At 67.5% G+C, this 226,460-nt stretch carries 210 protein-coding genes, 1 tRNA gene and 1 pseudogene (2 of these 212 only partly in view); 108 read left to right on the top strand and 104 right to left on the bottom strand.

The genetic code is table 11. The features are described from left to right. Together IBX22_RS16900 and rpsF are read right to left on the bottom strand one after the other, a co-directional pair. Positions 1–189, bottom strand: the 5' portion of a protein-coding gene (locus tag IBX22_RS16900; protein WP_194816510.1) for a single-stranded DNA-binding protein. 378 nt of this gene lie to the left of the window's left edge; only the first 189 of its 567 coding nucleotides appear in the window; the start codon lies at positions 187–189; its stop codon lies off the left edge, out of view. 86 nt (positions 190–275) lie between these two features. After that, on the bottom strand, positions 276–563 hold the full coding sequence (rpsF, locus tag IBX22_RS16895) for a 30S ribosomal protein S6 (protein ID WP_194816509.1): 288 nt from the start codon (positions 561–563) through the stop codon (positions 276–278). A 255-nt stretch (positions 564–818) separates the two neighbouring features. Here rpsF and IBX22_RS16890 point away from each other — a divergent pair, with 255 nt between their 5' ends. Next, positions 819–2,129 carry a hypothetical protein gene (locus IBX22_RS16890; protein WP_228538845.1) on the top strand — a complete coding sequence of 437 codons (1,311 nt, stop codon included), beginning with the start codon at positions 819–821 and terminating at the stop codon, positions 2,127–2,129. A gap of 36 nt (positions 2,130–2,165) precedes the next feature. Continuing rightward, positions 2,166–3,128 (top strand): DUF389 domain-containing protein, encoded by a 963-nt coding sequence (locus IBX22_RS16885; protein WP_194816507.1) that lies wholly within the window; start codon positions 2,166–2,168, stop codon positions 3,126–3,128. A 63-nt stretch (positions 3,129–3,191) separates the two neighbouring features. Here IBX22_RS16885 and IBX22_RS16880 read toward each other — a convergent pair whose 3' ends face one another. Further along, the gene (locus tag IBX22_RS16880) at positions 3,192–4,307 is read right to left on the bottom strand and encodes a DUF475 domain-containing protein (protein WP_194816506.1); all 1,116 of its coding nucleotides are present in this window, start codon (positions 4,305–4,307) and stop codon (positions 3,192–3,194) included. Positions 4,308–4,528: 221 nt separating this feature from the next. Continuing rightward, complete coding sequence (locus tag IBX22_RS16875) at positions 4,529–5,104, bottom strand: TerD family protein (RefSeq protein WP_194816505.1); 576 nt, start codon at positions 5,102–5,104, stop codon at positions 4,529–4,531. A gap of 143 nt (positions 5,105–5,247) precedes the next feature. Between IBX22_RS16875 and IBX22_RS16870 the strand changes: the two genes are divergently transcribed. Genes IBX22_RS16870 through IBX22_RS16855 form a run of 4 tightly spaced genes read left to right on the top strand, consistent with a single transcriptional unit; the run spans position 5,248 to position 11,162 of the window. Beyond that, positions 5,248–6,483, top strand: a complete 1,236-nt coding sequence (locus IBX22_RS16870) for a hypothetical protein (protein WP_309234644.1) — start codon at positions 5,248–5,250, stop codon at positions 6,481–6,483. A 19-nt stretch (positions 6,484–6,502) separates the two neighbouring features. Then, entirely contained in the window at positions 6,503–7,714 is a 1,212-nt protein-coding gene (locus IBX22_RS16865) for an HpcH/HpaI aldolase/citrate lyase family protein (RefSeq protein WP_194816504.1), read from the top strand. After that, positions 7,711–10,296 (top strand): phosphoribosyltransferase, encoded by a 2,586-nt coding sequence (locus tag IBX22_RS16860; RefSeq protein WP_194816503.1) that lies wholly within the window; start codon positions 7,711–7,713, stop codon positions 10,294–10,296. The genes IBX22_RS16865 and IBX22_RS16860 overlap by 4 nt, the downstream gene beginning before the upstream one ends. Next, a complete protein-coding gene (locus tag IBX22_RS16855; protein ID WP_194816502.1) occupies positions 10,296–11,162 on the top strand; it encodes an HAD family hydrolase in 867 nt (288 codons plus the stop codon). The genes IBX22_RS16860 and IBX22_RS16855 overlap by 1 nt, the downstream gene beginning before the upstream one ends. Here IBX22_RS16855 and IBX22_RS16850 read toward each other — a convergent pair. The 5 genes from IBX22_RS16850 to IBX22_RS16830 form a co-directional block, all read right to left on the bottom strand. Then, complete coding sequence (locus tag IBX22_RS16850) at positions 11,149–12,201, bottom strand: alpha/beta hydrolase family protein (protein ID WP_194816501.1); 1,053 nt, start codon at positions 12,199–12,201, stop codon at positions 11,149–11,151. The two genes, IBX22_RS16855 and IBX22_RS16850, sit on opposite strands and share 14 nt — an antisense overlap. 108 nt (positions 12,202–12,309) lie before the next feature. Further along, positions 12,310–13,806: a hypothetical protein gene (locus IBX22_RS16845; RefSeq protein ID WP_194816500.1), complete on the bottom strand. Its 1,497-nt coding sequence runs from the start codon at positions 13,804–13,806 to the stop codon at positions 12,310–12,312. A 64-nt stretch (positions 13,807–13,870) separates the two neighbouring features. Next, positions 13,871–14,632, bottom strand: a complete 762-nt coding sequence (locus tag IBX22_RS16840; protein WP_194816499.1) for an AIM24 family protein — start codon at positions 14,630–14,632, stop codon at positions 13,871–13,873. Between the two features lie 4 nt (positions 14,633–14,636). Then, entirely contained in the window at positions 14,637–15,335 is a 699-nt protein-coding gene (locus IBX22_RS16835; RefSeq protein ID WP_194816498.1) for an AIM24 family protein, read from the bottom strand. Between the two features lie 11 nt (positions 15,336–15,346). Then, the gene (locus IBX22_RS16830; RefSeq protein WP_194816497.1) at positions 15,347–15,970 is read right to left on the bottom strand and encodes an AIM24 family protein; all 624 of its coding nucleotides are present in this window, start codon (positions 15,968–15,970) and stop codon (positions 15,347–15,349) included. Positions 15,971–16,135: 165 nt separating this feature from the next. Here IBX22_RS16830 and IBX22_RS16825 point away from each other — a divergent pair, with 165 nt between their 5' ends. Both IBX22_RS16825 and IBX22_RS16820 read left to right on the top strand, forming a co-directional pair. Beyond that, positions 16,136–17,392: a TerD family protein gene (locus IBX22_RS16825; RefSeq protein ID WP_194816496.1), complete on the top strand. Its 1,257-nt coding sequence runs from the start codon at positions 16,136–16,138 to the stop codon at positions 17,390–17,392. Between the two features lie 49 nt (positions 17,393–17,441). Further along, complete coding sequence (locus IBX22_RS16820) at positions 17,442–19,013, top strand: TerD family protein (RefSeq protein ID WP_194816495.1); 1,572 nt, start codon at positions 17,442–17,444, stop codon at positions 19,011–19,013. Here the strand turns inward: IBX22_RS16820 and IBX22_RS16815 are convergent. From IBX22_RS16815 to IBX22_RS16805, 3 genes are all read right to left on the bottom strand, one after another. Beyond that, positions 19,010–20,713, bottom strand: coding sequence for a glycosyltransferase 87 family protein (locus IBX22_RS16815; RefSeq protein ID WP_309234752.1), 1,704 nt, complete (start codon positions 20,711–20,713; stop codon positions 19,010–19,012). The two genes, IBX22_RS16820 and IBX22_RS16815, sit on opposite strands and share 4 nt — an antisense overlap. 132 nt (positions 20,714–20,845) lie before the next feature. Continuing rightward, the gene (locus IBX22_RS16810) at positions 20,846–23,023 is read right to left on the bottom strand and encodes a transglycosylase domain-containing protein (protein WP_228539075.1); all 2,178 of its coding nucleotides are present in this window, start codon (positions 23,021–23,023) and stop codon (positions 20,846–20,848) included. A gap of 716 nt (positions 23,024–23,739) precedes the next feature. After that, complete coding sequence (locus IBX22_RS16805) at positions 23,740–24,129, bottom strand: DUF5318 family protein (protein WP_194817745.1); 390 nt, start codon at positions 24,127–24,129, stop codon at positions 23,740–23,742. A gap of 163 nt (positions 24,130–24,292) precedes the next feature. Here IBX22_RS16805 and IBX22_RS16800 point away from each other — a divergent pair, with 163 nt between their 5' ends. Together IBX22_RS16800 and IBX22_RS16795 are read left to right on the top strand one after the other, a co-directional pair. Further along, positions 24,293–24,850 carry a PadR family transcriptional regulator gene (locus IBX22_RS16800; protein ID WP_194816494.1) on the top strand — a complete coding sequence of 186 codons (558 nt, stop codon included), beginning with the start codon at positions 24,293–24,295 and terminating at the stop codon, positions 24,848–24,850. Further along, complete coding sequence (locus tag IBX22_RS16795) at positions 24,843–25,931, top strand: inositol-3-phosphate synthase (RefSeq protein ID WP_194816493.1); 1,089 nt, start codon at positions 24,843–24,845, stop codon at positions 25,929–25,931. Before IBX22_RS16800 ends, IBX22_RS16795 begins: the two co-directional genes overlap by 8 nt. Before the next feature lie 66 nt (positions 25,932–25,997). Here the strand turns inward: IBX22_RS16795 and IBX22_RS16790 are convergent, their stop codons facing one another. The 6 genes from IBX22_RS16790 to IBX22_RS16765 form a co-directional block, all read right to left on the bottom strand. Continuing rightward, positions 25,998–26,423, bottom strand: coding sequence for a GyrI-like domain-containing protein (locus tag IBX22_RS16790; protein ID WP_194816492.1), 426 nt, complete (start codon positions 26,421–26,423; stop codon positions 25,998–26,000). Positions 26,424–26,427: 4 nt separating this feature from the next. After that, complete coding sequence (locus IBX22_RS16785; protein ID WP_194816491.1) at positions 26,428–26,886, bottom strand: effector binding domain-containing protein; 459 nt, start codon at positions 26,884–26,886, stop codon at positions 26,428–26,430. A 232-nt stretch (positions 26,887–27,118) separates the two neighbouring features. Next, positions 27,119–29,368: a transglycosylase domain-containing protein gene (locus IBX22_RS16780; RefSeq protein WP_194816490.1), complete on the bottom strand. Its 2,250-nt coding sequence runs from the start codon at positions 29,366–29,368 to the stop codon at positions 27,119–27,121. 130 nt (positions 29,369–29,498) lie between these two features. Beyond that, positions 29,499–30,374 carry a carbohydrate ABC transporter permease gene (locus IBX22_RS16775; protein ID WP_194816489.1) on the bottom strand — a complete coding sequence of 292 codons (876 nt, stop codon included), beginning with the start codon at positions 30,372–30,374 and terminating at the stop codon, positions 29,499–29,501. Further along, positions 30,374–31,357: a sugar ABC transporter permease gene (locus tag IBX22_RS16770; RefSeq protein WP_309234643.1), complete on the bottom strand. Its 984-nt coding sequence runs from the start codon at positions 31,355–31,357 to the stop codon at positions 30,374–30,376. The genes IBX22_RS16775 and IBX22_RS16770 overlap by 1 nt, the downstream gene beginning before the upstream one ends. Positions 31,358–31,392: 35 nt before the next feature. Next, a complete protein-coding gene (locus IBX22_RS16765; protein WP_194816488.1) occupies positions 31,393–32,694 on the bottom strand; it encodes an ABC transporter substrate-binding protein in 1,302 nt (433 codons plus the stop codon). A 148-nt stretch (positions 32,695–32,842) separates the two neighbouring features. On the opposite strand from IBX22_RS16765, the gene IBX22_RS16760 reads away from it, so the two are divergent. Continuing rightward, entirely contained in the window at positions 32,843–33,679 is an 837-nt protein-coding gene (locus IBX22_RS16760; RefSeq protein WP_228538844.1) for a DUF2786 domain-containing protein, read from the top strand. 18 nt (positions 33,680–33,697) lie between these two features. Next, positions 33,698–34,204, top strand: a complete 507-nt coding sequence (locus IBX22_RS16755; protein ID WP_194816487.1) for a TIGR04338 family metallohydrolase — start codon at positions 33,698–33,700, stop codon at positions 34,202–34,204. Here IBX22_RS16755 and IBX22_RS16750 read toward each other — a convergent pair. Beyond that, a complete protein-coding gene (locus IBX22_RS16750; protein ID WP_194816486.1) occupies positions 34,201–35,163 on the bottom strand; it encodes an o-succinylbenzoate synthase in 963 nt (320 codons plus the stop codon). The genes IBX22_RS16755 and IBX22_RS16750 overlap by 4 nt on opposite strands. Positions 35,164–35,253: 90 nt before the next feature. Here IBX22_RS16750 and IBX22_RS16745 point away from each other — a divergent pair, with 90 nt between their 5' ends. After that, a complete protein-coding gene (locus IBX22_RS16745; RefSeq protein WP_194816485.1) occupies positions 35,254–35,595 on the top strand; it encodes a hypothetical protein in 342 nt (113 codons plus the stop codon). 1 nt (position 35,596) lies between these two features. Continuing rightward, positions 35,597–35,899, top strand: a complete 303-nt coding sequence (locus IBX22_RS16740) for a hypothetical protein (RefSeq protein WP_194816484.1) — start codon at positions 35,597–35,599, stop codon at positions 35,897–35,899. Between the two features lie 41 nt (positions 35,900–35,940). Here the strand turns inward: IBX22_RS16740 and IBX22_RS16735 are convergent, their stop codons facing one another. Then, the gene (locus tag IBX22_RS16735; RefSeq protein ID WP_194816483.1) at positions 35,941–37,110 is read right to left on the bottom strand and encodes a thiolase family protein; all 1,170 of its coding nucleotides are present in this window, start codon (positions 37,108–37,110) and stop codon (positions 35,941–35,943) included. 80 nt (positions 37,111–37,190) lie between these two features. Between IBX22_RS16735 and IBX22_RS16730 the strand changes: the two genes are divergently transcribed. Both IBX22_RS16730 and IBX22_RS16725 read left to right on the top strand, forming a co-directional pair. Further along, on the top strand, positions 37,191–37,712 hold the full coding sequence (locus IBX22_RS16730; protein WP_194817742.1) for a helix-turn-helix domain-containing protein: 522 nt from the start codon (positions 37,191–37,193) through the stop codon (positions 37,710–37,712). Between the two features lie 71 nt (positions 37,713–37,783). Continuing rightward, the gene (locus IBX22_RS16725) at positions 37,784–38,194 is read left to right on the top strand and encodes a hypothetical protein (RefSeq protein ID WP_194816482.1); all 411 of its coding nucleotides are present in this window, start codon (positions 37,784–37,786) and stop codon (positions 38,192–38,194) included. A gap of 40 nt (positions 38,195–38,234) precedes the next feature. Here IBX22_RS16725 and IBX22_RS16720 read toward each other — a convergent pair whose 3' ends face one another. Continuing rightward, positions 38,235–39,326, bottom strand: coding sequence for an ABC transporter ATP-binding protein (locus IBX22_RS16720; protein WP_194816481.1), 1,092 nt, complete (start codon positions 39,324–39,326; stop codon positions 38,235–38,237). 123 nt (positions 39,327–39,449) lie between these two features. On the opposite strand from IBX22_RS16720, the gene IBX22_RS16715 reads away from it, so the two are divergent. From IBX22_RS16715 to IBX22_RS16705, 3 genes are all read left to right on the top strand, one after another. Continuing rightward, positions 39,450–40,244 (top strand): LLM class F420-dependent oxidoreductase, encoded by a 795-nt coding sequence (locus IBX22_RS16715; protein ID WP_194816480.1) that lies wholly within the window; start codon positions 39,450–39,452, stop codon positions 40,242–40,244. A 66-nt stretch (positions 40,245–40,310) separates the two neighbouring features. After that, positions 40,311–42,104, top strand: coding sequence for an ABC transporter substrate-binding protein/permease (locus tag IBX22_RS16710; RefSeq protein ID WP_194816479.1), 1,794 nt, complete (start codon positions 40,311–40,313; stop codon positions 42,102–42,104). Positions 42,105–42,264: 160 nt separating this feature from the next. Beyond that, entirely contained in the window at positions 42,265–42,561 is a 297-nt protein-coding gene (locus tag IBX22_RS16705; RefSeq protein WP_194816478.1) for a hypothetical protein, read from the top strand. Positions 42,562–42,618: 57 nt separating this feature from the next. Here IBX22_RS16705 and IBX22_RS16700 read toward each other — a convergent pair whose 3' ends face one another. The 6 genes from IBX22_RS16700 to IBX22_RS16675 all read right to left on the bottom strand — a co-directional run bounded on the left by IBX22_RS16700 (position 42,619) and on the right by IBX22_RS16675 (position 49,033). Then, the gene (locus tag IBX22_RS16700) at positions 42,619–43,044 is read right to left on the bottom strand and encodes a hypothetical protein (protein WP_194816477.1); all 426 of its coding nucleotides are present in this window, start codon (positions 43,042–43,044) and stop codon (positions 42,619–42,621) included. A gap of 51 nt (positions 43,045–43,095) precedes the next feature. Beyond that, a complete protein-coding gene (locus IBX22_RS16695) occupies positions 43,096–43,452 on the bottom strand; it encodes a nuclear transport factor 2 family protein (protein ID WP_194816476.1) in 357 nt (118 codons plus the stop codon). A gap of 132 nt (positions 43,453–43,584) precedes the next feature. Next, complete coding sequence (locus IBX22_RS16690; RefSeq protein ID WP_194816475.1) at positions 43,585–44,847, bottom strand: CHAT domain-containing protein; 1,263 nt, start codon at positions 44,845–44,847, stop codon at positions 43,585–43,587. Positions 44,848–45,007: 160 nt separating this feature from the next. Beyond that, positions 45,008–46,651, bottom strand: a complete 1,644-nt coding sequence (locus tag IBX22_RS16685; RefSeq protein ID WP_194816474.1) for a lipopolysaccharide assembly protein LapB — start codon at positions 46,649–46,651, stop codon at positions 45,008–45,010. Positions 46,652–46,682: 31 nt separating this feature from the next. Continuing rightward, positions 46,683–47,690 carry a hypothetical protein gene (locus tag IBX22_RS16680; protein ID WP_194816473.1) on the bottom strand — a complete coding sequence of 336 codons (1,008 nt, stop codon included), beginning with the start codon at positions 47,688–47,690 and terminating at the stop codon, positions 46,683–46,685. Next, positions 47,690–49,033: a hypothetical protein gene (locus tag IBX22_RS16675; RefSeq protein ID WP_194817741.1), complete on the bottom strand. Its 1,344-nt coding sequence runs from the start codon at positions 49,031–49,033 to the stop codon at positions 47,690–47,692. The genes IBX22_RS16680 and IBX22_RS16675 overlap by 1 nt, the downstream gene beginning before the upstream one ends. A gap of 150 nt (positions 49,034–49,183) precedes the next feature. On the opposite strand from IBX22_RS16675, the gene IBX22_RS16670 reads away from it, so the two are divergent. From IBX22_RS16670 to IBX22_RS16660, 3 genes are all read left to right on the top strand, one after another. Next, positions 49,184–49,714: a lipoprotein LpqH gene (locus tag IBX22_RS16670; RefSeq protein WP_194816472.1), complete on the top strand. Its 531-nt coding sequence runs from the start codon at positions 49,184–49,186 to the stop codon at positions 49,712–49,714. 73 nt (positions 49,715–49,787) lie between these two features. After that, on the top strand, positions 49,788–50,582 hold the full coding sequence (locus IBX22_RS16665; RefSeq protein ID WP_194816471.1) for a hypothetical protein: 795 nt from the start codon (positions 49,788–49,790) through the stop codon (positions 50,580–50,582). 190 nt (positions 50,583–50,772) lie between these two features. Next, the gene (locus tag IBX22_RS16660; RefSeq protein ID WP_194816470.1) at positions 50,773–52,824 is read left to right on the top strand and encodes a PhoX family phosphatase; all 2,052 of its coding nucleotides are present in this window, start codon (positions 50,773–50,775) and stop codon (positions 52,822–52,824) included. Between the two features lies 1 nt (position 52,825). On the opposite strand, the gene IBX22_RS16655 is transcribed toward IBX22_RS16660, so the two are convergent. Genes IBX22_RS16655 through IBX22_RS16645 form a run of 3 tightly spaced genes read right to left on the bottom strand, consistent with a single transcriptional unit; the run spans position 52,826 to position 55,778 of the window. Continuing rightward, positions 52,826–53,530, bottom strand: a complete 705-nt coding sequence (locus IBX22_RS16655) for a glycoside hydrolase family 25 protein (RefSeq protein ID WP_228538842.1) — start codon at positions 53,528–53,530, stop codon at positions 52,826–52,828. 24 nt (positions 53,531–53,554) lie between these two features. Continuing rightward, entirely contained in the window at positions 53,555–54,394 is an 840-nt protein-coding gene (locus IBX22_RS16650; RefSeq protein WP_194816469.1) for a G1 family glutamic endopeptidase, read from the bottom strand. Between the two features lie 46 nt (positions 54,395–54,440). After that, positions 54,441–55,778, bottom strand: coding sequence for an amylo-alpha-1,6-glucosidase (locus tag IBX22_RS16645; protein WP_194816468.1), 1,338 nt, complete (start codon positions 55,776–55,778; stop codon positions 54,441–54,443). Positions 55,779–55,945: 167 nt separating this feature from the next. Between IBX22_RS16645 and IBX22_RS16640 the strand changes: the two genes are divergently transcribed. The 3 genes from IBX22_RS16640 to IBX22_RS16630 all read left to right on the top strand — a co-directional run bounded on the left by IBX22_RS16640 (position 55,946) and on the right by IBX22_RS16630 (position 58,263). Next, the gene (locus IBX22_RS16640) at positions 55,946–56,644 is read left to right on the top strand and encodes an SDR family oxidoreductase (protein ID WP_194816467.1); all 699 of its coding nucleotides are present in this window, start codon (positions 55,946–55,948) and stop codon (positions 56,642–56,644) included. 117 nt (positions 56,645–56,761) lie between these two features. After that, the gene (locus tag IBX22_RS16635; RefSeq protein WP_194817739.1) at positions 56,762–57,538 is read left to right on the top strand and encodes a polysaccharide deacetylase family protein; all 777 of its coding nucleotides are present in this window, start codon (positions 56,762–56,764) and stop codon (positions 57,536–57,538) included. A gap of 125 nt (positions 57,539–57,663) precedes the next feature. After that, positions 57,664–58,263, top strand: coding sequence for a Uma2 family endonuclease (locus tag IBX22_RS16630; RefSeq protein ID WP_194816466.1), 600 nt, complete (start codon positions 57,664–57,666; stop codon positions 58,261–58,263). A 46-nt stretch (positions 58,264–58,309) separates the two neighbouring features. On the opposite strand, the gene leuS is transcribed toward IBX22_RS16630, so the two are convergent. Continuing rightward, positions 58,310–61,138 (bottom strand): leucine--tRNA ligase, encoded by a 2,829-nt coding sequence (gene leuS, locus IBX22_RS16625; protein WP_194817738.1) that lies wholly within the window; start codon positions 61,136–61,138, stop codon positions 58,310–58,312. 83 nt (positions 61,139–61,221) lie between these two features. On the opposite strand from leuS, the gene IBX22_RS16620 reads away from it, so the two are divergent. The 6 genes from IBX22_RS16620 to IBX22_RS16595 all read left to right on the top strand — a co-directional run bounded on the left by IBX22_RS16620 (position 61,222) and on the right by IBX22_RS16595 (position 65,119). Next, a complete protein-coding gene (locus tag IBX22_RS16620) occupies positions 61,222–61,623 on the top strand; it encodes an SdpI family protein (RefSeq protein WP_194816465.1) in 402 nt (133 codons plus the stop codon). Between the two features lie 88 nt (positions 61,624–61,711). Then, complete coding sequence (locus IBX22_RS16615; protein WP_194816464.1) at positions 61,712–62,245, top strand: hypothetical protein; 534 nt, start codon at positions 61,712–61,714, stop codon at positions 62,243–62,245. A gap of 116 nt (positions 62,246–62,361) precedes the next feature. Beyond that, positions 62,362–62,652 carry a hypothetical protein gene (locus tag IBX22_RS16610; RefSeq protein ID WP_194816463.1) on the top strand — a complete coding sequence of 97 codons (291 nt, stop codon included), beginning with the start codon at positions 62,362–62,364 and terminating at the stop codon, positions 62,650–62,652. A 57-nt stretch (positions 62,653–62,709) separates the two neighbouring features. Continuing rightward, positions 62,710–63,234 (top strand): EXLDI protein, encoded by a 525-nt coding sequence (locus tag IBX22_RS16605; RefSeq protein WP_194816462.1) that lies wholly within the window; start codon positions 62,710–62,712, stop codon positions 63,232–63,234. Between the two features lie 107 nt (positions 63,235–63,341). Then, positions 63,342–64,316, top strand: coding sequence for an ATP-binding cassette domain-containing protein (locus IBX22_RS16600; protein ID WP_194816461.1), 975 nt, complete (start codon positions 63,342–63,344; stop codon positions 64,314–64,316). After that, a complete protein-coding gene (locus tag IBX22_RS16595) occupies positions 64,313–65,119 on the top strand; it encodes an ABC transporter permease (protein ID WP_194816460.1) in 807 nt (268 codons plus the stop codon). The genes IBX22_RS16600 and IBX22_RS16595 overlap by 4 nt, the downstream gene beginning before the upstream one ends. Here the strand turns inward: IBX22_RS16595 and IBX22_RS16590 are convergent. Beyond that, positions 65,116–65,757, bottom strand: a complete 642-nt coding sequence (locus IBX22_RS16590; protein ID WP_194816459.1) for a YqgE/AlgH family protein — start codon at positions 65,755–65,757, stop codon at positions 65,116–65,118. The genes IBX22_RS16595 and IBX22_RS16590 overlap by 4 nt on opposite strands. A 78-nt stretch (positions 65,758–65,835) precedes the next feature. Here IBX22_RS16590 and IBX22_RS16585 point away from each other — a divergent pair, with 78 nt between their 5' ends. Then, the gene (locus IBX22_RS16585; RefSeq protein ID WP_194816458.1) at positions 65,836–66,597 is read left to right on the top strand and encodes a 1-acyl-sn-glycerol-3-phosphate acyltransferase; all 762 of its coding nucleotides are present in this window, start codon (positions 65,836–65,838) and stop codon (positions 66,595–66,597) included. Here the strand turns inward: IBX22_RS16585 and IBX22_RS16580 are convergent. Beyond that, positions 66,591–66,902: a GNAT family N-acetyltransferase gene (locus tag IBX22_RS16580; protein ID WP_194816457.1), complete on the bottom strand. Its 312-nt coding sequence runs from the start codon at positions 66,900–66,902 to the stop codon at positions 66,591–66,593. The genes IBX22_RS16585 and IBX22_RS16580 overlap by 7 nt on opposite strands. A gap of 171 nt (positions 66,903–67,073) precedes the next feature. Between IBX22_RS16580 and IBX22_RS16575 the strand changes: the two genes are divergently transcribed. Further along, positions 67,074–68,669 (top strand): alpha/beta hydrolase, encoded by a 1,596-nt coding sequence (locus IBX22_RS16575; protein WP_228538841.1) that lies wholly within the window; start codon positions 67,074–67,076, stop codon positions 68,667–68,669. Between the two features lie 81 nt (positions 68,670–68,750). Further along, positions 68,751–69,878: a glycerate kinase gene (locus IBX22_RS16570; RefSeq protein ID WP_194816456.1), complete on the top strand. Its 1,128-nt coding sequence runs from the start codon at positions 68,751–68,753 to the stop codon at positions 69,876–69,878. Here IBX22_RS16570 and IBX22_RS16565 read toward each other — a convergent pair. Further along, positions 69,875–70,249: a VOC family protein gene (locus IBX22_RS16565; protein WP_194816455.1), complete on the bottom strand. Its 375-nt coding sequence runs from the start codon at positions 70,247–70,249 to the stop codon at positions 69,875–69,877. The genes IBX22_RS16570 and IBX22_RS16565 overlap by 4 nt on opposite strands. Positions 70,250–70,317: 68 nt before the next feature. Next, positions 70,318–70,674: a helix-turn-helix domain-containing protein gene (locus tag IBX22_RS16560; RefSeq protein WP_194816454.1), complete on the bottom strand. Its 357-nt coding sequence runs from the start codon at positions 70,672–70,674 to the stop codon at positions 70,318–70,320. Between the two features lie 129 nt (positions 70,675–70,803). Here IBX22_RS16560 and IBX22_RS16555 point away from each other — a divergent pair, with 129 nt between their 5' ends. Together IBX22_RS16555 and IBX22_RS16550 are read left to right on the top strand one after the other, a co-directional pair. Further along, positions 70,804–71,685 (top strand): NAD(P)-dependent oxidoreductase, encoded by an 882-nt coding sequence (locus IBX22_RS16555; RefSeq protein WP_194816453.1) that lies wholly within the window; start codon positions 70,804–70,806, stop codon positions 71,683–71,685. Beyond that, positions 71,682–72,554 carry an NAD(P)-dependent oxidoreductase gene (locus IBX22_RS16550; protein WP_194816452.1) on the top strand — a complete coding sequence of 291 codons (873 nt, stop codon included), beginning with the start codon at positions 71,682–71,684 and terminating at the stop codon, positions 72,552–72,554. The genes IBX22_RS16555 and IBX22_RS16550 overlap by 4 nt, the downstream gene beginning before the upstream one ends. On the opposite strand, the gene IBX22_RS16545 is transcribed toward IBX22_RS16550, so the two are convergent. Genes IBX22_RS16545 through IBX22_RS16535 form a run of 3 tightly spaced genes read right to left on the bottom strand, consistent with a single transcriptional unit; the run spans position 72,546 to position 74,555 of the window. After that, a complete protein-coding gene (locus IBX22_RS16545) occupies positions 72,546–72,788 on the bottom strand; it encodes a helix-turn-helix transcriptional regulator (RefSeq protein WP_194816451.1) in 243 nt (80 codons plus the stop codon). The two genes, IBX22_RS16550 and IBX22_RS16545, sit on opposite strands and share 9 nt — an antisense overlap. Beyond that, positions 72,778–73,629: an ABC transporter permease gene (locus IBX22_RS16540; RefSeq protein WP_194816450.1), complete on the bottom strand. Its 852-nt coding sequence runs from the start codon at positions 73,627–73,629 to the stop codon at positions 72,778–72,780. Before IBX22_RS16540 ends, IBX22_RS16545 begins: the two co-directional genes overlap by 11 nt. After that, on the bottom strand, positions 73,626–74,555 hold the full coding sequence (locus IBX22_RS16535) for an ABC transporter ATP-binding protein (RefSeq protein ID WP_194816449.1): 930 nt from the start codon (positions 74,553–74,555) through the stop codon (positions 73,626–73,628). The genes IBX22_RS16540 and IBX22_RS16535 overlap by 4 nt, the downstream gene beginning before the upstream one ends. A 177-nt stretch (positions 74,556–74,732) precedes the next feature. Between IBX22_RS16535 and IBX22_RS16530 the strand changes: the two genes are divergently transcribed. Further along, positions 74,733–75,179 carry a nitroreductase/quinone reductase family protein gene (locus IBX22_RS16530; RefSeq protein ID WP_194816448.1) on the top strand — a complete coding sequence of 149 codons (447 nt, stop codon included), beginning with the start codon at positions 74,733–74,735 and terminating at the stop codon, positions 75,177–75,179. A gap of 21 nt (positions 75,180–75,200) precedes the next feature. Here the strand turns inward: IBX22_RS16530 and aroQ are convergent, their stop codons facing one another. Together aroQ and IBX22_RS16520 are read right to left on the bottom strand one after the other, a co-directional pair. Then, positions 75,201–75,641: a type II 3-dehydroquinate dehydratase gene (gene aroQ / locus IBX22_RS16525; protein ID WP_194816447.1), complete on the bottom strand. Its 441-nt coding sequence runs from the start codon at positions 75,639–75,641 to the stop codon at positions 75,201–75,203. A 15-nt stretch (positions 75,642–75,656) separates the two neighbouring features. Further along, positions 75,657–76,268, bottom strand: a complete 612-nt coding sequence (locus IBX22_RS16520; RefSeq protein WP_194816446.1) for a hypothetical protein — start codon at positions 76,266–76,268, stop codon at positions 75,657–75,659. A 396-nt stretch (positions 76,269–76,664) separates the two neighbouring features. Here IBX22_RS16520 and IBX22_RS16515 point away from each other — a divergent pair, with 396 nt between their 5' ends. Next, positions 76,665–78,344 carry an NTF2-like N-terminal transpeptidase domain-containing protein gene (locus IBX22_RS16515; RefSeq protein ID WP_194816445.1) on the top strand — a complete coding sequence of 560 codons (1,680 nt, stop codon included), beginning with the start codon at positions 76,665–76,667 and terminating at the stop codon, positions 78,342–78,344. Between the two features lies 1 nt (position 78,345). On the opposite strand, the gene IBX22_RS16510 is transcribed toward IBX22_RS16515, so the two are convergent. From IBX22_RS16510 to IBX22_RS16500, 3 genes are read right to left on the bottom strand one after another with little or no spacing between them, the layout of a single operon-like run. Beyond that, positions 78,346–78,714 (bottom strand): DUF3054 domain-containing protein, encoded by a 369-nt coding sequence (locus tag IBX22_RS16510; RefSeq protein WP_194816444.1) that lies wholly within the window; start codon positions 78,712–78,714, stop codon positions 78,346–78,348. A 29-nt stretch (positions 78,715–78,743) separates the two neighbouring features. Beyond that, positions 78,744–79,814 (bottom strand): YbhN family protein, encoded by a 1,071-nt coding sequence (locus IBX22_RS16505; protein WP_309234642.1) that lies wholly within the window; start codon positions 79,812–79,814, stop codon positions 78,744–78,746. A 4-nt stretch (positions 79,815–79,818) separates the two neighbouring features. Further along, positions 79,819–81,393 carry an adenylate/guanylate cyclase domain-containing protein gene (locus tag IBX22_RS16500; protein ID WP_375540268.1) on the bottom strand — a complete coding sequence of 525 codons (1,575 nt, stop codon included), beginning with the start codon at positions 81,391–81,393 and terminating at the stop codon, positions 79,819–79,821. Between the two features lie 127 nt (positions 81,394–81,520). Here IBX22_RS16500 and IBX22_RS16495 point away from each other — a divergent pair, with 127 nt between their 5' ends. From IBX22_RS16495 to IBX22_RS16475, 5 genes are all read left to right on the top strand, one after another. Next, complete coding sequence (locus tag IBX22_RS16495; protein WP_309234641.1) at positions 81,521–82,777, top strand: AI-2E family transporter; 1,257 nt, start codon at positions 81,521–81,523, stop codon at positions 82,775–82,777. Then, a complete protein-coding gene (gene macS, locus IBX22_RS16490) occupies positions 82,755–83,933 on the top strand; it encodes a MacS family sensor histidine kinase (protein ID WP_194816443.1) in 1,179 nt (392 codons plus the stop codon). The genes IBX22_RS16495 and macS overlap by 23 nt, the downstream gene beginning before the upstream one ends. 212 nt (positions 83,934–84,145) lie before the next feature. Next, positions 84,146–84,805 carry a response regulator transcription factor gene (locus IBX22_RS16485; protein WP_194816442.1) on the top strand — a complete coding sequence of 220 codons (660 nt, stop codon included), beginning with the start codon at positions 84,146–84,148 and terminating at the stop codon, positions 84,803–84,805. A gap of 128 nt (positions 84,806–84,933) precedes the next feature. Further along, positions 84,934–85,575, top strand: a complete 642-nt coding sequence (locus tag IBX22_RS16480) for a DUF1707 domain-containing protein (protein WP_194817733.1) — start codon at positions 84,934–84,936, stop codon at positions 85,573–85,575. Positions 85,576–85,628: 53 nt separating this feature from the next. Next, positions 85,629–86,228, top strand: a complete 600-nt coding sequence (locus IBX22_RS16475) for a Uma2 family endonuclease (protein ID WP_194816441.1) — start codon at positions 85,629–85,631, stop codon at positions 86,226–86,228. Positions 86,229–86,278: 50 nt separating this feature from the next. Here the strand turns inward: IBX22_RS16475 and IBX22_RS16470 are convergent, their stop codons facing one another. Continuing rightward, positions 86,279–87,469 carry a helix-turn-helix domain-containing protein gene (locus IBX22_RS16470; RefSeq protein ID WP_194816440.1) on the bottom strand — a complete coding sequence of 397 codons (1,191 nt, stop codon included), beginning with the start codon at positions 87,467–87,469 and terminating at the stop codon, positions 86,279–86,281. A gap of 287 nt (positions 87,470–87,756) precedes the next feature. Here IBX22_RS16470 and IBX22_RS16465 point away from each other — a divergent pair, with 287 nt between their 5' ends. Further along, positions 87,757–88,215 carry a hypothetical protein gene (locus IBX22_RS16465; protein WP_194817732.1) on the top strand — a complete coding sequence of 153 codons (459 nt, stop codon included), beginning with the start codon at positions 87,757–87,759 and terminating at the stop codon, positions 88,213–88,215. A gap of 142 nt (positions 88,216–88,357) precedes the next feature. Then, positions 88,358–90,571, top strand: a complete 2,214-nt coding sequence (locus IBX22_RS16460) for a DUF2339 domain-containing protein (protein WP_228538839.1) — start codon at positions 88,358–88,360, stop codon at positions 90,569–90,571. A gap of 55 nt (positions 90,572–90,626) precedes the next feature. Here the strand turns inward: IBX22_RS16460 and IBX22_RS16455 are convergent, their stop codons facing one another. The 4 genes from IBX22_RS16455 to IBX22_RS16440 all read right to left on the bottom strand — a co-directional run bounded on the left by IBX22_RS16455 (position 90,627) and on the right by IBX22_RS16440 (position 96,534). Further along, positions 90,627–93,362 carry an MMPL family transporter gene (locus IBX22_RS16455; protein ID WP_194816439.1) on the bottom strand — a complete coding sequence of 912 codons (2,736 nt, stop codon included), beginning with the start codon at positions 93,360–93,362 and terminating at the stop codon, positions 90,627–90,629. Continuing rightward, the gene (locus IBX22_RS16450; RefSeq protein WP_194816438.1) at positions 93,362–94,084 is read right to left on the bottom strand and encodes an NYN domain-containing protein; all 723 of its coding nucleotides are present in this window, start codon (positions 94,082–94,084) and stop codon (positions 93,362–93,364) included. Before IBX22_RS16450 ends, IBX22_RS16455 begins: the two co-directional genes overlap by 1 nt. Beyond that, positions 94,084–94,881 (bottom strand): tRNA (guanosine(46)-N7)-methyltransferase TrmB, encoded by a 798-nt coding sequence (gene trmB / locus IBX22_RS16445; protein ID WP_194816437.1) that lies wholly within the window; start codon positions 94,879–94,881, stop codon positions 94,084–94,086. Before trmB ends, IBX22_RS16450 begins: the two co-directional genes overlap by 1 nt. 192 nt (positions 94,882–95,073) lie before the next feature. Further along, on the bottom strand, positions 95,074–96,534 hold the full coding sequence (locus IBX22_RS16440; RefSeq protein ID WP_228538838.1) for a lipase family protein: 1,461 nt from the start codon (positions 96,532–96,534) through the stop codon (positions 95,074–95,076). Positions 96,535–96,747: 213 nt separating this feature from the next. Here IBX22_RS16440 and IBX22_RS16435 point away from each other — a divergent pair, with 213 nt between their 5' ends. The 5 genes from IBX22_RS16435 (at position 96,748) to IBX22_RS16415 (ending at position 102,816) form a co-directional block, all read left to right on the top strand. Continuing rightward, positions 96,748–97,530: an SDR family oxidoreductase gene (locus IBX22_RS16435; RefSeq protein WP_194816436.1), complete on the top strand. Its 783-nt coding sequence runs from the start codon at positions 96,748–96,750 to the stop codon at positions 97,528–97,530. Between the two features lie 120 nt (positions 97,531–97,650). Beyond that, positions 97,651–98,742 (top strand): hypothetical protein, encoded by a 1,092-nt coding sequence (locus tag IBX22_RS16430; protein WP_309234640.1) that lies wholly within the window; start codon positions 97,651–97,653, stop codon positions 98,740–98,742. Continuing rightward, positions 98,729–100,276: a hypothetical protein gene (locus IBX22_RS16425; protein ID WP_194816434.1), complete on the top strand. Its 1,548-nt coding sequence runs from the start codon at positions 98,729–98,731 to the stop codon at positions 100,274–100,276. The genes IBX22_RS16430 and IBX22_RS16425 overlap by 14 nt, the downstream gene beginning before the upstream one ends. Positions 100,277–100,546: 270 nt before the next feature. After that, positions 100,547–102,373 (top strand): phosphoenolpyruvate carboxykinase (GTP), encoded by a 1,827-nt coding sequence (locus IBX22_RS16420; protein WP_194816433.1) that lies wholly within the window; start codon positions 100,547–100,549, stop codon positions 102,371–102,373. A 251-nt stretch (positions 102,374–102,624) separates the two neighbouring features. Next, the gene (locus IBX22_RS16415; RefSeq protein WP_194817884.1) at positions 102,625–102,816 is read left to right on the top strand and encodes a hypothetical protein; all 192 of its coding nucleotides are present in this window, start codon (positions 102,625–102,627) and stop codon (positions 102,814–102,816) included. On the opposite strand, the gene IBX22_RS16410 is transcribed toward IBX22_RS16415, so the two are convergent. The 3 genes from IBX22_RS16410 to IBX22_RS16400 all read right to left on the bottom strand — a co-directional run bounded on the left by IBX22_RS16410 (position 102,813) and on the right by IBX22_RS16400 (position 105,832). Next, positions 102,813–104,258 carry an aldehyde dehydrogenase gene (locus tag IBX22_RS16410; protein ID WP_194816432.1) on the bottom strand — a complete coding sequence of 482 codons (1,446 nt, stop codon included), beginning with the start codon at positions 104,256–104,258 and terminating at the stop codon, positions 102,813–102,815. The genes IBX22_RS16415 and IBX22_RS16410 overlap by 4 nt on opposite strands. A gap of 512 nt (positions 104,259–104,770) precedes the next feature. Continuing rightward, entirely contained in the window at positions 104,771–105,577 is an 807-nt protein-coding gene (locus tag IBX22_RS16405; protein ID WP_375540245.1) for a class I SAM-dependent methyltransferase, read from the bottom strand. A 108-nt stretch (positions 105,578–105,685) separates the two neighbouring features. Next, the gene (locus tag IBX22_RS16400) at positions 105,686–105,832 is read right to left on the bottom strand and encodes a hypothetical protein (protein ID WP_194816431.1); all 147 of its coding nucleotides are present in this window, start codon (positions 105,830–105,832) and stop codon (positions 105,686–105,688) included. A gap of 256 nt (positions 105,833–106,088) precedes the next feature. Between IBX22_RS16400 and IBX22_RS16395 the strand changes: the two genes are divergently transcribed. Both IBX22_RS16395 and IBX22_RS16390 read left to right on the top strand, forming a co-directional pair. Then, positions 106,089–107,264, top strand: a complete 1,176-nt coding sequence (locus IBX22_RS16395) for a glycosyltransferase family 4 protein (protein WP_194816430.1) — start codon at positions 106,089–106,091, stop codon at positions 107,262–107,264. Between the two features lie 114 nt (positions 107,265–107,378). Then, a complete protein-coding gene (locus IBX22_RS16390; protein WP_194816429.1) occupies positions 107,379–107,777 on the top strand; it encodes a hypothetical protein in 399 nt (132 codons plus the stop codon). A 17-nt stretch (positions 107,778–107,794) separates the two neighbouring features. On the opposite strand, the gene IBX22_RS37475 is transcribed toward IBX22_RS16390, so the two are convergent. Continuing rightward, positions 107,795–109,957, bottom strand: a complete 2,163-nt coding sequence (locus tag IBX22_RS37475; protein ID WP_375540244.1) for a hypothetical protein — start codon at positions 109,955–109,957, stop codon at positions 107,795–107,797. Positions 109,958–110,624: 667 nt separating this feature from the next. On the opposite strand from IBX22_RS37475, the gene IBX22_RS16380 reads away from it, so the two are divergent. After that, a complete protein-coding gene (locus IBX22_RS16380) occupies positions 110,625–111,116 on the top strand; it encodes a GNAT family N-acetyltransferase (RefSeq protein ID WP_194816428.1) in 492 nt (163 codons plus the stop codon). 94 nt (positions 111,117–111,210) lie between these two features. On the opposite strand, the gene IBX22_RS16375 is transcribed toward IBX22_RS16380, so the two are convergent. Together IBX22_RS16375 and IBX22_RS16370 are read right to left on the bottom strand one after the other, a co-directional pair. After that, positions 111,211–111,819: an adenylate kinase gene (locus IBX22_RS16375; protein ID WP_194816427.1), complete on the bottom strand. Its 609-nt coding sequence runs from the start codon at positions 111,817–111,819 to the stop codon at positions 111,211–111,213. 28 nt (positions 111,820–111,847) lie between these two features. After that, a complete protein-coding gene (locus IBX22_RS16370; protein ID WP_194816426.1) occupies positions 111,848–112,408 on the bottom strand; it encodes a 1,4-alpha-glucan branching protein in 561 nt (186 codons plus the stop codon). Positions 112,409–112,566: 158 nt separating this feature from the next. On the opposite strand from IBX22_RS16370, the gene IBX22_RS16365 reads away from it, so the two are divergent. Further along, a complete protein-coding gene (locus IBX22_RS16365) occupies positions 112,567–113,703 on the top strand; it encodes a polysaccharide biosynthesis protein (protein WP_228539058.1) in 1,137 nt (378 codons plus the stop codon). 49 nt (positions 113,704–113,752) lie between these two features. Then, positions 113,753–114,106, top strand: coding sequence for a VOC family protein (locus IBX22_RS16360; RefSeq protein ID WP_194816424.1), 354 nt, complete (start codon positions 113,753–113,755; stop codon positions 114,104–114,106). A gap of 13 nt (positions 114,107–114,119) precedes the next feature. On the opposite strand, the gene IBX22_RS16355 is transcribed toward IBX22_RS16360, so the two are convergent. Next, on the bottom strand, positions 114,120–115,055 hold the full coding sequence (locus tag IBX22_RS16355) for an FAD-dependent oxidoreductase (protein WP_194816423.1): 936 nt from the start codon (positions 115,053–115,055) through the stop codon (positions 114,120–114,122). A gap of 104 nt (positions 115,056–115,159) precedes the next feature. Next, the gene (locus IBX22_RS16350) at positions 115,160–116,272 is read right to left on the bottom strand and encodes a DUF3068 domain-containing protein (protein ID WP_194816422.1); all 1,113 of its coding nucleotides are present in this window, start codon (positions 116,270–116,272) and stop codon (positions 115,160–115,162) included. A 203-nt stretch (positions 116,273–116,475) separates the two neighbouring features. On the opposite strand from IBX22_RS16350, the gene IBX22_RS16345 reads away from it, so the two are divergent. Beyond that, the gene (locus IBX22_RS16345) at positions 116,476–117,699 is read left to right on the top strand and encodes an acyltransferase (protein ID WP_194816421.1); all 1,224 of its coding nucleotides are present in this window, start codon (positions 116,476–116,478) and stop codon (positions 117,697–117,699) included. 122 nt (positions 117,700–117,821) lie between these two features. Here IBX22_RS16345 and IBX22_RS16340 read toward each other — a convergent pair whose 3' ends face one another. After that, a complete protein-coding gene (locus tag IBX22_RS16340; protein WP_194816420.1) occupies positions 117,822–122,114 on the bottom strand; it encodes an alpha-(1->3)-arabinofuranosyltransferase in 4,293 nt (1,430 codons plus the stop codon). 119 nt (positions 122,115–122,233) lie between these two features. Beyond that, positions 122,234–122,401, bottom strand: a complete 168-nt coding sequence (locus IBX22_RS16335) for a DUF2613 domain-containing protein (RefSeq protein WP_194816419.1) — start codon at positions 122,399–122,401, stop codon at positions 122,234–122,236. Between the two features lie 184 nt (positions 122,402–122,585). Between IBX22_RS16335 and IBX22_RS16330 the strand changes: the two genes are divergently transcribed. Then, positions 122,586–123,356 carry an SDR family NAD(P)-dependent oxidoreductase gene (locus IBX22_RS16330; RefSeq protein WP_194816418.1) on the top strand — a complete coding sequence of 257 codons (771 nt, stop codon included), beginning with the start codon at positions 122,586–122,588 and terminating at the stop codon, positions 123,354–123,356. Between the two features lie 3 nt (positions 123,357–123,359). Here IBX22_RS16330 and IBX22_RS16325 read toward each other — a convergent pair whose 3' ends face one another. Continuing rightward, complete coding sequence (locus tag IBX22_RS16325) at positions 123,360–124,454, bottom strand: isochorismate synthase MenF (RefSeq protein WP_194816417.1); 1,095 nt, start codon at positions 124,452–124,454, stop codon at positions 123,360–123,362. Positions 124,455–124,622: 168 nt separating this feature from the next. Continuing rightward, positions 124,623–125,102 carry a universal stress protein gene (locus tag IBX22_RS16320; RefSeq protein ID WP_194816416.1) on the bottom strand — a complete coding sequence of 160 codons (480 nt, stop codon included), beginning with the start codon at positions 125,100–125,102 and terminating at the stop codon, positions 124,623–124,625. A 130-nt stretch (positions 125,103–125,232) separates the two neighbouring features. On the opposite strand from IBX22_RS16320, the gene IBX22_RS16315 reads away from it, so the two are divergent. The 3 genes from IBX22_RS16315 to IBX22_RS16305 all read left to right on the top strand — a co-directional run bounded on the left by IBX22_RS16315 (position 125,233) and on the right by IBX22_RS16305 (position 128,426). After that, positions 125,233–126,387, top strand: coding sequence for a glycoside hydrolase family 3 N-terminal domain-containing protein (locus IBX22_RS16315; RefSeq protein WP_194816415.1), 1,155 nt, complete (start codon positions 125,233–125,235; stop codon positions 126,385–126,387). A gap of 143 nt (positions 126,388–126,530) precedes the next feature. Further along, positions 126,531–127,130, top strand: a complete 600-nt coding sequence (locus IBX22_RS16310) for a TetR/AcrR family transcriptional regulator (protein WP_194816414.1) — start codon at positions 126,531–126,533, stop codon at positions 127,128–127,130. Between the two features lie 102 nt (positions 127,131–127,232). Continuing rightward, a complete protein-coding gene (locus IBX22_RS16305; protein WP_194816413.1) occupies positions 127,233–128,426 on the top strand; it encodes a DUF5685 family protein in 1,194 nt (397 codons plus the stop codon). Positions 128,427–128,497: 71 nt separating this feature from the next. Here IBX22_RS16305 and IBX22_RS16300 read toward each other — a convergent pair whose 3' ends face one another. Both IBX22_RS16300 and IBX22_RS16295 read right to left on the bottom strand, forming a co-directional pair. After that, positions 128,498–129,364, bottom strand: a complete 867-nt coding sequence (locus IBX22_RS16300; protein WP_194817728.1) for a MaoC/PaaZ C-terminal domain-containing protein — start codon at positions 129,362–129,364, stop codon at positions 128,498–128,500. Then, positions 129,364–130,716, bottom strand: a complete 1,353-nt coding sequence (locus IBX22_RS16295) for a 3-oxoacyl-ACP reductase (protein ID WP_194817727.1) — start codon at positions 130,714–130,716, stop codon at positions 129,364–129,366. The genes IBX22_RS16300 and IBX22_RS16295 overlap by 1 nt, the downstream gene beginning before the upstream one ends. 174 nt (positions 130,717–130,890) lie before the next feature. Here IBX22_RS16295 and IBX22_RS16290 point away from each other — a divergent pair, with 174 nt between their 5' ends. Continuing rightward, positions 130,891–132,204 (top strand): acetyl-CoA C-acetyltransferase, encoded by a 1,314-nt coding sequence (locus tag IBX22_RS16290; RefSeq protein WP_194817726.1) that lies wholly within the window; start codon positions 130,891–130,893, stop codon positions 132,202–132,204. Between the two features lie 120 nt (positions 132,205–132,324). On the opposite strand, the pseudogene IBX22_RS16285 reads toward IBX22_RS16290, so the two are convergent. Both IBX22_RS16285 and gnd read right to left on the bottom strand, forming a co-directional pair. Then, a pseudogene (locus tag IBX22_RS16285) lies at positions 132,325–134,028 on the bottom strand (SDR family oxidoreductase); the annotation flags it as partial. A gap of 100 nt (positions 134,029–134,128) precedes the next feature. Next, a complete protein-coding gene (gnd, locus tag IBX22_RS16280) occupies positions 134,129–135,157 on the bottom strand; it encodes a phosphogluconate dehydrogenase (NAD(+)-dependent, decarboxylating) (protein ID WP_194816412.1) in 1,029 nt (342 codons plus the stop codon). 321 nt (positions 135,158–135,478) lie between these two features. Here gnd and IBX22_RS16275 point away from each other — a divergent pair, with 321 nt between their 5' ends. From IBX22_RS16275 to IBX22_RS16255, 5 genes are all read left to right on the top strand, one after another. Beyond that, positions 135,479–137,437, top strand: coding sequence for a VanW family protein (locus tag IBX22_RS16275; protein ID WP_194816411.1), 1,959 nt, complete (start codon positions 135,479–135,481; stop codon positions 137,435–137,437). A 135-nt stretch (positions 137,438–137,572) separates the two neighbouring features. Beyond that, complete coding sequence (locus IBX22_RS16270) at positions 137,573–137,878, top strand: hypothetical protein (RefSeq protein ID WP_194816410.1); 306 nt, start codon at positions 137,573–137,575, stop codon at positions 137,876–137,878. Between the two features lie 183 nt (positions 137,879–138,061). Beyond that, positions 138,062–138,448 carry a DUF4234 domain-containing protein gene (locus IBX22_RS16265; protein WP_194816409.1) on the top strand — a complete coding sequence of 129 codons (387 nt, stop codon included), beginning with the start codon at positions 138,062–138,064 and terminating at the stop codon, positions 138,446–138,448. Positions 138,449–139,163: 715 nt separating this feature from the next. Next, on the top strand, positions 139,164–139,424 hold the full coding sequence (locus tag IBX22_RS16260; RefSeq protein WP_194816408.1) for a hypothetical protein: 261 nt from the start codon (positions 139,164–139,166) through the stop codon (positions 139,422–139,424). A 346-nt stretch (positions 139,425–139,770) separates the two neighbouring features. Then, on the top strand, positions 139,771–140,184 hold the full coding sequence (locus tag IBX22_RS16255; protein WP_194816407.1) for a hypothetical protein: 414 nt from the start codon (positions 139,771–139,773) through the stop codon (positions 140,182–140,184). Positions 140,185–140,250: 66 nt separating this feature from the next. On the opposite strand, the gene IBX22_RS16250 is transcribed toward IBX22_RS16255, so the two are convergent. Both IBX22_RS16250 and IBX22_RS16245 read right to left on the bottom strand, forming a co-directional pair. Continuing rightward, a complete protein-coding gene (locus tag IBX22_RS16250; RefSeq protein WP_194816406.1) occupies positions 140,251–141,333 on the bottom strand; it encodes a DUF4185 domain-containing protein in 1,083 nt (360 codons plus the stop codon). 109 nt (positions 141,334–141,442) lie between these two features. Continuing rightward, positions 141,443–143,269: an acyl-CoA dehydrogenase gene (locus IBX22_RS16245; protein ID WP_194816405.1), complete on the bottom strand. Its 1,827-nt coding sequence runs from the start codon at positions 143,267–143,269 to the stop codon at positions 141,443–141,445. A 292-nt stretch (positions 143,270–143,561) separates the two neighbouring features. On the opposite strand from IBX22_RS16245, the gene IBX22_RS16240 reads away from it, so the two are divergent. Continuing rightward, the gene (locus IBX22_RS16240) at positions 143,562–144,158 is read left to right on the top strand and encodes an alpha/beta family hydrolase (RefSeq protein ID WP_194816404.1); all 597 of its coding nucleotides are present in this window, start codon (positions 143,562–143,564) and stop codon (positions 144,156–144,158) included. Positions 144,159–144,229: 71 nt separating this feature from the next. Beyond that, the gene (locus IBX22_RS16235; RefSeq protein WP_194816403.1) at positions 144,230–145,657 is read left to right on the top strand and encodes an alpha/beta hydrolase; all 1,428 of its coding nucleotides are present in this window, start codon (positions 144,230–144,232) and stop codon (positions 145,655–145,657) included. Here IBX22_RS16235 and IBX22_RS16230 read toward each other — a convergent pair whose 3' ends face one another. The 3 genes from IBX22_RS16230 to IBX22_RS16220 form a co-directional block, all read right to left on the bottom strand. Further along, positions 145,658–146,347, bottom strand: coding sequence for a bifunctional 2-polyprenyl-6-hydroxyphenol methylase/3-demethylubiquinol 3-O-methyltransferase UbiG (locus IBX22_RS16230; protein ID WP_194816402.1), 690 nt, complete (start codon positions 146,345–146,347; stop codon positions 145,658–145,660). A gap of 69 nt (positions 146,348–146,416) precedes the next feature. Beyond that, entirely contained in the window at positions 146,417–147,523 is a 1,107-nt protein-coding gene (locus tag IBX22_RS16225; RefSeq protein WP_194816401.1) for a DUF4185 domain-containing protein, read from the bottom strand. A gap of 169 nt (positions 147,524–147,692) precedes the next feature. Further along, positions 147,693–148,445 carry a crotonase/enoyl-CoA hydratase family protein gene (locus IBX22_RS16220; RefSeq protein ID WP_194816400.1) on the bottom strand — a complete coding sequence of 251 codons (753 nt, stop codon included), beginning with the start codon at positions 148,443–148,445 and terminating at the stop codon, positions 147,693–147,695. Between the two features lie 118 nt (positions 148,446–148,563). Here IBX22_RS16220 and IBX22_RS16215 point away from each other — a divergent pair, with 118 nt between their 5' ends. The 3 genes from IBX22_RS16215 to IBX22_RS16205 are packed head-to-tail and all read left to right on the top strand — an operon-like array spanning position 148,564 to position 151,513. Then, on the top strand, positions 148,564–150,066 hold the full coding sequence (locus IBX22_RS16215) for an acetyl-CoA acetyltransferase (protein ID WP_194816399.1): 1,503 nt from the start codon (positions 148,564–148,566) through the stop codon (positions 150,064–150,066). An 11-nt stretch (positions 150,067–150,077) separates the two neighbouring features. After that, on the top strand, positions 150,078–150,842 hold the full coding sequence (locus IBX22_RS16210; RefSeq protein ID WP_194816398.1) for a crotonase/enoyl-CoA hydratase family protein: 765 nt from the start codon (positions 150,078–150,080) through the stop codon (positions 150,840–150,842). A gap of 5 nt (positions 150,843–150,847) precedes the next feature. Further along, positions 150,848–151,513 carry a TetR/AcrR family transcriptional regulator gene (locus IBX22_RS16205; protein WP_228538835.1) on the top strand — a complete coding sequence of 222 codons (666 nt, stop codon included), beginning with the start codon at positions 150,848–150,850 and terminating at the stop codon, positions 151,511–151,513. Here the strand turns inward: IBX22_RS16205 and IBX22_RS16200 are convergent. Further along, positions 151,510–152,283, bottom strand: coding sequence for an alpha/beta fold hydrolase (locus IBX22_RS16200; protein ID WP_194816396.1), 774 nt, complete (start codon positions 152,281–152,283; stop codon positions 151,510–151,512). The two genes, IBX22_RS16205 and IBX22_RS16200, sit on opposite strands and share 4 nt — an antisense overlap. A gap of 111 nt (positions 152,284–152,394) precedes the next feature. Between IBX22_RS16200 and IBX22_RS16195 the strand changes: the two genes are divergently transcribed. After that, on the top strand, positions 152,395–152,619 hold the full coding sequence (locus IBX22_RS16195; protein WP_194816395.1) for a hypothetical protein: 225 nt from the start codon (positions 152,395–152,397) through the stop codon (positions 152,617–152,619). Then, a complete protein-coding gene (locus tag IBX22_RS16190) occupies positions 152,606–152,902 on the top strand; it encodes a hypothetical protein (RefSeq protein ID WP_194816394.1) in 297 nt (98 codons plus the stop codon). Before IBX22_RS16195 ends, IBX22_RS16190 begins: the two co-directional genes overlap by 14 nt. A 4-nt stretch (positions 152,903–152,906) precedes the next feature. On the opposite strand, the gene IBX22_RS16185 is transcribed toward IBX22_RS16190, so the two are convergent. Next, on the bottom strand, positions 152,907–153,206 hold the full coding sequence (locus tag IBX22_RS16185) for a DUF1905 domain-containing protein (protein WP_194816393.1): 300 nt from the start codon (positions 153,204–153,206) through the stop codon (positions 152,907–152,909). Positions 153,207–153,261: 55 nt separating this feature from the next. On the opposite strand from IBX22_RS16185, the gene IBX22_RS16180 reads away from it, so the two are divergent. Beyond that, on the top strand, positions 153,262–153,612 hold the full coding sequence (locus tag IBX22_RS16180) for a hypothetical protein (RefSeq protein ID WP_194816392.1): 351 nt from the start codon (positions 153,262–153,264) through the stop codon (positions 153,610–153,612). Positions 153,613–153,650: 38 nt separating this feature from the next. Here IBX22_RS16180 and IBX22_RS16175 read toward each other — a convergent pair. After that, positions 153,651–153,724: transfer RNA gene (locus IBX22_RS16175), tRNA-Gly, on the bottom strand. Between the two features lie 127 nt (positions 153,725–153,851). Here IBX22_RS16175 and IBX22_RS16170 point away from each other — a divergent pair. Both IBX22_RS16170 and dcd read left to right on the top strand, forming a co-directional pair. After that, positions 153,852–154,013 carry a hypothetical protein gene (locus IBX22_RS16170; RefSeq protein ID WP_194816391.1) on the top strand — a complete coding sequence of 54 codons (162 nt, stop codon included), beginning with the start codon at positions 153,852–153,854 and terminating at the stop codon, positions 154,011–154,013. Positions 154,014–154,102: 89 nt separating this feature from the next. Then, on the top strand, positions 154,103–154,702 hold the full coding sequence (gene dcd / locus IBX22_RS16165; protein ID WP_194816390.1) for a dCTP deaminase: 600 nt from the start codon (positions 154,103–154,105) through the stop codon (positions 154,700–154,702). Between the two features lie 170 nt (positions 154,703–154,872). On the opposite strand, the gene IBX22_RS16160 is transcribed toward dcd, so the two are convergent. Then, positions 154,873–155,322, bottom strand: coding sequence for a hypothetical protein (locus IBX22_RS16160; RefSeq protein WP_194816389.1), 450 nt, complete (start codon positions 155,320–155,322; stop codon positions 154,873–154,875). Positions 155,323–155,577: 255 nt separating this feature from the next. Between IBX22_RS16160 and IBX22_RS16155 the strand changes: the two genes are divergently transcribed. The 3 genes from IBX22_RS16155 to IBX22_RS16145 all read left to right on the top strand — a co-directional run bounded on the left by IBX22_RS16155 (position 155,578) and on the right by IBX22_RS16145 (position 159,811). Continuing rightward, positions 155,578–156,921, top strand: coding sequence for an XRE family transcriptional regulator (locus IBX22_RS16155; protein WP_194816388.1), 1,344 nt, complete (start codon positions 155,578–155,580; stop codon positions 156,919–156,921). A gap of 41 nt (positions 156,922–156,962) precedes the next feature. After that, the gene (locus IBX22_RS16150; protein WP_194817725.1) at positions 156,963–158,219 is read left to right on the top strand and encodes a pyridoxal phosphate-dependent aminotransferase; all 1,257 of its coding nucleotides are present in this window, start codon (positions 156,963–156,965) and stop codon (positions 158,217–158,219) included. Positions 158,220–158,527: 308 nt separating this feature from the next. Then, on the top strand, positions 158,528–159,811 hold the full coding sequence (locus IBX22_RS16145; RefSeq protein WP_194817724.1) for a YibE/F family protein: 1,284 nt from the start codon (positions 158,528–158,530) through the stop codon (positions 159,809–159,811). A 49-nt stretch (positions 159,812–159,860) separates the two neighbouring features. Here IBX22_RS16145 and IBX22_RS16140 read toward each other — a convergent pair whose 3' ends face one another. After that, positions 159,861–161,324, bottom strand: a complete 1,464-nt coding sequence (locus IBX22_RS16140; protein ID WP_194816387.1) for an Hsp70 family protein — start codon at positions 161,322–161,324, stop codon at positions 159,861–159,863. A gap of 171 nt (positions 161,325–161,495) precedes the next feature. After that, positions 161,496–162,818, bottom strand: coding sequence for a UDP-glucose/GDP-mannose dehydrogenase family protein (locus IBX22_RS16135; RefSeq protein WP_194816386.1), 1,323 nt, complete (start codon positions 162,816–162,818; stop codon positions 161,496–161,498). A 127-nt stretch (positions 162,819–162,945) separates the two neighbouring features. On the opposite strand from IBX22_RS16135, the gene IBX22_RS16130 reads away from it, so the two are divergent. The 5 genes from IBX22_RS16130 to IBX22_RS16110 all read left to right on the top strand — a co-directional run bounded on the left by IBX22_RS16130 (position 162,946) and on the right by IBX22_RS16110 (position 166,926). After that, the gene (locus tag IBX22_RS16130) at positions 162,946–163,482 is read left to right on the top strand and encodes a YdcF family protein (protein ID WP_309234637.1); all 537 of its coding nucleotides are present in this window, start codon (positions 162,946–162,948) and stop codon (positions 163,480–163,482) included. Between the two features lie 140 nt (positions 163,483–163,622). Further along, positions 163,623–164,852: an acyl-CoA dehydrogenase family protein gene (locus IBX22_RS16125; protein ID WP_194816384.1), complete on the top strand. Its 1,230-nt coding sequence runs from the start codon at positions 163,623–163,625 to the stop codon at positions 164,850–164,852. After that, entirely contained in the window at positions 164,852–166,000 is a 1,149-nt protein-coding gene (locus IBX22_RS16120) for an acyl-CoA dehydrogenase family protein (RefSeq protein ID WP_194816383.1), read from the top strand. The genes IBX22_RS16125 and IBX22_RS16120 overlap by 1 nt, the downstream gene beginning before the upstream one ends. A gap of 102 nt (positions 166,001–166,102) precedes the next feature. Beyond that, complete coding sequence (locus IBX22_RS16115) at positions 166,103–166,570, top strand: hypothetical protein (RefSeq protein WP_194816382.1); 468 nt, start codon at positions 166,103–166,105, stop codon at positions 166,568–166,570. Then, the gene (locus tag IBX22_RS16110; protein WP_194816381.1) at positions 166,567–166,926 is read left to right on the top strand and encodes a hypothetical protein; all 360 of its coding nucleotides are present in this window, start codon (positions 166,567–166,569) and stop codon (positions 166,924–166,926) included. Before IBX22_RS16115 ends, IBX22_RS16110 begins: the two co-directional genes overlap by 4 nt. A gap of 57 nt (positions 166,927–166,983) precedes the next feature. Here IBX22_RS16110 and IBX22_RS16105 read toward each other — a convergent pair whose 3' ends face one another. Further along, positions 166,984–170,073: a (Fe-S)-binding protein gene (locus IBX22_RS16105; protein WP_194816380.1), complete on the bottom strand. Its 3,090-nt coding sequence runs from the start codon at positions 170,071–170,073 to the stop codon at positions 166,984–166,986. Between the two features lie 492 nt (positions 170,074–170,565). On the opposite strand from IBX22_RS16105, the gene IBX22_RS16100 reads away from it, so the two are divergent. Then, entirely contained in the window at positions 170,566–171,306 is a 741-nt protein-coding gene (locus IBX22_RS16100) for a hypothetical protein (protein ID WP_194816379.1), read from the top strand. A 71-nt stretch (positions 171,307–171,377) separates the two neighbouring features. Here the strand turns inward: IBX22_RS16100 and IBX22_RS16095 are convergent, their stop codons facing one another. The 13 genes from IBX22_RS16095 to IBX22_RS16035 form a co-directional block, all read right to left on the bottom strand. Then, the gene (locus IBX22_RS16095; RefSeq protein ID WP_194816378.1) at positions 171,378–172,220 is read right to left on the bottom strand and encodes an NRDE family protein; all 843 of its coding nucleotides are present in this window, start codon (positions 172,218–172,220) and stop codon (positions 171,378–171,380) included. Between the two features lie 71 nt (positions 172,221–172,291). Next, positions 172,292–173,578 carry a S1 family peptidase gene (locus IBX22_RS16090; RefSeq protein WP_194816377.1) on the bottom strand — a complete coding sequence of 429 codons (1,287 nt, stop codon included), beginning with the start codon at positions 173,576–173,578 and terminating at the stop codon, positions 172,292–172,294. A 76-nt stretch (positions 173,579–173,654) separates the two neighbouring features. Next, positions 173,655–175,019, bottom strand: coding sequence for a S1 family peptidase (locus IBX22_RS16085; protein WP_194816376.1), 1,365 nt, complete (start codon positions 175,017–175,019; stop codon positions 173,655–173,657). Positions 175,020–175,145: 126 nt separating this feature from the next. After that, complete coding sequence (locus IBX22_RS16080; protein WP_194816375.1) at positions 175,146–176,258, bottom strand: hypothetical protein; 1,113 nt, start codon at positions 176,256–176,258, stop codon at positions 175,146–175,148. Between the two features lie 40 nt (positions 176,259–176,298). After that, the gene (locus IBX22_RS16075) at positions 176,299–178,854 is read right to left on the bottom strand and encodes a LuxR C-terminal-related transcriptional regulator (protein ID WP_194816374.1); all 2,556 of its coding nucleotides are present in this window, start codon (positions 178,852–178,854) and stop codon (positions 176,299–176,301) included. Between the two features lie 658 nt (positions 178,855–179,512). Next, positions 179,513–180,682 carry a globin domain-containing protein gene (locus IBX22_RS16070; protein WP_194816373.1) on the bottom strand — a complete coding sequence of 390 codons (1,170 nt, stop codon included), beginning with the start codon at positions 180,680–180,682 and terminating at the stop codon, positions 179,513–179,515. A gap of 532 nt (positions 180,683–181,214) precedes the next feature. Next, positions 181,215–181,628 (bottom strand): heat shock protein transcriptional repressor HspR, encoded by a 414-nt coding sequence (locus tag IBX22_RS16065; protein WP_194816372.1) that lies wholly within the window; start codon positions 181,626–181,628, stop codon positions 181,215–181,217. Beyond that, positions 181,628–182,788 (bottom strand): molecular chaperone DnaJ, encoded by a 1,161-nt coding sequence (gene dnaJ / locus IBX22_RS16060; protein ID WP_194816371.1) that lies wholly within the window; start codon positions 182,786–182,788, stop codon positions 181,628–181,630. The genes IBX22_RS16065 and dnaJ overlap by 1 nt, the downstream gene beginning before the upstream one ends. A gap of 21 nt (positions 182,789–182,809) precedes the next feature. Next, the gene (gene grpE, locus IBX22_RS16055) at positions 182,810–183,445 is read right to left on the bottom strand and encodes a nucleotide exchange factor GrpE (protein ID WP_194816370.1); all 636 of its coding nucleotides are present in this window, start codon (positions 183,443–183,445) and stop codon (positions 182,810–182,812) included. Beyond that, positions 183,442–185,289, bottom strand: a complete 1,848-nt coding sequence (gene dnaK, locus IBX22_RS16050; protein ID WP_194816369.1) for a molecular chaperone DnaK — start codon at positions 185,287–185,289, stop codon at positions 183,442–183,444. Before dnaK ends, grpE begins: the two co-directional genes overlap by 4 nt. A 303-nt stretch (positions 185,290–185,592) precedes the next feature. Then, complete coding sequence (locus IBX22_RS16045) at positions 185,593–186,363, bottom strand: FAD-binding oxidoreductase (protein ID WP_228538833.1); 771 nt, start codon at positions 186,361–186,363, stop codon at positions 185,593–185,595. Between the two features lie 13 nt (positions 186,364–186,376). Next, entirely contained in the window at positions 186,377–187,534 is a 1,158-nt protein-coding gene (locus IBX22_RS16040) for a globin domain-containing protein (RefSeq protein ID WP_194816368.1), read from the bottom strand. 183 nt (positions 187,535–187,717) lie between these two features. Further along, entirely contained in the window at positions 187,718–188,653 is a 936-nt protein-coding gene (locus tag IBX22_RS16035; RefSeq protein WP_194816367.1) for an NADP-dependent oxidoreductase, read from the bottom strand. Between the two features lie 245 nt (positions 188,654–188,898). Between IBX22_RS16035 and clpB the strand changes: the two genes are divergently transcribed. The 7 genes from clpB to IBX22_RS16000 all read left to right on the top strand — a co-directional run bounded on the left by clpB (position 188,899) and on the right by IBX22_RS16000 (position 196,645). After that, positions 188,899–191,454: an ATP-dependent chaperone ClpB gene (gene clpB / locus IBX22_RS16030; RefSeq protein ID WP_194816366.1), complete on the top strand. Its 2,556-nt coding sequence runs from the start codon at positions 188,899–188,901 to the stop codon at positions 191,452–191,454. A 102-nt stretch (positions 191,455–191,556) separates the two neighbouring features. Next, positions 191,557–192,348, top strand: coding sequence for a DUF5666 domain-containing protein (locus IBX22_RS16025; protein WP_194816365.1), 792 nt, complete (start codon positions 191,557–191,559; stop codon positions 192,346–192,348). Positions 192,349–192,457: 109 nt separating this feature from the next. Continuing rightward, positions 192,458–193,438: a hypothetical protein gene (locus IBX22_RS16020; RefSeq protein WP_375540267.1), complete on the top strand. Its 981-nt coding sequence runs from the start codon at positions 192,458–192,460 to the stop codon at positions 193,436–193,438. Positions 193,439–193,462: 24 nt separating this feature from the next. After that, positions 193,463–194,275 carry an SDR family oxidoreductase gene (locus tag IBX22_RS16015; protein ID WP_194816363.1) on the top strand — a complete coding sequence of 271 codons (813 nt, stop codon included), beginning with the start codon at positions 193,463–193,465 and terminating at the stop codon, positions 194,273–194,275. A gap of 21 nt (positions 194,276–194,296) precedes the next feature. Further along, positions 194,297–194,830, top strand: a complete 534-nt coding sequence (gene pyrE, locus IBX22_RS16010; RefSeq protein ID WP_194817722.1) for an orotate phosphoribosyltransferase — start codon at positions 194,297–194,299, stop codon at positions 194,828–194,830. A gap of 50 nt (positions 194,831–194,880) precedes the next feature. Then, positions 194,881–195,939, top strand: coding sequence for a beta-ketoacyl-ACP synthase 3 (locus IBX22_RS16005; protein WP_194816362.1), 1,059 nt, complete (start codon positions 194,881–194,883; stop codon positions 195,937–195,939). 7 nt (positions 195,940–195,946) lie between these two features. After that, entirely contained in the window at positions 195,947–196,645 is a 699-nt protein-coding gene (locus IBX22_RS16000; protein ID WP_194816361.1) for a lysoplasmalogenase, read from the top strand. Here IBX22_RS16000 and IBX22_RS15995 read toward each other — a convergent pair. From IBX22_RS15995 to IBX22_RS15985, 3 genes are all read right to left on the bottom strand, one after another. Then, positions 196,629–197,075, bottom strand: coding sequence for a hypothetical protein (locus IBX22_RS15995; RefSeq protein ID WP_194816360.1), 447 nt, complete (start codon positions 197,073–197,075; stop codon positions 196,629–196,631). The two genes, IBX22_RS16000 and IBX22_RS15995, sit on opposite strands and share 17 nt — an antisense overlap. Before the next feature lie 190 nt (positions 197,076–197,265). Then, positions 197,266–197,919 carry a response regulator transcription factor gene (locus tag IBX22_RS15990; RefSeq protein WP_194816359.1) on the bottom strand — a complete coding sequence of 218 codons (654 nt, stop codon included), beginning with the start codon at positions 197,917–197,919 and terminating at the stop codon, positions 197,266–197,268. Further along, on the bottom strand, positions 197,919–199,274 hold the full coding sequence (locus IBX22_RS15985) for a sensor histidine kinase (protein WP_194816358.1): 1,356 nt from the start codon (positions 199,272–199,274) through the stop codon (positions 197,919–197,921). Before IBX22_RS15985 ends, IBX22_RS15990 begins: the two co-directional genes overlap by 1 nt. A gap of 92 nt (positions 199,275–199,366) precedes the next feature. Between IBX22_RS15985 and IBX22_RS15980 the strand changes: the two genes are divergently transcribed. The 4 genes from IBX22_RS15980 (at position 199,367) to IBX22_RS15965 (ending at position 202,183) form a co-directional block, all read left to right on the top strand. Beyond that, positions 199,367–199,687 (top strand): DUF4190 domain-containing protein, encoded by a 321-nt coding sequence (locus tag IBX22_RS15980; protein WP_309234636.1) that lies wholly within the window; start codon positions 199,367–199,369, stop codon positions 199,685–199,687. A gap of 46 nt (positions 199,688–199,733) precedes the next feature. Then, on the top strand, positions 199,734–200,252 hold the full coding sequence (locus IBX22_RS38150) for a DUF4190 domain-containing protein (RefSeq protein WP_305082258.1): 519 nt from the start codon (positions 199,734–199,736) through the stop codon (positions 200,250–200,252). Between the two features lie 30 nt (positions 200,253–200,282). Then, entirely contained in the window at positions 200,283–200,966 is a 684-nt protein-coding gene (locus tag IBX22_RS15970) for a TrmH family RNA methyltransferase (protein WP_194816356.1), read from the top strand. 128 nt (positions 200,967–201,094) lie between these two features. Then, a complete protein-coding gene (locus IBX22_RS15965; protein WP_194817720.1) occupies positions 201,095–202,183 on the top strand; it encodes a glycoside hydrolase family 76 protein in 1,089 nt (362 codons plus the stop codon). Here the strand turns inward: IBX22_RS15965 and IBX22_RS15960 are convergent. Both IBX22_RS15960 and IBX22_RS15955 read right to left on the bottom strand, forming a co-directional pair. Then, the gene (locus tag IBX22_RS15960; RefSeq protein ID WP_194817719.1) at positions 202,180–202,836 is read right to left on the bottom strand and encodes a DedA family protein; all 657 of its coding nucleotides are present in this window, start codon (positions 202,834–202,836) and stop codon (positions 202,180–202,182) included. The two genes, IBX22_RS15965 and IBX22_RS15960, sit on opposite strands and share 4 nt — an antisense overlap. Before the next feature lie 46 nt (positions 202,837–202,882). Continuing rightward, positions 202,883–203,542, bottom strand: a complete 660-nt coding sequence (locus IBX22_RS15955; protein ID WP_194817718.1) for a DedA family protein — start codon at positions 203,540–203,542, stop codon at positions 202,883–202,885. 227 nt (positions 203,543–203,769) lie between these two features. Between IBX22_RS15955 and fbaA the strand changes: the two genes are divergently transcribed. After that, positions 203,770–204,804, top strand: coding sequence for a class II fructose-bisphosphate aldolase (fbaA, locus tag IBX22_RS15950; protein WP_194816355.1), 1,035 nt, complete (start codon positions 203,770–203,772; stop codon positions 204,802–204,804). A gap of 94 nt (positions 204,805–204,898) precedes the next feature. Continuing rightward, positions 204,899–206,017: a BTAD domain-containing putative transcriptional regulator gene (locus tag IBX22_RS15945; protein ID WP_194816354.1), complete on the top strand. Its 1,119-nt coding sequence runs from the start codon at positions 204,899–204,901 to the stop codon at positions 206,015–206,017. A gap of 10 nt (positions 206,018–206,027) precedes the next feature. Here IBX22_RS15945 and IBX22_RS15940 read toward each other — a convergent pair whose 3' ends face one another. Beyond that, on the bottom strand, positions 206,028–206,333 hold the full coding sequence (locus IBX22_RS15940) for an excalibur calcium-binding domain-containing protein (protein ID WP_309234635.1): 306 nt from the start codon (positions 206,331–206,333) through the stop codon (positions 206,028–206,030). Positions 206,334–206,440: 107 nt separating this feature from the next. Here IBX22_RS15940 and IBX22_RS15935 point away from each other — a divergent pair, with 107 nt between their 5' ends. Further along, positions 206,441–207,904: a DUF4185 domain-containing protein gene (locus IBX22_RS15935; RefSeq protein ID WP_375540243.1), complete on the top strand. Its 1,464-nt coding sequence runs from the start codon at positions 206,441–206,443 to the stop codon at positions 207,902–207,904. Positions 207,905–207,917: 13 nt separating this feature from the next. On the opposite strand, the gene IBX22_RS15930 is transcribed toward IBX22_RS15935, so the two are convergent. Both IBX22_RS15930 and IBX22_RS37465 read right to left on the bottom strand, forming a co-directional pair. Then, a complete protein-coding gene (locus IBX22_RS15930) occupies positions 207,918–208,970 on the bottom strand; it encodes a fused (3R)-hydroxyacyl-ACP dehydratase subunits HadA/HadB (RefSeq protein WP_194816352.1) in 1,053 nt (350 codons plus the stop codon). A gap of 117 nt (positions 208,971–209,087) precedes the next feature. Beyond that, on the bottom strand, positions 209,088–210,707 hold the full coding sequence (locus IBX22_RS37465; RefSeq protein ID WP_228538829.1) for a hypothetical protein: 1,620 nt from the start codon (positions 210,705–210,707) through the stop codon (positions 209,088–209,090). Between the two features lie 84 nt (positions 210,708–210,791). Between IBX22_RS37465 and IBX22_RS15920 the strand changes: the two genes are divergently transcribed. Beyond that, positions 210,792–211,241: a DUF3151 domain-containing protein gene (locus IBX22_RS15920; protein WP_194816351.1), complete on the top strand. Its 450-nt coding sequence runs from the start codon at positions 210,792–210,794 to the stop codon at positions 211,239–211,241. 3 nt (positions 211,242–211,244) lie between these two features. Beyond that, complete coding sequence (locus tag IBX22_RS15915) at positions 211,245–212,393, top strand: aromatic acid exporter family protein (RefSeq protein ID WP_194816350.1); 1,149 nt, start codon at positions 211,245–211,247, stop codon at positions 212,391–212,393. 1 nt (position 212,394) lies between these two features. Here the strand turns inward: IBX22_RS15915 and IBX22_RS15910 are convergent, their stop codons facing one another. Together IBX22_RS15910 and IBX22_RS15905 are read right to left on the bottom strand one after the other, a co-directional pair. Beyond that, complete coding sequence (locus IBX22_RS15910; RefSeq protein WP_194816349.1) at positions 212,395–213,180, bottom strand: site-2 protease family protein; 786 nt, start codon at positions 213,178–213,180, stop codon at positions 212,395–212,397. Continuing rightward, entirely contained in the window at positions 213,177–213,839 is a 663-nt protein-coding gene (locus IBX22_RS15905; RefSeq protein WP_228538828.1) for a hypothetical protein, read from the bottom strand. Before IBX22_RS15905 ends, IBX22_RS15910 begins: the two co-directional genes overlap by 4 nt. 220 nt (positions 213,840–214,059) lie before the next feature. On the opposite strand from IBX22_RS15905, the gene IBX22_RS15900 reads away from it, so the two are divergent. The 5 genes from IBX22_RS15900 (at position 214,060) to IBX22_RS15880 (ending at position 220,370) form a co-directional block, all read left to right on the top strand. Beyond that, a complete protein-coding gene (locus IBX22_RS15900; RefSeq protein ID WP_194816347.1) occupies positions 214,060–215,349 on the top strand; it encodes an adenylosuccinate synthase in 1,290 nt (429 codons plus the stop codon). Between the two features lie 115 nt (positions 215,350–215,464). Further along, positions 215,465–215,848 (top strand): hypothetical protein, encoded by a 384-nt coding sequence (locus tag IBX22_RS15895; RefSeq protein WP_194816346.1) that lies wholly within the window; start codon positions 215,465–215,467, stop codon positions 215,846–215,848. 160 nt (positions 215,849–216,008) lie between these two features. Beyond that, entirely contained in the window at positions 216,009–218,609 is a 2,601-nt protein-coding gene (locus IBX22_RS15890; protein ID WP_194816345.1) for a LuxR family transcriptional regulator, read from the top strand. Between the two features lie 285 nt (positions 218,610–218,894). Continuing rightward, the gene (locus tag IBX22_RS15885; protein WP_309234634.1) at positions 218,895–219,803 is read left to right on the top strand and encodes a hypothetical protein; all 909 of its coding nucleotides are present in this window, start codon (positions 218,895–218,897) and stop codon (positions 219,801–219,803) included. 273 nt (positions 219,804–220,076) lie between these two features. Further along, positions 220,077–220,370, top strand: coding sequence for a hypothetical protein (locus IBX22_RS15880; protein ID WP_194816344.1), 294 nt, complete (start codon positions 220,077–220,079; stop codon positions 220,368–220,370). A 1-nt stretch (position 220,371) separates the two neighbouring features. Here the strand turns inward: IBX22_RS15880 and IBX22_RS15875 are convergent, their stop codons facing one another. Both IBX22_RS15875 and IBX22_RS15870 read right to left on the bottom strand, forming a co-directional pair. Beyond that, positions 220,372–220,938: a methylated-DNA--[protein]-cysteine S-methyltransferase gene (locus IBX22_RS15875; RefSeq protein ID WP_194816343.1), complete on the bottom strand. Its 567-nt coding sequence runs from the start codon at positions 220,936–220,938 to the stop codon at positions 220,372–220,374. Positions 220,939–220,988: 50 nt separating this feature from the next. Continuing rightward, positions 220,989–221,288 (bottom strand): hypothetical protein, encoded by a 300-nt coding sequence (locus IBX22_RS15870; protein ID WP_194816342.1) that lies wholly within the window; start codon positions 221,286–221,288, stop codon positions 220,989–220,991. A gap of 63 nt (positions 221,289–221,351) precedes the next feature. On the opposite strand from IBX22_RS15870, the gene IBX22_RS15865 reads away from it, so the two are divergent. After that, a complete protein-coding gene (locus IBX22_RS15865; protein ID WP_194816341.1) occupies positions 221,352–222,857 on the top strand; it encodes a PLP-dependent aminotransferase family protein in 1,506 nt (501 codons plus the stop codon). Between the two features lies 1 nt (position 222,858). Here IBX22_RS15865 and IBX22_RS15860 read toward each other — a convergent pair whose 3' ends face one another. Then, a complete protein-coding gene (locus IBX22_RS15860) occupies positions 222,859–223,956 on the bottom strand; it encodes a CaiB/BaiF CoA-transferase family protein (protein ID WP_194816340.1) in 1,098 nt (365 codons plus the stop codon). Positions 223,957–224,121: 165 nt separating this feature from the next. Here IBX22_RS15860 and IBX22_RS15855 point away from each other — a divergent pair, with 165 nt between their 5' ends. After that, positions 224,122–224,604 (top strand): DUF456 domain-containing protein, encoded by a 483-nt coding sequence (locus tag IBX22_RS15855; protein ID WP_194816339.1) that lies wholly within the window; start codon positions 224,122–224,124, stop codon positions 224,602–224,604. On the opposite strand, the gene IBX22_RS15850 is transcribed toward IBX22_RS15855, so the two are convergent. Together IBX22_RS15850 and IBX22_RS15845 are read right to left on the bottom strand one after the other, a co-directional pair. After that, on the bottom strand, positions 224,605–225,459 hold the full coding sequence (locus IBX22_RS15850) for an amidohydrolase (protein ID WP_194816338.1): 855 nt from the start codon (positions 225,457–225,459) through the stop codon (positions 224,605–224,607). 53 nt (positions 225,460–225,512) lie between these two features. Next, positions 225,513–226,460, bottom strand: the 3' portion of a protein-coding gene (locus IBX22_RS15845) for an FAD-dependent oxidoreductase (RefSeq protein WP_194816337.1). 441 nt of this gene lie beyond the right edge of the window; 948 of the gene's 1,389 nt are visible here — the last part of the coding sequence; the start codon falls outside the window, past its right edge; its stop codon occupies positions 225,513–225,515.

Raw genomic sequence — 226,460 nt, 5'->3', positions numbered from 1 at the left:
AGCTTCGCGCCAGATGTTGCAGCGCAGAAAAAGCGCTTCGCCGTCTTTCCACTCATTCGAATTACGGTCGAACACACGGGGAGTCGACGCGACGGTGAAATTAGCCACCGCCGCCCCCGCGGGCGTGAATCGAAGCTCGGGGTCAGCCGTCAAGTTTCCGATGACGGTGATGACCGTGTCGCCTGCCATGTGGTTCCTCCTGCTCGGTGTGCAGTCCGCCTTGCACTCGCTGTTGCGCTAGAGCCTAGAGATAGGCACCGACGCGTGCGAGGGCCTCACTTGCCGTGGCGCAGAACCTTGGTGCGCAGCACCGTTTCGTTGAGGCCGAGCTGGCGGTCGAGTTCGCTCACCGTGGCGGGGGTGGCGGTCAGCTCGACCACCGCGTAGATGCCTTCGGCCTGCTTGGAGATTTCGTAGGCGAGCCGGCGACGGCCCCAGATGTCGACCTTGTCGACCTTGCCGCCTTCGGTCTTGACGACGTTCAGCATGTTGTCCAGTGTCGGACTAACAGTGCGCTCGTCCAGGCTCGGGTCGAGGATAACCATCACTTCGTAATGACGCACGGACCAATCACCTCCTGTGGGCTAAGTCGGCCACGGACGTTCCGTGGCAGGAGGGTCGTTGCGTCAGCAACCCGACAAGGCTACATGAAGCCCAGGTCAACCTTGAAATCGATCTAGTGGGTCTGTGAATAGGAGCGTTCCCGGCCGGAGCCACCTAGGGTGGTTCGCATGTCGACCGGCCCTGCTCACAGCGACTTGGTTTCGCTGCGAGCGGCGATGGCCAGGCGTTTTCAAGGGCCGTCGCGCCGTATGGCCATGGTCACAGTGACGATGCTGCTCTGCGCGATGACCTTGGCGCTTGCCTATGCGAACAAGGCGCGATGCGCGGGCGCGCCGTTCTACAGCGACGGTCGCAGCGTGGCCTTCGACGTGGTCAAGGATTCCGACGTCTGCTATTCCGATATCCAGTTCCTCTGGCTGGGCCGCGACATCGATCAGCACGTTTTCCCCTATATTCACGGCGGCATCACCCTCGATGGGTCGCTGACCGGGGGTGCGGTCGAATATCCGGTGCTCAGTGGCCTGCTGATGTGGCTGGGCGGGTTCGGCGCCGACAACGACGCCGAATTCCTGCGGAACTCGGCCTTGCTGCTGGCTCCCTTCGCACTGCTGACCGCGGTGCTGCTGGTGCTGCTGGCCGGGCGCACCGCGCTGCTGTGGGCGGCTGGTCCGCCGCTGGTGCTCTACGGCTTCCACAACTGGGAGCTACCGGTGGTGTGCACGGCCGTCGCCGCGGTGTATGTGATGACGTTGACCAGGTATTCGGTGCGCACCCGCGGGGTGCTGGCCGCGATACTGCTCGGGCTCGGATTCTGTCTGAAGCTCTATCCCGGGATCTTCTTACTGCCGCTGCTGGCCTTCGTGCTGACCAGCGAGCGCAAGGGCCGGGGCCTGGACGTCCGCGGCGCGTCGCTGACTTTGGGTGCGGCGGTAGGGACGGTCGTCGCCGTGAACCTGCCGTTCGTGCTGCTCGGTTACGAGGGCTGGCGCGCGTCGATCACCTTCCAGCAGATGCGCACGGCCGATATCACCACCAACTCCATTTGGTACTGGGGCCTGCGCAGGCTGTTCGGCGCGGACTACGCGAGTGAGGTCTCGTTCCAGCAGCTGGTGTCCTCCGCCTCGCCGGTGCTGATGCTCGCCGCGTTCGCGCTGGCGCTGTGGATCGGCTGGAAGCGTTATAAGGCGACCGGTGTGTACCCCTGGGTCGGCGTCAGCGGAGCCATGCTGTGTGGATTCATGTTGCTGCACAAGGTCCATTCGCCGCAGTACACCCTGTGGCTGATCCCGTTCCTGGTGCTGCTCGAGGTGCCGTGGCCGGTGATCGGCGCCTACCTGATGGCCGACGCGGCGATCGGCATCGGCGTGTTCCGCTACTTCCACGCGCTCGCCACCGGCCGCTGGGTGGAGATCTCGGAGAGCGTCGTGCAGTTCGGCGTGTGGGGGCGCGCGATCCTGCTGGGCGTGCTGTTCTTCCTGTTCCTGCGGGCCGGTCTGCGCGGCGTCCGGCCGGAGCCGCCGGCGGTTCCGCGCTACGAGCCCGGCACGCTGGTGCCCGCTGTCTAGCCGGTGCCGCACGGGAACTCGCGGCACACTGTGTGAATGCTGCACATCCGGGTCAATGCGCCGACCGCGATGACCGACGACGTGATCAAGATTTTCGACGAGGACGACGCCGTGACCGGGCTGTCGGTGCTCCGGGGTGCGTCGGTGAAGCCGCCAGGTGATCTGGTGCTCGCCGACGTCGCCAGGGAAGCCGGCAACGATGTGATCACCCGATTGCGCGAACTCGGCGTGCACCGCCAGGGCACCATCGAGGTCGACGCGGTGCGAACCTGGCTCTCCCGCAGCGGTTTCGACGCCGAGGTGCGCACCCCGGGCAGTAGTGCCGACGCGGTGGTCTGGGCGGATGTGGCGCAGCGCTCGTACGAGGAAACCGAGCTGAACTGGACCTACCTGAGTTTCATGACGCTGGCGACGGTGATCGCCTCGATCGCCATCATCCTGGATTCGCAGGTGCTGTTGATCGGCGCGATGGTGCTCGGTCCGGAATTCGGCGCCATCGCCGCGCTCGGAGTTGCCCTGGTACGCAGGCGATTCACGCTTTTCGGGCTGGCTTTGCGAACCCTGCTGATCGGTTTCGCGGTCTCGATCGCCGTGACGTTCGTGCTGGTGTTGATCGGGCGCGGATTGGGCTGGATCACCATCGATGACGTCATCGGGCCGCGACCGAGCACCGCGTTCATCTACACCCCGGACAAGTGGTCGTTCATCGTCGCGGTGGTCGCCGCCATGGCCGGTGTCCTTGCCCTGACCTCCGCGAAAGCGACCGGCATGGCCGGTGTCTTCATCTCGGTGACCACGGTGCCCGCGTCCGGCAATATCGCGCTGGGCGCGGTTTTCGGTGTGGGCGAGGCGGTCTGGGGCTCCACCCTGCAATTGGCGGTGAACCTGACCGGCATGGCGCTGGCGGGCTGGGCCACGCTGGCGTTCCAGCAGGCCGTCTGGCACCGGATGTCGGTGCGCCGCGCCAAGGCAGCGCACCGGCCCTATCGGATGTTGTGAGGTCAGCGCAACGAAAGCGGCCCCTCCCGGAAGGGAGGGGCCGCTGCGTCTTTCAGGCCGGAATCAGCCGACCGGGGTCGCCGACTTCTCCAGCTCGACCTCGGGGGCGTCGTCCCCGCCATTGCGCTTGTTGCGAATGATGCTGGTAACGAACGCCGCACCGATCAGGGCGATACCGATGAGGCCGGTGACGAGCTCGGGCACGTGCACCTTGATCGAGATGAACAGGATGACCGCCAGGGCGCCGATGGCCCAGTGCGCGCCGTGCTCCAGGTAGACGTACTCGCCCAGCGTGCCCTTGCGCACCAGGTACACCGTGATGGACCGGACGAACATGGCGCCGATCAGGCCCAGGCCCAGCGCGATGATGATCGGGTCGGAGGTGATGGCGAAGGCGCCGATGACACCGTCGAAGGAGAACGAGGCGTCGAGCACTTCCAGGTACAGGAACAGGAAGAACGCGGCCTTACCGGTGGCCTTGACCAGGGTGGACGGCCCGCTGTGCTCGTGCTCCTCGACCAGTTGCTCGGTGTGGAACAGGGATCCGAGTCCGTCGACCGCGATGTAGACGACCATGCCGAGCAGGCCCGCGAGCAGGACGGTGGAGCGGTCCTTGTCGGCGGTGAGGAATTCGGCGGTCAGGATCAGCGCGATGCCGGCCACGACGACCGAGACCATATCCAGCTTGCCGACCTTGGCCAGCGGCTTCTCCAGCCAGCTCAGCCAGGTGATTTCCCGCTCGTCGAAGATGAAGTTCAAGAACAGCATCAGCAGGAACATGCCGCCGAACGCGGCGATCGAGGGGTGCGCCTCGGTGAGCAGGGTCTCGTAGGACTTGACGCCGGCCGCTTGCTCCTCCGCGGAGGGCACGTTCATCGCCAGGTCGAAGGCCTTGACCGGAGTCAGGCCGGCGGTAACCCACACGATCGCGAGCGGGAACACCAGGCGCATACCGAACACGGCGATGACGACGCCGATGGTAAGGAAGATCTTCTGCCAGAACTCGCTCATCCGCTCGAGGATGGTGGCGTTGATCACGGCATTGTCGAAGGACAGCGACACCTCGAGAATGCCGAGGATGGCGCAGAGGAGGAATGCCTCGACACCGCCGTAGAGGAAGGCCGCTATCAGCGATACCACCGTTACGGCGATGGAGAGTCCATAGATGCGCAGGACCACTGGGGGACCTTTCGTGTTATGTCTGATGAGAATCGAGTACTGGGTTCTATTTCAGCGTGGTCGCTGACGCGCTGGATGTCCAACTGCCGCCCCGCTGGATTTACCCGCCCCAGCGGCTGCCGCCGCCTGCCATCCCCCAATTGCGGTGCACTCTCCAAGAGGTCGCCCGCGCATACGAGAAGGGGGCCCGGCGGCGAGCCCCCTCTTCGTTCGCGTCGTCTTTAGACGTTGACGCCGTAATCGCGGGCGATGCCCGCGAGGCCGGCGGCGTAGCCCTGGCCGATCGCGCGGAACTTCCACTCGGCGCCGTTGCGGTACAGCTCGCCGAAGACCATGGCGGTCTCGGTGGAGGCGTCCTCGGAGAGGTCGTAGCGGGCGAGCTCCTCACCGCTGTCGCGGTTCACGACGCGGATGTAGGCGTTGCGGACCTGACCGAAGGACTGCTGGCGGGTCTCCGCGTCGTAGATCGAGACCGGGAAGAAGATGGACTCGATGGTCGGCGGGGTGCCGGCCAGGTCGACGTTGATGACCTCGTCGTCGCCCTCACCTTCACCGGTCTTGTTGTCGCCCGCGTGCTCGATGGCGCCCTCGGGCGACTTCAGGTTGTTGAAGAAGACGAAGTGCTGGTCCGAAAGGACCTTCTTGTCCGCGCCGGTCGCGATGGCGCTCGCGTCGAGGTCGAAGTCGGTGCCGGTGGTGGACCGCAGGTCCCAACCGAGGCCGACGGCCACCTTGGTGAGGCCCGGCGCAGCCTTGCTCAGCGAGACATTGCCGCCCTTGGACAAACTGACACCCATGCGGGAATCCCTTTCAATAGTCCGTCTAGTGGTTCCCAGCATGTCCGAATAGCCGGGTACGCCATCGACAGTAGTAGGTTTCCGCAGACTTGCGTAGGAACTGGATAAGGCGGGCGCTCCCATACACCGCATACCATCGGGGCGTGGCAGGCCGTAGGCGTGGTTGGTTCCGGCCATCCGAGAGCAACGAATGGATCGAGGCCGCCCGGGCGCGGCTGGCGGAAGCGTTCCTCGACATGGATCGGCGGCAGAGCGCGGCCGATGCGGCGGTGCACGCGTCCGAGCAGGTTTACCCGGAGCGGGGGCACGCGGCGGCGTGGGAGCCGGTGCGCGCCCGGTGCTACGAGGCCGCCGGTGCGTATCTGAGCTTGACCGAGGAACTCGACACCGCCGAGCGCGAGAAGACGGCGTTCCCGCAGGGGCAGCAGCGGGCGGACACGGTCACCAGGCAGCTGATCGAGGCGGCCCGCGGGGTGGACGAGTTCTATCGCGGGCATCAATCCCAGCTCGAACACGCGGTCACGGTGCTCGGGTCGGTGCCGCAGCTGGCGCAGCAGGTCAAGCTCACCGCCGCGAAAGTGCGTGGTGAGGTCGCCGGCAGCGAGTTCGCGGGGTATCCGTCGGTGCAGGCCCGGGCGGCCGCCGTCGATGAGGCTCTCATCACATTGGAGGCGGCCGAGCTGGAGTCCGGCGGCACCGGGCGCGGCGCGGCCTCGAAAGTACGTGCGGCCGCCACCCGGCTGGAGACAGTTACCGGCGAATTGGCAGATGCGTTGGCGCAGGCCCCATCTCGGCTCGGCGCCGCGCGCACCGCTATCACCTCGGTGAATACCAGGTTGTCGGCGGTCCAGACGCGCGCGGAACGACTGGATCCCGCGTTCTCGTCGTTGCTGCGCGAGTTCAATGCTGCAAGTTCGGCGGATCTAGCGAACAATGGGCGCGAGAGCCAGCGAGACATGGACGCTGCCGCTGCCGCCTTGGAGAAGGCGCGGGCGGCAATGGCCGAGAACAACCCGGAGTTAGCCCTTGAACTGACCTCTGCCGCGCGGGGCAATCTCGCCGAAGCCGAACGCCAGGTCGATGCCGTCACGAAACGCCTCGCCCTGCTGCGTGCGGTCCGAGCGGATCCGCAAGACAAGGTGAAGGCCGTACGCTTCCGGCTACGGGACGCGCAAATGCTCGCGGTGAGCCGCGGGCTCGTCGCCGAGTGGGGATCTGTGCTCGACGCGCAGGTGGACCGGATCGACCGAATAACCGAATCACTTACGGGGCGGCACCCCGATTACTGGGCCTATGTGACGGAACTCGATGCCGTCACCGCATTCATAGCCGGTGTGGTGGATCGAATGAGAAAACAAGCAGGACGACAACGAGAATGAGGTTGGGGATGGGGCACCGATGACCGTGGGCATCGCCGTCCAGCAGGAAGTAAACCTGCGGAAGCGTTTGCCGCTGCGCCATTTTCGGCAGCTGCACGGACCGGATGTACGACATCTATTTCATCGGCAGCCGGAGCCCTTCGGCGACAGCACGGATCGGGAGTTACTCGCAATCGCTTTGGGCGCAACGCTTTACGCGCCCGCGACGCGGCCGGACCTGGCGGAGACGATTCGTAAACGCGCCAAGCGCGGGGTCTGTTCGATGGTGATCGATCTGGAAGACGCGGTCGCCGACGACGAGGTGGAACTCGCCAAGCAGCAGGCGGTCGCCGCTCTGGATGTGCTGGCCGGGAGCCCGGAGCCGAATCCGCTGGTGTTCGTGCGGGTGCGCGACGCCGACACCGTCAACGAGATCGCCGACCAGCTCGGGGCGGGCGCCGCGGTGCTGACCGGATTCGTGTTCCCCAAGTTCGACAGCTCCACCGGCGCGAAATACCTCGACGCCCTGGAGGGCGCGGCCGAACGGCTGCAGCGGCCGGTGTACGGCATGCCGGTGCTGGAGTCGAAAGCGCTGGTGCACCGGCAGACTCGGGACCAGGAGCTCACCGAGATCGCCGCGCTGCTGGCCGAACACCGGGAGCGGGTGCTCGCGGTGCGGGTCGGCGCCACCGACATGTGCTCGACCTTCGGCATCCGCCGCGACCGCGACCTCACCATCTACGACGTGCGGGTGGTCGCGGACGTGATCGCCGACATCGTCAACTACCTGGGCCGCGCCGACGGCACCGGCTTCGTCATCACCGGGCCGGTGTGGGAGTACTTCGCCGACCACGAGCGCATGTTCCGGCCGCTGCTGCGCAGCGCGCCGTTCGAGGAATCCGACGCGGTGCCGTTCCGGCAGTACCTGGTCAGCCGGGACCTGGACGGCTTACTGCGGGAGATCACGCTGGACCGAGCCAACGGGATGCAGGGCAAGACAGTCATCCATCCATCGCATGTGGCCGCGGTGCACGCCCTGTCGGTGGTGACCCACGAGGAGTACTCCGACGCACTCGACATCTTGCAGGTCGAGGTCGGCGGGGTCGCGGCCTCGGAGTACCGCAACAAGATGAACGAGATGCGCCCGCACCGCAGCTGGGCGCACCAGACGCTGTTGCGCGCCCGGGTGTTCGGAGTGGCGAACAAGGGTGTGTCCTTCGTGGATCTGCTGACGGCGCTGGTGAAGGTATGAGCGGGCTACCTTGGGCCACCAGAGAACTCGGGATCGAACTACAGCACCTGCGTGGGGCCGCCGACGAGTTGTCGATTCCGGCGCTGATCGAGCCCGGGCTGCGGCGTAATCCGCGGCGGGCGCACCTGCTGGTCTCGACGGTGCTCGGCAAGCATCTGCCGACCGACCCGCACGTAGTGCTCGCCGCCGGCGACCGGCTGGGCGACCTCGTCCGCGCCGCGGTAGGGGAGCAGGACGTGGTCGTCCTCGGATTCGCCGAAACCGCAACGGGTCTTGGTCATATCGTCGCCGCGCGCATCGGCGCCGGCTGCTACCTGCACTCCACCCGGCGCGATGTGGCCGAAGCGGAAACACTCACCGGTTTCGAGGAGGGGCACTCGCACGCCACCTCGCACCTACTACAGCCGATGCCCGCCGGAATCTTCATGAACGACCAGCCTCTGGTGCTGGTGGACGACGAGATATCCACCGGGGCAACCGCAATCGATGCGGTGCGGGCACTGCATGCCTTCGCCCCGCGCTCGCACTACGTGCTGGCCTCGCTGGTCGACATGCGCACCGAGGCCGACTACGAGGCATTCGAAAAAGCGGCCGCCGATCTGGGCGCGCGCATCGACACCGTCTGCCTGGCCTCCGGCCGCACCATGCTGCCCGAGGGGCTGATCGACGCGGTCACCGCGCTACCCGAACCCGAGTTGAATCCCGTTGCCGAGCAACGGGGATCGTTCACCCGCCTCGAATTGCCCTGGCCATCTTCGGTTCCCGAGGGCGGTCGGCACGGGATCCTGGATTCCGACACCGCGGCCTTCGATGCCGCTGTCACTGCCGCCACCTCGAGGTTGCGTGCGCAGCTGGCCGCGCAGGCTCCCGGTCGACCGGCAATCCTGCTCGGCCACGAAGAGCTGATGTACTTGCCGCTGCGGCTGGCGGCGTCCCTGGCCGAATCGGGGATTCCCACCCGATTCCAGACGACTACCCGCTCTCCTGCCTATGTGCTGGATGAGCCCGGTTACCCGCTACGGCGCGGATTCCGTTTCACCGCACCAGAACCCGACGCCGAAGCGCCGCGCTTCCTCTACAACGCGCAGTGGAGTGCGGACCTCGACGCCGAACTCCGAGCACTGACCGGGGGCCCTGAAACGGTGTCGGCCACCGCCGATGCCGTGCTGGTCGTGGTCCTCGACAAGCCCGCCGACACCACCGAACTCGTCGCCGAGGGCGGCCTGGTCGACGTGCTCACCGCGTCCGGAGCCGATGTGGTCGTCGCCGTGCTGCCGGGCGCCGACCCGCGCCAGTTGCGCGACGAGCGCACAACCGCAGCACCCACCCGACCGGCCGACAACGGCGACGGCCCGGATCGGATCAACGAACAACCTGGCAGCCACGACGCGGGCCTGGATGATGAAGGACTAGCCGTGACTCAACCGCAGACCCCTTCGAGACCGGGGCTGGAACTCCCTACTCCATTACATGGCCCGGAGTTCGGATCGTATGCGGCCGATGAGGTTTCGTGGCTGCTGAAGGATCTCTCCGAGGCAGACCTCGAGGCCGATGTGGCCGAGCGAGAGCAGCGTATCCAGGCGGGCGAGGCGCATTACGCGGAGTCGCTGCCGATCGAGTTCCAGCCGGACGCCGCCTATCGTGAGCTGTTCGACCAGGTGCTCGAGGAGAGTGCCGAACGCTTGGCCCTCGCGGTGGCGACGGTCTCGGAACTCGTTGTCGCCGAACGCGGCAACGACATCGTGCTGGTCTCGCTGGCGCGCGCGGGCACCCCGGTCGGCATCCTGATGAAGCGCTGGCTGAAGTCCGGTCGCGGCGCGGATCTGCCGAGTCTGGATGTCCCGCATTACGCGGTATCGATCGTGCGCGGTCGAGGCATCGATGCCGTCGCGCTGGATTACCTTGCCCGGCACCATGATCCGTCGACCATCGTCTTCGTGGACGGCTGGACCGGCAAGGGCGCGATCACGCACGAGCTGAACGAAGCACTGGACGCCTATCACGCCGCCGGCGGCGCGCGCTTCAACGGTGAACTGGCCGTGCTCGCCGACCCGGGCCACTGCGTGCGCACCTACGGCACCCGCGACGACTTCCTCATCGCCTCGGCCTGCCTGAATTCGACGGTGTCCGGCCTGGTTTCGCGCACCGTACTGAACGACACCCTGATCGGTCCCGGTGATTTCCACGGCGCCAAGTTCTATCGGGATCTGGCCGCCGACGATGTGTCGGGCCGACTGCTCGACCTCGTCAGCGCGGCCTTCGGAACCGTCCGTGATCGGGTGCCCGCTTCGGTGGCCACGGTCCAGGCGAGCGACCGCACACCCACTTGGTCCGGCTGGGTCTCGGTGGAAAAGGTGCAGGCCGAATACGGCATCACCAGTGTGAATTTCGTGAAACCCGGTGTGGGCGAGACGACCCGGGTGCTGCTGCGGCGGGTGCCGTGGCTGGTACTGGTCCGGGAGGCCGACGCTCCCGAGCACGCGCACCTGCGCCTGCTCGCCGCGGCGCGCGGTGTGCCGGTGGAAGTGGTTCCCGACCTTGCCTATTCGTGCATGGGATTGATCAAGGAAGTGCGCAAGTAATGCTTTTCAGCAGACCCCGAAGACAGACCCTGGTAGCTACCGACCTGGATCGCACCATGATCTACTCGCGCAACGCGATTGCCGCCGGCACCGATGTGCCGACCGTCTGTGTGGAGCATCTGGACGGTGACCCGCTGTCGTTCATGACCACCGCCGCGGCGCTGCGGATGCAGTCGCTGACCGAACCGGCAGCCGTCATTCCGACGACCACCCGCACCATCAAGCAGTTCGAACGCATCAAACTTCCCGGTGCGCCTTGGCGTTACGCCATCACCAGCAACGGCGGCAATATTCTCGTCGACGGGGTACCGGACCTGCGCTGGCGGATCGATATCGACACCAAGGTCCGCACCAACGGTGCCACCCTGTCCGAGGTCACCGCCGAACTGCGTTCTCGCATCGACGATTCCTGGGTTACCAAGTTCCGGGAAGCCGATGACCTGTTCTGCTACTTGGTGGTTCGGCCCAAGCTGGTGCCCGAAGGGTTCCTTGCCGACTGGGATGGCTGGTGCCGCGCCCACGGCTGGTCCGCCTCGCAGCAGGGGCGCAAGATCTATGCGATGCCGCAGGCGGTGTGCAAGAGTCGCGCGGTCGCCGAGGTCCGTCGCCGGCTCACCGAATCCGGCGAACTGGTCGAGGGCGCGACAACTCTCGCGGCGGGCGACGGCGCGCTGGACGCCGAAATGCTGCGCGCCGCCGACTCGGCCATCCGCCCGCGCCACGGCGAACTGGAACAGCTGAACTGGACCAGCCCGAACCTGACGATCACCCAGGCCTCCGGCATCCTCGCCGGGGAGGAGATCATCAACTGGCTGATCCAGGAATCTCCGGCCCCGGCGGGGATTCAGCCAATTACGGGGCGCTGAACAGGCCCTTTTCCAGGGTGGGCCAGGACGACTTCAGGTCGTCCTGCCAGTAACCCCAGGAGTGCGTGCCGCTGTTGCGGTAGACGAAGGTCGCGGGGATGCCGAGCTGGTTGAGGCGGTTGTTCATGTTCTGGTTGGACCAGTTCACGCCCGCTTCGATGATGCCGCCCAGCGCAACGGTTTTCGGAGTTTCCTCGGGCGCTTCCATCCGGAACTTGCCGCCCGGCTGGTCGTACTCGCCCGGGATGCCGTTGCCGGTGGAGAAGAACAGATGGGTGCCGCGCAGCTTTTCGGCGTTGACCATCGGATCGTTGGCGGCCCACAGCGGGTTGTCGAAGGCGCCCCACATGTTCTTGGTGTCGCCGCCGCCCCAGGTTTCCACGGTCAGCTTCACCATCTGCTGGCCGATCGGGTCACTGACCTGCGCGATGCCGCTGTAGGTGGCGACGCTGCGGAACAGGCCCGGCTTCTGGATCGCGAAGTTCAGCACCGAGGTGCCCGTCATGGACAGCGCCGCAACGGCATTGACGCCGTTGGTGCCCAGCGCCGCGTCGATCAGCGCGGGCATTTCCTCGGTGACGAAGGTCTGCCATTTGTTCACACCCAGCACCGGGTCGGCCGCGATCCAGTCGGTGTAGAAACTCCACGCGCCACCGACGACCTGCACCACATTGATGTTCTTCTCCGCCAGGAACTCCAGCGCATCGGTATTGCGCTTCCAGGAGGCGTCGTCCATGCCGCCGCCGGCGCCGTTGAACAGGTACAGCGTCGGGCGCGGCACCGAGGTGTCGGCGGGCCGCAGCACATCCACCGAGACGTTCTTGTTCATGGCTGTGGAGAAAATCTGCATCCGCACATTGCGGCTGTCCTTGGTCGCGATCTTGTCGACATAGGACCCGTCCGCGGACTTGATCGCGGGCTTGATCACTCCGGGGTTGGTCACGACCGGATCCGCCGTGGCCGGCGCGACCCCGACTCCGAGCGCGACCGCGCCTAGTAGTGCCGCCAGCGCGATCCGCTTGGCCCGGTGGTGCGACATCCACGCCCCTCATTCTTCATACAGCCGATAGAAATCTGGTCCGATGATCAGATCGGCTCTCACCTTAGCGTCGTGAGCGCCCGATTCCATCCCCGGAATTGGGGGCAGTCAGCGCCCGTCGCGCAGTGAGACCAGTCCGCCGAGCGTGCCCAGGTAGGCGGTCCCGTCCGGGCCCAGCGCGATGCCCGCGTAGTTGTTGTTGAAGCCGACTCCGCTGCCGGACAGGCGCTTCCACACGAGTTCGCCGGTGCGGAAGTCCAGGGTCGTCCAGTACCAGGGATCGGTGGCCTGCGTGCCCTTGGTGTAGGTGTAGATCAGGCCGGTGGCCAGCGACAGCTTCGGGACGACCGAGGGCGCGGCCTCGGTGGTGTTGGTCCACGCCAGGTGGCAGCCGTTGCCGTCGTCGTCGATGTCGACGCGGGCGAAACCGGGTGTGGTGGTCGCGCCGAGCATGGTCGCGTCGGGTCCGGTGTAGCCGTAGTTGTTTTCCACGATCAGGGAGCGGCCCGCCCCGATGAGTGAATTCTCGGTGCTGCTGGCCCCTTTGGTGAACACCGGGACGCTGCAGACCTGGCGTTGCGCGGCGTTCGCGGCCGTGCGGTAGACGACGACGTTCATCGGATCGGAGTTGTCGGTGATGGCGACGAACCCGCCGGGCAGGACCGTGGGAGTCGTACCGGTGCCGTCGTCGACCTGGCCGGACTTGTGCTGCCCGCCGTTGGCGTAGGTGACGCGCCAGGTGACCGCGGGCGTCTTGCCCGGGCCCGCGTCCATGCGCAACAGTTCACGGTTGGTGGCGATGTAGACATCCCCGGAGGAGCCGACCGCGAAGGAATTCTGGATCTGGCCCTGGGCGCCGTTGCCGAGCCGGATCACCTGTGTCGCACCGGTTTCCAGGTCGAGGGTGCCGACCACGCCGTTGGCCTTGGCGACGAACCAGAGCAGGCCGTTGGAGTCGGGCAGCGCCGAGTTCAGGGTCTCGCCGGGGCGCAGCACGGTATTCAGGTCGTAGTCGCGCACCAGGGTGAAGCCGTCGGCGCCGGGGTTTTCCGCGAGGACCAAGATGTGGCCGGTGGCCGTGCCGACGACGGCACGGTCCTGGTTGTCGACGAAGAAGTAGGCGCCGCCGCCGAAGTTGGTGAAGAAGCCCGGCTTGATGATGTCGGCGGGATTCTTGCCGGGCAGTGCGTATTTGCCCCGCACCTGTAGTGACTGTGGATCGATCAAGTACACGCCCGGCTGCGCGCCGATACAGGTGGCGATGATGCGGCCGGCGCGATCGAAGGCGACCGAGCCGCATTCGCTGGCCAGGAACAGCGAATTCACCTTGGTGCCGACGCCGATCGGGCCCGGGCGGGTGTAGGTGTCGCTCATCCAGCCGTCGTTGTGGATGCCCGCGTTCCCGTTCGGCGCCAGGAACGGATTACGCGGGATCGGCGGAATGCCCGTGATCGGGTCGGCGGTAGCCGGGTCCCCGAGGAATTCCGGCACGTCGAGCGGCGGAACCGAGGGGATCGGTCCCGCGCCCGCGCTCGCCGGAACAACGAAAGCGGTGGCAAGGGCGGCAGCGGCAAAGGCCGCTCGACGCAGGAACTTCGGTGACACGCGCCACACGCTAACAGCCGTAATGGGCAACTGACCAAAAGTCTCGGTGGGTGAGACTCGAGGATTAGTACTGCTGCTGCCCCTGCAACTGCTGCATGATCGTGGCCTGCAACCGCTGCAGCCCGCTCGGACCGATACCGCTCTGCAACTGCCCCTCGATGGTGCGCACGAGCATCGCGTCGTTCATCACCTTCTCGCTGGACTGGATCAGCACCGTGCCCGCGCCGGTGAAGTCGAACTGACGCTCCTCGCCGGAGGTCGCGCCCATCCGGGCCGCACCCGCCGCCAGGAAGCTGGTGATCCAGCGCTGGTCGTAGTGGTGACTCGGCGACGGGCAATCCGCCCAGCCGACCAGCGATTCCGGGTCCACCCGCAGCGGCGGTTCGGCGAACATGACCGGACCGTTGGAGGACGCGAGGAACTTCCCGGTGCCGATCAGGGTCAGAAAGCCCGGCACGATGGACTGATTCAGCGACAGCCCCGGCTCGAAGGCGAGCAGGTTGGCGGCGCGGACGGTGAGGTTGCCGTCCTCGAGGTCATAGGAGTTGATGTTGTAGCCGCGGTCGCCGATGATCAGCTTCCCGTGCCCCTCGGCGACCACGTAGTCACCGGTGAACAGCGGCGCGGAGAACTGCTGCGACACCATGTGCATCAGCCCGCCCTGCAGGCCGTGGGTGAGCATCTGGAACTGGATCTGCCCGTAGTAGGCGATCATCGCGCCCTTGCGCGTGAACCACGGCTTGGTCAGGTCGATGCAGTAGGCGTAGTCGTTTCCCGGGATATTGTCGCTCTCACCGAGATTCATGGGATTGAACACTTGAGCCATGGTTTTACAACTTCTCCTCGGAGGCCTGCACGTACACGACACCTTGTCCGACGCAATGCAATTGCATCGCCTCGCCGGACCCCTTGCCCACCGCGTCGCGCCAGCTCGCCGCCGACTTCAACTCGGTCTGCACATTGCCGTAGGCGGCGATGAACGCCTGCGGGTCGACCACGACCGGATTCGGCCCGCCCACTTGCAGTTCCAGGAATCCACCGTGTGCGAGCAGCACCGCCGCGCCCTGTCCGGACAGCTGGGTGGTGAACATGCCCTGCCCGGTGAGCGCGCCGGTCGCGGCGCCGCGCAGCGCGCCCATCAGGCCGCCGCCACCGCCGCCGCCGCCACCCGAACTCATCACCGAGACAACCGAACTCTGCAGTGCGGCGGTGTTGGCGAGCAGGCGCGAGGCCTCGACCCGCAGCACCGCGCCCGGCTGCATCTGCACCACCTGGACTTCCAGCCCGGCGAATCCGTAGTGCACCTCGCCAGTGCCCTGCGCGAGCATGGTGCGCTGGTGCTCACCGGCCATCATCCGGCCGGCCATGCGCATCAGGCCGCCGCCGCCCATCTGCTGGGCGCCCGGAATCTGGTGCGGCGCGAAGGAGACATCGCCGGTGTAGTACAGCATCGCGCCGTTACGGGCGGCCACGCCGCCCGCCATCCCGACGTTGACCTTGACGACCTTGCTGTTGACCTTCTCGAACATCGTTGCGTCCCTTACCGTTCCGCCGGCTGGATCAAAACCACGCCCTGGCCGTCCCAGCGGATCTGGAACGCCTCGCCCGCATCCTGGCCGACGACGGTGCGCCAGGACATATCGGTGATGAACGAGGACTGCACATTGCCCTGCGCGGCGACGAACGCGTCCGGGTCGACGATCAGCGGATACTGCGGCGACACCTCGAGATGGATCAGCGGACCGCCCGCCGACAGCAGCGCGACCTGCCCCTGCCCGGTGACGGTGGTGGTGAACAGGCCCTGCCCGCTCGACGCGCCGCTCACCCCGGCGAATCGCACATCGGTGCGCAGATTCCCGGCGAAGGCGAGCAGCTGCTGCGATTCCACCTGCAACGTCTCGTTGTTGAGGTTCACCACGGTGACGTCCTGGCCGTTCACCGCGAAGAAGACCCGGCCGTGGCCCTGGCATTCCATCAGCGAGAGCTTCTCGCCGGTGGCGCGGCGCTTCATCCCGGCGAGGACGCCGTCGCCACCGCCGAAACCGGCGGATTTGAACTGCACGTTGCCCTCATAGGCGATCATCGAGCCCGAGATCGCGCGAATGGTGGTGCCGTTGAGTTGGGCCTCGACGACCTTTTTGGATTGCTCTAAGAGTTGCGCCATGTGGAGAGTGCCTGCCTGCCTTCCGACCGCTTCGGCCGTCACCCTAACGGCCGCAGTCCGAGATCGTCTATCCACAGGTCACCCGTTAACGCGTTTGCTCCGGCGGGGACCACCACATTTCTCGTAGAGTGACTATCGAATGCACCGACAAGCGAAGGGTCTACCTTGTCCGCAACACTTGCCAAGGGTCAGAACGGTCCCCTGGCCACCAACGATGTGGTGATCTCCGTCCAGCTCGCAGCGCCCGCGGACCTGTCCGCGCTGCTGGTGACCGAACGCGGCAAGGTTCGCACGGACGCGGACTTCGTATTCTTCAATCAACCCAGTGGTCCCGGGGTGAACCTGCAGCCCGCGCCCAGCGGTCAGCCCGCTTCGCTTGCGGTGTCGCTGAATTCGGTGCCGCAGGATATCGACCAGATCCGCGCCGTGATCACCCTGGACGACGCCTCCAGTAATTTCGGCCGGTTCGCCCCGCCGACGGCGATCGTGTCGGATTCCAGCGGTAACCGGTTGTTCGAGTATCAGATCACCGGGTTGCAGAGCGAGTCCATCGTGATCGCACTGGAGCTGTACCGGCGGCAGGGTTCCTGGAAGGTGCGCGCGGTCGGGCAGGGTTACGCCGGTGGTTTCGCCGCGCTGGTCACCGATCACGGCGTCACCGTCGAGGATTCTGCGTCGGCTGCCCAGGCCAGTCCGCCGCCGCCTCCGGTCAGCCCGCCGAGCTACCCGCCGCAGCAGCCGCCCCAGCAGCAGTACGCGCCGCCGCCCGCCCAGAGCTACCCGCCGCCGGCCCAGCAGGCCGCGCCGCAGCCCGCCGGTGAGGTCAGCCTGAGCAAGGACCGGCCGGTCAGCCTGACGAAGGGTCAGAAGGTCACGCTGCGCAAGGAAGGCGGCGCGGCACTCACTTTCGTCAAGATGGGCCTGGGCTGGGATCCGGTGCAGACCCGCGGCATGTTCGGCAACCGCACCGTCGACATCGACCTGGACGCGTCGGTGATCATGTTCGCCGACGCCAACCCCGCGGATTACGCCTACTACGGCCAGCTTTCGTCCAAGGACGGCTCGGTCCGGCACCAGGGCGACAACCTCACCGGTGAGGGTGAGGGCGACGACGAGATGATCCTGGTCGATTTGACCCGCATCCCCGCGCACATCAGCACGCTCGTCTTCGTCGTGACCTCCTACAAGGGCCACACCTTCGAGCAGGTGCAGAACGCGTTCTGCCGTTTGATCGACGGCACCAACAACGCCGAACTGGCGCGCTACACCCTGGCCGGTGGCATGGCGTTCACCGGGATGGCGATGGCCAAGGTGTATCGGGTCGGCGCCGACTGGAAGATGCAGGCGCTCGGCGAGGGCTTCCAGGCCAAGCATCCGGGTGAGGCGATTCCGCAGCTCGGCCGGTTCTTGTCGGCGAACTAGCCGCCTCGTCGCACTGGGTGTATTTCAAAGAAACAGCAGGGCAGATCACGTGATTCAGCTCAAAGCCGGTCAGAACACCCCGTTGACCAGCGATGTCATCAGGTTCAGCGCCAAAGCCTCGGCGGCACTGGATGTTTCCGCGCTGGTGGTGGCGGACAACTTGCGGGTGTTCGACACCGGCGACTTCGTCTTCTACAACCAGACCGCCACGGCGGGCGTGGAGCTCACCAGCGACGAGGTGACGGTCACGCTGTCGCAGGTGCGCGCCGACGCCAAGGCGGTGCTGCTGGTGGTCAGCGCCGATCCCGCTCCGCTGGGCGGGCTCGGTCCGGTGACGACGGCGCTGGCGGAAAACGGCACGGTGACAGCGGAATTCGCGGTCACGCCGCTGGCGGGGGAGACGGCGCTGATCTGCCTCGAGGTCTACCGGCGGGGTGCGGCGTGGAAGGTGCGCGCCGTCGGTCAGGGCTATTCGGGTGGCCTGGCGGTGCTGCTCACCGCGCACGGCGTCGAGGTGGATCACCCCGGCCCGGACTCACACGTGCAGTCCGCGACAGCCGCCACCCCGCACGGTGACGACCAGGGCGCCATCACCGGCCCGCAGTCGGCGGGCGGCGCACCGCTGGAGATGTCACACGGTGTGGAACGCCTGTGGATGATTTTCGAGGACGCCGCCCGCTCGGCCGCCGCTCTCATCTCCGCGCGGGACTACGCCACCGATCGGCTGGACGAGGAGCTGTCCGCGGCCGTCTCCGATCCGGCCACTCGCAACAGTCCCGCCGGCGAGGCGGCTCGGCAATCGGCCCACCAGCGCTACGACGATCTGATCGCCACCGCGGAGGCGAACTATCGGCGCGACAGCGAACACCTCGTCCGGGAACTCGCCGACGCCGACCAGCAGCTGCCGCCCGCGCTCGCGTCCTGGGATTCGGCCGCCTGGGATCGCCCGGCCGCCAAGTCCGACGGCATCCGCCTCGGCGAGTTGTACGCCGATGAGCGTGGGCCACTGCGGATTCCGTATTGCGTCCCGGTGCCGCTGACCCGGCCGCTGTGGATCGACACCGAGCACTCCGCGGCCGTCGTCCCGGTGGTCGGCGCGCTGCTGGCCCGCTTGCGCGCCGCCGACCCCACCCGGCGCTGCCGCCTCGACGTGATCGACCTGTCCGGCGCGTTCACCGGCTTGATCGCGCCGCTGCTCCCGCTGCTGAACGGGCCGGTGGTCACCGACCACAGCGAGATCTCGGCCCGCATCAAGGCCCTCGCCGACCAGGCCGAACTCGCCGAAATGGCGTACGGCAGCGGCAATTTCACCCCGCCGACCGAGCATCGGGTGCTGCTCGCCGCGGACTTCCCGCACGGCTACCAGCCCATCGACGCCCAGCGCATCGGCGCGCTCATGCTGCGCGGGGACCTGATCGGGTTGTCCATCATGATCGTCGGCACCGACGAATCCGACTCCGAAGACGAGACCATCGCCGTGCTCTCCCAGGCCTGCCGGCACCTGCCGACCCTGACCGACACCCCCATGTTCGATCCGTGGACCGGCAGCGCCTGGCATCTCGAACTCGACCTGCTCCCACCCGACCCGCACCGGCAGGCCCGGCTACTGCGCGTCGACTAGCGGCCGGCCCGCTCCGGCCGCGCCGGATGGTGGTTGCGCACGGAATCCCACGGCCGCAACCACTCCGGCAGCCAGGGGAGCAGGGGATCGCCCGCACGATCGACGATGCCGCCGACCGGGTCGTCCACGAAATCGCGGCGCACCAGGTCGTGCTCGGGCCGGTAGATCTGCCAGACGATCAGCGCGCACAACCCCACCACGGCGATGTCGCGGAGCAGCACGGTGCCGGTGAACCACTCCTCCGGCAAGCCTTTTCGGTCCAGCCCGAGGTAGTAGAACATCCGCGGCACCCACACCAGGGCGTCGATCGTCATCCAGGCCAGCAGGATTCGGCGATGTGGCAGCGCCAGCACGGCCAGCGGCACCAGCCACAGCGAGTACTGCGGGCTCCACACCTTGTTGGTCAGCAGGAACGCCGCGACCACCAGGAAGCACAGCTGCGCCAAGCGTGGCCGCTTCGGCGCGGTCAGCGCGACATAGGCGATGAGCAGGCAGGCGCCGACGAACAGCAGCAGCGACACCGTGTTCAGGACGGAGGGCGCCTGGCCGTGTTCGAGTTCGCCGTCGAGTCCGGTCCACCCCGTGAACGAGGTGATCACGTTGTAGATCGAGTCCGGATCGGCGTGCCGGGTGGTGTTGAGCCGGAAGAACTCTCGCCACCCCTCCGGGAACAGCAGCGCGATCGGCAGGTTCACCAGCAGCCAGGTGCTCAGCGCCGCACCCACCGCCGCAGCTGCCGCGCCGAGCGGGCGCAGACTCAAAAGCTGGACGCGGGAGGGCGTTTCACGAATCCAGGCCAGTGCCGCCGCACCGCTGTCGATATCCCGCAGGCGCAGCCCCAGCTGCGCGCTCGGCATCCGATGCAGCGGATCCACGCGCAGGCACAGCACCACGATCGGGCCGAGCAACAGCAGCGGATACAGCTTCGCCGCACCGCCGAGCCCGAGCAGCACGCCCGCGAGCATCGGTCGCCGGCGCGCCCAGGCCAGCAGGCCGGTCGCCGCGAAAGCCGTTGCGAGCGCGTCGAAATTGGTGAACGCGTGCACGATCACCAGTGGGGAACAGGCGATCAGCGCGACATCCCAGACCCGCCGCCCGGCCAATGTCGCCGACGCCCAGACCGTGACCAGCCAGGCCAGCGCCAGCCCGAAGGCGATCACGTTGAAGTAGATGACGACCTGCAGCGCCCCCGGCAACGGCGACGCGTCCCAGGATTTGGCGATCTGCATCCCGAGGTACTGATACAGCCCCGACAGCACCGGGTACTCCATGTACCGGGTCTCGACGCCGCCGTCGGGCGTCTCCTCGGTCCACCACTTCTTGTACGGGAACGCGCCCTCGTCCAGCCGTTCCGCGCCGTAGAGCGGCACGGTGTCCGAGTAGCACATGGCGGTGTACTGGCGGCCGTTGTTCCAGTCCAGCATCGGCCGGCCATCGGCGGCGGTCGTCTGCTGGATGCACGGCGACTTCGCCGCCCACCCGAACGCCAGGAAGATCACGGTGAACAGGAACAGCACCCGCATGGGCGTCCAGAACCGGGCCCGCCCGATCAGCGCGTGATCACCGACCGGTCCACCCACGACGGTGGACAGCTGCGCCGTCGAAGTGTCGTTGCGGCTCGGCCGATCCCGGGCGTCGGCCGACCGCAGATCCCGCGCCAGCGGTCCGGCCGACACATACCGCGCACCGTTGTTCTCCACCTCGACGAGCCCCTGCCCCCCACTGGACCGCGGCGTCACACTCCCATTCGCCCGCGCGTCCGTCAGTTGCTGATCCACGGCATCCGAGGTTACAGGCGCATCAGAAGACACCCGCCGACAACCTCGGCCCGCCTACCGTTGCCGGGTTGTCGGTTGTGTCCCGTTCCCATTCCCGTTCCCATTTCCGTTGTTATTGGGACGGTTCGAGTTCGTAGTGGTTGGTTGTGACCCGTCGGTCGGCGCGACCGGCTGACCGGGCAGCGGCCCGGCGTCCGGAGTCTCCGGCGTCTGCTGTTGCTGCTGTTGTTGCGGCGGCTGCTGAACACCGGGCACCGGGATGGTGATGCCGGGCAGGATTTCCACCTGACTCGGGACGATCACCGGCGGCACGAACTGCTGCTGGGTGGTGGACGGCGCGGTGTAGGGCGCGGACCACTCCGGGACACCCGCCTGGCCCTTGATCGGGGCCGGCTTCGGGAAGGTCTCGTTGGTGGTGCCCGTGAGGGCGCCGTCCATGGTGGCCTTCCAGATGTCGGAGGGCAGGCCGGAACCGTAGATCATGCCGCCCTGGTAGTTCTTCAGCGGATCACCCTGCTCGGTGCCGACCCAGACCGCCGTCGACAGCGACGGGGTGTAGCCGACCATCCAGGCGTCCTTGTTCTGGCCGGTGTCGCCGAGCTGGGCGGTACCGGTCTTGGACGCCGACTCCCGGCCGTTGGCCAGGTTGTGGTTGCGCGACCAGGCCGCGATCGGCTTCATCGCCGCGGTGGCGTTGTCGGCCACGGCAGCCGAGACCCGCTGCTCGCCGGCGACCTCGCCGCGATCGAGCAGGACGTCACCGTCGGCGCTGACCACCTTGGTCACGAAATGCGGTGCGTGATAGACGCCCGAGGCAGCCAAAGTCGCGTAGACCGAAGCCATATCGAGCGGACGGGCCTGGTACTGGCCGAGCACGATGCCGTTGTTCGGGCCCGAGCCGTCGGGCTCGCTCAGCGTCTTCGAGACGCCGGGAATGGACTCGGGGATGCCGAGCTTGTGGCCCATGTCCGCGATCTTCTTCGGGCCGTTGCCCATGTCGAGCTGCATCCGGTAGAAGCTGGTGTTCAGCGACCGCTTGAGTGCCTCGGCGATGGTGCAGGTGCCGCACCCTTCGCCTTCCACGTTCGTGATCTTGATGCCGTTCACGGTCAGCGGGGAGCTGTCGTACATCTGCGAGAGCGGGATGCCCTGCTCCAGGTTCGCGGCCAGGCCGACCACCTTGAACGACGAACCGGTCTGCAGACCCGCGTTGGCGAAGTCGTAGCCCTGGCCGTCGGTGCCGCCGTAGTAGGCCTTCACCGCACCGCTGCGCGGATCGATGGACACCACCGCGGTCCGCAGGTTCTCGGGTTCGCCCTGCATCTTCTTGGTCGCGGCATCCACCGCGGCCTGCTGCATCTTCGGGTCGATCGTGGTGGTGATCTTCAGGCCCTCGGTGTTGAGCTCGTGCTCACTGATGCCGGCGGCCGCGAGCTCCTTGAGCACCTGCGCCTTGACCAGGCCCTCGGGCCCGGAGTCCTGGGACTTGTCCCGGACCGTGGCCAGCGGCACGACCGTCGGGTACTGCGTGCCCTGCCGGTCAGCGCTCTTCAGGTTGCCCATCTCGACCATGCCGTCGAGAACGTAATTCCAGCGCGACTTCGAACCCTCGGGGTTCTTCTCCGGATCCAGCGCCGACGGCAACTGGATGGTGCCCGCGAGCACCGCGCCCTCGGAGACGCTCAGTTCCTGCACCGGCTTACCGAAGTAGGCCTTGGCCGCCGCATCGATGCCGTAGGCGCCGCGACCGAAGTAGATGGTGTTCAGGTAGGCGGTGAGGATCTCGTCCTTGCTCCACTGCCGCGCCATCTTCGCCGAGATGACGAGTTCGCGCAGCTTACGGGTGTAGGAGCGTTCGTCACCGACCATCGCGTTCTTCACGTACTGCTGGGTGATGGTCGAGCCACCGCCCGCGCTCTCCTTGCCCATGAGGTTGTCGCGGGCGGCACGGGCGAAGCCGGAGATGGAGAAGCCGGGGTTGGTGTAGAAGTCGCGGTCCTCGGCGGCGATCACCGCGTTGCGCACATGCGGCGGGATCTGGTCGATGGTGACGTCGGTGCGGTTGCCCTCCGGCGGCACGACCTTGCTGAGCACGGTCTCGCCGTCGTTGCCGTAGATGTAGGCGACCTGGTTGTTCTTCAGGTCGCCGGGCTTGGGCACCGACACCGCGGAGTAGGCGATCAGGAACGCGGTGCTCGGCACCACGATGGCCAGCGCCATCAGGACATACATGCTGCGGCGCACGATCTTCCATGGCGACCGCTTGCGCTGTTCGGGACGGCGCTTGCCGGGGCCGTCGTCGCCACCGTCACCGCCGCGACCACCGCGGCGCGGCGGCGGACCGGAGGGCGGACCGCCCGCGGTCACCCGGCGCTCGCCGGAAGTGGGGCCGTTCGGGCGGCCGTTGCGAGCCGTGCGTTCGACACCTGGACGATTCTCGCGGCCGGTGCGTTCGACACCGGGACGCTCGGTCGCGGGGCGCGGCGCGGTCACCGGACGTGAAGCGGACGCGGCACGGCCGGCGGCGCCCGCCTCGGGACGCCGATTGCGTTCGGCCACAGCCTCGCTCAGCGAGCCCGGACGGCCCGGCTGCGGAAGCTTCTGCGTGGCTTGCGGATTGGGAGCGCCCTGCGGCGGACGACCCTCCGGCGGGCGGCCTTGGGGCGGGCGACCCTGGGGCGGGCGACCTTGCGGCGGCGGACCCTGCCGGGGCGGCTGCGGGCCACGCGGCCCGCCCTGCAGGGGCTGCGGCTGCCGCTGGCCCGGCGGGGGCAGCGGACGGAAACCGGGTGGGGGGCCCTGGCGTCGCTCGGGTGAGTTCGGGCCCGGATGTGAACCTCGCTGTGGACGGCCGCCGTGCGGTTCATCGCCGTAGGGGGAAGTCTCGTAAGGCGAATTCACTGACAAGATCTCCATAACTCGTATCGGACTGCGTTGCGGGCGTTAGTTCATTCGGCGGCAGTACGCCGGTTCGCGCGGCGCCGCGTGGGAGCCGGAGCCGTTCCGAGCACATAGGACTGCACCAGATGATTCCAGCTACAGGTCCGGCATACCTCGACGACATGAACCGAGAATTCCGAGCGCGTCTCGGCGAGACGCGCCAGCTCCTCGGGGGTACGAGCGGACCCGGCTGCCGGTCCGAGCTCGTCGCCGTAGACCCAGGATACGAGTGTCAGCTGTTCTTTCCTGCAGATAGGGCACGTAACCTCGCTCCCCCGGCCGTGGAACTTGGCCGCACGCAGGAGGTAGGGATTTGCATCACATACCTCGGCGACACCGACCCGGCCCGCATACACGTCAGCCAGCAGTGACCGGCGCCGGAGCGCGTAGTCGACCACCTGCCGCTGAATAAGCACGGACCCCAGAGTACTGGTGAACCCAGAGTGCTGCCCTGGCCAGAGTGAGCCGTAGCCCGGAGGTGCGCGCAACTATATCGGCGCGATATAGTAGGCAATCGCATCTGTTGGTTAGGTCTGTCTACACGTCAGGGGGTGAAGCCCGATGCTCGAGCTGGCAATTCTCGGGCTGCTCCTCGAGGCGCCCATGCACGGCTACGAGCTGCGCAAGCGGCTCACCGGTCTGCTCGGGCCGTTTCGGGCCTTCTCCTATGGGTCGCTCTATCCGGCGCTGCGGCGCATGCAGGCCGACGGGTTGATCGACGAGGAGAACGTCGCGGGCGTCACGATGCGCCGCGCGCGACGGGTCTATCAACTGACACCGCAGGGGCGGGAACGGTTCACCGAACTGCTCGCCGACACCGGCCCGCAGAACTACACCGATGACGGCTTCGGCGTCCACCTCGCCTTCTTCAACCGCACCCCCGCCGAGGCGCGGATGCGCATTCTCGAGGGCCGGCGCAGGCAGGTCGAGGAACGCCGAGAGAGTCTGCGGGAAGCGATCAAGAAGGCCAGCGGCTCGCTGGATCGCTATACCCGGCAGCTCCACCAGCTCGGTCTGGAATCAAGCGAGCGCGAAGTGCGCTGGCTCAACGAGTTGATTGCGGCGGAGCAATCGACGAACGCGGCACCACAGAAAGAGGGAAACACCGGCCATGAGTAGTGAAGGTCAGAAACAGGTTCGCGTGGCCATTGTGGGCGTTGGCAACTGCGCCTCCTCCTTGGTCCAGGGCGTGCAGTACTACAAGGACGCGGATGAGAACGCCACCGTCCCCGGTCTGATGCACGTCAAGTTCGGCCAGTACCACGTCCGCGACGTGAAGTTCGTCGCCGCGTTCGACGTCGACGCCAAGAAGGTCGGCTTCGACCTGGCGGACGCCATCTTCGCGAGCGAGAACAACACCATCAAGATCTCCGACGTGCCGCCGACCGACGTGGTCGTGCAGCGCGGTCCGACGCTGGACGGTATCGGCAAGTACTACGCCGAGACCATCGAGCTGTCCGAGGCCGAGCCGGTCGACGTCGTCAAGGTCCTCAAGGACGCACAGGTCGACGTCCTCGTCTCCTACCTGCCCGTGGGTTCGGAAGAGGCCGACAAGTTCTACGCCCAGTGCTGCATCGACGCGGGCGTCGCCTTCGTCAACGCGCTGCCGGTGTTCATCGCCTCCGACCCGGTGTGGGCGCAGAAGTTCACCGACGCCGGCGTCCCGATCGTCGGCGACGACATCAAGTCGCAGGTCGGCGCGACCATCACGCACCGCGTGATGGCCAAGCTGTTCGAGGACCGCGGCGTGCAGCTGGACCGCACCATGCAGCTCAACGTCGGCGGCAACATGGACTTCAAGAACATGCTCGAGCGTGAGCGCCTGGAGTCCAAGAAGATCTCCAAGACCCAGGCCGTCACCAGCAACCTGAAGAAGGAAATGGGCGCCAACGACGTGCACATCGGCCCGTCCGATCACGTCGGCTGGCTCGATGACCGCAAGTGGGCCTACGTGCGCCTGGAAGGCCGCGCCTTCGGTGACGTGCCGCTGAACCTGGAGTACAAGCTCGAGGTGTGGGATTCGCCGAACTCCGCGGGCATCATCATCGACGCGGTGCGCGCCGCGAAGATCGCCCTGGACCGCGGCATCGGCGGCCCGGTCATCCCGGCCTCGGCCTACCTGATGAAGTCCCCGCCGAAGCAGCTCGCCGACGACGTCGCGCGCGAGCAGCTGGAAGCGTTCATCATCGGCGCCGAGTAAACAGCGCAGTACGAACGAAACCGGCCGGAGGCGAAATGCCTTCGGCCGGTTCTGTTTCAGTGCTGCTCAGTCGAGCGAGACGTACACCTCGACCGACGTCGGCCCGATGTAGCGCTCCAGCTCCGCTCGGTGCGATCGCGTAATCTTGCCCGCCGCTTCGGCTTTCGCGACCTGCGCCCACGCGGTGCGCAGCAGGTCGTAAGGCTTGTCGGAGACAACGAATTTGGCGTAGCGCCCGGTGGGGATGCGGGTGAGTACGTCGCCCGCGTCCACGTCGTCCATGCCGCGCACCTCGTAGCCGAGGACGGCGACGGCGTGATCGTTCTGGCCGATGTAGGCGGCCATGCGCGGCACCGCCTTCTCTCTGGCGAGGTAGCGGTCCCAGGTGAAGTTCACCAGGTCCAGATCGCGGTTGGTCACTTCGCGCCCGGCCAGCGGGATGGTCAGGCCGGCGACCAGGCTCTCGTCCAAGGTGACAATCTCGAAGTCCACGGTTCTACCCCTCGCCCTGGTCGTCTGCCAGCGCCACGAACACCTCGGCCGTGCGCGAATCCGGATAATGCTCCAAGTCGCCGGTGTAGGAGCGCACGAACTTGCCCGCCGCCTCGGCGTCCCACACCGCCCGCCAGATACTGACGACGGTGTCGCCGAGGTTGTCGCCACTGGCGGTGAACCGGGCGAACCGGCCGGCCGGAACCCGGGCGAGCACGTCGCCGGCCTGCAGATCGTCGAGGTTCTTGCAGCGGTAGCCGACGATATGGGTCAGATACGAGTTGATCTCCGGCGCGTGGTCGACGTATGCGGTGGTCGGGGGTCCGGGCAGCGTGCGCGCCATGGTGCGCTTCCACGCTTCTTCGACCTTGACGCGGCGCGGCCCTTCGACCGCGAGCGCCGGGCTGCGAAGTACTGTTCCCGCCACCAGCGTCTCGGGACGGTCAACGACATTGAAATCCACCGGCGTTGCCCCTATGTCTAGTCTGTTTCGGCGGCGCTCCGGAGGCCTCGTTACCTCCGGGCCTTCCTGGCTCATCGTTCGCGCCGCTGTTCGTCGCTCGCGCGCCTATCCTTCCGCATCATGGCTGCGGCGTCACCTTCGCTCTCACTCTGGCAAACGATGCTGCCACGTCATGTGTTCCTGTGGGGCGTGGTAGGTCACAAGATCGACAAGACTGCCTGTGAAGTGGCTGTCACCTGGGCACCGGGATGCTGAAACCGGGGAAAATCTCCACCTCCGCGGGGCCGGGCCCGGGCGGGAACACGATGACCGGCTCCCGCTCCTGCTGCGGCGACTGATTCTGCGGATTGAGAATGTCGTATGGCCCCCCGGACGGCTTGCCCGGAATGAGGCCCTGCGCGGTGGCCGGAGCGGCCGGTTCGGGGAACTGTTCCACCGGGGTGCCGGCCAGTGCGCCGTCCATCACCTGCTTCCAGATGTCGGCGGGCAGACCGGAACCGTAGATGTCGGCGCCGCGGGCCGTCCGGATGGGCTGGGACTGCTCGGTGCCGATCCAGACCGCGGTGGACAGCGACGGTGTGAAGCCGATCATCCACGCGTCCTTGTTCCACTTGCTCTCGCCGAGCTGGGTGGTGCCGGTCTTGGCGCCGGACGGGCGGCCCTCGGCGAGGCTGTGGCCGTTGGAGTAGGCGGCGATCGGCGCCATGGCGGCGATCGTGTTCTCGGCGATGGTGCGCGGGATGCGCTGCTCGCCCTCCGGGAGTTGCTGTCCGACACGGGCTTCGGGGGCGCCGCGGTCGAGCAGCACGCGCCCGTCGCCGGTGACCACGCGCTGCACGAAGTACGGCTGGTGGTAGACGCCGCCGGCCGCGATGGTGGCGTAGGCCGAGGCCATGTCGATCGGGCGAACCAGGTACTGGCCCAGCACGATTCCGTTGAGCGGGCGGCCGCCGTCCTCGGTGAGCGTCTTGCCCGCCACACCGGGGATCTCCTCCGGGATACCGGCCTGGTGCGCCGCGTCGGCGATGGCTCCCGGCCCGTTGAACATGGTCATGGCCAACCGGTAATAGCTGGTGTTCAGCGAGCGCTTCAGCGCCTCGGCGAGACTGCACTTGCCGCAGGTCTCCCCGTCCACATTGGTGATCTTGGTGCCGCGATCGCTGACCGGCGAACTGTCCATCACCCGGTGCAGCGGAATGCTCTGCTGCTGGGCCGCGATCGCCGCGAAAACCTTGAACGCCGAACCGGTTTGGAGCGGGGCCTGGGCGAAGTCGTAGCCGATGCCGTCGGTGCCGCCGTAGTAGGCGCGCACCGCACCCGAGCGCGGATCGATCGACACCACGGCGCCGCGCAGTTCGGGCGGCTGCCCGCCGAGCCGGTCACCGATCGCGCCGAGCGCGGCCTGCTGGGCTCGGGTATCGATGGTGGTGGTGATCTGCAGCGCGCCGGTGTTCAGGTCACGTTCGCTGATGCCCGAGGCGCGCAGTTCGCGCAGCACCTGGGTGCGGATCAGGCCCTCGGGCCCGCGCGCCTCGTTCTCGCTGGTCATCTCGGCGATCGGGAGGATGTCGGGGAAGCGGGTGGCGTCGCGGTCGCCGGGGGCGAGCACGTCCATCTCGATCATTCCGTCGAGCACGTACTGCCAGCGCGCTTTCAGCTGCGGCAGATGGGTTTCCGGGTCCAGCAGCGAGGGGGTGCGCAGCACGGCGGCCAGCATCGCGCCCTCGGCCAGCGACAGGTGCACGGGGTCTTTGCCGAAGTAGGCCTTGGACGCGGCGGCGATCCCGTAGGCGCCGCGGCCGTAGTAGACGGTGTTGAGGTAGGCGGCGAGGATGTCGTCCTTGCTCCACTGCCGGGACATCTTCGCGGCGATGATCAGCTCGCGCATCTTGCGGCTCACGGTGCGTTCGGAACCGAGGAAGGCGTTCTTCACGTACTGCTGGGTGATGGTGGAGCCGCCGCCGGCGTTCTCCCGGCCGAGCAGATTGTCGCGGCTGGCGCGCAGGAAGCCGGAGGTGGAATAGCCGGCGTTGGTATAGAAGCTGCGGTCCTCGGCGGCGAGCACCGCGTCGCGCACGTGCTGCGGCACCTCGGCGAGCGGGACGGGGATCCGATTACCGTCCGGGGGAACGACTTTGGAGATGACCGTGCTGCTGTCCGAGGCCAGGATGGTGGCGATCTGGTTGGTCTGCACCGCGGACGGGTCGGGGATCTCGGCGCTCCAATAGGCCAGGCCCGACAGCAGCGCGGGCACGCCGACGAAGAGGATGAACAGCGCGAGCCCCAGTCTTCGGGCACGTTCGGCGCGGGAGCGTGTGGGCCGCTCGGAATTCGGGGCCGGACGTTTCTTGGCCGGGCGGGGCGCGGACTTCACCGGCGGGGTCGGTGGCAGTGTCGGCTCGTCCCAGCCCGCGAGGGAGGGATAGGACGCGGCCGGTTTCTCCCGGCCTCTTCGTTTGCCGAACAACGAGCGCACGATCATCTCCTCCCGGAGCGTCGGTCGAACTCACCTTTTGTGCCACAGCAACGATCGGTAAAGCACACCTGACGCTTCGAGATTATCGCGCCCAGGATGTGCCGGGATGCTATCACCGCACCCCGGCACTCAGTTCCTAGCTCTTGACGCCACCGGCGGTCAGGCCGGAGATGATGCGACGCTGGAAGATCAGGACCATGATCACCAGCGGAATGGTGACGATGGTGCCCGCGGCCATGATCGCGGCGTAGGGCGGTACCAGCGGGTTGTTGCCGGAGAAGCGCGCGATCGCGACGGTCACCGGTTCGGTCGAACCGCTGGAAAGCAAACGCGCCAGCAGGTATTCGTTGACCGCGGCGATGAACGCCAGGATCGCGGTGGTGAACACCGCGGGCGCGGCCAGCGGCAGCATCACCAGCCGGAACGCCTGCATCTTGTTTGCGCCGTCGATGCGCGCGGCTTCTTCGAGTTCCCACGGGAGCTCGGTGAAGAACGACGCCAGGATGTAGACCGTCAACGGCAGCACGAACGAGATATTCGGGATGATCATCGCCTGGTATTCGCCGATCCAGCCGATATTGGTGAAGAACTGGAACAGCGGCGTCACCAGCACGACCACCGGGAACATCGACGCGGACAGGATCAGCCCGGACACCAGGTACTTACCGCGGAAGGTCAGCCGCGCCAGCGCGTAGGCGGCGAAGATGCCGATGACCAACGCCAGCACGGTGGTGATCGAGCCGATGATCAGGCTGTTGACCAGCGCCTTACCGAAGTCGTTGCCGCGGCTGGTGTCGAAGGCGTTGCGGAAGTTCTCCATGGTCAGATGCGTCGGCCACGGAGTGTTCTCGAAGGTGTATTCCGGATCGCGGAACGCGGTGACCATCATCCAGTAGAACGGGGCCAGCCCCCACACCAGGATGATCAGCACGCCGAAGTAGAGCCGGGCCGATTTGAGCCGTTTGGTCCACGGGACCGACTGCACCGCCGGGGTTTTCGTCGCGACGGACATCAGCGCACCGCCCCTTCTCGCTGGGCTTCCTGAGTGCGAACGGCGTTGGCGCCCAGCACCTTCACGAGCAGGAACGCGACCGCGAAGATGAGCAGGAAGGTGATGGTGGACAGCGCCGCGGCACTGTTGGGACCCTGCCGGAACTGGTCGACCACCAGGATCGACGCGGTCCGGGTGTTCGGGTTGCCCTGGGTCATGATGGCGGGCAGGTCGAACATGCGCAGCGCGTCCATGGTGCGGAACAGGATCGCCACCAGCAGCGCGGGCTTGAGCAGCGGCAGCGTGATCTGAGTGAACCGCTGCCAGGCCGCCGCGCCGTCGACCTTCGCGGCCTCGTACACGTCACCGGGGATGACCTGCAGACCGGCCAGCAGCAGCAGGGCCATGAACGGCGTCGTCTTCCACACGTCGGCGGCGATCACCGCGAACCGTGAGGCCCACGGATCGGTGGTCCACAGAATGTGGGTGCCGAGCACCCGGTTCACCACGCCGTCGTACTGGAACATGAACTCCCACAACCGCGCCGTGACGGCGGTCGGGATGGCCCAGGGGATCAGCACCGCCGCCCGCAGCAGCGAGCGGCCGGCGAAGCTCTTGCCCATCACCATCGCCATGCCGAGGCCGATGGTGGCCTCCAGCGCGACGGTGACCACGGTGAAGAACAGGGTGACGCCGATGGCCAGCCAGAACTGCGAACCGAGGTTGCCGGTCGGGCAGGCCACCGTCTCGCCGGTCGGCAACGTGCACTGCTGCAACAGCCAGTGCGTGTAGTTGGCGAACCCGGCGCTGCCGCCTTCGGTGAACATGCCGGTCGCCGGGTCCAGGCCCGCGTCCTTCTGGAACGACATGTAGATCGCGCGGAACACCGGATATCCGATGACCACGACCAGTGCGATGAGCACCGGTGCGACGAACAGCCACGGCTTGCCGCTCTCGCGGAAGCTGAAACGTTTCTTTGTAGCCGTTCCAGAAGGATCCGACACCGTTATCTCTCTCCTACGGTTTGGGTCGGGTCCGCCTACGAGCCGGCCGACTCGATGCCCTTCTGCATGCCGACGATCGCGTCGTCCACGGACTTCTCACCGCGCAGCGCTGCGGCGGCGTTGTCCTGGATGGCCTTGGAGACCGCCGGGTAGAACGGGGTGACCGGGCGCGGCACCGCGCTGGCGATCGAGTCCTTGAGGGCAGGCAGGTACGGCATCTTCGCGATCAGCGCCGGGTCGTCGTACATCGAGGCGCGCACCGACGGCAGACCGCTCGCGCCCACCAGTTGCTGGGCCTCTTCGCTGATCAGGTAGCGCAGGAAGTCCAGCGCGGTGGCCTTGTTCTTGGAGAACGCACTGATCGCCGCGTTGTAACCGCCGAGGGTGGAGGCGCCGACTCCGTTCTCGCCGGGCAGCGGGGCCACGGAGAACTTGTCCTTCACCGAGGAGCCCTCGGAGCCGAGGTCACCGAAGGTGGACGGCCAGCCGCGCAGGAACATCAGCTTGCCGGACTGGAAGGCGTTGGCCGACTCGGGCTCCTTGAAGGTGATGGCCTCTTTGGGGATGTCACCGTTCTTGTAGGCGTCCACCAGCGTGGTCAGGCCCTTGCGCGCCTGCGGGCTGTTCACCGTCGGGGTCTTGCCGTCCGGGCCGACGAAGGTGCCGCCGAAGCCGTTGATCACCTCGGAGGTGTTCACGGTCAAGCCCTCGTAGGTCGCGAACTGGCCCGCGTAGCAGCCGATGTTCTGCGCCTTGGCGACCGCGCACTGGCCGAGCAGGTCGGTCCAGGTCTTCGGCGGAGTCTGCACCAGGTCGGTGCGGTAGAACAGCAAGCCGCCGTTGGTGTTACGCGGCGCGGCGTAGAGGGTGTTGTTGTAGGTCGCACTGGCCACCGGCGGGGACAGCAGCGCCGAGGTATCGACGGAGAAGGTGTCCTTCAGCGGCTGCAGGTAGCCCTTCGCGGCGAACTCCGCGGTCCACGGCACATCCAGGGCGACCACGTCGTAGTCGGCGGACTTGGAACGCATGTGCTCGACCAGGTCGTCGTACTGCTGCGAGGCATCGTTCGACTGTTCCTTGAACGTCACCTGCTCGGCCGGGTGCGAGGCGTTCCAGCGCTCGATGAGCTGCTTGACCACACCGGTGTCGGTGGTGTCCTTGCCCTCGACATAGGTGATGGGGCCGCGACCGGTGAGGTTCTGGCTGGTCGGGTTCGTGCCACTGTCGCTGGAGCAGGCACTCGTGAACGCCCCTGTGAGCAGCGCGCATGCGGTGACCGCCAGCGCGGCCCGCGGCACGAGCGAGGTACGTAGGGCCGACACCTTCTTCAAAGCCATCGCGTTCACTCCAGAGTTGATCGTGAGCGGCGGCACAGACTGCCGCTGCACAAGGCAAGATACATGGTGCGCGTGGAAGCCGTCCCCATTGTGCCGGTTTCGTACTCACCGGACGGCGTCGCGCGTGTCTCTCCTACGATGGCTGGCGATGACTGCGCCGAATGGGGTTCCCGACCGGATGCTCACGCGGATCGGGGGATTGCTGCGGCAAGCCGAATCCACCGACAACGAGCACGAGGCCGAAGCCTTCCTGGCCGCGGCGCAGCGGCTGGCGACCCGGTCCTCCATCGATCTCGCGGTGGCGCGGGCGCATGTGCACGGGCGGGAGCGCAGGCCGACGCCGATACAGCGGGTCATTCCGATCGGGGAGGCGGGAAAGAAAGGGCTGCGCACCTATGTGCAGTTGTTCGTCGCGATCGCGCATGCCAATGATGTGCGCTGTGATGTTGCGCGGACTTCGACGCAGGTTTACGCCTACGGATTCGATTCCGATATCGACACCTGTGAAGCCCTGTATACAAGTCTGCTGATCCAGATGGTGCGGGCTTCGGATCACTACATCAAATCCGGCGCGTACAAAACCGCGACGGTGGAGAAGGTGGTCGCCGAAAAGCGGTGGGGCAGAACAGTGCAGCGCCGCGTGCAGGCGCCGGTCGCCCCGGTGACCGCGCGGTTGAATTTTCAGATGGCGTTCGCGGCGCGGGTCGGAAAGCGGCTGGCGGCGGTGAAGCAGGAGGTCGAGACCGAGGCGGTGGCGCCGTCGGAATCGGCCGGTGGCACCGCATTGGCCCTGCGCAACAAGGAAATCGAGCTGGTCGACTTCTATCAGCAAACCTCCGAGGCGCGCGGCACCTGGCGCGGGCCGCAGGCTTCGGCCGGGCATTCCGCGGCGGCCCGGCGGGCCGGTGATCGCGCGGGCAAAGCGGCGCGCCTGGGCACCTCGCCCGAATTGGGCGCCGCTCGTGGACAATTGACGGACGGATAGACGCGGGGGATCTGGGCGATGAGCGTGCGTGACAGCCAGCGGGCCAAGGTCTATGACGCCGAACAATTGGTGCGCGGAGTATTCGACCGCGCCGACGAGTACGGCAGTCGCACCGTCGACCTCTACGGTTCCCAGATCACTCTCCCGATCGAACGGCGTTTCGCCTCGGTGTCCTCGGTGCAGGCTTATGCTGACAAGGTGCTCGCGCTCAATTGGGTACGGGCGCAATGGGATAGGGCCTCGGTCCCGGTGCGGGTCCGGTCGCGTGCCGGAGCGACCGCTGCCCACTACGAGGCGGCCGACGCGGTCCTGGCGGTACCTCTGCATACCGGCGGGACCGCGTGGGCTTTACGTGAACTCGTGGTGCTGCACGAGATCGCCCACCATCTGGGCCCGGTCTCCGAAGCGGCGCACGGACCCGAATTCTGTTCGCGGTATCTGGAATTGGTGGACGGGATCATCGGGCCGGAAGCCGCCCTGTTACTCCGCGCCACATTGCTGAACTGCGGCGCCCGCTTGAACTAGATCCGCGCCTGGACGCGCTGGAAACGGTCATGCCACCAGGCGATTCGCGCTGGGTCCGGATGCCGATAGCGGGCGATGAGTTCGGGATCCGGCGTCGGTGGGGTGCGTGGCACCGCGAGGTATCCGTCGACCGGACGCAAGGAATCAGCTACGACGTCGCCCTCGAACAGGGAAGTAGTGCCCAGGCCACAGGCGAAGTCGAGTTCGGGGAGTGCCCCCGCCAGCGCGAGCTGGGCGGACAGGCCGACGCTGGTTTCCAGCGCCGAGGACACCACACACGGCAACCCGGCCGCCTCGGCGACCTGCAAGGCCCGGCGCACACCACCGAGTGGCGTGCACTTGAGGACCGCGATGTCGGCGGCGCCGGCCACCGCGACCCGCATCGGGTCTTCGGCGCGGCGAATGGATTCGTCCGCGGCGATCCGCACGTCGACCTTGCGGCGCACCGCCGCCAACTCCTCGATCGTGCGGCACGGCTGCTCGACATACTCCAAACCGCCTGCTGCCCGGTCGATCTCGGCGATGTTGGAAATCGCGGTATCCACATCCCACACCGCATTGGCATCCACCCGAATTGCCCCGCTGGGCCCCAGCGCGTCCCGGACTGCCTCGACTCGCGCCAGGTCCTCGGCCAGCGAATCAGGGTGATCGGCGACCTTCACCTTCGCGGTCCGGCAGCCCGACGTGGCGACGATTCGATGCGCGCGTTCCGGATCCACTGCGGGCACAGTGCAATTGATCGGAATCCGGTCCCGCACGGGCTCCGGCCAGCCCGTGGTGCTCTGCTCGATCGCCGTCGCCAGCCACCCGGCCGCCTCGCGATCGTCGTACTCCGGGAACGGGCAGAACTCACCCCAGCCGAGCGGGCCCGGGATCAACATCCCTTCCCGCACGGTGATTCCGCGAAACCGGGTGCGCATCGGAATCGCGTAGACAACGGGTGCATTCTCGGCAGTCATCCCCGCCACCCTACGACCGTGCCCGGTACCCGCGCCCGCCGATAAGGTTCTGGTGAGGCGGTTGCAAGGCGCGCGGCACAGTCTTGGGGCATGACAAGGGGAGATCGGTTTCCGCGGGAGGCTGTCGCCGCGACCGTGCAGTACGCGGGAACGCTGGCGCTGGGTGGGATTGCCGCATGGTTGACGATCGGCTTCGCGCTCTTCGGCTACCTCGGCGAGGATGCGAACAGCGCGTTGTTCGTCGGCTTGGGGATGGGTGTGAGCTGGCTGGGTATCGGGGCCGCGCTGGTGTGGTCGCTCGTCGGCATTCTGGACGGGCTCTGGCACCGCAAGCCGGGGCCGCGAGGCGCTCCCGCTCGGACGCACCTGTTCATGGCCGCCGCGTTCGGTGCGGGCGGGACCATCGCCTTCCTTGCCGTTTTCGGGAGCTGACATGTACTTCCGAGTCTGGGATGCGGTGAGCGGCGCGGTGCTGTTCCTGGCCGTTGCCGTGTTCGCGGCGCTCGCACCGGATGTCGTAGCCGACGTGGTTCCGGAGGGCGGCGGGTACGCGATCACCGCCGGGATCGGCATGCTGGGCAGTCTGGTCGCGTTGCTGCTCGGGTTCTGGCAGCTGCTGCTCGCGGCGCTCGACCAGCGCACACTGTGGTGGCGGCCGCTGATCGGTCTGGCCGCACTGGTCGCCTGCTACGTGTTCGGCGAACTCGTCCGCCAACTCGTTCCGGCCTTCGGGTGAGGAAGAAGCGGCACCCGCGCGGTGGGTGCCGCTTCCACAATTCAGAGGCGTTCGTAGATGGTGGCGTTGGCCAAACCGCCTGCCTCGCACATGGTTTGCAGACCGTAGCGAGCGCCGCGTTCTTGCATGGCATGGACGAGGGTGGTGGCGAGACGTGCGCCCGACGCGCCCAGCGGGTGGCCGATGGCGATGGCGCCGCCGTTGACGTTCACGCGGGCGAGATCGGCGCCGGTGTCCTGCGCCCAGGCCAGCACCACTGGGGAGAATGCCTCGTTGATTTCCACCAGGTCGATGTCGGAGAGCTGAAGACCCGCACGCTGCAACACCTTTCGGGTGGCCGGGATGACGGCGGTCAGCATGAGCAGCGGGTCATCCCCGGCGACGGCGAAGCTGTGCAGGCGGGCCAGCGGCTTCAGCCCCAGTTCCCGGGCGCGTTCGCTGGTCATGATCAGCGTCGCGGCGCTGCCGTCGCTGACCTGACTGGCCGACGCCGCGGTGATCTGCCAGCCGATTTCCGGGAAGCGGGCGGCCATGACCTCGTCGAAGTAGGCGGGGCGCAGCTTGCCCAGGGTCTCCAGGGTGCTGCCGACGCGGATGCCCTCGTCGGTTTCGAGGCCGTTGATCGGGGCCAGCTGGGCCGCGAACGAGCCGTTCTTCGTTGCCAGCGCGGCCTTTTCGTGGCTCGCGAGCGCGAACTCGTCGAGTTGGGTGCGGGTCAGCCCCCAGCGGGCGGCGATCAGTTCGGCGCTGATGCCCTGGGGTACAAGGCCTTCCGGGTGCCGTGCGGCGAAACCGACGCCACTGGGATCCGCGGACCCGACCAGATTGGCGCCCATGGGGATTCGGCCCATCGACTCCACGCCCGCGGCGACCACGATGTCGTAGGCCCCGGAGATGACGCCCTGGGCGGCGAAGTGGATGGCCTGCTGGCTGCTGCCGCACTGGCGATCCACCGTGGTGGCGGGCACCGATTCGGGGTAGCCCGCGGCCAGTGCCGCCCGCCGGGCCATGTTCGAGCCCTGTTCGCCGACCTGGGTGACGATGCCGGCGATCACGTCGTCGATCAGCGCGGGATCGATCCCGCTGCGGTCCACTACCGCGCGCAGGCTGTGCGCGAGCAGGTCCACCGCGTGCACGTCGTGGAGTGCGCCGTTCGGCTTGCCTTTGCCGATCGGGGTGCGTACCGCCTCGACGATCACCGCGTCTCTCATGGTGCTGTCCTTCCAGAGCTGACTCTATCTTTCAATAGCCAGCGTACGCCTGGCCATAGTTGACACAAGTCAGCTTCGCTATGATGTGCGTCATGGCAGCAGTAATGGAAGGGCGCTTGGCCGACCTGAGTTCGTGGCAACCCAGCGAATGCTCGATCGCGAAAGCGCTCGACATCGTCGGCACCCGCTCGGCCGTCCTCATCCTGCGCGAGGCCTACTACGGCACCCGCCGCTTCGACGGTTTCGCCGCCCGCATCGGCATCACCGACGCGGCCGCCGCCGCGCAACTCCGCAAACTCACCGCCGCGGGCCTGCTCGAAAAGCAGCCCTACCAGGAAGAAGGCAAGCGCACCCGGAACGAATACGTGCTCACCGCGATGGGGCGCGACCTGCTCCCGGCGGTGCTGGCGCTGATGCAGTGGGGCGACGCGTACCTCCAACCCGGACCCGCCCCTTTGGAACTCGTCGAGGCTGCCACAGGATCTCCGGTGCGGGTGGAGATCCGCAGCGCCGGGGGCCGGGAAATCGAGCTGGAGGAGTTGGGCGTGCGGGTCAACGACGACTGGGTGCGCGCCCGGCGTAAGCGACGAGGGGACAGCTGAACACCGTGACGTTGCGCACCTGAGTAATTTTCCCCGTGCCGGGACCGTTCGGGCATTGCCATGATGAAGGCATGCCCGATCCGTACCGGACCACCCGCCGCTACTCCGTCCCCGATCCCGACCCGGAACCGGTCGAGCGGCGACATGATGGAGGTATGCCGTATCAGTACCAGCCGGAGCGGCGGCCGAGGTCCTGGGACGCGAAGGTGAGCAAGCTGCTGTACACGTTCGCGGCCATTCTCGGCGGCGGCGCCGTCCTGTACGCCACCTTCGCGCTGATCGTCACCTACTTCCAGGGCGGCGTCGCGATCGCGGAAGTTCTTGCGGCACTGGCGGTCTGCTGGGTCGTGATGGGGCTCATCCTGGGTGTGCCCCGGGTCATGGGGCGGATGGCGCGCGAACGCGGCCGATCCAGCCTGGTCTGGGCGGGCGCGTCGGTGCTGCTGGTGCTGGCGTCGATCTCGATGTTCATCGCGGTGTGAAGCACCCCGCCCGGCCGCTCGGGCGGGGTGCTCGAACAGCTCAGTTCAGGCGGCGGCCATCGTTGGCGGAGAAGAAGTAGGTGTGCTCCGCGGCGGTGGCCAGCTTCAGCCGGGTGCCCTTGGCCGGCGGGTTACGCCAATCTGCCCGCGCCACAATGATTTCCCCGGCGCCGTTGGTGGCGCCATTCGCGACGGTGCGGCCGTAGATGTAGGCGTCGGAGCCGAGTTCCTCGACCACGTCGACCTCCATCTCGATGCCCTTGTCGAGCCCGCCGCCGATCTCCAGGTGCTCGGGGCGGATGCCGACGACCACCGAGCCCTCGGCCCCGTCGACCACCGAGCGCGGGACCGCCAGCGCGTGCCCGCCCACCGACACGGTGCCGTTGTCCACCGGCAGCGTGAACATGTTCATGGCGGGCGAGCCCATGAATCCGGCGACGAAGGCGTTGACCGGATCCTGGTACAGGTCACGCGGGGTGGCGCACTGCTGCAGCAGGCCGTCTTTGAGCACCGCGACCCGGTCGCCCATGGTCATGGCCTCGACCTGATCGTGGGTGACGTAGACGGTGGTGGTGCCGAGGCGGCGTTGCAGCTGCGCGATCTGGGTACGGGTCTGCACCCGCAGTTTCGCGTCCAGGTTCGACAGCGGCTCGTCCATCAGGAAGACCTGCGGGGAGCGCACGATCGCGCGGCCCATCGCCACGCGCTGGCGCTGGCCACCGGAGAGAGCCTTGGGCTTGCGGTCCAGGTACGGCTCCAGGTCCAGCAGCTTGGCGGCCTCCAGGACGCGCTGGTCCTTCTCCGCCTTGGCGACCTTGGCGAGTTTGAGCGCGAAGCCCATGTTCTCGGCGACCGTCATATGCGGGTAGAGCGCGTAGTTCTGGAACACCATCGCGATGTCGCGTTCCTTGGGCTCGGCGTGCGTGACATCGTTTGCGCCGATCAGGATGCGCCCGCCGTTGACCTCCTCGAGGCCGGCGAGCATGCGCAGCGAGGTCGATTTTCCGCAGCCGGAAGGGCCGACCAGAACCAGGAATTCACCGTCGGCGATCTCCAGATTCAACTGGTCGACGGCCGGTTTGTTCGAGCCCGGGTAGAGCCGGGTCGCACTGTCGAAGGTCACTGTTGCCATGACGAAACCATCCCATTCACCGGCAGGAACGTGCCGGACGATCCGAGTACAGGGTGGCCAGGACTCTACAAGGTTCACCGGAGATCGGTAGCCTCGTTCGGGGAACTACGTGAGGAGCCTCGAGTGAGCAGACCGGTGCGTATCGGTATCCAGTTGCAACCGCAGCATTCCCCCAAATACGGCCTGATCCGCGACGCGGTGCTGCGCGCGGAAGACCTCGGCGTCGACATCGTCTTCAACTGGGATCATTTCTATCCGCTCTACGGCGACCCGGACGGCGCGCATTTCGAATGCTGGACGATGCTGGGCGCCTGGGCCGAGCAGACCGAGCGGGTGGAGATCGGCGCGCTGGTCACCGGCGGCGGCTACCGCAATCCGGATCTGCTGGCCGACATGGCGCGCACCGTCGATCACGTCAGTGACGGCCGGTTGATCCTCGGCATCGGCGCGGGCTGGTTCAAGAAGGACTACGAGCAGTACGGGTACGAGTTCGGCACGCCCGGAACGCGTTTGGCGCTGTTGAAGGAATCGATGGCGCGGATCGACGCGCGCTTGAAGCAGCTGAACCCGGCGCCGACGCGGGAGATCCCGATCCTGATCGGTGGCGGCGGTGAGAAGAAGACGCTGCGGCTGGTCGCCGAGTACGCCGATATCTGGCACACCTTCGCCGACGTGGAGGTGCTGGCCCGCAAGAACGGCATCCTCGGTGAGCACTGCGCCGTCGTCGGGCGCGAGCAGGCCGAGATCGAGCGCTCGGTGGAGTGGCAGGGCACGGCCGACGCGAGCGGGTTGCATGCCGCCGGGGTCACCCTGTTCACGGTGGCGGTGAACGGTCCCGACTACGACCTGTCCGAAGTGGAGGCCGCCATCCGGTGGCGCGACGAGGTGAACCCCGACGCTGTCACCGGCCTGGCCTGATCGCGTGGCGCAACCCTCACTCAGGTAACTGGGTATTCGCGTTGGCCGCCGATAGGGTTGTCGGTCATGGCCAGCCTGCTTTTCGTGCGGTTTCGTGCGTTGATCGCCGTGATGTTGCTCGCCGTCGGTGTCCTGGCGACGGGGTGCGCATCCGGCGGCGACTCCACCCGGGACCTGTGCTCCCCGCCCGGGCTGAGTGCTGCCTCCGCCGCCCCGCAGAACCTCGCCTCGTCCGAGGCGGCCGGGCCGGACAAGTACACGACCGAGTCGTCCGAGCCGTTGGACGCGATCGACCTCGGCAAGCTGGGCTTGATCACGCCGGGCGTGCTCAGCGTCGGCACCCTCTCGGACGCGCCGCCCAGCATCTGCGTGAATTCCAGCGGCCGGTTCACCGGGTTCGACAATCAACTGCTGGAGGCCGTCGCCGCGAAAATCGGGCTGCGCGTGCAGTTCTCGGGCACCGAGTTCGCCGGTCTGCTGGCGCAGGTGGCGGGTAAGCGGTTCGATGTCGGCTCCTCGAACATCACCACGACCGCGGCGCGGCGTGACCTCGTCGGGTTCACCAACGGCTACGACTTCGGCTATTTCGCGCTGGTGGTGCGCGACAGCAGCGGAGTCAAGACATTCTCGGATCTGAACGCGGGCAGCAGGATCGCCGTCGTCCAAGGCACCGTGCAGGACGATTACGTCGTCAACACTCTGCACCTGGATCCGGTGAAGTTCCCCGACTACAACACCGCCTACGCGAATCTGAAGTCCGGCCAGGTCGATGCCTGGGTCGCCCCGTCCGCGCAGGCCGACGGCGCGATCAAGCCCGGTGACGGCACCGCCGTCGTCCAAAATGCCTACAGCCTGGACAATTTCGCGGCGTGGGCGGTCGGCAAGAGCAATCAGCCGCTGATCAACGCGCTCAACAGCGGCCTGGACGCGGTGATCGCGGACGGCACCTACGCCAAGCTCTACTCCGACTGGGTACCGCGGCAATTCCCGCCGGGCTGGAAGCCGGGATCCAAGGCCGCGCCGATGCCGCAGCTGCCGGACTTCGCGGCCGTCGCCGCCGAACATGCCGGAGACAAGCAGCCCGAGCAGGCCGCACCGAAGTCGACGCTGCAACAGTTGCGCGAGACGTTCTTCGATTGGTCGTTGTACCGCAAGGCCTTTCCCGATCTGATCAAGACCGGCTTGCCGAATACCCTTATCCTGGCGCTGGTTTCGGGCATCCTCGGCACGGTGCTCGGCATGCTGCTCGCCGTCGCGGGCATCTCCCGCACGCGCTGGCTGCGCTGGCCGGCCCGGATCTACACCGACGTGTTCCGCGGCCTGCCCGCCGTCGTGATCATCCTGTTGATCGGCCTGGGCCTCGGCCCGGTGGCGCGCAATGTCACCGGCAACAACCCGTATTGGCTCGGCGCGCTCGCCCTGGCCTTGCTGGCCTCGGCCTATATCGGCGAGATCTTCCGCTCCGGCATCCAGGCGGTGGACACCGGGCAGCGCGAGGCGGCGGCCGCGCTGGGCCTCAGCTACCGGCAGTCGATGCGGTTGATCGTCATCCCGCAGGGTGTTCGGAAAGTGCTGCCCGCCTTGATGAATCAGTTCATCGCACTCATCAAGGACTCCTCACTGATCTACTTCCTCGGCCTGCTCGCCACGCAACGCGAACTGTTCGCCGTCGGCCGAGATCTCAACGCGCAGACCGGAAATCTCTCGCCCCTGGTCGCCGCGGGCCTGGTCTACCTGATGCTCACCATCCCGCTGACGCACCTGGTGAACTACCTCGACCGCCGCATGCGCGAGGCCCGGCCGAAGGTGGGCCGGCCGATCGACCCGCTGGAGCAGGCCACCGTCACGGAAGGCCGATAGGCAGGCAAAACCGATAATTCGGTCGAAAAGGCACGGCCTATCGGAATCGCTGATCGCGATTGGTTAGCACATCCTGAGCTACTTGCAATGATGCGCACTCACTAATATGTTTCGGGTAACCAGAGCCACCGATTCACTTAACGAGAAGAGGGAAATTCTGATGACCACAGCACACCTCGAGCACACCGCCCACGACCACGTCCACGGCCCCGATTGCGGCCACACCCCGGTCCCGCACGGCGACCACATCGACTACGCCCACGACGGCCACCTGCACCGCGCCCACGACGGCCACTACGACGAGTGCGAACCCGCCGGCCACCAGCCCTGCGACAACCACACCCACGTCCACGGCCCCGATTGCGGCCACGACTCCGTCGACCACGGCGACCACGTCGACTACCTGCACGACGGCCACCGCCACGCCGCCCACGGCGACCACTACGACGACCACTGAAACGCGCTAACGCGGCACCGGGGGCCGGTGCCGCGTTGGGCGAGGGGTTCTTTCGGGTCAGGAGGCCTTGCGGATTCCCATGTATTGCAGGGCGGCGAAGGCGCCGACGGTGCCGGCTTGCATGACGGTCCAGATGGAGCCGACGAGGTTGAGGTCTAGGGCTCCGATGAACAGGGCGATCAGGCTCAGGGCGACCCAGGCGGCGTTGAGGGTGGCGACGCCGCGGGCGGCGGAGGTGTTGGGGTTGGCGGGGGTTCCGATGAGGGCGACGGTGATGCCGTAGAGGGTGAGGAAGATGCCGATCGGGATGCCGATGCTGCGGTCCAGGCCGAGCAGGGACTCCAAGGGGGCGGCGAGGGCGAGGTAGGCGACGCCGTTGACGCCGGTGACGACCGCGTCCAGGCGGAGCGAGAGGCGCAGGAGTTTGGGGCCGGGGGCCATCAGGGTGGACAGCATGGTGGGGGTGGCGGCGGTGGTGCTCATGGTGGGGCTCTTTCTCGTAAAAGCAATGGGGGGAGGGTTTTTCGCCGGTGGTCAGGCGGCGGCGGGGACCTTGTCCAGGAAGCCGTAGACCTTGGCGATCTTGCCGTCGGTGATGATCGCGACGTCGAAGCCGATGACGATGGCGGGGCCGTCGGCGGGGCCGAGATCCCAGGTGAAGCGGACCTGGTCGTGGTGCGCGTCGACGGGGCCGCCGAGGCGGAAGGTCCAGCCCGGGAACTGGGCTTGCACACCGGCGATGACGGCTTCCAGACCGGCGTGGCCGGCGACATCGACCATCGGGTCGACGTAGGTGGCGTCCGCGGTGAAGACCCGGGCGACGGCGGCGGTGCGGGCCGCGGCGTCGGTGGTGTTCCAGGCTTCCAGGTAGGCGGCGACGATGTCGTTCATGATGTCCTCCAAGGGCTTTGAGCTGGTGTTTCTCGGTTTGTGTTGCTTACGAGAACTACGTTATGGCTCGAGGAGGGGGTACCGAATCAGTCGTCTATAAGTACTTTTCGGCAGGCATTACCTATGTCCGCGCTAGGTACTGATCGTGGCGAGTGCGCTCCACAGGATCGGGGAGTGTGCGATCGCGCCACCGTTGCGCCAGGATTTGAGTCGGTCGCGTTGCCAATCAATCAGGGCGACAACAGGATCGGGCTGTTCGTGCGCGGCATCGACGGCGCAGATCGTGTCCAGCAGGGGGCGAACGTCGGTTCCGGCGAAGCGCTGGAACGCGAGATCGGTGGGCAGTGGCCAGCGGGTGGCGGTGACGAGCTCGGCGCCACCGGCGATCATCGCGGCGGTCAGGCCGAGGGCCTCGGTGAACCGCAGGTCACCGCCGCTTTCGCAGGCGATCAGAGCGACCCGGCTGGGAATCGGCCAAAGCTCGCTGCCCGCAGTGGGTTCGGAACTGATGGTGTGTGTACCGAGCAGAAAGTCCTTGGCGGACAACGGCCGATGGGTGCGGTTGGCCGCCGCGAAGCCGGTGGTTTCCGCACCGCAGGCGAGGTGGAGTTCGGCGTTCTCGCTCTGTCCGGATTCCGGCGCGGCGGCGGTGACATGGCCGACGTACAGCAGCCGGCTCGCGCCTTTGCGCAGTGCGGTGCTGAGCCAGTCGCGGTCGACGTGGGTGCGGCGAAACGCGTCGAAGGGGCTCGGGACTTCGGGTGTGAATCGTTGCTGTGCAACGTAGTCGGCGATGCGCTCAGTTAGTGGTGACGGTGTGTCCATGCGGCCGAGCACCGACCCGAGAGCCGAATCGGCGCGGAAGCCGGGAATACGCGGGTCGAGGATCGCGACCACGGGTAGTTGCTGCTGCTCGGCCCAGCGGCGCACCGTTCGGCCGGGCGCGCCGACGATGCTGGCGGGAGCCAGCAGGCTCAGGTCAGCCAGGTCGAGGAGGCGCAAATCGGGGGCGGGGGCGAGAATTTCCCAGGGGACCTGCGCCAGCCGAGGCGAGGGTTGGAGACGGATCAGCGGACGGATGCCCTGCCCGTGCATTTGCGCCAACTGGCTCGCCAACCCGGAGGGGACCAACGCTCGCGAAAGATCCCGCGCCAGTAGATATTCCGCATCCGGCGTCGCGAATGCACCAGTGGTGAGCGCACGTTCGAGACCATCCGGAGCGCCCGGAATGGGCAGCTCTCCGACGAGCCTGTCCACCACTTCATCGATAGCCGGACCGGGCAGCATGCTCACACCACCCGGCGCGACGTTGCCGACCCACCGCCATGACATATAGAGATCCCCGGCGTCGGCCATCCGGATCAGCACGGTCGGTTGCTCGGACGAGCGCGTCATGCGGAGGCCACCTGTCGGCCAGATCCGCACAGCCTGGCTGAAGCACCAGCCGCTCGTGACCGAGCTGTCTGATCAGCGCTGACTGCCACGCTTCGGACCTGTTGGCGTTCGTCCCGACTGACCGGAGTGAATCGCCACGACGTGAATACCAGTAGGTGGATCATGCCGATACCCTCCGGCGGTCGCGAACCGGTCGGCCGTAACGCTGTTCAGCGGCCGTGATGTAGGCGGCGAGCGCGACGTGTCCGTCCGGCTCGATGACGAGGCGCGGCGGTAGGGAAACCGGAAGTCCCTCGCCCGCAGCGACATCGGCCAGAGCCGAGGCCAGACGCAAGGTCGCCGCCGGAGGACCCGGGGCACCTGCTGGTAAAGCACCGGCTTGGACGGAGGGGGTGCCGGACGTGGTTGCCGTCCGGGATCCGGCCGAGAGCGTGCCCGGATGGCCGGGATCGGTATCGATCGGTGTGGTGCTTTCCGGTGTGGGGTCGCCAGGGTCGAGGAATTCGATCGGAAACTGCCTGGTAGTGGCGGAATCAGTCCTTTTGGTTTGCAAAGTGGCCCCGGCGCATTGGGTCTCGATGAGGTCGGCGAGAAGCTGTCCGTCACCACTGAGATAGGCGAACCGGAAGGCCAATCGCAGTGCGGGGTCGGCGATTTGGGTGTTCCACTGCTGGCGCTGGGTACCGTTCGGGAAGGTGTGCCGGACGGCGTCGATGGCGAGAGCCGAGGTGATGGCGAGGTCGGTGGCGACCGCCAGTGCCGGGGCAGGGTCCGCGACGTCGTCGATGATCGACTCCAGCAGCAGTGCGTGCCAGTAATCGATTTGGGCGCAGTGCAATCCGAGACCGCGCTCGGCGTAGGCGGCGTAAGCGGCGGCCAGGAGTGCTTCGCCCTCGTCGATCCGGGCGTTGGCGTAGGCGACAGTGGCCAGGCGGACCTGGACGTCGGCCGCGTCCAGGACGGCGCCGGAGTCGCGGAAATACTCGAAGGCGCGGCCGTAGAGGTCATCCGCTTGCGCCAGATCGTCACGGCTTTCGGCGAGGAAGCCGAGGGTTTTGAGGCCGATCCCGGCACGGTGGCCCAGCCCGGCCTGCTCGAAATAATCCTGGCTGGCCCGCAACAACGGTTCGGCCTCGTCATGCTGATTCAAGCGAATATGCATGGTGGCGAGGTTCTGCCGGGTCTCAGCGACGGCGTTGATGTCGCCCGCGGATTCGAAGGCGGCTAGGGCCTGCTGGGTGAAGTCGAGGGCCAGATCGCGGCGGCCGGTTTCGAAGTAGGCGCCCGCCAGGCTCATCAGTGGATGACCGGCCAAATGCGGGGCGTAACGGACGGCGGCGTCCAGGGATTCGGTAGCGATCTCGATGGTGCGGGTCCATTGGCCGCGGTGGAAGGCGACGGCACCGAGGGACAGCAGGCACGCGACGCGCAGCATGCCGAGTTCCTCGCCGCTGTCGGCGAGCAATCCCCGGGCCTGCTCCAGCGCGGCCTGCGCCTCGTCCAGCTCGCCGAGGTGTTGCAGCGCCTGCGAGACATTTACCAGTGCGCTGCAACGCTTTTCGATCGCGCCATCGGGGACCTCGGCCAGCGCTTCGCGAAACCATGTCAGCGCGGTGGCATGGTCGCCGAGTTCGTCGGCCATGCTTGCGGCGTTGATCAGCGCGCTGACCCGCAGCGCGCCGGTGGTGGTCTGCACCGCTTCGGAGAAGATCCGCAGCGCCTCAGCAACTTCCCCGCGCTGGTAGGCCTCGGCCCCGGCGAGCAACACTTCGCGTCCGTCGTCTGGAGGGGTTCCCTGATCCATCACAGCTCCGGTAAGGCTCTCGTGCGGTCCATCAGAAGTCCGAATCTTCAGCCGCGGCGGCGATCTCGGCTCGCAGGGGCGCGTCGAACGCGTCGGTGACCGGTCCGGCAGCGCGGCGCAAACGGGTCGTCGCGAATTCCCGTATCCGCCTGCGGGTTTCCGGCCCGCCACGGTCTTCGTACTCCGGCACCCCGATCCCGGGCACATAGACCTCCACCGTCACCGCGTCCTCACCGGCGACGGCCGTCTGCCCGACCCAGCTGTCCCCGGCCAGTTCGAGTTCGATCTCGGCGGCCTCGGCGATCCGCGCCCGGGGCCGCAGATGCCCCGGGACCGGCCCGGTGAGCTGGGGTGCGGCCACCACGCTGACCCGGGCGATGGTGAGCCCGGCGTCGCGAGCCAGCTCCCAGGACACCGCCTGTTCGGAGGCGTCGAGCAGCCCTGGCGGGCAGCCCCGCCAGTCCCAGCCGCCGACACCGCGATCCAGGGTCAGCACGTTCGACCGCGCGTCACCGCCCGCTGCGAGAGCGTAATCCGACTGGCGCACAGCGATATTCGACGACATCGGCGGAATGAACGGCACTCCCGCGTCGGCTCCGTCGACGATCATCTCGCACTGCTCGGTCAGCTCGGCGATCTCCTCCTCGAGCACCCCCGGATCGAGGGCGGCGATGCCATCGAGAGTGGAGGCGGGCCACCAACGGGCCGCCCAGTGCGCGAAGCCGAGCCGCCAGGCATGCGTGATCAGGCGTGGAAGTTCCGGACGGGCCGGGAAAGTGGGCCGCCCGCCCGGGTAGTCGGCGACGGCCAGCGCGACAGGTTCGCCGTAGACGGCCCAGATCCACTCTTGAGCGGCATCGAGATCATCGATCACCGCGGCGGGGATCGCCTGTCCGGACAGCACACTCCAGGTCAGGTGACCGCCGAGGACTTCGAGCACCATCACGTCGTTGTCCGGCGCACCGTCGAGCACGGTGGGCGCTCCCGGCGGCACGATGCCCAGCAGGTCACCGGAACGGAACAGCGAGACCTCGGTCATCAGCTCACCCTCGATTCGAGCGAATCGACCTCGGCGGCAAAGGAACTGGCGCTGAGCGCCTTCTTCACCCGGGCGCGGTGGTCCAGGATGACCGAGCGCGCCACTCCGTCGAGCAGATCCCACAGCTCATCCGGATCGAACACCGGGAACTCGCGGACATCCCGGCCGTGCAGTCGCACCCATAGTCGGCGCAGGTATGGCTGCCACGGTGTGCGCAGCTCGGCGGCGATGGCGTCCAGCGGATTCGACGACGACAATTCCGCCGCGGGATCGACAACGAGCCGGCGGGCTTGCAGTACATAGGATTCGCGCCGCCAGCGCCCGTTGATCAAACGCAGTGGTGTCGATTCCTCCACATCGGTCCCCAGCTGCCGCAGCCGATTCCCGGCGGGCGCATTGATCGGCGAAAACCCCACCGCCAGCGTGGCTCCCGCCGCCGCGGCGACTCGCAGCGACTCGTCCAGCAAGGCCCATGGTGCACAACTGCGCGTGACTTCGGAGGTGACCAGCTCCGGGATCTCGGGCAGCTCGGCCCGTTCGGTAGAGGCCTGTAAAACGGTGAAGACCCGCTCGTAGATGGTCCGGTCCAACGGCAGCCCGAGGGCGGATGTCGAAGCCGAGGAACCGATCTCGGGCGCCTGGGGCAGCGATTGCGTCGTGAGTCCGAACCGGTGAGCACGAGTTGCGGTGTGCCACAGTGTGATTCCGGAATGCGCCCCCGCATGCGCCGCGATCAGGCTGTCGAACAGATACTGCCCCTTGCCATTGCCGGTCCCGACCCGCGCACCCGCGGCTTCTTCCAGCAGCGCGTCGAGAGAACGCGCATGGTCCACAGCCGGGGCCGCACCGGACGGTCTGCGCCGCCAAGCGACATCGACGAGCTGAGCGAGATCGGCGGCCCGCCCGGCATCGCCGAGGTGCGCCTTCAAGGCCTGCGTGGTCCGCCCGGCGGTGAACTCATGGATCTCCCGCAACGCCGCCTCGGCAATACCCCGGTCCCGCAACGGATTCGGGAGCCCGGAGGTGGTCGCCAGCTCGAAACACCGCTGGAAGTACAGATCTTGGGGATGCCCCTCGGTGATCCGCAGCGCCCGTCGCACCTGCTTGAGCACCGTGAACCAGGCCGCGGTCGCCCGCAGCACGTCCGCGCTCGCGTGCACCCGGGTCGCGAGCAGTGTCGCGCCGTCCGCGGTGACCAGCGGCCCCGCGCAACTCGGATTCTGCACCGGCCGGATCACCAGCGGGTCCAGCAGCAGCTTCACCGTGCGCCGCAACGGCCCACCCTGGGGCCCGCTGAGCGCTTCGACACCGTCGAGCTCGCGCCACACCTCATCCAGCACCATGGCGCGCGGTCGTCGCATTCGACCAGGTTAACGGAGTTTTCCGGATTCCGGACGGCGCAAACCTGGGATCGGTAGGGCGCGAATCGTTTCTACCTTTCTTTCAACGGCACCGACAAGGGCCGGACCACACGAAACACAAAGGAAGAAACCATGAACATCAAGACCGCCGCCGCTGTCATCGCCGCCACCTCCGCCCTCGCCCTGGGCCTCACCGCCTGTGGCGACGACGCGAAGAGCAGCAACCCCGCCCCCGCCGACAAGCCCGCCACCTCCGCGGCCCCGGCCCCCGCTCCGGCGGGCAAGTCCGCCGCCTCGGTCGACGGCAAGGCGCTCACGGCCAGCTTCGACACCACCTGCGCCAAGCAGGGCGGCATCCTCGCCCTCGCGCTGACCGATAACAACAACGCCGCCCACGGCCAGCTCACCGTCAGCGCCACCATCAGCGGTGACACCGTGCAGGCCGTCGGTATCGCGGGCAGCAAGGGCGGCTCGAACGGCCTGCCCTACGCGGTCGGCTACGGCAACGGCCAGCCCGGCGGCTCGGCCAAGCTCGTCAAGGACGGCAACACCTACAAGGTGACCGGCGAGGGCGTCGGGGTCCCGGATATGACCAACCCGATGGCCGGTGCGCCCGCCGCGAAGTTCGACATCACCTTCGCGTGCTCGACCATCGTCGGCTGATCACCCAACCATCCGAATCCCGCGCTCCCGCAACCGATGCGGGAGCGCGGGGCAACACCTCCAGGAGACCACCATGCGCACCAAAGCCCGCACCGCCGCCCTCGTCTTCGGCGCCTTCGCCATCGGCTACTACCTGTTCCACGGCCTGATGGCCGACACCTCCGACCCGTTCGCCATGCCCTGGGTCGGGCCGCAGATGGCACTGCCGATCATCGCGCTGACCATCGTCCCCATCGTGTTCGCCTTCACCGGCGAGGGCATCTTGCAGGCCTTCACCGGCAACAACAGCTCCGAATTCCGCCACGGCCTGCTCGGCATCGGCACCGTGAAGTCGTTCCACCACACCGGCGTCACCGTCAACGATCAGCCACAGGTGCGGGTCGACTTCAGCGTGGAAGGCGTGGACGGCAAGGTCTTCGACGCCACCGCACGCATGATCGTGCCGCTCACCGAGCTGGCCCTGCTCCGCCCGGGCGTGGTGCTGCCGGTGCGGTATCTGCCGGAGCGCCCCGGCAAGGTCGAGGTCGACATGTCCGGTGACGCCACCGAGGCACAGCGGGCGATGAACCAGTCCATGATCCGCAAGGGCTTCACCACCCCGGCCAAGCTGGATATCGCCGCCCGCGGTGTGCAGGCGCAGGCGGTCGTGCAGTCGCTGTCGGTGCCGGGGGAGATTCGCGACGGGCACTCGCGCATCGAGCTCGGGCTGGTCGTGACCCGCCCCGACGGCAGCACCTTCGGCACGCAGGCGGAGAAGTTCCTGCCGCCCGCCATGGTCGGCGGCGTGCAGGTCGGCCGGATCGTGCAGGTGCACTACCTGCCCGGGAACGAGAAGGAGGTCGTCCTGTCGCTGCCGGTCAACGCGTGAAGCCCCCGCGAAATCCGCTCCGAAGTCCCATAATCCCGGTGTTCGCCAGTACAGCTGGCCCGCACCGGGATTCGTCATTTCCGCAGCAAACTGAGGGTTACCTAATTGGTCGGCCGTTCACCTTCGCGTTTCCTTGGGCTGGTTTCCGCGGTTTAGCGTGCGCCTCGACAGCCCGAGTTCAGGAGTTACCGTGAAACCGCTAGCCCTCTTCGTCAAGCACGACGGCCAGTCGTCGCGTGCCGCCGTGACCTGTGAATACAAGTGTGGCAATGCCTGCTTCCACGAGGTGCCCAACACCTCCGGGGGCGAGTACTTCGGTGACCTCGTCGCCTCGCTGAACCGCCGCGGCCTGATCAAGGGTGGCGCGGCCGCCGTGCTCGCGGTCGGCGCCGGCAGCGCCCTGGCCGCCTGTGGCGCCGACACGCCCACCGACGCGCCGACCCCGGTGGCCAAGGCCGCGGGTACGCCCGGCACCGGCACCGCCTTCACCGCCGTCGCCCCGAACAAGGAAGACGCGGTCGTCATCCCCGAGGGCTACGAGCAGGGTGTCGTAATCCGCTGGGGCGACCCGATTTTCGCCGACGCGCCCGCGTTCGACTTCGACAAGCAGTCCGCCGCGGCGCAGGCCAAGCAGTTCGGCTACAACAGCGACTTCGCGGCCCTGATGCCCATCGAGGGCCAGGCCAACTCCTATCTGTTGGTCGTCAATCACGAGTACACCACCGGCCCGCACATGTTCCGCGGCTACAACAAGGACGCCCCGACCCCCGAGCAGATCGCCATCACCATGGCGGCGCACGGTCTGTCGGTCGTCGAGGTCAAGGGCGAATCCGGCACCGGCAAGCTGACTCCGGTGTTCGGCAAGTACAACCGCCGCATCACCGCGACCAGCGAGTTCAAGCTGACCGGCCCGGCCGCGGGCAGCGCGTTCGTCACCACCTCCGCCGATCCGACCGGTACCAAGATCCTGGGCACCTTCGCCAACTGCGCGGGCGGCGTGACCCCTTGGGGCACCGTGCTTTCCGGTGAAGAGAACTTCAACGGCTACTTCGCCAACGGCGACAAGATCGGCAATACCCGCACCAAGCGCTACGGTTTCGCCGCGGGCAAGACCGCCAACGGCTGGGAGACCGCCGACAAGCGCTTCGACCTGGAGAAGGAACCGTTCGAGGCGAACCGGTTCGGCTACGTCGTCGAGGTCGACCCGTGGGACCCGAACTCGGTGCCGCTCAAGCATTCCGCGATGGGCCGCCTCAAGCACGAGGGCGCCAACATCTACGTCACCGCGAACGGTGACGTCGTCGCCTACACCGGCGACGACGAAAAGTTCGACTACATGTACAAATTCGTCTCCAAGCGCAAGATGCAGTCCGGCACCAGCGCGTCCAGCCGGCGCGAGAACATGAAGATCCTGTCCGAGGGCACGCTCTACGTCGCGAAGCTGACCGGCGACCACGCCGACAAAATCGACGGCACCGGCGCCAAGCCGTCGGACCAGGGTTTCACCGGTAAGGGCCAGTGGATTCCGCTGCTGGAGTCGACCGGCGACGGCACGGGCAAGTCGCTGGTCGAGGGCATGTCGGCGGCCGAGGTCGCGGTGTTCACCCGCCTGGCCGCGGACAAGGTCGGCGCCACCAAGATGGATCGCCCCGAGGATTTCGAGGCCAATCCCTACACCGGCAAGGTGTATGTCGCGCTGACCAACAACGACAACCGCGGCGCCGAGGGCAAAGCCGGTGTGGACGAGGCGAATCCGCGCAAGCTGAACAAGAACGGCCAGATCCTCGAGATCGACGACAAGCACACCGGCACCGAGTTCACCTGGTCGCTGCTGCTGGTCTGCGGTGACCCGGCCGCCGCCGACACCTACTACGCCGGTTTCGACAAGACCAAGGTCAGCCCGATCTCCTGCCCGGACAACCTGGCCTTCGACCCGTACGGCAACCTGTGGATCTCCACCGACGGCAACGCCCTCAAGTCCAACGACGGCCTGTTCTCGGTGGTGCTCGACGGCCCGAATCGTGGTGAGACCAAACAGTTCCTGACAGTGCCGCGCGGCGGCGAGACCTGCGGCCCGATCGTCACCGAGCAGCGGGTCATGGTGTGCGTGCAGCATCCGGGCGAGGCCGACGACGCCACCCCGGAGAACCCGCTGTCGCACTGGCCCGATGGTGGCGCCGCCCAGCCGCGTTCGTCCGTGGTCGCGGTGTGGAAGAAGGGCGGCGCCCGCATCGGCGTCTGATTCACATATTGGCGAAGCGCGCGAAATCGCCTTGGGCCCCGCTGTATACGTTGAGATCGACCTGGGCGGGAATGCCCGGGATGGTGCCGCTGTCGGTGGTCTGCCAGAACGTCCAGGCAGGCCACCCGCCGGGCACCTCGGGTTCGGAGTTGCCGCGGTAGTCGGCGATCCACAGCGGGTACCGGGTGAACTGATTCGTGTTGGCCATGGCCGTTTTCCAGAAGTTCGGATAGGTGTAGATGATCGGCACCCGTCCGGTCATGGCCTGCACCGTGTTCAGATAGCGCTGCGTCCAATCGATCAGCTGGTCCGGGGCCAGGCCGCCGCTGTCCTCGAGGTCGAGCACGGGCGGCAGGTCCAGCGGCCCGTTCTGGCCCAGCACCACGGTCGAATACAGCACGGCCTGCGCTTCCGGCGGCAGCTGGGGGCGCGCGTAATGGTAAGTGCCCCGGGCGACTCCGGCCATCCGCATGATCACGCTGTCGGGGACGAAATGCGGATTCATGTAGTGCAGGCCCTCGGTCGCCTTGACCATGGCGAACTCATAGCCCGCGTGCCGGACCGCGAACCAGTCGATCAACATCTTGTTGGGATGCTGCCAAGACGACACATCCGGTCCCTGCGGCGCAGCGGCGGCCGGAGCCGCGGTGAGGATGCCCGCCAACGCGATCAGTAACACCATCCACCTGGAGCGCCTGGTATCCATGACGCTCCACGATAGCTATCTGCTCTAACTACCGTTCGGGCGGGTGTCGCTCACCACACCTTCCGGCTGCGTGATCGTGAACGATTCGCCTTCCAACGGGCCCGGCGCGATCGGGGTGCAGGGGCTGATGCTCCAGGAGCGAACCTCGTAGTCGCCGAACGGCTTTCCATCGGCGGTGACCTCGGTGAACTCGACGGGCGTGAAATCCGGCGAGTTGCAGGGGATCGTCTCGCCGACCGCGAGCGCGAGTTGCGGGGTGATGCCCGCCAGCTCCATGGTGTCCTCTTTGGACCAGCCGGCGGTGGTGTTCTCCAGAACCAGGCGGTAGCTGTCGGCGCCGTCCCAGGTGACGGTGGCCCGCATGACATCACCCGGTGCGACCCCCGGATCGGTCCAGGCCTCGGGCGACTTCTGATTCCGCAGCGAGGGCGCCTCGAAGAAGCCCCCGTATTCGACGACGCCCAGCACACAGGCGGCGGAGGTGCCGGTCTGGATCAACGTCATGTCACGACCTTCGCCGCCCACCAGGCCGACCCAGTAACTCATGTGCGGGACGAACTGGGTGACAACCAGGCCCAGCGGGTTGGCCAGCATGCCCGGTGTCTGGATCAGGGCGGAACCAGTGCCGATCATGTTTTCCAGCCCGCCGGTGAGGCTGGCGAACGCGTTGCACGAGATGGCCGGCTGGGTCCAGCGGGCGGTGACGGATTTGATCGGCGCCTCGTCGGCCGGTTGGGCCGAATAGCCGCTGTAAACCTGGGCGGCCTGGGGTTTCGCGGTCGCGGAGGGTATTTGCAGCAGCCCGAAGCCGAGCACTGCCGCCAGGGGCACGGACAGGATGAATCTTTTCGACCGCTTGTCCATAGCGGGAGTGTATGACCGGAATATCCGACCGCCGTGGAACTCCGGGTTACCCCAGCCAGTCCAGCACCGACGCCGCGGTCCACGACTGCTGCATGCTGCCCAGCGGTTCGCCGGTGAACGGCTCGTAGTACTCGGCGAAGCTGCCGTCGCTGGCCTGGCGCAAGCCCTCGGCGCGCAGCATGAACGCCCGTTCCGCCCAGCCGCGGCGGGCGAACGCCCAGGAGAACAGCCAGCTCATCACCGGCCACACCGGTCCGCGCCAGTATTCGCGTGGCCGGAAATCCTTCGACACCGGCGAGGTCGACGGGGGCAGCGCGTAGCGGAGGTCCGGGTGGCCGCAGTAGCTCGGGCCCTCGAACAGGCGCAGCAGGCTGCGTTCGGCGTCGCGGGGGAGACCGCCGCTGATCAGCGGCGCGAACACGGCCAGGGTCTCGGTGACGATCGGGCGCTGCAACCGCACATCGAAGTCACGGGCCATGCCGGTGCGAGCATCGGTGGTCTCGACGACGCCCGCGCGGAACCGTTCGGCCCAGGTATGCAGGTCGCGCACGTCGGCGAGAGGCTGCTTGTACTCCTCGCCGATATGGGCCAGCACCTCACAGGCCAGCGCGAAGATCGCTGTGACGAACACGTCCTCCACCGCGAAGCTCATGGTCGAGGTGAGCTGGTAGTCGTCGTAGCCGGCCCGGCGCATCTGCTCGACCAGCCACAGGTAGCGGTCGTATTCGCGGTCACTGGGGCGCTGAGTGGGGTCCGGGACGATCGCGGTGTCGGCGCGCTGATATGGCGGCAGCACACCCGGAATCACGTTCTCGTAGGCCCGATCCCAGCGCGGGGAGTTGTCCATCCCGGACTCCCAGCCGTGATACAGCGTGATCCGGCCGGTCTCCTTCGGGTCCCGGGCATGGGCGAGCCAGCGATGCCAGCGCACCAGATCCGGCCAGCGCCGGTTCAGGAATTCCTCGGCGACCGCGCGGGTGCTGCGGCCGTGCCGGCGCGAATGATCGAGGATGCGCTGCACCGCGATGGCGTGCACCGGCGGCTGCGTGATGCCGGAGGTGTCCGGGCCGTCGGGCGCGTTCGCCGCGAGTTTGCGGCACTCCCAGCGGGCCGGGCCGGGAAAGTAGCCGTCGACGCCGTTGGCGAAGACGATGTGCGGGATCATCCCGTTCTTCCACTGCGCCGAGAGCAGGGTGTCGAGCTCGATGACGGCGCGTTCCACACTGAGCGGCGCGAGACCGACCGCGACGAAGGCGGCGTCCCAGCTCCACATGTGCGGGTAGAGGCGGGGCGCGGCGCTGGTCATGGTGCCCAGGTCGTTGCCCCGCAGCAGGTAGGCGGCGCGGGCCGCGAGCTGGGTGGGAGTGAAACCCGGATGAGCCATCCCCCTATTCTGCGGTGCCACGCGCAGATATGCCCGGCCGGAGTTGTCCTGCGGCCCCCGGCTGACCGGCAAATGTGCGGCTGATCTCACATGCGTGCATCGACGGTCCGGTCCCGGGCGCTACGGGTTACCACCCGGTTTGTGCAGAGCTACTACGGTGGGGCCCCATGACCACCGCCGTGACCAGCCTCCCGAAGCCGACCGCACTGATCACCGGCGCCAGCCGCGGGCTCGGCGCCGCCATCGCCAGAGAACTCGCACCGGCCTATGAGCTGCTGCTCGGCGCCCGGACCGCCGATTCCTTGCAGCCGATCCTGGCCGAATTGCCGGACGCCACCGGCTGGCCCGTGTCGCTGACCGACTATCCCGCTGTGGCCGAAGCGGTTTCGCGGATCGAGCGTCTTGATGTGCTTGTTCACAACGCCGGTGTCGCCGATATCGGCACGATCGCCGAGTCATCGGTGGAGCAGTGGCGGAATACGTTGGAAGCCAATGTGATTGCGGTCGCCGAGCTGACCCGGCTGCTGCTGCCCGCGCTGCGCCGGGCGAACGGCCATGTGGTGCTGATCAATTCGGGTGCCGGTTTGCGCGCCAACGCGGGCTGGGCGTCGTACGCGGCGAGCAAGTTCGGGCTCAAGGCCTTCGGCGACGCGCTGCGTCTAGAGGAGCCGCAGCTGCGAGTGACCTCGATCCACCCGGGCCGCATCGACACCGATATGCAGCGCGCGATCATCGCGGGCGAGGGCCGCGAGTACCAGCCCGAGGAATTCCTCACCCCGCAGACGGTGGCGTGGACGGTGCGCAACGCCCTCGACACCCCGCGCGACGCGCACCCCACCGAGATCGTGCTGCGCCCCTATAGCTGACCGGATTTCGGCGTGGATACAGCCGCGCGACACCTTTGCTGGTTAAAGTGCCGTCGGTCGAAGTAAGCCGACTACAGCCGAGGTTGTGGAACCGTGGACAGACGACAGTTGCTGACAATGCTCGCCGCCGGCACGGCGGTGGCGCTGACCGCCTGCACCAAGGCCGAGGGTGAGCCTTTGGAGGCCAGGTCGGTCGCCGACGTGCCGAAGCTGCCGAACCCGCTGCCGCCCACGCCCCGGCTCCCGCCGCCACCCGGCGGCCCGAAGACCCCGATCCCGGCGCAGACCATCACCGCCCTGCCCGGACCGGGTTCCAGCCTGGCCCTCACCGTGGACGACGGCGCCAGTCCCGAGGTGGTCGGCGCCTACATCCAGTTCGCCAAGGACACCGGCGCCCGCTTCACCTTCTTCGTTACCGCGCACTACGACTCGTGGTCGATCCACCGAGCTGCCTTGCGCCCCTTGGTGGATTCCGGCCAGATCCAGCTGGCCAACCACACCTGGAGCCACGCCGACCTCACGGCCATCTCCGGCTCGACCGTCGCTTACCAGCTGGAGACCGCGAAAACCTACCTGCACAACAACTTCGGCACCGACGGCACGCCGTACTACCGCCCCCCGTTCGGCCGCCACAACGGCACCGTCGACCGCATCGCCGCCGACCTCGGCTACACCGTCCCCACCATGTGGTACGGCTCCCTGTCCGACTCGGGCGTCATCACCGAGGACTACCTGATCGAATGCGCCCATAAATACTTCAACCCGCAAACCATCATCATCGGCCACGCCAACGCCCCCGCCGTCACCCACTGCTACGGCCAGCTCGTCGACATCATCAAGGAACGCAACCTGTCGATGGTCACCCTGAACGACGTGCTGCTCCCGCCGAATTAGCGCCACCTACAGCACTGAGGCCGTCGTGCGGCAGCTTCAGTCCGAGCTCGCCGCAGCGGATGCGCAGCGGCGGCGGCATGAACTCCTGGATAGCCTGGTCTGGGTGCGCCTGCAATGATGGCGGCATGAGCGCTCCTGACGAGCAACCCGAACTGCGTTTGACAGCCGAGGAGTTCGCCGAAGGGCGTGCGGACGGCCTCGGTGACATCGAGATCGTCGATGGGCGCGTCGTGCGGATGATGGCTCAGAGTCCCCTGCACAGCCGAGTGGTGCGACGGATGGCGGGATTGCTGGAGGCGGCCCGACGCCCCGGCGGGCCGTGCTTGGTGGTGGACTCCGATGTAGCCGCTCGGTTCGCTGACGCGGATTCGGCCGCCGCGGACCGAAAGTTGAACATCCGCTATCCCGACATCTGGATCCGCGACTGCGAGCCATACGACCTGAACTCGGTGCGCGACCACATCCTCCTGGTCGTCGAAGTGACCTCCGAATCGACCATTGATGTCGACATCACCGATAAGCGAATCCAATATGCGACGGCTGGCATTCCGTGCTATCTCATCGTCCGGCTGGACCAAAAGGAACAGCGGATCGAGGAGATCGAGGAGTACCGACTCGATTGGTCCGGCCGTCGCTACCGGGCACACGACGTCCACCGCCGCGTTCTGCTACTGGATGAGCCCCTCGAAGCGACGATCCCCTTCGAGGTACTGGAACAAGCGTAGCGGGGCGGTACCGGCGCTTCCGAGCAGGAAGCGCCGGTGATAACCGCTACGCCACGATATTGATCAGGCGCCCGGGGACGACGATCAGCTTGCGCGGGGCGGCGCCGTTGAGCAGGGCCGCGATTTTCTCGTCGGCCAGGGCGGCCGCCTCGATGGTCGCGTTGTCGGCGTCGGCGGGGACCTGGATGCGGCTGCGGACCTTGCCGTTGACCTGGATCGGGTACTCCACCGTCTCGTCGACCAGCATGGCCGGGTCGGCGACCGGGAAGGGGCCGTGCGCCAGCGACTCCGGGTGGCCCAGGCGCTCCCACAGTTCCTCGGCGATGTGCGGGGACAGCGGGGCCAGCATCAGGATCAGGGATTCCACCACGTGGCGGGGTGCGCCCTGGGGATAATTCTTGGTGAGGTGGTTGGTCAGCTCGATCAGCTTGGCGCCCGCGGTGTTGTCGCGCAGCGCCGCGTAATCCTCGTCCACACCGGCGATCGTCTTGTGCAGCAGGCGCGCGGTCTCGTTCGACGGATCGTCCTCGGTGACGCGGATCGCGCCGGTCTCCTCGTCCACCACCAGTCGCCAGACGCGCTGCAGGAAGCGGTGCGCGCCGACGACGTCCTTGGTGGCCCAGGGGCGTGAGGTGTCCAGCGGGCCCATCGACATCTCGTAGAAGCGGAAGGTGTCGGCGCCGTACAGATCGCACATCTCGTCGGGGGAGATGGCGTTCTTCAGCGACTTGCCGATCTTGCCGTACTCCTGGAACACCTCGTTGTCGTTCCAGAAGAACTTGCCGTCGCGCTCGGTCACTTCGGCGGCGGGCACGTAGGCGCCGCGGGCGTCGGTGTAGGCGAAGGCCTGGATGTAGCCCTGGTTGAACAGGCGCCGGTACGGCTCGCGGCCGCTGACGTCACCCAGGTCGAACAGCACTTTCTGCCAGAACCGCGCGTACAGCAGGTGCAGCACCGCGTGCTCGACGCCGCCGACGTACAGGTCGACACCACCCGGGTCGTTCGGGCCGTGCTCGGCCGGGCGCGGGCCCACCCAGTACGACTCGTTCTCCTTGGCGCAGAACGCTTCCGAGTTGGTCGGGTCGGTGTAGCGCAGCTGGTACCAGGAGCTGCCCGCCCAGTTCGGCATGACATTGGTGTCGCGCCGGTACATCTTCGGGCCGTCGCCCAGATCCAGTTCGACGTTGACCCAGTCGGTGGCCTTGGCCAGCGGCGGGGACGGCTCGGAGTTCGCGTCGTCGGCGTCGAAGGTGACCGGTGCGAAATCCTCCATCTCCGGAAGTTCCACCGGCAGCATGGATTCCGGCAGCGCGTGCGCGGCGCCGGTCTCGTCGTAGACGATCGGGAACGGCTCGCCCCAGTAGCGCTGCCGGGCGAACAGCCAGTCGCGCAGCTTGTACTGCACGGTGCCCTGGCCGTGGCCGTCGGCTTCCAGCCGGGCGATGATCGTCGCCTTGGCTTCCTCGACCGAAAGTCCGTCCAGGTAGCTGGAATTCACCAGCTTGCCGTCGCCGGAGTACGCCGCCTCGTGCACGTCGCCGCCGGCGATGACCTCCACGATCGGCAGGCCGAAGGCGGTCGCGAAATCCCAGTCGCGGTGGTCGTGCCCGGGCACCGCCATGATGGCGCCGGTGCCGTAGCCGCTGAGCACGTAGTCGGCGATGAACACCGGCACTTGCGCGCCGTTGGCGGGATTCACCGCGTACGCGCCCAGGAAGACGCCGGTCTTATCCTTGTTCTCCTGGCGCTCCAGATCCGACTTGGCCGCGATCGACTTGCGGTAGGCCGCAACGGCTTCCGCGGGGGTTGTGCTCGCGTTGGTCCAGCGCGGGTCGGTGCCCTCGGGGTAGGCGGCGGTGACCAGCCGGTCGACCAGTTCGTGCTCGGGCGCCAGCACCATGTAGGTGGCGCCGAACAGGGTGTCGGGGCGAGTCGTGAACACCTCGATCGGACCGGCCGCCGAATCGAACTTCACCTGCGCGCCGCGCGAACGCCCGATCCAGTTGCGCTGCATGGACTTCACGTTGTCCGGCCAGTCCAGCAGGTCCAGGTCGTCGACCAGGCGGTCGGAGTAGGCGGTGATCCGCATCATCCACTGCCACAGGCGCTTACGGAACACCGGGAAGTTGCCGCGCTCGCTGCGGCCGTCGGCGGTGACCTCTTCATTGGACAGCACCGTGCCCAGGCCCGGGCACCAGTTCACGACCGAATCGGTTTGGTAGACCAGGCGATAGGAGTCGATCAGCGCGGAACGCTCGGCCGGGGACATGCTCGCCCAGGCCTGGCCTTCCGGGGCGGGCCGTGCGCCACTGACGAATTGGGCTTCCAGCTCCGCGATCGGGCGGGCCCGGTCGGCTTCCTGGTCGTACCAGGCGTTGTAGATGCGCAGGAAGATCCACTGCGTCCACTTGTAGTACTCGGGGTCGGTGGTCGCGAACGAGCGCCGGCGGTCGTGGCCCAGGCCCAGCCGGTCCAGCTGCCGCTGCATGGTGGAGATGTTGGACATGGTGGTGTCGCGCGGATGCGCGCCGGTCTGCACCGCGTACTGCTCGGCGGGCAGGCCGAACGCGTCGTAACCCAGCGCGTGCAGCACGTTGCGGCCCTGCATGCGGTGGTAGCGCGCGAACACGTCGGTGGCGATGTAGCCGAGCGGATGCCCGACGTGCAGGCCCGCGCCCGACGGGTACGGGAACATGTCCTGGACGAACAGCTTGTCGGCGGGCGTTTCGCCGGACAGCGGCCCGGTCGGGTTGGGCGCGTGGAAGGTGCCGCGCTCCACCCAGTTCTGCTGCCACCGGCGTTCGATGCGGCCCGCGAGATCGGCGCTGTACCGCTGCTCGGGTACATCGCTGTCGTTGACACGGTTGTCCTGCATGTCCTGCATGCCCATCAGGGTAGAGCCTGCGGCGCGCAGGACCGAAAAACAGGTCCGGCGACGACGTGCGATACCCTGGCCGGGTGTTCGTCGTAGCTCTCGCCCTGTTCGTGCTGGCCCTCGTCGCCATCGCAACCGGCGTGCTCGGACTGACCGGCCGGCTGCCCCGCAACCGCTTCGTCGGCGTGCACACCGAGTCCGCCCTCAGCACCGATGAGACCTTCCGCATCGCGAACCGCGTTGCCGCGCCCACCTCGGTGGCGGCCGGTGCGCTGTTGTTCGCCGGTGGTCTGATCGCGTCCCAGGCCGGTGTCGTGGTCGGTCTGATCGTCGCCCTGGTCAGCGCGGCCGTCGCCCTGTTCACCCTCGGTGGCGGCGCCATCGCCGCCGACAAGGCGATCGCGAGCCTGGTTCCGGTGCAGTCCGGCTGTGGTTCGTCGTGCGGTTCGTGCTCGCTGCGCGATACCTGCGCACCGTCGAACTGACAAGATTTTCTTCAGCGGCCGATAGGCCTGCCTGCCTACCTTCACCTCACAGCCTCCGTTCGGAGGCCGGGTAGCAAGGAGGTGGCCAATGCGCGCAGTCAGAGGTTTGGCCGGTGTAGCGCTGACGCTCATTGCGGTGCTCGCAGCGTTCGTGGCGATTATCTCGTTCCTGATTGTCTTCGTGGCTCTCATTACCTGGGAGCCTGGAACCGCACTGACCTATCTGGTATTCGGTCTGATGTGCGCAGCTGTCGTGGTGCTGATGCGGGTCCTCGCCGAGGCCATCGGCCGCACCGGGCCACCGTCGTATCACCGCCCGCCGTATCACCGCCCGCCGCCTCGCCGTGGTCGCAGCCGACGGTCGCGCGGACGGTCCGGTGGCTACGGATATCACCGTGGCTACGGATATCACGGGGGCGGCGGATATTCGGACCCGTGGAGCGCAGGCGGTTACGGCGGTGAGTCCTACTACTACGGCGGCGACAGCGGGTGCGGCGGCGGCTCGAGCTACGGCGGCGGCAGCTCGAGTAGTAGCTACAGCGATAGTTCCAGCAGCAGTTCTAGTTCCAGCTCCAGCTCCAGCAGCTGTGGTGGCGGCAGCTCCAGTTCGAGCAGTGACTGAGCGCCGGATGAAGTTTTAGCAACAATGACCAAAAGGTAGTGCATGCGCGGGGGGCCGTCCCGTAGCGTGGCGGCAACGGCCTTCTGGGGGAGGCCCTTTCTCTCGGGGAGGAAATAATGACGTTCTCGATCTTCGGAGTTCTCTTCGGCTTCGCCTCGTTCTTCGCCTTCGTCGGCGGGCACCCGATCAGCGGACTGATCTGCCTGATCGTGGCCATCCTGCTGTTCTCCGCCGCCGCGCGCGCCGGTAGCCGCCGCCAGCGCTCGGGTTCCTGGGGCGCGGCAAGCGGTAGCAGCGGCGGCTTCTTCTTCTCCGATTCCGGCGGTGGCGGAAGCAGCTGCGGCGGCGGTGGAAGCAGCTGTGGTGGTGGCGGCGGAGGCTGTGGCGGTGGTGGTGGAGGCTGCTGATGGCCTCGTCTCGGCTAGCGCTTGCATGTACGTATACATCTACGTATAGTAGTTCTCATGCCCAACAAGACTATCTACGTTTCCGACGATGACCTGCCGCTGTTCGCACGGGCGCAGGAATTGGTCGGTGGCAATCTGTCGGGCGCAGTGACCACGGCGCTGCGCCGGTTCATCGAACTCGAAGAGGGCCGGCAAGAGGGCTACGAGGAAGTAGTGCTCGAGGTCGGCCACGGCGGGGTCCGGCAGGTCCGGTTCTCCGGCGCGCTGCTCGGGGAAACGCGGGACTGGGTCGAGAACCTGCAGAGTCATTATCGGGTGTATCGCAGCCGCAAGGGCAAATTCGTGATGCACGCGCACATCGCTGACTGGTCCGAGTATCCGGCGGGCGGCGAATCCGGCAACTGGATCAAGGACCTCACCAACTGGCGCCGCACGCTCGGCGTCGGCGATCCGGACTGGGGCGACTTCAAACTGGTGATCGTCGATTCGATCGAAGAGTTGAAGGAGTACCTCCCGGACAAGCTGTACAGCCGGGTGGTCGACATCGCGGAACGCCCGCCGATCGAGGAACTCGACATCTAAGGCTCCGGCCACCGAAAACGAAAACACCGCACCGCTGGACGGGAGCGGTGCGGCTAAAGCATGCGCGCATTCGCATGTACTAATGAATAATTCGGAAAGGAACACCCATGACGAACGGTCATCGCTTGCCTGCGATTTCCGCGCAGGGCCTGCGAAAGTCCTACGGCGACAAGGTGGTTCTCGACGGGATCGACATCGTCGTCCCCGAGGGCACCATCTACTCGCTGCTCGGCCCGAACGGCGCCGGCAAGACCACCACCGTGCAGATCCTGAGCACTCTGATCGCCCGCGACGCCGGCGAGGTCCGGGTCGCCGGGCACGACCTGGACCACGAAGACCACGCGATCCGCGAGGCGATCGGCGTCACCGGCCAGTTCGCGGCCGTCGACGAATTGCTCACCGGACGGCAGAACCTGATGCTGATGGGAGATCTGCACCATCTGCCGCGCAAGGAAACTCGCAAACTGGCCGCCGAGTTGCTGGAACGGTTCGACCTGGTCGAAGCGGCCGACAAGCCCGCGTCCACCTACTCGGGCGGTATGACCCGGCGCCTCGATCTGGCCATGACCCTGGTCGGCGACCCGCGCATCATCTTCCTCGACGAACCGACCACCGGCCTGGACCCGCGGAGTCGCCGGTCCATGTGGGAGATCATCCGCGGTCTCGTCGACGACTACAGCGTGACGGTCTTCCTCACCACCCAGTACCTGGAGGAGGCCGATCAGCTGGCCGACCGCATCGCGGTCCTAGACCACGGGCACATCGTCGCGGAAGGCACTGCGGCAGAACTGAAGCGGCTCGTGCCCGGCGGCCATGTCCGCCTCGAGTTCGCCGACCGGAACGCACTGGCCGCGGCCGCCGCGGCTCTCGGTACCAGCGCCCCGGATCTCGACGACGACACCGAGGACTTCATCCTGGCCGTGCCCAGCGACGGTGGCGTGAAATCGCTGCGCGCCGTACTGGATCGCCTCGACTATGAGCAGATCGAGGTCGAGGGCCTGGCCGTGCAGACGCCCACCCTCGACGACGTATTCCTCACTCTCACCGGACATTCCACTGTTGAAAAGGAGACTGTGCGATGACCACGATCACCGCGCCGGTCGCGCGCCGGAGCACCGCACGGTCCACGGCGTTCGCCGATTCGATGACCATGCTGCGCCGGAATCTGATGCACGCCAAGGCCTATCCGTCGATGACGTTCGCCGTCATCTTCATGCCGATCGTGCTGCTGCTGGTGTTCAACTTCGTCATGGGCGGGGCGCTGGAGGTCGGTACCGGCGGCGGCAACTACATCGACTACCTGACGCCCGGCATGCTGCTCCTGCTGCCGGCCTACCTGACCGCCTCGGTCGCGGTATCGGTGAACACCGATACCACCAAGGGCATCGTGAATCGGTTCCGCACCATGGCGATTTCACCGTCGTCGGTGCTGACCGGGCATGTGATGGGCACGATCATCCAGTCGATCCTCGGCCTCGGGGCCATGCTCGGCGTGGCCTTCATCGCCGGATTCCGCCCCGACGCGAACCCGGTGGAGTGGGTGGCCGCGGTGGGCCTGATCGGCCTGATCGTGTTCGCGCTCAGCTGGCTGTCGGTCGCGCTCGGCCTGCTCGCGCCGAATCCCGAAGGCGCCAGCAATATGCCGTTCCCGATCATCATGCTGCCTTTCATCGGTAGCGGCCTGGTGCCCACCGACACGATGCCGGTCGGCCTGCGGCAGTTCGCCGAGTACCAGCCGTTCACCCCGTTCACCGAGACGGTCCGCGGTCTACTGATGGGCAGCGAGATCGGCAGCAGCGGCATCATCTCGATCGTCTGGTGCGTGGTGATCGCCGCCGTCGGCTACTTCTGGTCGAAGTCGGTGTTCCGCAAGCAGGGTCGCTAATTACGTTCCAGCTCGATCGGATGCGTCGCCAGCAGCGCCAAGGGCAGCGGCTGGCGACGCAGCACGTGTGCCCACAGGTCGGGGCGGCCGGTGCTGATCGGATCAGAAGGCAAGGCGGATAACACGATCCAATCGTTGTTCTGTAGCTCGCCCTCCAGCTGCCCGAAAGTCCAGCCCGCGTAGCCCGCGAAAATCCGTACGCCTTCCAGCAGGGGCGCGACGAGACGCGGATCGGAATCGAGATCGACGAGCACCACCCGCCCGTCGACGCGGCGTAAGCCCGCCACCCCCGCGATGGACGCCCCGACTCTGAGCGTGCCGAGACATAGTGCGGCATCGCGTTTCACCGGCCCGCCGATGAACAGGTTGTGCGGTGCGGCGGTGGTGGCGGCCCAATGTGGCAGGACATCACGCACCGCGGTCTCGCTCGGCCGATTCAGCACCACACCCAGACTGCCGCCGTCGTTGTGCTCGATGATGTACACGACGGTGCGCCGGAAGGTGGGCTCGACCAGGTCGGTCGCGGACACCAACAGGGTGCCCGCCCGTACCAATTGCTCGCTGTGCCGGAAATCGCGCCGGCGGCGGTCACCGCCGCCGTGCGTTCTCCGCTCGTCCGGATCGTCTCCGCGTGCCACCCGCACATTCTCGCAGCTGTCACCCCGATCCGCACTGGTCTGGAGCCCCGGCGTTTCGGTCGCCAGTAGAGTCGCCCTATGGAACCGCCTGAGGTCATTCTGGAAAATAGCGATGCTGTTTATGACTTCTATCTGCACCATCGGCAGAATCGGCTGAAAGCCATGGCGGCGTACGCCCTACTCGGCCGGCGCTATCACCCGCGGATCAGTTATGCGCCGCACGCCCGTGACCAGGTGCGGGCGCTGGTGAAATCGGGCCGCCCGATGCTGATCGCGATCAACCATCTCTCGCAGAACGATCCGTATACCGTGGCGGCCGCGGCGTGGCGTAGCGCGTTGCGTCCGATCATCGGCAGGGTGCGCGTGCTCGCCAAGGACGAACTCTTCCTCGAAGCCGAGCAGCGGCGCAAAGTCGACATGATGGGCGGAATTCCGGTATTCCGCGGCAAGGACCACGGTTTGCGCGCGGTCAACGCCGCCGGGCAGCAGATGATGGATATCTGCGCGCAACGGCTGGCGCGCGGCGAGCATCTGGCGATTTTCCCCGAGGGCACCTGCAACGAGGTCGACCCGGCGCAGGTGCAGGCGGTCGGAAGCGGGGTGGGGCACATCGCGTTCCGGTCGCACAAGCTCGGCGCGGCACCGGTGTTGATCAGTCTCGGGCTCAGTTATGGGCCGCGCGTGGATCCGACGGTCGAGCCGACCAAGGAGGAGGCGAAGTCGGCCAGCTTCTATTTCGGCAACCCGATCTTCGACCTGCCCGCCAAACCTGCCGAAATCGCGCGGCGGGTCCGCACCGACCTGCAGCAAGCGCTCGACGGTGCGGTAGCGAATTACTGAGGCAGGCCCATGCGCGGCCGGGCCCACGCGGGCACGGAAGCGACATACTCGGGATGGGTTTCCACGTAGTTGCGCACCATCGGGCACATCGGCAGAATGCCGAAACCCTCTGCTCTGCTGGTGCGCAGCGCGACATCGACCAGTGACTTCGCGTAGCCGTGGCCCTCGTACTGCGGCTGGATTTCGGTGTTCACGAACGCGCGCTCGGAAGCGGTGTCCTGGTATTCGGCCCAGCCGGCGAGGGTGCCGTCGACGGAGATCTCGAAGCGTTCCAGGTGGGTGTTGTTGCGCACCTCTGTCGACATAGTTCGACGTTACTCTGGAGCGGCCCATTCGCGATGCTTCGCAACGCGTATTGGTGGCGTAGGTGTGAAATGATCCGCCCTGACTTGTCTACCGGCGCACCGGTGAGCAGAATGCTCTTGGTCGCGCCATTCGCTCAATCGGCAGCGGCCGTCCGGCGGAGGTACGAGATCATGCGGAATTCAGCGGTGCGGTTCACCCCGCGGGTAGTGGGCCTGATGGCCGCTGCCGGTCTGCTCGGTGCAGCGCTCGTCACCGTCCCCGCGCAAGCTGCCCCCGGCCTCGAATTCGGTGCCTGCCCAGCGGATTCGGTGACCGCCGATCGTGGCGTGCAGTGTGCCGTGATCAGCGTGCCGATGGATTACTCGAAGCCCGGCAGCCCGCGGATCGACCTGACCGTCAGCCGGATCGCGGCCACCGGCGCCCGCCGCGGCGTCATTTTCGCCAACCCGGGCGGTCCCGGCGCGGACGCCCTGGACTACTGGGGCAAACGTGTCACCACCCTGCCCGCCGCGCTGGCCACCGACTACGACCGGATCGCCGTGCAGCCGCGCGGATTGCGCTGGGCCACACCGCTGACCTGCCAGAGCGCGGGCGAAATCGCAGAGAGCGAACAGGTTTCGCTCAACAGTGGATCTCGGGACGAGGTCAAGAAGGCCTGCGATGCCGCGCAGCCCGGTTACCTCGACACCATCACCACCGAGAACACCGCCCGCGACCTCGAATCCGTGCGCGCCGCACTGGGAATCGAGAAGATCAACTATCTCGGCGTCTCCTACGGCACCTACCTCGGAGCGGTCTACGCCTCGCTGTTCCCGCAACGCGTGGATCGAATGATCCTGGACTCCAACGTGCATCCGGACTGGGTGTGGACCGAGGAATTCGCCCAGCAGCAGGTCGCGGGCAAGCAGCGCCTCGACGACCTGTTCACCTGGATCGCCGAGCACAACAGCGAATACCACCTGGGTGACACGCCTTTCCAGGTCTACGAGAACTGGGTGCGGCTGGTTTCCGCGCAGGGCGGCGGCTGGTACGCCAACCTCACCCCGCCGCCCGCCGGCGTCTCCGACCTCCCGCGTGAGCTGCCCGCGCCGCTCGCCGAAATCGCCCGCGACGGCGTCAATCTGACGATGGAGCAGGCGGGCAAGGTCCAAAACCTGGTCCGCACACTGCTTTCCGGCGGTGCGTCCGCGCAGACCCCGATGGTCGGCGCCACCGCCGTCGCCACCTACACCCGGACGTTCTGGCCCACCTTCGCCCGCGCCATGTCCGAGGCCAGCACCGACCCGGCCAACGTCGCCCGCCTGCTGGCGCTGGAAGGGATCACCGCCACCAATCCCACCGGACGCTTCGTTTTCGCGGCGATCACCTGCAACGAGAACGCGGTCCCCGGTAAACCCGAACTCCTCGCCGCCGCGGTCGGCACCATCGCCACCGGCGGCAACGCCATGGACGCGCGCGCCGATATGGTCCGTTCCGGCGCGGCCTGCGGGGCCTGGGAGCCGGTCGCGAAACCGGTGGCGCTGACCGGCGCCGACCTGCGCACCAAACCACTGCTGCTGCAGAGCCGCCACGATGCCCTGACCAAATACGAAGGCGGTCCCGCTCTGGCGCGGGCGCTGAACGGTGCGCTGGTCACCGTCGAAGGCGGCGACCACGGCACCTTCGGCCGGGGCAACACCGTCCTCGACGACGCGGTCATGACCTACCTGCGCACCGGTCAGGCCACCATCACCGCCGCTGACCAGGCCCCGCTGCCCAAACCCTGAGCTAGGGCCGCGCCGAAAGAAGTAGGTGTTTCTGGTCTCGGGGGTGGTCGGAATCCGGGGATCGGCCTACAGAATGTGGTTATGGCACGTGAGACCTCCCCTCGAGTTGTGGTGGCCCCGGACAAGTTCAAGGGCTCGCTGACTGCCCGCGAGGCAGCGGCGGCTCTCGCCGCGGGCATCGCACACGCCCGCCCGGACGCGGAGATCACCCAGTTGCTGGTCGCCGACGGCGGCGACGGCACCGTGGACGCGTTCGTCGCCGCCGGCTGGGAGCGGGTGGAGCTGACCGCGCCGGGCCCCACCGGCGACCCCGAACCCACGGCGTACGCGATGCGGGACGCGATCGCCGTGGTCGAACTGGCCGCCGTGGTCGGCTTGGTGAAACTCCCCGGGGATGATCCGGACCCGCTCGGCGCGAGCACCTACGGCCTGGGCGTCGTCATCGCGCACGCCCTCGCTCGCGGCGCGACCGAAGTGATCATCGGCCTCGGCGGCAGCGCCTCCACCGACGGCGGCGCGGGCATGCTGCAAGCCCTCGGCGCCCGCATCCTCGACGCCGAAGGGCGCGAATTAGCGCTCGGCGGCGCAGCTCTGGCCTACGCCACCGAATTCGATCGCTCCGGTCTCGATTCCCATATCGCCGCGGCGCGTTTCACGCTCGCCTGCGACGTCGACAACCCGCTGCTCGGCCCGACCGGCGCGACGGCCGTCTACGGCCCGCAGAAGGGCGCCACCGCCGGCGACCTGCCGATCCTCGAAGCGGCCCTGGCGAATTGGTCCCGCCTGGTCGGCCCCGACTTCGCCGATCTCCCCGGCGCCGGCGCTGCCGGCGGCACCGGATTCGGCGCTCTGGCAGTGCTCGGCGCGCAGGTGCACAGCGGCATCGAGGTCATCCTCGACCTCCTCGATTTCCGCACCCTGGTCGGCGACGCCACCCTCGTCATCACCGGTGAAGGCTCACTCGACTCCCAGAGCTTGCACGGCAAAGCTCCGATCGGTGTCTGCTCGGTAGCCCAGGCCGCCGGCGTCCCGGCTGTCGCCGCCGTCGGCCGTACCACTCTCGCCGCCGACGAAATCCGCTCCGCCGGCTTCGCAGCCTGCTACGCCCTCGCCGACCTCGAACCGGACCCGGCCCAGTCCATGTCCAACGCGGGCCCGCTGCTCCAGAAAGTCGGCGAGCAGATAGCCACCGAGCACCTCCCGGCTTAAGCCGGGATCGGCGACCGCAGCAAACAGAACTCGTTGCCTTCGGGGTCGGCCAGCACATGCCAGGACACATCACCCTGGCCGATATCGACCTGCCGAGCCCCGAGTCCGAGCAGCCGCTTCAGCTCCGTCTCCTGATCGACCCCGGTGGGGCTCACATCCCAGTGCAGCCGCGACTTCTCCCGCCTCGGCTCCATACCTGGACTGAGAATGATGGTCGGCTGCAACCCGCCGAACCCGGCGGCCGGCCCGATCTCGATGCCCCCCTCGTCATCCCGATCGAGCACGGTGTATCCGAGAACCTCGCACCAAAACCGCGCCAGCTCTTCAGCATCGGTGCAGTCCAGAACAAGTTCGCTCATACGACATCCCATCAACCGGTGGTACCACATTTCAGCCCTGTGGACACCTGGGTATCAATTCCCTGAGGGGACTTCGGATGTCAGCTCGCGGAGGCGAGCATGTTGCCGAGGAGTTCGCGGCGGTTCTTGTCGCCCCACATCTCGAGGGGGAGCAGGGCTACTCGCAGTGATTCGCCGAGTTCGGTGAGGGAATACTCCACGCGGGGTGGGACTTCGGCGAAGACTTCGCGGTGGAGGACGCCGCTGGCTTCGAGCTGGCGGAGGTTTTCGGCGAGGACCTTTTCGCTGACGCCTTCGAGGAGGCGGCGGATCTCACCGAAGCGCTGGGGACCCATGCCCAGGACCCACATCAGGTGCAGTTTCCATTTGCCGCCGACCACATCGATGGCGACTGTCATGCCGCACACGTCGTGATCCGCGTCACCGTTCGTCGTCATCGCGTCCTCCTGACCTGATTGCCTACCTCGAGGTTAGTAGCCCTACCTCGACGTGCGGTCTTGTCGACTCTACCTGCGCGGATAACCATCGGTTCAAGCAATCCAGCGAACAACCGAAGGGGACACACAATGTCCGAGCAGACCACCACACGCTCCGTTTCCGTAGTCGGGCTCGGCCCGATGGGCCAGGCCATGGTCCAGGCCTTCTTGAAGGCCGGGGTCGAGGTGACGGTGTGGAATCGCAGCACCGGCAAGGTCGACGCCATGGTCGCCTTGGGTGCCAAGCGGGCGGCGACCGTCGCCGAAGCGCTGGACGCCAACGAGGTCACGGTCCTGAGCCTCACCCACTACGCCGCCATGTACGACGTATTCGGCCAGGCACTGGATCACTTGCCCGGCAAGGTGATCGCCAACCTCTCCTCGGATTCCCCGGAAAAGGCGCGAGAAGGTGGGGCCTGGGTTCGGTCGCACGGCGCGGAATTCATTTCCGGCGGGGTGATGTCCGCCGGTGATGTGATCGATCATCCCGCGGCGTACATCTTCTACAGTGGCCCGAAGGACGTTTTCGACGCACACGCCGCGCTGCTGCGTCCGCTGAGCCCGCAGGAGTACCTCGGCCTCGACGACGGCCTGGCCCAGGTCTTCTACCAGGCGCTGCTGATCACCTTCCACCCCTGGCTGATCGCCTTCGACCAGGCGCTGGCGACCATCGCCAACGCCGGCCACGACATCGAGCAGTTCCTGCCCTTCGCGCAGCGTTCCAGCGCGGCCTACCCGCACTTCATGGAGGTCTCGGTGGACGCGGTGAAGACGGGCGGCTGGGGCGACTTGGCCTCGTTCAAGATGATGGACGCGGGCGCTCAGCACATCATCGATGCCAGCACGGAGGTCGGCGTCGACCCGGTGTTCTCCAACGCCGCACAGGCGTTGTGGCGCAAGGCGGTTACCGCTACCGAGGAAACCGGCAAGCCGGTGTCGATCTACCAACTGCTGGGCGGTCGTACGGCATGACTCGCGCGATCTCTCTGATCGGCCTGGGCCCGATGGGCCAGGCGATGGTCAAGGAGTTGCGCACCGCCGGTGTCGAGGTGACCGTCTGGAACCGCACCGCCGAAAAGGCCGAAGCCATGGTCGAATTCGGTGCGCGCCGGGTCGAGACGGTCGCCGAGGCGCTGGCCGCGTCCGAGGTGACCGTTCTCAGCCTGACCCATTACGCGGCCATGTACGACGTGCTCGCCCCGGCCGCGGCGCATTTGGCGGGCAAGGTGATCGTCAATCTGTCCTCCGATTCCCCGGCCGCCACCCGCGCGGGCGCGGCCTGGGTCCGCTCGCACGGCGCCGAGTTCCTCTGCGGCGGCGTCATGGCGCAGAGCGACGGCTTGGCCCTGCCCTCGTCCTATCTCTTCTACAGCGGCCCCCGGGAGGTATTCGACAAGCATCGAGATCTGCTGCGCCCCATCGGTTCCCAGGAATACCTGGGCACCGAAGACGGTCTCGCCCAGCTCTACTACCAGGCGGTGCTGACCGTCTTCCTGCCCTGGCTCCTCGGTTTCGAACAGGCTCTGGCCACCATCGACGGCTCCGGAGAAGACATCGCCCGCTTCCTGCCCTACGCCCAGCGGGCATTGAACGGAGCGGACGACTTCTACGCGGGCATGGCCGCAGCTGCCCAGGCCGGCGGCTGGGGTGACCTGGCCGCCCTGCGCATGATGGCCGCGGGTGCCGAGCACGTCATCGCGACCGGCACCGCGGCGGGCATCGACACCTCCCTCACAGAAGTCGTGAAGACCTTCTGGCACAGGGCAATCGCCGCCAGCGAAGCCTCCGGCCAAGCGGTCCCCACCTACGACCTGATCCGAAATCCGCGCGCCTCAAGCTGATTCGGTGGCCGACCCGAGGCGCGGGAATGGGTTGGTGGAGAAGATGACCTCCACCGTCACCTCGAAGTAGGACGCGATGCGCAGCGCCAGGTGCAGGCTGGGGCTGTACTCACCCCGCTCCAGATAGCCGACCGTCTGATAGTGCACGCCGAGCGCGTCGGCCAGTTCGCGCCGGGAGATCCCGCGCTCGGCGCGCAGCATCGCGATCCGGTTGTAGATGACTTCAGTAGGCACGCTGCATCGCTTTCTGCCGGCGCTCGGCCACCACGGAACCCGATTCGCGGCGGGCCATGCGGCGCAACACGATCGGGGCGATCAGCAGCCCGAGGGCTGCCCAAACTCCCAGCACGGCAGCGGTTTCCAGATGCCGCCAGGACTGATTGATCTCGATGGCGGCGGCGTCGGCGGGCAGCAGCGCCGAGCGCATACCGAGGCCGAGCCAGTAGATCGGGAACACCTGGGCCACGCCCTGCAACCAGCCGGGCAGGGCGGTGATCGGGTAGAAGATCCCCGAGATCCCGACCAGCCCCATCAGCGGCATGGACAGGAAGAACATGCCGGTCGCGCTTTCGAAGAAGGAACCGATGATCGCCCCGGCCGGCAACACCGCGAGCAGGCCGAGGGCGATCACCCAGATCAGGGTGAGCCAGCGGCCCAGGCTGTCCAGCGAGATACCGCCGACGACCACCAGGCCGATGCCGAGCACCCCGGCCACCTGTGCGAGCACCATGGCCGCGGTGGCGGCGAGCTTGCCGATCAGATAGCCGACCATGCCGTTCGGAATCGCCTTGGCGCGCAGCAAGGTTCCGTCCTCGCGGTCCAGCAGCAGGTAGTTGGCGATGCCGTAGAACCCGTTGAACGCGATGAGGGAACCGGCCACGCTCGGCAGTGCCAGAGCGCCGAGTTTCAGCCCGGTGGCCTCGAACGACCCGTTCCGCATGAAGTACAGCGCGATCAGAGTGAGGGCCGGGAAGAAGATCAGGCCGATCAGGTCTTCGACGTTGGTGAACAGGTTCCGTGTCTCGACCGCGGCGCGACGACCGCCCGCGCGGACCGCGACCATGGTGGCGTTCATCGTTTTACCTCCTCCAGGGTGTGTACCTCGGTCTCGAATTCGCCGGATTCGAACCGCCGCACCAGTGTCATATAGGTGTCCTCGAGCGAGGCGCGCCGCACCTCCAACTCGCCGATCTCGTCGCCGTGCTGTTTGAACAACTCGTAGACATACTCGGTGGACTCGGTGGTGGTGTGCACGAAACGCTGACCGCCGCGGGTCCAGCGGATTTCGGCTTCGCCCGCGATGCGGCGGGATAGCTCGTCGGCCGTGCCGTCGGCGATGATGCGGCCGCCCGCCAGGATCAGGATCTTGTCGGCCAGCTTCTCGGCCTCGTCCAGATCGTGGGTGGTGAGCAGCACGGTGGTCTGCTGGTCGTCGGCGAGACGGTGGATCAGGTCGTGGAATTCGCGGCGGGCCTCCGGGTCGAAGCCGGCGGTGGGCTCGTCCAGGAACAGCACTTCGGGGCGGCCGACGATGCCGATGGCGACGTCGAGGCGGCGGCGCTGGCCGCCGGAGAGCGTCTTGATCTTGGCTCCGGCCTGATCGGTGAGCCCGACCAGTTTCAGGAGTTCGTCTGTGTCCCAGGGCCTTCGGACTTCTTCGGTGCTGTAGGGCAGGTAGAACGACCCGAGATTGTCGAGCAGTTCGCGTACCCGCCATTTGCCGTGGTCCCGCCAGGATTGCAGGACGACGCCGACGCGCGCCCGCCACCGCTCGTCACCGTCGGCGGGGTCGACGCCGAGCACCGAAACCCGCCCCGCCGACCGCATCCGGAACCCTTCCAGGATCTCGATCGTGGTGGTCTTGCCCGCCCCGTTCGGGCCGAGCAGGATCACCACCTCCCCCCGGCGCGCTTGGAAGGTCACCTCATGCAAGACATCGGTGCTGCCGTATCGCATGCGCAGCCGTTCGACATCCAGCACTACGCCCTCACCCACGGTCATAGCGTCCCTCCCTGTTGTGGGTTGATGATTATTCGTAGCATAGCTACTACATTTCGCCGCCACAATGCACTGTGACCAGCGCCTTCGAAGAAAGCGAGAGCACTGCTCTTGACTGCAATGGCGACTCCGTGGAACACTGTTCACAACAGAGAGCAGTGCTCACAAATAGGAGTCGAGATGAACGCCAGCACCCGCTACATCGCCCCCACCGGCCTCGAGCCGATGATGAACCGGTTCTTCAACCTGCTGCCGAAACTCGGTATCAGCATCATGAATTCGCGTGAGCTCGCCGTCCGCGGCCGCAAGAGCGGGGAATGGCGGACCACCATGGTGAACCTGATGGTCGACACCGACGGCGCGCGCTACCTGGTCGCGCCGCGGGGGCAGACGCAGTGGGTGAAGAACCTGCGCGTCGCCGGCGACGGCGAGCTGCGCCTGGGCCGCAAGACCGAGGCGTTCACCGCCACCGAGGTCCCCGACACCGACAAGGTGCCGCTGTTGCGCATGTACCTGAAGAAGTGGGGCTGGGAGGTCGGCCGGTTCTTCGAGGGCATCACCAAGGACGCGACGGATGCCGAATTGGCCGCCATCGCACCGGGATTCCCGGTCTTCCGGATCAGCTGAGCAGGGCGAGGGCCGCTCGGGTCAAGCCCGGGTGGCGAGGAATTCGATGGCCGCCGCGTACCCCTGGATGCCCATGCCCGCGATGACCGCGGTCGCGATCGGCGAGACGAAGGAGTGGTGCCGGAACTCCTCGCGCGCGTGCACATTGCTGATGTGCACCTCCACGATCGGCACCTCCGGAATCACCAGCGCGTCGCGCAATGCGACCGAGGTGTGGGTGAGCCCGCCCGGATTGATCACGATCGCGGATTCCGCGCCCCGGGCCTGGTGGATCCGATCGATCAGCGCGCCTTCGGAATTGGATTGGAACGCGACGACCTGCCGCCCGAACCGCGCCGCCGTCTGCTCGCACAGTGCGACCACGTCGTCGAGCGTGGCCGCACCGTACACCTCGGGCTGGCGGGTGCCGAGCATGTTCAGGTTCGGACCGTTGAGCACCAGGATCGGACCGTCGGAAGGCATACGCCTCACCCTAGTTCAGAGGCCCTGCGGACCCTCCGCGCGCAGGTCGTCGACCTTGCGCATGGCCGAGCGCAATTCCTCGAGCCATTCCTCGGCGTGCTTGCCCGCGAGTTTCACCGTCCAGGCCAGCGCGTCGGAGCGGGACCGGGCCACTCCGGAGTCGACGAGGGTGTCCAGCACCTTGCGTTCGGGCTGACGCAGCCGCGTCATCACGGGCACCGACATGTTGGTGAAGGTGAACCGCTCGCCGTCGACCGAAACGCCCCACGCCACATTGCGCCCGTAGCGGTGCTGCGCCTCGCCGGCGATCTGCATCCGCGCCGGCCGGGTCGATTCCCGGAACCGCGAGATGGCCCCTTCCTTGGTGGCCTGCGGAACCTCGTCGGCAGGCGCCTCCGCGTCCACCTCCGAATCCTTCGTGAGCGTGGTCTTCTCGACCTTCGGCATCGGCAGCTCGCCGATCACCACAATTTCGTCCCGATCGATCTCGATGACGGGCGGCCCGGTGAACCAGTCACTGGGCAAACGACCGGCGAACCAGTCCGGAACGTCCGCTGGGTCGGGGAGATCGGCCTGCTGCCAACCGCCGGGCTTACCGAAACCACGTCCCCGGTGTTCGTGCCGCATGGGGAGTCACCTTCTTCTGACCGGGCGCTGTCGGAAGGCCTTCAGCGCTGAAGTGTTTCATTGATTACAACATTACGTCGCAATCCAGGCATCGGGTTCTGCTTCCGGTGAACAGGTTTCGAGGGGGGTACACATAGGGGCAGTCGCCCCGGCCAGACCGAAACGCCGAGGTTCTCTCGAACCGCTAGACTTCGCGTTCCGGCCGGTACCGTGGCGGCGCCAGTTATCGCCTTGTGACTGGACACCGTTCATGATCGGCCCATCCGAACCGAGAATTCGGGCACAATTGGATGCTGAGCGTGGGTAACGTCCGGCAGTCGCCAGGCGGGCGCCGGCAAGTTTCTGTCAGGTACGGTGATCTTGTTACTGGAGTGACAAGAGTGAAGAGTGGGCGACATGGATGTGTGGGGATCCCGCCGCTTTCGCGTCCGGGGCGCATTGGCACTCGCGGGGGTGGCGGCTGTAGTACTGGGCACGGTCTCGTGCGCTGAAGAGCAGACGCCGAACGAACCCGAGGCCGTTGTCGACCGCTTCACCGACCTGCTCGACGACCAGAACTACAGCAAGGCAGCGCAACTCACCTCCTACCCCACGGCCGCTTCGGCAACGCTGAAGCAAATGTTCGAGGGGCTGCAGCCGGGCAAGGCCGACTACGCGAAGTCCCAGTTCATCAACCTGGGTTCCAGCGAGGGCATTTTCAGCCTGGACGCCAATTGGAACTTCGGGGACAAGAAGGACTGGAAGTACAGCCTGCAGGGCACCGTGCGCAAGCTCGCCATCGGCTGGCGGATCTCCTGGGAACCCAGCCTGGTCATGCCGCAGCTGCAGAACAACCGCACCGTGAAACTGACGCGCACCCACCCGGCGCCCGCGCCCAAGGTCCTCGACCTGGTCGGCGCGCCGCTCATGCACGAGCAGCCGATCAACGTCATCAAGCTCGACCCGGCCAAGATGACCGACCCGCCCGCCTCGGCGCATGCGCTGGCCAAGGCCATCGAACCGGTCGCGCCGCTGATCACCGGTGACTCTCTGCTGCAGCAGCTCTCGTCCTCGCAGGGCAAGCCCGTCGTCGCGGTGAACTTGCGCGAGCCCGACTTCGAGATCCTGGAACCGCGGATGGCGCCGATCCCCGGGGTGGTGATGGAGAAGCAGCAGCGGCTCATCTCCTCCGACCGCCGAGTCTGGTCGCCCATGCTGGACGCGCTGCGCAAGGTGCAGCAGGACAGCCAGGAACAGCACTCCGGCTGGGGCGTGCAGATCTTCGAGCAGGACGGCAAGTTCGTGACCCAGGTGGCCGGGGTGCAGGGCCCGCCCGGCCCGGACATCGCCTCGACCATGGATCAGCGGTTACAGCGCGCGGCCGAGGACGCGGTGGTCAGCGTGGGCGCGCCCGCGTCGATCGTGGCGATCCAGCCGTCCAGCGGCGCGGTGGTCGCGGTCGCGCAGAACAGCCAGGCCAGCGCGCACGGGCCGGTCGCGTTCACCGGGCTGTACCCGGTCGGCGGCAACATCGAACTGTTCCGGGCCATCGCCGCGGTGAGCAAGAACAAGGCGCCGCAGGACATCACGGTGCCGGAAGCGGCCGAGGCGGCGAGCCGGTTGGGTATCGGTATCGACTATCAGGTGCCCGGTCTGGACGAGGTCACCGGGCGTTTGGCTATCGCGGGCCGCAGCGCCGAACAGGTCAAGCAGGGCGGCGGCTCGGACGCGGTGCTGGCCAGCCCGTTCGGCATGGCGATCGCCGCGGCCGCGATCGCGCGCGGGGAGGTGCCCGCGCCGATGATCGAGTCCGGTAAGCCCAGCGCCACCGACGCGAAACTCGAACCGCTGCACGGGCCCATCGCCGATCGGCTGCGCACCATGTTGCGCGACGGCGCCGGGGCGCCCGAGATGGCGAGTCTGCGGGCGTATCACGATGTCACGGGCTACGCGGTGCGGGCGGGCTCGGACGGCTGGCTCATCGCGACCATGGGTGACCTGGCCTTCGCCGTCCACATCAACAACGTGGACAGCGGGGATATGACGGCGAAGATGGCCGCCCGCATGTTGCAGTCGCTGGCCTCGCCCGAAGCCTGAGTCAGTTCAACGCGCGGACGGCCGCGCGCCAGCCGAGCAGGAACAGCGCGAGCACGGTGGCCGCGACGATGACGAAACTGAGCGCCGTGCCCTGCCCGCCGATCACCCGCAGCAGCATGCCGCCGCCGAGCGTCCCCAGCCACACCAGGATTCCGGTGGGCCACAGCGCGGTTCCGTCGAATCGGGCGCCGTCCAGGATCCGGCCGGCCACGACGTAAGCCACCGCCCACCCGATCGCCAGTCCGATCGCGAACGGCCACAACGTCTTCAGCAGGCCGGTCAGGACCGCCTCGTCGTGGCTGCGCCGCCCGATGACACAGAACAGGATCACCAGCAGTAGATCAACCACCAATGGCACCAGTTTCTTCACCCGCGCCAGGGTAGTGGGCCCCTTCACGGTCATTGAAGGCGGCGCTGCTCGAATTCCTTCTCGAACTCGGCGTCGTCGGCCTGCGGGGTGCGGAACAGGAACGCGAACACGATCCAGCCGGCGATCGCGACCAAGATGAAGCTGACGAGGCGGTAGACGAAGGCGGCGGCGACAGCTTGCGCGGCGGGCAGGCCCGCGGCGACGGTGAGGCTGTAGATCAGGGTCGCGTCGACGTAGACGATGCCGCCGGGCGCGAAGGGAATGGAGCCCACGGCTTTTCCGGCGGTGAACGCGAGCAGCAGTCCGGCCCAGCGGGGGTCGGCGCCGACCGCGTAGCAGGCCGCGCCGAGACAGGCCACGTCCGCGAGCCGGTGCGTCAGCGCCCAGACCCCGACCCACATACCGTCGCGTTTACGCAGGTCCACCGATTCCAGCTGACCCAGAACCTCACTGACCTTGTCCATGCCCTGATCTGCCGGACGCTTGCGTAACCGGTTTGCGATGCCGAGTAGCCGACGTAGTACTGCTTCCAGTCCGCCCGGGTGTTTCGCGACGTAGTTGCCCGCCCAGATCAGCGCGACCACACCGGCGAGTGAGAGGATCAGCTTGAACGGGCCGATGGTGTTGCCGACCAGGAGCGCGCCGCCCACGCCGAGCAGCGCCAGACCAGCGGTTGCGACGACTCCGGAGATCACCAATTGCCACGAGGCAACGATCGGGCTGGCGCCCCAGCGGCGCATCTGCCGATACGTGAAGGCTGTGGAAAAGACCTGGCCAGCGGGCAATGTCACCGACATGGCGGTGGCGCCGTAGACAACGGCGACCGAGCGGCGCTGCGAGACCTGCACTCCGCCGGCGCGAAGTAATTGTTTCTGCAGCCGGCCGAATCCGCTCATGGAAACTGTTTGCAATGCGATACAGAGGACGAACCAGCCCCAATGGATTTCGCTGAGACTTTGCCAGGATTCGTGTAGCCGCGGCCATAGATACACGGCTTCGGCGACCAGCACGGCGACCAGAGCGAGCCCGAGCGCCCATTTAAGCCATCTGAATCTGCCACTGAATCTGCCACGTCTCGGGGGAGCAGCGGGCTGATTCACGAAGTCAGCCTAACGAACCGGCCTTTTCGCTGTCTGCATCGGCGTTCGGCAGGTCGGACTCTTTCGGCCAGGCAAGACGCGTTTTCCGGCGTCGCCCGCGCAGCTGCACTTCGTCGCCGGAGACCCAAAAGTCCTGCTCACTTTCATCGGCGAAATACAGCGCGCTGCCCGAAGTGAGCACTCGGCCGGGTTGGTCTTTGGCCAGTTCGGTCAGTCGTGAAGCCTCATTGACCGGATCGCCGATCACGGTGTATTCGAAACGATTCGCCGCGCCGATATTTCCCGCGACCGCGAGCCCGGCGGAAACGCCGATACCGATATCGAGTCCGGGGACCTCGCGGAGTGCTTCGCGCAGTTCGCGGGCGGCGGCCAAGGCCGCGGTCGGCGCGTCGGGACGATCCAGCGGCGCGCCGAAAATGGCCAGCGCGGCATCGCCGACGAACTTGTTGACGAACCCGTGATGCCGGTCGATCACGTCGACGACGATCCGGAAGAATTCGTTGAGCAGGCTCACCACCTCGGTCGGCGGGCGCTCGGCGGCCGTCGCGGTGGACCCGACCATATCGACGAAGAGCACCGCGACGAACCTGGTCTCACCGCCGAGCTCGGTGCCGTAATCCAGGGCGCGCTGCGCCACTTCCTCGCCGACGTGCTGGCCGAACAGCTCCTGCAACTGCCGGCGTTTGGCGGCCTCCTCCATCATCCGGTTGAAACCGACCTGCAGCAGGCCGATCTCGGAGCCGTCGAAGACCTCCACCTGCACGTCGCGCGCGCCCTCCTGCACCCTGTTGATGGCTTGGGACAGCTGGCGCACCGGGTCGGTGATGCTGGAACCGGTCAGCATGGACAACGCCAGCGCCTGCATGATCACCACGCCCGAGAGCAGCAGGATCGAGATGGCCAGCGACTGCGCCGAGAACTTCACGTCCGAGGTGATCTGGGTGACGCACAGCAGCACGATCGCGATGGTCGGCGCGAAAGTGCCCATGCCCCAGGTCATCGCCATCCGGGTGCCGACACCCGGGGTCAGCGTGTGGTCGAAGGTGCCCTCGGTGAGCGCCTGTGCCGCGACCGGGCGCAGGATCCGTTCGCCGAGCATGTAGGTGAAGCCGAACACGATGGTGGCGGCCATACACAGGGTGACGATCACCGCGCCCGCCAGCTCGGGCGACTTCGAAATGATCAAGGTGGCCAGTACCGCGCCGCAGATCAGCCACAGCGCCAGATGCACGATCGCCTGCCGCAGCGGCGCGTGCAGCGCGGCCATCTGCTCCTGGCGGCTCGGCGGGCCGCCACGCACCTGCCAGCGCATCACCGGGCGCAGCATCAGCGCGGACGCCAGGAGGCTGAGCATGCCACCGGTGATGAACACCAGGCCGGGCACGAGCAGGCCGGTGCGCCGGACGCCGGTCGGCTCGCCTTCGGGAACCGGCAGACCGTACTGGATGAACGCCCAGACCAGCACCGCGCCGAAGGCGTTGGCCAGCAGCATCGAGGCCAGGTACAGCGGCCAGCGTGTTCGCATGGTCTGCTTGACCGCTTGCAGTGCGGGATTCGCGCCGTTCGCGACGCTGTCCATGGTCACGCTGCGCTACCTCCTCCCGGCGCCGAGCTCGCGGCGCAGGGGCGCCGACACGTCCACCAATCTATCGTTTCGATCATGTGGACACCCGCTCGAGTCGGCTGCTCCCATTAGGCTCGGTGCGGTGACGGACCAGAAGCAGACCCCAGCCTCGTCGTCGCGCGCGACCGCCGCCGACGCGGTGCATCCGCTGGTCCGGCAGTCGGCGGAGTGGGCCTGGCGGTTGCTGGTGATCACCGCGGCGCTCTGGGTGCTCGCGGCGATCGTGCAGCGGCTCGCGACCGTGATAATTCCGCTGGCCATCGCGCTGCTCGCGGCGGGTTTGCTGGCGCCGCTGGTCGATTGGCTGCAGCGGCTCGGCGTGCCACGCGCGCTGGGCGTGTTCGTCGCGCTGATCGGGTCGCTCGGTGTGGTCGCGGGAATCATGACCTTCGTGGTGGAGCAGTTCGTCGCGGGCCTGCCGAAGCTGACCGACGAATTCACCCAGAGCATCAAGAAGGTGCAGGACTGGCTGACCAACGGGCCGCCGCACCTGAGCAACGAGCAGATCCGCAACGCGGGCGACACCATCGTCAAGACGATCCAGTCCAATCAGGACAGCCTCACCAGCGGGGCGCTGACCACCGCGACGGTGATCGGGCACATCCTGACCGGCACCTTCCTGACGCTGTTCATCCTGATCTTCTTCTTGTACGGCGGCGACCAGATCTGGAATTTCGTCACCCGGATCGTGCCGCGGACGCACCGGGAACGGGTCCGGGTGGCGGGGCAACTCGGCTTCGGGACGCTGGTCGGGTTCGTGCGCGCCACCGTGGTGGTGGCCGCGGTCGACGCCATCGGTATCGGCGCGGGCCTGGCGATCCTCGGCGTGCCGCTGGCGCTGCCGCTGGCATCGCTGGTGTTCATCAGCGCGTTCGTGCCGATCATCGGTGCGTTCCTGGCCGGGTTCGTCGCGGTGTTCATCGCCCTGATGACCAAGGGCCTGGTGACGGCGCTGATCGTGCTCGGCATCATCATCGCGGTGATGCAGCTGGAAGGGCATGTGCTGCAACCACTCCTGCTCGGCCGCGCGGTGAGCATCCATCCGCTGGCGGTGGTGCTGGCGATCACCGCCGGCGTGGTGATCGGCGGTATCGCGGGTGGTCTGCTGGCCGTGCCGTTCGTGGCGGTGATGAATACCGCGATCCGGTCACTGCTGGCCGGGAGTCCGGAGGAAGCGTTCCAAGACATAAGGCCGGACTCCGGGCGGCTGTATTCGGCCGCCCCGGACCGGCCCGACCCGGACCGATTCGATGTGACCGCCACACTCATCAACGAGGAAGAGCGGGCCGACAGCCCGCTACGAACCGGGGATTCGGATGACGTGGAACGCGACCGCTGAACAGAGCGCCGCTGAACTGAACCCGACCGAGGCGGCGACCGCGCCGCTGTGGCGGGCCGTGCAGGCGTTCCGGTTGGTGACGTTGCTGTACGCGATCGGGCAGCAGGTCGCGTCCGTGCAGTACTACGACAATCAGCGGTTGAGCTGGGTGTTCATCGCGCTGATGGTGGTGTGGTCCGGCGCCTCGGCGTTCCTGCTCTCGCACTGGTGGGTGGCGACCGTCGCCCGCGTGCGGCTGTGGGTGGTGCTCGGCGACCACATCGTGGTGATCCTGTTGATCGCCGCCACCCGGCTGGTCGCCGATTACGACTGGTACCACGGGCATCAGACGCTGCCGACCACGCTGTGGGCCGCGAACGCGGTGATCTCGGCGGCGCTGCTGCGCGGGCCGGTGCTCGGAATCGCCTCCGGCGTCCTGATTTCCATCGTGATCATCACCGTGCGGGAGCAGTGGGGCCAGGACGTGTGGACCGATGCGACCCTGCCGGTGCTGGTCTCGGTCGGGCTCGCCCTGGGGTTGGCGGCCAATACCGCGCGGCGGGCGCAGGAGCAGTTACAGAAGGCGGTGCGGTTGACCGCCGCCGCCGAAGAACGCGAGCGACTGTCTCGCGAAGTGCACGACGGTGTGCTGCAGGTGCTCAGCTACATCAAGCGGCGTGGCACCCAAATCGGCGGTCCCACCGAGGAATTGGCGGAGCGGGCCGGGGAGCAGGAGGTGGCGCTGCGGGTGCTGATCTCCGAGCAAGGGGCGCGCGGCGACGCCGGCGGGGCCGAGGTGGATCTGCGGTCGCTGTTGACCGTGCACGCGAAACCGACGGTGTTCGTGTCCACCCCGGGTGATCCGGTCCTGGTCGGCCGGTGGGCGGCGAACGAGATCGCCGCGGTGGTGGCCAACGCCCTGTCCAATGTGGAGCTGCACGCCGGGCCCGGTGCGAAAGCCTATGTGCTGCTGGAAGATACCGGCGACGAGTTGATCGTCAGCGTGCGCGACGACGGGGTCGGGATCGCGCCCGGACGACTGGCCGAGGCGGCGGCCGAAGGACGGATGGGGGTCTCGCGCTCCATCATCGGGCGCATCGCCACCCTCGGCGGAACCGCCGAACTGCTGGCCGCCGACGACGGCACCGAATGGGAATTCCGGATTTCTCGAGGGTAGTCGGGACGAAGCCTCGCTGACGCTCGGCTTTCGTCCCGCCTACTGAGTCCGGATGGGCACCGGGGGCGCTTCGCTTCCCCGGTGCCGCACTGCTTCGGGCTTGCCTCGCTTCGCTCGGCGTTCGCCCTGAGGTACTGCAAAGCTTGGAGGGTGCAGGTGGGGGGTCTGGCAGGATCAGGGTGAGGCCCAGCTGGAGGGGATAGGAGTAGGCGATGACCGACAGTGCGGCGATCTCGGTGATGGTGGTGGATGACCATCCCATGTGGCGAGATGGTGTTTCCCGCGATCTGGCCGAGGCCGGGTTCCATGTGGCGGCCACGGCGGATGGGGTGGGCGCCGCGACGCGGCGGGCGGCGGCGGTGCAGCCTGCGGTGGTGTTGATGGATATGCAGTTGACCGACGGGAACGGGGCGCAGGCCACGGCCGAGGTGTTGCGGGTGTCGCCGCAGAGCCGGGTGCTGGTGCTGTCGGCGTCCGCGGAGCGTGATGATGTGCTCGAGGCGATCAAGGCGGGGGCCTCGGGGTATCTGGTGAAGAGCGCGTCGTCGACCGAGTTGATCGATGCGGTGCGGGCGACGGCGGCCGGGCAACCGGTGTTCACGCCGGGGCTGGCGGGGTTGGTGCTCGGCGAGTACCGGCGGATGGCGAGCGCGCCCGCCGAACCGGATGAGCCGCACCGGCCGGCGCTCACCGAACGTGAGACCGAGGTGCTGCGGATGGTGGCAAAGGGCTTGTCCGCCAAGCAGATCGCGTCCCGGCTCGGGCTGAGTCATCGGACGGTGGAGAACCACGTCCAGGCCACGCTGCGGAAACTCCAGCTGGCCAACCGGGTCGAACTCACCAGGTACGCCATCGAACAGGGTCTGGAGTAGCAGCCCGGCTGATTTGTCATCCTGAGCGGAGCGAATGATCCGGGTTTTCCCCGATGTCGATTCGTCCGCGGCTCGCTACCCTCGATGTCATGGGTGGCCCGGAAACAGTCAATGGTGCGGACGGCACGATCGGCGACCGCGAGCTGCGCGTCTCCGACGCCGAACGCGAACATGTCGGCGAACTGCTACAGCGAGCCGTCGGCCTGGGCATGCTCTCCCTCGGCGAGTTCACCGAACGGATGGACACCGCCCTCGCCGCCAAAACCCGCGGCGAACTCAACGCCGTCCTCATCGATCTTCCCGGCGTCCGCCTGATCGGCCGGCCCGCCGCCCCGCCGACCCGTTTCGTCAACGCCGCACCAGCTTTCCCCAAACCGGCCCGGCGGCCGCTGCCCGTGAACCCCGGCAACGCCATCCGCAGCCGCATGTCCGGCGTCACCCGCAAGGGCCCCTGGCAGGTCCCACCCACCCTGCACCTGAACAACTGGTTCTCGGGCATCACCCTCGATTTCACCGAGGCCATCATGTCCACCCAGATAGTCGAACTCCACGTCGACGACTACTTCGGTTCCCTCAACCTGATAGTCCCCGCCGAAGCCACCGTCGACCTCAACGCCCTCGACCTCGTCGGCTCCAGCATCAACAACAAGGTCCGCACCGGCCCACCCCTCGGCCCCCTGCACCTCGTCGTCCGCGGCCAACTCCGCTTCGGTTCGGTCACCGCAAAACACCCCTTCATCGCCCACTGGCGCAAACTCTTGGGCCACTGAGTTGACCTCCGAGGTCATGGCGGCGACGGGCTCGATGACGGTAGCCTTCGGGTATGACTGCTGCGGAACACCTAGACGGGCCGATTAAGGGCCGAATGGTGTTGCTGCCGACGCCTCCATCGGGCGGATTCACTGCGCGTGATCTGCCCCGCCTGATGGAGGTTGTCGATGGCCGGTTCGAACTGCTGGACGGTGAAGTCGTGATGATGGCGCCGTCCAACCAGTGGCACAATTTTGTCATCAAGAAGCTGTGGTTCGCGCTAGACCAGGCAGTTTCAGACCCATTCATGGCAGTGACCGAACTCGGCATAAACCTCGGGCACACGGTCCCCGAACCGGATCTTCTCGTAGTGTCCCGGTCGGCCGTTTCGGATGACTCGCTCACTTTCCACCCAGGAGATGTCCACCTGGCGGTCGAAGTCGTATCGCCGGGTACGAAGACAAAAGATCGGAAACATCGTCCCGCGCAGTACGCCGAGGCGGGCATCAAGTGCTTCTGGCGGGTGGAAAACGAGGCACGTGCGATCGTGATCTACACCTTCGAGCTGCTGCCAGAGGGCGGCGGCTACGCTCCGACCGGAGTCTTTCGGCACCGTCTCAAAGTTGATCGTCCGTGCCCGATCGATATCGAATTGCCTGACGTCACCTACTGATCGACGGCGGCCGTCCAGACAGCGAATCGTCTAGACCCCGCGGCGATCACCTACGTGTGTACTCCGAGGCGGTGGGCGAAGGCGCGCAGTGGGGTGCGGCGGTCGCTCTCGAGGAGTTCGGAGACGATGTGGCGGGGGAGGGATTGGTATTTGATCCAGTCGGGGCCGCCTACACGTTCGGCGCGGAGTAGGGCGTCGAGGGCGCGCTGCTGGTGGTTGGTGCGGGTCCAGGCGACGGCGGTGTCGGCGAGGTGGCGGGCGCGGGAGGCTTGGGGGAGGCCGATGGTGGCGGGCATTTTGTCGGCGGCGGCGAGGGCTTCGGCGTAGCGCTCGGAGGAGACGTTGACGTCGACGGTTTGCATGACGACTTGGGAAGGGCCGAAATAGGTTTCGTAGTCGCGGCGGTCGCTGCCGATGCGCAGGGCTACCTCGCCCGCGGCTTCGATCAGGGACAGCGCTTCGGGGACGTTCTGGGCGCGGCCGGCCGCGGTCGCGCCTTGCAGAACCAGGGAGCCGTAGGACGACAGGTGGGCCGGGGTGGTTTCGCCGGAGGGTTCGAGTTCGGCGGCGGCGCGCAGGGCGACGCGGCGGGACTCGTCGTAGCGGCCCTGCACCAGCAGCTGCCAGGCGACGGAACCGCGGATCGTGGCCAGCAGCAAGGGGTCCGAGCCGCGTTCTGCAGCGGTGAGGGCCTGGCGGATGGCAAGGAACGCCGGGTCGGTCTGGCCGAGATGGACCAGGGTGCAGCCGGTTACCCAATACATCCGGGCCAGTTGCTCGTTCGCCGGTGCGACGGCGCCGTTGCGGGCGGCGTGCGCGGTGGCGCGCAGTTGACTGAGCCCGGAGGGCAGGATGGTGGTGAGCAGTTCGTAGCGGCCCACCCAGTACGCGCCCCACGCGTAATCGACTGTGCGGGAAGCTTCTTCGAGGGTGATGGCGTTCTCTTCGGGCACCTCGCCGAGCAGGTCGTCGACCGGCGTGAGAGCCCGGCGGATCGCGACGATGCCGGCGTCGGGATTGCTGGAGGGCACACCGTGGCGTTTTCCGATCAGATCGGCGATGTCGACATCCAGTGCGCGCGCCAGCTTCTGGAGGCTGGCGATGGAGGCGGTCTGCCGTCCGCCCTGCTCGAGCTTGCGTACCAGGTCGACGCTGACCCCGGCCTGGTCGGCGAGCTGACGTTGCGTGAGCGCCTTGCCGCGGAAGCGCCGGATCCGCACGCCGATCGACGAATCGTCCATCTACCCAATTCCTTTGTTACATCTGTGTTTCAGGGTACGACGCTAGGTGATAGCGCTGGGTAAAAGTGGGACATTGCGTACGACTTGTTCGGCCGTGCTTCGGAATACCGTTGTGTTTCTGCAACTTTGAGAAAGCAAAGGGCGGCGGCAATGACAACCATGCCGAACACCATTTCTCGCGCCGACCGCGCGATCGGTGCACCTCTCACACGCGACACCCAGCGTCTCCCCGAACGGTTAGCTTTACCGGAGGAGGCCGCCACCGGATTCGGGGACGGGTGAGCACCATGTTCGAAAGCTGTCACTCACCACACGAAGTCGCGCACCTGCTGCGCCGCCGCTTCGGCCTCCCGGTGCAACTCCTCGCGGGCCGTCCCATGATCACCACCGGCTCCATCCTCGGCGCCCTGGTCATGCCACCGCACCTGGGCCGCCAGGTCCTCGGCGCCCTCGACCCGACCCTGCAGACCCCGGTGGTCGCCGACCCCGGCGGCCGCAGCTGGACCTTCCTGGTCACCCCACCCAGCCCAGCCAAACCCGTGGACATCGCCGTCCGCAGTCACTTGGCCGCCCACCAGGTCACCGTCGTCCCGAGCGGCCGCTACGTCCTCCTACCCACCACCGACTCCACCCTCGGCTGGCACTGGGCCGCCGAACCCGCCCCGGGCGTCCTGCACATGCCACCCCGCTCGGCCGTCATCGAAGCCGTCCACCGAGTGATCGCGTTACCTGCCCCGACCGCGTAACGCCTACCGCTGACCGACTCCCCTGAGGCCTCGGGGGAGTCGGTCAGACAGGACCGGGAGCTCGGGAAATCGGGTAGATATCGAGTGCCCGGCGGGGGTTTCTACTCATGTTTCGGCCGGTGCCGAAGTCGAGCATTGAAGCATGACTACAGCTATCGATCCGGTGCTGCTCGCGCGGCTGTCGGGAGAGTTCACCGCGATGGGCGCGCAGATGGGCGATCTCGGCCGGGATCTCGAAGTATTGCGCGCCCAGGTCGCGGCCGGAGTGGCTGAGGCACAACCATTTTCGGGACAGCGTGCCAGCACGGCCCGGCCACTGCCCGGGTCCGCACCGATCCAGGCAGAGTCCCCCCAGACAGAATCGGAGTCCTCCAAGGCGGAATCCGCGACCCCCACCTCCGATCCGATGCGTCCGGAAACGCAGGGGGCAGCCACGGAGACGCAGGCAGCAGAGGTCGGGGCGCAGGCAGCGACACCGGGTGCACAGCCGCGGATCCCGCAGCCGCCGCAGAAATTTGCGACCGAGCAGATTCGGCAGCAGCCGCAGCAGCCACAGCAGCAGCGGCAGCAGGCGCGCGCATCGACCGCGGCACCGCGGCACGGCGCAGTCGGAATGCAGGCGTATGGCCCACGACCTGCACAACCGCCGTTCGGCTGGTCCGGTGCGCAACAAGGGGCTTGGGCTCCGGTTCCCCCAATGGGCGCACCGCACATGCCGCCTGGCATGCGCCCGCCTCGTCCGGTGCGTAAACCGGCGGGTACTCCGTGGTGGCAGCGCGAGGGCGTGATCAGCCGGCTGCTCGCGGTCGCCGGTGTCGGCGTCACGCTGGTGGGCGTTGTGATGCTGTTGGTGCTTGCCGCGCAGGCCGGGATCTTCGGCCCGGTGCCGAGAGTGCTTGCGGGGGTGGTGTTCTCCGCGGCGCTGGTGGCGGTCGGTATGCGGGTGTTCGGCCGGGCCGGTGGACACGTCGGCGGAATTGCATTGGCGGCTACCGGTTTTGCCGGTGCGTACCTCGATGTCGTTGCGGTCACTTCGATCTACGAATGGCTGCCCCGGGTGGGTGGTCTCGCGCTGGCTCTGGCGATCGCCGCGGGCGGTGTGGCGCTGGCGCTGCGCTGGAACGCGCAGGCTTTGGCGGTGCTGGTCGTGTCCGGCGCTGCGTTGCTCGCCCCCATAGTGACTTCGGAATTGGTGCTGCTCGGGTTCCTCATCGTGCTGCAGTTGACGTGCGTACCAGTGCAATTGGTGAAGGACTGGCCTGCGCTGCATGTGGTGCGGACCCTGCCCGCCGTGCTGGCTACCTTGCTGTACGTAGCGATCGCAGGCTTCGATTCCGCGCAGCGGGACCGTGTGCACTGGGTGCTCGTCGCCGCGATCGTGGTGGCACTGATCGGCCTGGTGGGAACCCTCCTGGTGGTGCGCAAGCGCCCCGGCGACCTCATTGCCACAGTCGCTTTCGCCATCTCGACGATTCCCCTGCTGGCGGTGGCGGGCCTGTTCGACCGCGGACCGAGCATGATCATCGCCGGTGCCACGGCGGTCGTGCTGACGGCGGTCGCCACCTTGGCGATGATCCCGAAACTCCGTGCGGCAAGCAAGATTCCGGCGCACACCGGGATCGCCGCCGCGGTAGCCGGCGCCTTCGCCCTGCTCGAAGTCTGCGTCCAGGCGACGCGGGTGCAGACCGCCCCGATCGCCTTGTTCCTGGTCGCCATCGGCTACCTCGGGGTGGCCGGACAGCAGCGCAACCGGGTCGCCGCGGGTATCGGCGGGGCCTTCGCACTGCTCGGCGCACTCACCTTCGTGTCCCGGGTGGATCCGGAAACGCTTGCGACACAACGTCTCGCGGAGCAGTACCTGGATCTCCCGACGGCCCTGGCCGCGGTACTCGGTGTGGCCGTACTCGCCGTCGCGGTGTGGGGCCTGCGCCGGACACCCACCTTGACCAACGACGACACCGGCCGGTCGATGCTGCTGATCTTCGCGGGGGCGTCCGGCCTCTACGCGGTCACCGCCGCGACGGTCTCCCTCGGCATCGCGACCGGCGCGACCGACGGCTTCCTCATCGGCCACAGCGCCGCCACCATCCTGTGGATGGGCGCGGCCACCGCAGCCCTGCTGTACGGCCTGCGCAACCTCTCGGGCTCGGCCGCCGTCGCGAAAGTCGCGCTGGGATCAGGTCTTCTGCTCACCGCGGCCGCCCTGGCCAAACTGTTCCTGTTCGACCTCGCCACCCTCGACGGACTGGTCCGGGTCGCCGCCTTCCTGGTGGTCGGCGTACTGCTCCTGCTGGCAGGAACCCGCTACGCCCGCGCCTTCGCCGAAGCAGGCACTCGCGACGCGCAATCGCGCTGACCCGCAACAGCAGAGGGCCCGTCCAATCAAGGACGGGCCCTCTGCTGTTTGTCGCTTACTCCTGCTCGCGGCGGCGCAGCAGTTCGTTCACGCTCACCGTGCGCCCATCCCCGCCGCTGTGCCGGCCCGGCTCGGAACCGGCGATACGGCGACGCGAGGACCGCAGCTCCGCCATCCAGTTCTCGATGCTGCTGCGGCTGCTGTCGTCCGGCGGCTCGTCGGCAGCGGGCTCGGGAGCCGCATGATGGGTCGGCCGATGCTCTTCCGGCTCCGGCGTGAAGGGCTCGGTATTCACCGGTTCCGGTGCGGGCGGCACGGTCCGCGACACCTCGGGCGCGGGCACCGGCGGCAGCACCCGAGGCCGCGTCGGGTCCGGTGCGGACGGCATCGGCTGCGGCGGTTCGGCTTGCTTGGCCTTGGGCGGCAACACCCGGGGCGGCCGTGGCTGCACCGGCGGCACCTTGTCCAGGCGCTGTGTCGGCGCCTCCGCCTCGATTTCGGCGACGGTGCGCGGACGGCGCGGGGATTTCGGCGGGCGCTGGCCGTCGGCCAGGACCGGCATCACCATGGTGACCGGATCGGTGACGGGGGTGGTCTTCACCAGGTCGACGAGCTCGCCACCACCGGGCCGTTCGTCGTCGAGGATGGGCTCGCCCAACCCGATCTTCTGCTGGATCTTCTTCATCCACTTCGGCGCCCACCAGCAGTCGTCGCCGAGCAGCTTCATGGTCGCCGGCACCAGCAGCATGCGCAGGATGGTGGCGTCGATCAACAGCGCCGCGACCATGCCGTAGGCCAGGTACTTCATCATCACCAGGTCGGAGAACGCGAACGCGCCGACCACCACGAGCAGGATCAGCGCGGCGGCGGTGATGATGCGGCCGGTCTGCGCGGTGCCGATGCGCACCGCCTCGGTGGTGGAGGCGCCCTGGGCGCGCGCTTCCACCATGCGCGACAGCAGGAAGACCTCGTAGTCGACCGAAAGGCCGTACACCACAGCGATGATCAGCACCAGGATCGGCGACATGATCGGCTGCGGGGTGAAGTTCAACAGACCGGCCCCGTGACCGTCGATGAAGATCCAGGTCAGGATGCCGAGCGTGGAGCCCAGACCGAGCGCGCTCATCAGCGCGGCCTTGATCGGCAGCACCAGCGAACCGAAGGTCAGGAACATCAGCAGCATGGTGACCAGCAACACCAGGCCGATCATCATCGGCATGCGGTCGACCAGGGCCTCGATGCTGTCCTTGGTGATCGCGGGCGTGCCGCCGACATACATCTGCACGTCATCGGGCAGCGAGAGCCCGCGCAGGTAATCGATGGTCGGGTCGGGGTTCTCCGAATCCGCCAGTGTCGCGGTGGTCCGGTACACGTCCGGGTTCGACTGGGAGCGCGAAGGCACATCGAACTGACCGGCGAGCCCCGGTGCGGCGTTGGCTTCCTTCCACACCTTGCCGACGCTGCTGCTGTTCGGGGAGTCGAACACCAGCATGATCGGGTCGGTCTTGCGCAGCGGGAAGATCTCGTCGAAGTGCTGCTGCGCGAGGCGGGTCGAATTGTCCGGCGGCAGATAGCGTTCGTTGATACCGCCGAACGCCAGGTTCTTCACCGGGATGATGAGCAGCAGCAGAATGATGGTGATCGGCACCGCGATCTTGAGCGGATGCTGCATCACCCAGCGGGTCTGCCGGCCCCAGAAACCGCTCTCCACTTCTTCGGCGGTCTTGGACTTGCGCATGAATTTGAGCCCGAGCCAGTCCACGCGCTTGCCGAGCATGGCCAGCATCGCGGGCAGGATGGTGATCGAGGTCAGCGCGGCCAGCGTCACCGTGGCGATGGAGCCGTAGGCGATCGATTTCAGGAAGCCCTGGGGGAACAGCAGCAGGCCCGCGAGACTGGCCACGATCATGGTCGCGGAGAAGACGACGGTGCGACCGGCGGTCATCACTGTCCGGCGGACCGCGGCTTTGGTGTCGTAGCCCTCGGCGAGTTCCTCGCGGAATCGGCTGACTATGAACAGGCCGTAGTCGATGGCGAGACCCAGGCCGATCATGGAGACGATGTTCCCGACGAAGTTGTTCACCAGGGTGAACTTCGTCAGGAACATGATGATGCCGTTGGCGCCGATGATCGTCAGGCCGCCGATGATCAGCGGCAGCGCCGCCGCGACGACACCGCCGAAGATGAAGAACAGCAGCAACGCGACCGCCGGGAAGGCGATCACCTCCATGCGCTTGGAGTCGTGCGCGATGGTGTCGTTCAGCGTGCCCGCGACCGCCTGCAGACCGGCGACCTCGGTATTGATGCCGGGAACGCCGAACTTGTCCTTGACGACCCGGAAGTTACGCACCATGTCGGTGTCGTTGTCGCCGACGATGGCGATCGACGCGAAGGTGTACTTCTTGTCCTTGGACCCGAACAGCGAGGGCTGAGCCGGACCGGTCTCGGTCTGCCAGTAGGCGCCGTTGACCTTGGCGATCTGCCCCGGGTATTCCTTCGGCAGCCGGTTGAGGCTCTCCACGATCTGCTGCTTGAACGCCGGATCGTCGATGGTCTTGCCGTCCGGCGCGGTGTAGAGCACCAGCACGTCGCCGGAGTGATCGCGCCCATAGGAGGCATCAGCGATCAGCGCCGCCTGCGTGGACTGCGACGTCGGATCGTCGAACCCGCTGGAGCTGAGGTGGTCGGCCACGCCGAGGCCGTAATAGCCCAACGCAAGCAGGGCGGCCGCGACCAGCCCGATGACGGAATAGCGCAGCCGGTAGACCAGATCGCCCCAGCGTGTGAACACTAAGCGACTCCTTGGGCGGGGCGAGAGGTGAGCAGTGCCGACAGCGGCCGGAACGGCTGCAGCCAAGCACCCTCGTCGGGCAGCGACTCGAGGCTGACCCGTGGCAATGGTTCACGGAACACACCCGGGATGTCCTCGAGATCGATGAACTCGAGGGTATCCGATGTGACGGCCCAACTCGCGTGCTCGCGAAACCCCAATACTTGTACGGGGATGCCGTGCGCGGCAAGTTTTTCCAGTGGTTCGCGGAAGGCCTGGCCGTCCGCGGAGGCGACCATGATCCCGGCCAGTCCGGCGCCGCGACTGCGTAGCTCGATGTGGCCCAGCATGTCGGCGTCGACATCGGAGTCCTCGTCGACCTTCGGCTTGGCGAAGACCGCGTAACCGACATTGCGCAGCGCCTCCACCCACGGCCGCACCACATCGGCGGTGCCGGGCGCGATATTGGTGAAGACGGTGGCTTCCGGTTCCACCCGGCCCTGGCCGCCGACCGAGAGTTCGGCGGTGCGCGCGAGCAGCCAGCGGCCGAGCGCGTCGAAGCGGGGGCGATAGGCGGCGGTCGGTCTTCCGCCGAGGATGGCGCCGAGGCCCATATCGAGATTCGGCGCGTCCCAGACGAGCAGGACCCGGCGTACGTCCGGCGTCGAGACGCTCAGAACCTCGGGGCCCTGCACCTCCCCGGCAACATCGGTGACCTCGGCGGCCAACTCACTGGCGATCATCATTCGATCTTGCCCCATATGAACTCGGTGATGGCGCTTCCGGCGCGATGTGCCTTGCCTTCGAATTTCGTGACAGGGCGGTCGAACCCGATCGGAGCGGTCTCGCGATGCTCCGCGCTGACGCCGCCGGTGGCCTCGTTCAGGCCGATGAACTGGGATTCTCCGGCGCCTACCGCGGCGATCCACTCGGCGTAGTCGGCATGGTCGGTGGCGACATGCAACACACCGCCGGGCCGCAGGCGGCTGGCGATGAGGGAAAGCGTGGCGGGCTGCAACAGCCGGCGCTTGTGGTGGCGGGCCTTCGGCCACGGGTCCGGGAAGAAGACCCGGACGCCGGTAAGCGAATTCTCCGCAACCATATTTTCGAGGACGTCGACGGCGTCGCCGCGCAGCACCCGGATGTTGTCGATGTCCGCGCGCTCGATGCGCTGCACGAGCTGGGCCAGCCCCGGTTTGTACACCTCGATGCCGATGAGGTTCAGGTGCGGCTCGGCCTGGGCCATCTCGGCGGTGGCGGTTCCGGTGCCACAGCCGATCTCGATGACCAGCGGTGCGGAGCGGCCGAACCAGGCGTCGGCGTCCAGCAGCTCGTCGCCGATCTCGCGGCCGATCTTGGGCCACATCCGGTCCCAGGACTCCTGCTGGTTCGGGGTCAGCGCCCCGCGGCGGGAGCGGAAGCTGGTGACCCGGGGGTACAGGCGGGAGCCGGTGGTGGATCGTCGTCCGGCGTCGAGGGGGACCGCGGCAGTGGACGGCCCCGGAACCGACTCGTCAGTATGGTTGGCGGCGTCGTTCACGCGTCCATTGTGCCCTGCTCCTCCGCCGCAGTTCCGCCTCCCCGGGTCTTCAGGCCAGACCCAGGCGCGGGGCAAGTCACCGTTGGCGGCCGACGGTTTCCTGATCGGTTGCCTCAGCCCGTCCCCGGTGAGTTACCCATGTTCTTGCGAAATCGGTCATCGCCCAACATTTCCGGCTGCCTGTGCCCGATTTCAGGCTGCCCGTTCACGCGTGATGGAGATCGGATGCCCAGTTTGGTCGCGGAGCGGCTGACCCAGCACGACGCGAGCTGTTGTCGATGCCATCTCCAGCAGTCCGCGTATTCCGGCCGAGGAGGCGAGGACCGACCAGACTGTGATGTCGGTATCAGCGGTAGCGGGCTCCCCGGCGAGACGGTCAGCGAGCCAGGCCAGGCTGATCGGGGTGTGCAGCACCAGCATGGAGAAGTGCTCGCTGAGGCGGTCGCGGACGTAGGTCACGTTCGCGCCGCCCGCGCGGTAACGCGTCACCTGTCCGTCTACGCCATCCATGTGGATGACCTGATCGTGCACCGGTTGCACCACCAGCAGCGGACAACTGGGGGTGGAGTTGCCCAGACGCAGATCATCGAACATGGCTTTGAACTCGGGGGCGTCGAGCATCTGCTCCAGCGGCTCGCCGGTGAGGAAGTCGCCGAGCTTCTTGTTGGCGAGCCCGACGATCGAGCCGACGGGGGTGGAGCTTTCCGCGTGCGCGACGAACTTGTGCCCGTCGGCGGTGAGGCCCTCGCGGACCACGGCGCCGAGCGCGGGATAGAGCTTGTGCAGGGCCGCGATGACGACGGCGGGCAGCCCGGCGAAGGGAGTTCCGTTGAGCCGCAGGAAGACCTGGCCCGGGTCGCCGACCGGCGCGCCGAGCACCGCGCCGACGATATTGAGCTCCGGCGCGTAGGTCGGCGCCATCTCGGCCAGCCAGGAACTGGCCATGCCGCCACCGGAGTAACCCCAGGCCGCGACCTGGGTGCCGGCATGCAGCCCGAGCGGCGCGAAATTCAGGGCGGCGCGGACACCGTCGAGTGCGCGGTAGCCGGGTTCGCGGGGCGCGCCGAAATTCCCGTGCGGCCCTTCGTGATCGGCGATCGACACCGCCCAGCCGCGGCGCAGCGCGTTGGCGACGAGCAGCCATTCGAACTGGGTGACCGCGCCGATGGCGCGCGCGCCGCGGCGCAAAGCGTAGGAGGGTGCGCACTTCTCGGTGACCGCGTCCATCGCGGTCTGGAAGGCGAGCAGCGGCCGATTTTCCGCCGGGTCCGCGCCCGCGGGCAGCAGCACCGTGGTGACGGCGGCCTCGGGCTCGCCGTGCATATCGGTGCTGCGGTAGAGCAGCTGCCAGGCCGAAACCTGCTGCGGTACAACACCGAACAGGGCGAGTTCGATCTTTCGGCTGCGCAGGACGGTACCGGCGGGACGGTTCGCGAATCCCTTGGGCGGCCGGTGGAACGGGTCCGCGCTGGGCAGCGGCGGGGTCTTGCTCGACAGCAGCTGCGCCGAATTCAGCAGGATCTGGGCGGAATTCACCAGGATCTGCGCGGAGTTCAGCAGGACCTGGGCGGCGTTGCCGCGGGCGGGCGTCGCGCTGATCCGGTGCTCGCGCATGCGCTGTGGCGCGGTGTCGGTAATGGCGTCGATGCTCATCACAAGCCTCCCCGCCCGCCCTGATGGACGGACTTTCCTGATTATCGGTTCAGCTTCGATGTCTGTTCCGCCCAGCGGCACAAAAAGTGCATATTGTTCGAAAACGACTGGTACGCACCATTACTCATACTGATCTTCGCTTCGAGCGTATGGGAGTGCGAGGTGTCTGTGAACCCTGGTTATAGGACTGGTAGGCGGCACTAGACTGCGCCCATGAACTCACCGACGGTGTTCATCACCGGTGCGGCCGCGGGTATCGGGCGGGCCACGGCACTGCTTTTCGCTGCGCAGGGCTATCAGGTCGGCGCGTACGACATCGACGAAGTGGGCCTCTCCCGCCTGGCCGCGGAGCTCACCGAGGCCGGTGGCACGGTGCACACCGGCGTCCTTGATGTGACGAACGCCACGCAGTGGTCCGAGCGCCTCGCCGAATTCCATGACGCGACAGGCCGGCTCGACATCCTGATCAACAACGCGGGCATCCTGCGCGCGGGCGCGTTCGAAGACATCGAACCGGCCGTGCACCGCGCCATCATCGAAGTCAACGTCGTCGGCGTCATCAACGGCACGCACGCCGCCTTCCCTTATCTCCGGGACACCCCGGGCGCACAGGTGGTGAACCTGTGCTCGGCCTCGGCGATCTACGGCCAGCCCGAACTCAGCAGCTACGGCGCCTCCAAGTCCGCGGTAAAAAGCCTCACCGAGGCACTGGATCTGGAATGGGAACGCCACGACATCCGGGTGCTGGCGATCTGGCCGCTGTTCGTCGCCACCGCCATGGTGGACGGCGTGGAGACCGGGACCACGCAATCCCTCGGCGTCCACCTGACCGCGGCGGACGTGGCGAGCGGTATCTGGGCCGCCGTCAGCAAGCGCGGCCGGCTGCCGAAGGTGCACTACGAGATCGGCGTCCAGGCCAAGCTGCTGGCCGCGGCGGGCAAGTACTCGCCCAACTGGGCCACCCGCACGGTCAACAAATACCTGGCCAAACGCTGAACCAAAGGGCGTGGTCGGCGCGTGCGCCGACGCCGCGTCTGACAGAATCGCGCAGGGAGAAGGGGGTATGGAGCCTTGCCGACAGCGACCGAATTCAATGGGCAACCGCGGGAGCGCGGAGTGCCGACCCGGGAACACGATCAGCTGGATCAGCTGCTCGTCCAGTTACAGGCGTCCGGGGCGGATCCCCAGATCGGATATCAGGCCGGTGTCGCGGTGAACTCCTGGCGCCGTCCGCCGCGCATCCAGGTCACCGGGCGCGCGCATGCGGGCCGCACCACGGTGCTGCACGCGCTGGCGCTGATGTCGGCCGCGGAGACCGGCCCGGTGGACGAACCCGGCCAATCTGATCCGGTGATCGACGCCGACCTCGTCGTCTACGTGCTGTCCGGTTCGCCGCTGCCCGCCGACCGCCGGATCCTGGACGCGCTGCCGCCGGAACGCACCGTCGTGGTGCTGAACAAGGCCGACGCCATCGGGACCCGCTGGGCCGATGCCGTATTCGCCGCCGATCAGTACAGCCGGGAACTGGGGATCGTGGTGCTGCCGGTGGTCGCCTCGCTGGCCGTGCGCACCCGCTCCGGTGCGGTGTCCGAACCCGAGCTGGTCACGCTGCGCCGGCTCGCCGAGTCGGGGGACCCGTCGCTGACGCTGTCCTCGGACCTGTTCACCTCACCGACCCTCGGCCCCGATGTGGCCGAACGCGAACAACTGCTGGAGCGCTGGGATTTCTACGGCATCACCTGTGCGTTGAGCGCGCTGCGCCGGGACCCCGGCCTGTCCGGACATCAGGTCATCCAGATCCTGCACGCGGTCAGCGGTGTCGATCCACTGCATCGCCTGCTGCATCGCCGCTACGAGCAGGTCACCGCGCTGCGCGGCGGCGAGATGCTCGACGAACTCGCACGGCTCGCGGCCCGCGCGGTCCCCGGTGTGCACGGCCGGGCCCGCGACCTGATCGAGGGCTACCTCGACAGCGACGACGCCATGTGGACCGCCCTGTGCGCGGGTGTGGCCAATCCGTCCGTCGCGCATCTGGCCGCCGGCTATCCCTCGCCCGCGGCCGCCGACGCCGACGACGCGCTGCACCGGGCCGCCCGCTGGCGCGCGGTCGTCTCCAGTGACATGTCCCCGGCAGCCCGCCGTGCCGCGCTGCGCGTGCACAACGGGTACGTCCGGCTATGGGAGCGAATGAGCAGTGCCGGACTCTGAGCGGCCGGATTCGGCCGCGCCCGGTCCGGAAACGCCTGCGGCAGCGCCCGACCCGATGATTTCGCCCGAGGTCGAGAAGATCGTGGCGCGCTGGAATCCGCAAGGCGCGGCGCTGTTGAAGGCAATGCGTGCGGGGGGCGGGGCGGCGACCGTCACCCTGATCGGACCCGATGACGCCAACACCACGCTGCTGCGCACCGAACTGGCGCGCTTCGAACCCCGCATCGACCTCACCGACCCCATGCCCGATCCGGGCGTCGCGGTGGAGCACACCTCCCCATCGGGCGCGGCGCCGAACACGGTCGTGCTGGTCCTGCTCGACGCGGGCAACACCCTCGGCACCGGCACCCTCGATCTGCTGCGCCGCCTGCGCGCCGACGACATCCGAATCCTGCTCGCCATGAACGCCATCCACGCTTACAGCGACTGGCGTTCGGTGCGCCAGCACAACCAGGAGCTGCTCAACGCCCACGGCTACGACGCCCTCGACATCCTCCCGGTGTCGGCAAAACTCGCCGCCGCCGCCCGCGCCACCGACGACGCCAGCCTGCTGGACCGCTCCGGCCTCACCGCGCTGCACACCGCGCTGACCTCCGCCGCCACCGGGACCCCGGGCGACGGCCGATTCGCGGCCGTCACCACCCGCGTCCTGACCGACACCCGCCGGCGCATCGTCGGCCAGGTCGAGAAACTGCGGGCCGCAACCGAAGTGGACCGCTGGCGCGAGGAGCGCGCGACGCTGCTCGCCGGCCGCGACGGCGGCCGCGCCAGTGTGATGGCGGCGCTGCGTGGACAGCTGCACCTGGCCCGGGTCGATCTGATGACCGAGGTCGGCTCCCAGGTCCGTTCGCTACACGTGGGCGCACGCGCCGAACTCGACCGGCTGCGCCCGAAAGAACTGACCGCTTACCCGGATCGCCTGCAGCAGGCGGTAACCGAGCTGACCGGGGCCCTGGACCAGCAGATCGACCGCAGGCTGGCCGTCCTCGCCGACCGCCTCGACGGTGCTACCGACCTCCGGCACCGGCGCCGCGATCCGGCCCCGCGGGTCGGCCCCGACCCGGAACCCCGGCACCGAGGTGTCGAAGATCACTTGATGGTCGCCCTCGGCGCGTCGGCCGGCGTCGGTCTCGGCCGCCTGCTGGTGGCTCCGCTGGCCCTGGTGCCGGCCCTGGATTTCGCGAGTATTCCGGTAACGCTGCTGCTCGGCGCGCTGGTCGCGTGGTGGGTGGTGCGGGCCCGCCGCCAGGTTGCCGACCGCGCGCACGTCCGGCAATGGGTCGCCGACGCGCTGGTCAACGTCAAAGCGCAACTGGAACAGCGGGTTGCTACGGCCCTGGTGGAGTCGGAGACCGAACTGGCCGACCAGGTGGTGCGCGCCAGCGCCGCGCGTATCCTCGAAACCGACCGTCGAGTGGCCGAATTGGAGGCCAGAATCCGCCGTGCGGGCGCCGAGCAGCCAGGGCAACTCGCCGCCTGTAAACGCGATGTCGACACGCTGGATCAACAACTCAGCCCTGTTGATCCGGCCTAAGAGTGGGTAATAAGACAGCACCCGATTCCGTACTGGTCGTCATACCGCGTTAACCTCTAGGCAGGAACCTGGGCGTCCGCTTCGTCCTTGTACGCCGTCCAGCCGGGGCGCGCTTTACGACTGGTCGTAGCGGGAGCCTTCACCGCCAATGGTGGCGCTTGGTGCGTTCGGGCTGGTCAATGGCCTATCGTAGCGACTGCTTGCAGGTCGCTCGAATGGTCGGCCAGGCGGGCGTAAGCGCCTCGAGCCGCCCATCTCAGGAGAGTTTTCATGACCTCAGCGACCATTCCTGGTCTGTCCGACGGCAACGCGCCTACCGCGCACCGCGAACTGCTCGCCTGGGTACAGGAAGTCGCAGAGCTCACCCAGCCGGAGCGGGTGGTCTGGGCGGACGGTTCCGACGAAGAGTGGGATCGACTAACCGCTCAACTCGTCGCAGCGGGCACTTTCAAGAAGCTCGACGAGAAGAAGAAGCCGAACTCGTTCCTGGCCCTCTCCGATCCCTCCGATGTGGCGCGTGTCGAATCCCGCACCTACATCTGTTCCAAGTCCGAAGCCGACGCCGGCCCGACCAACAACTGGGTCGACCCCGCCGAGATGCGCGCCACCATGACCGAGCTGTACCGCGGCTCGATGAAGGGCCGCACTTTATATGTGGTGCCGTTCTGCATGGGCCCGCTCGGCGCCGAGGATCCCAAACTGGGCGTCGAGCTCACCGATTCCGAGTACGTCGTGGTGTCGATGCGCGTGATGACCCGCATGGGCGCGGCCGCGCTGGAGAAGCTGGGCACGGACAAGCCGTTCGTGAAGTGCCTGCACTCCGTCGGCGCGCCGCTGGCCGAGGGCCAGGCCGACGTGCCGTGGCCGTGCAACGACACCAAGTACATCACCCACTTCCCCGAGGACCGCGAGATCTGGTCCTACGGTTCCGGTTACGGCGGCAACGCCCTGCTCGGCAAGAAGTGCTACTCGCTGCGTATCGCCTCGGCGATGGCGCACGACGAGGGCTGGCTGGCCGAGCACATGCTGATCCTCAAGCTGATCTCCCCGGAGAACAAGGCCTACTACATCGCCGCGGCCTTCCCATCGGCCTGCGGTAAGACCAACCTCGCGATGCTGCAGCCGACGGTTCCCGGCTGGCGCGCGGAGACCTTGGGCGACGACATCGCCTGGATGCGGTTCGGCAAGGACGGCCGCCTGTACGCGGTCAACCCGGAGTTCGGTTTCTTCGGCGTCGCGCCCGGCACCAACCACTCCTCCAACCCGAACGCGATGGCCACCATCGACGCGGGCAACACCGTCTACACCAACGTCGCGATGACCGACAACGGCGACATCTGGTGGGAGGGCCTGGAAGGCGAGCCCGATCACCTGATCGACTGGAAGGGCAACGACTGGTACCTGCGGGAGACCGAAACCCTTGCCGCGCACCCGAACTCGCGCTACTGCACGCCGATGTCGCAGTGCCCGACGCTGGCCCCGGAATGGGACGACCCGCAGGGCGTGCCGATCTCGGCGATCCTGTTCGGCGGCCGCCGCAAGACCACCATCCCGCTGGTGACCGAGTCCTTCGACTGGGAGCACGGCGTGTTCATGGGCGCCACCATGTCCTCGGAGCAGACCGCCGCCGCCGAGGGCAAGGTCGGCACCGTGCGCCGCGACCCGATGGCGATGCTGCCCTTCCTGGGCTACCACGTCGGTGACTACATGAACCACTGGATCTCGCTCGGCAAGAACGCGGACGCGGACAAGCTGCCGAAGATCTTCTACGTCAACTGGTTCCGCCGCGGCGCCGACGGCCGCTTCCTGTGGCCCGGATTCGGCGAGAACTCCCGCGTGCTGGAGTGGATCGTCGGCCGCATCGAGGGCTCGGCCGAGGCCGAGGCCACCCCGATCGGCAATGTGCCGCATGCCGCCAACCTCGACCTCGAGGGCCTGGACGTCGACACCGCCGATGTGGACGAGGCGCTCGCGGTGAACGCCGAGGAGTGGCGCAAGGAGATCCCGATGATCGAGGAGTGGTTCGAGTTCGTCGGCGACAAGCTGCCCTCCGGCGTGCGCGACCAGTTCGAGGCGCTCAAGGAGCGCCTGGGCTGATCCCGGCCTGCTGCGCTATGTGAACGAAATGCCAACCGCCCGCACCGTTTTCGAACGGTGCGGGCGGTTTTTGTTGGCGGGCAACGGCTTTGCGAGCAGCCGGGGATACCGGTTCCGGTCGTCTGCCTATTGTGCGAGGTTTGCTCGACGGTGACCTATGCTTGCGCCGACCAGTCAACGACGACTGTCCAGCCCGGACGCTGAGCGTTAGCTATCGGCTGAACTGCTTCCGATCGAGAGGTGGTTTGAGCATGACCGATCTGGAGTTCGGCGGCCCGCAGACCCCGATGGTGACAGGTCTGGACCTCGCCGACGCGAGCACGCCGCTACGCCGCGCCGCGGGACGGCTGGAGGCGGTACTGCCGCCCGGCTGGCGGGTCGAGGTCGTCGACGCGCAAACTCCGGACGGACAGCCCGCTCTACGTGTGGTTATGCCGGACTAGCCGGTCCAGCCGAGGGGCATCAGCAGCGACTTCTGCTCACAGAACGCGTCGATGCCCTCCGGGCCGTTCTCCCGGCCGATGCCGGAATTCTTGTAGCCGCCGAAGGGCGCACCCGGATCGAAGGCGTACCAGTTGATCGCGTAGGTGCCGGTGCGGACCTTGGCGGCGATCTCGGCGCCGTGCTCGATATCGGTGGTCCACACCGAGCCGGCCAGGCCGTACTGCGAGTCGTTGGCGATCGCGATGGCCTCCTCCTCGGTGTCGTACGGAATCACCGCCAGCACCGGTCCGAAGATCTCCTCCTGCGCGATGGTGGACTTGTTGTCCACATCGGCGAAGATCGTCGGCTCCACGAACCAGCCCCGCTCGACGCCCTCGGGGCGGCCGCCGCCGAGCACCAGGCGCGCGCCCTCTTCCTTGCCCTTGGCGATGTAGCCCTCGACGCGATCGCGCTGCGCCTCCGAAATCAACGGGCCCAGTTGCACGCTCGGGTCGGTGGGGTCGCCGGCCTTCATGGTCTTCACGTGCTCGACGAGCGCGTTCACGATCTCGTCGTAGCGGCTGCGCGGCGCCAGGATCCGGGTCTGGGCGACGCAGCCCTGACCGGAGTTCATCAGGCCGGAGAAGGCGAGCTGCGGAATGGCGGCGGCGAGATCCGCGTCCTCCAGGATGATCGCTGCGGACTTGCCGCCGAGCTCGAGTGAGACCGTCTTGAGTTGGCCGGTGGCGATCGCTCCGATTTTGCGGCCGACCGCGGTGCTGCCGGTGAAGGTCACCTTGTCCACGTCCGGATGCGAGACCAGGTACTCGGCCACCTCGGCCTCGGCGGGCAGGACCGAGAGCACGCCCTCGGGCAGGCCGGCGTCGGTGAAGATGTCGGCGATCATGTTGGCGGTCAACGGAGTCAGCGGTGCGGGCTTGAGCACCACGGTGCAGCCGGCGAGCAGCGCCGGGGCGAGCTTGTTGACGGCGAGGAACAGCGGCACATTCCAGGCGGTGACCGCCGCGACGACGCCGCGCGGCTCCCGCGAGACCCGGGTGGTGCCGAACATGCCGGTGCGAGTCTCGGTCCAGGGGAACGACTTCGCCAGGCCGGCGTAGGTGTCGAGGGCGGCGGTCGCCGGAATCTGGTTGAGCATCATAGCGAACATCTGCGGGGCGCCCATTTCCGCGGTGAGCGCGGCGACCAGGTCCGCCGATCGCTCCTCGATCAGGCGGGCGGCGCGGGTGAGAACCTGTGCGCGCTCCTCCGGTGGGGTCTGTGGCCAGGGCCCGGAATCGAAGGCCTGCCGGGCGGCGGCAACCGCGGCGTCGACGTCGGCGCGTTCGACCACTGGGACGCTGCCCACCGGCTCGACCGTGGCCGGCGAGATGACCTGGAGGCGCTCGGAACTGGCTGGCGCGGTCCAACGGCCGCCGATGAACAAGCTGTCGTAATGCATGGGAACACGTTACAGTTTTGTCGCCCGCTTGTCTGTAACATGTTCCAGTTTTCTTCCATCTCATCGCTCTGAAGTGCACGAATTCCAACCTGTCGGTTCGCTTCTCGGAGAACGCACTATTGCGTTCTGTTGCTGGAGAGAGGATGCTGATAGCTACTGATCAGCTCGCTCGATTCTCGGAACCGAATGCAGGGGAGACGAGTTATGGCGGTGCAAGTAGTCGGACGCTCGGTAATGACCAGCGACCAGACTCAACATCAAGCTAGAAGCGTGGGCAGCGGTGGTTGGGTGGTGTCCTTCTTACCGGGCCGCACGCTGACAATCGAGCAGGCCACAGCCGCAATGCAAGCCGCGGAGGCGATCGCGTTCGTCCGATCGCTGGCTGATCAGGTCGGGCTCACGACCTTGGAGGCCGTCGGGCTCGCGATGCAGGAATCCCCTTGGAGCGAAGCGATTTCCGGTGGAACCTGCGCTAGACGCAGCTGGCGCCGCGGCTGGCTGGAGAGATAGAGCTATTTCGTCGCCACCACGACAAGATTGCTCACCAATAACTCTCTGATCAGCGGCACACGCACCAGCCACCACGCCCAGCTCGGGTGGTAGCGCGGGAACAGTGCGCGCACGTCGGCGGAAGTGTTTGACGCCCAGCGCATTCCGTCCTCCGCGCGGACGGCGAACAACGACTCCCCGAAACGGTTCTTCGGCTCCCGGCCATGCTTCCGGCGATACCGCTTGGCCGCGTACTCGCCGCCGAGGTAGTGCCAGGGTCCGGTCTCGTGGCCGCCGAACGGGCCGTGCCACACCGTGTAGGACAACACCATCAAGCCGCCGGGCTTGGTGACGCGCACCATCTCGTCGGCCATCAGCCACGGATCCGGTACGTGCTCAGCGACATTCGACGAAAAGCAGATGTCCACCGCGTCGTCGCGGAACGGCAGCGCCATCCCGGAACCGCGCACGGCGCCCGCCACCTGAAGTCCGGCCGCGTGCATCTCCGACGGATCCGGTTCCACAGGGATATACCTGGCGCCGGTCCGCGCGAACTCGTCGGCGAAATACCCTGGCCCGCCGCCGACATCCAGCACGGTCGCGCCTTCGAGGTCGCGCCCCGTGACGTCCTTATAGAAATCCGCGATCATCGCCGCACTGTCGGAGGCGATCCCGCCATAGAACAGCGCCGGATCGCTCTGCTCGAACCGGAAGCTGCTGAGCAACCCCCACGACCGCCGCAGCGTCGCCCGCCGTGCGAACCGGGACGTCGGACGCCACCCGGGCAGCGGTCCCGTCACTGCGGCGGGCGTGATGTCAGCTTTCGGCACGACGGCGAGTCTCGCATAACCGGCGCGACCCACCAGCGCCCCGGGTTCGACCAGGATGACAAATCGGGGGCGGGCCCGGTCGCCGCGCGCGGCCGGGCCCGCGGGTGATCAGCCGACGCCGCTGGAGGCGCCGCTGCCGGTGGAGGTCGACGAGGTGATCAGCGCGAGGATCAGGCCGAGGAGGCCGTCCATGTCGCCGCCGGCACCGCTGCCGGTTCCGGTGTTGCCGCCGGTTCTCGTTCGAATCGCTTTCATGTGTCCTCCTCATCAATGCCGAGTGCGGTACCCGACCACGCCCGCCGGGTTCGGCGGGTGGCGGGAGGTTATCGAAGACTCACTGTGAAATATCAGTGTTTCAATAAATTGGACGTGACGCATTAGCGCCAATGTGTGCGGGGAGTGAGCAGGTGGGAGGGTTGCCATGGGGATGCGGCAAGTTATGGTGTAGCGCGATATCTTGTTCCCCGGCCGTTTGTGCGGCCTGCACCTGACGACCGAGAGAAGCTCCACCGTGCGCGAAGTCCTCCTGCTCTGCTGGCGTGACACAGGGCACCCGCAGGGCGGCGGCAGTGAGCGGTACCTCGAGCAGGTCGGTGCGCAGCTCGCGGCGCGGGGCGTCAAGGTCACCCTGCGGACCGCCCGCTATCCGGGCGCGGCCAAGCGGGAACGGATCAACGGCATCGAGATCAGTCGCGCGGGCGGGCGGTTCACCGTCTATCCGCGAGCGCTCGCCGCGATCGTGCTCGGCCGGCTCGGGGTCGGACCGCTGCGCGGTCTGAAGCCGGACGCGGTGATCGACACCCAGAACGGCATTCCCTTCTTCGCGGCCGTCGCCGCCGACGCGCCCGCCGTCGTCCTCGTGCACCACGGGCATCGCGAGCAGTGGCCGGTCGCCGGACGGCTGGTCGGGCGGATCGGGTGGTGGATCGAATCGCGGCTGTCCCCGCGCGTGCACCGCGACAACCAGTACCTGACGGTCTCGCTGCCGTCGGCGGAAGAGCTCGCGACCCTGGGCGTGGAACGGGAGCGCATCGCGGTGGTCCGCAACGGCGCCGAACCGGTCCCCGCCGGCGCGCCCACCGGCGCCGCGCAGACCCGCACCCCGGAACCGCGGATCGTGGTGCTGTCCCGGCTGGTGCCGCACAAGCAGATCGAAGACGCGCTGCAGGCCGTCGCTCGCCTGCGCCATAGCATCCCCGGCCTGCACCTCGACGTCATCGGCGGCGGCTGGTGGGCCGAGAACCTGCAGGCCGACGCCGACGCCCTCGGCATCGCCGACGCCGTCACCTTCCACGGGCACGTCGACGAGCGCCGTAAACACGAACTCCTCGCCCACGCCTGGGTGCACGTGCTGCCCTCCCGCAAGGAAGGCTGGGGCCTGGCCGTCATCGAAGCCGCCCAGCACGGCGTCCCCACCGTCGGCTACCGCAGCTCCCGCGGCCTCACCGACTCCATCGTCGACGGCGTCACCGGCCTGCTCGTCGACGACGTCACCGATCTCACCGAAGCCGTCGGCGACCTGCTCTCCGACGCCGAAGGCCGCACCGTGATGGGCGAGAAGGCGCGCGCCCGCGCCCGCGAATTCTCTTGGGAGCAAACCGGAAACGGTGTGTACGAGGTGCTGGCCGCCGCCGCCCGCGGTGAACAGGTCTCCGGCTTGGTCGCCGCCCCCGAGCACCACCTCTGAAAGCGCCTCCACGCAAAGGCGAGTGCTGTGCCGCTCGCCGGAAGGTGATGCGGCTGTTAGCGTGACCGCTGATTGGTTCGGTGCCGTGAGGCCGTTGATGTTCTTGGGGGTTCGGTGTTCGGCACCTATGTCGTAGTACTCGTGGTCGCCGGAGTGGTGCTGATCGGGCTCGCGCTATCGCTGCGCGAATTGGGTTACGTCCGGCGGACAATCGAGGTGCTCTCCGGGGCCGGGTATCTCGGATATGCCGGATTCCTGATCTACCTCTCGGTTTTCACCGATACCGAAAACTTCTCGGTGTACTGGGCAATCCTGGTTTGGCCCGTCCTCCTGCTGATCGACGGCATCCGCGCGATCGATGTCTCCGACGTCGAAGGGCCCCGATTCGACTACGACGACGAGCCTTCCGAGTCGGCGTCCCGCCGCAGCACCGTCTCTCAGGAGCGTCGAGCGGCGCGGCGCGAGGCGGCCCTGGCCGCGATTCGCGAGAAGCACACCGAAACCGAGGGCTGACTCCCGTCGGGTCAGTGTCAATCGCGCCGCCACAGACCTGCTACGAGTAGGCCACCGAGAAGCAGCGCTGCCCACAGAATGTGCGCGGCCCCCGCGATGAAACGGTGTGCCGCTTGTGATTCGGTGACCTGAACCCCCGCCACTCGGTAGAGCGCGAGCTGGCTGTCGGAGTAAACCGGTTCCAATTCTGCGAGGGTGTTCTTCGATTCGCCGAGCGACCCAGGTGTAGCCCGTTCCACCAGCACCCAGCCGACACCCAAATCGCCCAGCCGCTGCGCCGAACCGCCTTGCAGCAGCAAGCTTTCCACCTGATGCGCCCGCATACCCTCACCCGAGACAACCGCCCCACGCACCGGCAATTCACCCGTCTGCAGTACGTCATTGGGCAGCATCCGCGGAGCGGGATCCAGCACCGGCGCCTTCCCGCTATACGAGAACTTTCGGAACATCCCCCCGGGCAACACCGCGACATCCCCCCGCCCATCGATCTTTTCAGCCACCTGCTGCCACCCGGCCGGATAGTGCACCGGCCGCAACGCACCGCCGACACCCCAGGCCAGATCAATCAGCGGCAGAATCAGCAATGCGATGAATACCGTTGCGATCAAGCCTGTTCCAGCGGGAGAAGCCTGGGCGCGGCCAGTCCCGCCCGCCATACCGGAAGCCTTGGGGATGCCTGTGGACAATTCGCCGAGGTGCGATTTGCTCCCCGCAAATCGAACAGCGAACGCCCGGCACCCGGCAGCAGCACAAAGCGAATAAGCGGGCACAGCCAACGCGACGTACTTCTGAGTGTCACGCAGCAGCCCGGCCCCCGGCACCTGAACCACCAACCATTCCATAACCTCCCGGCCCCACCCGGTGGCTGCCAACGCAGGCAACACCACCGCCACGCCAGCGAGCAACAGCAGCGCCCTGCTCACCCGAACCCGGCTCGAATCCTCTTCGTTGCCAAGCCGATCAGCGCTGGACTGCCCGCCCTTATCTTTAGCGCCGTAGGCATTGCCAATCGCTTCATCGCTGGTATTCGGATCTGTGCGAGGGTGTTCGCCACCAGCGGTGGCCGGGCCTTCGGCCCGATCCTGATCGTCCACGTCGGTGATCGCGGTAGATGCCGACCCGAGCTCCGCGCGGGGCGTCCCGGCGTTGCCCGCCCTGGTAGATATCGGCGAAGCGACCGCGCGGATGCCGGTCGCGACGATGGCAAGCAGGATGAGGGTGCCGAAAAGAGCCAAAAGCGTTGTGCGGGAGTTGGGGACGGCGTCGGCATTCCAGATGCCGCCGAGCCCGGCCAGACTGCCGAGGGTGGCGAGACCAGGCTCCGCGCGCGCGGCGAACGCGGCAATTCCCGCCGGGTCGGAGGGTTCGGCACCCGCCCCGGACAGCACAGTCGCGGCCAGCCACGGCGCACTGGCCAGTGCGAGCAGCAGCAGCGCACCCGGGATCTGCCTCCGGCCGAGCACCACGAGTGCGGTCGCCCCAGCCAGCAGCCCGCCGGTGGGCGTGAGCCCCGCGGCCGCGAAACACGCGGTCAACGCACCCCATGCACCAACGGAACCCGTTGCGCGCCAGCGCAACCAAACCCCCTTGGTGCCAGATGTTTCCTCGGTGTGCCGGTCAGACCTGGCTCCATTTGCGGGCCAGCTGGACCCAGTTCCCTTCGTGCGCCACCGAGACCGTTCACCCTTGGCACCAGGCGGATGACCAGCATCGGGGGCAGGCGGGGTGCGATGGAGGTGCTCGCTGGCGGCAATACGCAGGCGGTAGGCGGCGAGGACGGTCCAGGGTAGGGCAGCGTAGCCGGCGAGCAGGCTCCAGTGTCCTTGCAGCAGGCGTTCGGCAATGTACGGGTTCCACAGAGCGACAGTGCTGGCAACCAGCTGCGGCCCGAGACCAACCCGCAGCAGTTCTCGCGCAAGCACCGCCGCCCCGTAACCGGCCGCCCACAACGCGATCAACAGAATCGCCTTCACCAGCACGCCGCCATCGATAACCGGCGACAAGACCGCGAGCAACGCATCCTGCGGCACCGCCCGGGGCGCGGCGTCCCCGAGCCCAAGCGCCGAGCCGGTCAGATACGACCGCGGCGTACTAACCGCATCCCGCAAAAGCAAATACCCCGACCCCAGCAGCGGCCCGGCAATAAGCAGCGCCAACCCCGCGCTGTACCCAGCCGGCACCAACCTCCGCCACCTGCTCCAGTCACCCACGGCTCGCCACCCTACGTGCCACACCCCACCACCCAACTCCTCGAGCACACAATTGGGCCCACCCCAACCACCGCCCCCGAATTCTGCGCCCCCACACAACCCGACCGGGCGAAACCGCTCCACTTGCCAAACCGCTTACCAGGCGTGAGCACTCGAGCGTTTACACACACGTCAATTCTGCTACCCGGGCGAACTGGCGGGCATTGCGCGCCGCACCAGCCTGAACAACTCGAGCGCTTGCCGCACACGTCAGTTCTGCTACGCGCGCGCGAACCGGCGGGGCAAACCGCGCATTACCCAGCCGAGGCACTATTGGTGCTGCCGCGCCAATTCGTGCGTCGCACCAGGTCTAGCATTCGGGCGTCGGCCGTGCGCAGCAGCTCTGCCGCGCGCGAACTGGCGGGATAAAGCGGGCGCTACCCCAGCCGAGCCACTTTCGGTGCCGCGCGGCAAGTCGAGCGTCGTCGTGCGCAGCCCACGCTGTGACCAGCCGCCGGTGGTTTCACCATGGGGCACCGCCACGCCGGACGGTGCTTCGCCAGAATTGATCATGCTGCGCCTCGGCCGCAAACAGGGCTCTGGCCATGTGATCCAATCGTGTGTGCTGCGCGAGTTCACGCCGAGTTAGGCTCGCGCAGTGGGGTATTGGACGATCGCGCCCGAGCCGTTCGACTCCGCTGTCGTGGCCGCGCTGTGGCGGGACTATTACACCGAGGTCAGTGATCGGTGGCATTGGCTGCACGACGGGTGTTCGACGGCTCCTGATGAGCTCGAACGTGGGATCGCGGGCTCGAGTGGTGCTGAGTTCGGTTCGCCTGGAGGGGTTTTGCTGGTTCTGTGTTATGCGGGCGAGCCGGTTGGGACCGTTGGTGTGCATCTGCTCGACGCTGCGACCGCGGAGTTGAATCGTGTGTTTCTGCGCGTGGATATGCGGGGGCGGGGCGGGGGTGCGGTGTTGCTCGCGGCCGCTGAGGATGCGGCACGGACGCTCGGCGCTGGGCGGATCGTGCTGGATACTCGCCATGATCTTGTGGAGGCGCGGGCGCTGTACGCCCGGCACGGTTACGCGGAGTCCGAGCCGCATAACAATGGGCCCTACGCGGACCATTGGTTCAGCAAGGTGCTGTGATGGCCGCTCCGAAGTCACTATGCCGCAGACGCGCGGTGAGACTCGGCACCGGTGCTCGAGGTGTCATCCGATCTGTGCTGCCTGTGGACGCGGATCAGCTCTGCGGCGTATCAGTTCGTGGCTCGGCAGGTGCGTTGTCCACAGGCTGGGTGAGGCTGGTCAGGAAATGCTCGGCGTCGCGGTGTGAGCGGATGTGGATGAAATCGAGGTGCTGGTAGGCCGGGTTGGCGTGGGCCGCGGTGTAGCGGGTGCGGTTTCGGGCGTGGGTGGTCCAGGCCCACATGATCACCGAGCGTTCCGGGTTGAGCGAGAACATGTTTCGGGGGTTTTCGCGGTTGCCGTTCCATAGTTCGCGGGCGGTCAGGATGCGGCCGGCGGTTCGTTTGATGATCTGCAGCATGACCTGGGGGCGGGGCAGGTCGAACCAGAGCACGGTGTCGGCGTGCCGCCAGACGAGGTCGCCGAGTTTTCCGTGGTAGTTGCCGTCGGCCACCCAGGCGGGCCGGGTGACCTGCTCGGTGACCGCGGCCTGGAACTCGTCGGTGGGCAGTGGGGTCCAGTCGGCCTGGTGGTGGATCGCGTCGAGTTCGATGTGGGGGATGCCGAGTTGTTCGGAGATCCGGCGCGCCAGTGAGCTCTTGCCGGATCCCGAGGTTCCTACGACGGAGATGCGGCGGTGTGGAGGCACCACCGCATTATTCACTCGGGAAGCCTGTGGGTGCGAGCGCGTTTCAGGCCAGCGCCTCCAGGAGCACGCCGTGCTGGGTGCCGCCCGGGACCTTCCACGGGGCTGTGACGTGGCCTACCGCGTCGGATGCGGGCTGGTCCTGCGGGGTTCGGACGACGCGCACCGTCAGCGCGGGGGCAGGTGCGGCCGACACCTCGACCGTCGGGTCGAGGGCATCGCTCGCATTCTGGTCCTGGGCTTGCGCCTTTCCGGTGAGCAGTGCCAGGGCCTGCGCTACCAGCACTTCGTCGAACGCCCCGTCGTAGATCCAGCGGGTGCCGAGGACGCCGTGTTCGGAGGTGCCGATCAGCGCCGGCTCGGCGCCGGGCAGCGGGGCTCCGCGATAGGTCATCGGCACGTGGTAGGCCACGCCGGGGTACTCCGATGTGTCCAGGACGATCATGAATTCGATGCCGACCTCGCCGGCCGGGTCGTCGAGGCGAAATCCGCCGGCCTTGCGCAGCGCCGGTGCGCGCGTGCCGCGGAACCACTCCTGCTGGGGCAGCCACAGGGTCAGAAGCTCCAGTTTGGTCGGTTCCATCGTGGTGTTGTGTACGACAGCCATGCCCCGACCCTAGGCACTCGCGCCCTGGACCGCGCCCCGAAGCGACCGCACGGTGGGCTGGGGTTCGAGGGTGCGGCGGTGAGGTGCGACGATGGGGTGTGCCTGCCGTTCGTCGCCTACCCGTTGTCGCGGATCTGACGTTGGTGACGGCGGGGGCGATGACGGCGAACGTGGCGGGCTACCTGTTGCAGGTGCTGGCCAGCCGGTGGCTGGGGGTGGCCGGGTTCAGCGAGTTCGCGAGTCTGCTGGCGGTGCAGCTGCTGTGCGCGGTGCCGGCGCTGGCCTTGCAGAACGTGGTCGCGCGGGAGCTGGTGCGCGGGGCGAGTGTGGCGGCGCTGCGCAGGTTGCAGTGGCGGTGCGCGGTGATCGTGGCGGTGCTCGCCGCGGCGCTGGTGCCGCTGGTGACGCTCGCGTTGGACGTGAATGTGCTCGCCTGCGCCGCCGCTCTCGGTGCGGCGCCCGCGCTCGTGCTGCTGGCTGGTGAGCAGGGAATTCTGCAGGGCAGCAATCGTTTCCGGCAGCTGGCGGTGGTGCTCGGTTTCGCGGGGATAGCCCGGGTCGCGCCCGCGCTGGTGGTGCTGGTGCTGGGTGGCGGCACCTCGGCCGCGTTGGGCGCCGCGGCGCTCGGTCTCGCCGCCGCCGCGGTGTTCGCGCGCTTTGTCGCGGGGGCGCCGCAGATCCGGGCGGTGCTGGCCGAGCACACCGTGGGTGTACTGCCGGTGATCCGGGCCGCGCAGGTGCAGGCGGCGCTGATGGCCCTGTCGTCGGCCGACCTGATCGTGGTCCGGATGGTCCTCGGCGACACCGACGACGCCAGCCGCTACGCCCTCGGCACCGTCGCCACGAAGATCGCCTTCTGGTTGCCGCAAGCCGTCGGTGTGGTCCTTTATCCCCGGATGGCGCAGCCCACCCATTCCGCCCGGGCCATTCGCGACGCGCTGGCGGTGCTCTCCGGAATCGGCATCGTCGCGGTGCTCGGCGCGGCCCTCGCGGCACCGTTGGCGCCGCTGTTCGCGGGTTCCGATTACGCGCCGATCCAGGGTCTGCTGTGGTTGTTCGCGCTACACGGCGCGATCCTCGCGGTGCTGCAGGGTGCGGTGCTGTCCGCTATCGCACTGGACCGCACTTCGCTGGCCGCCCTGGCCTGGGTCGGCCTCGCTGTCGAAGTCACGCTGACGCTGCTGTTCGCCGACTCGATCCCCGCCCTCATCACGATCTGCGTCTGCGTCGCCGCCACCACCACAGCCGTGGTGGCCGCAACGGTCCTGCGTACGGCCGACACCCCGGCGGATTGAGCGCGCGCGGCACCACTGTGTTTGCGCCGCAGCCGTTTACGATCCTCGGATGATCACCGCTGTGCACACCCTCGTCTACGCGGACGATCCCGATGCCGCCCGCGCCTTCTTTCGTGACGTCTTGCGCTGGCCGCACGTCGACGCCCATGACGGCTGGCTGATTTTCGGTACCGGGCCGAGTGAGCTCGGGGTGCATCCGGCCGAGATGGATGCGACCCACCATGAGATCTCGCTGCTGTGCGACGACATCGAGGAGACGGTGGCCGAACTCGCCGGGCGCGGAGCGAGATTCGTCGGCGAGGTGGTCGATCGGGGTTTCGGATTGTGCATCACCATGCGTATCCCCGGCTCCGGATCCATGCTGCTGTATCAGCCGCGGCACCCGGTCGCCTACTCGAAATAACCTGTCCCGCAGCTCAGATCAGCGCGGCCGCGGCTTCCGCACACCCCCAGGCCACCGTGACGCCCGCGCCACCGTGGCCGTAGTTGTGCACCACCAGCGCACCGTCTAGCTGCTCGCGTTCGACACGCACGGTCGGCCGTGAAGGCCGCAGTCCCACGCGGTGTTCCAGGATGCGCGCGTCGGCGAGCGCCGGCTGGATGCGGGCGCAGCGGGCGACGATCTCACGGGCGGTCGCCGGGTCCGGGATCAGGTTCCACGAGCCGGGTTGCGCTGTGCCGCCGAGGATTACGTAACCCGGGCGCGGCAGCAGGTAGGTCAGTTCGGCCCCGGCCACCGCGAACCACTCGGTGAGACCGGGGTTTTCGACGACCACGATCTGCCCGCGCACTGGTCGCACCGAGAGGTCCGGCACCAGGGTGCGCGCCCCGAGGCCGGTGCAGTTCACGACCACCGGCGCCACCCGGGCCGCCGCCCCGAACCTGGCGACGGCGCGTTCCTCGAGCACCCCGCCCGCCGCCGCCAGCCGCCGCGTCAAATAGTCGAGGTGCACCCGCATATCCAGCAGCGGCACGGTCGCGCGCAGCCCCTGGGTGAATCCGGCGGGTAGTTCGGCCGCGGTCGCTTCGCGCGCCCCGTCGAGGGCCGCGGTCCAGACCGGCATGAAATCGAGCGGTGTGTCGGCCTGCACGCCGGTCACCAGCCGCACTCCGGTCGACGAATTACCGGCCAGCCCTTCGTACTCCCGCAGCGACCGGACCGCCCACGCACCCACCAGCTCGGCGGGCTCGATGTGATACGGCCAGATGAGCGCACCCGCCACCGCCGAAGTCGTCCATGCGGCAAGCTCTTTCGCCCACACCCGTACCCGCGCGCCCCGTTCGGCGAGCACTATCGCGGTGGTCAGCCCGGCGACCCCACCACCCAGCACCACCACATCCGCGTCAGTCATACCGGCACATTAATCCGGCACCCGACCGCTGAGAAGCGTTGTGCGGAAAAAGAATTCGGCCCCCCGGCAGAAGCCGGGGGGCCGAATTCGAGAATCTGACGAGGTCAGAGGTTACGTGTGTCGATCACCTGGGTCGGCGAATCGTCACCGCGGACCGGGCCGCCCGGCGCGAGCCGGTTGCCACGTCCGGCCGGAGCCGAACCACCGCGGATGCCGATGAGCACACCGACGATCAGCAGGATGGCGCCGAGCACGCCGAGCACGATCGGCATGATCCGGCCGAACAGCGACAGCTTGTCGATGTTCTCCTTGGCGACCGTGATCTGCGACTCGATGGTCGGCTCGTCGAAGACGATGTTGCCTTTGAGCGCGGTGACCTCGGGCTTGTCGCCGGTGCGGGCGTAGTACAGGTGGATCTGCTCGCCGCCCTTGATCACGGTGCCGGTCTCCGGCTCCACCCACAGGTCGCGGGTGTTGGTGTAGAAGCGGGTCATGGTGACCGGGCCGTCACCCGCGACGCCCCACTTCGCGGCCGGCAGCTCCAGCTTGTTGGTCGGCGCCTTGACGACGTCCCACATGTTGGTGGCCGGGATCGACTGCTGGAAGTGGTAGACCTTCATGCTGTTGATCTCGGTCTCTTCGACGAAGTTGATGTCGAAGGTCTTACGCGCGTTGAGATCGAAGTACGGGTAGCTCTTCTTCTCGGTGCCGAGCGGGAAGCGGTACTGCAGACCGACGTGCTGAACGGGCTCGGCGACGCTCTTCATTTCCTTGTCGACCGTGACCGCGATGGAGCCGTTGGGCTCCTTGGCGACCGGCTCGCCGGTCTTGCGGTCGATGGTGACGCGGTCGACGGTCGCGGTGAGCAGGCCGGTGTCGCCCTGCTTGTCGATGCGACGCAGCGTCTGACCAGCCTGGATCGTCATCTCCGTGGCGTTGGACGGCTCTTCGACGGTGACGAAGCGCTGCGAGACCAGCGGCACGTTGCTGTCGACCTTGGCCGAACCCTCCGGCGAGGTGAGCGACTTGGAGTCGAGCACCTGGCTTTCGGAGCCGGGGGCATTCTTGGCGATGGTCGTGATCTCGAGATCGAGCGGAGTTTTCGCCAGTTTGCCGACGGTGTAAGCCGGGATCATCAGCGCTAACACGATCATGAACGCGCCGAGACCCACGAGCAGGCAGGCCACCGTCCTTCTGGTTCCGGCACTCAGTGCCATGCAAACACTCCTCGTCTTAGAACACACAGGTCGTTCCGCGTACTGCGGGCAGCCCGCGGCACTCGTGAGCCCCGACACTAACAGGACCGAGTAGTACCATGCCCTGCCGAGTCAGGTTTCCGACCAAAATCGCGCTGAGTGTAGCGCGAAAAGTGAAACGACGGGTTCTCACCTGGGGAATCGATACGGCAGACTGGAGTGCGATGACCGCCACCACGCCTGTGTCCGCCGCCACGGCACCCACTCCCGTCCGATCGCGCGGCTTCGTGCCCGCACTCGAAGGCATGCGCGGTTTGGCGGCCCTCGGCGTGTTGGTCACGCACGTGGCATTCCAGACCGGAGCGTCCTCGATGCCGGTCCTCGGCCGGGTGTGGGAGCGGTTCGATATGGCCGTCGCGGTGTTCTTCGCGCTGTCCGGATTCCTGCTGTGGCGTCCGCATGCGGCGGCCGCCCGCGGACTCGGCACCGCTCCCTCGGTCGGCTACTACTTCCGGCACCGCGCCGCCCGCATCCTGCCCGCCTACTGGGCCGTGGTCGTCGCGGTGTTGTTGCTGCTGCCGAGCGCGGCCGACACCGCCGGCTGGCGGGTCTGGTTCTCCAACCTCGCGCTGCTGCAGGTATTCATCCCGCTGACCCTGACCGACGGGCTGACCCAGATGTGGAGCCTGTCGGTGGAGGTGGCGTTCTATCTGGTGCTGCCACTGCTCGCGGTAGCCGTGATGTGGCTGCGCGGCGCCACGGCCCGATGGCGGGTGCCGGTACTGATCGGCGTCGCGCTGATCTGCCTGACCTGGAACTTCATCCCGGTGCCGACCCCGGACGCGATCAACGCCGACAACTGGCTGCCCGCCTACCTGCCGTGGTTCGCCGCCGGCATGGTGCTGGCCGAGCTGGTCGACATCCGGCTGAGCTCACCCACGGCACGCTGGGCCCGCATCCTCGGCAAGCAGCCGCTGATGTGGGCGATCGCGCTGGCGGCCTTCCTCTTCTCCGCCACCGACCTCGGCGGCCCCGCCGGCCTGACGCGCGCCGAACCGTGGCAATACGTGGCGAAGATGGTTCTCGGCACGATCATCGGCTTCACCCTGCTCGCCCCGCTGGTCCTCGGTGAACGCCGGCACCGCTGGCTGGAATCGCGCGTCGCCGCGACCATCGGCCGCTGGTCCTACGGCATCTTCCTCTGGCACCTCGCGGTGCTGTCCATCGTCTTCCCGGTCTTCGGCATCCTCCCGTTCCGCGGCAACTTCGGCTGGGTCCTCTTCCTCACCATCGCCATCACCCTCCCGGTCGCCGCGGCCAGCTACGCGTTGATCGAAGACCCCGCCCGCCGCTTCGCCCGCAGGCGGGACCGCGCGAAAGCTGCCGATCCAAACTCGTCGAGTCCGATCGAGGCGGACGCCCGGCCGCTGGGGGATCCCGCGCCGTAAGCGGATGTATGCCAATCGTGCAAACGCCTACGGAATTTGGCGATTCCGGCCAGATCCGTCTCTAATTCGCACGATTCGCATACACCCATTCAGGCGAGACGCTGGAGCCGGTTCCGAGGTGGCTACCGATCCCGGGGTACCAGAGCGGCGATGCCGACGGCGATCACGGCGATCAGGGCCGGCAGTTGCACCCAGAGGGATCCGCCCATGTAACCGCCCTGGGCGCGCCAGGGGCCGGTGGACAGGGCGGCGGCGGAAACCGTCGTGCCGATACCCGCGACTGCCGCAAGGTATTTCGAGGTGACGCGCGGTGCGAAGCGGGCTGCGGCGACACCGGCCGTGGTGAGGGCCGCGCCGACCGGTCCGGCGATCACGGTGGCTACCGCGCCTACTCCGAGTGCGCCGAGGACTCGATTTCCCCAGGTCCTAGGGATTTCGGGTAGGTCGGAATCGCCCTGGGCGGCAGCTGGACTCGCGCCCGGCTCCGGTCGCGTTCGAAGACCGAGCATGGCGGAGAAGCGGCGTCGCCGCGGAATTGCCAGCAGGGCAAGGGGAATCAGTAGGAGGAGGCCGCCGAAGATGCCGAGGCGGTACCAGCGGTCGTCCGGGAAGGAGACGGTGATCGCGCCCGCGTTCGGGGGCAGGATCCAGGCTTGTTGCCAGCCGTTGACCACGATCGGGGTGAGCTGCTGGCCGGTGGCGGTGGTGGCTTGCCAGCCGACGTTGGTGCTCAGCGGGAGGACGAGCAAGCGGTCCTGGGTGATGGACGGCGTCGGCTGGAAGTCGGTGCGGTTCAAGCGAAGCCGGTCGACCGAGAACAACTCGGTCGGCCCGACGCTGACATCGGCGCGGCCGGTCGACAGGGTAAGTTCCCCGGACGCACCGACCGCGGCCGCATCGTCGCAGACCTGCGCGTGCACCGGCGCGCCGGACAGCAATTCCGCCGCCGTCGCAGTGACCGTGGTGCGCACCAGGTGCCCGTCGATGTTGATCGTCGGGCCGAGCGCGCACGGAATGGTGATCGGCCGGTCGGCGGGGGCGGGCGCCGGATAGTCCGGGCCGAGGACCTCGACCTCGGCCAGGCCCGGCGGCTGGGTGATGGCGAAACCGAGTGCGGTCTTGTCCAGCACCGGCTTCCAGGACTGGATGGTGATCTCGATCCGGTCCGTCACCTGGGGGTGCAGCGAGATCCTGGAAGCCGCACCGGGTTCGGCGTCGGGGTTCAACTCCCGCACCTGCGGGCCGTTGCCGAGGTTCACCGCGACCGCGAGGGGCGCGGCGGGCAGGCCGCCCAGCGAGGGAGTGAGGTCCAGCCCGGTGACCAGCGCCGGCTCCGGGAGTTCGATGGTGAGTGTCGGCCGGGGGCCGGTGAAGTCGCGGATCGAGTCCTCCGGCGCGGTCCAGCCGGTGCGCACATCGCCGTCGGTCGCGGCGAACGCCGAACCACGCAGATCGCCGACATCGGCCTGGCCGCGCGCGATCGGACGGGCCTGGTCGGTGAGCAGAGCTTCCAGCGCGGGTCCCTGCCGGGTCCGGACGGTGAGGTTGGGGGAGACGCTCATCGGTGCCGGAACCTGCAATGTGCGCTCGAAAGTGCCCGGTTCCTCGGCGGCCAGTGCCAGCGCCTTGCTGCAACGGACCCGGTCGGGGGAGTCGAAACACGCGCCGCGCCCGGGGAATTCCTGTCCCAGGTCCCAGGCCTGCACCTGGGTTCCGGTGGCCAGCGGGGGCAGCACGGTGCGGCGCCGGATATCGACCGGCACCGGCGTATCCCGCACGCTGTAGTCCTCGAGACCGAGTTCGCTGATGCCGAATTGCCCACCACCGGTGCCGTTCTCGGTGCGAATCGCGGTGACGGTGACCCAGGTGGTGCGACCGGCGGGCAGCGAGATCGAGAGCGGCGCACCGGGTTCGGTGATACGTGCGGACACGCTGCCGTTGTCGGTACGCACCTCCACCCATTTCACCGGGGCGCCGATGGCGGCCGGGCTGGTGGTCAGGGTGAGCAGTCCAGCGGACTTGATCGGCTTGTCCAGGTCGAGCCGAAGCCATTGCCCCACAGCGCTGTCGATGCCGCTGCTGATCCAGGAGGTGGCGGGATCGCCGTCCACCACCGCTGCGGTGGAGCTGCCGGGGGCCGCGCCGCCGAGCTGAGTGGCGTCGGCAGCGGCGCTGGAGGCCGTGATCGTGGCGCCGGACCATTCGCCGCGCACCAGTTCCGCGCCGGGCACCGGGTAGTCGGGCACCAGGTTGTGGGTGCGCCGCGGGTCGGTCGGCGCGCGCAACGCCGAGTTGTGGTTGTCGACCTTGCCGAAGTCGGTTTCCCGATCCATCGGGCTGTCGGTGATGGTCACCGGCCCCGGGGGCAGTCCGGCGCGGGTCGCGTCGGCGGCGAGCAGGCTCGGGACACCGGTATTTCCGGAGCGGCGCAGGCGTTCGAGCACTTCCGGGCCGCCCTGCACCGTTGGAACATCGCCCAGCCCAACGGTATAGGCGCCGGGGAACGAACTCGGTGCGCCGGTGCCGCTGCGCACCTGGGCAGGCGTCCCCGGCGGGCGCACTCGAACCTGGTAGATCTCGATCGCCGGATACGCGGGCCGGAGATCCCCGTCCGCCACCAACCCGTCCGCGATCACGGAAGCCTTGATGGGCGCACCGAATTCGGCGACCTTGGTCAGCCCGGGCGAACCCTCGATCGCCCGATGCGCCAGCAACGGCCGCGTCGACCGCGAGGACTCCGGATCGAGATCGTTGCGCAGCACCAGAACTCCGATGCCCTGATCGGCCAGCGTCGTCGCCAGCCCGGCCGAGGGCCGCCCGTCGGCGATCAGCCGCTGCACCGAATCCATCGCGCGGATGGTGCCCGGCGGGTTCAGCGGCACCGAATCCCGGATCGCCCACGGCGTACTCGCCAGCGCCTGCAACGGTTCGTCGCGGGTCAGGCCCCACACCTGGCTGCCGAACGGCGCACCCGGCACCACCAGCGCGCGGGTATCGGAAGCATTGCGGGACAGCCAATCCGCGGTCTGCTGCCAGTAGGCGGGCACCTGGTCGTAGGCGCCGCGCGGCGCCAGCTTCCCGGTCCAGGCCAGCGACGTCGACAAGGCCAACGCGGTCAGGATCAGGGCTGCGACGGCGACCCGCCTGTCCCGCTCCGGGTGGGCGAAAGCATTGCGCCACACCGGCATCGGCACCGACGCGGGCAGCGGAATCCGGGCCAGTAGATGCGCCAGGCCCAGCACCAGCGGCAACCGGATCAACGGCTCCAGCTTGTGCACGTTCCGCAGCGGCGCACCACCGGAATCCAGGAAGACGCGCACCGATTCCGCGAAGGGCCCGCTCAACTCCCCGACATATCCGGCGCAGATACCGGCCAACCCGACCAGCAGGATCAGCGTGAGCCGTCCCCGATACGGCATCGTCCGCAGCGCCAAACCCGCCATGCCCGCGGCCGCGATCAGCCCGGTGGCCAGCACCGCGGCGGGCTGGGTGACGAGCACCGCGCCCGCGATGCGCTCCGGCGAGACGAACGGTGTCCAGCTGTCGGTGCCGCGCAGCACCTCACCCAGCGATGCCCACTGCGTCGTCACACCGGAGGACTCGATGTAATCCAGGAACGGCGGCGACACCTTGCCGAGCAGCAGCAACGGCACCGCCCACCAGAACACTGCCAGCAGCAGCAGCGGCACCCAGGCCAGCGTGAACCGCCACCAGCGCCGGTCCGGCCGATACGAACCCCACCACAGCAACGCGGGCAGGAACGCGGCGACCGTGGCGACGGCGTTGACCGAGCCCATCAGCGCGAGTGCCAAAGCACTGCCCGCGGGACTGCGGGCACCACCGAGCTTCCGGTTCCGGTACGCGGTGCCGAGCGCGGCGGGTGCGAGCAGCACCCATGGCGCGAGCACCATCGGCAGCGTCTCGGAGGAAATCGAACCGAGCGTCGTCAGTACACGGGGGGACAGCGCGAACGCGGCCGCCGCGATCACCCGCGACCCGCGACTGCCGATGCCGAGTGTCTCGCAGAGCCGGACGATGCCCCAGAACCCGGCGAGCAACAGCAGCGCCCACCAGATCCGCTGCGTCACCCAGGCGGGCAGGCCGAGCGCGTGCCCGGCGGAAAAGAAGGCGCCATGCGGGAAGAAGTAACCGTAGGCCTGGTTCTGCACCTGGCCCATCGGGGCTTGACTGCTCCACAGATGGGCGGCGCGCTCCAGGAACCCGAACGGATTCTGCGCCAGGTCGTATTTGGTGTCGGCGACTGTGCTGCCGGGCGCCTGCAGGAAAGTCAGCAGGAAGGCCGCGACCACGGTTCCGGCGAGCCAGCGTTTGCCCAGCGGCGCGGCGTCGGGCGCACCCGTCGCCGCGCTCTCGGATCCGATCGGATCGACTGGCGGCGCGGAAGTCACTGGCATACGAGGTCAGGCCCGGGGCGGCGGTGCTGTGTGCGCACGCGTGCCCCCGGGCCTGCCGGGTCAGCTACAGGCATGCGCGGGCAGGGCGATGCGCGAGCATGCCGAAACGGAAAACGAGGTCAGCGCGCGCCGTACTCGACGTTGTTGAGCAGCGAGGAGTCCGGGTCGCCCTTGTCGAGCTCGGGCCGGGTGTTCTGCTGCACTGCGGCGGTGATCGCGAACACCGCGAGCAGGCCCAAAACGGCGCCGCCGACCGCACTCGCAACCCCGGGAACAGCAAACTTCATCGCGGCACTCCAATACATTGATGCAGGCACATTCCGGAGCAACTTAGCAGTAGTCCAGATCACTTCGTACCCTCAGCCCGTCAATCCGCGGTTCGACCAGGGCGAAAGCCCGGAATGCGGCGAAACTTCCGCCCTGCGGGACACCGGCGTGCGCGCCGGCGCCGGACTCGGCATGATCCCGGTCATGAGCGACAGACTGGTGGTCGTCACCGGCGCGGCCAGCGGCATCGGCCAGGCCACCGCCCGCGCCTTCGCCGCCGACGGCGCCCGCGTGATCGGCGTCGACCTCGCGGAAGTGGACGGCTACCGCGTGGACGTCTCCGACGCGGCCCAGATGGCGGACCTCGCCCAGACCGTCCTGCGTGACCACGGCGTGCCCGACGTGCTGGTCAGCAACGCGGGCATCGGCATGACCGGCCCCTTCCTCGCCACCACAGCGGACGACTGGGAACGCGTCGTCGGCGTCAACCTGCTCGGCGTCGTCCACGGCGCCCGCGTCTTCGCCCCCGCCATGGCCGAGCGCGGCTCCGGCCACATCGTCAACGTCGCCTCCGCGGCCGCCTTCGCGCCTTCCCGCTCGCTCTCGGCCTACGGAGCGACGAAAGCCGCCGTGGTGATGTTCTCCGAATCCCTCCGCGGCGAACTGGCCGCGCACGGCGTGGGCGTCACGGTCATCTGCCCCGGCCAGGTCCGGACTCCGATCACCAGCACGACCCGTTTTACCGATCTCTCGGCCGAGCAGGAATCCGCGGCCAGGACCCGCATGGGCGAGCAATACCGCAAGGCGCTCGCACCGGAGAAGGTGGCCGCGGCGATCGTCCGTGCGGTCGACACCAACCCGGCTCTGCGTTCGGTGGGCATCGACGCCAAGCTCGCCCACGCGCTCTGGCAAACCGCCCCCTGGCTGATGCGCCGCATGGCGCGCAACGGACCAGCCGATCGAGTGGGCCGCTAGAACTCAGTGTTCGGGCAGTGCGCAGTGCAGACCGCCGAGCAGGGTGCGGAGTTTGGCGGTGGTTTCGTCGAGTTCGGCGCGGGGATCCGAGGCGGCGACGATGCCGCCGCCGGCGAAAGCCCGGATCAATCGGCCGTCGGCGGACAGTTCCGCGCTGCGGATGGCGACGACCCATTCGCCGTCACCGTGGGTGTCGCACCAGCCGACCGCGCCGCCGTAGAAACCGCGGTCCTCTTCGGCTTCGGTAATCGCTTCGAGGGCAAGGTTTGTCGGGGTGCCGCAGACGGCAGGGGTCGGGTGCAGCATGACCGCCAAGTCGAGTGCGGTGATTGCGGGATCGCGCAGGGTTCCGGTGATCGGGGTGGCCAGGTGCCAAACCTCGTGCGTGTGCACCAGTTCCGGGCCGTCGGGGATGTTCAGCTCGCTGCAGACGGGGGCGAGGATGTCGCGGATCCAGTCGATGACGAAGGCGTGCTCGTCGCGATTCTTGCTGCTGGACAACAACTCCTGTGCCCGCGCGGCGTCCACCACCGGATCGGCCGAGCGCGGCATGGTGCCCGCCAGTGGCCGCAGCGTCACGGTGCTGCCGTGCCGGGCGACAAGCACTTCCGGGGTCGCGCCGATCAGCGTCGCACCGGTCCGCCCGGCGGGTGTCAGGTCGACCGCGAACACATTCGCGTGCGGATGCCTGGTCAGCAGGTGCGCCGCGACCGTCTCGGGATCCAGCGCGCTATCGGCTTCCGCTAGAACGGATCTCGCCGCGACCACCTTGCGTAGGGGTTGTCCGGGATCGTTCAACTGCTCGACAAGTTTCGCGACCCGCGCGATATGTTCTGCCGGGCTGGGCATTTCGGTGACCACCCGCACCGGTGGCAGATCGGGCACGGCGGCGGGCCGCCACGGCCCCGCGGTGTGTTCCGCTTGCTCGGGCACTGTCAGCGCCGCGGGCCGACCTGGATCGAACGGCAGCGCACCGACGATCAGCTCGGCTGCCTGACTCCGCAGCGCCGCTACCGCCGCCCCCACCTCGTCGAAGGTGCTGCGACTGCCCGACGTGCGCATAACGCCATCGGGCTGGGCAAGCAGGAATCCGTCCATGGTCCTTCGACCCTAACTCTGGACGCACGATCGATCCCGTTCCAGCGACGCACGTCTCAACGTGAGCCCCGACTCGGTGCGCCCAAACCGGCGCCTACCAAATCGTGCCCTCGCGCCCTGCAACCTGTCGATGCGGCAAACACCGTCGCGGGGTCCGGGCCCGGTCGACTATTTGGCGGGTTCCTTGCCGGGCGGGACCATCAGTACTGGTCGATGGCAGTGCTTGAGCACTGCGTCCGCGACACTGCTGTGCAGCAGCGCACGGACCCCGGTCGCCCCGCGCGTACCGGCCACGATGATGTCGACATCCAGCTCGTCCGCGCATTCCACGATCGTGTTCCAGATCGTCGTACTGCACTCGGCCGTCCGCGCCTCCGCGTTCAACCCCGCGAGTTTCGCTAATCGCACACCCTCGGTGTTGATGTTGCGGGCGTCGACGTAGGCGATGTCCTCGATCTCGTCGTCGGGCATCCATTCGGGCTGCATCACCCCGGACAACCCGGACAGCTTGGCAGCCTGGCGAACCATCGGTTCCCAGGCGGTAAGGACCACGGCGCGGTTCGCCGAGAGGAAGCGTCCGGCGTATTCGATGGCGCGCTTGGCATTTTCGGATCCGTCGTACGCGATGAGCATCAGATCGCAGGGCACGGCGACCTCCCGGTGCGGGGTTCGGCTACCTCCCAAGGTTACTCCCGGGACACCCGCCGCAGGCATCGGCGCGCGGCCGCTGTGCACCCGGGGATGCCGGGCGCGACTTCGCGCACTAGCGTGAATCCTCATGCGGAAGACGCCTCTCGTCCTGCTCGCGGTTCTCACCTCGGTCGTCACCGGCTGCTCCGGTGGGGGCTCCTCCAGTTCCGGTTCGCCGTCGTCCGACCCGGCTGCCCCCGGCTCGCCCGCGCCCGCGACCACCGTGCAACGCGACTGCAATGCCGTCTATCTCGGCCAGTTCACCCCGCGGGAGAAGCTGGCGCAGTTGCTCACCGTCGGTGTCAGCAGCGCCGCCGATGCGGAGAACGTGGTGCGCACCGAGCAGGTCGGCGGCATCTTCGTCGGCAGTTTCACCGACAAGGCGTTCCTCGCCAACGGCCAGGTCCCGCAGGTGCAGGCGGCCGCGAAGGTCCCGCTGATGGTGACCATCGATGAGGAGGGTGGCCGCGTGTCCCGGGTCAAGGACCTGATCGGTCCCGCCCCGTCGGCCCGTGTCACCGCGGCGACCATGACGCCGGAGGAGTTCTATCAGGCCACGCTGATCCGGGCCCGCAAGCTCAAGGATCTCGGCATCACCGTCGACTTCGCCCCCGATGTCGATGTGAGCAGCGAGCCGGACGACGCCGTCATCGGCGATCGCTCCTTCTCCGACGACCCGCAGGTCGTCACCGACTACGCCCGCGCCTACATCCGCGCCATGAACGAGGTCGGTCTCGGGTCGGTCATGAAGCATTTCCCGGGTCACGGCAACGGTTCCGGTGATTCGCATCAGGGTGCGGTCCGCACTCCGCCGCTGGCCGACCTGATCGCCGCCGACCTGGCGCCCTACCGCGATCTCGCCGACTCCGGCGCCGCCGTCATGGTCGGCCACCTCGACGTTCCCGGCCTGACCACCCCGAATGTCCCCGCCAGCATCAGCCCCGAGGTGATGGCGTTGTTGCGCAACGGTGTCGGCTACGGCGCGGCGCCCTTCAACGGCGTGATCTTCACCGACGACCTGAGCGGTATGAAAGCCATCACTGCCCGGATGGACATCGCGGACGCGGTGCAAGCGGCCCTGACCGCCGGCGCCGACAACGCACTGTGGATCACCACGGCCGCCGTGTCCGAGGTGCTCGATCAGCTGGAGCAGGCTGTGACGAGCGGGAAGCTGCCGATCGCACAGGTCGACGCGTCGGTGCTGCGGCTGGCGAAGTACAAGGGCATCTCAACGCAGTGTTAAGCCGCCTCGGCCCGGTGCGCCGAGCCGTAGGATCGCTGTCTACCCCGGCTCTCAGATAAGACAGGCGATCGGTGAGCAAATCGTGCCCACCGAACTTACCTTGGAGTAATATAGGGGCTTCACCTTGCGGTAGGAGACAGTGGATGGCGGGCGGAACGAAGCGACTTCCCCGGGCGGTTCGTGAGCAACAGATGCTCGACGCCGCCGTCGAGGTGTTCTCGCGCAAAGGTTTCCACGACACCTCGATGGACGCGATCGCGGCCGAGGCGAAGATCTCCAAACCGATGCTGTACCTGTACTACGGCTCCAAGGACGAACTGTTCCGCGCCTGCATCCAGCGCGAGGGCCTGCGTTTCATCGAATCGGTCGCACCCGCGGGCAACCCGCTGCTGTCCCCGCACGAGCAGGTTCGCACGGCGTTGGAAGGCTTCCTCGGTTTCGTCGACGCCAACCGCCGCTCCTGGCAGGTCCTCTACCGGCAGGCGATCGGCCAGCAAGCCTTCGCCTCGGAGATCGAGAACGCCCGCGAGCGCATCATCGAACTCACCGCGAAACTCCTGGAATCCAGCGCCAAGCACGCCGACCCCGGCACCAACTTCGATGCTGTCGCGGTAGCGGTCATCGGCGCCGGCGAGGCCATCGCCGATCGCGTCGCCGGCGGCCGCATCGAGGTCGCGGAAGCCGTGAACCTGCTCGACGAACTGGCGTGGAGCGGCCTCAAGGGCCGCAAGAAGGCCGAATAACCGAAATTCCGGGTTCCGATTGCGGAGTCGTTAACGTCCTGCAAAGGTGCGTGAGATCAACTTGCGTGGACCGGTCAGGTGGACCGGGGATATTGGGGCGGAATGTTCGGGATGTTGAAGCCGTGTTCGCACGGCGCCGAGAAGTACGGGATCGATCCGGCGCAGTGGCGGGCGCACATGTGTGGCCTGTGTCTGGGCTTGCGCGATGGGCAGGGTCAATTGGCCCGCACCGCAACCAATACCGACGCGATCGTGCTGAGCGTGCTGACCGAAGCGCAGTTGGCTGAGCCGATGCGGCGCACCACGGCGGGGCGGTGCGCATTGCGCGGTATGCAGCGGGCCGAAGTGGCAGCCGCGGATTCGCCGGGGGTGCTGCTCGCCTCGACCGCGTCATTGCTGTTGGGCTCGGCCAAGATTCGCGATCACGTCGAAGACCGTGACGGCTCGCTGCTCACCCGGCGACCGATGGCGAAGGTGTCTACCCGCTGGGCCAACGGCGCCAGAAGCCAAGCCGAACGTATCGGCCTCGATGTCGAACCGCTTGTCGCCGCGATCAGTTCGCAGTCGGAGCTGGAGCGGCACGCATCCAAGGGGTCGATGTCGCTCGACGCGTTGACCGTGCCCACTCAGATCTGCGCCGCCGAATTCTTCGCCCACACCGCGGTGCTCGCCGGTCAACCGGACAATGTTGATCCAATGCGTGCGGCGGGCAAGCACTTCGGCCGTATCGCCCACCTCGCCGACGCCGTCGAGGACTTCGACGACGACCTGGCACACGGTCGCTTCAACCCGCTTGCCGCCACGGGCACCACCCTCCCAGAGGCCTACGACCTACTGCGCCAATCGGATTCCGAACTGCGCCGCGCCGTCGCGACAGCCCAGCTGGCCGACGTCCCCACCGTCCGCTGGATCCTTCTCGACCCGCTGGCCTCGCTGCTGCGCCGCCTCGGCACCGGCGTCGGACTGCCGATCGTCCACGCCTGCAACACAACCCGCTCGGACGGGGCGGTGCATGCCGAGCGTCGCAGTACGCGACGCCGCGATCATCCGCACGGCCCCTTCCGTCCGCCGCACCGCAGACCGGGCCTCGGCGAATCCCTCGCCCTCATCCTCGGCAACTACTGCACCGGCTACGCCCTCTGCGCCGACCACCGCAATCCCTGCACCGGGGAACAGAAACCGGCCTGGTGGAAGGAGAACTGCGCCAACTGCTGCGACGGTTGCTCCTCCTGCGGGGAATGCTGCAGTTGCTGCGGTGACGGCTGCTGCTGTGACGGGTGCTGCTGCGACTGTTAGGTCGCGATGGGGTACCGACAACGAAACCGCGCCCCGAGTCATCGACTCGGGGCGCGGTTTTTGTAAACAGCTCAGCGCAGGCTGGCCGTCAGGTGCGGGTAGCCCTTCTTGGGATGGCGCATGGCCAGATCCCAGCCGCCCGCGACCTGGTCGGCGTACACGTTCACCGTGGACGGCAGGAAGATCGGCTTACCGAACTTGACCGCGTAGGACGTCTTGTCCGGCACCCGGCCCTCGATGTTGGCGAGGATGTTGGCGGCCGACCACATGCCGTGCGCGATCGGCTTCGGGAACCCGAAAGCCTTGGCACCCAACCCGGAAGTGTGGATCGGGTTGTGGTCGCCCGAGGCGGCCGCGTACCGGTTGATCAGTTTCTGATCGACCCGGAACTGCCGCATCGGCGGCGGCGGCACCTCGTCCGGCTTGGGCTCGGGCCTGGGTCCACCGGACAGCGAGGTCCGCTGCTGGTGCAGGAACGTGGTGACCTGCCGCCACACCAGTTCGCGGCCGACCTTCACCTCGGTGATGGCGTCGACCAGCAGCCCCTTCGGGTGCTCGCGCAGGTTCTCGATGTGGGTTTCGAAGTCCAGCGGCTCGGCCACCGAGATCGCGCGGGTGCGCTCGATCAGGTTCTCCGCGTGCACCGCACCGACCGCGACGAACGGGAAGTCGCGGGCCACCACCAGCTGCATGGCCAGCGGGAAGCTGAGCACGAACGGGTAGGTGAGCGGCAGCTCGTCACCGAAACGCAGGCCGGTGGCCCGGCAGTAGGCGGCCAGGTGATCGGGATCGACCTTGAAGCCTTCCAGCCGCACCACGCGATCGGGCAGCTTATCCCCGCGCGCCGAAAGCAGCGGCACCGGAACGGCTCCCAGCGCGGCCTTCACGAAAAGGCGGCTGTTCTTGGGTGGTTCGGTGAGCGTGATCATCTGCGTCATCATGCTCCGATCAGCGACTGACCGCAGACGCGAACCACGTTGCCGCTCACCGCGTTCGAGGCCGGGCTGGCGAAGTAGGCGATGGTCTCGGCCACGTCGACGGTCTGGCCGCCCTGCAGCAGCGAGCTCATCAGGCGGCCGGCCTCGCGGGTGCCGAGCGGGATGGCGGCGGTCATCGCGGTCTCGATGAAGCCGGGCGCGACGGCGTTGATGGTGATGCCCTTCTCGGCCAGCTTCGGCGCTTCGGCGTTGACCATGCCGATGACACCGGCCTTGGAGGCGCCGTAGTTGGTCTGGCCGCGGTTGCCCGCGATGCCGGCGATGGAGGACACGTCGATGACGCGGCCGCCTTCCTTCAGCGCACCCCGGGCCACCAGGCCCTCGGTGATCCGGTGCGGCGCAGCCAGATTCACGTTGATGACGGAGTTCCAGCGGCCCTCGTCCATGTTGGCGAGCAGCTTGTCGCGGGTGATGCCGGCGTTGTGCACGACGATGTCGATGCCGCCGAATCGCTCGGTGCAGAACTCGGCCAGCTTCTCCGCGGCGTCGGCGGAGGTGACGTCGAGGGCGAGCGCGGTACCGCCGACCTTGTTGGCGGTGTCGGACAGGGCTTCACCGGCGGCCGGGATGTCGGCGACGACAACGGTGGCGCCATCGCGGGCGAAGACCTCGGCGATGGTCGCGCCGATGCCGCGGGCGGCGCCGGTGACCACGGCGACCTTGCCCGCGAGCGGCTTGTCCCAGCTGGCGGGGGCCACGGAGTCGGCGGAACCGACCCGGATGACCTGGCCGTCGACGAAGGCCGACTTGGCCGAAAGCAGGAAGCGCAGCGTCGATTCCAGGCCGGTGGCCGCCGCCGACGCCTCGGGCGAGAGGTACACCAGCTGTGCGGTCGAACCACGCAGCAGTTCCTTGGCGACCGAACGGGTGAAGCCTTCGAGCGCGCGCTGGGCGATCTGCTCGTCCACGCTCGAGGTCAGCTCCGGCGTGGTGCCGATGACCACGATGCGGCCGGACGCGGCGAGGCTGCGCATGGCCGGCTGGAAGAACTCGTAGAGCTGCGACAGGTCTTCGATGGACCCGATGCCCGTCGCGTCGAAGACCAGCGCGCCGTACTTGGTGCCCTGGCTCAGGGAATCGGCGAAGGTGTAGTCGGACAACAGGTTCCGCACCGGCTCCGCGACGCGGCCCTTGCCGCCGATCAGCACCGGCCCGCTCAGCGGCGCTTCGCCCGCCTTGTAGCGGCGCAGGTTCTCCGGCTGCGGCAGGCCGAACTTGCTGGCCAGGAACTGCCCGGGCGCGGAGTGTACGAACGATCCGTAGAGGTTGGGGGCACCCTTACTCTTGGCCACTGTTCCTACCTTTTCTGTCGTGTTTTTGTCTCGTTCACTGCCGTGCCCCCCAGCGGAATTGCGCACGTCACGGGGTACGGTGTCGACAATGAACTTACTCCAGAGTAAGTTTAATGTAAACCAACACCGGCGGGGCGCCTTACCCCGACATCCGACGAGACCGTGGAGACTCGAGTGACTAGCAAAGCCCGTTCGGCGAAAAAGCCCGCGAAGCAGCCGAAGCCCGTCGCCATCGTGGGCGGCAATCGGATTCCGTTCGCGCGCAGCGACAAGGCCTACGCGCACGCGTCCAACCAGGACATGTTCACCGCCGCGCTGGATGGTCTGGTCGGCCGGTTCAACCTGCAGGGCGAGCGCCTGGGCATGGTTGTCGGCGGCGCCGTGCTCAAGCGTGTCGGCGAGCACGGCATGATCCGGGAGAGCGTGCTCGGTTCCAAGCTGAGCCCCTACACCCCGGCCCATGACCTGCAGCTGGCCTGTGGCACCGGCCTGCAGTCCATTGTCACCGTCGGCGACGCGATCTCCGCGGGCCGCATCGACGCGGGCATCGGCGGCGGCACCGACACCACCTCGGATGCCCCGATCGGCGTCAGCGACACCATGCGCGAGTGGATGCTCGACGCCAACCGCGCCAAGTCCAACAAGGACCGCCTCAAGCTGGTCGGCCAGCTGCGTCCGTCCATGGTCGGCATCGAGATCCCGCGCAATGCCGAACCGCGCACCGGTCTTTCGATGGGTGAGCACGCCGCCATCACCGCCAAGGAATTCGGCGTCGCCCGCGAGGCCCAGGACGAACTGGCCTACCTGTCGCACAAGAACATGGCGGCCGCCTACGACCGCGGTTTCTTCGACGACCTGATCACCCCGTTCCTCGGTCTGACCCGCGACGACAACCTGCGTCCCGGCTCCACCATCGAGAAGCTGTCCACTTTGAAGCCGGTCTTCGGCGTCAAGGCGGGCGAGGCCACCATGACGGCCGGCAACTCCACCCCGCTCACCGACGGCGCCTCCGCGGTGCTGCTGTCCAGCGACGAGTGGGCCGCCGAGCGCAACCTCCCGACCCTGGCCTACCTGGTCGACTCCGAGGTCGCCGCCGTCGACTACATCCACGGCCCCGACGGCCTGCTGATGGCTCCCACCTACGCGGTCCCGCGCATGCTCGCCCGCAACGGCCTGACCCTGCAGGACTTCGACTACTACGAGATCCACGAGGCCTTCGCCTCCGTCGTGCTCGCCACCCTGCAGGCCTGGGAATCCGACCAGTACTGCAAGGAGCGCCTCGGCCTCGACGGCGCCCTCGGCTCCATCGACCGTTCCAAGCTCAACGTCAACGGCTCCTCCCTCGCCGCCGGCCACCCCTTCGCGGCGACCGGCGGCCGCATCGTCGCCTCCACCGCGAAGATGCTGGCGGAGAAGGGCTCCGGCCGCGCCCTGATCTCCATCTGCGCCGCCGGCGGCCAGGGCGTCGTCGCGATCCTGGAACGCTAAAGCTCTTGCCCTGAGCGAAAATACGCGCCCCGGAACCTTTGTTCCGGGGCGCGTTCTCGTTTCAGCGGATGAGGGTGGTGCGTTCGGTGGTGAAGCGGACCAGGGCGGGGGCGAAAGGTAGTACTGGGCGCGGGATTCGGGGGTTACGGGGACGATCTTCTTGTTCTTCTGGACGGCGCGGACGATCTGTTTGGCAACCCGGTCGGGGGTGTAGCCGCGCAGGCGGTAGAGGCGGTCGTAGCGCTCCTGCATGCGGGCTTCGGTTTCCGGGGAGACGCCGGACATGCGGGTGGTGCGCACGATATTGGTGTGGACGATGCCGGGGCAGATGGTGCTGACGCCGATGCCGCTGCTGGTCAGTTCGGTGCGCAGGCAGTCGGAGAACATGAAAACCGCTGCCTTGCTTGTCGAGTAGGCGGTGAAGCCGCGTTGCGGTGTGTAGGCGGCCATGCTCGACAGGTTGACGATGTGGCCGCCGAGTCCGCGCTCGGCCATGGCGCCGGCGAAGGCGCGGCAGCCGTTCACGACGCCATTGAGGTTCACGTCGAGGACGCGCTGGAAGTCCTCGGAAGAGGTCTCGAGGAAGCGGCCCGCTTGACCGATGCCCGCGTTGTTGACCAGGACATCGGGGACCCCGTGCTCGAACAGGACCTCTTCGGCGTGCTTGCCGACGGCCTTCTCGTCGGAGACGTCGAGTTGGTAGGCGTACCCCACCCCGCCCTCCGCGGCGAGCAGCGCGACGGTTTCCTCGGCGGCCACGATGTCGATATCGGAGACAACGATTTCCGCGCCGTCGCGCGCGAAGGCCAGTGCGGTTTCGCGACCGATTCCGCTACCGGCACCGGTGATTACGACCAGTTGATCCTCGAAAGGCCTGCGGTGCGCCCCCATTCGCGCGCGGCGCAGGCTGCGAGCCGGTGGTGCACCGGCGGTCGCGTCGATCAGTTCCATGGTGGCCGAGGCGAGCAGTTCCGGATGCGAGAACGGCAGCCAGTGCCCACCTTTCACCACCCGCAGCCAGACTTCCTCGGCCCACTGGTCTTCGTCGGAGTACGCGGATTGGCGCACCGCCGGGTCCCGGGTACCGATGATGATCTGCACCGGCACCTCGGTGCGTGCGTCGCGGGCCCGCAGCGGATTCGCGAACCACGTTGCGCGATAGATGCGCAATCCGTTCGCCATATCCTGCTTGAAGGTCGGCGCGAGATGGATCTTGTCGGGCTGCGCGCCCTCGCTGTTGGAAAGCATGTTCCGCCAGCGCTCTTCGCTCATGCCGAGCCGAATCGCGGCGTGCGGCAAGGCAGGCAGCGCGAGGAACGTCGAATAGGCGAACGAACCGAGCTGGGCGAGCGGCAGCGCGATATTGCGCGGGGTCGGGCGCGACAACCGGCTGCGGGCCCACTGCGCGGTGTGCGCCAGGCTCGGCCCCGACACCGAGGTGAACGAGGCGACCAGCCGCCGGGCATCCGGGCGGCACACGACTTCCCACATCGCCACGCTGCCCCAGTCGTGCGCGAGGACGTGCACCGGTTCGTCCGGACTCAGCTCCTCGATCACCGCGACATAGTCCTGTGCCAGCTTGTCCACGGAGATATCCAGGGAGCCAGGGGGATTGGTGGATTCGCCGTGTCCGCGATTGTCCACGCTCAGCACCCGGAATCGGTCCAGGAACTCGGGCGCGACGTTGTCCCACAGATGGTGGGTGTCGGGCCAGCCGTGCAACAGCAGCAGGGTCGGCCCGTCCGGCGTCCCCTGCTCGTACACGGCGATGTCGACCGCACCGTTGCGCACCAGGTGTTTGACCACCATGGACTCACCCCACATCCGGACCGTCGTTGGCCCTCGGACTACTTCTCCCGCACCATTCTGTCCCAGACGCGCCCGGGCCGGAACCCCACAGAACCGGCGTCCTCGCGCCACACTGTTATTTGCCTGGCAGTTCGTGGTGGCCGCCGAAAGCTTTGCGCATCGCCGAAAGTGCCTTGTCGGCGTAGAGCGCTTCACCGCGCGAAGAGAACCGCTGGAACAGGGCGGCCGCCAGCACCGGCGCGGGCACTCCGGTGTCGACCGCGGCGTCCAGGGTCCAGCGCCCCTCACCGGAATCCGACACCCGCCCGCTGAAGGTTTCCAGTGTCGGATCGGCGTACAGGGCACTCGCGGTGAGATCCAGCAACCAGGAGGCGACCACCGACCCGCGCCGCCACACCTCGGTCACCTCGGGAATGTCGAGGTCGTACATGTAGTGCTCGGGGTGGTCGAGCGGTGTCTCCTCCGCGGAGAACTCGCCGCTCTGTTCGGCGCCGATGTTGGCTTTGTGCAAGATGTTCAAGCCCTCGGCGTAGGCCGCCATGGCGCCGTACTCGATGCCGTTGTGCACCATCTTGACGAAATGCCCCGCCCCGGCGGGCCCGCAGTGCAGGTAGCCCTGTTCCGAGGTCGACGGCTCGCCCTGGCGTCCCGGTGTCCGCTCCGCCGCGTCGACCCCGGGTGCGATCGACTTCAACAGCGGGTCAAGGTATTTCACCTGCTCGGACTCTCCGCCGATCATCAGGCAGAAGCCGCGCTCCAAACCGAAGACGCCGCCGGAGGTTCCGATGTCGACGTAGTGAATCCCCTTGGGCTGCAATTCTTTCGCCCGCGCGATGTCTTCGTGGTACCGGCTGTTACCGCCATCGATAACGATGTCACCGGGTTCCAGCAGGGCGGCCAACTGGTCGACCATCGCCCCGGTCGCCCCCGCCGGGATCATCACCCACACCACCCGCGGCGTCTCCAGCTGCGCCACGAACTCCGTCAGTTCGGTGGTTCCGTCGAAGCTCTTACCTAGCTCACCCCGCAACATCTCGATGTTCTCGGTGTGCCGATCGAGGCCGACGGCGGTGTGCCCGTCCCTGGCGATTCGGCGCACGATGTTCGCGCCCATCCGGCCCAGTCCGATCATTCCCAGCTGCATGCCATCCCTCTCCTCGTGTGCGGCGGCGGTGATGCGATCCAGTCTGTTTCCGATTGTCCCGCGAGGTGTGCCGGAAACCCGGTGAGGCGGGATGTAACACGCGTAGCGGGTCGCCGATAAACAGATCGGCTCCGCGTAGTTGCCAGACCCCCGACCCGGCAACTGCGCGGAGCCTTTCCGTATGTTTTGCAGGCGGATAGCTGCTCGTCCGTGCTGTGCGGACGGTGTCGGTGCGGCCCACTATCGTGGGCGGAGACTCGCACCGGGCGAGTGCCTTTCACCTGACCGTTATTTGTTTCAGAGACACGGGGAGGACGGTTCGTGACGAACGAGTCGAGTACCGGACGCCACGACCGCGGTCGAGGGCAGGGCGAGGTCACACTGCGCGAGCTCCTCGAGGCGAAGCGCACAGCCGCCGCCGCACAGTCGGGTGGGTCACAGAACGAATCAATGAAGACGGTACCGCTGCGGACCGTCTCGCGGGACGATCAGCGCGCATTCTCCGATCAGCACCGCATCGAGGACCCGCCCACCGAGGTCCTGCGCCCCGTGCAGGCCGAGCGCCGCCGGCCGGAGCCCAGCTCGGGTGGCTGGTGGAAAACTCCGGCCGCGCGCCGGGTCGGCATCGCCGCGGGCGCCCTGCTCGCGGTCGGCATCATCGGTTACGCCACCGACTGGGTCCGTTCCTCGGGTGAAGTCCCGCGTGGCACCGTCGTCGCGGGCGTCGACATCGGCGGCATGGACAAGTCCGCGGCCGATGCCAAGCTGCGCGCCGCGCTGGCGGGCCGGTCCGGCCAGGAACTCCCGATCCGCATCGGCGACGTGCAGACCACGCTGCAGCCCAGCGCCGCCGGCTTGGACGTCGACTGGGACGCCACCTGGGACAACATCGGTGGCCAGCCGCTCAACCCCTTCACCCGCTTCGCGTCGATGTTCACCATGCGCACCGTCCCGGTCGCCAGCAGCATCGACGAAAATGCCCTCGACCAGCAGCTCACTGCCCTGCGCGTGCACGACCGCCCAACCGTCGAAGGCACCATCGAGTTCCAGGACGCCAAGCCGGTCGCCGTGCCCCCGGTCCCCGGCCGCGAGCTCGACACCCCCGCCGCCCGCACCATCCTGATCGACAACTGGGTCCTCGGCGCCGCGCTGGATCTCCCGGTCCACCCCGCCCCGGTCACCGTTCAGCCGGAGGCGCTCACCAAAGCCTTGAACGAGGTCGCCACCCCCGCCGTCTCCGCCGACGTGGTCTTCACCGGAAAAGACGCCACCGGCAAGGAGGCGACCGCCAAGCTCGACCCGGCCCAGATCGCCACCATCCTGTCCTTCGCCCCCGACGGTCAGGGCGGCCTCGCGCCGAAGTACGACCAGAACATCGCCACCGGCCTGCTCGCCCCGCAGCTCGCGCCGTCGGAGGTCGAACCGAAGGACGCCACCTTCGCCTTCACCGGCACCACCGCACGCGTCGTACCCGCCGTCGTCGGCAACAAGGTCAACTGGCAGAAAACTCTGGATCAGCTTCCGGCCCTGCTGCTTTCACCCGCGCAACGCACCGGTCAGGCGATCTACGAGAAGGTCGAGCCCAAGCTCACCACCGACGCTGCCAACGCCCTCAAGGTCGTCGAGCCGATGGGCTCGTTCACCACCGGCGGCTTCAGCGGCCCCTCCGGCGTGAACATCCGCACCGTCGCCGCCAAGGTCAACGGCGCGGTCATCAAACCGGGAGAAGTCTTCTCCCTCAACGACTTCACCGGCCCCCGCGGCACCGCCGAGGGTTACGTCGAATCCGGCATCATCGACCACGGCCGCCCCAGCACTGCTGTCGGCGGCGGCATCAGCCAATTCGCCACCACCCTCTACAACGCCGCCTACTTCGCCGGCATGGAAGACGCCGGCCACACCGAACACAGCTACTACATCTCGCGCTACCCCGCCGCCCGCGAAGCCACCGTCTTCGACGGCGCCATCGACCTCAAATTCCGCAACAGCACCCCCACCGGCGTCTACATCGAAGCCGTCGCCACCGGCTCCGACATCACCGTCCGCCTCTGGGGCACCAAAACCGTCGAAGTCGAATCCATCACCGGCGAGAAAACCAAGCCCACCGAACCCAACACCGTCAAACTCCCCAAGGGCAAAGACTGCATCGCCTCCGAAGGCGCCCCCGGCTTCACCATCTCCGACACCCGCGTCATCAAGGACCGCAAAACCGGCAAGGAAGTCTCCCGCCACACCCGCACCGTCAAATACGACCCCATCCCAGTCGTGAAGTGCGAATAGCAAGACTCGTTTCGACACCGAAGCGAATGAGCATTTCACCTGGTAGACAAGGGAATTCGAGTGCCTGCGCAGTCGGTGCCAGCCGGTAATGTCTGCCGTGCCCAGCCACCAGGCCGGGCACGAAAGGATCACCTGATGAAACGCGTCCTCGCCCTCGGAATGCTCGCCGCCGCCGTCACCGGTATCGGAATGGGTACCGCATCGGCAAAGACAATCGACGCCGGCAGCTACAGCAGCCGAGCCGCGTGCGAGCAAGCGGGCAAGGCTCAGCTGCACGGCGAGGTGAAGAGCTACCGCTGCAGCGCCACGTCCCCCATACCGGGCACCAACGACTACAACTACAACCTCTACCTGGAAACCAAGGACCCGGGCCGGCCCTGCTCCTCCGGCGGCACCGGATCCGCCTCGGCATCCTCCGAGCTCTTCTGCCTGTTCCTTTGAGATGACGACGCACGGCCCGGATATGAGGATTTCGTCTTGCGGGTGACAAATTCGAGTGTTCGCCCGGGTCGAGAACTGTTATTACACAGAGCATTTCGGCCACCATTGCTGGTACGTTGCCCCCGGGGAGGTTCCGTTCAAGGGTGCTGACCCGTGTTTTGTTTGAACGATGACAGGATCTGAATGACCATTACGCAAACCATGTCGCCGATTCAGCGTCGCAATCCGCTGCTGACGTGGCTGGTGTTCCCGCTGATCACGCTGGGGATCTACTTCTTTGTCTGGTACTACAAGATTCATCGTGAGATGGCCGATCTGAAGCGGGACCAGAACGCTCCGGCGACCGGCCCGCTGCTGGTGATGATCTTTCTCGGCTGGACCGGCATCGGGGCGCTGATCAGCTTCTGGCGCACCGGGACCCGGATCAGCGAGGCACAGGAATCCGCAGGTCTGGAGGGTACCTGCAAGCCGGTGTTCGGGTTCTTGCTGAACCTGGTCTTCGGCCTCGGCATCCTGTACTACCAGCTGGAGCTGAACAAGATCGCCGACCGTATCGACCCGCAGCAGTAGTCTGCCGATACGACACGAATGAGCCCGGATCCATATGGATCCGGGCTCTTCATGTGTCGGCGACGCGGCATTGCAGACCCCGGGCGGGTGCGCCCCTTTGTTTGTTCCACGCGGAACGTATCGCCTGAGATGACTGCCTCTGGCTGCAAAGGAATGCGCGAATAGTGTTGCCGTGCTCGAGGTTATCGCGAAGGCGAATCGAATGATTGCTGGCGTATCGAGCAGCTACTACGTTGCGAGGATCGCCGATCGTGAACTGCCACTGAATGTTACAGGTTCACCGATGTGAAAGATATCTCACTGTAACTTGCCGATTGCTGATGACGGTGTTGCTAGCACCATAGTCGGGGGCTGGCGGAATGTGCTGGTAGCTGGGCGAAGTGCCGCAATATTGTCGGTTTCTTAGGGGATCTCACCGCAACCTGGGTGTGGGCTGTGCGCGAGGATTGCTGGACTGCCGGGGTTTAGCGGCCGCTGCTAAGGGGTACATCCGTGTTTCACATTCCCCTGCCCGATAGTGGGGCGAGTTGCCGTTCGTGGTCGAAACAACGACCTCGAGGTTTCGGAATGAAATCCTCGTTAACAGTTGGCTATTGGCAGGCATTCCATTCCGTGTAGTTGTATTCCATTGCGCTACAGGAGTCGTGATAAGACTGACGTGGTCGTCAGTCAGCTCACTGCCGATATGTGAATCTCTCTGAGGGGAAACGTTTTTATGAAGAAGTTCAGCGCGTTCGTCATCGCCGGTGCCGCTACGGCCGGAATCCTGTTCGGCGGCGCTGGTGTGGCTGCTGCCAAGGACAAGCCGGTGGACACCGGTTCGGCCAAGTTGCTGACCGAGCTGGTCACCGGCTCCTCGGGCAAGAAGGAAGCGGCCAAGGACAAGCCGGTGGACACCGGTTCGGCGTCCAAGGAGCTCATCGAGGCCATCACCAAGGCGATCACCGGTTCCTCGGGCACCAAGACCGACAAGTAACAACTGCTTCGCGAATTGCCCTCCCGCACTGCGGGCGGGCATCGTGCGCTCATGCCCCACTCCAATCCAGGAGTGGGGCATTTTGTTCTCTCGGATTCATATTTTTCATGTTGCTCGAACGCTGCGCGCGATACCTCGGCGCCGCGCGGCTTTCCCCCTGGTAGACGGATCGTTCCAGGTACCCGCTCCGCGCTCGCCTCACACCCGCGATGAACAACTTGCCACTGATCGTTTGCACGATGTTCACCGACGCGTGGGGAACTGACTAATTCGGGTGATAGAAAGAGCCGGTATCCGCCGCAGGCCGCGGTTGGATTTGTGTTCGATGAGGGAAGAAGAGTTATCCATGAGCAAGATCCGTGCACTGGGTGTCGCCGTCGCGACCGCCGGTTTCCTTTTCGCCGGTGCCGGTATGGCCTCGGCTGACACCACCGCCCCCACCGGTTCGGCTTCCGGCTCCGCGAACTTCAGCACCCTGCTGAACAAGCTGCTGAGCACCGGCTCCGGCAACCCGATCCCGCCGAAGAGCACCGCCGGCGAGGTCGTTGACCCGGTCGACACCACCTCCGGTTCGGCCACGGGCTCGGCGAACTTCTCCACCCTGCTGAACAAGCTGCTCTCCACCGGTTCCGGCGACCCGATCAAGCCCAAGGGCGTCGCCGAGGACACCGGCTCGGCGTCCGGTTCGGCCACCTTCGCCGACCTGCTGGGCAAGCTGCTCTCCACCGGCTCGGGCGACCCGATCCCGCCGAAGAAGTAACACCCTCGCGCGTAAAGAAAAGCGGCCCGGAGCAATCCGGGCCGCTTTTCGCGTTGCCGAGCGCTATTACAACGGGGTTCGCATGAGGATCACGTTGTACTGGCTGTGCACGGTCAGCAGGAAGTACAGATCGCTACCGGTTTGGTAGGGGAAGATCATCGGAGCGTAGGCGGAGGGCAGATCACCCGCCGCTATCAGCACCCGCGGCTCGCTCCAGGGCCCCTCCGGCGCGGGCGCGGTGCGCAGCACCACCGAATTGAACGGGTCGGTGGTCGTCATGACGAATTGACCCAGGTGCTCGTTCCACATCACCGACTGTTCGGCGACGCCGCCCACGATGGGTGCGGCGACCTTGATGTCGGGCTGCCATTCCTTGCCGTCCCAATACTCATAGGCATCGAGATTGGCGATATCGGGTTCGTGTGCGCGCGAGACGAATCCGGGATTGTTCCGGCCCGCGGGTGTGCCGTACCGGTAGACGAATCCGTCGCGCTTCACGAAGGCGTTCTGCTGGAAGTTCTCGAAACCGTCGACATTCGCGCGGCGGGTGTTCGGCAATTGCGCCCAGGTCTGCCCGCCGTCACCGGAGACGGCGAGGGTGGAGAAGTTGGTGTGCCACTTGCCGTGGTCGGCCCATTCCCGCACCGACATCATGCTCATGTACTGCACACCGCCCACCGAAATGCCCGCGGTCGGAATGAGACTGATCTCGATGCCCGGAATCTTGGGGCTCGGCAACGGATTCGGCACGACGCTGTCGAAGTAGATGCCCTGGGACGGATCGTGGGTGGAGCTGCGGAACAACATATTCGAGCTCCACGCCCACCAGCTGCCCGCGAGCAGGTTGGGCATGCCCAGCCCGGCGCTGTCGCCGAACGCGGTGATCATCCGGCCGCCGCCGTCGTCCCACATGATGCCGAGGTCGGTCCCGATCATGTTGACCTGCTCGGTCTTGTTCGGGCTGTCCATCCCGGTCATCTGGAAGACGGCCTGCGTCGGTCCGGGGAGCTTGGGCAGCCCCTCCCAGCCGTTCAGCACCGGGATCGGGTTGATGTTGTTGGGATCGGCCGCCGCGGGTCCGGCGACGACGAGAGTTAGGGCGGCAACACATACACCGGCTTTAGCCAGTGCGGACAGCGATCGGTTCATCCGGACGTTCACCCTTCTGTGGCGCGCGCGGTTTGCCCGATCATAAACAGTGCGGCCCGGGATCAACCCGGGCCGCGCTGTCGGTATTCGATTGTGGTTCAGATCGGACTCAGAAAGCGGCTTCGTCCAGCTCCATGATGTCGTTGTCCAGGTTCGACAGGATGGCGCGGGTCGAGGTGAGCTCCGGCAGGACGTTGCGCGCGAAGAACTGCGCGGTGGCGACCTTGCCGTGGTAGAACGCCTCGTCGGAGCCGTTGTCGAGGGCCTTGATGGCGACCTCGGCGCCGCGCAGCAGCTGCCAGCCGATGAGCAGGTCACCGACCGACATCAGGAAGCGCACCGAACCCAGGCCGACCTTGTAGAGCTCCTTCGGATCCTGCTGGGCGCCCATCAGGTGCCCGGTCAGGGTGGCGGCCATGGCCTGCACGTCCTCGAGGGCGGTGGCCAGCAGCTTGCGCTCGGCCTTCAGGCGGCCGTTGCCGGCTTCGGACTCGATGAACTTCTGCACCTGGCCGGCCACGTGGGCCAGCGCGACGCCGCGGTCACGGGCGATCTTGCGGAAGAAGAAGTCCTGCGCCTGGATCGCGGTGGTGCCCTCGTACAGCGAGTCGATCTTCGCGTCGCGGATGTACTGCTCGATCGGGTAGTCCTGCAGGAAGCCGGAGCCACCGAAGGTCTGCAGCGATTCGGTCAGGTACTGGTAGGCGCGCTCGGAACCGACACCCTTGACGATCGGCAGCAGCAGATCGTTGACGCGGAAGGCGGTGTCCTTGTCGGCGCCGGAGACCAGCTCCGCGATCTTGTCGTCCTGGTGCGCGGCGGTGTAGAGGTAGATCGCGCGCAGGCCCTCGGCGTAAGCCTTCTGCATGGCCAGCGAACGACGCACGTCCGGGTGGTGGGTGATGCTGACGCGCGGGGCGGCCTTGTCGGTCATCTGGGTCAGGTCCGCACCCTGGACGCGCTGCTTGGCGTAGTCCAGTGCGTTCAGGTAACCGGTGGACAGGGTCGCGATGGCCTTGGTGCCGACCATCATGCGGGCGTTCTCGATGACGTCGAACATCTGCGCGATGCCGTTGTGCACCTCACCGACCAGCCAGCCCTTGGCGGGCACGCCGTGGCCACCGAAGGTGACCTCACAGGTGGCCGAGACCTTGATGCCCATCTTGTGCTCGACATTGGTGACGAAGACGCCGTTGCGGTCGCCCTTGGTCTCGGTGTCGAAATCGAAGTGCCACTTCGGCACGTAGAACAGCGACAGGCCCTTGGTGCCCGGGCCGGCACCCTCGGGGCGAGCCAGCACCAGGTGCATGATGTTCTCGAACAGGTCGTCGGAGTCACCCGAGGTGATGAAGCGCTTGACGCCCTCGATGTGCCAGGAGCCGTCTTCCTGCTTGACCGCCTTGGTGCGGCCGGCGCCGACGTCGGAGCCGGCATCCGGCTCGGTCAGCACCATGGTGGCGCCCCAGTTGCGCTCCGCGATGATCGAAGCCCACTTCTTCTGCTCTTCGGTGCCGTTGTTGTAGAAGACCTCGGCGAAGCCGGCGCCCGCGGCGTACATCTGCGCAGGCGGGTTGGCGCCCAGGATCATCTCGCCCAGGGCCCAGCCGATGACGGAAGGCGCGCCCAGGCCGCCGAGCTCCTCGCGGACCGGAACCTTGGACCAGCCGGCATCCTCGAGGGCCTTGTAGGACTTCTTGAAGGACTCGGGGAGGGTGACGGTGTGGGTGGCGGGGTCGAAGACCGGCGGGTTGCGGTCACCGTCGACGAAGGAATCGGCGAGCGGGCCCTCGGCCAGGCGACGCACCTCGTTGAGCATCTCCTTGACGGTGTCGCTGTCCAGGTCGCCGAAGGCGCCGTTGTCCAGCAGGGAGCCCAGGCCCAGGACCTCGAAGAGGTTGAATTCCAGGTCGCGGACGTTGCTCTTGTAGTGACCCATGTTGTCTCTCACTCTCCATTGAGTCGGGTGCGGTCGGTGGTGTGCCGTTCCCGCCCGTTTGGTGCGCCTCCGGGTAGCCATGCCGTATGCAGCTTGCTACTCGCGGGTAACTTACGTGCCATATTACCGGCGGGTAATCAATGCGGCAAAGGCTCGGGCGCGCAATGTGACGCGAAAGACACTGCGGCGCATTGCCCCTGGTTGGGGTTGCGAGTAATGGGCCGTTTTGCCTGGTGGAAGGTGTCGGCCGTTGCTTTCGAGCTCACCGATTGCTGACCGGTTACGGTGAGGTGTGCATATCGAGACGAGCGCCGGACCGGCCGAGATCGAGCTCGACAAGCCGCGTTCCCCGGCCTTCCTGTTGCTGCTGACTCACGGCTCCGGGGGCGGGGTCGATGCGAAAGACATTCTGGCAGTGCGTGATACGGCGCTGGCGCTGGGTGGGGCCGTCGCACTGGTAACGCAGCCGTACCGCGTGGCCGGGCGGCGCGCCCCCGGGTCGGCGGTCAAGCAGGACGAGGCCTGGCTGGAGATCGTCGCGGCATTGCGCAAGAAGGTGAAGAACGTGCCGCTGATCCAGGGTGGACGCAGTAATGGGGCCCGGGTGGCGTGCCGGACGGCGGTCGAGCTCGGGGCGCACGGGGTGATCGCGCTCTCGTTTCCCCTGCATCCGCCCGGTAAGCCGGAGAAGTCCCGGCGCGAGGAGCTGCTGGCGGCCGGGGACATCCCGGTGGTGGTGATCAACGGCGGTAGCGACCCGTTCGGGATCCCGGACCCGGCCGACGCCGCCGAGGTGCGGGTCATCGCCGGTCAGCCGCACTCGTTCCGCACCGGGTTCGATGTCATCCAGGCCACCGTCGAGCCGTGGTTGCGCCGCTGGTCGACGTAGTACCGAGGGGTGACCCGCTCTCCCTCGCCGGCGTGATGTGGCGCGTCAGCCGGTAGCTCGAAGATCGGTGCATGAGGTTATCTCGCAACATCGTCGGTGTGCTGCTGGCGGCAGCGGTGGGGTCCGCCGCGCTCGCCGCCTGCACGGCCGACTCAGCACCGAAACCCGCACTGACCTGGCTGCCCTGTGCGGAGAACGGCGCCTATGAGTGTGCCTCGCTGGCGGTTCCGATCGACTGGGCGGACCAGGGCGGCGACACCATCGATGTCGCGGTGGTGCGGGACAAGGCGGACGGAGCGGACAAGGTCGGGACGCTCATTTCCCTGCCCGGCGGGCCCGGTAGCTCCGGAGTCGACCAAATCCTCAGCGGTACAACGTTTTCCGCCGAGCTGCGGGCACGGTTCGACATCGTCAGCATCGATCCACGCGGGGTGAAGCGCAGCCATCCGGTGCGCTGCGACGCGGGCTTGGTGGCCGGGCGGCCGAATCTGGTTCCGGATGGTGGCGGTCGCCTCGAGGAATCCCGTTCCTACGCAAAGGGTCTCGAAGCCAGCTGCCGCGAGCACACCGGTCCGCTGATGGATCACCTGGACGCCGAGAGTGTCGCACGTGATGTCGAGGCACTGCGGAAAGCGCTGGGGGAGAAGCAGATCAGTCTCTACAGCCGGTCCTACGGCACTATGCCGGCCCAGCGGTACGCCGAACTCTTCCCAGGCCAACTGCGCGCGTCGTTGCTCGACAGCGTCGACGACCACAGCCTCGGCGGCGCGGAGTTCCTGGCGACCCAGGCCCGCGCGGGCCAGGGCACTCTCACCGAATTCGTGGCGTGGTGTGTCCGCGAAACGCAGTGCAGCCTGCATGGAAAGGATGTGCCGGGGTTGTACGGCGAGCTGTTCGCCGCTGCCACCCGGGGCGAGTTGCGTGATAGCGCGGGCAAACCGCTGACGCCGCTCGATCTGAGTACCAAAGTGACGCAACGGCTTTACCGTCCCGAGTGGCCCGAACTGGCGAAGGATCTGCAGGCGCTGGCCGCCCAGCCGCGCGGCGTCGCGGAACTTCCGGCCGCGCCGCGGCGCACCGGGGAGATCGCGCCCATGCCGCAGATCATCTTCTGCTCCGACTGGCAGTTCGACATCGCCGACCAGGAGCAGTGGCAGCGGCTGTGGCGCGCACAGCAGGACAACGCACCCACCCTGCGGGCCCATTTCGCCTGGGGCGCAGGCAGTATCTGCTCCGGCTGGCCGGTGGCCCCGAAGAATCCGCCGCACCGTCCGCAGATCCAGGACGGCCCGCCGATCCTGATCATCAACTCCCGGCACGACCCGGCCACACCGCATGAGTGGGCGACTCAGGTCGCGATCCAGACGCCGCGCGCCACGCTGCTCACCTACGACGGCTGGGGTCACGGCATCTACGACCGCACCGCCTGCGTCACCACGGCCGCCGATCGCTACCTCATAGATCTCCGGCTCCCGGAGACCGACAACTGCTCGGCCTGATTACCCCTGTTCGTCGCCGGATTCCGGAACCGGCCGGGTGGCGACGACCAGGGCGTCGATGGCATCACGGCCCTCGGTGGGGCGCATGACGCGGTCGGCGAGGCGGACCCGGATTCGGCTCGCTTCGGGCCCGAGGTCGGCGGCGATGTCGTCCGGGGTGAAGAGGATCGACGGGTCCTGCGGCCCGCCGTAACCCTCGGTGAGATTCAAGCTGTCGTGACCCAGCACGAGCAGAGTTCCCTCGGGCGCAAGCAGATTCGCGGCTTCACGCACCACCGCGCGGCGCTGCTCGGCGGGCAGGTGCAGGAAGACCATCAGCACCAGTTCGTAGGGCCCGGCGATCCCGGCGCCCGCCAGGTCGGTGACGTCGGCGCAATGCCAGCTGATCCGGCTACGCACCGACCGCGACAGCCGGGTCGCGACCGTGCGGCCCTTGTCGATCCCCACCTGCGAGTAGTCGACCGCGTCCACCTGCCAGCCGTGGGTCGCCAGCCACAAGGTGTTGCGGCCCTCGCCGCAGGCCAGGTCCAGTGCGCGCGGATGCTCGGGCACCTCGCCGTCCGGGGTATCGGGCCGCAGGGTGATGCTGCGTTCCAGCCCGTACACGTGCTCGACGACGGTGCTGTTCGGCGGCGCACCCCAGACCAGCTCACTCTGCGCGTATCGCGCGTCCCAATCGGCCGCTTCCATGGGTGCGAGTCTATTGACGCGGAACCGGCGGCCGTCCCAGGGACGACCGCCGGTTCGAGTGCCGCTGGTTCAGAGCGTGGTGCGCATCAGCAAGACGTTGTACTGGCTGTGCACCGTCGTCATGTAATACAGGTCGCGCCCGGTCTGATACGGGAAGATCGACGGCGCGTAGGCGGTGGGCAGTTCACGGGTGTCGATGAGCACCTCCGGCGGGCTCCACGGGCCCTCCGGGCTCGGCGAGCGGCGCATGACCACCGAGTTGAACGGGTCGGTGGTCAGCGAAATGAACTGTCCAAGATAGTCGTTCCACATCACCGACAGTTCGCCGACGCCGCCCATGATCGGGGCGGCCGCGTTCACGTCGCCGCGCTTCCACTGTTCGCCGTCCCAGTATTCGCGGGCGCCGAGGTCGCCCATCGCCTCCTCGGGGACCCGGGCGACGAAGGCGGGGTTGTTGCGCCCGTCCGGGGTGCCGTATTCGTAGATGAAGCCGCCGTTCTTCAGGAAGGCGTTCATCTGGAAGTTGGCGTGGCCGCCCGCGTTCGGCCGCCGGGTTCCGGGCAGCTCGAGCCAGGTTTCCCCGTTGTCCCCGGAGACCGCGAGGCCGGAGAAGTTGGTGGTCCACTGGCCGACGTCGTCCCAGCTCGCCACCGACATCAGGCTCATATATTGGGCGCCGTGGGCCGCGATGCCCGCGGTGGGGATGCGGCTGATCTCCAGCAGCGGGATCTTCGGGCTGGCGATCAGGTCACGCGCCTGCCCGAAGACATCGCGCACCACGCTGTCGAAGTAGATCCCGTTGGCCGGGTTCTGGGTGTGGCTGCGCACCAGAATATTGCTGCGCCAAGCCCAGGTGCTGCCGGACAGCAGATTCGGGAAACCGATGCCCGCGGTGTCGCCGAAGGCGGTCAGCATTTCGCCGTGGCCGTTATCCCACATGATGCCCAGGTCGGTGCCCAGCACGTTGTAGGTGTGGGTGCTGTTGGGGCTGGCCATGCCCGTCACCTGGAACACCGCCTTGCTGCGCCCCGGCAGCTGCGGCAGGCCATGGGTGCCGTTCAGCACCGGAATCGGGTTGATGGCGTTCGGGTTCGCCGCGGCTGGGGATGTGACTGTCAGGACGAAGGCCGTGGCACCCGCGACTGTGGACAGCAGGATGGAAGCGGTCTTGTGCAAGTCGGTGAAGCCCTCCGGATAACGCCGAAGCGGGCACCGACACAGACCTCGTTATGTGTCTCGCGCCACATCTCGACTGGCTGGCAGATCGACCGAAAGGCTAACAGCCGGGCTGGATCGGATTGTGGCGGGCGTCACCGTCATGCGAAATTGATATCACTCTGTTCGCTTATTGTTTGCCTCCGCCGCGGGCCAGGCGCAGGATGAGCGGAAGTTGGGTGGCACGTTCCAGGGCGAAGGTCCGGCGCGCCGAAGCCTGCCAAGAGCGATCGAACATGCGCTTGGCGCCGGCCACCGCGTGCGGGGATCGGGTCGCGATCCGGTCGGCGAGATGCTCGGCGGCCGCCATGGGGTCGGCGGTGACCTCGGTGATAAGGCCGATGCGTTCGGCGTACGCGGCGTCCACGACATCGGCGGTCATCGTCAGCATCAGCGCCTTGTCGATGCCGATGAGCTGGGACAGCGAGGCCGCACCGGTCATGTCGGGCACCAGGCCGTGCTTGGCCTCCATGACCGAGAATTCCGCGTCCGGGGTGGCGAAGCGGACGTCGGCGGCCAGTGCGATCTGCAGCCCGCCGCCGAAGCAGCGGCCGTGCACGGCCGCGATCACCGGCACCGGCAGGCGGCGCCAGGCCCAGCAGGCCTCCTGAAAAGTATTGGTGCCGCGCCACGGAAGCGGGACGAAGGCGCGCACGATCGCCAGCGGATCGCTGGTGGCCTTCGCGACGTCCAGGCCGCTGCTGAAACTGGGCCCATTTCCGGTCAGGATGACAGCGCGCACGCCCTTGCGGGCGGCGATGTCATGTGCGGCGTCGATCAATCCGCCGAGCATCTCGAGGGTCAGTCCGTTGTGCTTATCCGGTCGATCGAGGGCGACATAGGCGCGATCGCCTTCGAATCTCAGCGTGACGTTGGAGCTCATTCCCGGATCTTACCCAGCAGTCAGTTCTTCGGGCGGAACCATTGCCAGGCCGGGAGCGGCTCTGTTCTAATCGAGTTCAGTTCCCGTCAGTGCTGACGGGAAGTGGAGTGGAGGAACAATGCTGCCAGCCGGAATGGACCCGCGGACACCGGTGCTCGTCGGCGCCGGACAGGTCGTGCACCGGGCCGGCGAACCGGGTCTCCCGGGGCCCGTCGAGCTCGCCGCCGAATCCTTGCGCCGGGCGGGGGCCGACAGCGGAAGCGGTGATCGCCTGCTGCGGTCCGCCGACCTGATCGCCGCGGTCGCTCCGGTGAGCAAGCCTTACGCCGACTTGGGCGCGCTGGTCGCCGCGGAACTCGGGGCGACACCGAAGCGGACCGTGCAATCCGCGCGCTTCGGCGGGGACGCGCCGCAACGGCTGCTCAACACCGTCGCCCAGGCCATCGCCGACGGGCAGTCCGAGGTCGCGCTGATCACCGGAGCGGAGGCGGTCTCCTCGTGGAATGCCGCTAAACGGGCTGGCGCGCAGCTGGATTGGCCCGAGCAAGCCGAAACAACCGGCGAGATCATCGGATCCGAGCGCGGACCCAATTCGGATATGGAGACGGCTGCCGGGTTGTGGGGGCCGGTGTACTTCTACGCGTTGATGGAGACCGCGCTGCGGGCTCGGCTCGGGCTCAGCGAAGCCGAGCATCGGGCGCGCATCGGCGGGCTGTGGTCACGGCTGTCCGAGGTGGCCGCGCGCAATCCGTACGCGTGGATGCCCACCGCGCAGTCCGCGGCGGAACTGACGACCCCGTCGGCGGCGAATCGGATGGTGTCGACGCCGTACCCGAAGTTGCTCATCGCGAACCTGACGGTGGATCTCGGTGCGGGACTTGTCGTTTGCAGCGCGGCCGCCGCCGATGCGGCCGGCGTGCCGCGGGACCGCTGGGTCTTCCCGCACGGCGGCGCCACCGCGACCGACGAATGGTTCGTCACCGAGCGTGCGGACATGAGCGTTTCGCCCGCCATCGCCGCGGCCGGACAGGCCGCACTCGGGCACGCGGGCATCGGCATCGACGACGTGTCGCAGATCGACCTGTACTCCTGCTTCCCGGTCGCGGTGCAGGTCGCGGCCGAGGCCCTGGGTCTGCCGATCGACGATCCGGCGCGGCCGCTGTCGGTCACCGGCGGACTCACCTTCGCGGGCGGCGCGGGCAACAACTACACGACGCACTCCCTCGCGACCATGGTCGGACGGCTGCGCGAGCGCCCGGACGACTACGGGCTCGCCACCGCACTCGGCTGGTACATCACCAAGCATGGCGTGGGCGTGTACTCCGCGAAACCGCCTGCGCGACTGTTCCGTTCGATCGAGGCCGAGGTGCCCGCCGCCCGCCGCGAAGTCGCACCCGGTTACACCGGGCCCGCGACCGTCGAGACCTACACCGTCGCCTACCGCAAGAGTCGCGACGGCGGCGATGAACCGGAGGCCGTCGTGATCAGCGCCCTGAACCCCGCGGGCGCACGCATACTGGTGCGGGCCTCGGATGCCGGCACCGTCGCGGCGTGCACCGACGGCGATCCGATCGGGGCGCCCGCCGAGATCACCGCCGCCGACAAGCTCACCCTGCTCTGAGAGGAAAACCCATGTCCGACTTGGTATTGGTCGAACGGCGCGACGCGATCACCGTGCTGACCGTCAACCGCCCCGAGGTCCGCAACTCCATCAATCTGGCCGCTGCCCAGGCCATCGAAACGGCGATCGACGAGTTCGAAGCCGATGACTCCGCGCGTGTGCTGGTGCTCACCGGTGCGGGCGGAACCTTCAGTGCCGGAATGGATCTCGTTGCGGCGTCCAAGGGCGAGATGCCGATGACGCAGCGGCGCGGGCCGCTCGGAATCGCCGCGAAACCACCTGTCAAGCCGATGATTTCGGCTGTGGAAGGCTTCGCGCTGGCGGGCGGATTCGAGCTCGCCCTGTCCGGTGACCTGATCGTCGCGGCCGACAACGCGCAGTTCGGTATTCCCGAGGTGAAGCGTGGGCTGGTCGCGGCCGGCGGTGGCGTGCTGCGCCTGACCCAGCGGCTGCCGCGCAGCATGGCGGCCGAACTGGCCCTGACCGGTGGACGGGTCGGCGCCGAGCGGCTGTATCAGCTGGGTCTGGTCAACCGGCTCACCGAACCCGGCGGTGCGCTCGCGGGTGCGCTGGCCCTGGCCGCCGAGATCGCCGCCGCCGCACCGCTGGCCGTCGCCGCGAGCAAGCGGATCATCGACGAGTCGCCGGACTGGAAGACCGATGAGGCGTTCGCCAAACAGGGCGAAATCGCACTGCCCGCACTGTTTTCCAAGGATGCCGCCGAAGGTGCGCTGGCGTTCGCGCAGAAGCGCGAACCGCAGTGGCAGGGGCGCTGACCCCGATGGCCGAGCGCGTCCGGGAGACGCAGGCGCAGCGCACCGCGCGCATGCGCGCCCGGCTCCTGGACGCGGCCGTGCAGAGCCTCGTCGACGACGGGTACTCGGGCACAACCACTTTGGCGGTACAGAAGCTGGCCGGTGTGCCCCGGGGCACCCTGCAACATCACTTCCCGACCAAGGCCGACCTGCTCGCGGGCGCCGTTGAGCATCTGGCGGCGCGTCGATGGGACCAGCTGACAAGGGAATTCGAAGCAATCCCACCGGGCGCCGATCGGCTGGAGATCGCTGTCGAACTGACCATGCGCATGCTGAGCGGCCCGTCTTTCCTTGCCGCACTGGAGATCTGGGTGGGCGCGCGGACCGACCCGGAGCTGCTGGCGGCGTTCCTGCCGCTGGAGCACCGGCTGTTCGATCTGATGCACACCAGCATCCGGGACGTCTTCCGTGCCGAATTCCCCGACGATCCCAGGGTTCCGACGATCACCGAGTTCACCATCGAGATCATGACCGGTCTCGCGATGCGCGCCCTGCTCACCGGCGATGTGGATCGCAATCGAATCCTGCAGTGGCGCTGGCGGAACGCGGTGCGGATCCTGCTCGGGACCGCGGCGCCGGAAACCCTCACGGCCTCCCGTGACGTGGGGATACCTGTGGACAACTTCGACTAGGTGGCGGTGTCGAGCAGGACCCGCGCGCAGGCGGCGGGGTCGTCGTAGAACGGGGTGTGCCCGCTGCCGCGCAGGGTGACGTGAGTCGCGCTGGGCAGCAAGGCTTTAGCGCGCCGGCTCTGCGTGGCGTAGGTGAGCAGGATGTCCCGGTTGCCCCACGCGATGGTGACCGGTAGTTCCGCGAGCGCGGCGAGGTCGGGCAGGCGCGCGTCGGCGAACGAGTCGAGGGCGGGCTGGAAGCCCAGTACATTCGCGCCGTTGGCGGTGTCGATGGCGGTCTGCGCGTCCACCGCCCAGGCCTTGCCGAAGACCAGGGTGAGGAATACGGTCCGGCCCGCGGCGGTGCCGAGAATCTTGGGTATGACCGGTCCCAGCGGGCCGAGTAGCCCGCGCGACCGGCCCAGCGACTGCTGGCACCAGATGCGACCGGCCTTGTCCCAGAACCCGATCGGGGAGTAGGCGGTGACCGAACGGGCCAGCCCGCGCGCGGCGAGGTTCAGGGTGATCAGGCCGCCCATCGAGTTGCCTGCCAGGTGCGGCCGCTCGATCCCCTGGGCGGCCAGGAACTCCGCGAGTGCGTCGGTGAGCGTGTCGACCGTCGTGCGCGGCAGCGGCGCGGATTCGCCGAAGCCGGGCAGGTCCACCGCGATCACCTCGAACGATTCGGCGAGCGTGGCGATGATCGGCTCCCACACCTGCCAGCGACTGCCGACCCCGTGCACCAGAACCAGCGGTTCTCCCTTGCCGGCCCGATGGTGATTCAACGTCATGCGCGCGACCCTCTGATCCTGTTACTGGCAATAGGCCAATAGTACTGTAACGGGCCGGTCGCAACCGGGAAAGCGCTGGCAGTATGCCCGTTCATCGGTACGATAAATGGTATGGCAACACGTAAGGTCACGCTGTCGCTGGACGAGGCTGCCTGGTCCTTCGCCGAACAGGCGGCGGCCCGCGCCGGAATGTCACCGTCGGCCTGGATATCGAAGGCGGCCCGCCGCGAAGCGGTGCGCACCGGCGTCGGCCCGGCCATGGACATGAGCGCCGAAGCCGCGGCCGACGAGGCGGAACTGGCTGCCGCCGAGAGGGAGATGCGTGCGCAGGGGTGAACTCTGGACCTACCACCCGCACGGCTCCACCCGCCGCCGCACCATCGTCCTGATCAGCAGCGACGGCATCCACGAATCCACCAGGCGCTGGCTGATCGCCGCGGAAGTCCTCGACGCGGACCCGAAGGACATCCTCGCTGTCACCGTCCCCGGCCACGGTTGGGTACACGCCGGCAATATCGGCCGCATCTACCGCGACTGGCTGGCCGAGCGCGTCGACGAGATGTCCGCCGAGGACATCGAACGCCTCGACACCGCACTGCGCGCGGCCATGGATCTGTGAACCGCTAGGCCGCGACCACGATGTCGACCCGCGCCTGAACCCCGGCCTCCAACCCCTCGGCGACCCGGACCGGCTTCTTCACCGGCAGCACATACGTCCGCCGCGCTTTGTCCGGAAAGACGGACGTCGTCCACCGGCTCGCTCCGATGGTCACATTCACCTTCACCGCACCGAAACCGTTGGCCCGGTGCGCATACAACTCCTCGATCTCATCGGAGACCTCCTCGGGCAACGACACGAAATGCCAGGACGCCATCCCGTCGTGCTCCCACAACTCCGCCGTAAACGAATACTCCGATGCCACCCCCGGACTGTAACCAGGGGCACCGACACAAAATTGGCATCGATAGGCTGGACGGGTGCCCCTAGTCGAGGTGACCTACGCGCCCCACGTCCCCGAATCCACCCTCCTCGAGCTCGCGGACCAGCTGCCACACCTGGTCTCGCTCGCCGTCGAATGCCCGGAGGAGCCCTACGACGGCAACCTCCAGCCCGGTGACGTGGAGATCCGTTTCCGCCCGCTCGGCCCGTTCGATCGCAGCGGGCTCGACGCCGTAATCGAGATCCGCTCCAAATGGTTCGAGAGCCGGGCAGCGAACCGGCAAGACCGAGTCGACGATCTGCACGAGGCCCTGGAGTCGGCCACCGGACTGGAGAACTTCGGCATCTACCTCAGCATGCCCGTCGCCGCTTGGGCGCAGAGCGAATAGGAAAGCACAAAAGCCGCTGCTGGGCAGCGGCTTTCGGGTGGAGCCGATGACGGGAATCGAACCCGCGCCATCTGCTTGGGAAGCAGAAGTTCTACCATTGAACTACATCGGCAGTGCCTGTGTGCGTCCGTGAGCTTAGCAGACGGGTCGCTGCGGGAGGCAAGTCCATTAACCCGTTCGTTTGGATCGGTTGGGCCCGTCGATTGGCTATTCGATCACTATCGGAGGAGGCTCGACGGATGAGTACGGAAGACGGGCATGTGCCCGGGCTATTCAGCCATGAAATCGCGCCGCTGACCGCGTTCCCCGCGGGCGACGACAGCGGCCCCCACCATCGTCCGGTGTTCAGCGCCGACGAGTCGGCCGCGGCCAAGGACCCGGCGGCCAGAAACAACGACTAGCGCACACACGGGGGCGGGGGATCGCGGCAAATCGGGCAGAGCACCGGCCGCGCGGCACGGCACAGCGGAAGACCACTACGCTGCTGGGCGTGCTGCTTTCCGATCGTGACATCCGTGCGGAGATCGCCGCTGGGCGTCTCGGGATCGAACCGTTGCTGGCGAACCTGATCCAGCCGTCGAGTATCGACGTGCGGCTGGACAGGCTGTTCCGGGTCTTCGACAACTCCCGCTACACCCACATCGATCCGGCGCAGCGCCAGGACGAGTTGACCAGCCTGGTGGAGCCCGCCGAGGGGGAGCCGTTCGTGCTGCACCCGGGTGAGTTCGTGCTCGGGTCCACCCTCGAGATATGCACGCTGCCCGATGATTTGGCCGGGCGGCTGGAGGGCAAGTCGAGTCTGGGGCGGCTCGGTCTGCTGACGCATTCGACTGCGGGATTCATCGATCCGGGCTTCAGCGGCCACATCACGCTGGAACTGTCGAACGTGGCGAACCTGCCGATCACGCTGTGGCCGGGGATGAAAATCGGGCAGCTGTGCCTGATCCGGTTGAGCAGCCCGGCCGAGCATCCGTACGGCAGCGCGTCGGTCGGGTCCAAGTATCAGGGCCAGCGCGGTCCGACGCCGTCGAAGTCCTATCTCAATTTCCCGCTGTCCGCGGACGTGGTCAACAAGGTCGAGGCCCGCTGAAAGTGGTTGTGCAGTAGGTCATTTCGAATGCCGATCGACCTGAGAGTTCGCCCGGTGCGGCCGAGTCCGCCTCGTCGACTGTGGAGAATGAGGCGGACCCGGCCGGTGTAGCAACGCCCCGGGTGCAAGCGGGTAACCCGGGGCGGCGGCGGGGACCGACGACGCAATTTTCAGTCCCCGCCACCCGCTCCCACCGCCAGCGCCGTCGTGATGACGACGGATAACGGGGGGAGCGTGTCGCCGCGTCTCGGTGGGCTGACCCAGAAGCACCCTTCCCGGGTCCAGCGGCCGAGACCGGTCGGCAACATCACGGCACTGCCGATCGCGGGTATTCCGATATCGAGCCGGTTCAGTACCTCCAATACCTGTGCCCCCGGCCGACTGTCGAGCGCGGCCAGGAAACTCCAACGGATCTGCCGGGCCAGCATCGGACCCCTCGTCCCTTGCTGTTCCAGTGCCGCCCTTACCTTTTCGGCGCGGGCCGTGGGCAAGTGCACGACGCAGACACGGTTACTGATGGGCAGCATCGCGAATCCGCCACGCTCGATCACCGGTAGGTCGTACTCGTGCCGGTAGAAGGCCACCCAATCGTCGACTGTCCTGAGTTTGTCCACATTCACGGCCAACTCCTTGCCTCCTGCATCAAGGGTCGCCTGAGGAACGCGGATGCCGTAACGCCCTCCCGCCCGCATTCCGCTGCCCTTCCACTGCCCCTGCTCGCCGGCAGGCCGCAAACTGGTCATAGCGACACCGAATTGTTTGTGGCCGTAGACACAAAGCCCTCGTACCCTGGGGAAGAGTTCGTTCGAAGGGATGACATCGTGGTCAGGCAGTGGTCAGGAAGAGAGACCCGTGCCCTTCGCGATGCCAAGCGGATGAGTATCCGGGAGTTCGCGGCGCATCTCGGTGTGCACGAACGTCTGGTGTCGAAGTGGGAGGCGGGCGGCGCCCGGGTACACCCACGTCCTATCAATCAAGCCGCACTCGATACATCCCTGGCGAGGTCCGACGATGTGGTGCGGGCCCGGTTCACAGATTTGCTCGAGCACCTGGGTACTCCCGGCCCCAGGTCCGCTCGGGCTGGTGAGCCTGGTGTGGAGGCGTCGGCCGCCGCGGCCGGTGCGACTTATTCGAGCGACGCGGACCTTTTGGCTCTCATAGATGCTGGTGCGATGAGAGGTGATGCGTTAGCAGCGATTTCGGAGAGGGATCTGATCATGGCGGCTGCCCACGAGGCCAGCGAGCACGCCGGCCAGGCCGAGAGCACCAATGTGGGTGCGACCACCTTGGAACAGCTCGACGCCGACGTCACGCGCATCGCGAACGATTATGTGCACATTCCACCGGTGCCGATGATGGTCGAGATGTTGCGGGTGCGGCGCCGGGTGTACCGGTTGCTGGAGGGGCATCAGCGCCCCGCCGACACGTCGCATCTGTATCTGCTGGCGGGGACCCTGTCGGGGTTGCTCGCCAATGCCAGTACGGATTTGGGTTACTACGACGCCGCGGGCGAGCAGATCCGGGCGTCCTGGGCGTACGCGGAGCTGTGCGGGCACAACGGTTTACGGGCCTGGACTCGCGGTATGCACGCGCTCATCGAATACTGGTCGGAGCGTCCGCGCCGCGGTGTGCTGCTCGCGCAGAGCGGGCACGAGTACGCGGAGTCGGCGACGGCGAAGGTGCGGTTGCTCAATATCGAGGCCAGGATCTGGTCGAAGATCGGCAGCCCCACCGACACCGACCGCTGTATCCGGGCCGCCGACGACGCGCGCGAGATGGCCGCCACCGACGACCTGCACGACGAGGTCGGCGGCGTCTTCGGCTTCCCGGACGCGAAATCGCAGTATTACGCGGGCGCCACCTACATCCACCTCGGCGAGGCCGAACCCGCGCTGGCCGCCACCCGGCGCGCGATCGAGATCTACGCCAACGGACCCTCGGAGAAGCGCTCCTACGGCGCCGAATCGCTGGCCCGGGTGGACAACGCGGCAGCACACCTGATCAACGGCAGCCTGGACGGCGCCGCCGAAGCGCTGCATCCGGTGCTCGGGCTATCGGAGGACAGACGCATCGTGCAGCTGGAGGCCCGGCTCACGGGTGTCCGCCGCCGGATGGCCGCACCCAGCTTCCGCAACGCGACGGAGGCGCGTTTCCTGGACGAACGAATCGAGGAATTCTGCGGCGCGACGGCGGCGAAGGGCATACCGCCAGGTAACTAGCCGTATGGCCCAACGATTAATCCCTTGCCGGGGATGGCACCATTGATCGGGTGAGCCCCAGTCATCTACCGCATCAGCCGCCGCGTGCTTTGGAGCAGTCCACGAAGCTGCAGAACGTCCTCTACGAGATTCGTGGGCCGGTACACGCGCATGCGGCACGGCTGGAGGCCGAGGGGCACCGCATCCTCAAGCTCAATATCGGTAACCCGGCGCCGTTCGGTTTCGAGGCGCCCGATGTGATCATGCGCGACATCATCGCCGCGCTGCCCTACGCGCAGGGCTACTCGGAGTCCAAGGGCATCCTGTCCGCCCGCCGCGCCATCGTGACCCGCTACGAGCTGGTCCCGGGGTTCCCGGAATTCGACGTCGACGATGTCTTCCTGGGCAACGGCGTCTCCGAGCTGATCACCATGACCATGCAGGCGCTGCTGAACAATGGGGACGAGGTGCTGATCCCGGCGCCCGACTATCCGCTGTGGACAGCCATGACCAGCCTGGCCGGCGGCACCCCGGTGCACTACCGGTGTGACGAGTCCAACGGCTGGCAGCCCGATATCGCCGATATCGAATCGAAGATCACCGACAAGACCAAAGCGCTGCTGGTGATCAACCCGAACAACCCGACCGGCGCGGTGTACTCCACGGAGGTGCTGCAGCAGCTGGTCGATATCGCGCGCAAGCATCAGCTGTTGCTGCTGGCCGACGAGATCTACGACAAGATCCTCTACGACGACGCCAAGCACATCTCGCTCGCCACGCTGGCGCCCGATCTGCTGTGCCTGACCTTCAATGGTCTGTCCAAGGCGTACCGGGTGGCGGGCTACCGGTCCGGCTGGGTCGTCATCACCGGTCCCAAGGATCACGCCGCCGGTTTCCTGGAGGGCCTCTCGCTGCTCGCCTCGACCCGCCTGTGCCCGAATGTGCCCGCGCAGCACGCCATTCAGGTGGCGCTCGGCGGGCATCAGAGCATCGAGGATCTGATCCTGCCCGGCGGGCGACTATTGGAACAGCGCGATGTGGCCTGGGAGAAGCTCAACATGATCCCCGGTGTCTCGTGTGTGAAGCCGAAGGGCGCGCTCTACGCCTTCCCCCGGCTGGATCCGAATGTGCATGAGATCCGCGATGATTCGAAGCTGATCCTGGATCTGCTGCTGCAGGAGAAGATCCTGATGGTGCAGGGCACGGGCTTCAACTGGCCTGAGCACGACCATCTGCGGATCGTCACGTTGCCGTGGGCGCGGGACCTCGCGGTGGCCATCGAGCGGTTCGGCAACTTCCTCGCCAGCTACCGGCAGTAGCCCCTGTTCTCGGGGGTGAAACAGACCACCCGTCTGGATAAACGCCACTTTTAAATACTCACTAGCGTAAAACTCGCAGTTTTGTGTACAGTGGCTCTCGGCACTTCAAGTGCCTGGTCGGGTTGTCTACCCCCCCTGGACAACCTGGCCCTCGGGTTCGGCCGCCTACCCCCCTGGGCGCCGGCCTGCGGGCGGCGGAGACATCCCCCTGCTCTCCGCCGCCCCCTCCCGAAAGCCTTTCGCGCAGTTCAGCGCACCTTCGCCGCGGCGTCCATCGCGAGTTTGAAAATCAAATCCTTTAAGCTCGCCTGGTGACGGAGCACCATCATCACCACCATGACCATTCCGAGCCGATCGCGATCGGCGCCACCGCGGCGCGGGTGGTCATCGGATTACTCACCGTCATCGGCATCGCTGTCGTCGTCGGCGCCTTCTTCCTCTGGCCGAGCAAGCAGCACATCGAAATTCCGCTGCCCATGCAGAACGCGGGCGGCGGCGCGGTGCAGACCGAAGCGGGCACCGTGGTGGCCCAGGACAAAGGCGCCTGCGGCAGCACGTCGATCGGCAAGGTGTTCGCCGACAAGCCCGAGGCGCCCCGCAACACCAGCTACCAATGCGACCGCAGCCTCATCACCATCGAATCCGGGCCGCACAAGGGCAGCAAGACGCTGCTCGAAATCGCGCCCGGGCCAGGACAACCCGAACTGAAGGCCGGAGACGAGATCCGGCTGGTGCGGCAGGCCGACCCGAACGGGACGCCGCTGTACTCGTTCGAGGACTACTCCCGCGGGCTGCCGCTGCTGCTGATCTTCCTGGTATTCGTGGTGGTGATCGTCGTAGTGGCGCGGTGGCGCGGGTTCCGGGCGCTGCTCGGGCTGGTGATCGCGTTCGCGGTACTGGTGGGGTTCATGCTGCCGGCGATTCTCGATGGGAAGCCCGCGATTCCGGTCGCGCTGGTCGCGGGAGCGGCGATCCTGTACGCGGTGCTCTATCTGGCGCACGGGATTTCGTTGCGGACCAGTTCGGCGCTGCTCGGGACGTTGGCCTCGATGCTGCTCGCGGCGGTGCTGTCCTGGGTGGCGATCGAGATCACACATCTGACGGGTCTATCCGAAGAGCAGAACACCAACGTGGCGACATACATCGGGCACGTCAGCATTACCGGACTGCTGCTGGCCGGGTTCATCATCGGCTCGCTCGGTGTGCTCAACGACGTCACCATCACCCAGGCCTCGGCGGCGTTCGAGCTGGCATCGCTGGATGAAGGAGCGTCGCGCCGTGAGGTTTTCGCCGCCGCGATGCGGGTCGGGCGGGATCACATCGCCAGTACCGTCTACACCCTGGTGCTCGCCTACGCCGGTGGGGCGTTGCCGCTGCTGCTGCTGTTCAGTGTGGCGGGGCGGTCGATCCGGGACGTGCTCACCGGCGACGCGGTCGCCATCGAGATCGCGCGGTCGTCGGTCGGCGGTATCGCCCTTGCGCTTTCGGTGCCCCTGACCACGGGTATCGCGGTGATGCTGGCCCGGCCGTTCGGGCACAAGCGGCCGCAGGCGCCGGTCGCTCCACGCCGCGCGCGGCACGCCCGGACCTGAGCCGCTACGAAAGCGCCCCTGCTGTCGGCTGACAGGAGGGGCGCTTTTGCTATCCCTGCGGCGGCGGGGCCGGGAAGAGTTCCGGCGGGATGGTCGGCACCACGATCGGCGGCAGGAACGGCACCGTAAAGGTATTCGGGCCCGGCGTCGGCGGCGGCGGCGTGGTGGTGGTGCGGCGTTGCGGCGGCGCGACCTTCGACTCGGTTTCGGTGGTGGTGGTCGCGGGGGCCACCGCGATCTGCGGCTCCAGTGTCGTGGTGCGCGGCACACTGGAGGTGGACGACGGAGTCGAGCCCTCGCTGCTGTTCGAATCCCGGGTCAGCACCTGCTGGCCGTAGCCGAGGCCGATGCCGATCGCGGCGACCACCACCAGCGCGCTGACCGTCAGCACGGCGCCGTTGAGCTCGCGTTTACGGCGCGGACGGCTCGCCAGCGCGTCGGGCAGGTCGTCGTAATTCTGCTTGCGGGCCTTGGGCGTTGGGGCCGCGCCCCAGTCCTGGCCCTGATCGTCGCTGCCCAGCCAGTCGTCGTCCGCGAGATCGTTCTTGCGCTTGCGCCTGCCCTTCTTCGGCTGGGCCGAGAGCCAGGCGGGCGACAGCTCGTCGTCGTCGAACGGCGCCGCGGCGGGCGCCGGCGCGGGCGCGACGGCGGGACGGGCGGCCGGACGGGCCAGCAGGGCGGCGCCGCGGGCGGTGACCGTCTCGGGGTTCTCCGGGACGACGACCGGCACGCCGATCCAATGCTCGAGCACCTTGGCGATCAACGGGATCCGGGCGCAGCCGCCGATGGCGAGGACCCCGTGCACCGGGCGCTCGGCGCGGGCGATCACATCGCGCGCCATCCTGGCCGACGACTCCACGGCCGTCACGATCAGCGCTTCGAAGTTCTCCTGGGCGAGCAGGACCAGGCCCTGTTCGCTGGGCAACGCGACCGCGGTGTTGGACGAAAGCTGTTCCTTGGCTTCGCGGCACAGCGCGTCCAGCGCCGCCAAGCCGGCCGGGTTCTGCGGATGCGCGATGCGGCCGGAAGCGATCTGCTGTTCGCGGATCAGCGAATCCAAGTAGTCGCCGCTGATTTCGCTGGTGCGCTCGGTGTAGCGGACCTCGCGGGTGTGGGTGTCGACGACGCTGACCGTCAGGCCGGAACTGCCGAGGTCGTAGACCACGAGAGAGTTGATGCCGCGGATTTCGCCTGCCGCCATGGCGTATTCGAGGGTGGCGAAGATCTCGGGGACCAACTCGTAGTCGGTGAGCTGCTGGCGCGCCATGGCCGCGCGGACCGACCGGGCTTGCTGCTCACCGCGATAGGCGATGGCGGTGGCGCGGATATCGGGCGCGGTTTCCAAGGTGACGCCGACCGCCTCGGCGGCCAGTTCTTCCCCGTGCTGATCGCGCACCGGAATCATGTGCAGGTCGAAGCCCTGGGGCTGGACGGGCGAATGGGGGTTCACGGCGTGCGGGCGCGCCAGACGAACTGCGCCGGCCCCCACCGAAACTCCCAGTACCGAACTCATCAGCTGCCCATCTTGTTTCACGCTTCCCGACCTGCGAGCCCGCGCCGCCGACGACGGAGACTGCACGGGACCTTACCGGCGATGATCGATCCCGCTCAAGCGCCCCGTGCCCGCGCTACGCTGCGCTACCTCCTCCGGGCGCTGAGCTCGCGGCGTGGGGTCGGTGCAACTCTACGGTGTGCCGAGACCCGCGTACACCCATCCGGCCGCTCTCCAAGTGGCACGATTGAGACAGTTCCGGCCGTCGATGATGGACCGCGCCCGCACCACCCGGTCCAGTTCCGCGGGGCGCAGCGCGGTGAATTCGTCCCACTCGGTAAGCACCAGAACCACATCGGCGCGATCGCAGGCCTCGGCTACCGAGGTGGCGTAATTCAGGGTGGGGAAGATGCGGCGCGAATTCTCCACGGCCTTCGGGTCGTACACCGTGACAACCGCGCCGTGCAGCTGGATCATGCCGGCCACGTTCAGGGCGGGGGAGTCGCGCACGTCATCGGATTCGGGTTTGAAGGCTGCGCCGAGCACCGCCACGTTCGCGCCGAGCAGCGAACCGCCGCAGGCGCGGGCGGCCATGTCGACCACCTTGGTGCGGCGGCGCATATTGATATTGTCGACCTCGCGCAGGAAGGCCACCGCGTGGTCGGCGCCGAGTTCGCCGGAGCGGGCCATGAACGCGCGGATGTCCTTGGGCAGGCAGCCGCCGCCGAAACCCAGGCCCGCGTTGAGGAATCGGCGGCCGATGCGGGCGTCGTAGCCCAGCGCGTCGGCCAGCATGGTGACGTCGGCGCCGGTGGCCTCGCAGACCTCCGAGACCGCGTTGATGAACGAGATCTTGGTCGCCAGAAAGGCATTGGCGGAGGCTTTGACCAATTCGGCGGTGGCCAGGTCGGTCAGCAGGAACGGGACCTCGTTCTCGATCAGCTCCGCGTAGGCCTCGCGCACGAGTTCTTCGACCCAGGCCGCGTTTTCGCGGTCCCGATCTACCCCGAGCACCAGTCGATCCGGGCGCAGCGTGTCCTGGACCGCGAATCCCTCCCGCAGGAACTCCGGGTTCCACGCCACCTCGACCGCGGTGGAGGTCAGCGCACGCGCCCGATTGCCCAGTGCGGCAGCGGTTCCCACCGGCACTGTCGATTTTCCGACGATCACCGAGGGGCGCTCCAGCAGCGGAGCGAGCGTATCCACCACGGCGTGCACGTATTTCAGGTCCGCGGCGTACTCGCCCTTCTTCTGTGGCGTACCGACGCCGAGGAAATGCACCGCCGCGTGCTCGGCCGCCTCCTCATAGGAGGTGGTGAACCGCAGCCGCCCCGCATCGAGGTTGCGCCGCAACACATCCTCTAGTCCGGGCTCGTAGAACGGCACCACCCCGTCGGACAGCTTCGCCACCTTGCCCGGGTCGACATCCACCCCGATCACGTCATGCCCGAGTTCGGCCATGCACGCCGCGTGCGTAGCCCCGAGGTACCCGGTTCCGAAGACTGTGCAACGCATGATCGATTGGTAATCCCCCACGATGGCCACGCCCCGACCTCGAAGCAAGGCTCGCGGCAACATCAGGTGTACAGGTGGTGCGTGGTGTTATGACCTGCGCTTATGTCGTCGATCTAGCATCGAGGGGGTGCGCCGGAAACGAACGACCTTGCTCTTGCTCGGCCTCGTCGTGACCCTCGCGACCGCGGTCACCGCGCTCTGGCCGGTCTACGTCAGCCCCCGCACCGGCCCGCCCGACCGCGCCGACGCCATCCTCGTCCTCGGCGGCGCGCACGACGGCCGCGAACAACTGGGCCTGCGCCTGGCCCGCGACGGCTACGCCCCCTGGGTCGTCTTCTCCGATCCCTACACCAACAGCCCCATGATCAACCGAATCTGCCACGGCGGCTACAGCTTCCGCGTCACCTGCTTCGATCCCGAACCGCGCACCACCCGCGGCGAGGGCCGCGAACTCGCCCGCCTGGCCCGCGCCCACAATTGGCACCGCGTCATCGTCGTCACCTTCACCCCGCACATCTCCCGCGCCCGCTACATCCTGGAGAAATGCTGGCCTGGTGAGCTCCTGTTCGCGGACCCGCAACCCGACCTGTCCGTAGCCCGCTGGGCCTACGACTACGTCTACCAATCCGCGGGCTACCTCAAAGCCTACTTCGAGGACTGCTGACCGTGCGCGCGCAGAACGCCTGGTCAACTGCGGGCGGGTGGCATCAGTTTGATTTCCGAGGTGAGCGGGCTTACATTGGCGGCTGGTGGGCCGGTACTGGCCTGCGATGATGCAGTGTGGCAAACCCTCTGGGAGGGCAGATGGAATACGACTGGTCAGCTGAAGATCTGGCCTTCCGGGATGAGGTTCGCAGCTTCCTCGAGGCGAAGCTGACGCCGGAGTTGCGGCGGGCCGGGCGGCTGGCGACGAGTGTGTACCCGGACCATGAAGCGAGCATGGAGTGGCAGCACATCCTGCACGCGAAAGGGTGGGCGGCGCCGGCGTGGCCGGTCGAGTTCGGTGGGCAGCCGTGGAGCTTGACGCAGCACTACATTTTCGGGCGCGAGCTGACGCTGGCCGGGGCGCCGCTGTTGTCGCCGATGGGCATCCGGATGGTGGCGCACGCGATCATCGCGTTCGGCACGGCGGAGCAGAAGGCGTACTTCCTGCCGCGCATCCTCACCGGGGAAGTGTTCTTCTGCCAGGGGTATTCCGAGCCGGAGTCGGGATCGGATCTCGCGTCGCTGAGCATGGCGGCCGTCGAAGACGGCGACGACCTGATCTGCACCGGCAGCAAGATCTGGACGACGCACGCGACCGAGGCGAACTGGATCTTTTGCCTGGTCCGCACTTCCCGCGGAGGTAAGAAGCAGCAGGGCATCACCTTCCTGCTCATCGATATGACCACGCCGGGAATCGAAATCCGGCCGCTGGTGATGACTTCCGGCGAGGAAGTGCAGAACCAGGTCTTCTTCGACAACGTGCGGGTGCCGAAAGCCAATGTGCTGGGGCGGATCGACGAGGGCTGGACGGTCGCGAAGTACCTGCTCATCCACGAGCGAGGCGGGGCCCTCTCGCCGTTCCTGCAGGTCATGGCCGAGGATGTCGCCGCCGCGGCCGCGGAACAGACCGGGCCCGACGGCAATCCGCTGATCGACGATCCGGCGTTCGCGCGGAAGCTGGCCGAGGCCAGGATTCGCACCGAGGTGCTCGAAATCCTGGAGTACCGCACGCTTTCGGCGATGGCGCAGGGCAAGAATCCCGGTCCGGCGTCCTCGATGCTCAAGGTGCTCGGCACCGAACTGAGCCAGCAGCTGACCGAGCTGAAGCTGGAGGCGGCGGGACCGCGCGGCCGGGTCTACCAGCCGCACGCCACCATGCCCGGCGGCCCGGTCACCGAATACGCCGCGCCCGCAGACGGTTACGTCAGCGGCGCGGAGTGGCAGGCGGTCGCGCCGCTGCACTACTTCAACGACCGCGCGGGCTCGATCTACGCGGGCAGCAACGAAATTCAGCGAAACATCCTCGCCAAAGCAGCATTGGGGCTCTGATGGACTTCTCACTCACCAAGGAGCAGGAACTTCTGCGCGACGCGCTCGCCGGATTCCTCAGCGCCCGTTACGACTTGGAACGCAGCCGCAGCGCCGTGAAGACCGGTGCGGGCTGGCAACCGGCCGTGTGGCGCGGATTCGCCGATGAGCTCGGCATTCTCGGCGCGACCCTGCCCGAGGACGTGGACGGCATGGGCGGCGGCCCGGTCGAATTGATGGTCATCGCCGAGGAACTCGGTCGCGCGCTGGTCGTCGAACCGTTCGTCGACACCGTGGTCATCGGGGCGGGACTGCTCCGCCGCTCCGGCGGCAAGCAGGCTGATTCCATACTGCGCCAGATAGTTTCGGGTGCGGCGCGCATCGCCTTCGCGGCCCTGGAGCCGACCTCGGGCCAGACCCTGCACGACGTCTCGGCCACGGCCCGCCGCGAGGGCGACGACTGGATTGTCGACGGCAGCAAGATCGTCGTGACCAGCGCGCCGTTGTCGACGCACCTGATCATCGCGGCCCGCACCTCCGGCGCCCGCCGCGACCAGGCCGGAATCTCGCTGTTCCACACTGAGTTCGACGCGGTCAATCCACCTGCGGGCGTCGAGGTGCATACCTACCGCACCATCGACGACCGCCTCGCCGCCGACCTCACGTTCACCGAGTTCCGGCTCCCGGCCGACGCGCTGCTCGGCGCCGAGGGCGCGGCCTGGGAAGTCATCGAACCCACGATGGACGAGGCGATCGCGGCGATCTGCGCCGAAGCGGTCGGCTGCATGAGCAAAGTCCTCACCGACACCGTCGAGTACACCAAGCAACGCCAGCAGTTCGGCGTCACCATCAGCACCTTTCAGGCCCTGCAGCACCGCATGGTCGACATGTACATGGAACTCGAACAAGCCATCGCCGCCACCTACCTGGCGGTCTACTCCCTCGACGGCAGCGCCCCATCCCGCGCCCGGTCCGTCTCGGCAGCCAAGGTCACCATCGCCCGCGCCGCCCGCTTCATCGGCCAGAACGCCGTCCAACTACACGGCGCCATGGGCATGACCGAAGAACTGGCCATCGGCCACTACTTCAAACGCCTCACCGCCATCGAATCCGAATTCGGCACCAGCGACACCCATTTGGCCCGCTACGCGGCCCTCACTCGTCCGTAGCTGGATCGGCCGCCATAGTGCTGGAACCATGGCGGCCACGATGAACTCCGCCTGCCCTAAAACTCCTGGCGACATCAGATGTACATCTGATACGTTTTATGCATGACTGTTACGGCGACGTGGACCGAGTTCCTACGCGATCCAAATGGCGTGATGGAGAAGATGGAGGAGGAGGGTGAGGTCATTCTCCTCCGCCGGTCGGCGCCATCGGTTCGGCTATCTGATGCCGCGGCGGACGAATCCTATGACGCGATTCTCGCCGTCCTGGCTCAGCTGATCACGCTTGCCTTGGACGATGGACTTATGGAGCGGTTGGTGGGCCGACTCTCGATTTCGTTCCCATGGGTCACGCTCCTTCCGGTGGAGGACCGCGAGACGTTCGTCCACGAGTTTCTCGCGGAAGCACGGGCGGGTATCGCGGTGGGGCGGATGGGAGCGGCATCCCGAATGCTGGAGGCGTGGAAGGAGACTGCCGCAGCGTATGCGGATCCGCGGATCTGTGTTGATGGCTCAGACTTGGAATATTTCGAGGACGACCCGACCGATCCAGACTCGGAGGATGTGGAGTGAGCAAGAACAGGGCTGTACCGCGGCCGCTCAAACGCTCGGAATTCGAGATCACCTTCGGTACCCGGACTGCCGAGAAGGGTTGGGTGGATTGCCTCGCCGCTGCCCGCAACGCGATTATCGATGCCTGGGATCAGCTGGCACGTGAGCCCGAGGCTGAATCCGGCAGGCTCTATCCGCTCAAAGGTAGCCTTCGGTACGGCACCCTGGGCGGTCGGACCTATCAGCGGTACCAGTACAAGTTCACCGATGGCGGCAGGCTTTGGTACTTCGTGAATCCAGCTCCCCGAGGGGGACGTAACGCCGGGCAGGTGCTGCTCGAGCGGTGTACGCCAGGGCATCCGAAAGACACTGAGTAGCACTGAAAATGACTCGGCCCGGATCCGTGGTGGATCCGGGCCGAGTTATTTGTCTGTTCAGTTCTTCCGGCCCGGGGCTTTCGCGCCCGACTTGAAGCCGAGGCCGCCGGGCTTGGCGGTCGGCGGGGCCACCGGGGTGGTGCCGTTGCCGTTGGCGGGCTGGTCCGCCTCGGCTGTCGGCTCCTCGGGGGCGGGGGCCGGTGCTTCCTCGCCGGGGGCCGGTTCAGCGGGGGTGGCCGCCGGGGTTGCTGCGCCCGGAGCCTTCGGGCCGGGGCGCTTGAAGCCGGACTTCATGGCCAGGCCCTTGGGGGCGACGGTCGGCTTGACCTCTTCGGACGGGGCCGAAACCGGTTCGGCGGCCGGGGTTTCCGCGGCGGCCGGTTCCGGAGCGGCGGCGGGTGCTTTTGCGCCCGGCGCCTTGGCCGCGCCCTTCATGGCGAGACCGCCGCCCGGGGCCTTCGCGCCGCCCTTCATGCCGAGACCCTTGACCGGCGGAGCCGCAGGGGGCTCAGTGGCCGGGGTTTCGGCGGCGGGGGCCGAATCATCCTTGGCGCCCGGGGCTTTCGCCGCGCCCTTCATGGCCAGGCCCTTGCCGGGGGCCTTGGCCGGCCCCTTCATGGCGAGACCCTTGACCGGGGCCGCGGGCTTCTCGTCGGCTGCCGGTTCGGTGGCCTTGGCGCCCGGGGCCTTGGCGGCGCCCTTCATGCCGAGACCGCCGCCGGGAGCTTTCGCGGGGCCCTTCATGGCCAGACCGCCGCCACCGGGAGCCTTGGCGGGGCCCTTCATGGCGAGTCCGCCACCGGCCGGAGCCTTGGTCGCGGCAGCCGGGGCTTCCGCTTTCTCGGCGACGGGTTCGGCTGCGGCAGGCTCGGGTTCGGCCTTGGCCTGCTTGGGCTCCTGGATGACGACCAGGTTCTCGCCGAGCTGCTTGGCGTCGACGCGGGTGATCGCGTCCAGCATCAGCTGGGAGACGTCCACGACCTCCACGCGGTCGGCGGCGTCCATGTCGTCCTGGCGGGCGGTAACGCCGTCGGAGAGCATGACGCGGCAGAACGGGCAGCCGGTCGCGATCTTGGTGCCGGCGCCGGGGGAGGAGTCGATGGTGGACAGCGCCTCGTCTACCCGGTCGATGTTGATGCGCTTGCCGAGCTGCTCTTCCATCCACATGCGCGCGCCACCGGCGCCACAGCACATGGAACGTTCGCCGTGCCGCGGCATTTCGATCAGCGTCGAACCCGAGGCTTCCATCAGCTCACGCGGTGCGTTGTAGACCTTGTTGTGCCGGCCCAGGTAGCAGGGGTCGTGGTAGGTGACGTTCTGGGTCACCGAGGCCACCGGCACCAGCTTCTTCTGCCGCACCAGGCGATTGAGCAGCTGGGTGTGGTGCACGACCTCGTAGGTGCCACCGATCTGCGGGTACTCGTTGTTGAGCGCGTTGAAGCAGTGCGCACAGGTGACGACGATCTTCTTCTTGCTCTGCTCGACGCCGTCGAAGACCTCGTTGATGGTCTCGATGTTCTGCTGCGCCAGCTGCTGGAACAGGAACTCGTTGCCCGCGCGGCGCGCCGAGTCGCCGGTGCAGGTCTCGCCCTGGCCGAGCACCATGAACTTGGTGCCCGCGGTGGCGAGCAGTTCGGCGACGGCCTTGGTGGTCTTCTTGGCGCGGTCCTCGTAGGCGCCGGCGCAACCGACCCAGAACAGGTACTCATAGCCGTCGAACGAGTCGGCGTCCTTCCCGTAAACCGGGATCTGGAAGTCCATCTCGTTGATCCAGTTGAGCCGGTCCTTGGCGTTCTGGCCCCACGGGTTGCCCTTGTTCTCCAGGTTCTTGAACAGACCCGCGAGCTCGGACGGGAACTCCGACTCGATCAGCACCTGGTAGCGGCGCATGTCGATGATGTGGTCGACGTGCTCGATATCGACCGGGCACTGCTCCACGCAAGCGCCACAGGTGGTGCACGACCACAGCACCTCGGGATCGATGATGCCGCTGACATCCTCGCCGCCGACGAGCGGACGCTCCGCCTCGGCCTTGGCGGCATCGGAAATGCGGGCCAGCGCAGCCTCGTTCGGCTTGCCCTCGGCGTCGACCAGGCCGATCTCGTCGCCGCCCGCATCCTTGCGGCCACCGGCCAGCAGGTACGGGGCCTTGGCGTAGCCGTGGTCACGCAGCGACATGATCAGCAGTTTCGGCGACAGCGGCTTACCGGTGTTCCAGGCGGGGCACTGCGACTGGCAGCGGCCACATTCGGTACACGTGGTGAAGTCGAGGATGCCCTTCCAGGAGAAGTCCTCGATCTTGCCGGCGCCCATGATGTCGTTGTCGGCGTCGACGTTCTCCATGTCCAGGAGCTTGCCGTTGGACATCATCGGCTTGACCGCGCCCAGGGCGACGCCGCCGTCGTCCTCGCGCTTGAAGTAGATGTTCGGGAAGGCCGAGAAGCGGTGCCAGGCCACGCCCCAGGTGATGTTGCGGCCGACCAGGAACAGGAACAGCGCGCCGGAGAGCAGCTTGATCAGCGCGAAGATCGACACCATGACCGGGCTGGCGGGCAGCAGCTTGGCGACCTGCTGGGTGAAGAAGTCCGACCAGGTGTGGGATCCGCCGTAGGTCGCGATCTTGCCGGCCTTCACGAAGACCATGCCCAGGCCCTCGACGAGGACGATGGATTCGATCACGTACGCGGGGCCGAACTTGGAACCGCTGAAGCGGGACAGCCGTTCCGGCACCCGAGGATGGTTCAGCTGGCGAATGACGATCAGCGTGATGATGCCGACTACCGTTCCGATGCCGAGGATCTCGTCCATCAGGTGGTAGATGCCCCAGTTGCCGATGATCGGCCAGTGGAAGTGCGGGTCGATCGCCTGCCCGTACGCCTCGAACCAGAGGATGAAGCCGGCGAGGAAGCCGATCATGACCAGCCAGTGCGCCCAGCCGACGGTGCGGAACTTGTTCATGCGCGTGTGCGCCAGGAACTCCACCATCATCTGCTTGAAGCGAGGCAGGAACGGCCGCCACCGATCCGGTGCGCTCTGGCCCAGCATGACCGTGCGAGCGATCTTCCGGACGCCGTCGATGAACGACGCCCAGCACAGGAGGGTGAGCGCCGCCCCAATCACGCCCAGCGTCACTGTCAGGGCATTCATGTCGCGACCTTTCTTTCGTGGCAACACGAGCTGTCGTGGTACTGCCGACCACAGTTGGCTCGTATCGTAACCGCCAGTAAGTTACCCACCGGTAACTTATGGGACTCATTGTACGATCGGCAGTTGCGAAGTGCCCCCTCTTGCTGGGGCTTGACCTGCAAATTGCCTGTGAGCAATTTCACCGGATCGGTACCCATCCCTCGTGAGTCCGGGCGAATCACCACCGTAACGGCGGCCTTCGCGCTACCTGCGGTAAGGCCAGGCTTAGTACTCAGCGTTGTACTGACTCGTAGCCGGAATGTGCTGATTACGTAATGGATCTCGCATCTTTGCTGCGATTCGATTACGCTCGGCTCGTTCTGTTTGCATCAGCCTGTCTTCACACTGCTCGGGGAGAATCCGCAAGGGCCCAACCGCCTTTCGGGTTGAAGAGCGATCTCGCGTGACGAAGGCCTGGCTCGCGGACGACTCTGATGAAGGATTGGAAACTGAATGAACTTCCGCAGAACCACGGCGGCTGCAGCGTTGGTCATCGGTGCGATGACCGTGGGTATGGGGACCACGCACGCTGACCCGGCCGCTCCGGCTCCCGCTGAGCTCAAGTACTCGGTGAAGCTGGTGGACAAGACCGTCGTCGCGAAGCTCCTAGGGGGAACGTTCGAGCTTTCGACGACGGAAGAGCCGGCCGCTGATCCGGCCGACAAGCCGAAGATCACCGAGATCGCCAACATCAAGGACGAAACCGGCGCGCTCGTGATGAGCCTGCCGATGAAGTTCGACGTCGCGGGCATCGAGATTCCGGTCAAGCCGGTCGTGAAGGAAGACGGCACGGTGCTCGAGCTGCTGACCGAGCGCCCGGCCAACCTGCCCGCCAACCAGGTGGCCAACACCGTCAACATTAAGTCGGTGGCCTCGCCGATCGAAGATCAGCGGGCCATGAACAACTTCTCCACCCAGTTCGGTTTGGCTACGGCAGTCGGTGGATTCGTCGGTACCGCCGTCGGTGTCGTTGTCGGCGGCATCATCGGGTGCATCCTCGGTCTGCCCCTCTTGGGAATCGGCTGCATTCCGGCCGCTGTCGCCGGTGCCGGTATCGGCGGCATCCTCGGCACGGTTGCCATCGGTGGCCCCGCACTGGCGATCGCTGGTATGGATCTGCTGGAGACCCTGCAGGCCGCGCCGGGCAACAGCAAGTGGAGCGACCAGAACATGAACGCGAACCAGCCGAAGTAGTAATTCGGACAAGCGTGATCCGAGTGGCCCGTTCCCCTTTGGGAGCGGGCCACTCGGCTTTTGCACGGAGGTCAGTCCGGTAGGTCGACGGTTCCGCTGAACGCCACCTTCCCCTTCGGCCGGCCCAACCGGCCGAAGGTCCGCTCGGCCATCTCGAACGTCCCGTCCTCCCGCATCAGGAGCACGGTGCTCGCGCGGGTCCCGTGCGCCAGGTGCGAGACGAACCGAGCCGAGGCCGCCCGCTCCAGGTCGCGGGGAATCCCGGTGTCGGGCAACTGATCATCGGGCGCCGCGGTCCGGTCGGCCAGCACCTCGAAATACCGGTCCACGGCGGCCGGCTCGGACTCCACCACTTTGCGCAGCCCGTCGACACCGTCGCGCACTTTCGGCCAGATCGGATCGGGTGCGATCAGCTCCGCGGCCGGGCCCGGTGCGGCGGAGGCGAGCGACGGGCCGTTGGAAAGTCCGTGGAAGCCGGGCGCCAATTCCCGCGGCTCCCCGGGCCTGCCGTTGGAATGCCACCAGAGCGTCGCGAGATCCGAGGCCACCACGTGGTACCCGTTGTAGTCGTCCGGTCCGGCAGCGACGTCGTGAAGGTACTTTCCGGGGCCGCGGAGATCTTGGTCGCCGCGTAGATAGTCCATGAGCAGTGACCCGCGGGAACGAGCGTCAGCGCGTTCACCTTTCGGGTTGCGCACATTCGTCACCCCCGCGAACCGCCCGGCGGCGGTGGCGAGCCCGAGCCAGGTGCCGATCCCGCCGCGCGCGCCCAGATCCCGGCCGGCCAGGACGCCGGGGACCTCCGGCCACCAGCGCATCGGTTCGGCGGGCCGGGTATAGAACTCGTCTCGATTGGCCGCGACGATCAACCGGTATTCCGGATGTACGCGCCAGCCGAGCAACACCAAACACATACCTTCAGCGTGCCTCGAGAAAGCGAAAAGGCCGACAGCTCACGGCTGTCGGCCTTTTCACAGGGCAGGTGTCAGTTGGTGTTGACGCGCAGGCCTGGGTTGTCGGAGAGCACCACGTTCAGCGGCTGCGCGAACAGCTGCGGCGCGTTCCCGGTGAGCAGGCCGAGGAACTCGGGGATCGCGCAGACCGGGTAGTCGGCGACCGAGGACGCGCTGGAGATGCCGAGCGCGCGGCGGCCGCTGACGATCGGGCCGCCGCTGTCGCCGGGGAGGGCGCAGATATTGGCCGAGAAGCTCTGGGTGAGCTCGCGATCGCCGACCTGCACGGTCTGGTCGACCGCATTGATCACGCCGCAGCTGAACCCGGTGCGCGAACCGGACTTGCAGACCGGGGCGCCGACCACCGGGTCAGCCACGCCGTCGACCACGATCGGGGCGCCGCCGGACTTGACGCCGCTGTTGTCGAAGCGTCCCTTCTGCTCGTCCTCGACCCGCAGGATGGAGTAGTCCTGGCTGCCGAGCACCGACTTCTGGAAGGCGCCGAGCTTGGTACCCAGCCGGTCACCGACCAGTTCGTGTACGGCGGTGGGCTGATCGAGGGCGGGGTTGCAGTGCCCGGCGGTGATGTTGACGGGCTTGCCGCCGAGGGTGCCGTTGAAGCCGAACGAGCAGCGCAGCGAGGTGCGCCCGGCGACCGAGGCGTAACCGTCGCCACCGGTGAGCGAGCCACGCTCGATCGCGCCCGCGATCGGGGCGGCCTCGGGCAGCTGCTCGGCGGCCACCGGCGGCGCCATCACCAGGACGCGGGACGGGTCGACGAAGCTCGGCATCGGCAGGCCGGGCTGGTCCACCCGCACCGCGATGCTGTTGTTGACGGTGTCGATCGCGACGCCACGGATCAGGGCGGCGACCGGCTCGGGCTGCTCGTCCAGCCAGCGCTGGAACGCGGACTTCTCACCGCGCAGCGCGGACTCGCTCTTGGCCACGGTGCGGACCTCGAAGCCGGCGTCCTGGGCGGCCTTGCGGGCCTCGTCCGCGCCGGGACCCTGGGTCAGCGCCACGACGGCCTGCCCGGTCTCGTTGAGCCACGAGCCGCCGTAGACCTCCGGGAACTGCCGCTGCGCGGTGGCCGCGAAGGACGCGAGCTCCTGGGACACATCGGACCGGCGCAGGTATTCCTCCGGCGAGATCTTCAGGTCACGGGCGATGGCGGTGATCAGCTCCACGGGCAGTGCGGGCGCCGGGGCCGGTTCCGGTTCGGCGTTCGCCACTGCCGCGGTAGGTGCGAACAGCAGAATCGCCGCCGAAGCGGCGATCGCGGATTTCGAACGGAACTTTCCCAGACGTGGCAGACGCATGCCGAAACTATATGGGGTCCCGTCCGGTATCACTACTCCAAAGATGCTGTTTCGCCGAACTATCGATCTGGGCGGGTTATCCGGCGTTCGGCCGGGTGCGCACCGTGATGCCGCTGCCGAGACCGCCACCTGCGGAGGCTTCGATATCGAACAGAATCGGCCGGATCGGAATGCCCAGCGTGGCGGTGCCGCCGTAGGGCGCGAGCGCGGTGTTCGCCTCGTTGCAGTTCGGTGCGTCGGCGGCGTTGGAGCCGCTGGTGATGCCGAGCGCCAGCGTGCCGGAGACGATCGCGCCGCCGCTGTCACCGCCCAGGGTGCAGGCCGAGCTGGCGAAGCCGCGCACGATCCGGCTCACGCCGTCGGCGGTGTAGAGCTGGGTCTCGACCCGGTCGGCGACCACGAAGCCACAGGTGAACGTGGAGGACTGGCCGGACTTGCAGATCGGGGCGCCGGTGATCGGCTCGGCGGTACCGGTGATGGTCAGGGTGGTGCCGTTGGCGCCGCGCACCGCGGGCTGATCCATGCCGGCGCGCACCGCGCGATCGGTCAGCTGGATCACCGCGTAGTCCAGGCCGCTGTCGCCGCCCACCTTGGCCGAGACGAAGGTGCCGAGCTCGGGGCTGTTCGGGATGTCCTTGACGTTCGGGTAGTAGACCGTGGCCCTCTCGTCGGCCTTGCCGAGGTTCGGATTGCAGTGGCCCGCACTGATATTGAGCGCGTTGCCGGCGGCGTCGGTGCTGTTGAAGCCGAACGAGCAGACGTCGACGCCCTCGAGCGAGGCATCGTCGAGCGCCTTCGGCGCGCTGATGTAGGTGTCGCCGCCCATCGGACGGCGCTCCACCGGACCACCGCCGCCGGGCGAGAGGATGACCTTCACGTTGGCGAGCAGGGTGGGCAGGTTCAGCGCGTGCCCCACGGTGGTGTTGGCGACGCTGAGCACCAGCTGGCTGTTCAAGAAGTCGATGGCCACCGAGTTGATCGCGTCGGACAGGCTCACCGGCAGCGTGGCGATCCACTGGTTCACCTGCGTCAGCGAGGTCTCCAGTTTGGCCGCGGAGACCGGCGCCAGACGGGTCTGGTAGCCGGCGGCCGCCGCGATCTTCGCGGCGTCCGGGGAGGTCACGGCCACAACGGGTTTGCCGTCCGGGCCGATCCAGGCGCCGGCGTAGGTCTCGGGCTGGGCGGCTCGGAAGTCGCGAGCGTAGGTGCTGAGCAGCTGGGCCTTCGCGGCACGCTCCAAATACTCCGCCGGGGAGATCTTCAGATCGCGCTCGATGGCCTGGGCGAGTTCTGCGGGCAAGCTTTCGACGGTCAACTGCGCGGGTGCCGACGGTTCCGCCGAGGCGGGCGTGGTGGCGAGGACGGGGGCGAGGAGAACGGTCGCGGCGATGCCGATCGAGGCTGCCTTGACCGCGGCGCGACGCGCCACCAACTTGCGCATGAAGTCCCTTCGTAGGCACAGGTGTGCCAGCTACATCCGTGCACCAGATCCGTTGGCGCGCAGTCTTCCCATCAGCGGATCACTTTAGGGCACAAACCGGGGTTGGTCGCTACTGAATCGACTGATTCAGTTCGGGACCGGTATCACGATCGTCGGTGGGGTCCAATCGTTTTCGGGTGGCTCCCAGGCCGGCGGGCTGCCGAAGCCGGGACGCGTGGTGGTCGTCCGGCGCGTGCTGGTCGGCGGTTCGGTGGTGGTGGGCTCGGCCGTGGTGGTCGGCGGTGGCGGCGTGGTCGTCGGTTCCGGCTCTTCGGTCGTGGTGATGGTGACCGGCGGTTCGGTGGTCGGCGGCGCGATGGGCTCCGGCGGCGGCGCGGTCGTCGGGGTGACGGTGGCCTGATCGGATTTGGCGTCGCGGACCGTCGGGACCTCGGTGGTGTCCGTGCCGCGGAACAGCACGGCGACGCCGATGCCGCCCAGCACCAGCCCGAGCAGCACCGCGGCGGCGATCAGCAGGGGAATGCGGTTGCGGCGCGCGGCGGGGGCGGGTGTTTCGGCCGGCTCGCCGGTGAGCACCTCGGTCGGCGTGGGGGTGACCACGGGCAGCGGACTCGCGGCGGGCAGGGCCGCGGAGTAGGCCTGCGCGGCCGACGCGGCCGCGGGCACCGTGGGGATGATGTCGGTGACCACGGTCGAGTTCTCGGCGTTGGTCGGGTCCGGCGGTGTGGCGCCGGCCGGGGTCGCGAGCACCGCGGCGAGCGCGGCGCGGGCGGCGTCGTAGGCGAAGGCCTTGTTCGGCTCGGCGGTGTCGACGGCGGGCAGATCCGCCTCGCTGACCAGCACCACCGACCGTAGGCCCAGGTAATCCAGGGCTTCGCGCAGTGCCTGGACGTCCTGCGTCAGCCAGTGCGCCGGATGGGTCGCGTAGAACTCGGCGGGGCCGCTGAGGTGTTCGGCGGTCAGGTTGATCAGGCAGAACAGCGCGGTCGCGACCAGGTCCTCGGCTCGGTAGGCCTCGCCGTCGTCGACCGGCAGGCCGTTCGGATCACCGACCGAGGCGATGAATCCGCTGATGGAATGCGAGTTCCCGGCCGGCGGCGGGCCACCGAGCACGGTGTCACCGTCCTCGGCCATGTGCAGGACCGACTCGCGGACGACATACTGCAGCTCGCCCGCGTCGGTGACGATCGCCGCCGTGCACTCGTCCTCGGCGATCCGCAGGCCCACCCCAGTGGCCATCCAATTTCCTCGCTTCGATCTAGATCGACCGCGCCGGAACTCACACGGGTAGCGAGCCCTGTTGGTGAGCTGCACACCCCATGGCGCGAAGCATCGACAATAACTCCGAGCGTGAGGTCGCACCGATCCGGCGTCGGATCCGGGCGACATGATGCTCCACCGTTTTCGCGGAAATGTATAGCCGTGCTCCGATCTCCCGGTAGGTGAGGCCGAGCAGCACCAGCTCGGCGACCTCGCGTTCGCGTTCGCTCAGCACCGCGTCGGCCTCGGCGGCCGGCGCGAGCTGGTCGCCCGCGGCGGGCGCGGGTGCGGGCGAATGCTGCTGCGGGCGCAGTTCGGCCCGGGCGGCGCGGGCGAGCTCACCGAGGGCGGCGGAGGTGACGGCATCGGCCGCGGCGGCCGTGGCGGACGCGGCGGCGAGCTGGGCGGCCTCGCGGGCCAGGCCGAAGCCGCGCAAGCCGGTGACCGCGGCTTCCACCCGGGTGGCCACGATCTGTTTGCGCAGCACCGAGATCCAGCTGCGGGCGGCCAGCGCGAGCGCGGCCGCGTGCCGGTCGCCCGCGGTGGCGGCGGTGTCGAGCGGGCGGGCCGCGGCGAGCAGCCGCTCCGGGTTGTGCGCCGCGATCGCCGCCTGCACGGCATACCAGTGGAAGATGTTGGCCCAGCCGGGCGGCTGCTGAACGCGGCGCAGCAGCGCCTGCGCGGCCTCGACGAGCGGGGCGACGCGGCGTTCCTCGTGCAGCAGCACGCCCGCGGTCCACAGTTCACCGATCGGCAGCATGGTGAGCAGGTCGGCGTCGACCGCGTCGAACAGCGGGCAGGCCGCCTGCCAGGCCCGGGTCAGGGCGGCGTGATCGCCGGCCCGGCGGGCCAAGCCGACCACGACGCCGTGGGCCAGCAGCCGGTCGCGGATGTCGAGTTGGTCCCAGTTCAAGGTGGCGGCGATCGCGGCTGCACCCTGTTCGTCGCCGTCGAGCAGGGCCGTCCAGGCCGAGAGCACCTGGAGTTGATGGCAGCGCAGGCCGCCCGCGGTGGCGCGCTGCAAGGCGTCGGCGGCGCGCTGTGGTGCGCCGGTGCTCAGGCAGAGCAGGGCCGCGATGGACACCGCGGTGCACGGCAGGAAGACGTCCGCGCCCGGGCCGCTGTCGGCGGCCTGCACGAGCGCGGAAACCGCTGCGGCGGTTCGGGTTTCGGTGTCGGATTCGGCGAGGGTGTCGGCCAGGGCGACGGCGATGAGCCGGGCCTGGGCGCTGGCCTCGGTCGGCGGCCACTGCGGCGCCGACTCCGCCAGTTTCGCCGCGGTCGCGGTGTTGCCCGCGAGGTAGTGCACGGTCGCGCCGACCGCCCAGTCCGCGCCGGTGCGGTCCGGGCCGAGCCAGGTGTAGAGCTGGGCGGCGCGGCCCACCAGGCCGCGGCGGGTCAGCACGGCCGCGCAGATCCGCACGGCATCGGCGAGATCGGTCCCGGTGATGCCGGATCGGGCGAGCATCGGCTCGGCCAGGCGCATCGCGGTCTCGCCGTCGCCGGTCTGCGCGGCGGCTTCGGCCCAGCGCAGCGCCATCTGATCAGGGTCGGCGCCGGCCGCCGCCGCGGCCGCGTAGTAGCGCACCGCCTCGCGGCCCGCGTGTTCGGCTGCGGTACAGAGGAATTCAGCCAGTTGCTGGTCGCGGACACCGGATTCGGCCAGCAGCAACGCGGTGTGGTCGCGTAGTAGTCCGGCTTCCAGCCGGGCGGTGAACAAGCGGCGCTGTACGGCGAGGTAGCGGTGATCGCCGAGCAGGGTGCGTAGCGGGGCGATGGCCGGGGCCAGCAGCAGATCGGCGTCGGTGACCAAGGCGGTGGCCCGGGCTCTATCGATGAGCGCCTGGGCGGCTGCGGGTTCCACGCCGAGTACCTCGGTGAGTTCGCTGGAGTCCAAGCCGGTGCCCGTGGTCGCGACGGCCAGTGTTTCCAGCAGATCCGGCGCCAGATCGTCGAGCAGGGTCCGCGCCCAATGGGTGACGGCCACCTCGACCGCGGGGATGCCGGCGTCGAGACGGGCCGAGCAGGCCGCGGCCAGCGCGGTGACCACGCCGCCCCGGATACCGCCGGTGTGCTGGTGAATGTGCTGGGCCACGTGCCGCGGCACCGTCATGCCGAGCTCCCGGGCGAACGGGCCGATGTCGGCGACGCCGAGCGGGCGCAGGTCGAGCACGCGGCCGCGGCGGGAGACCGCGTCGGTCAGCGCCCGCAGGTGTGGATCGTGTGGCCGCGGCTGCACCGCGATGACGATCGTGCAGCGACCGGATTCGATGATGTCGGACAGGGCTTGGAGATCATCCGGGGCCAGGGTGTGCGCGTTGTCGATCAGCAGCGCCGGGCGCGGACCGTCCGGATCGGACTCCGGGCATGGATGGCACACGGTGTCGCACAGCGGAATTCCCTGCTCGTGCAGCCGCGTGCGGATCGCCGCGAGCAAGGTGGATTTGCCGGTGCCGGAGCGGCCGCGGATGAGATGGACGACCGGAGCGTGGGTGTTGCGCCGGCCCGCGGTGGAATCCAGCTCCCGGAAGATGTCTCGCGCACACGGCATCGTGTCGAAGGCGATGTCAGGCACGAGGATCTCCGATCATGTTTGCCAGCACATAGCTTACCGGCGCTTGAACGACTCTGTCACCGGTTCCGCAGTGGCGCAACATATCCGGGCCGCGTAATGGCCTCGCTGTCGAGCAGTACCGGGCCCCGGTATCGCCGATGATCCCCCACATTGCGGCTGCGACCGAATTCGACGGTGCGCCAGTGCTGCCAAGCGTCACATGCTTTGTCATTGGTGAACCTCGTTCGAAACCGGATGCCCCGGCAATGCTGGTCTTGACAATCCGCTGCCGCGGAATTCAGGTCCGGAAAGACCCACCCGTTGTGTCGGTTGCTGGCAAACCGCCGTTACCGCGAAACGCCGATTCAATTGTCCCCGATGATTCGCCGCAGCGCCTCGCCAAAATGCGTAGGGGTGGGTGCGTATTCCGGATCGACCAGCTGTTCAGCCCGGACGCGGGTCAGAAGTGCCGGATAAACATTCCGACCGCCCGCCCTGTTTGCTCCGGGTTCATGTATTGGCCATGTTGGCGAAGATTGCCGACCAGACCGCATCGCCTGACTCGTCGACCCGGCGAAGGCCGGGATCCAGTCGCCAAGACTGCGGATAGTCGTCACCCGCTTGGATCCCGACCTTCGCGGGGACGGCGAGACACCGTCCGGGCAAAGGGAACTCAGGGTCAGAACAGGGGGTCGTGCCGGATGTTCTTGGTTTGGGTACCGGCCGCCATCAGGCGGAACTTGGTGGTCTGCACCATCGACGGTGAGCCGACGATCTGGACATCGCGGTCCGCCCACGGACCGAAGCTGGCGACCACCCGGCCGATCTGCCCGGTCATGCGCGGTTCGAGGCCGGGTAGGGGTGGCTCAAGCTCCCCGGAATCCAGGTGCCACCAGGGGTTTTCATCGTATTCGGCGACCGGGGTGACGGTGAGCCACTTGTTCGCGGTGGCGAGCTTGCTCAGCGTCTCCAGGTCGTAGAGATCGCAGGGATGGTGCCCGCCGACGAACAGGTGCACCTTCGGGTTGGTGCGGCGCTGGGCCATCTGCAAGAGCTGGGCGCGCAGCGGTGCGATGCCGGTACCGCAGCCGATCATCAACATCTTGCGTTTGGTGTTGCGCGGGATGCCGAGCCCGCCGAGGGGTGAGCCGAGCAGCCATTGGTCCCCGACGTTCGTCTGGTTGACCATGGCCGGGCTCACCCACCCGCCGAGCACGCCGCGGATGTGGAATTCGATCTCGCCGTTGGCATTCGCGGGGACCGACGGTGAGAGGTAGCGCCACATCCGCGGCCGCGCCGGGACCTGCACACTGATGTACTGCCCGGCGGCGTAGCGGATCGGCTGATCCAGCCGCAGCCGCACCACCGCCAGATTGCGCAGCACCATCCGCCGTTCCAGGACAGTGCCGGTCCATACCGCCGGGGTGGATTCCTTCGCGGCGGCGCCGATCATGGTGTCCGCGATCAGGGTCAGGCCCTCGTCCCAGGCCCGGTCCACCTCGTCGGTCCACATCTCGTTGCCGGCGAAGCGGCTCATCGCGGTCTTCAGCGAATGCGCCACCGCTTGGTAATGCTCGTTCTGCACGCCGTATTTGCGGTGGTCGCGGCCGAGCTGGGCCAGGAAGGGCAGGAGTTTGTTCGGTTCTTCGAGCCGATCCAGGGCGTAGGAGATAGCCCGGACCAGGCGGTCGCGCTGGGAATCCATTGCGGCGGGAAAGAAATCGCGAGTCTGGGGATACTCGGTGAACAAGATCGAATAAAAGGACCGGGCGAGTTTCTCGGGCCCGGCTTCCTCCGCAGCAACCGCCTTGAACGTGGTTCTGATCAAAGCGACAGTCCGCGAATCCATATGCGTCACAACCCCATTCCGTGCTCGAACACAGCCCGTGCCAGCGAGTGAAAGTAGTGCGGGTCACTCGTCAGCAGCCGATGATTGGAGTGTAGGGGAGGTTTGCCAGCTACGGAATCGTTCGTTTAAACATCACGCGTGTAATTCCACTAAAACGAGGGTACGCAATGTCAAAAGCCTTGGAAACCAACTGGTATTCAGTGTTTAGCGGCGAAATCGGCCAGTATTTCATCGAATTCGCAAGGCCCGTTTTGCATGATTCGCCCGAATCGGCCCACGGGAGCGATCATGTGGCAACAGCGCGTATATCGCCAGTTACCTTGTCCGGCAACCGATCCGCATCCGGCGACCTGGGCGGGCGAGGAATCCGTCGGATGATCCGGCAACCCTGGCTCGCCAGCTAACTTTCGTGGTCGCCAGCAAACCTGGCGTCCGGTCCGCTACCGTTCGCGGCAACAAAAACGGACCCCGGGATCCAGCCCGCCTTTCGGCGAACCGGGCCCCGAGGCCCCGCAATGTTGCTGGCCAGCTGCTAGCGCTGGTGTCGCGGCTTCCAGACCACCAGTGCCGTACTGCGTTGCGGCGGCGTGAAATCGGGCCGATAGCCCGCCCGCAGCCGCTCCAGCTCGGCGGCCAGCTCGCCCACCCGCTGCTGCAGTTCCTCGACCTGGTTGGTCAATTCGATGATCCGCTTGATTCCGGCCAGGTTGACGCCCTCGTCCTGGGACAGCCGCTGCACCTCGCGCAGCAGCTCGACATCCCGGGACGAGTAGCGCCGACCGCCGCCCGAAGTGCGTTGCGGCGTCACCAGACCCAGGCGGTCATACGTGCGCAGCGTCTGCGCGTGCATGCCCGCCAACTGGGCCGCCACCGAGATCACGAAGAACTCGGTACGCGACGTCGCCCCGGAACCCGAGCCCGGCGCTTTCTTCGGATCGTGGGACATTACGAACCTGCCCATCCTGCACGTGGATCGAAACCGCTGGTCTTCTCCGCCTCCTGATAGCGCTCGAGCGCCTCTTTGGCTTCGTCGTCCAGCTTCTGTGGCACCGCGACCTTGACGGTGACCAGCAGGTCACCGGCGCCGCCGGCGCGCTTGGGGACACCACGGCCCCGTACCCGCAGGATGCGCCCATCGGCGGTACCCGGCGGTACCTTCACGCCGACTCGACCCTCCAGCGTAGGCACGGAAACCGTTGTGCCCAGCACCAATTCACTGTAACTGACCGGCAGGACCAGGGTCAGGTCGTCGCCGTTGCGGCCGAAGACCTTGTCCTGGCTGACATGCACCGTCACGAACAGATCGCCCGAGGGCGCGCCGCGCAGGCCAGCCTCGCCCTGCCCGGCCAACCGGATCCGCTGCCCGTCACTGACGCCCGGCGGAATCCGGACGGTGATGGTGCGGGTGCGGTTCTGGATGCCGCTGCCGTGGCAGTCGACGCACGGGTCGTCGATGATCGAACCGGAACCCCGGCAGTCGTCACACGGCTCGCTGAAACCGAACGCGCCCTGGTTGCGGCTGATGACGCCGGTTCCGTTGCAGTTCGGGCAGACCCGGGGACTGGTCCCCGGTTTCGCGCCGCTGCCGTGACACGTGGTGCACGGCGACGGACTGGTCATGCGCAGCGGAACGGTGACGCCCTGGGCGGCCTCGCGGAAACCGAGGGTCGTCTCGGTCTCTACATCGGACCCACGCCGCGGGCGGCTGGTGGTGCGCTGGCTGCCCCGGTTGAACAGGCCACCGAACAGGTCACCGAGGCCACCGTCGGCGGTCGCACCGGCGCCGCCGAAGATGTCACCGATATTGAAGTCCTGCGAAAAGCCGCCTGTCGCACCGGGATTGAACCCGCCACGACCGTAGCCGCCACCCGCGAACAGCCTGCGGGTGTCGTCGTACTCCTTGCGCTTGGCCGGATCCGACAGCACGGCGTGCGCCTCGCTGACGGTCTTGAACTTCTCTTCGGCCTTGGTGTCCCCGGGGTTGGCGTCCGGGTGCAGGTCACGAGCCAGCTTGCGATAGGCCTTCTTGATCTCGTCCTGCGTGGCGTTGGAGGAGACGCCCAGCTCCTTGTAGAAGTCCTTTTCGATCCACTCCCGTTGGCTCACTGTGCATCTCCTCCTTTCGCACTAGTCGTTGTTCGCTTCGGCATCAGCATCCGATGCCTCTGTCTCTGCTACCGGCTCTGCGGCCTGGTCCACCGGATCGGTTACCCCGACGAGCGCGTGCCGAAGCACCCGGTCGCCGAAGCGGTAGCCCTTGCGCATGACGAGCCCGATCACCGGATCGTGGCCGGAACCCTCGTGCTGCACGGCCTCGTGCAAGGTCGGGTCGAAGGGCTCGCCCTCCGCGCCGAACTCCTCTAGGCCCTGCTTGTGCAGTGCGCCGGCGAGCTTGTCGGCGACCGCCTTGAGCGGGCCTTCCAAGTCGCCGTGCGCGCGGGCCCGGTCCAGATCGTCGAGCACGCCGAGCAGTTCGGTGACCACCGATGCCTTCGCGCCGTCGATCGCGGTCTTGCGGTCACGGTCGACGCGGCGCCGGTAGTTGGCGTACTCCGCGGTCAGCCGCTGCAGGTCGGCGGTGCGCTCGGCGAGTTCCACGCTGATGGGGTCGGCGAGTTCCTCGGAGGCTTCGGGCGCTTCGGCGCCGTTACCGGCCACGGCTTCCTCAGCCGCGACCGGTTCCCGCACCTCACCCGTTTCGGGGTCGATCTTCCGCTTGTCCACGAAGGTGACCGGCTCCTGCTCCGAGTTATCCGGTGTCACTTCTTCTCCGTGTCGATCGGGTCGTCCACGACCTCGGCGTCGACGACCTGGTCGTCATCGGCCTGGGACGAGGAACCGTTGCCCGAGGCGGCGGCGTCGGCGGCCTGCGATTCGTAGATCGCCTGGCCCAGCGCCTGCGACTCGGTCGCCAGCTTCTCCACCGCGGACTTCACAGCGGCGATGTCGGTGCCCTTCAGCGCCTCGTTCGCCTCGGCGATGGCCGCCTCGACCTTGGTCTTGACCTCGGCCGGGACCTTGTCCTCGTTGTCCTTGATGAACTTCTCGGTCTGGTGCACCAGACCCTCGGCCTGGTTGCGGGTCTCGGCCTCCTCGCGGCGGGCCTTGTCCTCGGCGGCGTGCGCCTCGGCGTCCTTGACCATCCGGTCGATCTCTTCCTTGGACAAGCCGGAGCCGTCCTGGATCTTGATCTTGTTTTCCTTGCCGGTGCCCTTGTCCTTCGCGGTCACGTGCACGATGCCGTTGGCGTCGATGTCGAAGGTGACCTCGATCTGCGGCACGCCACGCGGGGCGGGCGGCAGGCCGGTCAGCTCGAAGGAGCCGAGCAGCTTGTTGTGCGAGGCGATCTCACGCTCACCCTGGAACACCTGGATCTGCACCGACGGCTGATTGTCATCAGCGGTGGTGAAGGTCTCCGAGCGCTTGGTCGGGATGGTGGTGTTGCGCTCGATGAGCTTGGTCATCACGCCGCCCTTGGTCTCGATACCCAGCGACAGCGGGGTGACATCGAGCAGCAGGACGTCCTTGACCTCACCCTTGAGCACACCGGCCTGCAGCGCGGCGCCGACGGCGACGACCTCGTCCGGGTTCACGCCCTTGTTCGGCTCCCGGCCACCGGTCAGTTCCTTGACCAGCTCGGAGACGGCGGGCATACGGGTGGAGCCACCGACCAGGACCACGTGGTCGATATCGGCGACATTGATGCCGGCGTCCTTGATGACCTGCTGGAACGGCGCACGGGTGCGGTCGAGCAGATCGGAGGTGATCTTCTGGAACTCGGCCCGGGTCAGCTGCTCGTCGAGGAACAGCGGGTTCTTGTCCGCGTCCACGGTGATGTAGGGCAGGTTGATCGACGTGCTCTGCGAGGAGCTGAGCTCGATCTTCGCCTTCTCGGCAGCCTCACGCAGGCGCTGCAGCGCCATCTTGTCCTTGGTCAGGTCGATGCCGGCCGAGGCCTTGAACTTGTCGACCAGCCAGGTGACGACGCGCTCGTCCCAGTCGTCACCACCGAGGTGGTTGTCGCCGGAGGTGGCGCGAACCTCGACGACGCCCTCGCCGATTTCCAGCAGCGAGACGTCGAAGGTGCCGCCACCGAGGTCGAAGACCAGGATGGTCTGTTCCTTGTCGCCCTTGTCCAGGCCGTAGGCCAGCGCGGCCGCGGTCGGCTCGTTGACGATGCGGAGCACGTTCAGGCCCGCGATCTGGCCGGCTTCCTTGGTGGCCTGGCGCTGCGCGTCCTCGAAGTAGGCGGGGACGGTGATGACCGCGTCGGTGATCTCCTCACCGAGGTAGGCCTCGGCGTCGCGCTTCAGCTTCATCAGCGTGCGCGCGGAGATTTCCTGCGGCGTGTACTTCTTGCCGTCGATCTCGGTGGTCCAGTCGGTGCCGATGTGGCGCTTGACCGAGCGGATGGTGCGGTCGACGTTGGTGACCGCCTGGTTCTTGGCGGGCTGGCCGACCAGAACCTCACCGTTCTTCGCGAATGCGACGACGGACGGGGTGGTGCGCGATCCTTCAGAGTTCGCGACGACAACCGGTTCGCCGCCTTCGAGAACGGCGACGACCGAGTTCGTGGTCCCGAGGTCGATTCCGACCGCACGAGCCATGGTGGTTCCTCCTAGTTGACGTATTACTTGTGGGTGCCGGGCGCACATGTTGCGGCTCCAAGCACCTATTCGCGGAGCACGGTCCCAGCAACGCTGAGCGTGGTCCGCTCAATCCTGCCCTCGGCTGCGCCGGGAGTCAACTTAAACTTGAGTCGGACGCGCTCAACATCTAGTTCTGCTCAACCGGCTACCTGCGCGATCTATTCCGCAGACCCCGTCGGTCGCCATCAGCCATTCTCGTCAGCCGACCCACTCCCGGCCACGATGTAGCCGCTTCGTAATAAATGAGACCGAATGGTCCGGTTACTGCAGCCCCTCGAACTGGATGCGCTCCGGAGGGGTGCCGGTCTCCAGCAGGCGGCTGACGGTCGCGTGCACCATCGCGGGTGAACCGCAGACCAGCACCTGGTGCGAGTCGAAGGCGCCGTGCGTGCCGATGACCTCGGCCAGCGTGCCCTGCAACAGCTCCTCCGGCGCGAAGCCGATATCGACGCGGGAATGCTCGTACCAGTCGTCGGCCCAGCCCGGATCCTCCAGGCTGTCCACCACGGGAACGACTGTCAGCCAAGGCAATTCCTCGGCGAGCAGGGTCAGCATGTCCCCCGCGTACAGGTCGCGCGGGCTGTGACCGCCGAAGAACAGATAAGTCCGCGGCGGTTCCGGATGCCGGGCCAGCTCCAGGATCTGCGAGCGCATCGGCGCCAAACCGGTGCCACCCGCGATCATGACGATCTCGTCACCGGCCGGATCCACCTGAAACATGCCCGCGGGCGCGGCGATCCGCCATTCGTCACCGGGCTGGGTCTCGGTGACCAGGATGCTGCTGAGCCAGCCGCCCGGCACGGTGCGCACATGGAATTCCAGCTTGCCGTCCAGCGACGGCGGCAGCGCGGGCGACAACCGCCGCCGTACCTCCGGCTGCTGCGGCACCCGGACCTCCACCGACTGCCCCGCGGTAAACGGCACGAACTCGCCGATCAGGCGGATCACCGCCAGGTCATGACGCAACCGGTGATGCCCCACAACGGTCGCCCGCCACTCCGGGGGCGCGATGAGGCTGGGATCGATCTCCAAGGGGTGTCTCGCTTTACACGGGGTCTGAACTGATGATGTGTTCCGGGGTGCCGACCGAGATCAGGGCGCGACGGGTGTCGGCGATCATGCGCGCCGACCCGGCGATCTGGATCTGCCGGTCCTCCCACGCGCCGAAGCTCGCGATCACCGCACCGAGGTTGCCGGTCAGCCGGCGGTGCATGCCGTAGGGCTCCTCGGCGGGCGGATGGGGGAACCACCACGGGTTGGTCTTCTGCTCGCAGACCGGGACGATGGTGAGCCACGGGTTGCTCTGCGAGAGCTGCCACATGTTCTCCACGTCGTACAGGTCGCAGGGGTAGCGGCCGCCGATGAAGAAGTGCACGCGCGGATTCACCCCGCGCTGGCCCATCTCGATCAGCTGCGCGCGCAGCGGGGCGATGCCGGTGCCCGCGCCGATCAGCAGCACGTCGCGACCGCTCTCCCGGTCCACGTGCAGGCCGCCGAGCGGGGCCGCGATCTGCCAGCGGTCCCCGACCTTCGTCTCGTTGACGATGGCCGGGCTGACCCACCCGCCGCGGATCTTGCGGACGTGGAATTCGATCTCCCCGTACGGATTCGCCGGAATCGCGGGGGAGAGGTAGCGCCACATCTTCGGCCGCTGCGGCACCGTGACCGGCACGTACTGGCCGGCTTGATAGGGGATCGGGGTGTCGGACTGCAGCCGCACGATCGCCAGATCCTCCAGCACCCGCCGGTGCCCGACCACCGTCGCTTCCCAAAACGGTTGCGACTTATCGGAATTGGTACCGATGGCCATAGACGCCGAGATCAGGATGGTGACATCGCGCCAGCCTTCGTGCAGCTCGCGATTCCAGCCGGCGCCGTTGTAGGACCGGAACGCCTGCAGCAACGCGTGTCCCGCCGCGTCGTAGTGCGATGCCTCGACGCCGTATTTGCGGTGGTCGCGGGCGAGCTGCTCGAGAAACGTCTGTGCCCGCTCCCAGTCTTCGAGATGATCGAGCACGAACTGGATCGCGGTGCACACCCGCTTGGCCTGCATATCCATCGCGGGTGGGAACAGCTCTCGGAGCTGGGGGTTCTCGGCGAACAAAAAGCCGTAGAACGTGCTGATCAACCGCTCGGGTCCGTTCGGTGCGTCGGTCACCGATCGGAAGTTGGCGCGGACCAGCGCTGCTGAACGCGCATCCACGACGTGGAGCTTCCTTTCCCTCGTCTTGCCCAGGGACATACCCGTCGGCCGTGTTTCCACCAGTATCCAGGAAAAACCGGAGGTCGTCAGGGTATGGCCGCGTAGGACCGGGCCCAACCGTAATCTGTCGGCAAACCGGGCTGTCAGCGGGCCTGGAAGGGAAGTGAACGCTTGGGTCGATGGTCAGATGCTCAGGACTGTTTTTCCGCGTGCGCCGGGCTTGGCGATGACCGTGGCGGCCTGGGCCAGCGGCGCCGTGGACTCGATCGGGATCACTACGTCACCGTCGCTCACCCGCCGGAGTAGTCGCGCCAATTCCGGCGCCGCGCCGTTGGATTCGAAGTTGCCGCCCTTGATGCCGCGGTCCAGCAGCGCGGGCTGGTCCGCCGCCCCGATGGTGCTGAAGACGGTGCCGCCGTCGCGCACGAGGGCGGTCAGCTCGGCTAGCTCCCCGGGCGGGCTGACCAGATCGAACAGCACGTCGATGCCGTCGGGATACCGCTCCGTCATCTGCTCGGCCACCGAACCCTCGGTGTAGTCGATGGTCTCCGCTGCCCCGAGCCGGTTCATCTGATCGGCCGCCGCACCGCGCGCGGTCGCGATGACCTGCGCGCCCGCGAGATTGGACAGCTGCACCAGGAAGACGCCCACGCCCCCGGTAGCGCCCACGATCAGCACGGTCTCGTCCGGCTCGATCTTGGCGGCGTCCACCAGATCCTGGGCGGTGACGCCCGCGGTCGGGATGGCCGCGGCGGCCATGGTGGCGATGCCGTCGGGAATCCGGACCAGGGTGGCGTCCTCGGATAGGACCGAGTATTCGGCGAAGGAACCGTGTCCGGCTCGGTCGGCCAGGAACTTGCCGACCACTCGATCGCCGACCGCGAAGCGGGTCACCTCGGCGCCGGTCTCGACCACGGTGCCCGCCCCGTCTACGCCGAGGATCAGGGGAAAGTCCTGCGGTAGCTTTCCGTCGAGGATGCCCTCGGCGATTTTTCTGTCGAAGGGGTTGACGCCGGCGGCCTCGAGTTGCACGCGGACTGCTCGCGCACCCGGCTCGGGGACCGGCATATCGGTCAATTCAGGGGTTGCTCCGAACTCATTGATTACGACTGCGCGCATCGTTCCGCTCCTCGATTCGAGCTGAATATGACCCATCAACCAATAATCAGAACCGTCCTATGAATCCCTACACCACCGGCGCCGGGATTCATCGCATTCGACCCGGGTGCGGCGTAGCGTGGACGATTGGTGCTGGTCAGCAGCCCCTCCGGCAGGTAGCTGAAAATTTGCAAACTTGAGCGGAACAGACTCAACCTTTCCGGCGTTGGATGTGTGGAACCAACTCGACCAGTAGGAAGGTGACCGTGGACTCGTTCAATCCCACCACCAAGACCCAGGCGGCTCTGACCGCCGCTCTGCAAGCGGCCTCCGCCGCGGGCAACCCGGAGATTCGTCCGGCGCACTTGCTGGTGGCGTTGCTGGATCAAACCGACGGCATCGCCGCGCCCTTGCTCAAGGCCGTCGGAGTGGATCCGGCCGCGGTCCGGCGCGAGGCCCAGGACATCGTGGATCGGCTGCCGCGCGCGAGCGGCGCCACCACCACCCCGCAGCTCGGGCGCGAATGCCTGGCCGCCATCACCGCCGCCCAGCATTTGTCCAAGGAGATGGGCGACGAGTACGTCTCCACCGAGCACGTCATGGTCGGCCTGGCCAGCGGTGACTCCGATGTGACCATGCTGTTGAAAAAGTACGGAGCCACCGCCGATGCGCTGCGCGAGGCCTTCACCACCGTGCGCGGCAGCGCGAAGGTCACCACTCCCGATCCGGAAGGCAGCTACCAGGCGCTGGAGAAGTACTCCACCGATCTGACGGCACTGGCCCGTGAGGGCAAACTCGACCCGGTCATCGGGCGGGACTCCGAAATCCGCCGTGTCATCCAGGTTTTGAGCCGACGTACCAAGAACAACCCGGTGCTGATCGGTGAGCCCGGCGTCGGCAAGACCGCCATCGTCGAGGGCCTGGCCCAGCGCATCGTGGCCGGTGACGTCCCGGAGTCGTTGCGCGGCAAGAACGTCGTCTCGCTCGACCTGGGCGCCATGGTGGCCGGCGCCAAGTACCGCGGTGAATTCGAGGAGCGGCTCAAGGCCGTGCTCGAGGACATCAAGAACAGTGCGGGCCAGGTCATCACGTTCATCGACGAGCTACACACCATTGTCGGCGCGGGTGCCACCGGCGAATCCGCGATGGACGCGGGCAACATGATCAAGCCGATGCTGGCGCGTGGCGAGCTGCGCCTGGTCGGCGCCACCACGCTGGAGGAATACCGCAAGCACATCGAGAAGGACGCCGCCCTGGAGCGCCGCTTCCAGCAGGTGCTGGTCGGGGAGCCCTCGGTGGAGGACACCGTCGGCATCCTGCGCGGCATCAAGGAGCGCTACGAGGTGCACCACGGCGTGCGCATCACCGACTCCGCGCTGGTCGCCGCGGCCACCCTGTCGGATCGCTACATCACCGCGCGTTTCCTGCCGGACAAGGCGATCGACCTGGTCGACGAGGCCGCCTCCCGGCTGCGCATGGAAATCGATTCGCGCCCGGTCGAAATCGACGAGATCGAGCGCTCGGTGCGCCGCTTGGAGATCGAGGAGATGGCGCTGAGCAAGGAGACCGACGAGGCCTCCAAGATCCGGTTGGAGAAACTGCGCTCCGAACTCGCCGACGGCAAGGAAAAACTGAACCAGCTGATGACCCGCTGGCAGAACGAGAAGGGCGCGCTGGACCAGGTCCGGATCCTCAAGGAAGAGCTGGAGTCGCTGCGCGGCGAATCCGAGCGCGCCGAGCGCGACGGCGATCTGGGCAAGGCCGCCGAACTGCGCTACGGCCGGATCCCGGAGCTGGAGAAGAAGCTCGCCGCGGCCGAAAAGGCGTCCGCCGCGGCCGGCGACGGCGAGATCATGCTGAAGGAGGAAGTCGGGCCGGACGATATCGCCGACGTGGTGTCGGCCTGGACCGGCGTCCCGACCGGTCGACTGCTCGAGGGCGAGACCCAGAAGCTGCTGCGGATGGAGGACGAGCTCGGCCGCCGCGTGGTCGGCCAGGCCGTAGCCGTGCAGGCCGTGTCGGACGCGGTGCGTCGCGCCCGGGCCGGTGTCGCCGACCCGAATCGCCCCACCGGCTCGTTCCTGTTCGTCGGACCGACCGGTGTCGGTAAGACCGAGCTGGCAAAGGCGTTGGCGGACTTCCTGTTCGACGACGAACGCGCCATGGTCCGGATCGACATGAGCGAGTACAGCGAGAAGCACGCGGTGGCCCGCCTGGTCGGCGCCCCGCCCGGATACGTCGGCTACGACCAGGGCGGCCAGCTCACCGAAGCCGTTCGGCGCCGGCCGTACTCGGTCATCCTGTTCGACGAGATCGAGAAGGCGCACCCGGACGTCTTCGACATCCTGCTGCAGGTGCTCGACGAGGGCCGCCTCACCGACGGCCAGGGCCGCACCGTCGATTTCCGCAACACCATCCTGATCCTGACCTCGAACCTCGGGGCGGGCGGCGATCCGGAGTTCGTGATGAACGCGGTGCGCTCGGCGTTCAAGCCGGAGTTCATCAACCGCCTCGACGACGTGGTGATGTTCCATCATCTGGACGAGGACCAGTTGCGCTCCATCGTCGACATCCAGCTGCAGCAGCTGCAGAAGCGGCTCTCGCAGCGCCGGTTGACGCTCGCGGTGAGCGAGGCGGCCCAGCTCTGGCTGGCCATGCGCGGCTACGACCCGGTCTACGGCGCGCGGCCGCTGCGCCGGCTGATCCAGCAGGCGATCGGCGACACCCTCGCCAAAGAACTGCTGGCCGGTGAGGTGCTGGACGGCGACACGGTCAAGGTCGATCTGGACCAGAACCGCGACACCTTGGTCGTCGGCAAGTGACGGCGGCCTGACGCCGTCATCCCGGCGAACGCCGGGATCCAGCAGCGACAGCGCGGTCCGACCTCACGGCCGGACCGTCCTCGCGCGCCTACCCTGGAGGTCATGACGAACCCGAAGGATCCTTGGGGGCAACGTCCGGAGGACGCACCGACCGAGCACCTCGGTCCGCCGGCGGCGCCACCCGAGTACGGCCAGGGACCGTCGGTCTACCCGTCGACCGAGCAGTACGGCGCGTGGACGCCGCCACCGCCGAACGCGACCCAGGAACTCCCGCGGGCCGAAAGCCAGTGGGGCGCCTACGAAAGCGGCGGCTACGGCAACCAATACCCGCATCCGACCGTGCAGGCGCAGCGCCCGGTCCCGCCCGGTGCGGTGCCGCCCGGCGCAATGCCGCCGAATGCGCCGCCGCCCGGTCCGCCGCAGCCGCCGAAACGCAACACCGGGCTCTGGATCGCCTTGGCGCTGGGTGTGATCGCGCTGATCGCGGTGGCCGGCGTGGTGGCGGGTGCGCTGCTGGGCGGGCGCGATTCCGGGTCGGGGACCAACGCGGCGAACACCACGGTCCCGCAGGTCTACACGGTGCCCACGCTGCCCCCGCAGTCCGGACAGAGCACGACCACCGGGATCCCCGGCGTGCCCGGGTTCGACAACCTCGGCGCGACCATGGGCACCATCAACGCGAACGCCGGCGGCACGCTCACCCTGGATTCCGCCTCGGGCGGCAGCGTCACCGTGCACACCAATGACATGACACAGGTGATTTCGCTGTCCGGCGCGAAGGTGTCGGACCTGCCCGTCGGTGACATAGTGATGGTGCAGGGTGACAAGAATCCGGACGGGTCCATCTTGGCCAAGTTCATCATCAGCACCGCGCTGCCCGGCGGCCCTCGGTGATACCGCCAGTGACTGCTCGCAGGTCGCTGGAAAGGGTCCTCGGCTCGGCGCGCCCGCAATGACGAACTCTGCCGGGCTGCGCCCATTAAGGTAGACGGCGATGACGGCATTGTGGTTCGGGTTGGCGGCGATCGCACTGATAGGTGCGATCGTGCTGCTGTATTTCGATCGGGTCCAGCGGCAGCGGACCGGTCACGCACGCCAGGTCTGGGCGAAAGCCCAGGGCTACACGTATGTGTCGGTAGAACCGGCGCTGCCTTCCACCTGGCGGCGCGGTGCGCTGGCCAAGCTCGGCTACCTGTCCGCCGTGGACGTGGTATCCGGAATTCGCAAGGGCGAGAAGTTCGTTCTGTTCGATCTGGAGGACGCGGCGACCTTGGTCGCGGTGCGCCGGCAGATCGGTTCCGATATCGATGTGGACATGCGCCTGAAGTCGGCGTCGCCGCCGAAGGATGCCGATCTGGAGCTGCTCGGCGCGATCGGTGATCGAGTGGTGTTCGCCACCAACCCCGAAATCGCCAGGCACGCCGTGGATCAGCGGATGGTCGCCTTCATCGAGACGCTGCCCGACACGGTGCAAATGCTGTGGTCCGAAGGCAATTGGACGCTGGGCATGCTGTCCATCGGCACCTCCGCCAAGGATTGGGAGACCGCGATCGACGCGGTGCTGCGGCTGTCCGGTCTGCTGCATGTGCTGCCGCCGGTCGCCGATCCGCGCACCAACCCCACCGGCCACGATCCGGGCCGCCCGCGGCCGCGCAAGAGCGAGGACGAGGATCCGGAGTTCGAGGCCCCGGCCGGTGCGACGCGCGTCCGTCCGCCGAGTGCGCCGGAACGCGAGGACGATCGGGATTTCGACGACCAGGATTTCGAAGAGCGGGCCTACGCCGACGACTTCGACGACGAACCGGAGCCCCGCACCCAGGAGCCTCCGCGCCGGCCCTCGCTGGCCGTGGTCCCCGATGCTCGTTCCCGGGCGCGCGAAGAGCGCGCCGACGAAGACGATGAACCCCGGCGCGACGAGGCGCCTCAGCCCGGCGGACCGTTTCACCCTGGCTTCCGTCCGTACCAGGGTCCGGTTCCGAAATAATTCCCTGATTGGAATGTGGTCGTGATGACCGAAAGTGCTGCTTCCGCGCGCCTGCCCGGCGCCACCCGTCCGGTCGCCCTGATCACCGGGCCCACCTCCGGCATCGGCCAGGGCTACGCCACCCGCCTGGCCTCGCTCGGCTGCGACCTGGTGCTGGTGGCCCGCGACATCGACCGGCTGACCGCGCTATCCGGGGAGCTGGAGCGCAAATTCGGCACTCGCTCGGAGGTGCTCGGCGCCGATCTGTCCGACGCGAAGGATCGCGCGCGGGTCGCGGCCCGGGCCGCCGAGGGCATCGAATTCCTGGTCAACAACGCCGGATTCGCGCACAAGGGCGAATTCTGGACCCTGCCCTACGAGCAATTACAGTCCCAGCTCGACGTCAACGTCACCGCGGTGCTGCAACTGACCCACGCCGCCCTGCCCGCCATGATCGCCGCGGCCAAGGGTTCCATCGTGAACGTGGCCAGCGTCGCGGGCCTGGTACCCGGACGGGGCTCGACCTATTCGGCCTCCAAGGCCTACGTCGTATCCTTCACCGAAGGCTTGGCGGGCGGCCTCGCCGGAACCGGTGTACGGATCCAGGCGCTCTGCCCCGGATTCGTGCGTACCGAGTTCCACGAGCGCGCCGGCATCGAGATGTCCTCGACGCCGAAAGCGATGTGGCTATCCGTCGAGCAAGTGGTCAACGGTTCTCTGGACGATCTGGAGAAAGACCGGGTGGTGTCGGTGCCCGGAGTGCAGTACAAGGTGCTCACCACGGCGGCTGGCATGATTCCGCGAGCCCTGCAGGTGCGCATGAGTCGCGGCCTGTTCAATTCACGCGGAAGGACATAACAAAAAATGAGCGAGGCAACCCTGCTTGATCGCGACAAGCTGGCCGCGCTGGTGCGCGAGCTGGCGGTCGTGCACGGCAAGGTCACGTTGTCCTCCGGCAAGGAGGCCGACTACTACGTCGACCTGCGCCGCGCCACCCTGCACCACGAAGCCGGCCCGCTGATCGGCCGGTTGCTGCGGGAACTGGTCGCGGACTGGGACTTCGACGCGGTGGGCGGCCTGACCATGGGCGCGGACCCGGTGGCGATGGCCGTCATGCACTCTGCGGGCCGTCCGATCGACGCCTTCGTGGTGCGCAAGGCCGCCAAGACCCACGGCATGCAGCGCCAGATCGAGGGCCCGGACATCGTGGGCAAACGCGTGCTGGTGGTCGAGGACACGACCACCACCGGCAACTCGCCCCTGACCGCAGTGCGCGCGCTGCGAGACGCGGGCGCTACCGTCGTCGGTGTGGCCACCGTTGTCGACCGGGAAACCGGCGCCGATCAGGTGATCGCGGCCGAGGGCCTGGAGTATCGATCTATCCTCGGTTTGAAAGACCTTGCCCTGGGTTAGCCTGGGCACGGTTTAAAGGGTTGTCCGGTGAAGGGTCGTGTGAGTCACCCATGGTGAGCATTGCTGTCAACAAAAATCGCGAGAACGTTGCGATGCTCGGAATCGGGGCCTACCGTCCGCAGCGCATCGTCAGTAATGACGAGGTGTGCGCGGTGCTCGATTCCACTCCAGAGTGGATCTTCGAGCGCACGGGTATCCGCAATCGCCGCTGGATCAGCGGCGACGAGACGCTGCGTTCGATGGCGGCCGCGGCCGGTGAGCGCGCGCTGAACAACACCGGTCTCGACCGGTCCAAGATCAGCGCGGTGATCCTGTGCACCTCGAGCTGGCTCAAGCTCACCCCGCACGGCGCTCCCGCCATCGCCCACGACCTGGGTATCAACGGTGTCCCCGCATTCGACCTGACCTCGGGTTGCGGCGGTTTCGGGTACGGCCTCGGCGTTGCGGCCGACCTGATCCGCGCGGGCTCCGCCGAATACGTGCTGGTGATCGGCGCGGAAACGATGACCGTCGGGCTCGATCCGACCGACCGCGGTACCGCCATGATCTTCGGTGACGGCGCGGGCGCGGTCGTCGTGGGCCCGAGCGAGGAGAACGGCATCTCCCCGACGGTGTGGGGCAGCGACGGCGAGCACGCCGAAGCGATCTCCCAGGACGTCGACTTCCTGGAGTACATGAACAAGGCGCAGGCCCTGCAGGGCACCGACCCCGAGCTCGAGGCGATCGGCCGGATGTCGCTGCGCATGCAGGGGCCGAGCGTATTCCGCTGGGCCGCGGTCACTTTGCCGCGCGCGCTGGCCTCGGCGCTGGAGATGTCCGGCGTCGCCAAGGAAGACATCGAGGTGTTCGTGCCGCACCAGGCCAATGCCCGCATCAACGAGTTGATGCGCAAGAACCTGGGCCTGGCCGACGACATCCCGATGGCCAACGACATCGAGAACACCGGCAACACCTCCGCCGCGTCCATTCCGCTGGCGATCGAGGAAATGCTGGTCAGCGGCAAGGCCAAGGGCGGGCAGACGGCCCTGCTGCTCGGATTCGGCGCGGGCCTGAGCTACGCGGGCCAGGTCGTCATCCTGCCGCCCGCCCCGGCCGAGCCGAGCTTCTGAGGTTTCCATGCGTGCATTTCGGGCCGGATTTCTCGCGGCCGCGGCGGTCACCGTCTATGGCGCGGTGACCGGCAGGGAAAAATTGCAGTGGGTCGCCAAGCCGCTGATGATGCCGTTGCTCGCCGCGGATGTGGCGACCTCCGGCGTGGATATCGAGGCCACCGATCGGAAGGTGCTGCTCGGGTCGCTGGCGGCGGCCACGGTCGGTGACATCCTGCTGATCGATCCCGACAACGATCGCCGCCTGATCGCGGGTGCGTCGTCGTTCGCGGTGATGCAGACCGGGTATTCGACGCTGTGGTTGCGCAAGGGTGCGCGGCCGTTGCCCGCTATCGCGCTGCCCCGGGTCGCGGCCTGGCTCGGTGCGAGTGTGCTGCTGCGGACCAAAGCGCCCAGTGTCGCAACGCCTTTGACCGCCTACGGTGCGACGCTCGGTACCGCTGCCGTGCTGGCCTCGGACCCTGGTTTGGCTCCCGACGCGAAAAACATTGCGGGCCTGAATATCCCCGGCGCGGACCCGCGCAGCCGCCTGGGGCTCGGCGCTTTACTGTTCACCGTGTCCGACGGCCTGATCGTGCTGCGCCGCCTGTTCGCGCGCAGTGCGCGATCCCGGCATGTCACCGAGGGCGTCATCCTGACGACCTACGCGGCCGCGCAGTATCTGCTGGCCGATCCGCGGGCCCACCAGGTCACAGTACGAGGATGATGCGGTCCCGGTTGGTGGGGTCGACCCGGATCGAGATGGTCTCGCCGACCGCCAGTTTCGGGCTGTCGGCGGGCATGAGGTCGAAAGTGATCGAGCCGGTGTAGGTTTCGGCCCCCGGGATGGTGAGTTCCAGTTCCAGCTGCGTCATTTCGCTGTGGTGGTCGGTGCGTTCGAGGGCGCGGCGGCCTTTGACCGTGGCCCAGCCTTCCAGGCCGTGCTGCCAGAGTTCGCGATCGGCGCGGGAGGGGCGGGTGGCCAGCAGCATGCCCAAGCCCAGGCAGGAGCCGAACAGGCCGACCATGGCCACGATCTGATAGGGCACGGTGCCGGGCGGGGCACGGTGGATGAGCCAGCCCAGCCACAGGCCGAGCAGGATCAGGTACCCGGCCGTGATGCCGAGTACCGTGCGAAGAATGCGCCCGTGATCCATGCTCTATCCTTTTCCAGCGCCTGCGGCACTGGGGGGTTCGCGGCCCCTATTGTCTCGCATCCGAGCAGCCGAGACTCGCACCTTCGGCGCATGCGCTTCGGCTACTCGGATGCGAGACGGGCCGCGAACGGTCGCTCGTAAGACTCGCTCCGTGCGGAGCAAGTCGGTGCGACCCTGACGCCGAGCGCTGTCAGCCCTTCAGGCGCAGCACGGCGAGCACTCGCCGGTGATGGGTATCCGACACGGGCAGATCGAGTTTCACGAAGATGTTGCCGATGTGCTTCTCCACCGCCCGTTCGGTGACGGTGAGCGACTCGGCGATGGCGTTGTTGGACAGGCCCTGGGCCATGAGTTCGAGGACTTCGCGTTCCCGCGGGGTGAGCCGGGCCAGCGAATCCTGTTGCCGGGAGGCGCCCATCAGCTGACTCACCACTTCCGGATCCAGGGCGGTGCCGCCGGTGGCGACCCGCTGCAGGGCATCGACGAACTCGCGCACGTCGGCCACCCGGTCCTTGAGCAGGTAGCCGACACCGCTCGCGCCGCCCGCGAGAAGTTCGGTGGCATAGCGGGTTTCGATCCACTGCGAGAACACCAGTACCCCGGTCATCGGGTACTTGCGGCGCAGTTCGATGGCGGCGAGCAGGCCCTCGTCGGTGAAGGACGGCGGCATCCGCACGTCGACCACGGCAACGTCCGGATTGTGCTGTCCGACAACATCGCTCAGCGTGGACGCGTCGCCCACCATGGCGACCACTTCGTGCCCGCGTTCGGCGAGCAGACCGGCCAGGCCGTCGCGCAGGATCGCGCTGTCCTCGGCGATGACAATGCGTAAGGGGGTAGTCATTACGGGCCTACCTTCGGTAGCAGCAGCGTCACCACGGTCGGGCCGCCGGTCGGGCTGTCCACGGTCAGCGTTCCGTCGACCGCGCGCGACCGCGCCGCCAAGCCGGAAAGTCCGCTGCCACCAGCTGTTTCCGTGTCACCCGGGGGCAGCACACCGCCGATTCCGTTGTCGCGCACCGTGATCGCGATGGTGCGCGCGTCATGCGGGACCACCGATACCCAGGCCCGATCCGCGTGCGCGTGCTTCACCACATTGGTGAGCAGTTCGGCGACCGAGAAGTAGGCGATGGCCTCGATGGCCGGGCTGGGGCGCTGTGGCAGCGTCACCCGCAGGTCCACCGGCACGGCGCAGCGTGAGGTCAGTGTTTCCAGAGCCGGTTCCAGGCCCAATTCCAGTGCGGGCGGGTGGATTCCGCGCACCAGCTCGCGCAGTTCAGTGAGTGCTTCCTTGGAGCTGGCGTGCGCGTTGGCAATGAGATCGCGCGGATCCGCGCCGGCGTCCAGGCGTTCCTCGGCGCGGCCCAGCGCCATGGCGATAGTGACCAGCCGGGCCTGGGCGCCGTCGTGCAGGTCACGCTCCACTCGGCGCAGCGTCGCGGCCGCGTCGTCCACCGCGGCCCGGCGGCTCGCCCGTAACCCCACCAGCTGCTTGTCGCGGACGGTGGCCGAGAGCAAGGCGATCGTCAGCGCCCGATGCACCAGGCAGATGCCGCGCAGCAGCCACGGCAGCGCGAAACACAGCAGCACGCCGATCGCACCGACACCCAGCACCCGGGGCCAGGTATCGATGTAGAACGAACCGAACTGCATCATCGAATTGCGCGGGACGCCGTTCTCGTCGGCGTTGACCGGCCGGAACACGCCCCAGATGATCGGGGAGATCGCGACGAACACGACCATCGCCGCGACCACCAGCGCGAGGTAGCCGATCACGATGCCCAGCGGAACCTGGATCACCAGGAACACCAGCGCCCGCCAGCTCGGCCGATCGGTGAACGCGCTCTTCAGGAAGCCGAAGACGCCGGGTTGCGGCGCGAACGGCGGCGGCGATTCGACGGGGGTGTCGAGCAGGGTCTCGGCCAGCCCCCGGTAGATCCAAGCCCAGGGGCGGCCGCCCAGGAGCACAAGCGCCAGGAGCGGAATACCGATGATCGTCAGCGAGACGAACAGACCGCCGCCGAGGCCCACGAACAGATAGGTGACGACCACCAGCCCGAGCACGAAAACCGCCAGCAGATAGGCGAATTCCTTCCAGGTCCGCGCCTGGATCGGTGCGCTCAGCACGGTGCGCCACAGCGGCGGCGCGGACGGCTGCGGGTCCAGCACGACGGTGGGTTCGGCCTGTGTCTCGGTCATGTATTCCATGCTTGTCGGTGTGGCAACGGCTTTCGAGGGAGCTGTCCGCCGAAACCATGGTGGTGCCAGCTACACCTCGTACGATCGATGGGGTGAACGCGTATCCGGAGCCGTACTACGGTTACCCACCTTATGTCCGGCCGCCGGATCATCCGCAGGCCACCACAGCCATGGCGCTCGGCATCGTCGCCCTGCTCAGCTACGTCGCGTGCCCGCTGCTGGTGGTGCTCGGCCCGGTCGCGTGGGTGATGGGTAAGCGGGCGATGGACGAAATCGATGCGTCCGGGGGCGCGCTCGGAGGCCGGGGTAATGCCCAGGCCGGCTATGTCTGCGGCATCATCGCCACTGTCCTGCTCAGCCTCGCCGTGGCGTTCTTCCTCACCATGTTCATCGCAGTCGGCATATCCCTGTGATGTCGCAGACCCACCGAAGCGGAACGCTGACGGCTAACATCTCCTCATGAGTTTTCCGCCGTCGATGGACAAGTCCGACCAGCCGGACCAGCCCTATGGGCAACAGCCGTACGGCCAGCAGCCGTACGGCCAATCCGATCCGCACGCGCAGCAACCACAGCAGCCGTACGGACAACAGTCCGACCCCTACGCCCAGCAGCAGCCTTACGGTCAGCAGCCCTATGGCCAGCAGCCTTACGGGCAGCAGCCATACGGTCAGCAGCCCTACGGCGCCGCGCCGTACGGCAGCCCCTACGGTCAGCAGGAGCATCCGCAGGCGACCCTGGTGCTGATCCTGGGCATCCTCGGCGTCACCCTGTGCGGGCTCTGCGCGCCGTTCGCCTGGATCATGGGCAAGAAAGCCGTGGACGAGATCGACGCCTCCGGCGGCGCCATAGGTGGCCGCGGCAAGGCGCAGGCCGGTTTCATCCTGGGCATCGTCGGCTCCGCGCTGATCGCCCTGGGCATCCTGTTCTTCATCTTCGCGATCGTCCTGGGCGTCTTCAGCGCCAGCTCCGGCTACTGACGTCGCAGCGCTGGAATTAGCATCGTCGGAGTGACTCACCCGCAGCCCGACACCGCCGAGCAGATCCCCGGACCCACCGAATGGGGCGAGCATCCGCACGGTGTCGGGCCGTGGTCCGACGAATTCGGCACTCCGCCGCCGGACGACTCGCGTCTGGACCCGGAACTGCTCGCGCACGGCGACCGCCGCAACGTCGTCGACGCCTACCGCTACTGGACTCGCGAGGCCATCGTCGCCGACATCGACCGGCGCCGGCACCCGTTCCACGTCGCCATCGAGAATTTCGGGCACGACGCCAATATCGGCACCGTGGTCCGCACCGCCAACGCGTTCGCCGCGGCCGCGGTGCACATCGTCGGCCGCCGCCGCTGGAATCGCCGCGGCGCGATGGTGACCGACCGCTATCAGCATCTCGAACATCACACCGACTTGGCCGAACTGCTCGACTACGCCACACGGCACGGGCTGACCGTCGTAGCTGTGGACAATGTGCCGGGCGCGGTGCCGCTGGAAACCGCCGACCTGCCGCGCGACTGCCTGCTGCTGTTCGGGCAGGAGGGCCCCGGCGTCACCGAGCACGCCAAGGACGCGGCCGCGATGACCGTCTCGATCGCCCAGTTCGGATCCACCCGCAGTATCAACGCCGGTGTCGCGGCGGGTATCGCCATGCACGCCTGGGTCCGGCAGCACGCCGATTTGTCCACCTCCTGGTAGCGGCTCCGATAACAAATAGGCCACGTAATGTGCTTGCGAGCTGGCACCATTGAGAGATGACATCGCGAAGCCCGAATACCGGGCAGGACGCTGCATCGACGCCCGAACTGTGGTCGGAGCGTGCCGATATGGCGGAATCCGCGATCATCTCCCGCCATCTGCGGGCCCTCTGGGCTTTCCCGGGCACCGAACTCGGCGTCGTCGGCTGGCCCGCGACCAAGCGGGAACGCACCTTCGGTTACTGGCATTACTGGTGGCAGGCGCATCTGATCGACTGCGCGGTCGACGCCGCCAACCGGGTGCCGACGCCGGCCCGCCGCAAACGCATCAGCGAGCTGGTGCGCTCGCATCGGGTTCGCAACATCACCGGCTGGACCAACAAGTACTACGACGACATGGCTTGGCTGGCCATCGCCCTGGAACGCGCCGAACGCACCCAGGGCATGACCGAGGTGCGCGGCGCACTGATCGCGCTGGAGAACAAGCTCTACGACTCGTGGAATCCGGCGGTGGGCGGCGGTATTCCGTGGCGGATCGGGTCGGATTTCTACAACGCCCCCGCGAACGGGCCCGCGGGGATCGCGCTGTGCCGGCTCGGCCGGTACGGGCGCGCCCAGGAGATCTCGGACTGGCTGGAGGAGAACCTGCGGGACGCGGACTCCGGTCTGATCCTGGATGGCATCCATCTCCCGTCGGGGGTGATCGAACGCCCGACCTTCAGCTACTGCCAGGGCGTGGTGCTGGGTCTGGAGGCCGAGCTCGCGGTGCACACCGGCGAGGCACGGCACGTCGAGCGCGCGCATCGGCTGCTGCACGCTGTCGACGCGCGGATGACCACCGGCGGCGTGATCCACGGCGGCGGTGGCGGCGACGGTGGCTTGTTCAACGGGATCCTGGCCCGGTATCTGGCGGTGGTCGCGCTGATGCTGCCCGGTGACGCCCGCGAACAGGTCGAGGACCGGCAGCTCGCGGCCACCATCGTCCGGAAATCCGCCGCGGCGGCGTGGGCGAATCGCCTCGAGGTCGAGGGCGAGCCGCTGTTCGGGGCCGATTGGTGCAAACCCGCCCGGGTCCCGGGCGGGAGTTCCGGTGCGGGTCTGTTCACCACCGGTGGTTCGGTGACCGCCTCGGAGATTCCCGAACGCGACCTATCGGTGCAGCTGTCGGGCTGGCTGCTGATGGAAGCGGCCTACCAGGTCACCGCGGCCGGACTTTAGCGTTCCGCGGGGGCGGTTTCGACGTCGAAATCCTCGGCGGGCTTGGCCATTTCCTGCCGGTAGTGCCGGATCCCGAGTGCGGTGCCGATGATCAGCCCGATCACCAGGGTGCCGATCACCACGGGCATCAGCCACGGCACCCGCTGCAGCCAGCCGCCCGCGTAGTAGCCGATCAGCAGCAGGACCGGCGCCCAGATGATCGCGCCGATGGTGCTGGCCACGGTGTATTTCCGGTGATCCATTCCGGCCGCACCCGCGACCATCGGGCACAGCGTGCGCACCCACGGGATCCAGCGCGAGACCAGCACCGCGAGAAAACCGTGGCGCTGCAACAAGTCCGAGACCCGCGCCAGGTTCCGGGTGTTGATGTAGCGGCCGTTCTTCCGGGCCACCAGATGGTGGCCCGTGCGCTGGCCGATGACGTACCCGACCTGGTTACCGGCGATCGCGGCGATCATCGCGCCCACCGAGAGCGCCCACACCTGGGGTTCGCCGGTGGCGTGCGCGGACATGACGATGCCCGCCGTGATGAGCATCGAGTCGCCGGGCAGGAACAGCCCGACGATCAGTGCGCATTCCAGGAAGACGAAGGTGAGGACCACCGTCCAGACGAGCGTGGGGCCCGCCGACAGGAGCGGATCGAAGGAGCCCACCGCGAGGGGCTCGACCGCAAGAAGTGAAGGCGCCGTAGCCACCGGCTCAGCGGGTCGATTCGTTTGTCGTGCCGGTGAGCTCGGCGTCGAGGATGTCCTTGGCCGGGGTGTTGCCCCGGTTACGCAGCTTGTTCACGACGGCCATGATGCCGGGCAGGATCGAGACGAACACGATCAGCAGGAAGATCGCCTCGATGTGATCGCGGACGAACGCCACGTTGCCGAGGAAGTAGCCGATGATGGTGACGCCGCCGCCCCACAGGATCGCGCCCACGATGTCGAAGGCGACGAACTTGCGGTAGGTCATCTGCGAGACGCCCGCGAGCACCGGCATGAAGGTGCGCACGATCGGGACGAACCGGGCCAGGATGATCGTCTTCGGGCCGTGCTTCTCGAAGAAGTCGTGGGTATCGGTGATGTAGTGCTTCTTGAAGAAGCGGGTGTCTTCCTTGTGGAAGATCTTCGGGCCGATACCGCGGCCGATCCAGTATCCGCACTGGTCACCGAGGAAGGCGACCAGGATGGTCGCGGGCAGCAGCACCCAGATCGACACCGGGGGATTGGGCTGTGCGGAGAGCATGCCGCCGGTGAACAGCAGGGAGTCGCCGGGCAGGATCGGGAACAGCAGACCGGTCTCGATGAAGACGATGATCAGGATCGCGGGCAGTACCGCGTTCGCCAGCCAGGTCTCGGTGAGCAGAGTCATCGGGTCGAGGATGTTGCTCCACACCGACTTATCGGTCGCTGCCAGTAGATCGGTCGCTGCCAGCAGATTCACGCGGCCTCCTGTTCGGGGTCGGCCGGCGCGCGTCACGTTTCACCGTTCGAGTGCCGCCAGCCCGATTACCCGGCCCACAGTACCGGGTATCGCCCCCTGGCTTAGGGTGTGCCTGACAGAATTGTCTTTTGCCGCACAATACGGAGGTTGTCACTGTGCCCATCGCGACTCCGGAGGTCTACGCCGAGATGCTCGGTCGGGCCAAAGCGAACTCCTTTGCCTTCCCGGCCATCAACTGCACCTCGTCGGAGACGATCAACGCGGCCATCAAGGGCTTCGCGGATGCCGGCAGCGACGGCATCATCCAGTTCTCCACCGGTGGCGCGGAATTCGGCTCCGGCCTGGGTGTGAAGGACATGGTCACCGGTTCGGTGGCGCTGGCCGAGTTCGCGCACGTCATCGCCGCCAAGTACGACGTGACGATCGCGCTGCACACCGACCACTGCCCCAAGGACAAGCTGGACGGCTTTGTGCGCCCGCTGATCGCGATCTCCCAGGAGCGCGTCAACGCCGGCCTGAACCCGCTGTTCCAGTCGCATATGTGGGACGGCTCCGCGATCCCGATCGACGAGAACCTGGAGATCGCCAAGGAGCTGCTGAAGGCCACGCACGCGGCCAACATCATCCTCGAGGTCGAGATCGGCGTCGTCGGCGGCGAAGAGGACGGCGTCGAGGCCGAGATCAACGACAAGCTCTACACCTCGCCCGAGGATTTCCAGAAGACGATCGACGCGCTGGGCCACGGCGAGAACGGCAAGTACCTGCTGGCCGCCACCTTCGGCAACGTGCACGGCGTCTACAAGCCGGGCAACGTGAAGCTGCGCCCCGAGGTGCTGGCCGAGGGTCAGCGCGTGGCCGCCGCCAAGCTCGGCCTGGGTAGCGACGCACAGCCGTTCGATTTCGTCTTCCACGGCGGCTCGGGCTCGCTGAAGTCCGAGATCGAGGATGCGCTGCGGTTCGGTGTGGTGAAGATGAACGTCGACACCGATACCCAATACGCCTTCACCCGTCCGGTGGTCGGCCACATGTTCGGCAACTACGACGGTGTGCTGAAGATCGACGGCGAGGTCGGCAACAAGAAGGTCTACGATCCGCGCTCCTACCTGAAGAAGGCGGAAGCGGCCATGGCGGCGCGTGTCGTCGAGGCGTGCAATGATCTGAAGTCTGCGGGACGGTCGATCAGCGCCTGATCCTTTGCCTCACGGGGGCAAGGGATTCAGCTGGCTCTTTCGAGCGACCTGCAAGCAGTCGCAAGCGGTCCGGTGAGGGAGCAATAGGAAGTTCATGAGTTTGGATGTGCGCGTGCTCGGGCCCGTCCGGTTGTTCGTCGGTGGTGAACCGGTGGCGGTCGGCGGGCCCAAGCCGCGCGCGTTGCTGGCGGCCTTGACCGTCAATCGGCGGCGCGCGGTGTCCTCGGCCGTGCTGGCCGAGATGGTGTGGAACGAGGATCCGCCCGACTCCTACGCCGCGAGCCTGCAGGTGTTCGTCTCGAATATCCGTAAGGCGCTGCGTAATTCGGGTGTGGATCCGGCGGCGGTGCTGCGCACGGAGTCCTCGGGCTATCGGCTGGAGATCGCCGAGGAAGCCTGCGATATCGGCCGGTTCGAAGCCGCCCGGGAGGCTGCGGCCAAGACCGCCGGTGTCGGTGATTTCGAGGGCGCCGCACGGCTTTACACGACCGCGTTGCAGGAGTGGAGCGGTCGCGCGCTGGCCGATCTGGCGGGGCTGAGTTTCGCCGACGGTTTCGCTACCGCCATGGAGGAGGAGCGCCTGGTCGCCGCCTCGGCGCGCATCGACGCCGAAATCGCCTGCGGGCGGCACTCTTCGGTGATCGGTGAGCTGCGATCCATGACCGCCGAGCATCCGCTGCGCGAACCGCTGTGGGGTCAGCTGGTCACCGCGCTGTACCTGTCCGGCCGGCAAGCCGACGCGCTCGCCGCCGCCCGCAGGGTCAAAGAGGTGCTCGCCGAGGAACTGGGTATCGATCCGGGACCGGCGCTGGTGGAGCTGGAGCAGCGGGTGCTGCGCCAGGAACCGTTGAACACCACCGAGTTCCGGCGCACCGAAGATCTGCACAAGTACATGACCGAGACGGTCACCGAGATGCCGCGCACGGTCCGCAACGGGCAGCTGCGCCTGCCCGACGGCCGGGCGCAGGTGATCCCGCCGGCCGGGCTGCGCATCGGCCGGATGACCGACAACGATCTGATCCTCGACGACCCCAAGGCCAGCCGGTATCACGCGCACATCATGCCGAGCCGGGCCGGACTGCTGATCAAGGATCTGGGTTCGGCCAACGGCGTCTACGTCAACGAGGAAGCCATCGATAACGGCGCGCTGCTCGCTGACGGCGATGTCATCCGGATCGGCGCGACCGTGCTGGTGTTCCAGGCGATTACGTAGTCAGAGCGCCTCAGCGTTCCGAGGATTCGCAGGCGATGCCGTCGCCGTCGCGGTCCAGGTAGGGCCAGTAGCCGGGCTCGCCGCGCCGCAGCTGCCAGTTGCCGTCGGCCCTGGCTTCGGCGCAGCTGCTGTAGAACTGTTTTTTCGGTTTGTCTTTGTCGGTCGGTCTCAAATCTTGGTCGCGCAGCTCGCCGGCCTGCGCGGTGGCGGGCACGGGGCCGAGGATGGCGGCCGCGGGGGCGAGCCCGAATCCGGCGACCAGGCACACGGCGCCGAGGGCCGAGGCCGCGCGGCGAGGATTCACGGTGATACTCACGGTTTCCATCGTGCGCCGACTTCCGAATTGATGCTATTTGCGCTGATGGCGGCTTGATCGGAAAGTCTGACCGGGATCGGACGAGCTGCCGGGTAGGGTCGGTCGCTGTGTCCAAAGCCAGGCAACTGCTGGCCGCGGCAGGGGCCGCGGTGCTGTGCAGCTCAGTCGATCCGGTGGCCGTCGCGACCCCGAAAACCGAACCGGCGCAGGTGATCCCGGGCGTCGGCCCATGCCTGAGCGATCCGGAGCCGGTGCACGAGGGGCTGGTCCCCAAGACCCTCGAGGTGCCGATCCCGTATCCGGTGGTCACGGTGCTGCCGCCGCCGGGGCCCGAGCCCACGCCGGTGCGCACCCGGATGCAGCTGCCCGCCGATCCGTGCGTGAATCCGTGCCCGGACCTCACCGATACCGCGGCGCCGCCGCCGAGTCTGGCGAATCGGCTCGGTATCCCGGAAATCCTGTTGCGCCCCAATCCTTTCTACTTCGCCGTTCCCGGGCCCGGCCCGGATCCGGGCCAGGTGCCGCCCGCTCCGCCGCGCGTGGAACCGCCCACCGAGCCTGCCCCGCAGGCGCCGGGCCGGGCCGCGCCGCGCGTCGGCGAGGTTCGCGAGATCGCGAAGCTGACCGGTGCGAATTCGGTCAACCGCACCGACAAGCGCTGGCAGGTCGACGGCACCGACCTGGGCATCATGTGGGAGAGCGCGCCCGGGGAGATCGCCACCGCCTTCGGCGACACCGTCGGCCGCGGCTTCCATCCGCCGGGCGGCATGGGCGGGGACTGGCGCAGCAATGTGCTGGCCTTCAGCACCGACCGGGACCTGTCCGACGGCGTGACCTACGACTCGATGGTGACCGACGACCGCTGCCACGCCGCGGAGGTGCTGTCCAGCCGCAAACTCGACAATGTCGAGATAACCACCATTCCCACCTCGGGTTTCGCGCTCGGCGACCGGCAGTACATGAGCTACATGTCGATGCGCACCTGGAACAGCGTGCCGGGCACCTTCTTCACCAACTATGGCGGCATCGCCTACTCCGACGACCACGGCCAGACCTGGACCAAGGACCCGTACGCGCGCTGGGACAACATCTTCGGACTCGCGAATTTCCAAGTGACGGCGATGGTTCCGCAGGGTGAACATGTCTACATGTTCGGCACCGCCAACACCCGGCTCGGCGCGGCCGGGGTGGCCCGGGTGGCCAAGGATCAGGTCCTCAACACCAGCGCCTACCAGTACTGGAGTGACGGAAAGTGGCGCGCGGTAGGCAGTTCCGCTGCGACGCCGATCGTCGACGCGCCCGCCGCCGAGCTGTCGGTGCGCTACGACGCCGCGCGCAAGGTCTGGCAGATGAGCTATCTGGACACCGCGCAGGCGGCGATCGTTGTGCGCGAAGCGAATTCACCGCAGGGGGAGTGGTCGGGCGGCACGCCGATGGTGACGGTGGCCGATCACGCCGAGCTGTACGGCGGATTCATCCATCCGTGGTCGACCGGGCGGGAGCTGTACTTCACCATCTCCACCTGGAGCGACTACAACGTCTACCTGATGCGGGCGACGCTCGAGAATTAGGCGCTGGGTTCGATCAGGCGAAGCGCACTTCGGCCAGCGCGCGGCCGAACAGCTTGCGACCATCGGCGGAACCGCTCAGCATGATTGTCCCGCTGCGGGTTCCGGCATCCAGCGACTTGATCTTGCCGCTGAAATCGACGGTGGTCGCCGCGTCCGCGGCGACCGGGACGAACCCGGAGAACCGCACGCTGAACTTCTCGATGGCGGTGGGGTCGCCCAGCCAGGAGGTCAGATATTCGGCGGCCAGGCCCATGGTGAGCATGCCGTGCGCGACCACGGTCGGCAGGCCGACCAGCTCGGCGGCGCGGTCGCTGAAATGGATCGGGTTCGGATCGCCCGAGACGCCGGCGTAATTGGCCAGGTCACCGCGGGTCAGCCGGGCGGAACCCGAGGGTAGCGCGGTGCCGGGGGTGAGCTCGTCGAACGCGGGGAGGGTGTGCACGAGGGCCGGCTCGCGCGCCGGGACAGCTGGCACGGCGCCCGGGGGTAGCTCGATGAGCGGGCCGTTCTCGTCCAGCTCGGAGGGCCGGACGTGCATGAAGATGCTCTCCACGGCATCCACCAGATTCGGGTCCACATCGGCGCCGCGGCGGGCGACGATGGTGCTGGAGCCGACCAGAGCGATCTCGCCGTGCTGGTTGCGCAGCACGAACTTCACGTGGATGAAGTCGTTGTCGCCGAACTGGCGCAGCGAATCGATCACGACCTCGGTCTGCACGCGGTCACCCGCGAGGATCGGGCGGTGCATCTCGAAGACCTGATCGGTCTGCAGCACCTGGGTGAGGTCGTATTCGGTGAGCACCGAGTCCAGCAGTGCGCGGGTGCTGGCCATGCCGATCACCGAGGCGAAGGTCGGCGGCGCGATGAGGCCCTCGTAACCGAGCTTGCGGGCGTCGGGCTCGCGCTGATGCGCACCATGATGATTCTGGACGGCGCGGGCGAACTCGCGCACCTTCTCGCGGCCGACCTCATAGTGATCGCGCACCTGGAAGCGTCGTCCGGCCAGCCCAGTCGTCTGCTCGACGGCCCCGGTTTCCGGTTGCGCCATCGTCTGTTGCCTCATCATGATCCGGGCCATGTTACTGGCGTATCGGACCAGTGACCAGGTGAGTGTGACGCGGGCTACGGGTGACCTGGGCCTCCGCCAGCAGGGCGTTTACCCTGCTTGACGGAAGCCCGGCGCTCAGCTGCCGGCCGGGGGATCGCAGACCTTCCAGCCGCTATCGGTGCGCTCCAGGTCGAAGGTGCGCGCCGACTTCTTCGACGGATCGGCCGCGGTGTAGACGGTGGCCTGGGCCAGCGCCTTGCTGTCGGTGATCTGAATGGCGTCCACCTCGTCGATCACCGGGATGGTCTTCTGCTCCGCCGACAACTTGTGCACACCGGCGAAGTCGGCCTCGGGCAGCTTCGCGTAGAACTCGTGCAGCGCACCGCAGGTGCTGTTGCGCAGTGCCGCGAGGTCGCCGTCCTTCAGCGCGCTGGTGTAGTCGCCGATCGCGGAGCGGACCTGGGCCTCCGGCGAACCGTCCGAACGGTTGGCGAAGGCGGCCCCGCCCACGATCAGAGCGATGACCACCGCGGCGGCCGCGCCCGCACCGATCAGCAGGCGCTTGGACTTCCCGGAATCGGGCGTAGCGGTGGGGGCGGCCGGTTCGACTCGCTGCGGCGCGGCCATCGGCGGCGGCTGGTGTGGCCGCTGTTGTTGCTGGCCCGCGGGCTGGAACACCGACTGCACCGGCAGCGTCATCTGCACATCCGCGGGCGACTGGGCCTGCGGCACCCGGCGCGGCTGCGGCGGCTGTTGCTGCTGCGGGGGGCCTTGCTTACCAGGCTGTTTCGGGCCCGGCGCCGGACGCGGGGTCATCGGCGGCTTGGTCATCGGGGCCGGGCGCGGTGCGGCGGCGTCGGTGCGGATCTTCTGGGTGGCCTGCTGATCCGGGCGGGGTTGCACCGGGATCGCGGTGGTCTTCGCGTCGTCCTGCGGCTTCGGGACGATCTTCATCGCCACGGTCTCGGCGTCGGCGCCGGCCACGTTCGGCGCGGGCGGCGGCGGGGGCACGTTGGCCGGCTCGTCGTTCTGCATCGCGACGGTGTCGGCGGCGTCGTCGTCGGCAGGGGCCTTGTCGGCGGGTGCCGGTGACGCGGACTTGTCCGGGCGCTGCTGGATCTTCATGACGACGGTCTTCGCGTCCGAACCGGCGGGCTGGTCGTCGGATTCGGTTGCTTCGCCAGCGGTTTCGGCGGTCGCGGGTGCCTGCACCGCGGCGGCGGGCGCGGTCTCCGGCTTGACGTCCTCAGGCGCGGGCTTCGCCTCGGTGACTTCGGGCTTCGGCTCGGTGACTTCGGGCGCGGGCTTCGGCTCGGCGGCCTCGGACGTGGTCTTCGACTCCGTGGTCTCGGACGTGGTCTCCGGCTTCGTGGTTTCCGGCTTGGTGACTTCGGACCCTGTCTTCGTCTCGGCGGCACCGGGCTCGGCTTCGGCCACAGGCGCTTTCGACTCGTCCGAAGAATCGGCTTGCGCAGGCTTCGAGCCCTTGGCGGGCTCCTCGGTCTTCCACTCGCTCTTCTTGGACGCGCCGGTCGCGATCTCGACCGTCTTCGCCTGAGAGCTGACGGCTTCGGGCCGATCATCTTTCGGCGCGGCCGCGGCCATGGACACGGTCGGGGCGGCGGTCGAATGCTTGACGGTGGGGGCGTCGGCGTCGGCGGGCGGTTCCACGGGGGCGTCGGGGCGCGCGTCCTTCGCGTCCTGCGGACCGGTGGATTCCGGAGCCGGCTTCTTCTCGTCGTTCGGGTCGGACACCTAATACCCCTCGCTCAGGCGGAACATGTGGAACTCGACGGCCAGCCTAGTGGGCATATCGGTCCTACATGCAGAATGAACCGCATGACCTCCTTCGGTGACTTACTCGGACCGCAGCCGGTACTCCTCCCGGAAAACACGGATGCGGAGGAGGCGCTGCTCAACAAGGCCGACCCGGTGCAGGTCGCGGCCGGCCATCCGGCGGCCTCGATCGCCTGGGCCTACCTCGCTGAGGCGGCGCTGACCCGCGGTGGCGCGGACGGCCCGGACGCCACGGTGAACCACGACATCGTCTCCGCCTACGCGTTCGCGCGCACCGGCTACCACCGCGGCCTGGACTCGTTGCGCCGCAACGGCTGGAAGGGTTTCGGCCCGGTGCCGTGGAGCCACGAGCCCAACCAGGGCTTCCTGCGCAGCGTCGGCGCACTGGCCCGCGCGGCCAAGGTGATCGGTGAGACCGAGGAATACGCGCGCTGCCTCGACCTGCTCGAGGACTGCGACCCGCGGGCCGCGGCGGAACTCGGACTCGGGTAGTAGTTGCTGGATCCGAACTCTCGGATTGTCGTAGCCCGGACCACCGGCGCAGATCGGCTGCGCAAGTCCTGGGCGCGGCTGCGGCTGTCCTGGTTGCCGATCGTGCAGTGCGCGCTCGGCGCCGCGCTGGCCTGGTCGGTCGCGCACTACATCATCGGGCACCCGCAGCCGTTCTTCGCGCCGACCGCCGCGGTGGTCTCCATCGGCGTCTCCTTCGGCGCCCGACTACGCCGTTCGGTGGAGCTGGTGGTCGGCGTGGCGGTCGGCATCGGCATCGGTGACCTCTTCATTTCCCGGGCGGGCACCGGGATCTGGCAGATCGCGCTGGTGGTCGTCGTGGCCATGGCGCTCGCGGTCTTCGTCGACGGCGGCTCGATCATCACGATGCAGGCCGCGAGTTCGGCGGTACTGGTCGCGACCCTGATGCCGCCCTCTACGGGCACCGGTTTCCCGCGCATGATCGACGCCCTGGTCGGCGGCCTGGTCGGCGTGGTGATGGTGGCCGCGATCCCGCTGCACCCGGTGCGCCGGGCCCGCGAGCAGGCCGCGGAAGTCTGTGCGGTGATGGGCAAATCGCTGGCCTTGTGCGCCGACGGACTGCTGGAGCAGGATCAGGACAAGATCCAGTCCGCGCTGGATTCGGCCCGGGCGACCCAGGCGCAGATCGATTCGCTGCGCTCGTCGCTGGAGGGCGGCCGGGAGATCAGCCGGATCTCGCCGCTGTACTGGAATTCACGCCGCCGCCTGGATAATATCCGCGCCACCGCCGACCCGCTGGACAACGCGATCCGCAATACCCGAGTCCTGTTGCGCCGCTCCCTGACCCTGGTGCGTGACGACGAGATCCTCGACTCCCGCCTGGTCGAGGAGGTGCGCAAGCTGGCCGAAGCCGTCGACGTGGTGCGCCAGATGATGCTCGCCGACCCCGGCGAACAGCCCGATGCGGCCGAGGCCGCGCGGGTGCTGCGTGTGGTCGCCAAGGGTGCGAAACCCGAAATGGTCCAGGGTGCGGGGCTTTCCGCGCATGTCGTGTTCGCGCAGGTGCGCTCGATCGTGGTCGACCTCATGCAGGCCTGCGGTATGCAGCGGATCTCCGCGATCGCGCTGCTCCCGCCAACCGTGCCGCACCCCTACGTGCCGCCCGAGGACTGACCTAGGTCCAGAACCGGGTGAGGCTGGAGCCGTAGCTGCTCCAGAACGCGGGCACCCCGGACAGTTCGTAGATCCAGTAGACCGCGTCGAAGAACACCCGGTTGATCTGCGGGGTGAAGATCAGCGCGAACAGGATGAGCATGCCGAAAGGCTTGAACTGCTCCAGCGTCTGGCGGGTCTTGTAGCTCAGCGACGGCTCGAGGATGCCGTAGCCGTCCAGGCCCGGGATCGGCAGGATGTTCAGCACGAACGCGGTGATCTGCAGGAACGCCAAGAAGCTCAGGCCGAACCAGAAGACCGCGTGGGTCTGCAGGTCGCCGAAGATCCGGATGATCGCCAGCAGCAGGATGCCGCAGGCCAGGTTGACCGCGGGGCCCGCGAAGCTGATCAGCCGCTGGATCCGCGGGCTGAAATTGTGGCTGTGCACATACACCGCGCCGCCGGGCAGGCCGATGCCGCCGAGCGCGATGAACACCATCGGCAACACGATCGACAGCAGCGGATGCGAGTACTTCAGCGGATTCAGCGTCAGGTAGCCGCGCATTTCCACGTCCTGATCACCGGCCCGCCACGCGGTGTAGGCGTGTGCGAATTCATGCAGGCAGAGCGTGACCACCCACCCGGCTACCACCAGCACGAAGACGCCGAGCTTGGCCAGGTTGGAATCGATGTCGTCGACCGAGATCCAGGCGAGCACGCCGCCGGCGATCGCGAGCGCCACGACGCCCAGGAACACCGGGCTCGGGCGCACCGCACCGGTCCGCTTGCGCGGGAAGGAGTACGTCATCGGACCAGCAGCCAGGAGTCGTTATGCCGGTAGAAGCTCGAGCGCGGGACGGTCCGCTCGGAACGGATACCGTCGCGCGTGACCACCGCGCCGGGGGTGCCGAGCTGGGCCGCCCGGCCTTCCAGCCAGACCCGTCTGCTGAAGCGGCCGCGCTTCACCGTGGCCCGCACGCCGGGCAGGTGCAAGCTCGGGGAAATCTGCATGGCGGTGACCATGCCGGAGAACAGCTGGTTCTCGTCCACGTACGCCTCACCCTCCAGTTTCGCGCCGTCCACGCCGGTGATGGTCGCGCGACCGACCAGCACGGTGCCGGTGTCGTCGCGGATCAGTGGCGTCGCGGTAGCCCGGCCGTCGATCGCGCGCTTGGCCGCGGCATTGCCGGTGCCGGTCTGATAGGCGCGCGAACCGTAGGTCTTGTCGATCGGCACGTAGCCGATCTCGACGTGCAGCCGTTCGGTCTTCATCAGGTGGGTCAGGACCGCGGCCAGCGCGGCGTCCTCGCCGAGCACGATCAGCCGGGGCAGGCTGTCGGCGGCGAGTACGGGAAGCAGTTCGTCGATGACGGAGGTGGCCGGGATAGCGGCGGTGGGAGTGGTGGGCAGTGCCGCGAGCGCGATGGGAACCGGTGCGCCGTCGCAGCGGAGAACGTGGGTACTCAAACTGCCGTACACCCCTCCTCGTTCCGGGCCGACGCACCCGGCGTGGGGTGGACGACAATGGCCGCATTCCGCCCAACCATACCGGCCGATTCTCGTTTGTCCCGCCCTGCGACCAGGCTGGTCACAGGGCGTCGGCTAAAATAAGTTACCGGCCACCTCCTCCAGACGGGCAGGTAGCTGCAACACGAGTGTGTTGCGCCTCGAACCGTAGGAGACAACGATGCCGGCGATCGTCCTGATCGGCGCCCAGTGGGGCGACGAAGGTAAGGGCAAGGCCACCGATCTACTGGGTGGCCGCTTGCAGTGGGTGGTCCGTTACCAGGGCGGCAACAACGCCGGTCATACCGTGGTGCTGCCCAACGGCGACAAGTTCGCCCTGCACCTGATCCCCTCCGGCATCCTCACCCCGGGTGTCACCAATGTCATCGGCAACGGTGTGGTGGTCGATCCCGGCGTGCTGCTCGCGGAGCTGGCCGGTCTCGAAGAGCGCGGCGTGGACACCTCCGGCCTGCTGCTCTCGGCCGACGCGCACCTGATCATGCCGTACCACGTGGCCATCGATAAGGTCACCGAACGCTTCCTCGGCAACAAGAAGATCGGCACCACCGGCCGCGGTATCGGCCCCTGCTACCAGGACAAGGTCGCCCGCGTCGGTGTCCGCGTGGCCGACGTGCTGGACGAGAAGATTCTCACCCAGAAGGTCGAGGCCGCACTGGAATTCAAGAACCAGGTGCTGGTCAAGATCTACAACCGCCGCGCGCTCGAGCCGCAGCAGGTAGTGGACGAGGTGCTGGAGAAGGCCGAAGGCTTCAAGCACCGCATCGCCGACACCCGGCTGCAGCTCAACGAAGCCCTGGAGCGCGGCGAGACCGTGCTGCTGGAGGGTTCGCAGGGCACGCTGCTCGACGTCGATCACGGCACCTACCCGTACGTGACCTCGTCCAACCCGACCTCGGGCGGTGCGGCGGTCGGTTCGGGCGTGGGCCCGAACAAGATCACCACGGTGCTCGGCATCCTCAAGGCCTACACCACCCGCGTCGGCTCCGGCCCGTTCCCGACCGAGCTGTTCGACAATTTCGGCGAGTTCCTGGCCAAGAACGGCGGCGAGGTCGGCGTCACCACCGGCCGCGCCCGCCGCTGTGGCTGGTTCGACGCGGTCATCGCCCGCTACGCCACCCGCGTCAACGGCGTCACCGACTACTTCCTCACCAAGCTGGACGTGCTGTCCGGCCTGGACACCGTGCCGATCTGCGTGGCCTACGAGATCGACGGTGAGCGGGTCGAGCAGATGCCGACCACCCAGACCGATTTCCACCACGCCAAGCCCATCTACGAAGAGCTGCCCGGCTGGTGGGAGGACATCTCCGGCGCCAAGACCTTCGAGGAGCTGCCGGCCAACGCGCAGGCGTATGTGCTTCGGCTGGAAGAGCTTTCGGGCGCGCGGGTCTCCTGCATCGGCGTCGGACCGGGTCGCGAGCAGACCATCGTCCGGCACGACGTGCTGGGCTGATCACTCCGTACCTCTTTTGCTGGGCCGCGGCACCCGGTTCCGGTTAGCATGTGGCGAGCACATGATCGGAATCGGTGTGCCTGAGCGGTTTTGAATAAAGGATGGTGTTGTCGACGTGTCGGCTCGGAACCGGAAATTGCGGAATGGGTTCTCGCGGAGCACGTTCCGGGTCGCGATAGGCGCGGTATCGATCGCGCTCGCGACCGGTCTGGCGGGTGTGGCCTTGGCTCAGCCCGCCCAGCCCGGGGTGACTACGCAGGCCCCGCCCCCCGAGCCGGCGCCCGGCGCGGAGGAACCCGCGGACCTGAAGGCGGCCAACCCCCAGGCCCAGCCGGCGCCCCGGGCGCCCCGCACCACGCCCAAGCCGGAGCCGACACCGGAACCCAAGCCGCACGCGGTGCAGTTCGGTGACGTGACAGTGCCGGTCCCCACCGAGGTTCCCGCCGAAGTGGTCGATTCGGTGAATCAGGCGCTCAATGGCGGCCAGCCCCGCCCCTAGGCGGGTAGAATCGACCACCGGCGGCACGCCTTGTCCTCGCGGTTCGCCGGGCCCTCGTCCTGTGTCTGGCACGGTTGTATGAATCTCTCAATAGGGCTGTCTCACACGTGAGTTCGCGGTTGGGTTCGATCATGTTCTTGTAAAGAACTACAGTTAGTACATGGCTCGGAATTGGCCGATGATCGAGCGCGAGACCGAGTTCGAGGCGATCCGGTCCGCGCTCACCGGCACGGGATATGTCGGTACGGTGCTTACCGGCGACGCTGGGGTGGGCAAGACGACGCTGGCCAGGCAGGCCACGGCGGCGGTGGGCGGCAATATTCGCTGGGTCGCGGGGACGGAGTCGGCGCGCAGCATCCCGCTGGGAGTGTTCGCCCACATGGTCGGCGTCTACACCGCGCACGACCCGGTGACGTTCATGTCCGCGGCGCGGGAGGCCCTGCTCGCCGACGGGCACACCATCATCGGCGTCGACGACGCCCATCTGCTGGACCAGCTTTCGGCGACACTGCTGCTGCAACTGGCCATCGACAAGGCCGCGCACATCGTCGCGACCGTGCGCAGCGGCGTGCCGGTACCGGATGCGGTGACCTCGCTCTGGAAAGACGGGCACCTGCTGCGCATCGACCTGAACCCGTTCACGCAGCGGCAGAGTGTCGACCTAGTGGAATCCATGCTCGGCGGGCAGCTGGAAGGCTTCACCGCCAATCTGATGTGGGAGTCCTCCGGCGGAAACGCTTTGTTCCTGCGGCATTTGGTGGAGGGCGCGCTGGAAGCGGGCACGCTGCGCCAGGTGAACGGAGTCTGGCAGCTGCGCGGTCGCGCCGCCGTCACCTCGGAACTGGCCGCGCTGCTGGAGGATCGGGTCGAGCAGCTGCCCGAAGAGGTGCTGCGGGTGCTGGAGTTGCTCACCTTCTGTGAGCCGATCGATCTCGACGTGCTGGCCGGTATCGCCGGTGAGGAAGCGGTCGAGTCGGCCGAAACCCGCGGCGTCATCCGGGTTGTCGAGAACGCGCATCAGTTGATCGTGCGCTACAACCATCCGCTCTTCGGCGAGGTGATCCGGCGCCGGCTCGGTATCGCCTCGGCACGCCGCCTGCGCGGCAAGCTGTACTTCGCGTTGAAGGACCGCAAGATCAATTCCGCCGCCGATCGGATCCGACTGGCCGAATTGGCTTTGGACAGCGATAAATCCGCGGATCTGGAACTGTTCGAGGCGGCCGCGGCCGATGCCATCGCGCTCGCGAATCTGCCGCTCGGCGAGCGTTTCGCCCGGGCCGCGGTGGAACGGCTCGGCGGCGTCGAAGCGGCCGATCTGCTGGCTCGCGCCCTGCTGTGGCAGGGCCATCCGATCGAAGCCGAACGCACCCTCGCCAGCTTCGATCCGGACGAGTTGAACGAGGTGCAGCTGGTGCGCTGGGGCAGCACCCGGGTCTCGAATCTGTTGTGGGCCATGGGTGATGCCGACCGCGCCGACGAGGTACTGGCGCTGGTGCGCGGCAAGGTGACCCATCCCGGTTGCCAGGCCACCCTCGCCGGTCTGGCCTCCGCGTGCGCGGTGAACGAGAACCGGATCGCCGACGCCATCACCGACGCCGACGCAGTCATGCAGGCGAAAAGCGCGCCGCCGTGGGCAGTTTGGTGGGCGGCGTTCGGCGGTGGGCTCGCGCTGGCGTTGATGGGTAAGGGCGAAGCCGCACGGCAGTACGTGGCGCGGGGGCATCAGGTGGAGGGGGAGATCGACGGGCTGAACCGGTTCATGTCCACCCACGCCGAAGTGCTCGCACTGACCTTCACCGGTGAGCTCGACGCCGCAAGGCACTGCGCCGCCAACTATTTCGGCTACTCCGCGCCCGGTCAGTACCTGGCCTGGGGGATGTCGAAGATCCTGCAGGGCACCGCCGACGTCGCGCAGGGCCGTTTCGCCGACGGCATCGAACACCTCGAACAGGCGCTGGCCGCCCTCGCCGCCGAAGGCGCGGCGGCCTGGATGACGCCCGCGAGAATCCGCCTGGCCGAAGCTTATTCGGCGCTCGGCCGCAGCACCGAAGCCGCCGAGACCATCGCCGAAGCCACCCGGCGCGGTGGCCGGCATGTCGCTATCTACGACCCGCAGCTGGAAATCGCGCGCGCCTGCCTGGCCGCCGCCGAAGGGGCGGTCACCCCGGCGATCCGGCTGGCCATGAGCGCCGCCGACGCCGCCGCACGTTCCCAGCAGCACGCCATCGAGGCGATGGCGCTGCATGTCGCGGCTCGTTTCGGCGAACAGTCGGTTGCCGGTCGGCTGGCCGACCTCGCCGCCCGGGTGGACGGGCGGCTCGTCCAGGTCCAGTCCCGGCACGCGGTCGCCCTGGCCGCCCACGACGGGCCTGGATTGGACGCCGCCGCAGCCGAATTCGAGCAGATCGGGGCTTTGCTCTCGGCCGCCGATGCCGCTGCCCAGGCCGCGCTGGCGCACGATCGCGCGGGCGATCGCCGCCGGTTGCACGAATCCGCCGCCACCGCGAACCGCCTCGCCGCCGCCTGCGGTGGCGCCAGCACCCCGTCCCTGCGCCAAGCCGCCCAGCCGCTGCCGCTCACCGTCCGGGAACGCGAGATCGCGAACCTGGTTGCCGCGGGTCTGTCCAACCGGCAGATCGCCGACCGCCTCACCGTCTCGGTGCGCACCGTCGAAGGTCACCTGTACCGGGCCTGCAGCAAGATGGACGTCACCGACCGGGAATCGCTGGGCGCCCTCATCCGGGGAGAATCCCCGGCCTGAATCGGATTGACGCGCAACGACTGTTCGGTGTGTTGCCTCCGGCGTGTTCGGAGACCGGCCCGTCGAGTTGGTCACTCTCTGGCTACCGGCGTGGATCGGTTGATCCCGGACTCGAGCGGGCGATCCTGCCTGAGGAAAGCGATGGAATCGCATCGATGCTGGTAAAGACGGTGTCTGGGTAGCTTCCCTCGACTTGACAGCAACTGTTCAGCAATGGTTATCGTGCGTGCGCCGGTACGCAGGGACGTACCGCCTGATCTCAATTCCTGATGGTGGTGGTTCGACGTGACTCGTCGGTACAGCGAAATGAACAACCCGACAGCACGGCGTCTCGCCCGTCCCACCGCCGGCCTGCTGCCCTTGGCCATCGCGCTCGCCTGCGCGGCCCCGGCAATCGCTGCCCCCGCGCCGGTCCAGCCCGGCATCGCCACCCCGAGCGCGCCGGCCCAGCCGACCCCTTCGCCGGTCCAGCCCGGCGTCGCCGATGAGGGCCAGAACTCCCTGGCCGGCAACACCCCACGGCCCGATGACGACCTGACCATGCAGCGCGTGCGCCCGGCACCGGACACCTCCGCGGCCCCGCCGATCGACAACGATCTGCACTGGCCCACCCCCGTCGAGCCGGTTGCGCCGATTGCCCCGCCGCCGAACATGCTCCGGATCGGTGACTTCACCACGACGGTCCCCGACGAGGTCCCGCGTGCCGTGCTCGACGGCGTGAACAGCACAGCGGCGGAATCGGAAGCTTTCGTCGCCACCCAGGGCCGCTCCGTCGGCATCAATCCCAGCCGCTCGGACAAGATCGCCGCGGCCACCGCCGCCGGCGCGCTCGGCGGCGCCGCCCTCGCCGGCATCCCCATGGCGGTGGTCGGAGGTGTCGGTGGCGGCCTGATCGGCGCGGGCATCGGCGCCGGTGCCGGGTTCGCGGTCGGCGTCGCCGGTACCGCCGCGGCCACCGCGATCATTTCGGGCGCGGCTGCCGTCCCCACCGCCGGCGCGGGTGCGATCCCGGCCATCGTCGGCGGCTTCGTCGCGGGCTGGCCGATCGCCGCCGCCAGCACCGGTGCGGGCGCCCTGATCGGCGGCGCCGTGGGTGCCGCCGTGGGTGCCGCTGTCCTCGGCATTCCGTCCGCGGCCGTCGGTGGTGTACTCGGCGGTCTTGCCGCGGGCGGCTACGCCGCCACCGCCCTGTAGTTCGGGCATTCCGCTCAGTCTTTGTCTGTGCCAGCGCGCGAGCCTGTGACCAGCATGGTCGTGACCCTGGGCCCTCGTCGCCCTGGACGAGAGGGCGGGTCTGCAACCTTCCGCGCGGTGAGTTACCGTCGGTGCACCCTGGGACGTGACGCTGCCGGTCCATCCCAAGCGGGCACCGATTGACCTGCCCGAATTCGAAAACGCGTGTGCCGGTTGCTGCCCGGATCGGGTGGCCGGGAAGACCGTCGAAACTGTTGATGTGGAAGGTTGTGGATGGATTTGAGGTTGCCGGTTCGGGTCGGTGCGGCGGTGCTGGCGCTCGGATTGCTGGCGGGGTGTGGGTCGGACCAGGGGTCGGAGCCGACCAGTACCGTGCCGCTGACCTCCGCGGTGGATCCGGCCTCCCGGACGTTGAGCCCCGAGCAGGAGCGCAATGTGCGGATCCAGAAGCAGTTGGTGGAGCTCGGCTGCGACACCAACAGTTGCATTCAGACGTATTTCGCGTGCATGGACGGGCAGCTCACCGGCGATCCGTGTGAGTTCTACCAGCGGCATCCACTGAACTGAGTCAGAAGAGGGTGGGTTCGCCGAAGCCCGGGGTGCGTTCGATCTGCAGCAGACGCTGTTTGGTGACGATCCCGCCGGGGGCGGAGAAGCCATGCAGGGCGTGGTCGGCGGCGAGCACGCGGTGGCAGGGGATGATCAGCGGAATGGGGTTGCGGCCCAGGGCTTGTCCGACGGCCTGGGCGGCGCCGGGCGCGCCGATGCGGTCGGCGACCTGGCCGTAGGTCAGGGTGTGGCCGGGGGCGATGGCGCGGGTGACGTCGTAGACGGCGCGGTGGAAATCGGGAATTCCACTGGTGTCCAACGGGATCCAGTGCAAGTCGTCGAGTTCGCCGGCCAGGTGGGCGCGGATGCCCGCGACGGCGTCGGCGATCGCGCCGCTGGGCTCGGACTCGGGAATCGCGTCGGTGCTCGCGGAGCGGCGGCGCGTGATTCGCGCGCGGGTGGCGGCCGGGCTCGATTCGGGCAGTTGGAATCGGATCACGGCACCGCCGCTCCAAGCGATCGCGCAGACGCCGATCGCGGTCTCGAAAAGCGCTGCCTCGGCGGGCAGTCGAGTGGACGCACTCATAGGGCTAAGTGTGCACCTCTGGTCTGACATCACCGAAAGGACCAGTCCAGTCACTGAAAACTGGCCTGGACCGAACCGCAGCTCGGATTCGGGTTGGTCATCCGCAGCACCCGCGGGGCTTCCGGGACCGGCGGCGCGTCGACATCCGGCACATCGCTGCGGCCGTAGATCGCAGCCAGATCCGAATATTGGCGCTGAGCTTCATAATCCGGCGCCGTAGTCGATTCGAAGAGCGGTCCGGGCCCGACGAATCGTTCGAGCCGAAAGAGGTCCTGCCGACGTGGAGGTGCGAAGTGATAGATCGCGTAGACGAAGGCAGCCATCGCGAGGAAGGTCATTAATCCGGTCATAAATGACAGCTTGCGCGCAACTGGCCTTGCCAAGAAAGAGCCAATCCAGGAATACTGGCCTGTATGGCTACGAGAGTGATCGGCGCGGGCAGTTTGGCCAGGGATCTGGGCAACTGGCGCAGTGTGGGCGAAGACGACGAGGCGGGCAGCCGCCGCTCGGCCCGCCCGGCATATCTGGCGCTGGCCGAGGGGATCCGGCTGCTCATCCACGACGGCCGCGCCCCGCTCGGCGTCGCGCTGCCCAGCGAGCGCGATCTGGCCACCACCCTCGGGGTCAGCCGCACCACCATCACCTCCACCTACGCGCTACTGCGCGAGCACGGCTACCTGATCAGCCGGCAGGGCTCACGCAGCACGGTGGCGCTGCCGCCGGCGGTGCCGCACGACGGCACCCGCCCGGCCCGCAGCATTCTGGCCATGATGGCGCAGCCGGAGCTGGCCACCGTCGACATGACCTATGCCGCCATGGCCGCCCCGCTGGAGATGCAGGAGGCGTACGCCACTGCGCTGGAAGGGATTCCGGCGTACCTCGGCACGCACGGTATGGACCCGGTCGGCCTGCTCGCGCTGCGGGAGGTGGTGGCCCGCCGCTACACCGAGCGCGGCCTGCCCACCGAGCCGGACCAGATCCTGATCACCCTCGGCGCCCAGCACGGCCTGCGTCTGCTGCTCAATGTGCTCACCGCGCCCGCCGCCCGGGTGCTCATCGATCACCCCTCCTATCCGAACGCGATCGAGGCGATCCGCGATGTCGGCGCGCGCCCGATCCCGGTGCCGCTGCTGCCGGCCGGTTCGTCGGGCGGTGGCTGGGATCTGGACGGAATCCGCAGCGCCGCACGGCAAACCGCCGCCACCCTGGCGTATCTGGTGCCCGACTTCAATAATCCGACGGGGTTGCTGCTGGACGAGGCGGGCCGCGCCGAACTCGCCGCCATCGCCCGCGAGACGCGGATGACGGTGGTGGTCGACGAGTCCATGGTCGACCTGAACCTGACCGACGCACCCATGCCGCCGCCGGTGGCCGCGTTCGCCAAGGGCGCTGAAATCGTCACCATCGGTTCGGCTTCCAAGTCCTTCTGGGGTGGTCTGCGCGTCGGCTGGGTCCGCACCAATCAGGCGCTGATCACCAAGCTGCTCGGCATCCGCTCCACCGTCGACCTCGGTACGCCGGTGATGGATCAGCTGGCCACCATCCACCTGCTCGAAAACGCGGGGGTCATTCTGGACCGCCGCCGCGACCAATTGCGTTCCCAGCGTGCGGTTCTCATGACCGCACTGGCCGACGAGCTGCCCGAGTGGCGGGTCAGCCCGGGCGCGGGCGGTATGTCGCTGTGGGCCCAGCTTCCCGCACCGGTCTCGACAGCGCTCGCCGCCACCGCGCCCAACCACGGCGTATTACTCGCCGCCGGACCACGTTTCGGCGTCCAGGGCGCTTTCGAGCGTTTCATCCGCCTGCCCTACACCCACCCGGAGGCGGACCTGCGGCTGGCGGTCAAGGGCATCGCCGCCACCTACGAGGCCCTGACGCCGCGCGCTGCGGAGCCGTTGCAGTCCCTCACCCTGTACTGACCTAGTCGGCCCAGACGGATTCGATCGGGGTCGCCTCGTTCGGCGGCGGGGTGGGGATGGCCGCCGGGGTGCGCGAGAAGCGCGGGGCAGGAGCGTGCTGGACGACACCGTCGATATCCACGAGTCCGGTGCGCGCCACGATGTGCTCGTTCGCGGTGGCCTCGGTCAACGTCAGCACCGGGGTGGTGCAGGCGTCGGTGCCGTCGAAGATCGCGGTCCACTCGTCGCGGGTCTTGGTCTTGAACTTCTCGGTGAACAGCTTCTTCAGCTCGTCCTGGCCGTTCGGGTCGATCTGCATCGGCAGGCCCGCGGGATCGATCTCCAGGCCCTGCAGCAGCTCGGCGTAGAACTGCGGCTCGATCGCGCCGACCGCCATGTACTTGCCGTCGGAGGTTTCGTAGGTGTCGTAGAACGCCATGCCGGTGTCGAGCAGGTTGGTGCCGCGCTCGTCGGACCACAGGCCCACGCCGCGCATGCCCCAGATCATGTGCGAAAGGGCCAGCGCGCCATCGATCATGGCGGCGTCGATGACCTGACCCTTGCCCGAGCTCTGCCGCTCCACCAGCGCGGCGAGCACGCCGAACACCAGGAACATCGAGCCGCCGCCGAAGTCGCCGACCATGTTCAGCGGCGGCACCGGGCGCTCACCCTTGCGGCCGATCGCGTTCAGCACGCCGGTGAGCGAGATGTAGTTGATGTCGTGGCCGGCGCGGTCGGCCAGCGGGCCGTCCTGACCCCAGCCGGTCATCCGGCCGTACACCAGCCGCGGGTTGCGGGCCAGCGCCGCGTCCGGGCCCAGGCCCATGCGCTCGGTGACACCGGGGCGGAAGCCTTCGATCAGCACGTCGGCCTTCTCGATCAGCCCGAGCACCTTCTCGATGTCGGCCGGGTCCTTCAGGTTCGCCTCGACGATGGTGCGGCCACGCCACTGCGGACGCTCCATGAAGCCCGGCAGCAGGTTCGGCCGCTGCACGCGCACCACGTCGGCACCGAGGTCGGCGAGCAGCAGCGCCGCGTGCGGTCCCGGCCCGATACCGGCCAGCTCGACAACCTTGATGCCCGCGAGCGGACCCTGCTTGGCGGTGGATGGAGTGCTCACGCCCTACCTCGGTTCTTCGTTGATCCAGAGTCCTCCGGACGGACCGGAGCTGTATTGACAGTATGACAATAACGCCCGAACCCGCTTCCGGAACCTCCGCTGTGCACGCAACCAGCAAGTAGGCGAGAATTCGAGCAACCGAACAAGACCGGAGGGGCATTTCTCGTGAGTGTGTGGGGCGAGGTCGTTGTCGGCCTGGCAATTCTGATCGGCTTGCTCGGGATCATCGTCCCGATCCTGCCCGGCGTCATCCTGATCTTCGCCGCCATCCTGGTCTGGGCGATCATGACCGGCGGCACCACCGCCTGGATCATCTTCGCCGTCGCCACGGTCTTCCTGGTGCTCTCGGGCGTCATCAAATACACCTGGCCGGGCCGCAAGATGAAGGAAGCGGGCGTCTCCAACCGCGCCCTGTTCATCGGCGCGATCCTCGGCATCGCCGGCTTCTTCATCATCCCGATAATCGGACTGTTCGTGGGATTCGTGCTCGGCGTCTACCTGTCCGAATACCAGCGCCTGAAGCAGGGCGAACCCGCCTGGCAGACAACCAAACACGCCCTCAAGGGCGTCGGCCTGTCCATGCTCATCGAACTCTTGGGCGCCCTGCTCGCCACCGGCATCTGGCTCATAGGAGCCTTCGTCGCCTGACTAGCGCTCGATGATGGGCAGCGGCAGGGTGGCGTTGGGGTCGAGGACGGGGAGGTGCTCGCGACGAAGCGGAAGCGTGGGCGGGTCGCCGTGCGAGAGCGGTGGGGTCGAGCGGGAGCGCGGCGGGAGGCGGTAGAAGTCGCGGGCGTTGTCCTCCAGGACGGCGAACATGTCGGTGCCGACGACGTCGCAGATCAGGTCGACATCGGAGTCCTGGAAGGGGCGGCCGGCGCGGGTGCCCGGGAGGTCGGTGCCGAACATGAGGGCCTGGGGGTTCACGGCGTGGATGCGGCGGATGGCGTGGGCGACATTCATCGCCACCCGGCCGAAACCTGTTGCCTTGACCCGGGCTCCGCGGTCGACCAGGTCCAGGAGATACGGCAGGCTCTCCTCGGACATCCCCAGATGGTCGATGGAGAGCGCGGGGAGTTTCGAGATCACCGGCTGCAGGGAGGCCAGCATCGACCCGTCGATGTAGACCTCGACGTGCCAGCCGACCAGATCGTGCGCCCGCAGCGCCTGCAAGGTCATGCCGGTGATGTCGGCGGCGGCGCGCTTGAGGTTGAACCGCAAGGCGCGCACGCCGATTCGATCCAGTTCGATGATCTCGTCGTCGGACGCTTCCAGGTTCAGCGCCGTGACCCCGACCCAGCCCGGACCCAGCTCGGCCAGCGCCGCCTTCATAAAGGATTGGTCGGTGCTCTGGAACGACGCGATGACCACCGCCCCACCGCCGACATCGAAGCGCGCCATGCGCTTTCGATAATCGGCGATGGTGTACGGGTCGGGCAGATAGCCCTCGTTCTCGATCAGCGGGAACCGCGGATCGATGATGTGGACATGGGCATCGAACACTTGTACAGAATGCCTCAGTTACGGAGTTTTCGCTGCCGTGGAAGGCGCTCCGGCTAGACCTTGTTGGGTTCGCTGGCGCGCAGCATGTCCTCGCGCTCGACGACCTTGACCCGCTCGCGGCCCTCCGGCTCGCCCAGGGCGCGCTCGTGCGCGTCCAGGCGGTACCAGCCCTGCCAGGTGGTGAACGGGATGCCCTTGCCCTCGAGGAACGCGGTGACTGCGTCCAGCTCCGGCTCCGGGGCCGGGGTGAAGTTCGCGCTGTCGTCGAGCAGGCAGGCCACGGTCTCGTTGGCGTCGCCCTTGGTGTGACCGATCAGGCCGACCGGGCCGCGCTTGATCCAGCCGGTGACGTAGGTGGCCGGCAGGTAGCGCGCGGCGCCGTCGGCATCCTCGTCGGCCAGCACGCGACCGGCCTCGTTCGGCACGGTGCCCGCCTGCTCGTCGAAGGGAAGGTTGTTGATGTTCTGCGAGAGGTAGCCGACCGCGCGGTAGATCGCCTGCACATCCCACTCGCGGAACACGCCGGTGCCCTTGACGTTTCCGGTGCCGTCGAGCTGGGTGCGCTCGGTGCGCAGGCCGACGACCTTGCCGTCGGCGCCGAGCACCTCGGCGGGCGACTCGAAGAAGTGCAGGAACAGCTTGTGCGGACGGCTGCCCTGGTCGCGGATCGCCCACTGCTCCAAGGTGTTGGCGACCATGTCGACCTGCTTGGAGTGGCGGCGCGCGGCCTCGGAACCGGCGTCGTAGTCGATGTCCTCGGGGTCGACGATGACCTCGATGGTCGGCGAGTGGTCGAGCTCGCGCAGCTCCAGCGGCGTGAACTTGGCCTGCGCCGGGCCGCGACGGCCGAACACGTGCACCTCGACGGCCTTGTTGTTCTTGAGGCCCTGGTAGACGTTCGGCGGGATCTCGGTCGGCAGCAGTTCGTCACCGGTCTTGGCGAGCACGCGCGCCACGTCGAGCGCGACGTTGCCGACGCCGAGCACGGCGACCTTCTCCGC

The organism is Nocardia sp. XZ_19_385 (assembly GCF_015355755.1).
Classification (GTDB): domain Bacteria; phylum Actinomycetota; class Actinomycetes; order Mycobacteriales; family Mycobacteriaceae; genus Nocardia.
The sequence above is the reverse complement of the archived record's forward strand: the minus strand, read 5'-3'. Positions and strand labels throughout refer to the sequence as shown.

What these genes read in the sequence shown, in the direction of transcription:
- IBX22_RS16890 (WP_228538845.1), top strand. Translation starts at nt 819, where the DNA reads ATGGTCACAGTGACGATGCTGCTCTGCGCGATGACCTTGGCGCTTGCC.
- IBX22_RS16885 (WP_194816507.1), top strand. Translation starts at nt 2,166, where the DNA reads ATGCTGCACATCCGGGTCAATGCGCCGACCGCGATGACCGACGACGTG.
- IBX22_RS16875 (WP_194816505.1), bottom strand. Translation starts at nt 5,104, where the DNA reads ATGGGTGTCAGTTTGTCCAAGGGCGGCAATGTCTCGCTGAGCAAGGCT.
- IBX22_RS16865 (WP_194816504.1), top strand. Translation starts at nt 6,503, where the DNA reads ATGACCGTGGGCATCGCCGTCCAGCAGGAAGTAAACCTGCGGAAGCGT.
- IBX22_RS16860 (WP_194816503.1), top strand. Translation starts at nt 7,711, where the DNA reads ATGAGCGGGCTACCTTGGGCCACCAGAGAACTCGGGATCGAACTACAG.
- IBX22_RS16855 (WP_194816502.1), top strand. Translation starts at nt 10,296, where the DNA reads ATGCTTTTCAGCAGACCCCGAAGACAGACCCTGGTAGCTACCGACCTG.
- IBX22_RS16850 (WP_194816501.1), bottom strand. Translation starts at nt 12,201, where the DNA reads ATGTCGCACCACCGGGCCAAGCGGATCGCGCTGGCGGCACTACTAGGC.
- IBX22_RS16840 (WP_194816499.1), bottom strand. Translation starts at nt 14,632, where the DNA reads ATGGCTCAAGTGTTCAATCCCATGAATCTCGGTGAGAGCGACAATATC.
- IBX22_RS16835 (WP_194816498.1), bottom strand. Translation starts at nt 15,335, where the DNA reads ATGTTCGAGAAGGTCAACAGCAAGGTCGTCAAGGTCAACGTCGGGATG.
- IBX22_RS16830 (WP_194816497.1), bottom strand. Translation starts at nt 15,970, where the DNA reads ATGGCGCAACTCTTAGAGCAATCCAAAAAGGTCGTCGAGGCCCAACTC.
- IBX22_RS16810 (WP_228539075.1), bottom strand. Translation starts at nt 23,023, where the DNA reads ATGTATGTCCTGATGGCGCTGGCCATCGTGGTGCCGAGCACCGCGTTC.
- IBX22_RS16800 (WP_194816494.1), top strand. Translation starts at nt 24,293, where the DNA reads ATGCTCGAGCTGGCAATTCTCGGGCTGCTCCTCGAGGCGCCCATGCAC.
- IBX22_RS16795 (WP_194816493.1), top strand. Translation starts at nt 24,843, where the DNA reads ATGAGTAGTGAAGGTCAGAAACAGGTTCGCGTGGCCATTGTGGGCGTT.
- IBX22_RS16780 (WP_194816490.1), bottom strand. Translation starts at nt 29,368, where the DNA reads ATGATCGTGCGCTCGTTGTTCGGCAAACGAAGAGGCCGGGAGAAACCG.
- IBX22_RS16775 (WP_194816489.1), bottom strand. Translation starts at nt 30,374, where the DNA reads ATGTCCGTCGCGACGAAAACCCCGGCGGTGCAGTCGGTCCCGTGGACC.
- IBX22_RS16765 (WP_194816488.1), bottom strand. Translation starts at nt 32,694, where the DNA reads ATGGCTTTGAAGAAGGTGTCGGCCCTACGTACCTCGCTCGTGCCGCGG.
- IBX22_RS16760 (WP_228538844.1), top strand. Translation starts at nt 32,843, where the DNA reads ATGACTGCGCCGAATGGGGTTCCCGACCGGATGCTCACGCGGATCGGG.
- IBX22_RS16755 (WP_194816487.1), top strand. Translation starts at nt 33,698, where the DNA reads ATGAGCGTGCGTGACAGCCAGCGGGCCAAGGTCTATGACGCCGAACAA.
- IBX22_RS16750 (WP_194816486.1), bottom strand. Translation starts at nt 35,163, where the DNA reads ATGACTGCCGAGAATGCACCCGTTGTCTACGCGATTCCGATGCGCACC.
- IBX22_RS16745 (WP_194816485.1), top strand. Translation starts at nt 35,254, where the DNA reads ATGACAAGGGGAGATCGGTTTCCGCGGGAGGCTGTCGCCGCGACCGTG.
- IBX22_RS16740 (WP_194816484.1), top strand. Translation starts at nt 35,597, where the DNA reads ATGTACTTCCGAGTCTGGGATGCGGTGAGCGGCGCGGTGCTGTTCCTG.
- IBX22_RS16735 (WP_194816483.1), bottom strand. Translation starts at nt 37,110, where the DNA reads ATGAGAGACGCGGTGATCGTCGAGGCGGTACGCACCCCGATCGGCAAA.
- IBX22_RS16730 (WP_194817742.1), top strand. Translation starts at nt 37,191, where the DNA reads ATGATGTGCGTCATGGCAGCAGTAATGGAAGGGCGCTTGGCCGACCTG.
- IBX22_RS16725 (WP_194816482.1), top strand. Translation starts at nt 37,784, where the DNA reads ATGCCCGATCCGTACCGGACCACCCGCCGCTACTCCGTCCCCGATCCC.
- IBX22_RS16720 (WP_194816481.1), bottom strand. Translation starts at nt 39,326, where the DNA reads ATGGCAACAGTGACCTTCGACAGTGCGACCCGGCTCTACCCGGGCTCG.
- IBX22_RS16710 (WP_194816479.1), top strand. Translation starts at nt 40,311, where the DNA reads ATGGCCAGCCTGCTTTTCGTGCGGTTTCGTGCGTTGATCGCCGTGATG.
- IBX22_RS16705 (WP_194816478.1), top strand. Translation starts at nt 42,265, where the DNA reads ATGACCACAGCACACCTCGAGCACACCGCCCACGACCACGTCCACGGC.
- IBX22_RS16700 (WP_194816477.1), bottom strand. Translation starts at nt 43,044, where the DNA reads ATGAGCACCACCGCCGCCACCCCCACCATGCTGTCCACCCTGATGGCC.
- IBX22_RS16695 (WP_194816476.1), bottom strand. Translation starts at nt 43,452, where the DNA reads ATGAACGACATCGTCGCCGCCTACCTGGAAGCCTGGAACACCACCGAC.
- IBX22_RS16690 (WP_194816475.1), bottom strand. Translation starts at nt 44,847, where the DNA reads ATGACGCGCTCGTCCGAGCAACCGACCGTGCTGATCCGGATGGCCGAC.
- IBX22_RS16685 (WP_194816474.1), bottom strand. Translation starts at nt 46,651, where the DNA reads ATGGATCAGGGAACCCCTCCAGACGACGGACGCGAAGTGTTGCTCGCC.
- IBX22_RS16680 (WP_194816473.1), bottom strand. Translation starts at nt 47,690, where the DNA reads ATGACCGAGGTCTCGCTGTTCCGTTCCGGTGACCTGCTGGGCATCGTG.
- IBX22_RS16675 (WP_194817741.1), bottom strand. Translation starts at nt 49,033, where the DNA reads ATGGTGCTGGATGAGGTGTGGCGCGAGCTCGACGGTGTCGAAGCGCTC.
- IBX22_RS16670 (WP_194816472.1), top strand. Translation starts at nt 49,184, where the DNA reads ATGAACATCAAGACCGCCGCCGCTGTCATCGCCGCCACCTCCGCCCTC.
- IBX22_RS16665 (WP_194816471.1), top strand. Translation starts at nt 49,788, where the DNA reads ATGCGCACCAAAGCCCGCACCGCCGCCCTCGTCTTCGGCGCCTTCGCC.
- IBX22_RS16655 (WP_228538842.1), bottom strand. Translation starts at nt 53,530, where the DNA reads ATGGATACCAGGCGCTCCAGGTGGATGGTGTTACTGATCGCGTTGGCG.
- IBX22_RS16650 (WP_194816469.1), bottom strand. Translation starts at nt 54,394, where the DNA reads ATGGACAAGCGGTCGAAAAGATTCATCCTGTCCGTGCCCCTGGCGGCA.
- IBX22_RS16645 (WP_194816468.1), bottom strand. Translation starts at nt 55,778, where the DNA reads ATGGCTCATCCGGGTTTCACTCCCACCCAGCTCGCGGCCCGCGCCGCC.
- IBX22_RS16640 (WP_194816467.1), top strand. Translation starts at nt 55,946, where the DNA reads ATGACCACCGCCGTGACCAGCCTCCCGAAGCCGACCGCACTGATCACC.
- IBX22_RS16635 (WP_194817739.1), top strand. Translation starts at nt 56,762, where the DNA reads ATGCTCGCCGCCGGCACGGCGGTGGCGCTGACCGCCTGCACCAAGGCC.
- IBX22_RS16630 (WP_194816466.1), top strand. Translation starts at nt 57,664, where the DNA reads ATGAGCGCTCCTGACGAGCAACCCGAACTGCGTTTGACAGCCGAGGAG.
- leuS (WP_194817738.1), bottom strand. Translation starts at nt 61,138, where the DNA reads ATGCAGGACAACCGTGTCAACGACAGCGATGTACCCGAGCAGCGGTAC.
- IBX22_RS16615 (WP_194816464.1), top strand. Translation starts at nt 61,712, where the DNA reads ATGCGCGCAGTCAGAGGTTTGGCCGGTGTAGCGCTGACGCTCATTGCG.
- IBX22_RS16610 (WP_194816463.1), top strand. Translation starts at nt 62,362, where the DNA reads ATGACGTTCTCGATCTTCGGAGTTCTCTTCGGCTTCGCCTCGTTCTTC.
- IBX22_RS16605 (WP_194816462.1), top strand. Translation starts at nt 62,710, where the DNA reads ATGCCCAACAAGACTATCTACGTTTCCGACGATGACCTGCCGCTGTTC.
- IBX22_RS16600 (WP_194816461.1), top strand. Translation starts at nt 63,342, where the DNA reads ATGACGAACGGTCATCGCTTGCCTGCGATTTCCGCGCAGGGCCTGCGA.
- IBX22_RS16595 (WP_194816460.1), top strand. Translation starts at nt 64,313, where the DNA reads ATGACCACGATCACCGCGCCGGTCGCGCGCCGGAGCACCGCACGGTCC.
- IBX22_RS16585 (WP_194816458.1), top strand. Translation starts at nt 65,836, where the DNA reads ATGGAACCGCCTGAGGTCATTCTGGAAAATAGCGATGCTGTTTATGAC.
- IBX22_RS16580 (WP_194816457.1), bottom strand. Translation starts at nt 66,902, where the DNA reads ATGTCGACAGAGGTGCGCAACAACACCCACCTGGAACGCTTCGAGATC.
- IBX22_RS16575 (WP_228538841.1), top strand. Translation starts at nt 67,074, where the DNA reads ATGCGGAATTCAGCGGTGCGGTTCACCCCGCGGGTAGTGGGCCTGATG.
- IBX22_RS16570 (WP_194816456.1), top strand. Translation starts at nt 68,751, where the DNA reads ATGGCACGTGAGACCTCCCCTCGAGTTGTGGTGGCCCCGGACAAGTTC.
- IBX22_RS16565 (WP_194816455.1), bottom strand. Translation starts at nt 70,249, where the DNA reads ATGGGATGTCGTATGAGCGAACTTGTTCTGGACTGCACCGATGCTGAA.
- IBX22_RS16560 (WP_194816454.1), bottom strand. Translation starts at nt 70,674, where the DNA reads ATGACGACGAACGGTGACGCGGATCACGACGTGTGCGGCATGACAGTC.
- IBX22_RS16555 (WP_194816453.1), top strand. Translation starts at nt 70,804, where the DNA reads ATGTCCGAGCAGACCACCACACGCTCCGTTTCCGTAGTCGGGCTCGGC.
- IBX22_RS16550 (WP_194816452.1), top strand. Translation starts at nt 71,682, where the DNA reads ATGACTCGCGCGATCTCTCTGATCGGCCTGGGCCCGATGGGCCAGGCG.
- IBX22_RS16540 (WP_194816450.1), bottom strand. Translation starts at nt 73,629, where the DNA reads ATGAACGCCACCATGGTCGCGGTCCGCGCGGGCGGTCGTCGCGCCGCG.
- IBX22_RS16535 (WP_194816449.1), bottom strand. Translation starts at nt 74,555, where the DNA reads ATGACCGTGGGTGAGGGCGTAGTGCTGGATGTCGAACGGCTGCGCATG.
- IBX22_RS16530 (WP_194816448.1), top strand. Translation starts at nt 74,733, where the DNA reads ATGAACGCCAGCACCCGCTACATCGCCCCCACCGGCCTCGAGCCGATG.
- aroQ (WP_194816447.1), bottom strand. Translation starts at nt 75,641, where the DNA reads ATGCCTTCCGACGGTCCGATCCTGGTGCTCAACGGTCCGAACCTGAAC.
- IBX22_RS16520 (WP_194816446.1), bottom strand. Translation starts at nt 76,268, where the DNA reads ATGCGGCACGAACACCGGGGACGTGGTTTCGGTAAGCCCGGCGGTTGG.
- IBX22_RS16515 (WP_194816445.1), top strand. Translation starts at nt 76,665, where the DNA reads ATGGATGTGTGGGGATCCCGCCGCTTTCGCGTCCGGGGCGCATTGGCA.
- IBX22_RS16500 (WP_375540268.1), bottom strand. Translation starts at nt 81,393, where the DNA reads ATGGACAGCGTCGCGAACGGCGCGAATCCCGCACTGCAAGCGGTCAAG.
- macS (WP_194816443.1), top strand. Translation starts at nt 82,755, where the DNA reads ATGACGTGGAACGCGACCGCTGAACAGAGCGCCGCTGAACTGAACCCG.
- IBX22_RS16485 (WP_194816442.1), top strand. Translation starts at nt 84,146, where the DNA reads ATGACCGACAGTGCGGCGATCTCGGTGATGGTGGTGGATGACCATCCC.
- IBX22_RS16475 (WP_194816441.1), top strand. Translation starts at nt 85,629, where the DNA reads ATGACTGCTGCGGAACACCTAGACGGGCCGATTAAGGGCCGAATGGTG.
- IBX22_RS16470 (WP_194816440.1), bottom strand. Translation starts at nt 87,469, where the DNA reads ATGGACGATTCGTCGATCGGCGTGCGGATCCGGCGCTTCCGCGGCAAG.
- IBX22_RS16465 (WP_194817732.1), top strand. Translation starts at nt 87,757, where the DNA reads ATGTTCGAAAGCTGTCACTCACCACACGAAGTCGCGCACCTGCTGCGC.
- IBX22_RS16460 (WP_228538839.1), top strand. Translation starts at nt 88,358, where the DNA reads ATGACTACAGCTATCGATCCGGTGCTGCTCGCGCGGCTGTCGGGAGAG.
- IBX22_RS16450 (WP_194816438.1), bottom strand. Translation starts at nt 94,084, where the DNA reads ATGATCGCCAGTGAGTTGGCCGCCGAGGTCACCGATGTTGCCGGGGAG.
- IBX22_RS16440 (WP_228538838.1), bottom strand. Translation starts at nt 96,534, where the DNA reads ATGAGCATCGACGCCATTACCGACACCGCGCCACAGCGCATGCGCGAG.
- IBX22_RS16435 (WP_194816436.1), top strand. Translation starts at nt 96,748, where the DNA reads ATGAACTCACCGACGGTGTTCATCACCGGTGCGGCCGCGGGTATCGGG.
- IBX22_RS16420 (WP_194816433.1), top strand. Translation starts at nt 100,547, where the DNA reads ATGACCTCAGCGACCATTCCTGGTCTGTCCGACGGCAACGCGCCTACC.
- IBX22_RS16415 (WP_194817884.1), top strand. Translation starts at nt 102,625, where the DNA reads ATGACCGATCTGGAGTTCGGCGGCCCGCAGACCCCGATGGTGACAGGT.
- IBX22_RS16410 (WP_194816432.1), bottom strand. Translation starts at nt 104,258, where the DNA reads ATGCATTACGACAGCTTGTTCATCGGCGGCCGTTGGACCGCGCCAGCC.
- IBX22_RS16400 (WP_194816431.1), bottom strand. Translation starts at nt 105,832, where the DNA reads ATGAAAGCGATTCGAACGAGAACCGGCGGCAACACCGGAACCGGCAGC.
- IBX22_RS16370 (WP_194816426.1), bottom strand. Translation starts at nt 112,408, where the DNA reads ATGGCTGTCGTACACAACACCACGATGGAACCGACCAAACTGGAGCTT.
- IBX22_RS16365 (WP_228539058.1), top strand. Translation starts at nt 112,567, where the DNA reads ATGACGGCGAACGTGGCGGGCTACCTGTTGCAGGTGCTGGCCAGCCGG.
- IBX22_RS16360 (WP_194816424.1), top strand. Translation starts at nt 113,753, where the DNA reads ATGATCACCGCTGTGCACACCCTCGTCTACGCGGACGATCCCGATGCC.
- IBX22_RS16355 (WP_194816423.1), bottom strand. Translation starts at nt 115,055, where the DNA reads ATGACTGACGCGGATGTGGTGGTGCTGGGTGGTGGGGTCGCCGGGCTG.
- IBX22_RS16350 (WP_194816422.1), bottom strand. Translation starts at nt 116,272, where the DNA reads ATGGCACTGAGTGCCGGAACCAGAAGGACGGTGGCCTGCCTGCTCGTG.
- IBX22_RS16345 (WP_194816421.1), top strand. Translation starts at nt 116,476, where the DNA reads ATGACCGCCACCACGCCTGTGTCCGCCGCCACGGCACCCACTCCCGTC.
- IBX22_RS16340 (WP_194816420.1), bottom strand. Translation starts at nt 122,114, where the DNA reads ATGCCAGTGACTTCCGCGCCGCCAGTCGATCCGATCGGATCCGAGAGC.
- IBX22_RS16335 (WP_194816419.1), bottom strand. Translation starts at nt 122,401, where the DNA reads ATGAAGTTTGCTGTTCCCGGGGTTGCGAGTGCGGTCGGCGGCGCCGTT.
- IBX22_RS16330 (WP_194816418.1), top strand. Translation starts at nt 122,586, where the DNA reads ATGAGCGACAGACTGGTGGTCGTCACCGGCGCGGCCAGCGGCATCGGC.
- IBX22_RS16325 (WP_194816417.1), bottom strand. Translation starts at nt 124,454, where the DNA reads ATGGACGGATTCCTGCTTGCCCAGCCCGATGGCGTTATGCGCACGTCG.
- IBX22_RS16315 (WP_194816415.1), top strand. Translation starts at nt 125,233, where the DNA reads ATGCGGAAGACGCCTCTCGTCCTGCTCGCGGTTCTCACCTCGGTCGTC.
- IBX22_RS16310 (WP_194816414.1), top strand. Translation starts at nt 126,531, where the DNA reads ATGGCGGGCGGAACGAAGCGACTTCCCCGGGCGGTTCGTGAGCAACAG.
- IBX22_RS16305 (WP_194816413.1), top strand. Translation starts at nt 127,233, where the DNA reads ATGTTCGGGATGTTGAAGCCGTGTTCGCACGGCGCCGAGAAGTACGGG.
- IBX22_RS16300 (WP_194817728.1), bottom strand. Translation starts at nt 129,364, where the DNA reads ATGACGCAGATGATCACGCTCACCGAACCACCCAAGAACAGCCGCCTT.
- gnd (WP_194816412.1), bottom strand. Translation starts at nt 135,157, where the DNA reads ATGCAGCTGGGAATGATCGGACTGGGCCGGATGGGCGCGAACATCGTG.
- IBX22_RS16270 (WP_194816410.1), top strand. Translation starts at nt 137,573, where the DNA reads ATGAAACGCGTCCTCGCCCTCGGAATGCTCGCCGCCGCCGTCACCGGT.
- IBX22_RS16265 (WP_194816409.1), top strand. Translation starts at nt 138,062, where the DNA reads ATGACCATTACGCAAACCATGTCGCCGATTCAGCGTCGCAATCCGCTG.
- IBX22_RS16260 (WP_194816408.1), top strand. Translation starts at nt 139,164, where the DNA reads ATGAAGAAGTTCAGCGCGTTCGTCATCGCCGGTGCCGCTACGGCCGGA.
- IBX22_RS16255 (WP_194816407.1), top strand. Translation starts at nt 139,771, where the DNA reads ATGAGCAAGATCCGTGCACTGGGTGTCGCCGTCGCGACCGCCGGTTTC.
- IBX22_RS16250 (WP_194816406.1), bottom strand. Translation starts at nt 141,333, where the DNA reads ATGAACCGATCGCTGTCCGCACTGGCTAAAGCCGGTGTATGTGTTGCC.
- IBX22_RS16245 (WP_194816405.1), bottom strand. Translation starts at nt 143,269, where the DNA reads ATGGGTCACTACAAGAGCAACGTCCGCGACCTGGAATTCAACCTCTTC.
- IBX22_RS16235 (WP_194816403.1), top strand. Translation starts at nt 144,230, where the DNA reads ATGAGGTTATCTCGCAACATCGTCGGTGTGCTGCTGGCGGCAGCGGTG.
- IBX22_RS16230 (WP_194816402.1), bottom strand. Translation starts at nt 146,347, where the DNA reads ATGGAAGCGGCCGATTGGGACGCGCGATACGCGCAGAGTGAGCTGGTC.
- IBX22_RS16220 (WP_194816400.1), bottom strand. Translation starts at nt 148,445, where the DNA reads ATGAGCTCCAACGTCACGCTGAGATTCGAAGGCGATCGCGCCTATGTC.
- IBX22_RS16215 (WP_194816399.1), top strand. Translation starts at nt 148,564, where the DNA reads ATGCTGCCAGCCGGAATGGACCCGCGGACACCGGTGCTCGTCGGCGCC.
- IBX22_RS16210 (WP_194816398.1), top strand. Translation starts at nt 150,078, where the DNA reads ATGTCCGACTTGGTATTGGTCGAACGGCGCGACGCGATCACCGTGCTG.
- IBX22_RS16205 (WP_228538835.1), top strand. Translation starts at nt 150,848, where the DNA reads ATGGCCGAGCGCGTCCGGGAGACGCAGGCGCAGCGCACCGCGCGCATG.
- IBX22_RS16200 (WP_194816396.1), bottom strand. Translation starts at nt 152,283, where the DNA reads ATGACGTTGAATCACCATCGGGCCGGCAAGGGAGAACCGCTGGTTCTG.
- IBX22_RS16195 (WP_194816395.1), top strand. Translation starts at nt 152,395, where the DNA reads ATGGCAACACGTAAGGTCACGCTGTCGCTGGACGAGGCTGCCTGGTCC.
- IBX22_RS16170 (WP_194816391.1), top strand. Translation starts at nt 153,852, where the DNA reads ATGAGTACGGAAGACGGGCATGTGCCCGGGCTATTCAGCCATGAAATC.
- IBX22_RS16155 (WP_194816388.1), top strand. Translation starts at nt 155,578, where the DNA reads ATGAGTATCCGGGAGTTCGCGGCGCATCTCGGTGTGCACGAACGTCTG.
- IBX22_RS16140 (WP_194816387.1), bottom strand. Translation starts at nt 161,324, where the DNA reads ATGAGTTCGGTACTGGGAGTTTCGGTGGGGGCCGGCGCAGTTCGTCTG.
- IBX22_RS16135 (WP_194816386.1), bottom strand. Translation starts at nt 162,818, where the DNA reads ATGCGTTGCACAGTCTTCGGAACCGGGTACCTCGGGGCTACGCACGCG.
- IBX22_RS16125 (WP_194816384.1), top strand. Translation starts at nt 163,623, where the DNA reads ATGGAATACGACTGGTCAGCTGAAGATCTGGCCTTCCGGGATGAGGTT.
- IBX22_RS16120 (WP_194816383.1), top strand. Translation starts at nt 164,852, where the DNA reads ATGGACTTCTCACTCACCAAGGAGCAGGAACTTCTGCGCGACGCGCTC.
- IBX22_RS16115 (WP_194816382.1), top strand. Translation starts at nt 166,103, where the DNA reads ATGACTGTTACGGCGACGTGGACCGAGTTCCTACGCGATCCAAATGGC.
- IBX22_RS16105 (WP_194816380.1), bottom strand. Translation starts at nt 170,073, where the DNA reads ATGAATGCCCTGACAGTGACGCTGGGCGTGATTGGGGCGGCGCTCACC.
- IBX22_RS16100 (WP_194816379.1), top strand. Translation starts at nt 170,566, where the DNA reads ATGAACTTCCGCAGAACCACGGCGGCTGCAGCGTTGGTCATCGGTGCG.
- IBX22_RS16095 (WP_194816378.1), bottom strand. Translation starts at nt 172,220, where the DNA reads ATGTGTTTGGTGTTGCTCGGCTGGCGCGTACATCCGGAATACCGGTTG.
- IBX22_RS16090 (WP_194816377.1), bottom strand. Translation starts at nt 173,578, where the DNA reads ATGCGTCTGCCACGTCTGGGAAAGTTCCGTTCGAAATCCGCGATCGCC.
- IBX22_RS16085 (WP_194816376.1), bottom strand. Translation starts at nt 175,019, where the DNA reads ATGCGCAAGTTGGTGGCGCGTCGCGCCGCGGTCAAGGCAGCCTCGATC.
- IBX22_RS16080 (WP_194816375.1), bottom strand. Translation starts at nt 176,258, where the DNA reads ATGGCCACTGGGGTGGGCCTGCGGATCGCCGAGGACGAGTGCACGGCG.
- IBX22_RS16070 (WP_194816373.1), bottom strand. Translation starts at nt 180,682, where the DNA reads ATGGATTCGCGGACTGTCGCTTTGATCAGAACCACGTTCAAGGCGGTT.
- IBX22_RS16065 (WP_194816372.1), bottom strand. Translation starts at nt 181,628, where the DNA reads ATGTCCCACGATCCGAAGAAAGCGCCGGGCTCGGGTTCCGGGGCGACG.
- dnaK (WP_194816369.1), bottom strand. Translation starts at nt 185,289, where the DNA reads ATGGCTCGTGCGGTCGGAATCGACCTCGGGACCACGAACTCGGTCGTC.
- IBX22_RS16035 (WP_194816367.1), bottom strand. Translation starts at nt 188,653, where the DNA reads ATGCGCGCAGTCGTAATCAATGAGTTCGGAGCAACCCCTGAATTGACC.
- IBX22_RS16025 (WP_194816365.1), top strand. Translation starts at nt 191,557, where the DNA reads ATGACGAACCCGAAGGATCCTTGGGGGCAACGTCCGGAGGACGCACCG.
- IBX22_RS16015 (WP_194816363.1), top strand. Translation starts at nt 193,463, where the DNA reads ATGACCGAAAGTGCTGCTTCCGCGCGCCTGCCCGGCGCCACCCGTCCG.
- IBX22_RS16005 (WP_194816362.1), top strand. Translation starts at nt 194,881, where the DNA reads ATGGTGAGCATTGCTGTCAACAAAAATCGCGAGAACGTTGCGATGCTC.
- IBX22_RS16000 (WP_194816361.1), top strand. Translation starts at nt 195,947, where the DNA reads ATGCGTGCATTTCGGGCCGGATTTCTCGCGGCCGCGGCGGTCACCGTC.
- IBX22_RS15995 (WP_194816360.1), bottom strand. Translation starts at nt 197,075, where the DNA reads ATGGATCACGGGCGCATTCTTCGCACGGTACTCGGCATCACGGCCGGG.
- IBX22_RS15990 (WP_194816359.1), bottom strand. Translation starts at nt 197,919, where the DNA reads ATGACTACCCCCTTACGCATTGTCATCGCCGAGGACAGCGCGATCCTG.
- IBX22_RS15985 (WP_194816358.1), bottom strand. Translation starts at nt 199,274, where the DNA reads ATGACCGAGACACAGGCCGAACCCACCGTCGTGCTGGACCCGCAGCCG.
- IBX22_RS38150 (WP_305082258.1), top strand. Translation starts at nt 199,734, where the DNA reads ATGAGTTTTCCGCCGTCGATGGACAAGTCCGACCAGCCGGACCAGCCC.
- IBX22_RS15965 (WP_194817720.1), top strand. Translation starts at nt 201,095, where the DNA reads ATGGCGGAATCCGCGATCATCTCCCGCCATCTGCGGGCCCTCTGGGCT.
- IBX22_RS15955 (WP_194817718.1), bottom strand. Translation starts at nt 203,542, where the DNA reads ATGACTCTGCTCACCGAGACCTGGCTGGCGAACGCGGTACTGCCCGCG.
- IBX22_RS15945 (WP_194816354.1), top strand. Translation starts at nt 204,899, where the DNA reads ATGAGTTTGGATGTGCGCGTGCTCGGGCCCGTCCGGTTGTTCGTCGGT.
- IBX22_RS15930 (WP_194816352.1), bottom strand. Translation starts at nt 208,970, where the DNA reads ATGATGAGGCAACAGACGATGGCGCAACCGGAAACCGGGGCCGTCGAG.
- IBX22_RS15920 (WP_194816351.1), top strand. Translation starts at nt 210,792, where the DNA reads ATGACCTCCTTCGGTGACTTACTCGGACCGCAGCCGGTACTCCTCCCG.
- IBX22_RS15910 (WP_194816349.1), bottom strand. Translation starts at nt 213,180, where the DNA reads ATGACGTACTCCTTCCCGCGCAAGCGGACCGGTGCGGTGCGCCCGAGC.
- IBX22_RS15900 (WP_194816347.1), top strand. Translation starts at nt 214,060, where the DNA reads ATGCCGGCGATCGTCCTGATCGGCGCCCAGTGGGGCGACGAAGGTAAG.
- IBX22_RS15890 (WP_194816345.1), top strand. Translation starts at nt 216,009, where the DNA reads ATGGCTCGGAATTGGCCGATGATCGAGCGCGAGACCGAGTTCGAGGCG.
- IBX22_RS15880 (WP_194816344.1), top strand. Translation starts at nt 220,077, where the DNA reads ATGGATTTGAGGTTGCCGGTTCGGGTCGGTGCGGCGGTGCTGGCGCTC.
- IBX22_RS15875 (WP_194816343.1), bottom strand. Translation starts at nt 220,938, where the DNA reads ATGAGTGCGTCCACTCGACTGCCCGCCGAGGCAGCGCTTTTCGAGACC.
- IBX22_RS15870 (WP_194816342.1), bottom strand. Translation starts at nt 221,288, where the DNA reads ATGACCGGATTAATGACCTTCCTCGCGATGGCTGCCTTCGTCTACGCG.
- IBX22_RS15865 (WP_194816341.1), top strand. Translation starts at nt 221,352, where the DNA reads ATGGCTACGAGAGTGATCGGCGCGGGCAGTTTGGCCAGGGATCTGGGC.